This window comes from Parabacteroides caecihominis (assembly GCF_023656785.1).
Lineage (GTDB): Bacteria > Bacteroidota > Bacteroidia > Bacteroidales > Tannerellaceae > Parabacteroides > Parabacteroides segnis.
Genome location: NZ_JAMOKS010000003.1, coordinates 1 through 230686 on the forward strand (window position 1 = coordinate 1; position 230686 = coordinate 230686).

Annotated in this window: 199 protein-coding genes and 3 tRNA genes (1 of these 202 cut by a window edge); 104 read left to right on the top strand and 98 right to left on the bottom strand. The window is 43.4% G+C overall.

Annotated elements, in window-relative coordinates:
* Positions 1–360: 360 nt before the first annotated feature.
* Positions 361–2031 carry a putative transporter gene (locus NBH14_RS02515; RefSeq protein WP_128133680.1) on the top strand — a complete coding sequence of 557 codons (1671 nt, stop codon included), beginning with the start codon at positions 361–363 and terminating at the stop codon, positions 2029–2031.
* Positions 2032–2079: 48 nt separating this feature from the next.
* On the opposite strand, the gene NBH14_RS02520 is transcribed toward NBH14_RS02515, so the two are convergent.
* The 3 genes from NBH14_RS02520 to NBH14_RS02530 all read right to left on the bottom strand — a co-directional run bounded on the left by NBH14_RS02520 (position 2080) and on the right by NBH14_RS02530 (position 5502).
* Entirely contained in the window at positions 2080–3729 is a 1650-nt protein-coding gene (locus NBH14_RS02520; RefSeq protein ID WP_186958862.1) for a Gfo/Idh/MocA family oxidoreductase, read from the bottom strand.
* 4 nt (positions 3730–3733) lie between these two features.
* Positions 3734–4240 (bottom strand): DoxX family membrane protein, encoded by a 507-nt coding sequence (locus tag NBH14_RS02525; protein ID WP_186958861.1) that lies wholly within the window; start codon positions 4238–4240, stop codon positions 3734–3736.
* Between the two features lie 74 nt (positions 4241–4314).
* Positions 4315–5502 carry a THUMP-like domain-containing protein gene (locus NBH14_RS02530; protein WP_186958860.1) on the bottom strand — a complete coding sequence of 396 codons (1188 nt, stop codon included), beginning with the start codon at positions 5500–5502 and terminating at the stop codon, positions 4315–4317.
* A gap of 302 nt (positions 5503–5804) precedes the next feature.
* On the opposite strand from NBH14_RS02530, the gene trpB reads away from it, so the two are divergent.
* The 8 genes from trpB (at position 5805) to NBH14_RS02570 (ending at position 13977) form a co-directional block, all read left to right on the top strand.
* Positions 5805–6998, top strand: a complete 1194-nt coding sequence (gene trpB, locus NBH14_RS02535) for a tryptophan synthase subunit beta (RefSeq protein ID WP_186958859.1) — start codon at positions 5805–5807, stop codon at positions 6996–6998.
* A gap of 60 nt (positions 6999–7058) precedes the next feature.
* A complete protein-coding gene (locus NBH14_RS02540) occupies positions 7059–8462 on the top strand; it encodes an anthranilate synthase component I family protein (RefSeq protein WP_186958858.1) in 1404 nt (467 codons plus the stop codon).
* 12 nt (positions 8463–8474) lie between these two features.
* Entirely contained in the window at positions 8475–9044 is a 570-nt protein-coding gene (locus NBH14_RS02545) for an anthranilate synthase component II (protein ID WP_046146631.1), read from the top strand.
* Positions 9045–9195: 151 nt separating this feature from the next.
* Complete coding sequence (trpD, locus tag NBH14_RS02550; RefSeq protein WP_186958857.1) at positions 9196–10191, top strand: anthranilate phosphoribosyltransferase; 996 nt, start codon at positions 9196–9198, stop codon at positions 10189–10191.
* Between the two features lie 3 nt (positions 10192–10194).
* Positions 10195–11007, top strand: coding sequence for an indole-3-glycerol phosphate synthase TrpC (trpC, locus tag NBH14_RS02555; protein WP_186958856.1), 813 nt, complete (start codon positions 10195–10197; stop codon positions 11005–11007).
* Positions 11001–11675 carry a phosphoribosylanthranilate isomerase gene (locus NBH14_RS02560; RefSeq protein ID WP_186958855.1) on the top strand — a complete coding sequence of 225 codons (675 nt, stop codon included), beginning with the start codon at positions 11001–11003 and terminating at the stop codon, positions 11673–11675. The genes trpC and NBH14_RS02560 overlap by 7 nt, the downstream gene beginning before the upstream one ends.
* Complete coding sequence (trpA, locus tag NBH14_RS02565) at positions 11672–12445, top strand: tryptophan synthase subunit alpha (RefSeq protein WP_186958854.1); 774 nt, start codon at positions 11672–11674, stop codon at positions 12443–12445. Before NBH14_RS02560 ends, trpA begins: the two co-directional genes overlap by 4 nt.
* Before the next feature lie 215 nt (positions 12446–12660).
* A complete protein-coding gene (locus tag NBH14_RS02570) occupies positions 12661–13977 on the top strand; it encodes an ATP-binding protein (RefSeq protein WP_186958853.1) in 1317 nt (438 codons plus the stop codon).
* Positions 13978–14042: 65 nt separating this feature from the next.
* Here the strand turns inward: NBH14_RS02570 and NBH14_RS02575 are convergent.
* Both NBH14_RS02575 and NBH14_RS02580 read right to left on the bottom strand, forming a co-directional pair.
* Positions 14043–14129 (bottom strand) — tRNA-Ser (locus tag NBH14_RS02575).
* A 218-nt stretch (positions 14130–14347) separates the two neighbouring features.
* Positions 14348–14899 carry an NADH peroxidase gene (locus tag NBH14_RS02580; RefSeq protein WP_007652517.1) on the bottom strand — a complete coding sequence of 184 codons (552 nt, stop codon included), beginning with the start codon at positions 14897–14899 and terminating at the stop codon, positions 14348–14350.
* Positions 14900–15086: 187 nt separating this feature from the next.
* Between NBH14_RS02580 and NBH14_RS02585 the strand changes: the two genes are divergently transcribed.
* A complete protein-coding gene (locus NBH14_RS02585; protein ID WP_186958852.1) occupies positions 15087–16145 on the top strand; it encodes a class I fructose-bisphosphate aldolase in 1059 nt (352 codons plus the stop codon).
* 80 nt (positions 16146–16225) lie between these two features.
* On the opposite strand, the gene NBH14_RS02590 is transcribed toward NBH14_RS02585, so the two are convergent.
* The 6 genes from NBH14_RS02590 to NBH14_RS02615 form a co-directional block, all read right to left on the bottom strand.
* Positions 16226–17698, bottom strand: coding sequence for a RagB/SusD family nutrient uptake outer membrane protein (locus tag NBH14_RS02590; RefSeq protein ID WP_186958851.1), 1473 nt, complete (start codon positions 17696–17698; stop codon positions 16226–16228).
* Positions 17699–17710: 12 nt separating this feature from the next.
* Complete coding sequence (locus NBH14_RS02595) at positions 17711–20776, bottom strand: SusC/RagA family TonB-linked outer membrane protein (RefSeq protein ID WP_186958850.1); 3066 nt, start codon at positions 20774–20776, stop codon at positions 17711–17713.
* Between the two features lie 285 nt (positions 20777–21061).
* Positions 21062–22096 carry an exo-alpha-sialidase gene (locus NBH14_RS02600; protein WP_186958849.1) on the bottom strand — a complete coding sequence of 345 codons (1035 nt, stop codon included), beginning with the start codon at positions 22094–22096 and terminating at the stop codon, positions 21062–21064.
* Between the two features lie 2 nt (positions 22097–22098).
* A complete protein-coding gene (locus NBH14_RS02605; RefSeq protein WP_186958848.1) occupies positions 22099–24534 on the bottom strand; it encodes a sodium:solute symporter family transporter in 2436 nt (811 codons plus the stop codon).
* Positions 24535–24564: 30 nt separating this feature from the next.
* Complete coding sequence (locus NBH14_RS02610; RefSeq protein WP_186958847.1) at positions 24565–25464, bottom strand: dihydrodipicolinate synthase family protein; 900 nt, start codon at positions 25462–25464, stop codon at positions 24565–24567.
* A 29-nt stretch (positions 25465–25493) separates the two neighbouring features.
* A complete protein-coding gene (locus NBH14_RS02615) occupies positions 25494–26216 on the bottom strand; it encodes a FadR/GntR family transcriptional regulator (RefSeq protein WP_186958846.1) in 723 nt (240 codons plus the stop codon).
* A gap of 245 nt (positions 26217–26461) precedes the next feature.
* Here NBH14_RS02615 and NBH14_RS02620 point away from each other — a divergent pair, with 245 nt between their 5' ends.
* On the top strand, positions 26462–27379 hold the full coding sequence (locus tag NBH14_RS02620; RefSeq protein ID WP_186958845.1) for a DMT family transporter: 918 nt from the start codon (positions 26462–26464) through the stop codon (positions 27377–27379).
* Here the strand turns inward: NBH14_RS02620 and NBH14_RS02625 are convergent.
* From NBH14_RS02625 to NBH14_RS02640, 4 genes are read right to left on the bottom strand one after another with little or no spacing between them, the layout of a single operon-like run.
* Entirely contained in the window at positions 27365–28039 is a 675-nt protein-coding gene (locus NBH14_RS02625) for an RluA family pseudouridine synthase (RefSeq protein WP_186958844.1), read from the bottom strand. The two genes, NBH14_RS02620 and NBH14_RS02625, sit on opposite strands and share 15 nt — an antisense overlap.
* A 1-nt stretch (position 28040) precedes the next feature.
* Positions 28041–28787, bottom strand: a complete 747-nt coding sequence (fabG, locus tag NBH14_RS02630; RefSeq protein ID WP_007652512.1) for a 3-oxoacyl-[acyl-carrier-protein] reductase — start codon at positions 28785–28787, stop codon at positions 28041–28043.
* Positions 28788–28809: 22 nt separating this feature from the next.
* Entirely contained in the window at positions 28810–29754 is a 945-nt protein-coding gene (locus NBH14_RS02635) for a 3-oxoacyl-ACP synthase III family protein (RefSeq protein WP_007652511.1), read from the bottom strand.
* Between the two features lie 7 nt (positions 29755–29761).
* Positions 29762–30355 (bottom strand): TetR/AcrR family transcriptional regulator, encoded by a 594-nt coding sequence (locus tag NBH14_RS02640; protein WP_007652508.1) that lies wholly within the window; start codon positions 30353–30355, stop codon positions 29762–29764.
* A gap of 151 nt (positions 30356–30506) precedes the next feature.
* Between NBH14_RS02640 and NBH14_RS02645 the strand changes: the two genes are divergently transcribed.
* The 5 genes from NBH14_RS02645 to makC all read left to right on the top strand — a co-directional run bounded on the left by NBH14_RS02645 (position 30507) and on the right by makC (position 32958).
* A tRNA-Met gene (locus tag NBH14_RS02645) sits at positions 30507–30578 on the top strand.
* 159 nt (positions 30579–30737) lie between these two features.
* Positions 30738–31661: a DnaJ C-terminal domain-containing protein gene (locus NBH14_RS02650; protein ID WP_122328628.1), complete on the top strand. Its 924-nt coding sequence runs from the start codon at positions 30738–30740 to the stop codon at positions 31659–31661.
* Positions 31662–31673: 12 nt separating this feature from the next.
* Entirely contained in the window at positions 31674–31988 is a 315-nt protein-coding gene (locus tag NBH14_RS02655) for a chaperone modulator CbpM (RefSeq protein WP_122328629.1), read from the top strand.
* Positions 31989–32166: 178 nt separating this feature from the next.
* Positions 32167–32238: transfer RNA gene (locus NBH14_RS02660), tRNA-Met, on the top strand.
* A gap of 306 nt (positions 32239–32544) precedes the next feature.
* Positions 32545–32958, top strand: a complete 414-nt coding sequence (gene makC, locus NBH14_RS02665) for an alpha-pore-forming tripartite toxin MakABE regulator (protein WP_186958843.1) — start codon at positions 32545–32547, stop codon at positions 32956–32958.
* A gap of 136 nt (positions 32959–33094) precedes the next feature.
* On the opposite strand, the gene NBH14_RS02670 is transcribed toward makC, so the two are convergent.
* The 9 genes from NBH14_RS02670 to NBH14_RS02710 all read right to left on the bottom strand — a co-directional run bounded on the left by NBH14_RS02670 (position 33095) and on the right by NBH14_RS02710 (position 44627).
* A complete protein-coding gene (locus NBH14_RS02670; RefSeq protein ID WP_186958842.1) occupies positions 33095–34849 on the bottom strand; it encodes a hypothetical protein in 1755 nt (584 codons plus the stop codon).
* 218 nt (positions 34850–35067) lie between these two features.
* Complete coding sequence (locus NBH14_RS02675) at positions 35068–36183, bottom strand: GNVR domain-containing protein (RefSeq protein ID WP_186958841.1); 1116 nt, start codon at positions 36181–36183, stop codon at positions 35068–35070.
* Between the two features lie 42 nt (positions 36184–36225).
* A complete protein-coding gene (locus tag NBH14_RS02680) occupies positions 36226–38622 on the bottom strand; it encodes an SLBB domain-containing protein (RefSeq protein WP_186958840.1) in 2397 nt (798 codons plus the stop codon).
* 293 nt (positions 38623–38915) lie between these two features.
* Positions 38916–39305, bottom strand: a complete 390-nt coding sequence (locus NBH14_RS02685) for a lipocalin-like domain-containing protein (RefSeq protein WP_186958839.1) — start codon at positions 39303–39305, stop codon at positions 38916–38918.
* Positions 39293–40756, bottom strand: coding sequence for a capsule assembly Wzi family protein (locus tag NBH14_RS02690; protein WP_186958838.1), 1464 nt, complete (start codon positions 40754–40756; stop codon positions 39293–39295). The genes NBH14_RS02685 and NBH14_RS02690 overlap by 13 nt, the downstream gene beginning before the upstream one ends.
* Before the next feature lie 28 nt (positions 40757–40784).
* The gene (locus NBH14_RS02695; RefSeq protein ID WP_186958837.1) at positions 40785–42260 is read right to left on the bottom strand and encodes a CHC2 zinc finger domain-containing protein; all 1476 of its coding nucleotides are present in this window, start codon (positions 42258–42260) and stop codon (positions 40785–40787) included.
* Positions 42260–43606, bottom strand: a complete 1347-nt coding sequence (locus tag NBH14_RS02700; protein WP_186958836.1) for a replicative DNA helicase — start codon at positions 43604–43606, stop codon at positions 42260–42262. The genes NBH14_RS02695 and NBH14_RS02700 overlap by 1 nt, the downstream gene beginning before the upstream one ends.
* Complete coding sequence (locus NBH14_RS02705) at positions 43587–44150, bottom strand: hypothetical protein (RefSeq protein ID WP_250817121.1); 564 nt, start codon at positions 44148–44150, stop codon at positions 43587–43589. The genes NBH14_RS02700 and NBH14_RS02705 overlap by 20 nt, the downstream gene beginning before the upstream one ends.
* A 255-nt stretch (positions 44151–44405) precedes the next feature.
* Entirely contained in the window at positions 44406–44627 is a 222-nt protein-coding gene (locus tag NBH14_RS02710; RefSeq protein ID WP_122328635.1) for a DUF4248 domain-containing protein, read from the bottom strand.
* A gap of 245 nt (positions 44628–44872) precedes the next feature.
* Here NBH14_RS02710 and NBH14_RS02715 point away from each other — a divergent pair, with 245 nt between their 5' ends.
* Genes NBH14_RS02715 through NBH14_RS02725 form a run of 3 tightly spaced genes read left to right on the top strand, consistent with a single transcriptional unit; the run spans position 44873 to position 46136 of the window.
* Positions 44873–45322, top strand: a complete 450-nt coding sequence (locus NBH14_RS02715; RefSeq protein ID WP_186958835.1) for an HU family DNA-binding protein — start codon at positions 44873–44875, stop codon at positions 45320–45322.
* 16 nt (positions 45323–45338) lie between these two features.
* Positions 45339–45794, top strand: a complete 456-nt coding sequence (locus NBH14_RS02720; RefSeq protein WP_186958870.1) for a glucosaminidase domain-containing protein — start codon at positions 45339–45341, stop codon at positions 45792–45794.
* Positions 45795–45827: 33 nt separating this feature from the next.
* Positions 45828–46136, top strand: a complete 309-nt coding sequence (locus NBH14_RS02725) for a hypothetical protein (RefSeq protein WP_186958834.1) — start codon at positions 45828–45830, stop codon at positions 46134–46136.
* A 78-nt stretch (positions 46137–46214) separates the two neighbouring features.
* Here the strand turns inward: NBH14_RS02725 and NBH14_RS02730 are convergent, their stop codons facing one another.
* The 14 genes from NBH14_RS02730 to NBH14_RS02795 all read right to left on the bottom strand — a co-directional run bounded on the left by NBH14_RS02730 (position 46215) and on the right by NBH14_RS02795 (position 62830).
* Positions 46215–47186, bottom strand: coding sequence for an MraY family glycosyltransferase (locus tag NBH14_RS02730; protein WP_222622084.1), 972 nt, complete (start codon positions 47184–47186; stop codon positions 46215–46217).
* Positions 47187–47189: 3 nt separating this feature from the next.
* Positions 47190–48125, bottom strand: a complete 936-nt coding sequence (locus NBH14_RS02735; protein WP_186958833.1) for an NAD-dependent epimerase/dehydratase family protein — start codon at positions 48123–48125, stop codon at positions 47190–47192.
* Positions 48122–49282: a glycosyltransferase family 4 protein gene (locus NBH14_RS02740; RefSeq protein WP_186958832.1), complete on the bottom strand. Its 1161-nt coding sequence runs from the start codon at positions 49280–49282 to the stop codon at positions 48122–48124. Before NBH14_RS02740 ends, NBH14_RS02735 begins: the two co-directional genes overlap by 4 nt.
* Positions 49283–49313: 31 nt before the next feature.
* Positions 49314–50075 (bottom strand): glycosyltransferase family 32 protein, encoded by a 762-nt coding sequence (locus tag NBH14_RS02745; protein WP_186958831.1) that lies wholly within the window; start codon positions 50073–50075, stop codon positions 49314–49316.
* A complete protein-coding gene (locus NBH14_RS02750; RefSeq protein WP_186958830.1) occupies positions 50072–51190 on the bottom strand; it encodes a glycosyltransferase family 4 protein in 1119 nt (372 codons plus the stop codon). Before NBH14_RS02750 ends, NBH14_RS02745 begins: the two co-directional genes overlap by 4 nt.
* Positions 51191–51222: 32 nt before the next feature.
* A complete protein-coding gene (locus tag NBH14_RS02755; RefSeq protein ID WP_186958829.1) occupies positions 51223–52320 on the bottom strand; it encodes a glycosyltransferase in 1098 nt (365 codons plus the stop codon).
* Between the two features lie 33 nt (positions 52321–52353).
* On the bottom strand, positions 52354–53547 hold the full coding sequence (locus tag NBH14_RS02760) for an EpsG family protein (RefSeq protein ID WP_186958828.1): 1194 nt from the start codon (positions 53545–53547) through the stop codon (positions 52354–52356).
* A complete protein-coding gene (locus tag NBH14_RS02765; RefSeq protein ID WP_186958827.1) occupies positions 53535–54941 on the bottom strand; it encodes a lipopolysaccharide biosynthesis protein in 1407 nt (468 codons plus the stop codon). Before NBH14_RS02765 ends, NBH14_RS02760 begins: the two co-directional genes overlap by 13 nt.
* Before the next feature lie 5 nt (positions 54942–54946).
* A complete protein-coding gene (locus tag NBH14_RS02770) occupies positions 54947–55837 on the bottom strand; it encodes a WaaS/CpsH family glycosyltransferase (protein WP_480342930.1) in 891 nt (296 codons plus the stop codon).
* A 22-nt stretch (positions 55838–55859) separates the two neighbouring features.
* On the bottom strand, positions 55860–57182 hold the full coding sequence (locus NBH14_RS02775; protein ID WP_186958825.1) for a DUF362 domain-containing protein: 1323 nt from the start codon (positions 57180–57182) through the stop codon (positions 55860–55862).
* Between the two features lie 3 nt (positions 57183–57185).
* Entirely contained in the window at positions 57186–58208 is a 1023-nt protein-coding gene (locus tag NBH14_RS02780) for an ATP-grasp domain-containing protein (protein ID WP_222622083.1), read from the bottom strand.
* Positions 58195–59460, bottom strand: coding sequence for a nucleotide sugar dehydrogenase (locus tag NBH14_RS02785; RefSeq protein WP_186958824.1), 1266 nt, complete (start codon positions 59458–59460; stop codon positions 58195–58197). The genes NBH14_RS02780 and NBH14_RS02785 overlap by 14 nt, the downstream gene beginning before the upstream one ends.
* A 56-nt stretch (positions 59461–59516) precedes the next feature.
* On the bottom strand, positions 59517–60488 hold the full coding sequence (locus NBH14_RS02790) for an SDR family oxidoreductase (RefSeq protein WP_186958867.1): 972 nt from the start codon (positions 60486–60488) through the stop codon (positions 59517–59519).
* 401 nt (positions 60489–60889) lie between these two features.
* Positions 60890–62830, bottom strand: a complete 1941-nt coding sequence (locus tag NBH14_RS02795) for a polysaccharide biosynthesis protein (protein ID WP_186958823.1) — start codon at positions 62828–62830, stop codon at positions 60890–60892.
* A gap of 933 nt (positions 62831–63763) precedes the next feature.
* Here NBH14_RS02795 and NBH14_RS02800 point away from each other — a divergent pair.
* The 12 genes from NBH14_RS02800 to NBH14_RS02855 are packed head-to-tail and all read left to right on the top strand — an operon-like array spanning position 63764 to position 79010.
* Positions 63764–64861: an MraY family glycosyltransferase gene (locus NBH14_RS02800; protein ID WP_186958822.1), complete on the top strand. Its 1098-nt coding sequence runs from the start codon at positions 63764–63766 to the stop codon at positions 64859–64861.
* Between the two features lie 45 nt (positions 64862–64906).
* Positions 64907–66112, top strand: a complete 1206-nt coding sequence (wecC, locus tag NBH14_RS02805; RefSeq protein WP_186958821.1) for a UDP-N-acetyl-D-mannosamine dehydrogenase — start codon at positions 64907–64909, stop codon at positions 66110–66112.
* Complete coding sequence (locus NBH14_RS02810; protein ID WP_186958820.1) at positions 66112–67665, top strand: lipopolysaccharide biosynthesis protein; 1554 nt, start codon at positions 66112–66114, stop codon at positions 67663–67665. The genes wecC and NBH14_RS02810 overlap by 1 nt, the downstream gene beginning before the upstream one ends.
* Before the next feature lie 2 nt (positions 67666–67667).
* Positions 67668–68774, top strand: a complete 1107-nt coding sequence (locus NBH14_RS02815; RefSeq protein ID WP_010800081.1) for an EpsG family protein — start codon at positions 67668–67670, stop codon at positions 68772–68774.
* 11 nt (positions 68775–68785) lie between these two features.
* Positions 68786–69949 carry a glycosyltransferase gene (locus tag NBH14_RS02820; RefSeq protein ID WP_186958819.1) on the top strand — a complete coding sequence of 388 codons (1164 nt, stop codon included), beginning with the start codon at positions 68786–68788 and terminating at the stop codon, positions 69947–69949.
* A complete protein-coding gene (locus tag NBH14_RS02825) occupies positions 69924–71084 on the top strand; it encodes a glycosyltransferase family 4 protein (protein ID WP_186958818.1) in 1161 nt (386 codons plus the stop codon). Before NBH14_RS02820 ends, NBH14_RS02825 begins: the two co-directional genes overlap by 26 nt.
* Positions 71062–71550, top strand: a complete 489-nt coding sequence (locus NBH14_RS02830; RefSeq protein WP_186958817.1) for a serine O-acetyltransferase — start codon at positions 71062–71064, stop codon at positions 71548–71550. The genes NBH14_RS02825 and NBH14_RS02830 overlap by 23 nt, the downstream gene beginning before the upstream one ends.
* The gene (locus NBH14_RS02835) at positions 71551–73149 is read left to right on the top strand and encodes a heparinase II/III domain-containing protein (protein WP_186958816.1); all 1599 of its coding nucleotides are present in this window, start codon (positions 71551–71553) and stop codon (positions 73147–73149) included. It abuts the gene before it with no gap.
* A gap of 13 nt (positions 73150–73162) precedes the next feature.
* Positions 73163–74374 carry a glycosyltransferase family 4 protein gene (locus NBH14_RS02840; RefSeq protein WP_186958815.1) on the top strand — a complete coding sequence of 404 codons (1212 nt, stop codon included), beginning with the start codon at positions 73163–73165 and terminating at the stop codon, positions 74372–74374.
* Positions 74371–75531: a non-hydrolyzing UDP-N-acetylglucosamine 2-epimerase gene (gene wecB, locus NBH14_RS02845; RefSeq protein ID WP_186958814.1), complete on the top strand. Its 1161-nt coding sequence runs from the start codon at positions 74371–74373 to the stop codon at positions 75529–75531. The genes NBH14_RS02840 and wecB overlap by 4 nt, the downstream gene beginning before the upstream one ends.
* Positions 75528–77918 (top strand): SLBB domain-containing protein, encoded by a 2391-nt coding sequence (locus NBH14_RS02850; RefSeq protein WP_186958813.1) that lies wholly within the window; start codon positions 75528–75530, stop codon positions 77916–77918. Before wecB ends, NBH14_RS02850 begins: the two co-directional genes overlap by 4 nt.
* 15 nt (positions 77919–77933) lie before the next feature.
* Positions 77934–79010 carry a GNVR domain-containing protein gene (locus NBH14_RS02855; RefSeq protein ID WP_186958812.1) on the top strand — a complete coding sequence of 359 codons (1077 nt, stop codon included), beginning with the start codon at positions 77934–77936 and terminating at the stop codon, positions 79008–79010.
* Between the two features lie 25 nt (positions 79011–79035).
* Here the strand turns inward: NBH14_RS02855 and NBH14_RS02860 are convergent, their stop codons facing one another.
* Positions 79036–81873 (bottom strand): bifunctional fucokinase/fucose-1-phosphate guanylyltransferase, encoded by a 2838-nt coding sequence (locus NBH14_RS02860; protein ID WP_186958811.1) that lies wholly within the window; start codon positions 81871–81873, stop codon positions 79036–79038.
* A gap of 279 nt (positions 81874–82152) precedes the next feature.
* On the opposite strand from NBH14_RS02860, the gene NBH14_RS02865 reads away from it, so the two are divergent.
* From NBH14_RS02865 to NBH14_RS02885, 5 genes are all read left to right on the top strand, one after another.
* Positions 82153–82755 (top strand): master DNA invertase Mpi family serine-type recombinase, encoded by a 603-nt coding sequence (locus tag NBH14_RS02865; protein WP_250817125.1) that lies wholly within the window; start codon positions 82153–82155, stop codon positions 82753–82755.
* Between the two features lie 618 nt (positions 82756–83373).
* Positions 83374–83835, top strand: coding sequence for a nucleoside-diphosphate kinase (gene ndk / locus NBH14_RS02870; protein ID WP_186958809.1), 462 nt, complete (start codon positions 83374–83376; stop codon positions 83833–83835).
* A gap of 284 nt (positions 83836–84119) precedes the next feature.
* Complete coding sequence (locus tag NBH14_RS02875; RefSeq protein WP_044215177.1) at positions 84120–84629, top strand: DUF4494 domain-containing protein; 510 nt, start codon at positions 84120–84122, stop codon at positions 84627–84629.
* Positions 84626–85294 carry a YggS family pyridoxal phosphate-dependent enzyme gene (locus tag NBH14_RS02880; RefSeq protein WP_007657822.1) on the top strand — a complete coding sequence of 223 codons (669 nt, stop codon included), beginning with the start codon at positions 84626–84628 and terminating at the stop codon, positions 85292–85294. The genes NBH14_RS02875 and NBH14_RS02880 overlap by 4 nt, the downstream gene beginning before the upstream one ends.
* A 20-nt stretch (positions 85295–85314) precedes the next feature.
* Entirely contained in the window at positions 85315–86292 is a 978-nt protein-coding gene (locus NBH14_RS02885) for a dihydroorotate dehydrogenase-like protein (protein WP_186958808.1), read from the top strand.
* A 57-nt stretch (positions 86293–86349) separates the two neighbouring features.
* Here the strand turns inward: NBH14_RS02885 and NBH14_RS02890 are convergent, their stop codons facing one another.
* Complete coding sequence (locus tag NBH14_RS02890; RefSeq protein ID WP_128134632.1) at positions 86350–86676, bottom strand: cupin domain-containing protein; 327 nt, start codon at positions 86674–86676, stop codon at positions 86350–86352.
* Between the two features lie 170 nt (positions 86677–86846).
* On the opposite strand from NBH14_RS02890, the gene NBH14_RS02895 reads away from it, so the two are divergent.
* Both NBH14_RS02895 and NBH14_RS02900 read left to right on the top strand, forming a co-directional pair.
* A complete protein-coding gene (locus tag NBH14_RS02895) occupies positions 86847–87212 on the top strand; it encodes a MarR family winged helix-turn-helix transcriptional regulator (protein ID WP_010800092.1) in 366 nt (121 codons plus the stop codon).
* Between the two features lie 66 nt (positions 87213–87278).
* Positions 87279–89735, top strand: coding sequence for a CoA-disulfide reductase (locus tag NBH14_RS02900; RefSeq protein ID WP_186958807.1), 2457 nt, complete (start codon positions 87279–87281; stop codon positions 89733–89735).
* Positions 89736–89877: 142 nt separating this feature from the next.
* Here the strand turns inward: NBH14_RS02900 and NBH14_RS02905 are convergent, their stop codons facing one another.
* The 6 genes from NBH14_RS02905 to NBH14_RS02930 all read right to left on the bottom strand — a co-directional run bounded on the left by NBH14_RS02905 (position 89878) and on the right by NBH14_RS02930 (position 96166).
* Positions 89878–91170 (bottom strand): DUF3472 domain-containing protein, encoded by a 1293-nt coding sequence (locus tag NBH14_RS02905; protein WP_186958806.1) that lies wholly within the window; start codon positions 91168–91170, stop codon positions 89878–89880.
* 96 nt (positions 91171–91266) lie between these two features.
* The gene (gene serS, locus NBH14_RS02910; RefSeq protein WP_007657816.1) at positions 91267–92541 is read right to left on the bottom strand and encodes a serine--tRNA ligase; all 1275 of its coding nucleotides are present in this window, start codon (positions 92539–92541) and stop codon (positions 91267–91269) included.
* Between the two features lie 79 nt (positions 92542–92620).
* The gene (locus NBH14_RS02915) at positions 92621–93154 is read right to left on the bottom strand and encodes a C40 family peptidase (protein WP_128134629.1); all 534 of its coding nucleotides are present in this window, start codon (positions 93152–93154) and stop codon (positions 92621–92623) included.
* Positions 93155–93177: 23 nt separating this feature from the next.
* On the bottom strand, positions 93178–94395 hold the full coding sequence (locus NBH14_RS02920) for an ATP-binding protein (protein ID WP_186958805.1): 1218 nt from the start codon (positions 94393–94395) through the stop codon (positions 93178–93180).
* A 119-nt stretch (positions 94396–94514) separates the two neighbouring features.
* A complete protein-coding gene (locus tag NBH14_RS02925; protein WP_186958866.1) occupies positions 94515–95531 on the bottom strand; it encodes a DUF1848 domain-containing protein in 1017 nt (338 codons plus the stop codon).
* A gap of 227 nt (positions 95532–95758) precedes the next feature.
* The gene (locus NBH14_RS02930) at positions 95759–96166 is read right to left on the bottom strand and encodes a DoxX family membrane protein (protein WP_186958804.1); all 408 of its coding nucleotides are present in this window, start codon (positions 96164–96166) and stop codon (positions 95759–95761) included.
* Positions 96167–96345: 179 nt separating this feature from the next.
* Here NBH14_RS02930 and NBH14_RS02935 point away from each other — a divergent pair, with 179 nt between their 5' ends.
* Positions 96346–96810 carry a YdeI/OmpD-associated family protein gene (locus NBH14_RS02935; RefSeq protein WP_186958803.1) on the top strand — a complete coding sequence of 155 codons (465 nt, stop codon included), beginning with the start codon at positions 96346–96348 and terminating at the stop codon, positions 96808–96810.
* A gap of 6 nt (positions 96811–96816) precedes the next feature.
* Here NBH14_RS02935 and NBH14_RS02940 read toward each other — a convergent pair whose 3' ends face one another.
* The 3 genes from NBH14_RS02940 to NBH14_RS02950 all read right to left on the bottom strand — a co-directional run bounded on the left by NBH14_RS02940 (position 96817) and on the right by NBH14_RS02950 (position 100403).
* Positions 96817–97212, bottom strand: coding sequence for a DUF4143 domain-containing protein (locus NBH14_RS02940; protein ID WP_222622082.1), 396 nt, complete (start codon positions 97210–97212; stop codon positions 96817–96819).
* A gap of 98 nt (positions 97213–97310) precedes the next feature.
* The gene (locus tag NBH14_RS02945; protein ID WP_186958802.1) at positions 97311–99692 is read right to left on the bottom strand and encodes an ABC transporter permease; all 2382 of its coding nucleotides are present in this window, start codon (positions 99690–99692) and stop codon (positions 97311–97313) included.
* Positions 99693–99704: 12 nt separating this feature from the next.
* Positions 99705–100403 carry an ABC transporter ATP-binding protein gene (locus tag NBH14_RS02950; protein ID WP_186958801.1) on the bottom strand — a complete coding sequence of 233 codons (699 nt, stop codon included), beginning with the start codon at positions 100401–100403 and terminating at the stop codon, positions 99705–99707.
* A 214-nt stretch (positions 100404–100617) separates the two neighbouring features.
* Between NBH14_RS02950 and NBH14_RS02955 the strand changes: the two genes are divergently transcribed.
* Complete coding sequence (locus tag NBH14_RS02955; RefSeq protein WP_186958800.1) at positions 100618–101970, top strand: sigma-54-dependent transcriptional regulator; 1353 nt, start codon at positions 100618–100620, stop codon at positions 101968–101970.
* Positions 101967–103178, top strand: a complete 1212-nt coding sequence (locus tag NBH14_RS02960; protein ID WP_250817127.1) for a sensor histidine kinase — start codon at positions 101967–101969, stop codon at positions 103176–103178. Before NBH14_RS02955 ends, NBH14_RS02960 begins: the two co-directional genes overlap by 4 nt.
* Before the next feature lie 150 nt (positions 103179–103328).
* Here NBH14_RS02960 and rpmA read toward each other — a convergent pair whose 3' ends face one another.
* The 6 genes from rpmA to NBH14_RS02990 all read right to left on the bottom strand — a co-directional run bounded on the left by rpmA (position 103329) and on the right by NBH14_RS02990 (position 106514).
* Positions 103329–103595, bottom strand: coding sequence for a 50S ribosomal protein L27 (gene rpmA, locus NBH14_RS02965; RefSeq protein WP_186958798.1), 267 nt, complete (start codon positions 103593–103595; stop codon positions 103329–103331).
* A gap of 22 nt (positions 103596–103617) precedes the next feature.
* The gene (rplU, locus tag NBH14_RS02970) at positions 103618–103935 is read right to left on the bottom strand and encodes a 50S ribosomal protein L21 (protein ID WP_128133771.1); all 318 of its coding nucleotides are present in this window, start codon (positions 103933–103935) and stop codon (positions 103618–103620) included.
* A 139-nt stretch (positions 103936–104074) separates the two neighbouring features.
* Positions 104075–104665: a Maf-like protein gene (locus NBH14_RS02975; RefSeq protein WP_186958797.1), complete on the bottom strand. Its 591-nt coding sequence runs from the start codon at positions 104663–104665 to the stop codon at positions 104075–104077.
* A gap of 16 nt (positions 104666–104681) precedes the next feature.
* On the bottom strand, positions 104682–105203 hold the full coding sequence (locus NBH14_RS02980; protein WP_007657803.1) for a KdsC family phosphatase: 522 nt from the start codon (positions 105201–105203) through the stop codon (positions 104682–104684).
* Positions 105196–105963 carry a Rossmann-like and DUF2520 domain-containing protein gene (locus tag NBH14_RS02985; protein ID WP_128133773.1) on the bottom strand — a complete coding sequence of 256 codons (768 nt, stop codon included), beginning with the start codon at positions 105961–105963 and terminating at the stop codon, positions 105196–105198. The genes NBH14_RS02980 and NBH14_RS02985 overlap by 8 nt, the downstream gene beginning before the upstream one ends.
* Entirely contained in the window at positions 105960–106514 is a 555-nt protein-coding gene (locus NBH14_RS02990; RefSeq protein ID WP_186958796.1) for a nitroreductase family protein, read from the bottom strand. The genes NBH14_RS02985 and NBH14_RS02990 overlap by 4 nt, the downstream gene beginning before the upstream one ends.
* Before the next feature lie 145 nt (positions 106515–106659).
* Between NBH14_RS02990 and NBH14_RS02995 the strand changes: the two genes are divergently transcribed.
* The 6 genes from NBH14_RS02995 to NBH14_RS03020 all read left to right on the top strand — a co-directional run bounded on the left by NBH14_RS02995 (position 106660) and on the right by NBH14_RS03020 (position 113803).
* A complete protein-coding gene (locus NBH14_RS02995; RefSeq protein WP_186958795.1) occupies positions 106660–109074 on the top strand; it encodes a TonB-dependent receptor in 2415 nt (804 codons plus the stop codon).
* Between the two features lie 201 nt (positions 109075–109275).
* Positions 109276–109686 carry a methylmalonyl-CoA epimerase gene (gene mce, locus NBH14_RS03000; RefSeq protein ID WP_007657779.1) on the top strand — a complete coding sequence of 137 codons (411 nt, stop codon included), beginning with the start codon at positions 109276–109278 and terminating at the stop codon, positions 109684–109686.
* 37 nt (positions 109687–109723) lie between these two features.
* On the top strand, positions 109724–111277 hold the full coding sequence (locus NBH14_RS03005) for an acyl-CoA carboxylase subunit beta (protein WP_186958794.1): 1554 nt from the start codon (positions 109724–109726) through the stop codon (positions 111275–111277).
* A gap of 22 nt (positions 111278–111299) precedes the next feature.
* On the top strand, positions 111300–112184 hold the full coding sequence (locus tag NBH14_RS03010) for an OadG family transporter subunit (protein ID WP_186958793.1): 885 nt from the start codon (positions 111300–111302) through the stop codon (positions 112182–112184).
* A 22-nt stretch (positions 112185–112206) separates the two neighbouring features.
* On the top strand, positions 112207–112638 hold the full coding sequence (locus NBH14_RS03015; RefSeq protein WP_046146586.1) for a biotin/lipoyl-containing protein: 432 nt from the start codon (positions 112207–112209) through the stop codon (positions 112636–112638).
* Positions 112639–112642: 4 nt separating this feature from the next.
* A complete protein-coding gene (locus NBH14_RS03020; RefSeq protein ID WP_046146585.1) occupies positions 112643–113803 on the top strand; it encodes a sodium ion-translocating decarboxylase subunit beta in 1161 nt (386 codons plus the stop codon).
* A 90-nt stretch (positions 113804–113893) separates the two neighbouring features.
* On the opposite strand, the gene NBH14_RS03025 is transcribed toward NBH14_RS03020, so the two are convergent.
* The 5 genes from NBH14_RS03025 to NBH14_RS03045 form a co-directional block, all read right to left on the bottom strand.
* Positions 113894–114034, bottom strand: a complete 141-nt coding sequence (locus tag NBH14_RS03025; protein WP_167754494.1) for a hypothetical protein — start codon at positions 114032–114034, stop codon at positions 113894–113896.
* A 71-nt stretch (positions 114035–114105) separates the two neighbouring features.
* Positions 114106–114675, bottom strand: a complete 570-nt coding sequence (locus NBH14_RS03030; RefSeq protein ID WP_186958792.1) for a Crp/Fnr family transcriptional regulator — start codon at positions 114673–114675, stop codon at positions 114106–114108.
* Between the two features lie 401 nt (positions 114676–115076).
* Positions 115077–115691, bottom strand: a complete 615-nt coding sequence (locus tag NBH14_RS03035) for a Crp/Fnr family transcriptional regulator (RefSeq protein WP_186958791.1) — start codon at positions 115689–115691, stop codon at positions 115077–115079.
* A 190-nt stretch (positions 115692–115881) separates the two neighbouring features.
* The gene (locus NBH14_RS03040) at positions 115882–116283 is read right to left on the bottom strand and encodes an anti-sigma factor family protein (RefSeq protein WP_186958790.1); all 402 of its coding nucleotides are present in this window, start codon (positions 116281–116283) and stop codon (positions 115882–115884) included.
* A gap of 10 nt (positions 116284–116293) precedes the next feature.
* Positions 116294–117463, bottom strand: coding sequence for an RNA polymerase sigma factor (locus NBH14_RS03045; protein WP_186958789.1), 1170 nt, complete (start codon positions 117461–117463; stop codon positions 116294–116296).
* 197 nt (positions 117464–117660) lie between these two features.
* Here NBH14_RS03045 and NBH14_RS03050 point away from each other — a divergent pair, with 197 nt between their 5' ends.
* The 11 genes from NBH14_RS03050 to NBH14_RS03100 are packed head-to-tail and all read left to right on the top strand — an operon-like array spanning position 117661 to position 127687.
* Positions 117661–118233 (top strand): hypothetical protein, encoded by a 573-nt coding sequence (locus NBH14_RS03050; RefSeq protein WP_186958788.1) that lies wholly within the window; start codon positions 117661–117663, stop codon positions 118231–118233.
* Positions 118234–118251: 18 nt separating this feature from the next.
* On the top strand, positions 118252–119874 hold the full coding sequence (locus NBH14_RS03055) for a hypothetical protein (RefSeq protein ID WP_186958787.1): 1623 nt from the start codon (positions 118252–118254) through the stop codon (positions 119872–119874).
* Between the two features lie 28 nt (positions 119875–119902).
* Positions 119903–120409: a hypothetical protein gene (locus NBH14_RS03060; protein WP_186958786.1), complete on the top strand. Its 507-nt coding sequence runs from the start codon at positions 119903–119905 to the stop codon at positions 120407–120409.
* Positions 120410–120419: 10 nt separating this feature from the next.
* Positions 120420–121391, top strand: a complete 972-nt coding sequence (locus NBH14_RS03065; protein WP_186958785.1) for a DUF6175 family protein — start codon at positions 120420–120422, stop codon at positions 121389–121391.
* 12 nt (positions 121392–121403) lie between these two features.
* Complete coding sequence (locus NBH14_RS03070) at positions 121404–121973, top strand: hypothetical protein (RefSeq protein ID WP_186958784.1); 570 nt, start codon at positions 121404–121406, stop codon at positions 121971–121973.
* Positions 121974–121984: 11 nt separating this feature from the next.
* Positions 121985–122911 carry a hypothetical protein gene (locus tag NBH14_RS03075; RefSeq protein ID WP_186958783.1) on the top strand — a complete coding sequence of 309 codons (927 nt, stop codon included), beginning with the start codon at positions 121985–121987 and terminating at the stop codon, positions 122909–122911.
* Positions 122908–124311, top strand: coding sequence for a hypothetical protein (locus NBH14_RS03080; protein WP_186958782.1), 1404 nt, complete (start codon positions 122908–122910; stop codon positions 124309–124311). Before NBH14_RS03075 ends, NBH14_RS03080 begins: the two co-directional genes overlap by 4 nt.
* 20 nt (positions 124312–124331) lie before the next feature.
* A complete protein-coding gene (locus NBH14_RS03085; RefSeq protein ID WP_186958781.1) occupies positions 124332–125759 on the top strand; it encodes a WG repeat-containing protein in 1428 nt (475 codons plus the stop codon).
* Positions 125760–125789: 30 nt separating this feature from the next.
* Positions 125790–126671, top strand: a complete 882-nt coding sequence (locus NBH14_RS03090) for a hypothetical protein (RefSeq protein ID WP_186958780.1) — start codon at positions 125790–125792, stop codon at positions 126669–126671.
* Positions 126664–127239 carry a hypothetical protein gene (locus NBH14_RS03095; RefSeq protein WP_186958779.1) on the top strand — a complete coding sequence of 192 codons (576 nt, stop codon included), beginning with the start codon at positions 126664–126666 and terminating at the stop codon, positions 127237–127239. The genes NBH14_RS03090 and NBH14_RS03095 overlap by 8 nt, the downstream gene beginning before the upstream one ends.
* 37 nt (positions 127240–127276) lie before the next feature.
* Complete coding sequence (locus NBH14_RS03100; RefSeq protein WP_186958778.1) at positions 127277–127687, top strand: nuclear transport factor 2 family protein; 411 nt, start codon at positions 127277–127279, stop codon at positions 127685–127687.
* A gap of 145 nt (positions 127688–127832) precedes the next feature.
* On the opposite strand, the gene NBH14_RS03105 is transcribed toward NBH14_RS03100, so the two are convergent.
* A complete protein-coding gene (locus NBH14_RS03105; RefSeq protein WP_186958777.1) occupies positions 127833–129914 on the bottom strand; it encodes a BT4734/BF3469 family protein in 2082 nt (693 codons plus the stop codon).
* Positions 129911–130300: an HU family DNA-binding protein gene (locus NBH14_RS03110; protein WP_186958776.1), complete on the bottom strand. Its 390-nt coding sequence runs from the start codon at positions 130298–130300 to the stop codon at positions 129911–129913. Before NBH14_RS03110 ends, NBH14_RS03105 begins: the two co-directional genes overlap by 4 nt.
* A gap of 485 nt (positions 130301–130785) precedes the next feature.
* Here NBH14_RS03110 and NBH14_RS03115 point away from each other — a divergent pair, with 485 nt between their 5' ends.
* Complete coding sequence (locus NBH14_RS03115; protein WP_186958775.1) at positions 130786–132528, top strand: PD-(D/E)XK nuclease domain-containing ATP-binding protein; 1743 nt, start codon at positions 130786–130788, stop codon at positions 132526–132528.
* 34 nt (positions 132529–132562) lie between these two features.
* Here NBH14_RS03115 and tsaB read toward each other — a convergent pair whose 3' ends face one another.
* The gene (gene tsaB, locus NBH14_RS03120) at positions 132563–133258 is read right to left on the bottom strand and encodes a tRNA (adenosine(37)-N6)-threonylcarbamoyltransferase complex dimerization subunit type 1 TsaB (RefSeq protein ID WP_186958774.1); all 696 of its coding nucleotides are present in this window, start codon (positions 133256–133258) and stop codon (positions 132563–132565) included.
* Positions 133259–133469: 211 nt separating this feature from the next.
* Here tsaB and NBH14_RS03125 point away from each other — a divergent pair, with 211 nt between their 5' ends.
* From NBH14_RS03125 to NBH14_RS03160, 8 genes are all read left to right on the top strand, one after another.
* Positions 133470–134342 carry a YicC/YloC family endoribonuclease gene (locus NBH14_RS03125; RefSeq protein ID WP_186958773.1) on the top strand — a complete coding sequence of 291 codons (873 nt, stop codon included), beginning with the start codon at positions 133470–133472 and terminating at the stop codon, positions 134340–134342.
* 1 nt (position 134343) lies between these two features.
* The gene (gene gmk, locus NBH14_RS03130) at positions 134344–134913 is read left to right on the top strand and encodes a guanylate kinase (protein ID WP_007657745.1); all 570 of its coding nucleotides are present in this window, start codon (positions 134344–134346) and stop codon (positions 134911–134913) included.
* Complete coding sequence (locus NBH14_RS03135; RefSeq protein ID WP_007657744.1) at positions 134910–135089, top strand: hypothetical protein; 180 nt, start codon at positions 134910–134912, stop codon at positions 135087–135089. The genes gmk and NBH14_RS03135 overlap by 4 nt, the downstream gene beginning before the upstream one ends.
* A complete protein-coding gene (nadD, locus tag NBH14_RS03140) occupies positions 135071–135655 on the top strand; it encodes a nicotinate (nicotinamide) nucleotide adenylyltransferase (protein ID WP_186958772.1) in 585 nt (194 codons plus the stop codon). The genes NBH14_RS03135 and nadD overlap by 19 nt, the downstream gene beginning before the upstream one ends.
* Before the next feature lie 143 nt (positions 135656–135798).
* Entirely contained in the window at positions 135799–138801 is a 3003-nt protein-coding gene (locus NBH14_RS03145; RefSeq protein ID WP_186958771.1) for a leucine-rich repeat protein, read from the top strand.
* Positions 138802–138958: 157 nt separating this feature from the next.
* Positions 138959–140689, top strand: a complete 1731-nt coding sequence (gene lysS, locus NBH14_RS03150; protein WP_128133781.1) for a lysine--tRNA ligase — start codon at positions 138959–138961, stop codon at positions 140687–140689.
* An 11-nt stretch (positions 140690–140700) separates the two neighbouring features.
* Positions 140701–141696: an NAD(P)H-dependent glycerol-3-phosphate dehydrogenase gene (locus NBH14_RS03155; RefSeq protein WP_007657739.1), complete on the top strand. Its 996-nt coding sequence runs from the start codon at positions 140701–140703 to the stop codon at positions 141694–141696.
* A 2-nt stretch (positions 141697–141698) separates the two neighbouring features.
* On the top strand, positions 141699–143042 hold the full coding sequence (locus NBH14_RS03160) for a glucose-6-phosphate isomerase (protein ID WP_007657737.1): 1344 nt from the start codon (positions 141699–141701) through the stop codon (positions 143040–143042).
* Between the two features lie 83 nt (positions 143043–143125).
* Here NBH14_RS03160 and NBH14_RS03165 read toward each other — a convergent pair whose 3' ends face one another.
* Positions 143126–143731: a hypothetical protein gene (locus tag NBH14_RS03165; protein WP_128133782.1), complete on the bottom strand. Its 606-nt coding sequence runs from the start codon at positions 143729–143731 to the stop codon at positions 143126–143128.
* 118 nt (positions 143732–143849) lie between these two features.
* On the opposite strand from NBH14_RS03165, the gene NBH14_RS03170 reads away from it, so the two are divergent.
* Positions 143850–144578 carry an inorganic diphosphatase gene (locus NBH14_RS03170; RefSeq protein WP_128133783.1) on the top strand — a complete coding sequence of 243 codons (729 nt, stop codon included), beginning with the start codon at positions 143850–143852 and terminating at the stop codon, positions 144576–144578.
* An 85-nt stretch (positions 144579–144663) separates the two neighbouring features.
* On the opposite strand, the gene NBH14_RS03175 is transcribed toward NBH14_RS03170, so the two are convergent.
* From NBH14_RS03175 to NBH14_RS03205, 7 genes are all read right to left on the bottom strand, one after another.
* Complete coding sequence (locus NBH14_RS03175; RefSeq protein ID WP_128133784.1) at positions 144664–145530, bottom strand: sugar phosphate isomerase/epimerase family protein; 867 nt, start codon at positions 145528–145530, stop codon at positions 144664–144666.
* Positions 145531–145627: 97 nt separating this feature from the next.
* Complete coding sequence (locus NBH14_RS03180) at positions 145628–146881, bottom strand: ABC transporter permease (protein WP_128133785.1); 1254 nt, start codon at positions 146879–146881, stop codon at positions 145628–145630.
* 11 nt (positions 146882–146892) lie between these two features.
* A complete protein-coding gene (locus tag NBH14_RS03185; protein WP_128133786.1) occupies positions 146893–148071 on the bottom strand; it encodes an ABC transporter permease in 1179 nt (392 codons plus the stop codon).
* The gene (locus NBH14_RS03190; RefSeq protein ID WP_186958770.1) at positions 148068–149081 is read right to left on the bottom strand and encodes an HlyD family secretion protein; all 1014 of its coding nucleotides are present in this window, start codon (positions 149079–149081) and stop codon (positions 148068–148070) included. The genes NBH14_RS03185 and NBH14_RS03190 overlap by 4 nt, the downstream gene beginning before the upstream one ends.
* Before the next feature lie 21 nt (positions 149082–149102).
* Complete coding sequence (locus NBH14_RS03195; RefSeq protein WP_128133787.1) at positions 149103–150494, bottom strand: TolC family protein; 1392 nt, start codon at positions 150492–150494, stop codon at positions 149103–149105.
* 192 nt (positions 150495–150686) lie between these two features.
* Complete coding sequence (locus NBH14_RS03200; RefSeq protein ID WP_128133788.1) at positions 150687–151280, bottom strand: Crp/Fnr family transcriptional regulator; 594 nt, start codon at positions 151278–151280, stop codon at positions 150687–150689.
* A 3-nt stretch (positions 151281–151283) separates the two neighbouring features.
* A complete protein-coding gene (locus NBH14_RS03205; RefSeq protein ID WP_250817129.1) occupies positions 151284–152189 on the bottom strand; it encodes a DUF8429 coiled-coil domain-containing protein in 906 nt (301 codons plus the stop codon).
* A 290-nt stretch (positions 152190–152479) separates the two neighbouring features.
* Between NBH14_RS03205 and guaA (NBH14_RS03210) the strand changes: the two genes are divergently transcribed.
* Positions 152480–154000, top strand: a complete 1521-nt coding sequence (guaA, locus tag NBH14_RS03210) for a glutamine-hydrolyzing GMP synthase (protein ID WP_186958769.1) — start codon at positions 152480–152482, stop codon at positions 153998–154000.
* Between the two features lie 52 nt (positions 154001–154052).
* Positions 154053–155360, top strand: a complete 1308-nt coding sequence (guaA, locus tag NBH14_RS03215) for a glutamine-hydrolyzing GMP synthase (protein ID WP_186958768.1) — start codon at positions 154053–154055, stop codon at positions 155358–155360.
* Positions 155361–155876: 516 nt separating this feature from the next.
* On the opposite strand, the gene NBH14_RS03220 is transcribed toward guaA (NBH14_RS03215), so the two are convergent.
* The 4 genes from NBH14_RS03220 to NBH14_RS03235 form a co-directional block, all read right to left on the bottom strand.
* A complete protein-coding gene (locus NBH14_RS03220) occupies positions 155877–156209 on the bottom strand; it encodes a hypothetical protein (RefSeq protein ID WP_010800136.1) in 333 nt (110 codons plus the stop codon).
* Between the two features lie 86 nt (positions 156210–156295).
* On the bottom strand, positions 156296–158095 hold the full coding sequence (locus tag NBH14_RS03225) for a DEAD/DEAH box helicase family protein (protein ID WP_046147542.1): 1800 nt from the start codon (positions 158093–158095) through the stop codon (positions 156296–156298).
* Between the two features lie 4 nt (positions 158096–158099).
* On the bottom strand, positions 158100–158480 hold the full coding sequence (locus NBH14_RS03230; RefSeq protein ID WP_128133790.1) for an HU family DNA-binding protein: 381 nt from the start codon (positions 158478–158480) through the stop codon (positions 158100–158102).
* Positions 158481–158756: 276 nt separating this feature from the next.
* On the bottom strand, positions 158757–159668 hold the full coding sequence (locus NBH14_RS03235) for a helix-turn-helix domain-containing protein (RefSeq protein ID WP_128133791.1): 912 nt from the start codon (positions 159666–159668) through the stop codon (positions 158757–158759).
* Between the two features lie 165 nt (positions 159669–159833).
* Here NBH14_RS03235 and NBH14_RS03240 point away from each other — a divergent pair, with 165 nt between their 5' ends.
* From NBH14_RS03240 to NBH14_RS03255, 4 genes are all read left to right on the top strand, one after another.
* Positions 159834–160343 carry a transcriptional regulator gene (locus NBH14_RS03240; RefSeq protein ID WP_250817131.1) on the top strand — a complete coding sequence of 170 codons (510 nt, stop codon included), beginning with the start codon at positions 159834–159836 and terminating at the stop codon, positions 160341–160343.
* 133 nt (positions 160344–160476) lie between these two features.
* Complete coding sequence (locus NBH14_RS03245; RefSeq protein WP_128133792.1) at positions 160477–160974, top strand: cupin domain-containing protein; 498 nt, start codon at positions 160477–160479, stop codon at positions 160972–160974.
* A gap of 99 nt (positions 160975–161073) precedes the next feature.
* Complete coding sequence (locus NBH14_RS03250) at positions 161074–161736, top strand: flavodoxin (RefSeq protein ID WP_128133793.1); 663 nt, start codon at positions 161074–161076, stop codon at positions 161734–161736.
* 22 nt (positions 161737–161758) lie between these two features.
* Entirely contained in the window at positions 161759–162964 is a 1206-nt protein-coding gene (locus NBH14_RS03255; RefSeq protein ID WP_128133794.1) for a DUF418 domain-containing protein, read from the top strand.
* A gap of 81 nt (positions 162965–163045) precedes the next feature.
* Here NBH14_RS03255 and NBH14_RS03260 read toward each other — a convergent pair whose 3' ends face one another.
* From NBH14_RS03260 to NBH14_RS03340, 17 genes are all read right to left on the bottom strand, one after another.
* The gene (locus tag NBH14_RS03260; RefSeq protein WP_010800140.1) at positions 163046–163603 is read right to left on the bottom strand and encodes a sugar O-acetyltransferase; all 558 of its coding nucleotides are present in this window, start codon (positions 163601–163603) and stop codon (positions 163046–163048) included.
* Positions 163604–163638: 35 nt separating this feature from the next.
* Positions 163639–165069, bottom strand: a complete 1431-nt coding sequence (locus tag NBH14_RS03265; protein WP_128133795.1) for a sugar porter family MFS transporter — start codon at positions 165067–165069, stop codon at positions 163639–163641.
* 26 nt (positions 165070–165095) lie between these two features.
* Positions 165096–165911, bottom strand: coding sequence for a glucose-6-phosphate isomerase family protein (locus tag NBH14_RS03270; protein WP_128133796.1), 816 nt, complete (start codon positions 165909–165911; stop codon positions 165096–165098).
* A complete protein-coding gene (locus NBH14_RS03275) occupies positions 165892–166860 on the bottom strand; it encodes an ROK family protein (protein ID WP_128133797.1) in 969 nt (322 codons plus the stop codon). Before NBH14_RS03275 ends, NBH14_RS03270 begins: the two co-directional genes overlap by 20 nt.
* A 6-nt stretch (positions 166861–166866) precedes the next feature.
* The gene (locus NBH14_RS03280; RefSeq protein ID WP_128133798.1) at positions 166867–167424 is read right to left on the bottom strand and encodes a glucose-6-phosphate isomerase family protein; all 558 of its coding nucleotides are present in this window, start codon (positions 167422–167424) and stop codon (positions 166867–166869) included.
* Between the two features lie 31 nt (positions 167425–167455).
* On the bottom strand, positions 167456–170308 hold the full coding sequence (locus NBH14_RS03285) for a glycoside hydrolase family 2 protein (RefSeq protein WP_128133799.1): 2853 nt from the start codon (positions 170306–170308) through the stop codon (positions 167456–167458).
* Positions 170309–170316: 8 nt separating this feature from the next.
* Positions 170317–170982, bottom strand: a complete 666-nt coding sequence (locus NBH14_RS03290; RefSeq protein WP_128133800.1) for a GDSL-type esterase/lipase family protein — start codon at positions 170980–170982, stop codon at positions 170317–170319.
* A gap of 21 nt (positions 170983–171003) precedes the next feature.
* Complete coding sequence (locus tag NBH14_RS03295) at positions 171004–171837, bottom strand: hypothetical protein (protein ID WP_128133801.1); 834 nt, start codon at positions 171835–171837, stop codon at positions 171004–171006.
* 22 nt (positions 171838–171859) lie between these two features.
* Positions 171860–173554: a RagB/SusD family nutrient uptake outer membrane protein gene (locus NBH14_RS03300; RefSeq protein ID WP_250817133.1), complete on the bottom strand. Its 1695-nt coding sequence runs from the start codon at positions 173552–173554 to the stop codon at positions 171860–171862.
* Positions 173555–173566: 12 nt separating this feature from the next.
* Positions 173567–176713 carry a SusC/RagA family TonB-linked outer membrane protein gene (locus tag NBH14_RS03305; protein WP_186958766.1) on the bottom strand — a complete coding sequence of 1049 codons (3147 nt, stop codon included), beginning with the start codon at positions 176711–176713 and terminating at the stop codon, positions 173567–173569.
* 113 nt (positions 176714–176826) lie between these two features.
* On the bottom strand, positions 176827–178056 hold the full coding sequence (locus NBH14_RS03310) for a cellulase-like family protein (RefSeq protein ID WP_233567021.1): 1230 nt from the start codon (positions 178054–178056) through the stop codon (positions 176827–176829).
* Between the two features lie 235 nt (positions 178057–178291).
* The gene (locus NBH14_RS03315; RefSeq protein ID WP_010800151.1) at positions 178292–179176 is read right to left on the bottom strand and encodes an AraC family transcriptional regulator; all 885 of its coding nucleotides are present in this window, start codon (positions 179174–179176) and stop codon (positions 178292–178294) included.
* 278 nt (positions 179177–179454) lie between these two features.
* Positions 179455–180153 carry a 16S rRNA (uracil(1498)-N(3))-methyltransferase gene (locus tag NBH14_RS03320; protein WP_250817135.1) on the bottom strand — a complete coding sequence of 233 codons (699 nt, stop codon included), beginning with the start codon at positions 180151–180153 and terminating at the stop codon, positions 179455–179457.
* A 31-nt stretch (positions 180154–180184) separates the two neighbouring features.
* On the bottom strand, positions 180185–181501 hold the full coding sequence (locus NBH14_RS03325; RefSeq protein WP_128134948.1) for a NupC/NupG family nucleoside CNT transporter: 1317 nt from the start codon (positions 181499–181501) through the stop codon (positions 180185–180187).
* Positions 181498–182136 carry a bifunctional nuclease family protein gene (locus NBH14_RS03330; RefSeq protein WP_186958764.1) on the bottom strand — a complete coding sequence of 213 codons (639 nt, stop codon included), beginning with the start codon at positions 182134–182136 and terminating at the stop codon, positions 181498–181500. Before NBH14_RS03330 ends, NBH14_RS03325 begins: the two co-directional genes overlap by 4 nt.
* A 272-nt stretch (positions 182137–182408) precedes the next feature.
* Positions 182409–183203 (bottom strand): M48 family metallopeptidase, encoded by a 795-nt coding sequence (locus NBH14_RS03335; RefSeq protein WP_128134949.1) that lies wholly within the window; start codon positions 183201–183203, stop codon positions 182409–182411.
* Positions 183204–183224: 21 nt separating this feature from the next.
* Complete coding sequence (locus tag NBH14_RS03340) at positions 183225–184154, bottom strand: DUF5106 domain-containing protein (protein ID WP_128134950.1); 930 nt, start codon at positions 184152–184154, stop codon at positions 183225–183227.
* Positions 184155–184501: 347 nt separating this feature from the next.
* On the opposite strand from NBH14_RS03340, the gene NBH14_RS03345 reads away from it, so the two are divergent.
* Both NBH14_RS03345 and NBH14_RS03350 read left to right on the top strand, forming a co-directional pair.
* Positions 184502–185737: a site-specific integrase gene (locus NBH14_RS03345; protein ID WP_004291422.1), complete on the top strand. Its 1236-nt coding sequence runs from the start codon at positions 184502–184504 to the stop codon at positions 185735–185737.
* A gap of 11 nt (positions 185738–185748) precedes the next feature.
* Positions 185749–186111 (top strand): hypothetical protein, encoded by a 363-nt coding sequence (locus tag NBH14_RS03350; RefSeq protein WP_004291423.1) that lies wholly within the window; start codon positions 185749–185751, stop codon positions 186109–186111.
* A gap of 77 nt (positions 186112–186188) precedes the next feature.
* Here the strand turns inward: NBH14_RS03350 and NBH14_RS03355 are convergent, their stop codons facing one another.
* Both NBH14_RS03355 and NBH14_RS03360 read right to left on the bottom strand, forming a co-directional pair.
* A complete protein-coding gene (locus NBH14_RS03355) occupies positions 186189–186494 on the bottom strand; it encodes a helix-turn-helix domain-containing protein (protein ID WP_004291424.1) in 306 nt (101 codons plus the stop codon).
* Positions 186495–186525: 31 nt separating this feature from the next.
* Positions 186526–186825 (bottom strand): helix-turn-helix domain-containing protein, encoded by a 300-nt coding sequence (locus tag NBH14_RS03360; RefSeq protein ID WP_004291426.1) that lies wholly within the window; start codon positions 186823–186825, stop codon positions 186526–186528.
* 138 nt (positions 186826–186963) lie between these two features.
* Here NBH14_RS03360 and NBH14_RS03365 point away from each other — a divergent pair, with 138 nt between their 5' ends.
* The 18 genes from NBH14_RS03365 to NBH14_RS03450 all read left to right on the top strand — a co-directional run bounded on the left by NBH14_RS03365 (position 186964) and on the right by NBH14_RS03450 (position 218507).
* Positions 186964–187389, top strand: coding sequence for a helix-turn-helix domain-containing protein (locus NBH14_RS03365; RefSeq protein WP_004291432.1), 426 nt, complete (start codon positions 186964–186966; stop codon positions 187387–187389).
* A gap of 3 nt (positions 187390–187392) precedes the next feature.
* On the top strand, positions 187393–187743 hold the full coding sequence (locus NBH14_RS03370; RefSeq protein WP_004291454.1) for a helix-turn-helix domain-containing protein: 351 nt from the start codon (positions 187393–187395) through the stop codon (positions 187741–187743).
* Positions 187744–187763: 20 nt separating this feature from the next.
* On the top strand, positions 187764–189335 hold the full coding sequence (locus NBH14_RS03375; protein ID WP_004291455.1) for a DUF3945 domain-containing protein: 1572 nt from the start codon (positions 187764–187766) through the stop codon (positions 189333–189335).
* 60 nt (positions 189336–189395) lie between these two features.
* Positions 189396–191483 carry a type IA DNA topoisomerase gene (locus NBH14_RS03380; RefSeq protein ID WP_004291456.1) on the top strand — a complete coding sequence of 696 codons (2088 nt, stop codon included), beginning with the start codon at positions 189396–189398 and terminating at the stop codon, positions 191481–191483.
* A 27-nt stretch (positions 191484–191510) separates the two neighbouring features.
* The gene (locus NBH14_RS03385; protein ID WP_004291461.1) at positions 191511–192098 is read left to right on the top strand and encodes a DUF1896 domain-containing protein; all 588 of its coding nucleotides are present in this window, start codon (positions 191511–191513) and stop codon (positions 192096–192098) included.
* The gene (locus NBH14_RS03390; RefSeq protein ID WP_004291462.1) at positions 192088–197904 is read left to right on the top strand and encodes a helicase-like domain-containing protein; all 5817 of its coding nucleotides are present in this window, start codon (positions 192088–192090) and stop codon (positions 197902–197904) included. The genes NBH14_RS03385 and NBH14_RS03390 overlap by 11 nt, the downstream gene beginning before the upstream one ends.
* Positions 197905–198561: 657 nt before the next feature.
* Entirely contained in the window at positions 198562–200487 is a 1926-nt protein-coding gene (tet(Q), locus tag NBH14_RS03395; protein WP_004291466.1) for a tetracycline resistance ribosomal protection protein Tet(Q), read from the top strand.
* Positions 200487–202202 carry a sensor histidine kinase gene (locus NBH14_RS03400; protein WP_370527591.1) on the top strand — a complete coding sequence of 572 codons (1716 nt, stop codon included), beginning with the start codon at positions 200487–200489 and terminating at the stop codon, positions 202200–202202. The genes tet(Q) and NBH14_RS03400 overlap by 1 nt, the downstream gene beginning before the upstream one ends.
* Positions 202199–203296 (top strand): efflux RND transporter periplasmic adaptor subunit, encoded by a 1098-nt coding sequence (locus NBH14_RS03405; protein ID WP_117588714.1) that lies wholly within the window; start codon positions 202199–202201, stop codon positions 203294–203296. Before NBH14_RS03400 ends, NBH14_RS03405 begins: the two co-directional genes overlap by 4 nt.
* A gap of 18 nt (positions 203297–203314) precedes the next feature.
* Positions 203315–206506: an efflux RND transporter permease subunit gene (locus tag NBH14_RS03410; RefSeq protein ID WP_117588715.1), complete on the top strand. Its 3192-nt coding sequence runs from the start codon at positions 203315–203317 to the stop codon at positions 206504–206506.
* A complete protein-coding gene (locus NBH14_RS03415) occupies positions 206503–207870 on the top strand; it encodes an efflux transporter outer membrane subunit (protein WP_117588716.1) in 1368 nt (455 codons plus the stop codon). The genes NBH14_RS03410 and NBH14_RS03415 overlap by 4 nt, the downstream gene beginning before the upstream one ends.
* Before the next feature lie 171 nt (positions 207871–208041).
* Positions 208042–208518: an HU family DNA-binding protein gene (locus NBH14_RS03420; RefSeq protein WP_117588717.1), complete on the top strand. Its 477-nt coding sequence runs from the start codon at positions 208042–208044 to the stop codon at positions 208516–208518.
* Between the two features lie 87 nt (positions 208519–208605).
* Positions 208606–210945, top strand: coding sequence for a hybrid sensor histidine kinase/response regulator (locus tag NBH14_RS03425; protein WP_117588718.1), 2340 nt, complete (start codon positions 208606–208608; stop codon positions 210943–210945).
* On the top strand, positions 210942–212258 hold the full coding sequence (locus NBH14_RS03430) for a sigma-54-dependent transcriptional regulator (protein WP_117588719.1): 1317 nt from the start codon (positions 210942–210944) through the stop codon (positions 212256–212258). The genes NBH14_RS03425 and NBH14_RS03430 overlap by 4 nt, the downstream gene beginning before the upstream one ends.
* Before the next feature lie 279 nt (positions 212259–212537).
* Entirely contained in the window at positions 212538–212960 is a 423-nt protein-coding gene (locus tag NBH14_RS03435) for a dihydrofolate reductase family protein (protein WP_004291474.1), read from the top strand.
* Between the two features lie 238 nt (positions 212961–213198).
* A complete protein-coding gene (locus NBH14_RS03440) occupies positions 213199–213804 on the top strand; it encodes an RteC domain-containing protein (protein ID WP_004304269.1) in 606 nt (201 codons plus the stop codon).
* Between the two features lie 301 nt (positions 213805–214105).
* Positions 214106–215236: an ATP-binding protein gene (locus NBH14_RS03445; protein ID WP_004291480.1), complete on the top strand. Its 1131-nt coding sequence runs from the start codon at positions 214106–214108 to the stop codon at positions 215234–215236.
* Positions 215237–215252: 16 nt separating this feature from the next.
* A complete protein-coding gene (locus tag NBH14_RS03450) occupies positions 215253–218507 on the top strand; it encodes a P-loop NTPase fold protein (RefSeq protein ID WP_004291481.1) in 3255 nt (1084 codons plus the stop codon).
* Between the two features lie 131 nt (positions 218508–218638).
* On the opposite strand, the gene mobC is transcribed toward NBH14_RS03450, so the two are convergent.
* From mobC to NBH14_RS28765, 4 genes are all read right to left on the bottom strand, one after another.
* The gene (mobC, locus tag NBH14_RS03455) at positions 218639–220657 is read right to left on the bottom strand and encodes a conjugal transfer protein MobC (RefSeq protein WP_004291482.1); all 2019 of its coding nucleotides are present in this window, start codon (positions 220655–220657) and stop codon (positions 218639–218641) included.
* A 30-nt stretch (positions 220658–220687) separates the two neighbouring features.
* On the bottom strand, positions 220688–221935 hold the full coding sequence (mobB, locus tag NBH14_RS03460; protein ID WP_004291483.1) for a conjugal transfer protein MobB: 1248 nt from the start codon (positions 221933–221935) through the stop codon (positions 220688–220690).
* Positions 221914–222342 (bottom strand): conjugal transfer protein MobA, encoded by a 429-nt coding sequence (gene mobA, locus NBH14_RS03465; RefSeq protein ID WP_004291488.1) that lies wholly within the window; start codon positions 222340–222342, stop codon positions 221914–221916. The genes mobB and mobA overlap by 22 nt, the downstream gene beginning before the upstream one ends.
* 313 nt (positions 222343–222655) lie before the next feature.
* Entirely contained in the window at positions 222656–222853 is a 198-nt protein-coding gene (locus tag NBH14_RS28765) for a hypothetical protein (RefSeq protein ID WP_431849728.1), read from the bottom strand.
* A 170-nt stretch (positions 222854–223023) separates the two neighbouring features.
* Here NBH14_RS28765 and NBH14_RS03470 point away from each other — a divergent pair, with 170 nt between their 5' ends.
* The 10 genes from NBH14_RS03470 to traJ form a co-directional block, all read left to right on the top strand.
* Complete coding sequence (locus tag NBH14_RS03470; RefSeq protein ID WP_005643916.1) at positions 223024–223779, top strand: ParA family protein; 756 nt, start codon at positions 223024–223026, stop codon at positions 223777–223779.
* Positions 223780–223784: 5 nt separating this feature from the next.
* Positions 223785–224234, top strand: a complete 450-nt coding sequence (locus tag NBH14_RS03475) for a DUF3408 domain-containing protein (RefSeq protein ID WP_004311202.1) — start codon at positions 223785–223787, stop codon at positions 224232–224234.
* Complete coding sequence (locus NBH14_RS03480) at positions 224231–224620, top strand: DUF3408 domain-containing protein (RefSeq protein ID WP_299338276.1); 390 nt, start codon at positions 224231–224233, stop codon at positions 224618–224620. The genes NBH14_RS03475 and NBH14_RS03480 overlap by 4 nt, the downstream gene beginning before the upstream one ends.
* Positions 224617–225357, top strand: a complete 741-nt coding sequence (locus NBH14_RS03485; protein ID WP_032595736.1) for a hypothetical protein — start codon at positions 224617–224619, stop codon at positions 225355–225357. Before NBH14_RS03480 ends, NBH14_RS03485 begins: the two co-directional genes overlap by 4 nt.
* Before the next feature lie 201 nt (positions 225358–225558).
* The gene (locus NBH14_RS03490; protein WP_004311205.1) at positions 225559–225870 is read left to right on the top strand and encodes a DUF4134 domain-containing protein; all 312 of its coding nucleotides are present in this window, start codon (positions 225559–225561) and stop codon (positions 225868–225870) included.
* Positions 225871–225880: 10 nt separating this feature from the next.
* Positions 225881–226213, top strand: a complete 333-nt coding sequence (locus NBH14_RS03495; protein ID WP_004311206.1) for a DUF4133 domain-containing protein — start codon at positions 225881–225883, stop codon at positions 226211–226213.
* On the top strand, positions 226210–228714 hold the full coding sequence (locus NBH14_RS03500; protein ID WP_005827325.1) for a TraG family conjugative transposon ATPase: 2505 nt from the start codon (positions 226210–226212) through the stop codon (positions 228712–228714). The genes NBH14_RS03495 and NBH14_RS03500 overlap by 4 nt, the downstream gene beginning before the upstream one ends.
* 37 nt (positions 228715–228751) lie before the next feature.
* Positions 228752–229135, top strand: a complete 384-nt coding sequence (locus tag NBH14_RS03505; protein ID WP_004308928.1) for a DUF3876 domain-containing protein — start codon at positions 228752–228754, stop codon at positions 229133–229135.
* 30 nt (positions 229136–229165) lie between these two features.
* Positions 229166–229795 carry a DUF4141 domain-containing protein gene (locus tag NBH14_RS03510; RefSeq protein ID WP_004308927.1) on the top strand — a complete coding sequence of 210 codons (630 nt, stop codon included), beginning with the start codon at positions 229166–229168 and terminating at the stop codon, positions 229793–229795.
* Between the two features lie 3 nt (positions 229796–229798).
* Positions 229799–230686 carry the 5' portion of a conjugative transposon protein TraJ gene (traJ, locus tag NBH14_RS03515; protein WP_004308926.1) on the top strand. 117 nt of this gene lie beyond the right edge of the window, so the window shows 888 of its 1005 coding nt (coding positions 1–888); it begins with the start codon at positions 229799–229801; its stop codon lies beyond the right edge, outside the window.

Consider the following 230686-nt stretch of genomic DNA (forward strand, 5'->3'; position numbering starts at 1 on the left):
CTTCTTGGTGATAACTCGCGATAGTTCATAACTCATGCTTTTGAATAGCCGAAGTTAATTTCTTTCTACTACTTAACAAAATTTCAAAGAACTTTTTCAAAGACTAGTTTTTACACAGTCTCTTGAGAGGGGGAAGGGGGTGTGTCATAGTTTCGCCCTATAACTAGCTTTAACACACCCCTTATCCCCTCTCAAGAGGGGAATTGGTTACTCCCGTCACTATAAACTGATAGTTCAAATCTTTCTATATTCGAGCGCGAAGCCTAATTTTCAATTCTCAATTTTCCAATTGCCCTTTATTTCTTATGATATTATCAAAATTAAACCCCTATCTTTGCAATCTCAACAAAAAACTCTCTTATGAATTGGTTGCAGGAAGCTTTTTTAGAGCCGACGATGTTGCAGGCTGTTATAGTTATCTCACTGGTTTCGGCCGTGGGATTATTCTTGGGAAGACAGAAGATATTCGGTATATCGCTGGGGATCACCTTCGTATTCTTTGCCGGGATTCTGGCCGGGCATTTCGGGATTGTTGTCAATAAAGACATGCTGAACTTCGCACAGAGCTTCGGCCTGATTCTGTTTGTCTACTCTTTAGGGTTACAGGTCGGTCCGGGTTTCTTCTCCTCTTTAAAAAAAGGTGGGGTAGCTATGAACATGATGGGGTTGGGCGTCATCCTGCTGGGATTGCTCATGACTCTTGTTTTCCATTGGACGACCGATGTTTCGTTGCCAAATATGGTCGGCCTGCTTTGCGGAGCCGTCACCAACACACCGGCTCTGGGTGCCGCACAACAGGCTTTATTACAGGTAGAACCGGCCGATTATAAGGAAGTAACCGATATGGCACTGGCTTGTGCCGTAGCCTATCCTTTGGGAGTCGTAGGGGTTATCCTGGCTATTATCCTGCTGAAAAAAGTGTTCGGAGACAAGAACCTGGCGGATGACAAAGAAAAACATAACACGAAACCCAATATTACCGAATTCCATATCAGCAACCCTGCCATCTACGATAAAAGCATCAAGGATATCATGAAGCTGACGGAGAAACATTTTGTGATTTCCCGCGTGTGGCGTAACGGAAAAGTAAGTATCCCCACCTCCGACACCGTACTGCATGAAGACGACCATCTGCTGATTATTTCCCATAAATCAGATGTCGAAACCATCAAAGTGCTTTTCGGAGAACAGGAAAACGTTGACTGGAACAAAGAAGACATCGACTGGAATGCAATCGACTCGCAACTGATCTCCCGCCGCATCGTCGTTACCCGCAACCGGGTGAACGGTGTAAAGCTCGGTTCGCTCCGGCTACGTAACCTGTACGGCATCAATATCACCCGTGTAAACCGTGCCGGTATCGACCTGGTTGCCGACTCGGCCCTACACCTGCAAATCGGCGACCGGTTGACAATCGTAGGCGAGAAAAATGCAGTCAATAATGTAGGCCGGATTCTGGGAGACGAAATCAAACGCCTGGATAATCCGAACCTGCTGGCGGTATTCATCGGTATCTCACTGGGGGTTCTGCTGGGGTCCCTGCCGATCATGTTGCCGGGGATGACCACCCCTATCAAACTGGGTATTGCCGGCGGTCCCATTATTGTCGGTATCCTGATGGGTGCTTTCGGTCCGCGTTTCCATCTGACTACTTATACGACCATGAGTGCCAACCTGATGTTGCGCCAATTAGGTATCGTCATCTATCTGGCCGGGCTTGGGATTGATTCGGGAGCCCATTTCTTTGAGACCGTATTCCGGGCGGAAGGGGCTTTATGGGTCGGACTAGGTTTTCTGCTGACAATTGTCCCCGTCCTGATTGTCGGTTTCATCGCTTCCCAGTTCTTCAAGCTCGACTATGCACACAATGTTGGGATGCTCTGCGGCAGTATGGCAAACCCTATGGCCCTGACCTATGCCAATACAACGGTCGAAGGTGACGAACCATCGGTAGCCTATGCTACGGTCTATCCTCTATCCATGTTTATCAGGGTGATATCTGCGCAGTTAATCATTATGCTATTTACATAAAAAAGGGGGAACTTTCATTCCCCCTCCCCATAATATAATCCGTATCGATTATCCTTTTACGATTTCTTCTTTCTCTTTATCCCAGTACATCGTACGTCCTTCCAGATAAGCATGTGTTCCCATATGGGCAGTCATAGCTTCCTGGAATGCGGCATCTATGTTACAGCTCGGCTGTTTATTCTGACGGATACATTCCAGCCATTCACGAATATGCAGGTGAGTCGTGTCGTAACGTTTACCGCTTACATAGGTGTAAAGCAAACCGCGCTGGGCAAAATATAATTCAGTTGGCGACGTAATAGCATCCACCGAATTTTGTCCCGGCACATAGGTGTAGAACGGTTCGTTCGGTTTGATGATTCCTTTGTCGATCTTCTCTTTGTAGATTTCGGAAGCCGGGTCCGCCTTCAGCGTAATTGTATTGGACAGTTCCATCTGGGCGTCATGTCCCATAATGACCTTTCCACGCGGACGGTTGCTGGCCAATGTAGCACTGTACAACATCGTCATATCCCGATCGGGGAACTCGAAAGTAGTCTGCAAGACGTCAGGTACCGTACGTCCGTCCTTGAAGTAATAGACACCACCCGACGAAGTTGCCGAATGAGGAATACCCACTCCGAATATCTGATTGATCGCATCATACTCGTGTGTCAGCAAGTCACCGCTCAAACCGGTACTGTAATCCCACCAGCAACGCCAGCGGAAGAAACGTTCCAGACTGAATTTATCACGGGGATCAGGACCGATATACCGTTGCAGGTTGTTCGATGTCATATAGTCGGTATATTCTTTGATGCGTTCTTCCGGTCCTTCGAACTGTTTCCAGTCGATTGTGTCGGGAGAAGCGCCGTCTATCAGCGGATATACCCACGCTCCGTTCGGATCGTTACGGTTGGTACATACTTCGATCAGCGATACTTTGCCGATCAGGCCTTTGTCGATGATCTCCTTGGCACGGATATAACTGTCAGTCTGACGTCCCTGATGGCCCAACTGGAATACGATGCCGGTTTCCTTAACCACCTGGCGCACCTGATAAGTCTCAGGTACTGTCCACGATAACGGTTTTTCCACATAGACATGCTTTCCTGCTTTTGCTGCTTCCATCGCCATCGTACTGTGCCAATGGTCGGGGGTAGCGATAATAACTGCGTCGATGTCATCGGCCGCCAGCAATTCTTTATATGTTCTGTAACGTTTCGGCCGTTTCCCGAACTTTCCGTTCGAACCTTCGCGATGAATATTGGATGCCGCCAAAACAGCCGCTTCACCATACACATCGAAGATATCGCACACGCCGGTTACTTCGATATTCAGGTCATCCTGCTCCAGGAACTGCTCATAACGCTTGTCCTTGCTATCGTTCTTCGCCCCTTCAATCAGGCCGTCGATCCAGGAAGGTTCGGCAAAACCGGCTGCACGCATCAGCTGCTTGCCGCGGATACCGAAACCGATCATTCCGATACGAATCTTTTTCCCGTCCGGCTGGGCAGGAATCATATAATGTTCTTTATCAAACTTAAAGGCACTACCCAGACTTTTCGACTTTTTGTCGTACGTCTGTTTCTTGTAGACACCATAACCCAGTGCCCCCAATACCGGAATGGTAGCCAACGCCTTCAGGGCATTACGACGTCCTTCAGACTGAGGCCCCTGATTTTCTTTCGGAGTATTATTATTGTTTTCTGTTGCCATGATATTACATTAATTTGAGTTTAGACAATAAGGGAATCGCTTTTTTCAGATAGCGGTCCAGCCCGATAATATGAGAGGTGGGAAAAACCAGCAGTACAGCCAGAGCCGCCATCTCTACCAGATTCTTGTCTATCCACAGATAAGACCCTTCGAACGGCATCATATATTGTGCCCCGATAAACGAAGGATGGGAAAGGTAATAAAATGCAAGCAATATCATCGCCCCGATAGAAGAAAGTTTGCTGAAAGCACCGGTAATCAGTCCGAGACCGATTAACAACAGCGCCCATTCGTTCAGCGCATTAACCATGTTCATCATGGCCGGATCACTAGCCAATCCGGCGAAAAAGTCAGACATAAAACCTTTGGAATCGAGCAGGTAAGGAAGCGATGTCCATTTGGGATTCAGGATCTTCACCAGTCCTTCGTAGGCAAAATGCCAGCCAATGAATAATCGCAGTACAACCATCGCGGCCAACTGCGCAGAAGTGTAAGAATCTTTTTGTATCATTTCATGTATTTGATTTATCGCCGCAAATATAGGGATAAAATCCGGAGAACAAAGGATTTGAAATACTGATGATACTAAAACTTTCTACATTTTACCAAAATTTTACTATTGTCGGCCTGAGTAGTAGCAAAAAGATATACATCTCCACCATCCATGATCTTTGTGCGTTTACGCAATTCTTCTACGGATAGAGGGAAATTACGGACAGTGATATTTGCACGGGGTATTTGTCCGGATATTCCTTTGCAGAGTTTCCCGGTAAAAGGAAATACCTCTTCTACGACAAAACTCCTGCCCGGAAAAACAGCTACTCCTGTATCAGAGGTATAAAGATGGCTACTCGTATGCAACTTTTCAAGTCCGAAACGGGTAGCGGTACTTTTAAAAGCACCGGCTTTCAACAGTGAGGAATTGGGTTCATAGAGATAGTTTTTTATCTGACCGGACAGATGTAATTCTTCCCGACTCTCATCCTGCAAAGTAAAAATAAAAGATTCTTCCTCCCCATTAGCAGTATAATTAATACAATGGATAGCCGGAGATGTTATGGATGCATCCCTTTCCACAATAAAAAGCAGTTCCTTACATTCGTTCTTTACCGATAACACATGGACCTCCGTAGTTCCGGGCAAGAGTTCCAGTGTCAACCGTATATCGGCCATAGGAGATAACTTTGCAATCACTTTCGGCGCATGGCGGAAGAGTTCCGGCAACAAGGCCGGCAGGTCGGGCTCACAATCCTGCAAAGCAAAAACCCGTTTATTCCCTTCGCCGCGGCGGGCCGGGTCAATATAAAAAACATCGGTTCGGGGCAGTTGGGATATTAACATTGTGCTATCCCCCTCCATAACCGTTATATTGTCGACACCCAATGCTGAAAAATTATTACGGGCAGCCTCACAATAGGCAGGGAAACGTTCTATATAAGTTACTTGGCGGACTTTCCGGGAGAAGTAATAACTGTCAATTCCCAGCCCCCCGGTCAGGTCGCACAGGGTTTCATCTTCCTTCACCAAACGCTGTTTGTAGGAAGCCGTCTGTTCAGATGAACATTGCTCTGCCGAAATCTTTGAAGGAAATAATAAGTCGTCGTTTGCATACCACAGAGGCAGCTTTTCCCTAATCTGACGCCGGGATGCAATCTGTTCTGCAGCAAAAGGAACATCGATTGAAGGATAACGGGATGCACTCAGCAGAAGACGTGTCAAATCATCGCCTGCATGTTCTTTTACAAATCTCCGGAATTCATCTGTCTGTTTCATGCGGCAAAGATAAGGTTTTTATGATTAGTGATACAACGAATATTTTTCAAAAAAAACTAGCAAATCATTTGCAGTTTGTCAGAGAATATCTATATTTGCTGCCGTAATAACAAAAACAGTCATGAGAACATTTATAGTAAATACATTTTGGTGGTGGCGCTCTTTACTCCTACAACGGTCGTAAGGAACGCAGTCCTGTGTATATACTAGTCAAGATATCATAGAAAGGTCTGTCGCACTTGCGACGGGCCTTTTTTCTTTTTCAAACAAACGGAATACAACTAAAATAATATAGCAAAAAGATGAAAACGTATCAAGTTGACAAAAACGGTTATTATGGTGAGTTCGGCGGCGCTTATATCCCCGAAATCCTTCACCAGTGTGTGGAAGACTTACAGAACATCTATCTGGAAGTACTGGAAAGTGAAAGTTTCAAGCAGGAATTCAACCAGTTGCTGCGCGACTATGTAGGCCGTCCCTCTCCCCTTTACCAGGCAAAACGATTAAGCGAAAAGTATGGTTGCAAGATTTATCTCAAACGGGAAGACCTCAACCATACGGGAGCCCACAAAATCAACAACACAATCGGACAGATTCTGCTGGCACGCCGCATGGGTAAAACCCGCATCATTGCCGAAACAGGTGCCGGACAGCACGGTGTTGCTACAGCTACCGTTTGCGCCTTGATGAACATGGAATGCATCGTTTACATGGGCAAGACGGACGTGGAACGCCAGCATGCCAACGTGCAGAAGATGGAGATGCTCGGCGCGACCGTCGTCCCTGTTACTTCCGGCAACATGACCCTGAAAGATGCGACAAACGAAGCAATCCGTGACTGGTGTTGTCACCCTTCCGATACGTATTACATCATCGGTTCCACAGTCGGTCCTCACCCTTATCCCGACATGGTAGCACGCCTGCAATCCGTTATCAGTGAAGAGATAAAGAAACAGTTACAGGAAAAAGAAGGGCGCGATCATCCGGATTACCTGATTGCCTGCGTGGGAGGCGGAAGCAATGCCGCCGGTACAATCTATCACTTTATCGACGACCAGCGGGTGAAACTCGTACTGGCAGAAGCCGGAGGAAAAGGAATCTGTTCAGGTATGAGCGCCGCCACCATCCAGCTGGGAAAGAAAGGAATCATACACGGAGCCCGTACCCTGGTCATGCAGAGCGAAGACGGACAAATCGAAGAGCCCTACTCTATCTCTGCCGGACTGGACTATCCGGGAATCGGCCCGATTCACGCCAATCTTTCCGTCAGCCACCGCGCCTCTATCCTGGCTGTCGATGACGACGAAGCACTGGAAGCCGCTTTCGAACTGACCCGCCTGGAAGGAATCATCCCGGCACTGGAAAGCGCTCATGCGCTGGGAGCACTCAGCAAAGTGGATTTCAAGCCGGAAGACGTAGTCGTACTGACCGTTTCGGGACGCGGAGATAAAGATATGGATACCTATATTAATTATAAATTACAAATTGAAAATTGAAAATTGGCTACGCGATCCAATCTTTAATTTTCAATTTTCAATCTTTAATTTTCAATTATCATGCACTATCATTTCAAAACGATAAGCAAACAGGTCCTGGGCGACCTTCACACTCCCGTCAGCATCTACCTGAAAGTACGGGATATCTATCCGGAATCAGCCCTGCTGGAAAGTTCGGACTTCCACGGAAACGAAAACAGCCTTTCCTTCATCGCCCTCTGCCCGCTGGCAAGTATCGGCATCAACAACGGCGAATGTACGGCAACCTTTCCCGACGGCAACCGCGAAGTGACTCCCCTCAGCGAAAGCTATAACGTAGCAGATGCCATGAACGCGTTTCTGAGCCGTTACAGCATCGAAGGGGCAGACAAGAAAATCTGCGGCTTGTTCGGATACACAGCCTTCGATGCTGTCCGTTACTTCGAAAACATTCCGGTCATGGAAGCCCACCACGAAGAGAACGATGCTCCCGACATGCTATACATATTATATAAGTATATCCTCGTCTTCAACCATTTCAAAAATGAACTGACATTGGTCGAATTATTGCAGGACGGTGAAAAAAGCAACTTGCAAGAGATCGAAACACTGATTGAAAACCGCAACTATGCTTCCTATAACTTCCAGACTACCGGGCCGGAGACCTCTCCCATCACCGGCGAAGAATACAAGGCTATGGTTCGCGAAGGTATCAAACACTGCCTGCGCGGTGATGTTTTCCAAATCGTTTTAAGCCGCCGTTTCGAACAACCGTTCAAAGGCGACGACTTTAAAGTCTACCGTGCCCTGAGAAGTATCAATCCTTCCCCCTACCTTTTCTATTTTGACTTCGGCGGCTTCCGCATCTTCGGTTCTTCTCCCGAAACGCACTGCAAAGTGACAGAAGGCCATGCAAGCATTGACCCGATTGCCGGAACCGCTTTCCGCACAGGTAACGTGGCTCTCGACAAACAGCGTACAGAAGCCCTCCTCGCCGACCCGAAAGAGAATGCCGAACATGTCATGCTGGTAGACCTTGCCCGCAACGACCTAAGCCGTAACGCACACAACGTACAGGTCGATTTCTACAAGGAGGTACAATATTACAGTCACGTCATCCACCTGGTTTCCCGTGTAAGCGGCGAAGTGAACAACGACAGCAACCCGGTAAAAACATACATCGACACCTTCCCGGCAGGAACCCTCAGCGGCGCCCCGAAAGTACGTGCCATGCAGCTTATCACCGACCTCGAAAAACATAACCGCGGAGCCTATGGCGGCTGCATCGGATTTATCGGCCTGGACGGTGACCTGAACCAGGCAATCACCATCCGTACCTTCGTCAGCCGAGGCAACGTACTGTATTACCAGGCCGGTGCCGGTATAGTAGCGAAAAGCAACGACGAACGCGAACTTCAGGAAGTAAACAACAAGCTGGGAGCCTTGAAAAAGGCAATCGACCTGGCAGAGAAGTTGAAGAATTAAAAATTGAAAATTATGAGCAAGATATTATTATTCGACAATTATGATTCCTTCACCTATAATTTATTACATATTTTGAAGGAACTGGGTGCGGAGGTGGAAGTTCACCGCAATGACAAAATATCCTTGGAAGAAGTAGACCGCTTTGATAAAATCCTTCTTTCGCCGGGTCCCGGTATTCCGGAAGAAGCAGGCATCCTGCTTCCTTTAATCCGCCAATATGCCCCGACAAAAAGTATTTTGGGAGTATGCCTCGGAGAACAAGCGATTGGAGAAGCCTTCGGAGCAACCCTGATTAACCTGACGGACGTTCATCACGGCGTTTGTTCCGATATCCGGGTGACAGCTAAAGAACCGTTATTTGCCGGACTCGAAGCCGGATTCCGTGCCGGACGTTACCACTCCTGGGCAGTCTCCCGCGAAAACTTCCCCGATTGCCTGGAAATAACAGCGGAAGATATGGAAGAAAAACAAATCATGGCATTACGTCACCGTACGTACGATGTCCGGGGTATCCAATTCCATCCGGAATCGGTGCTGACCCCGAAAGGCAAGATTATTATTGAAAACTGGCTGAAAGGATAACGAGGACTAATAAGTTTCACCCGTTTCCCTTAAGTGAAACAGATATTTCCTATTGACGAAACAACTATTTCTCTTATAGGAAACAAAAGTTTCTTCCGGATGAAACTGTTACCACCTATAGACAGACAAATAAACATAAGAAAGAAGAATTATGAAAGATACATTATACAGATTATTCGAACACCAGTACCTCGGACGGGAGGAAGCCCGCCAGATACTTCAGAATATGGCTGCCGGCCAATACAATGATTCCCAGATAGCCAGCCTCATCACCGTCTACCTGATGCGCAACATTTCCGTAGAAGAGCTATCCGGTTTCCGCGAAGCCCTGCTCGAAATGCGCGTACCGGTCGACCTGTCGGATTACAAGCCAATCGACATCGTCGGCACAGGGGGCGACGGAAAAAACACATTCAATATCAGTACCGCTTCCTGTTTTGTCGTTGCCGGAGCCGGTTACAATGTGGTGAAACACGGTAACTACGGCGCAACCTCCGTCAGCGGTGCCAGCAATGTGATGGAACAACATGGCGTCAAGTTTACCAACGATATCGACAAACTACGCCAAAGCATGGACACCTGTCATATCGCATACCTGCATGCCCCATTGTTCAATCCGGCCCTAAAAGCGGTAGCCCCGGTACGTAAAAGTCTGGGAGTACGCAGTTTCTTCAATATGCTCGGCCCGCTGGTGAATCCCGTTATGCCGGCTTACCAGTTATTGGGCGTATATAATTTACCTTTGCTGCGGTTATACAGCTACACATACCAGGAAAGCGGGACGCGTTTTGCCGTTGTCCACAGCCTGGACGGGTACGATGAAATATCACTGACCTCCGACTTCAAGGTAGCAATGCCGGAAAAAGAGAAACTATATACCCCGGAAATGCTTGGTTTTGCCCGTTGCACAGAGGATGACCTCGACGGCGGCCAGACTGTCGAAGATGCCGCCCGCATCTTCAATAACGTAATGACCAATACGGCAACCCCGGCACAAAAGAACTGCGTAATTGCCAACTCTGCCTTTGCTATCCAGGTCATCTGCCCGGAAAAGAAGATAGAAACCTGTATCGCCGAAGCCCGCGAATCACTGGAAAGCGGCAATGCACTGGCTACGCTGAAAAAGTTTATTTCGCTGAATAATTGATTTATGAAAGATATATTGCAAGACATTATAGCCAACAAACGCATCGAAGTAGACCGGCAGAAACAAGCCGTACAACTCCGTACGCTACTGGCATTGGGTGGCGAACGGCTGGAACGTACCACCTATTCGATGCGTGCCTCGCTGGCTGCATCTTCTTCGGGTATCATCGCCGAGTTTAAACGCAAAAGCCCATCGAAAGGCTGGTTGCATCCGGATGCCGCCATCCCGAACATCATCCCGGCCTATCAGCAAGCCGGAGCTTCTGCCTGCTCGGTCCTGACCGACCCGCAGTTTTTCGGCGGTTCGTTGGGTGACCTCTGCCAGGCACGCAAGCTGGCTGAGATTCCCCTGTTACGGAAAGATTTTATCATCGACGAATACCAGGTATACCAGGCCCGGGTCATGGGAGCCGACGCTATTCTACTAATCGCCGCCTGCCTCACCCCCGACCAATGCCTGTCACTGGCAGAGCTGGCACATACCCTCCAACTGGAAACATTGCTGGAAATCCACAGCGAATCAGAATTGGGGCATCTCAACCCGCATATCGACATGCTCGGTGTTAACAACCGCAACCTCGGGACATTCCATACCGACGTGGAAAATTCGTTCCGTCTGGCAGAGATCATGCAGGAAGTCAGCAAAGAAAAAGACCTCGCTCCCCTCCTGGTTTCGGAAAGCGGAATATCAGATACAGCCACAGTAAGCCGCCTTCGTCAGGCTGGCTTCCGCGGTTTTCTGATTGGTGAGACATTCATGAAAACAGAAGAACCGGGCGATACTTTGTCCGCTTTCATAGGAGATTTGCCATGCTAATCAAGGTTTGCGGCATGCGGGAACCGGAAAATATCCGGCAGGTAGCAGAGACGGGAATCGACTGGATGGGATTCATCTTTTACGCTCGCTCCGCTCGCTCAATTGACAATGGAAAATTGAAAATTGAAAATGAAAGAAAGAGCTCCTCTCTTAATAATTCTCAATTTTCAATTTTCAATTTTCAATTAAAGAGAGTCGGCGTCTTCGTCAACGCCACGCCGGAAGAAATGATGGAAACAGCCGCCCATTACCGGCTCGATTACCTGCAATTGCATGGAAACGAATCGCCGGACATCTGCTATACCCTCCATAAACGAGGATATGCAATCATAAAGGCATTCTCCATCGCCACCGAAGAAGATTTAAAACCGGTCACCGATTACGAAGGCCGTGCCGATTATTTTCTTTTCGACACCAAATGCAACAGCTATGGCGGTTCAGGCAAACAGTTCGACTGGTCGGTACTCTCCGCCTACAAAGGGCAAACGCCTTTCCTGCTCAGCGGTGGTATCAACCCCGACAGCGCAGAAGCCCTCCGGAACTTCAGCCACCCGAAACTGGCCGGTATCGATCTCAACAGTGGCTTCGAAACCAGTCCGGGCATAAAAGACGCAGAGAAACTGAAAACATTTATTGACAAGATTAAAAATAAAAAGACTGACATATGAATCGTATTACAAACTTATTCGAAACAAAAAAGAACGGCATCCTGTCCGTTTACTTTACAGCGGGTTATCCACAGCTAAATGATACGGTAACCGTTCTGAAAGAACTGGAAGCAAAAGGTATTAACATGGTCGAAATAGGCATCCCTTTCTCCGACCCGATGGCAGACGGTCCCGTCATCCAGGAAGCCGCTACACAGGCATTGCGAAACGGCATGTCGCTCCACCTCCTGTTCGAACAGTTGAAAGACATACGGAAAGAGGTACAAATGCCTTTAATCCTGATGGGCTACCTCAATCCGATTATGCAGTTCGGCTTCGAAGACTTCTGTAAAAAATGTGTGGAAGTAGGTATCGACGGCATGATTATCCCCGACCTCCCTTTCGCCGACTACATGTCCGACTACAAAGAGATAGCCGACCGCTACGACCTGAAAATGATTATGCTCATCACCCCTGAAACTTCCGAAGACCGTATCCGCCTGATTGACGAACACACTTCCGGCTTCATCTATATGGTATCGAGTGCCGCAACAACAGGTGCACAGCAGAGTTTCGACGATCAGAAACAGGCCTATTTCCGCCGTATCAACGGAATGAACCTGCAAAATCCTCGTCTGGTAGGTTTCGGAATCTCCAACAAAGCCACCTTCGATGCCGCCTCCTCCAATTCCTCGGGCGCCATCATCGGCAGCAAATTTATCCAATTGCTGAAAAGCGAAACAACAATCCCCGGAGCTGTAGATGCATTACTGGAAAGTTTGAAAAAATAGGACAACAACCTGCCTGAAATGAGTAGGCATCGAAACAAAAACGGACAAGCATCGCTTTATCTATGGATGCCTGTCCGTTTTTATATTAACAAAATATCCTCGAAAAAACAGCAACTTACAACAATATTATTCCCTATTATTTAGTACATTTGCCAAAAACAGGAACGTCTTTTGTGCATTTTTGCCATTTTCAGGAACATAAAATTGATTTTATCATGGAATTATATCGTAGCATCATTGAAGATTTAAAAGATTGGAAAAGTAGACCAGATAGAAAGCCTCTAATTTTAAAGGGGGCCAGACAAACTGGAAAAACATGGATATTAGAGCATTTTGGTCATACAGAATTCGAATATGTAGCCAGCTTCAATTTCGATAAGGATGAATCTTTAAATGAAATCTTCGAAAACACAAAAGTCCCCGAACGAATAATTTCACAGTTAAAATTGCATACTGATAGTCCTATTTTGCCTCATAAAACACTAATAATCTTTGATGAAATTCAAGAATGCAACAAAGCATTGAATTCCTTAAAATACTTCTGTGAGGATGCTCCTGAATATGCTGTAGTGGCTGCCGGTTCATTATTGGGAGTAACCTTATCGAAAGGAGATTCATTCCCTGTCGGGAAAGTAGAATTCATGAACCTATACCCTTTAACATTTAAAGAATTTTTAAAAGTAAGCGATGAAAAAATATATCAATATATTGAAGAGTTATCTGTTGTGGAGCCTCTTCCCCAAATTGTTTCAGATAAACTAACTGAATTCTACCGCCAATATCTTGTCATAGGTGGAATGCCTGCAGCCGTAAAAGCCTTTATGGAAAATAAAGGCATGGACGAAGTAAAACGTGTGCAGAGATTTATTTTAGATGCCTACACATTTGATTTCTCTAAACATGCTGAGAATAAAGATATTCCTCGTATCATAAGTATATGGAATTCCATACCCAGTCAACTAGCAAAAGAAAATCGTAAATTTATTTACAAAATGGTAAAACCGGGAGCCAGGGCACGAGACTATGAAGATGCCCTACTTTGGTTAGAAAATGCAGGACTAATCTACAGAATCTTTTGCAGCTCCAAACCCTATCTGCCATTAAAAAGCTACGATGACCTTTCAGCCTTCAAAATCTATCTTTCCGATATCGGCTTACTACGCGAATTGGCAGGACTTCCTCCTGAAGCTATCTTAGCTGGCAATACGGCATACACTGAATTTAAAGGAGCATTGGCAGAAAACTATGTCCTACAATCATTGGTATGCCAACTTGAAATCCTTCCCCGGTATTGGACATCATTAGGAAAAGCAGAGGTTGATTTTGTTATCCAATCAGGTATAGAGATTATTCCCATTGAAGTGAAATCAGACACTCGTTTAGGAGGAAAAAGCCTATCTGTATATGATATGAATTATCATCCGACATATAAAATCCGATATTCACTGAACAATCTGAAAGTAGATGATAATCTGATTAATATACCATTATATTTAGCTGATTGGACCATGAAGCTAATATCAATCCGATAATCTTTACATATTTGAAAAAAAGAAACAGTTGCCAGTTTATAACCGACAACTGTTTCTCTTTTCAGCGGAAAGCGAGGGATTCGAACCCCCGGAACAGTTACCCGTTCACCGCATTTCGAGTGCGGCCCATTCGACCACTCTGGCAGCTTTCCTGGTCGTTGACGCGACAAATGTATAAAAAATTTGATACCGTTATCCTCCAAAGGTCCTTTTTTTCTGCACACAGCACTACTATGTCAGTCCAAGCAACACTATAATGCTAATATCCATAGCACTATAGTATCATATAACACAGCACTATAGTGCTAAAAAAAAAAGGGAGTAACCTCTCGGCACTCCCAATCCTATCGTGTTAACGAATTGAACGTTATTATTTGAAATAACGGTTATATAACCCTTCGAAACCTTTACCATGGCGGGCTTCGTCTTTACACATTTCGTGTACTGTATCGTGGATAGCATCCAGATTCTGCTGTTTTGCCAATGTTGCGATACGTTTTTTATCTTCGCAGGCACCGGCTTCTGCTTCCATACGTTTTTTCAGGTTAGTCTTTGTGTCCCAAACAACATCACCCAACAGCTCTGCAAACTTAGCTGCATGTTCTGCTTCTTCCCATGCATAACGTTTGAATGCTTCTGCTACTTCAGGATAACCTTCGCGGTCTGCCTGGCGACTCATTGCCAGATACATACCTACCTCAGTACATTCACCCATAAAGTGAGCGTTCAACCCCTCAAGAATAACAGGGTCAACACCTTTTGCAACACCTAATACGTGTTCGTCTACAAACTGCAGAGCGCCTGTTGTTTCTACCAGTTCTTTGAACTTGCTTTTCGGTTGTTTACATTGCGGACAGAATTCAGGAGCTTCGTCACCTTCATGAACATAACCACATACTGTGCAGATCCATTTCTTTTTCATCTTCGTAAAATTTTATTGGTTGTAAAACTATTAGTATATAATCTTTTGTTATTCGCTGTGACAAAATTAACCAAACAAATCTAAAGAGCAAGAGATAAGCTGATAGAAATATTCTATCTGTTAATTGATAAAAACTATGGAACTTATTCAAAGCGGCAAGTGTTAGATTATAAAACTTACATATATTATGGATACATTAAAGATTACAAGTCTCTTAGGCGACAAAGCAGAATATTTACTGGGTCACACCTGTAAAACGATTGACAAATCACTGATTCACATACCATCTCCTTCAACAGTCGATGATATCTGGATTAATACGGACAGAAATATTCAGACATTAAATAATTTACAACGAATGTTGGGAAGCGGACGGCTGGCTAACACCGGTTATCTGTCTATTCTCCCGGTCGACCAGGACATAGAACATACGGCCGGAGCATCATTCGCCCCGAATCCCATTTATTTCGATCCGGAAAACATCGTGAAACTGGCAATCGAAGGCGGTTGCAACGCTGTCGCTTCCACATTCGGAAACCTGGGAGTTGTAGCACGCAAATATGCACATAAAATACCGTTCCTTGTAAAGCTCAATCATAATGAATTACTTACTTATCCGAACAGCTACAATCAGGTGATGTTTGGTACAGTCAAGGAAGCCTGGAACATGGGAGCCGCAGCAGTCGGTGCCACCATCTATTTCGGTTCTGCGGAAAGCCGTGAGCAACTGGTCGAGATTGCGGATGCATTCGAGTATGCACACGAACTAGGTATGGCGACCGTCCTCTGGTGTTATCTGAGGAACAATGATTTCAAGAAAGATGGCGTAGACTATCATGCAGCAGCCGACCTAACCGGTCAGGCCAACCATCTGGGTGTAACAATCAAAGCAGATATCGTTAAACAAAAACTGCCATCCAACAATGGTGGCTTCACAGCCATCAACTTCGGCAAAGTAGATAAAAAGATGTACACCGAACTGACGACCGAGCACCCGATCGACCTTTGCCGTTACCAGGTAGCCAACGGTTATATGGGCCGTGTCGGCCTAATAAACTCCGGAGGAGAATCACACGGTGCCTCTGACCTGAAAGAAGCCGTCATCACTGCCGTCATCAACAAACGTGCCGGCGGTATGGGCCTGATTAGCGGACGTAAAGCATTCCAGCGTTCCATGAAAGATGGCGTCGAACTGCTTCACACCATTCAGGACGTTTACCTGGACCCGGAAATTACGATTGCATAAGTAATAACAATTAAATAGAACACCCGGAAAACTCACCATTGATAATGGAATGTTTTTCGGGTGTTTTTTATTTCAGGCTATTACTTGATACCGGAAACATTGGTTTCCCTTTCCGGTATAGGATAGAAATACTGTTCCTTACTTTTTAGATTATCAGCTATACCATAACGGGACAAAAACTTTTTCATCACATCAAAAGCCCTGTCTGTCCTGACCAGATCTCCCCACCGCTGATTTTCAAAACAGAACTCACGCCGTCGTTCTTTCAGCAACACATCCGTAAAACTATCTACCGAAGATATAGCAACAGAGGTCAATGTCGTCAAACCAGCCCGAATACGAACTTTATTTATTATATCCAACGCTTCGGCCTGATTATTCGTATGGTAAAGGGCCTCTGCATACAACATGTAAACATCCGTATAACGCAGCATGATCCAGTCGATATCCCAATCACTCGCCGCACTGATCGGTCCGTTTTGATACTTTCTTACAAACGGCTTATTAGTAATGATGCTACCCGACTTTTCCTCCCATTCCGTCTGTATAGAATAAACTCTCCGCTCATCCCCTTCCTCAGAAAATATATCGTCCAAAATCTCATCATCAAAGAAAAGTTGCCATGGGCTTCCTCCAAACGGCACGGTCAGTTCCGTATCTCCCGGCTTGATACCATTAGGCGCATTACGACTCGGATAAGGATTCCCTTCTCCCTGAGCATTCGTCTGGCAACCTAAAGAGAACACTGCTTGATCTTTGTTTTCATTCTCATACAAAAAAATATCCTCATATTTAGAAAAGAATCCGGCCTGACCTATACCATTGACAACAGCCTCCAGCTCGCTCTTTGCCGACTCCCAATTGTTTTTATTCAGCGGATAACCAGACTGGAACACATAGACTTTACCTAAAAAACCTTTGGCTGCCAAAATGGTCGCCCTGTTAGGCAGTTCTTTTGGCTTCACATCCGGTAACAAAACGATAGCCGCTTTCAGATCACTGATAATAAAATCATACACTTCCTCTTCCGTTGCCCGTGTCACAGAATAGGCCTCACTAATTGTCAATGGTTTATCAACAATAGGAACGCCTCTGAAATAACGCACCAAATCAAAGTAGATCAAAGCCCTGACAAAACGGGCTTCTCCTTCTATCTGTTTCCTTACACCTTCGTCTTCAAAAGTAGCATCTTCGATACGGGTAAGAATATAATTACAACGCATAACCGTATTATACAAATCAGCCCAAGCTGTATTGAGTACTGGAGTCGCAGCATTCTCCGTGAATCGGGAAATCATACCGTCATCATAATCCACCTGCTGCCAGGCATTATCACTGCGGCATTCAGTCAACTGATAAGAAAAATTACTTTTCAGATTAGCATTCCGTAAACCATGATAACACCCGATGATCGCCTGTTCGAACTGACTTTGTGTCTTATAAAATCCTTCGATATTCTTATTTGAGATTGGAGACAAATTCAAGTCATCCGAACATCCTCCGGTTACCACCAATAACAATGAACTTAGTATATATAGCAAACTCTTTTTCATAATCTCCTGCATTTAAAATTTGACATTTATTCCAAACTGATACGTACGGGCAAGCGGATATCCTGAATCATAATCCACACCCGGAGTTAAATTACTGTTACTGAACGGAGCATTTTGTGCCATGTGGTTATAATGATCATGCATATAGACATTATCCATACTGAAATAAATCCGGCAGTTGCTGATAAATGAGATTTTACTTATTAAACTTTGCGGAAAATTATAAGCAATATTGATATTTCGTATTCTCCAAAAAGAAGCATCTTCCAGCCACCAGTCGGACGGAGTTGTCAAATTATCCGTTGTACAGGCACGCGGCACTCTCCCGTTACCCGGCTGTTCGGGCGAACGCCAACGATCTCTCCAGTATCCTCTTACATTACCGCGGGACTGTGTCGTCTCTTTCTTCCCCAGGTTGATCAGATTACATTTAGAAACGCCATCCATGAAAATAGATAGTTCGATACCTTTATAGGAAAAATTATTGGTCAATCCCCACGTAACCTTAGGAACGTTATTGCCGCAATTGGTTTTATCCTGCTCATCGATCACACCGTCACCATTCATATCTTTATACTTGATATCTCCCGGCTGAGGGTTCTTATTTGCATAAGACATATTCTTGTTTACCCTACAATCTTCCTCATCTTTGAAAACACCGTCCGTCTTAAACAGATAATAGTATCCGATCGACTCGCCTATCTCTGTTTTTGTGATCGGGAAACCTTCCTGATAACCGATAATAGGACTACCGTCAGGTCCCAGTTGCTTTACTTCATTATGGTTATAAGAAAGATTGAAATTAGTACTCCAGTTAAAGGCACCTACTATATTTTTAGTCATCAGCTCTACTTCAAAACCCCGGTTTTGTATCTTTCCGATATTCTGCAAGGCTGTTCCAAATCCTGTAATCTGAGGGATCGGTACATTCAAAAGCAGATCCTTCGTATTAGCAATATAATAATCCAAACTTAAATTGATACGGTTTTTCACAAATCCCAGGTCTATGCCGATATCGGTCGTTTGTGTCTTTTCCCAACCAAGATCAGGATTACTGAAACTACTGGGGCTATAGCCACCAACCTTATTGCCGTTAAAGATATAGTTCGTATTGCTCATCAGTCCAATGGATGAATAATCACCGATATTATTGTTACCCACAACCCCATAGCTCGCACGCAATTTCATATTGCTGACAGCAGGCAGGGCGTCTTTGATAAACTCCTCTTCAGAGATCAGCCAACCGGCAGAAACGGAAGGAAATGTCCCCCAATGGTTATTCTTACCAAACCGCGAACTACCGTCCTGGCGGATACTAGCTGTTAAAATATAGCGGTTCATATAGGCTAAATTCGCTCTCGCCAGATAAGAGATCAGGCTCCATTCGGTTGCACTTCCTGTTGCACTGTCAATCTTTGTCGCGGCATTCGGTGTTTTAATATCATCATCCGGAAAATCACTCTTCTGGAAACTCGAGTTTTCAAAATATTCATTCTGATAAGTAAAACCTGCCAGTAAATTCAACGACCAATCCTTCTTCTCCAGATCATAGTTCAATGTATTTTCCGTCAACAGATTTCTTCGCAAGCTATTGGAAACAGAACCGTAACTCGGATTTCCCCTATTTACGTTCATGGTCTTGTAATACTTATCATTATAAGTCGTTATGTTGGCACCGAAAGAAGATTTAAAGACCAGGTTATCCAGGATATTTACATTGGCATATAAGTTCGCCAGATAATTATTTCCTCTGGACTGGTTTTCAACTTCTTTTGCCAGGGCTATAGGATTCAGGAAAAAATGAGCATGATAATAATAGTTCCCTCCCTTTACAGTCTGCTGATCCAATCCAACGATCGGCGCAACCAGGATGGAACGGGAAATAGGTCCTTGTGAACTATCCGTATCCGGATCATTTCTTTCCGAATAACTTGTCTGCAAATTCAAACCGAGTGTCAGGTATTTATTGGCATCCACTTCCACGTTTGAGCGGAACGACAACCTTTTATAATCCGAATTGATTATTATACCGTCCTGGTCCAAATAATTAGCAGATATGAAATACTTGCTTTTCTCTCCCGCACCGGAAACAGAAACAGAGTAATTCTGAACCGGAGCCGTCCTGCTGATCAACTCCTGCCAGTTATGATCCGGAAAAGAGGTGGGATTCGTACGCCATAACGGGTCGATGGCATATTTATAATTATCTCTGTCACTTTCAGGCACAGAAAGATCTCCTCCGTTATAAATATAGCTGTTTGTCCTTTCTTCAATGGCATATTCTATATATTCATCCCGGTTCATGACATCTACTTTACTAAATCGTTTCTGAATCCCGTAGGACACATTCAAATCGATTACCGGTTTTCCTTTACGTCCGCTTTTTGTCGTGATCAAAACAACTCCGTTAGCACCACGTGAACCATAAATAGCTGCCGATGCCGCATCTTTCAGTACTTCTATGGATTCTATATCCGAAGGACTGATACTGTTCAGATCGCCTGATATCGGAAAACCATCCACCACATATAAAGGTGAAGCTCCGTAATTGATGGACCCCGTACCACGGACTTTCACATTAAGCGACTTACCCGGAGCACCGGATGTCTCCTGAACATATACACCTGCGATCTTTCCTTGTATTGCCTGATCGACACGAGTCACCGGGCGATCTTCCAGATCCTCCGAGCTGACTTTTGTAATGGAACTCGTCACCTGGCTGCTCTTCAGTTTACCGTAACCTATGGCTACCACTTCTTGCAATGCCAAAGCACTTTCATCGAGACTCACATGGATAGTAGACAGATTTCCTACTACAATTTCCTTTGAATCATAACCTATAAATGAAAATACCAGCGTTTCACCCTTCTTAGCCTCAAGAAAATACTCACCGTTCAAATCAGTGACAGTACCTCTGGTCGTTCCCTTCACAACAACGTTCACACCGACCAATGGTTCTCCTCTTACTTCTGAGACTATACCTTTTATCTGATTTTCCTGAGCCACAAGCCGGAACGGACTTACACATAATAAAAGAAACGTCAGGAACAAATACAGTTTTAACAAATTCTTTCTCATGGTCTTTCTTTAATTCATGATTGATGCTTTTGATAATGGACAGACTTATAAAAAACGTCCGATCTGAGATAAAAAGAGGGCTACGCTCAGTCTGTGACCAAACGCACATATAGACATAACCCTCTGTTTAAAGCAAGATTATTCTTTTATAAGTATCACACAAAAACTAGGTTAAACAAAAAATACAGTTAAATTTTAAGTAGAATACAAATAACCTCCCCCTGGTAATCAGCGCGCGAATATATACCGTCGGGAGCAGTCATTCGTTAGAACACAACTCGATTTCTATTTTTTCAGAAACAATGACAAAGGTAACTTTGCAAAATAAACAGCTGAATTTGCTGTTTCATGTGAAGAATAATAGCTAACCCACAACTGATCTCCATCTACCAAGAATCCGGGATAACTCGTATCTCCACCGGAAGGCAATACATAAGATTCCTGAAGATTCCCCTCCTCGTTACCCGTAAATAAAACGGTTTTATGATGCGACGGGACATAATAGGAACGTGAACCTGCTACTAAAACTCCTTTCCCTAGAGAGATAAAATCCGGTCCGCCCAAAGGCATCTCCATTTTTTTCCAGCTCCATTCTTTATAAGGAGGCAGGCTAACACCCCAATATCCGTAACGATCACCTTTTTCCCTCCTCACCATCATCAACATTTTCTTATCCGGCAGAATACGGACAGTCGTTTCATTCGGAAAGTCAGGAACATCCAGATCTGCCACCCATTGATAATCGATGCCATCGGCTGTTTTCAGCAAAGTGATCCGGGCTTCATTTTCACCTTCCAACGAATAGTTCACACCATAACCGACAGCACCATCCCAGGTCACCCGCCAGAGCCAGTCATTTCCATTTTTAGCTCTCTCTTCGATACGGATCGGAGTCGGTTCCGTAAAAGAAACCCCGTCAGCACTGAAAGATACCTGCGGAATACGGGCTATCAATTTTTTATCTTTATAGATCGATCCTCCTATGATAACCATCAAACGCCCGTCCGGTGTGACAGACAATTTGGGATCACGCAGATCATACTCCGGCTTATACATCAGCGCAACCGACTTCCATTCTTCTCCATCCTCAGAGACCAAGATTCTGACTTTCCCCTCTGCATTCCCATTTCTATCAAAAATATGTGTTTCACCTTCCCTGAAAGAACAATAAAACTTTCCTTTATATTTGATCAGCGAAGTAAATGCACAGTGAGAACCATTATCCCATATTTTTTTTACCGACACCTCATACTTTTGTGCGGTAATCGATGCCATACTGACTATCAGCAGGCAAAAAACAATCAGAGATACACGTTTCATAATTACTTTTTTAGAGTTAACAACTTAGATTCAATATAACTACATATAACACCAACAACAATACCGACTATCAAAGCCGCTGGCATAATCCACAGGACTTTAATATTGAATATCTCAAAGAATGCAATCAAAACGGCTGTAAGCAGGGAGATCAATCCAGCAATCACAGTCCCTCTGTTTGTTGCAAACGGGATAAACAAGGCCATAAAAAACAAGACAAACAAAGGAGCCACTACCAAATTGACGACTTTGATCACAACATCGAGTAAGTTTCCCGTCACATAAGAAATCAGGAAACAGGAACAGGAGATCACAATACCCAAAATAGCGGATATTGTCTTTATCATTCTCAAATCAGAAACAGGATCACTCTTTTTCTTCCGTACCCGGTTGATTATATCCTCCTGAATCACAGTGGAAGAAGAATTTAAACCGGAAGACAAACTCGACATAGCTGCGGCCATAATAGCAGCAGCGATCAGGCCGGTAATACCGGCCGGCAGCCCGATCAGAATAAACCGGGGAAACAGCGTATCTGCATCCTGGTATATGGTAGTACCTTCTACCATCTGTCCCGGGAAATAAGTAAAATAGGCCACGACCATCAATCCCACCACAGCCAGTAATAACTGGATACCACACGAGGCTGCCAATGATATTTTATATGAGCGACTTGCCGTACGGGCGTCCTTAGTCGCCAGATACCGTTGAATCGCCATCTGATCCGACCCTGCCGTACAAACCTGCCAAACCAATGTCATAATAAAGATATTCCCGACAGTCATTCTTTTCGTTGCATCGATAGAAAAATCGACGGACTCCCAGTGAGCATACAGGGCCGGATTCAAAAAAGCGTCGACAGAACCGACCTTCCACCCGATAACCACAATAGCCAGTATAACACCGACGAACATCACTGTTGTTTGTAATACATCCGTCATAACTACAGCTTTCAAACCTCCCATCGTAGTATAGACAACTGTGATCAACACCAGTATGATACTGATAGCCGGAACCATTTCCTGAGATAGCCCCAATATAGGAATAAGGGCAGAATCGACTGTCGCATATACTATCGTCGACATCCAAAGGAACCGTAAAGAAAGAAAAAAGACCGTAGCCAGATTACGTGTGCCTTTTCCTAACTTTATCTCTAGAATCTCGTAGGCACTCGTTACCCTCATCGACATAAAACGAGGTATCAGATATTTACCTACAATCCAGTTAGCTACAGGAAAAGCGGCAAGTCCCGTAAAAACGACCGGGCCATATTTGATCATCTCCCCCGGATAAGCCAGGTAACTCAATGTACTCAACAAAGTCGCAAACAAGGATATCCCGATCATCATGGAATTCATGGACCTTCCTCCCAGCACATAATCACTGGCCGTCTTATTCTGTTTGGAGGAGGAATATCCAACCATTAACATTAACAAAAGAAAAATTACGACAACCGACCAATCCAACCAGGTAAATCCCAGAGTTTTCTGTACGCCATTCATTTTTAAAATCGCGTATGCCCGGGCAGATTGTATATCCCTCCACCCTTCCGCACTGATCAGACCGTCATCCCCGTCTTCTTCTTCAAACGAATCCGTAATGAATGACCAATCCTCCCGGTCACCTATTTGTCCCAAAGCCACATAAGCCTCATATCGTTCTGTTTTTCTGCCCGTAACAGCCAGATCACGCAATTTGATTCTGATCCGTCCTATTTCTTCTCTGAAAGTGTTCTTATCGGGACAAGTCGTAACAGCACCATGTAATAAAAAGGCCCCACAAGGAGAACTCAATGGTTCTGCCAAAGCCAATGATACAATTTCTTTCCAGTGAATTGTATCAAAAACCCCCATATAACTTAAACCGTAAGCCATGACCTTACGGTCCGTCTCATTACCGGAATCAAGAACTGAAAACAACAACGTATAATCTAACGGTATAGAAGATGTTGAATTGTAAACACATCCCCACTTAAGATAAGCCTGCAACAACCCGTTACCGATCGGATCATCTTCTATTACAACAGTCGGATATTCTTTCAAAGAAACTCGTAATTTTGCCAGACTTTCCGCTGCATGTATCTTATCCGGACTATCCGGATTGAGGTATATCTCCAATATTTTATCGACATAAGATGCCTTTTCCTTCTCATCCGACGCAGCATTGGCCCAACATCTGAAATATCCGATTCTTTTTTCCGGAATAGAAGAGACATACTCGAAATCTTTCTTTAAAATAGTTTGTACCTGCGGCTTATAGCCAACCTGACAAAGGAATTCCAAAGCATGAATCTTATTCCAGAAAGAACTGTCCCCTGTTTGTTTCAAAAGATATTCAGAGGCTTTATCAACGACATCTGCCTGAATCTTCTGTGCGTTCACTCCGAAAAGAATGATTGACAAAAGAACAAACACAATTATTTTAGCAGATTTTTTCATCTTATGAATTTCTTTGTTAGTATTACTCCATTAAAGCCAATTGATTGTTTTCAAATCATTTTCCAAAGATTTAATTTCCGAAGCAGAGAGATTTTGTAAAGGTAAACGGCAAGGTCCGCAATCGATCCCCATCACAGAAAGGATTGCTTTAATACCTACAACAGCATTGACATACTTAACCATAATACGGATCAACTTATTTGCATCCGCCTGTATATCCACTGCTTTTTGAAGCTCTCCTTTATTGAATGCCTGAAGTAACTGATTGAATAACGGAGCAGATACATTATAAGAAGTTCCGATCCCGCCAGTTGCTCCCAGAACCAACCCGGTCAACAGGGTTTCATCATGACCATGCAAAATATCGAACATCTTATCATTATAATTTATACATTCCTGCATTTCCATTGAATTATAGGAGGTATATTTTATACCATTCAATGTCGGAATCTCGGAAGCCGCTTTTTCTAAAAAGGCTGGCATATGAATATTCACCCCCGAGGTTGTCGGAATATGATAATAATAATAAGGTATTTCCGGAGCTTTCTCCGCAATCAGTTTATTGAACTGTACTAGTTCCTCTACCCGGTTAGGTTGTAAAAAACAGGGTCCCATAGCAGAGATAGCATCCGCCCCGATGAGACCGGCGTGAACAGCCAACTCCGATGATATCCTGTAACTGGTACTGCCGACATGAACCAATATTTTAAGCCGGTCGGAAAACTTCATCCAGGCTTCAGCGACTTTCTTACGCTCTTCTGTGTCCAGGAACAAACTTTCCCCCGTAGTTCCGCAAACAAAAACACCTGCCACTCCCAGTTTAATTAGATGCTCCGCATAAGCATCAATCACTGTGAGGTTGATATCTCCATTCTTTTCCATCGGTGTAACCGTGGCGGCAATAAGCCCTTTAATTTTTGTCTTCTCCATAACTTGTCATTTAAGGTAGATAATCTATTTCAACTACTCATTTTCCTGTATTCTTCAATATACAACTGATAAGCCATCAAATGCCGCCTGATCACCTCTTCATACTCATTCTTATTCCTGTTCCTCAAAGCCTGAAGAATATCTTTATGAGAAGCCTGAAGTTTCTCCTTCTTTATTTTTTTATTGAACACATCAAACTCATCATAATTGTCATGAATATAGCGATACATAGGGATCAGCATTTGCTGTAGGTCCATAATAATCTGATTTCCTGTAATAGCATACATCCGGGAATGAAACTCCAGTTCATCTTCCATAGAAACTCTCACTTCTCCCAAAACGACTTCTTTAGCCAAAATACTTTCCAGATCTTTAATATCCTTATCTGTTATCCGATTCAACAAAGTGGGGATAATTCCCAGTTCAAGCGTATACCGTAGTTCAAGCAGATCGATAATCGTATCCCTACCTAACATCTGAGGATTGATCAACTTCTCCAGATTTTTCCTTATGTCCGGTTCCTGCAGGACGATCCCTCTTCTTTTACGGCTATCCAGGATACCTAATGAACGTAAACGACTTAAAGCTTCTCTAACAACGTTACGCCCTACTCCCAGTTGTTCCGACAGTTCTTCTTCATGAAGTAACCGGTCACCGGGCTTTAAATTCTTCTCCTTAATATATTTAAGAAGAGACTCTTCTACCAGATCAACCAGGGTGGTAGTTTCCGTATTAATCTTTAATGATTCCATAGCATTATAATTATGTGTTATATGTATGACATATTGAATATGTCCCACAAATATAAATGATGATTATAATATTAGCAAGCATTATAAGTGATTTATTTTGTTAAAAATCAAAACAAAACAAGTGAATGATTGAATATCAATGAATACAGATCAATAAAAATCATCCTCTACATTTTTATATTCTTTCAAAAGAATACAGTAAACCAAAAACCCATTACCTTTGCCTTTGTTTTAATAAAGGCAAAATGAAATCAAATGCTTATAAAGGCCATCTGGCTATGCTGGGGGCAAATATATTATGGGGGCTGATGTCTCCCGTTTCAAAAGCCGTATTAATGGCTGGTCCGGTCAGTGCGTTGTCGCTCACGACTTTCCGCATGGTGGGAGCGGCTGTCGTTTTCTGGCTGGCGTCATTCTTCACCAAAAAAGAACATGTCAACCATCAGGACCTTGCGAAGCTATTCTTCGCCGCGTTACTGGGAATCGTACTGAACCAGGGATCATTCATCTTCGGCGTTTCCCTGACCTCGCCTATCAATGCCTCCATAGTCACGACAACAACACCTATCATTACTATGATTATTGCAGCATTCTACCTGAAAGAACCTGTCACCGGAAAAAAGGTAATCGGTATCTTTGTCGGGGCAGCCGGAGCCTTGTTGCTGATTCTGAGCAGTCAAAGCGCAGCGGCCGGTAGCGGTAAAAGCAGCAATATATGGGGTGACCTGCTCTGCCTGCTGGCACAGTTCAGTTTCTCTTTTTATTTTGTGTTGTTCAAGGGATTGATAGGCAAATATTCCCCTATCACATTGATGAAATGGATGTTCACGTACGCTTCCATCTGCACGATACCGTTCTCCTACAACCATATTGCAGGTATCGATTTCCTGAATCTTCCTTCAGAATTGTATATGGGTATCGCTTATGTCGTACTGGGAGGAACTTTCCTGCCTTACCTGTTCATTCCCATCGGACAAAACCTGTTGCGCCCGACAGTAGCTTGTATGTATAATTATGTACAACCAATCGTTGCGTCACTGATTGCTGTACTTTGGGGGATGGATACTTTTGGAGTGATGAAAGGGATTGCCGTAGCATTGGTATTTACCGGCGTTTATATCGTAACACAAAGTAAATCGAGGGCCCAGTTAGAGGCCCTCTGAAATACCTTTCCATAAATTATCGTCAGGGACAGGGGCTACAATCTTTATCAATTCTTTGGATACCGGATGGATAAACTCGGCACTCCGGGAATGGAGACTGATACCGCCATCCTTATTCGAACGCTCGGCGCCATATTTCAAGTCTCCTTTAATCGGACACCCCATCTTTGCCAACTGACAGCGTATCTGGTGATGCCGGCCGGTTTTCAGGTCTATTTCCAATAAGAAATAATTATCCGAATGCGCAATCACCTTATAATGAAGAATCGCTTTCTTTGAATCCGGACGTTCGGTATCATAAGCGTAACTCTTGTTTTGTTTCTCGTTACGGACCAGCCAGTTCACCAGTTCGCCTTCTTCAGCCGGCGGACAGTTCTTGACAATGGCCCAATAGGTTTTCTTCACCTCTCCTACCCGGAACATCTCGTTCAGGCGGGGCAAAGCTTTACTGGTCTTGGCAAACAGGACTACACCGCTCACCGGACGGTCCAGCCGGTGGGTAACACCGACATACACATTTCCCGGCTTGTAATACTTCTCTTTCAGCCACGCCTTGAGCATTTCCGAAAGAGGAGTATCACCGGTTTTATCTCCTTGTACAATCTCACGGCATGTTTTGTTTACCGCGATGATATGATTGTCTTCGTAGATAACTTCCATATTACATATTCATACCACCGTCTACCTGAATCACCTGTCCGGATACATAAGCAGACAAATCAGATGCCAGGAATGTAGCGACATTTGCCACATCTTCAGTAGTACCGCCGCGGCGCAAAGGAATCTTCTTGTTCCATTCTTCTCTTACTTCTTCCGGCAATTTCGCAGTCATATCGGTAATGATAAAACCAGGAGCGATTGCATTGGCACGGATACCACGTGAACCCAGTTCCTGAGCCACCGATTTAGCCAAACCAATCATACCGGCTTTTGAAGCCGAATAGTTGCTCTGACCGGCATTCCCGTGAACACCTACGACAGAAGACATATTGATAATGTTACCTGCACGCTGTTTCATCATGACCGGAGTACAAGCATGGATGAAATTGAAAGCCGATTTCAGGTTCACATTCAGGACAGCATCCCACTGGCCTTCGCTCATACGCATCATCAGGCCGTCTTTCGTGATACCGGCATTGTTAACCAGAATATCGATACGACCGAAGTCTTTCACGATTTCTGCCACTACATTATGAGTCTCTTCAAAGTTGGCTGCATTAGAAGCATATCCTTTTGCTTTAACGCCTAAAGCTTCGATTTCTTTCTGTGTAGCTTCACCGTTCTCGTCGATAACCAGGTCTGTAAATGCGATATTTGCACCTTCAGCGGCAAACTTTAAAGCGATAGCCTTACCGATACCGCGTGCAGCACCGGTTACAATGGCAACTTTTCCTTCTAATAATTTCATAATATTTCTATTTACGTTTATATTAACACTGTATCAGACAAGCACCCGCCGAATATCCGCCGCCGAAGACGGTCAGACAAACCAGGTCGCCTTTCTTGAATGTATGGTCATTCTGCGCATACACCAAAGCCGAACTAACCGAACCGGTATTACCCAGTTCTTCGATATTATGCAGGAACTTTTCTTCCGGCAAATTCAGCTGCTTGGCAATATTCGACATGATACGCATATTCGCCTGGTGACCGATAAAATAAGTCAGGTCATCCAACGCAAATCCGTTCTTCTCCAACAAATAGACTGCATTTTTAGGCATGTAGGTACAAGCCTGGATAAACACGTCGCGACCTTCCGGCATCTGGATACCACCGTCACGGGGACGCAACTGCACACCTTCAGGACCTTTCCCCAAATGGCCCAACCCCTGTGTAAACACTTCAATAATATGCGGATCTTTCTCTGTCACGCGTTCCTTTGAAATAAAGAACGCAGCAGCGGCATCACCCCAGAGGTGACCGGCTTTCGGATCTGTTTCATTATAATAAGCGGAATTTTTATCTGCCGAAAGGATTAAAGCCTTTGTAGCCTTTCCCATAGCAAAATAACCTTCCACAACTTCCAGCGCATTTAAAAAAGAGGAACAGGCAGATGATAAATACAACGCTTTCGCATTTGTAATATTAAACTCACGCTGCGTATAATGGGCTGCGGTAGCAACTGTATCGTACGGAGAATAGGATGCTGAGATAATCAAATCAACTTCCGTAATGTCATACGGTAATTTTGGCAGTGCGTTACGTACGGCGTCCATTCCCATGGTACAAATTGTCTCTTCCGGTTTGGCTTTGGACCGGGTCTTAATACCCGTACGCTGTTCAATCCACTCACTTGTCAACCCGTTTAATTCCAAAAAATGTTGGTTGTGCACCCGTTCTTCAGGCACATAAAACCCTGTTGCATTAATAAACATCTCTGGTTTACTTTATCTTTATTCCGTTGAATATTAAATTCATTACATTATCTCTCCGCTTAATCCGCTGGCTGATATTATCTCCCATAATACCCCTTATATAAGGAACTTCCAATCCCTTCAAGGCATGATGTAGCACCACTGCTGTTATTTCTGTATCAGGCATTGCGAAGATCCCTTCCTTCACTCCGGCATCCAATATTCCCTTCAATAATTCTGTCTCACGTATGTCAAAGTTCTTACGAACCTTCTCTACGCGCCATATATCACGGAAAAAGTTAGCTTTCAGCGTACCATTACGAAATACGAGCGCTTTGATAGCATCCAATCTAGCATAGATGAATGTCATCAACTTCTCATCAGCTGGCAAATCCTTTCCGGCAACATCAAGCAGCATCTTGTATAACTGGTCCAGCTCCGATTCCACCACAGCCAGATAAATCTCATTTTTGCTCTTGAAATACGTATATAACGTACGTCTGCCTTTCCGGGAAGCCTGTGCAATATCGTTCATTGTCGTATTATCAACCCCCATGCGGGCAAACAATTGCCTGGCCACATCCACCAACATTTCGCGTGTTTTAGAAACTGTCATCGGCATTGTATTGCACATTTTGATTAAAACTGTGCGCAAAGTACCTAAAAAAGATTGGTTCTACCAAGTATATTAAAAAAAACTTGCAATAAATTTGTTTTATAAGAGAAAATCCCTACCTTTGCACTCGCAATCACGAAATGATTGTAAACTATATCGCGGAGTGGAGCAGTGGTAGCTCGTTGGGCTCATAACCCAAAGGTCGTAAGTTCGAGTCTTGCCTCCGCAACTATCTAAAGGCTTTCAGTATTCACTGGAGGCCTTTTTCGTTTTCATCTTTCCTAAGCTTTATTAGCCAAATTTAAGCCGTCAATTTCCGCCCCGGCATGTTTATTGTAATGTAGATGTATGGATATCAACCGACAAAAAGACTTAACAATATAATAATATGGCTTATATAGACTATTACAACATTCTAGGGGTGAACAAAGGCGCTTCACAGGACGACATCAAAAAAGCGTACAAGAAGCTGGCCCGTAAATATCATCCGGACCTGAATCCGAACGATCCGGATGCTCACCGGAAATTTCAGGAAATCAACGAAGCCAATGAAGTACTGAGCGACCCGGAAAAACGGAAGAAATACGACCAATACGGTGAAAACTGGAAACATGCCGACCAGTTCGAAGCTCAGCAGAACCAATACGGACAGTATCAGGGTGGCTTCGGTGGTTTTAGCGGCTTTGGAGGCAGTAACGGCGGGGGTGCCCAATGGAGTGCCTCAGACGACGGCAGCGGCTTCTCCGACTTCTTCGAATCCATGTTCGGAGGCGGCGGTCGTGGCAGAGGCAACCATGCTTTCCGCGGCCAGGACTATAATGCAGAACTGCATGTCTCTTTGGCAGATGCAGCCCAAACACACAAACAGGTTATTACCGTCAACGGTAAGAATCTGCGCATAACCGTACCAGCCGGTATCGCAGACGGACAGACCATCAAGCTGAAAGGCCAGGGCGGTCCGGGCGTAAACGGCGGACCTGCCGGTGATCTGTACATCACATTCAGCATAGCAGAAGACAGCCGCTTCAAACGGGTTGGCGACGATTTATATATAACCGCCCCGTTAAACCTCTACACCGCCATACTGGGTGGCGAACAGATAATAGAAACAATGGACGGCAAGGTAAAACTGAAAGTGGCTGCCGGAACGCAGAACAACAGCAAAGTCCGCCTGAAAGGCAAAGGTTTCCCTGTCTATAAAAAAGACGGGCAGTTTGGTGACCTGATCGTCACCTACTCCATCGAGATACCGACTAATCTGACGGATAAACAGAAAGAGTTGTTCCGCGAAATACAGAGTCTTAATCAATAAAACACGAGTACTATGCAAACAGATTTAATTATAGTCAACGAATATTGCCGGATATGTCATATAGAACCTTCTTTCATCTTCAGGCTGGAAGAAGGCGGACTCATTGAAATCCGTATCATCGAAGGCGAAAAGTATTTACAGGCGGAGCAATTACACGATATCGAAAGATATACACGTATGTATTACGACCTCTCAATCAATTTCGAAGGAATCGATGCCATCCACCATCTGCTGAATCGTGTCAAATCCATGCAACAGCAAATCGGACATCTGAAAAAGATGTTGCGGGTATATGAAGCAAAAGATTTTGAAGAAAATGAATTATAAAATCCAATTGACACATCTGCCTTACATTCAACCCGGTAGATGTGTCATTTTGTTACTAAAAGAAGCCTTACTCCCCGGCTTTCAACAGAAAAGCAAAAACTTTTTGTAAAATAATTTGGATTGTAAGAAATAATTCATACCTTTGCACTCGCAATCACGAAATGATTGTAAACTATATCGCGGAGTGGAGCAGTGGTAGCTCGTTGGGCTCATAACCCAAAGGTCATAGGTTCGAGTCCTGTCTCCGCAACAATTTGAAGAAGCGACACAAAAGACAATATATGTAATGTATATTGTCTTTTATTTTTTCAAGACAGAATACTGACTTTCCCTATTCACAGATTTCCTTGTGTCCTATTTATTGTCAGGAAACATTGAGTTTAAATAACTATTGACATGCCATTATATGTCGTTCGGAAACTTATCCGGTTGTCTACCAGATTTAGGATGACAGTTTATTATTAATCTTTAAATTTGGACCATACAGCTGTACTTTACGATTCTTGAATATTAATTTTGCTTGCCGGCTTTCCGGTTAGCCTAACACTTAAAGAGTATGGATAATTCAGTGAATGCACTCAATAGTATTGATGTGCTTATTGTTGTAGATGTTGTCGGTGCGCTGGCATCGGGTAACCTGAGTAATAATGTCTATCTTGTTGATACAAACAAGTATATGGGCTCTTGGAATCAGGGACACTGCGAACTGGGTACAGCCTGCCATGATACGCAAAGAATCAATTGGAGAGTAGTTCCAATCAGTCCGAACACAAATGTTTCGATAGTAAAATTTACTGGTGAGATTATCTCCAAACAAGTTTGTGTTCCTACAAAGCAGGGGGATATCGATGACGAGTACTGGACAGCCAGAATGCAATCCAGAGGAGTTAGAACGACTTATCAGTATGCATGCGTATTGTCTATGAGTGGCAAAGAAATGACATTTGATCCGTATATCAAAGTGATTTGATTTATATATCAAAATAAAATTGTAAACAGGGATCATACCTTTGGCTTTGCCAGTTGGGATGATCCCCGTTGTTTATTTGTAACTTCTCTGCAAGCTGGCATAATTAATACCATAAGAATGAACGTAAAAAACAAAGTCATTCTGTTTTATGGTCTTGCGTAAATTTATCAATTGTCCAATCTGAACGTATTTCAGCCAAATGCAATTTTCGTTTTTCTCCGGAAGGTATATTGACAAAAGTATCTTTACGAACACCCAGTCCTGCATGTATTCCATCAAATGTCTCTTTCCCATAATGAACAGATTCGTTTCTTATCCAACGATCAACCGGAATCAGGGCATGGATTCTAAGCAGTGTAGCCTTTACTTCGTTTCTAATAGCTAATTTTTCTTTCTCAGACACATCACCTTCAAAAATTTGATTTCTGGATTTACGAAGTGCATCAATTATCATCTCTGAAATATCAGCGGTATGCCTGGTCGCTCTCCTAGGCTTCTTTCTCTTTTTGACATCATTTGTAAATCCGGATAATTGCTCGCATGCACTTCGGTCATCCAGAGCCGCACTGACAACTAAATTGGGAGTATTATCTTTTATCCAAATGCCAAAAATCTCTTTAACAGACGAAGCAACTCCATCTGAAGCATGAGCACTGATATCTGGTAAAGCTCCAATACCGGCAAGCCCTTTTGACAACAGATTTTTAGCTGACGAAAGGTGCTTATTATCCATTTTACTATCCAGATAAATATTTATCTGATTAGCAAGATTGCTCAGCCAGTCATAACTTCTGGGGGAAAGTACCTTCTCATGTATCTTTTGCCTTTCTATATTTTCTGCAATTTCTGCGGCCGTCATAGACAAATTGATTTGCTCATACATATATTTGTTCTTTTCAGTTCCACTATGTAGACCCAAAGCCGGATTAACCTCTTCACGGCCAGAATAAGTATAAGTCGTACGTCCTTTAAATGCCAATGAACTGAGTGCCATCGCTTTTTTAGACCAGTTTTTACCTAATCCCTGATTAGGCATTTCCGCAACAAAATCACTAATAGTACCTCCATCTTTATATTTATCCCGGCTAGTTTCTAAAGCTGTTTTAACAATTCCACGTATAGAAGATATAACATCGATATTAATCCCTCCGGTTTCCGTGTCAATAACATACATGGGAGGAACACCTATCTCTAATTTCTGGTTATCATCGGTTTCCAGTACCCATTCTCCTGGAACATTTTGCAAAATACTGTCATTACTTACAGCCAGTTCTGTATGAGCTCCTAAGTCCGGACCGGCATACTGCGCAAACTCAAGTTCAATCCCCATTGTCCTATGGCTATCTAATATAAAGGTCCTGTCATTTTTACTTAATGCAGAAATGATTGTCTCATATTTTCTCTGATTTGTTATAAGAGAAATTAAATTTTGATTCGGGCTAACAGGGTTGGCTTTTTTTGACCAGTAAGAATTGTATGCTCTGAGGTCTTCCATAGTAGGCTTTTTACCTTGCGGACTCTGCTCCGGATCCAATTGCTTATCTGGCATATATATTTTATTCCCTAATATACTACTATCTTTGTAAGCCTCCTGAATACTATTCCACTCACCATATGACATTTTACCCAGAACACTTGTTATTTGCTTATACTTTGCCGCCCACTCTATCAATCTGTTCAGGCGTTCAACATTCCACCCCTTTGATTCTTTATGTTGATTGATAAAGATCTGCTGCCAAGGAAACAGATCAGCCTGTTTCATAAGTTGTACAAGATTATTATTATTTACCTTCAATCCCTGTCTCTGATCCACAAAACTTAATCTACCGTTTCCCGGTTCAGGTTGAAGCGTTCGGGAAAAGGATTTCTTATATTGTCTTTCAACTTTCATAGGAGAATGTTTTAGTAATTAAACCATCGTATACTTTGTTTGAAATATATCAAAAAAAGCAGAACAGATTAAAATTTTATCTGCAGACGACCAAAATCACACCGTGAACGACAAAACAGAAGACGTGAACGTAAAAAAATAAATACATAAAAAGCCAGCAAGGATTACCCTTACCGGCTTATATTTTATACAATTTGAATTATAAGAAATATTCTATTTCATTCCACTGAGAAGCAATCTTCCTCTGCCTGTTTGTTATTCACAAACATATCCTTCACAAATAAATATCCGATACCACCGAACAGAGCTAGAAAAACAAAGCCGATAAGTATCAGTGGCTTTTTAGGTGAAGCAGGCTTTAATGGCACCGTTGCCGGGCTGATCACCGTATAGACCGGGGTTTGTTCCTGGACACGGAGTTTGTCCTGCTCCAGTTTCTGGGCCAACGTATTGTAAACATTGAAAGTCAGTGTCATTTCATTTTTCAGACGCTCCTGCTCGGTGCGGTAACTGGCAGAGATGATGTTCTTGTTCGCATCCTCAAAGGCGGCATACGCACGCTGAGCCTTATAATAAGACTCACGAGCTTCTCCAAATACCTTCTCTGTAAACTCAAGATCCTGCTTGGCCTTCTGTGTACGATAATTGGTGATGTATCCCTGAAGCTTTTCCACGACTATCTGAGTAAGGCTTGCAGAGATCAAAGGGTCCTGCATCTGGACAGAGACTGTTATTACTAATGTCTTTTTATCCACAGAGGCAGAGATACGTTTCTGCAATCCTTGTATCACGACATCCTGTTCTCTGGTTAACCGGAAAGATGTTAATTCTCCCTCACCGGAAAGTTCTTCTTCTGAGAATAATCCTCTCACCCAACCAAGTAATTTGAAAGGAGCCTTTATCACATAACTCCACCATGCACTTTTCTGGTGATCATCCATATATTCGTACAATGTCGATGAATAATCACCCTTTTCATTCTCTACCTGTACAGGAAACAACTCCAACAGAAACGGAATACTTTGTACCACATCCGGATACAAATCCGGGGAGATGGCGTCCGAACCAGCCGAAGAACCCAGGTTTATCCCTGCCATAGCAGCCAAACCACCCAGATTTCCCATCTTCTTGGACGGATCAGACGTTTCAGGTGCCAGCTTTACTGTCGTACTGTATTCTTTCGGTATGCTGAAAGCAACCACCAATCCTACAACTATCGCGACTCCACAGCATTTGAACAAGAACTTGCGTTCCCCCCATAGCCGTTTAGCCAACTCTATTAAATCTATCTCCTGTTCGTTAGTATCCATATCAGGAGCGTTCATTTGAATCATATCCACCTTGTTAATTGAAAATTAAAGATTGAAAATTGAAAATTATTTCAGCGTGTTGATGATAGAGGTAACCATGGCTGCCATTGAAGTCGTCGAACTAGCTATGCTCAGGACTTCTGCCAGACTGGTTTTACGATCGCGCTGTGTCTTGGTCGGAACGACAATTTCACATCCGGGCTCTACCTTCGGATAACGTTTGAAGAAGATAAAGCTTTTCTTTGTCGTTGCTACCTTTCCATTCATATAGATTACGATCGGATATTTGCGGGCAATATCATTATAGCCACCGGCTTGCGACAGGCAATCTCCCACAGACATCCCTTTTGTATATGTCACGCTGTTCGGATAGGTTACGGCACCATTTATCTTAACCGTACTCTGCAACTGAGGAATATAGAGCGCATCTCCGTCACGCAGCACCACATCGTGCGCACTCCCCGGATTCGCCAGGGCCTTTTCCAGGTCAATACCCACTGAATAATCTTTAATGTTCTCCAAAGATAAAGCAACCGAATCACGGCTCTGTTTATTGGAACTCAGTTGTAGCAGAGTTTCCAGGCGGCGCATCTCATCTTCTGTCAACTGGCGTTTCAGGCTTGCTCCTTTTACATAGGCATCAGGCGTTATCCCTCCGGCTTTGGCGATAATATCACTCAGACGGGAGTTCTTTTCTGCCAGGACATAATCACCGGAAAAGGTAATCTCACCATTTACCTTCACTACCTGTTGTTCCTGATAACCCGGTGAGAAACGTACATACACTTCATCAAACGGTTCCAACGTAAAAAGAGTATCCCCTTTTTTTCCATTCACCGGTATCAATCCCAAATTGTCATTCAATTCAAAATTGAATACTTCGGCCGTACGGTTAGTATTTTCGTACGTTTTTGTATCCTTAATACGACGGGCTACTTCCACATTCACCGTTGCAGCCGATTCCTTCAAACCGCCAGCCATCATAATAGCATCTTCCACTGTCAGATTGTTCCGGTAAGGAAGAACTGTGTCTATAAAATTCACAGCCCCGCTTACTTTAATCGTATAAGGTTCTCTCAAATCAAAGAAAGAAGGGATATAGAGTTGATCTTCCGGCTTTAGTTCCATATCGGGAGCAGTACCGTTCAGGATACCACGGATATCTACGGCTATGACAGTCGTTGTAAAATCCGGATTCAAACGGGTGATCTGAGCACGACCGGCAAACTCATCTCCTTTCAAACCGGCTGCCTGATCAACCAGTTGACGGACCGTATGAACCGTACCATTCAATTCATATTCTCCCGGACGCCAAACGGCTCCTGTCACTGTCAGACGATTTTCATAGAAGGGGATCACAGAATCCACCAACAAAGAATCGCCATCCATCATTGCAAAAGTAGGATATTTATCTTCCGTAACAGTAGCTATCTGATAACGGCTACCGGCTTTTCGCTTGATACGGACATCTTTCTTATACGCATCCCCGGTAAAGCCTCCGGCCATATTCAATAACTGTGAGAGCGTTTCCCCCTTTTTCAACTCAAAAATACGGTTACGTTTTACTTTTCCTTGTACCACAGCCAGTTGGTCATAAGGAGAAACGATCACCATATCATTCTCTTCCAGACGGATATTCGTATTGTATTTACCGTTCAACAAATAATCGTACACATCCAGGCTGGCTACCTCCTTGCTATTCCGGTAAACTTTGATTCCACGAAGCGAACCGATCTCATTCACTCCACCTGCTGCATACAACGCATTAAACAAAGTAGCAAACGATGGAAGCGTATAGGTCCCCGGAGCAACGACCTCTCCTACTATATTCACTTTGATACTACGTATCTGACTCAGGCTAACGGAAACAAACGTATTAGCCCCGTCCGTATCTCCCGATAAGGTAGACATGATCCGCCCCAATTCCTGTCGGATACGGTTCTCGGCTGCACCAATTGTCAATCCGCTGACAGAGACAGGTCCCAGATTAGGGATCAGAATCGTTCCTTCGGGAGAAACCTTCAGTTTCAGATTCAGTTCAGAATCTCCCCAGACATTGATCAGCAATTCATCTCCAGCTGATAAAACATATCCTTTGGGAGTCGGTACATTCAAATCCGGCTCAAAGGACAGATTCTTATTTGAAAATATTTCGCGACCGAACACGGTTCCGCTTAGGTCTCTCACCGGACGATTGGCTTCCCGCTGGGCATCCAAAGGAGGTATCACCTTTCCATCCGGAATGGCAACCGTACGATCTGTAACCACCGCATCCGATGCTGTACGCGTAGCCTGTTCCGTCCCGGACTGTCCCATCCGTTTATTTATCTCCTGGCGAATCTGGTCATCCGTCATACCCGCGGCTTTCGCCTTATCAATCAAATCCTGGGGCACCTGTGCAGCTAGCGGAACCGCCAACCACAGTAATCCCCCCAATAATACATTTCTGATTACGATATTCATATTGTTATTTGTTTTTGTTGTTATTTCGATTTTAGAAAGAAATGAGCTATTTAGCGACATTGTGGACCCGAAGGGTTCAATTGTGAATAGCCCCCGGTGAAGCCGGGGGATCCCGATATATGCGGGATGGTGCGTCCCTGAAGGGGGCGAATAATACGTTGTGATTGAACCCTTTCAGGGCTCATCGGCTGGATGCCATTCCCAATCCCCCGGCTTCACCGGGGGCTATTCACAGTTAGTCCTTTCAGGACAAGCAACAACACTTAACTAGTTCAATTCTGATAATTTCTGAATCAAAACTTCCTGAACTCCAACCGGGCATAATCCGATTGCAGAACCAGATGATTCGATGTTAATTCTTTGACGCCGAAGCGTTGCTCCGTTCCGTTCATGCCAAATGGCAATAAGTCTTCAACTTTACTGATTGGCATGACTACAAACAAGGAATCTCCGGTATATTCCATATTGCCCGTTTGATTACTGACACCAACCTTCATCAAATTGATCGTATGCAAAGCCACGCTGTAATAAGCACGTTCCGGAACTTCTTCCTCTCCCGATGCATATTCTATCTTCATAATCTGCCAGCGACCATCCAGGTCGCCATTAATCGGCATTTTTCCACAAGCGCTAGCCATCAACAGTAGCAACGCACCTATTATATATCTTTTCATCGTATCCATCCTGTTTTTCTGATTGTTAACATGCCACCAGCACTTTTACCCAACATCGCTCCCCGGTCTATACCCAACGATGCTGTAAAATCCCAGCCTTTCAATTGGTGGGGAGTATATTTCAATTCAGCTAAAGCATTTCCGTTCTTTTTGATCTCATAAAAAGGCAAACTATAAGTTCCCCAATTACGTGTAACGGATAAAAGGATACGATATTGCAAATCGGCACAAGGATTTCCCATAATCCCGAAATGATGTCCCTGCAAACGATTACTTTTAAAAATTATTTCTCCATCATCATTATAAATAGGAGACATAACCAGCGGATTGCCGATCCCCATCCCCCAATGTTGCCAGCCGGTATAAATACCATGATTATAATAATTATCCGCACCACTCACCTGTTCAGGAATCTCCGGTGTATGATCCCAATAAACAGGACCCGTTTGATCTTTTGTTGAAATATATTCGTAAACAAAACTACTAACGACAGGATTTTTGGGAAGTGTTATTTCTATCCCTGCCAGACAATCTTTCCAGCCATATTCCCCGAACATCTGCGAATGGTCTTCGAAATAATGCTCATAATAAGGACGAACCATCCAATCATTCGGAGCATACCAGGTCAATGAGAAATTCCAGCTGCCTAAATGATTCCCATAAATATTTGTTTGTTCACCCATCGGCGTATCACTACTCCCTCCGCTTGGAATAAACACTTTAAAGAAATCCTTGATTCTGTTCGGCATATCAATTTTTCCATCCCCGATAAACGCATTCCCTCCGAACTGGGCAGCCATCTCAAGACCTCCTTCAAAGATCAAAGGAAACTTCTCTTTGTTACCGATCTTCACATATAAATCTTTGGAATGATAAAGTACATGCTCTGTATGTTTACCGCCCGGAACCACAAAGTCCTTCTGCCAGCCGTCATCCGTAAACATACCATAGGCAATATGCCCTTTAAAAGCCAACCAACCTTTTGTTCCCGGAACGAGCGTATATTCGGGAATACCGATACGAACCTGCGGAATCGGACGCGCATTTCCCGAAAATGTCAGTCCACCGCTACTCAGTAACGGATTATTGAACTCGCTATACCGCTCCTTACTTCCGATGCTCAACCCCAGGCAACGATATTTCAGATCCGCATACAATTGTTGCACCACGAAAGTCGAAGTAAAATTATAAGCAACAGCCAGATCCGCCCCGAAAGCATACGAGAAAGGTTTATCATTTTCCAACTCCCGGAAAACACCGGCACGCAGATACCCGTTATTCTTTTCAATGGACGAAAGCCCCTGCTTGTTTGCCGTCAGCCAGAAAGGGGTATATTCGCCTCCACTGAAGCTGACACCAGTCTCCGCCCGATAACTCAGCCCTTTCGTAAACTGAGCATAAGAGGTTAAAGGAAGCATACACATGCTTCCCAAAAGGATTAAGTTAGATACAATTTTCATTAATTTCAGATATAAAATGAGAAGCTAATCATCTCCTGCCCAATTCACGGGAGACGCTGCTTAAATAATTTCGTTGATACTGTAAATCAGATAACAAAAGGACACGCGACTCTTCATCAGCAAAAGTCCGGGATAAACGGTGGAGATTTTGCCGGACACGGTCGACCAGACGTACCTCCAGATAACTAAGAAAAAGATAGCGGACCAACTCACTTCGACGCACCCGGTCACTATGCGATGAATCGGTATGCAAAGCATAAAGGTTATCCAGTTCTTTCGTTTCCGATCGGTCCTTTTGCAGTCCTGCATCGAGCGCGGGAACAAGGTTGTCAGTCGGTAACAAATCGTCAGAAGATAGTATTTTCCGGATATTATCCACATAAAGGGCCTCTTCCCCTTCTTCCGTCAGGCATAAAGTATCCGGCCAACGTCGGCAGACAGCAACCAACAACGACTCCGCTTTCCGTCTCGCCGGAGGGATCATCGCCTTTCCTACCCAACGGATAAAGGCTTCGCGCCCCAACGAACGGAACATCTCATCCGCATCCTTACCGCCTTCCGGTAATATATCCACCACCCGAAGACCGGCACTGCGCAGTTTGGGCATTACCCCCGTAACTGTTTCCCGCCCTACCTCGTCGGCATCCAGAAAAAGACAAACCGTAACAGCCTCTTTCCGGATCATAGCGATATGATGCTCCGACAAATTCGTGCCACAAAGGGCAACCGTATTGCTAAAACCAGCCGCATGCATCGCCAACGTATCTTTGTATCCTTCGGTTAAAAAAACGATTCCCGTCTCACGAACCTTCGTCACAGCCCGATGCCAACCGTAAAGCAATTCATCTTTCTTATAGATCGCACTGGTCGAACTGTTTATGTATTTGGGGATTTTCTTAACAGATAGATCCCCCCGGTAACGGGCGGCAAAAGCAACCAACTCGCCCGCCGCATTACGAATCGGAAAAACAATCCGGCCACGGGTAAACTTCCAGGCTTCAGGCACGATAGCCGGAGCAATCCCAACCTCAAAAGCAGCATAGGTCTCCCGCAATTCTTCCATCCCCGGATCATACGGAAGCAACGTCTGCCCGTAACGTTCATTCATTTCAACCGTCGGAGCTGGTACCTGTTCCCGCACTTGATGCGGGACTGCAAGGGAACTATCCTTTTCAACCGGTTGCTTATCAGGCCTGTGTTTTTGCGATCCCGCATCGAATGCGGGAACAGGCAAGTGGCAGATATCCGCACAAAGACGGACCGCCTCACCAAAGCTACATCCCTCCTTCTCCTGTACGAAGCGGAAGACATCCCCTCCGGCTCCGCAACTAAAACAGTGGTATACCCTTTTTGCCGGATCTACCCGCAGCGAAGGATGATGATCGTCATGGAAAGGACACAAACCCAGATAAGCCGCCCCTTTCCTTTCGAGAGTCGAGTAATGGCCGACCACCTTTACCAGATCGACCCGTTCCTTGAATGATGTGATCTCCAGCCTGTTCATCAGTCCTCAAAATGTAAATTACCACCCGGATTCACAAAAGACGTATAAGTATCATTCCTATATACCTCGGCAATACCTGTCGATCCGTTACGATTTTTCAGGACATACAACTTGAGCAGGTGGGAACCATTCGCTCCGTATTTGCTCAGGTCCTTTTCGAAACGCTCCGGCCGATTGATGATCACCACACAATCCGCTACAAATTCAATGGCACCCGAATCACGCAAATCGCTCATCATCGGGACAAAACCATTCTCGGCACGTTTCAACACCTCACGGTTCAACTGCGAAACCACCAGCATGGCACAATTAGCCTCCACGGCAATACGTTTCAATGCCGTAATCGTATGACGGATCACAGACTCTATAGTCTCATTTTTCTTCGATACAGGAGCAAGCATATGCAAATAATCAATCACAACAACATCGCATTCACCTTTACGGCTACGGAGCATTATCTCCGCCCGCAATGCCTCCAGGCTCATAGAAGATACATTCGTAAAATAATAAGGCATCTTTTCCACACCGGAAGCATACCGTTTCATCCGGTCGATATCCCCCTCACGAAGTCCCCCTATACGCAGGCGGGCGGCCTCCACACCGGCATAACCGGCAAAAAAACGGGCGGCAGTCTGTTCGCCCGTCATTTCAAAACTGAAATGAAGCACATGTTTACCCTGGCGAGCCATATTCATTGCCATAAACATCGCCAGCGCCGTCTTACCGTCACTCGGAAGACCGCCCAGCACCAGCACTTCCTTCCGGTAAAGTCCTCCCGTCAGTCCGTCCAACCCATTGATTCCACTCAGCATACGCACCGAATCATCCTTACGGCTCATCCGGTCGAGATGATCGTCTATAGACAACTTCATCACTTCACTAAGCGGCAGAAGCGAATCCGATTCCGAATTATCCATACGCAAGCGTAGCAAATCACGCTCGCAGTCTTCTATCACCTTCAGGTAGTCCATACCGTATTGCAGGCATTCCGATGCTTTTTGTACAAACAGCTTATGCATACACCCCAGCAGATAATGATGAAGGATTTCGCGGGCATACTCTACAGCGTTATGTTCCAGGCGAACCGTCTCCATTCCATCCGACAAGTACGCCATGCCTCCCATCTTCAGGTAACGCTCCGGATCATTCTTTTTCATTTCCTCTTCCACCAGGATCAGGTCAGGTCGTTTATTACGGTTAAACAGATCGGTAAACGCTTCGTAAATAAACCCATGATCCGGATCGGAAAACATTTCCGGACGCAACAATCCGACCACCTCAAGAATCGCCACCTGGTCCAGAAACAGCGAACAGAGCAAAGCTCTTTCAATTACATTCTTTTCCATACTCATAGCAACTTTTTAACAGGTCGGTACGGGGTACGTTCCCATGACTTATCTTCAACTCGGCTTCCGCTCTTCGCAAGCCAATCACATCCGGTTCAACCTGTTTTTTAGTCACTCCGGTTCTTTTACCCTCTTTCGGTGTTTCCGCAGGGGTCTCCGGAGCCGTAAAACGATCATACCCGCAAACACGAAAGCAGATATGGCCTGCCACCCGTTTCACTTCCACCAAAGATTCACTTTCCAGTGAACTGACATATCTTCTGACCGAACGGCTATCTACCATCATAAACCAGGCCAACTTTTCATAAGTTATAAAGCATTCACCTCTACGGCATAAGACTTGCTTTCCTTTGATCGACACATAGCCGTCGGCATAATTGCACAAACAAAATAACAACCAATGCACTATTCCGATCATACGTTCACTATTAACGGATGCGAACATCCGCTCTATTATTACACGAGGTACTTTCAAATAGGATTTTCCAAAATATATCAAGGCCTTAACATCCGTGTAAATATTCTCATTTTCAGCCATTTCCATAATGCCGTTTGTTTGTCACGCATAAAACACAGTAAATCAACCCTATACATCACCTCCTGCCGGATGGCTGTCAAATCCCTACATTATATATAAGAATAAAAGAAAAGGGATTCTTTCTTTTTATGCGTTTTGATTATTAAAATTGATTGGTTAAACAAAATACAATTGTATTCAGTTACAAAAACAATTGTATTTGTATGTAAAGACAGTTGTTTTTGAAATCAGAAACAATTGTTTTTTTACATATGCAAAACATCATGGTTCGCCCAGAAAATCCACAATAATTGCAACCTGTAAAGGAGACAAGATACGGGCTCCTTTAATCCATCCTGAACGAATCAGACGATCGTATAATTCTTTGTTTATTATTACCCAACGTGTAAGTCTTCTCGAGGCTGAATGGGGTGTTAATCCTGGAGCATAAAGGATAGCCAATTCCTGCCATCCAAAAGTTTTTTGTTGAAATAGTTCTTCCATAATAAGATGATTTTAAGTTGTTTTATTACCCTATAAATATACACATAAATTCGGATATAACAACTATATAATCAAATAAATTCAACAAAAAATGCATCTAAATGCCCGTTCGGTTCCATTCGGATCATTCAGCCTATATCCCCACCGTATCTTTGTAATGAATTCAAGGGAAAACACCGGTTAATCCCCTCCTGAATCCACCAATAATTTTCAATTATCAATTATCAATTTTCAATTAAAAAGCTATGTCATTAAAGTATCGTGTCGTCCTCAAAAAGGACATGAGCAAGGGAGCTGCCAAAGGCGCTCAATTGTATTACGGTCAGGTCCGTTCGATGGAGAAGACCTCTTTCAAAAAATTGTGTAAACTGGTCTCCGGTTACTGCACCGCCAAACCCGGTGAAGTAGAGTTGGTGATCGATGGTCTGATTTATGTTCTCTGCATGCTGCTCGAAAGCGGCAATGTCATCCAAATGGGTGAATTCGGCAACTTCCGCATGTTTGCCGGCAGTAAAGGTTCATCCACCCTGAAGGATTACGATCCGATGTTGTTTAAGAAGGCCCGTATTATCTTCACCCCCGGCGCCATGCTGCGTCAACTGGTCTCCGAAGCCAGTTACGACCGTCTGGACCCATTCTCCGACCCGGAAGAAAAGAACGGAGAAGGTGGCGAAGACAGACCGGAAATCGAATGAAATAATTATTCTTATTATGACCAAAAAGGATTTTATCACCAAGTATCTTCCCCTGGCTCAAAAGGCCGGGGAAGCTTTCCGGATCAATCCGGTTGTTATCCTGGCACAAGCGGCTATCGAAACCGGTTGGGCACAAAGTGATCTTTGCCTGCAACATCATAACTTTTTCGGTATCACCGCTTACGGAAAAAAGAACGTCTGGTGGACCGGGACCTCCGTGCAACTGAGCACCAACTCCCTTTCCTTCCGTACATATCCCGACCCGTTACACTCTTTCATGGACTATGCCCGCCTGATCCGCCACGCCTACACCGATGCCGCCGATGTCAGCTACCAACCAACTGCCTTTGCCCTCAAAATCGGTTACAGCAAATACATCAGCGAAGTAAACGGCGACAACCGCGAAGCCTACCGGAGAATGCTGGTCACAATTTGCCGATCAATCAGCAAATTAATCGAATCTTCCCTTTAATTTTCAATTTTCAATTTATAATTTTCAATTAACATGAAGTACCTTGAAACGATCCTCGCCTTCCTCACCCAGCTTGCCCGGATCATCTTTCCCCGCAAGCAAAAACCGGCAGCCGGTGACTGCCCCTGTCCTGATCCCTACCCTCGTCCTCTTCCTGATGGCGATCACCCTCTTGTCTCTCCTGAGGGAGCAGACGGAAGTGACGCTGACAGCGATCGGAGCGATACTCTCACTCTCCACCAAGGTGACTGGGGAAAATATGTCGAACCGATAGATATTGCCGGATATTGTTTGATGGCCGGAGGATTGATCGGGGGAGTATACAAACTTTTTGTCGGTTAACAATCAACAGAAAAAGTCTGGAAAGTTTATTAATCATGAATCTTGTTGTTATTTAAAAGATAGCAACAAGATTTTTTATTATATATTATTTTTACTAACACCTAACTGATGCAAATAAAAATACTTATTCATAAAACCTATATAGCATAGACTCAATGCTATAATCGTACCAGCTAAATAGTAATAACTGTATTCATAAAAATAAATAAAACCAATTATTATCAATCCTTGTACAACCATATAAATAGTAGCCACAACTAAATGTGGTATCTTTAATTCATTAGCCATAATCTGATACAAATGCTTACGATGTGGCAATCCAATATTTTCATGAAGCATTAGACGATGAACAATAGTCAATACGCTATCTACACCATAAACTACGAGAAACACAATATAAGTAAAGTCACCCGTTTGTATAATTAGCCTACCTATGATAAATAAAAGAATAAAAGCGATCCCTACCGAACCAATGTCTCCCGCAAAACATTTCGCTTTTTTCCGGAAGTTAAACAAGCAAAACACCAATACGCTCAAAATGATAATGATCAAAAAACTATTATCAATAAAATGAAGGGAGCGATTCACATAAAATAAAGAAAGAAGTACTGCTAGCGAATATCCTCCCGTAATACCGTTTATACCGTCCATGAAATTATATGCATTCACAATCCCAACACATAAAATTAGTCCAATTAACACCATCCACCAACTATCCATATTTAAAATTCCATATTCTTGAAACATCAAGAACATAGCTGTAAAATGGACTAATAATCGAATTTTATTAGGGACAGGATGTATATCATCCACAAAACTAATCCCAGCTATAGCTGTCAATCCTACCAAAAAACAAGGATATTGAAAACCAAAAAACAAAGCATGTATCCATAGTCCCAACAAAAAGATTATACCACCTCCCCGTAAAGTTATATTTGTATGAGAACTACGTTGGTTAGGTTTGTCAATGATATTAAATTTATCAGCCACATAAAAATATAACAACTCTAGCCCCAAGAGTAATATTGCTATAATAATATAAGTAATCATCTGTTATTCTTTCTGGAAACTTTTAAATGTTTTCTTTAATCCATCTATCGCTCTCACAGGCATTCGTTCTATACCAAGCGCTTTTTTTATTTTAGTATTAGAGACTACATAATTTTCTGTTAACTTTCTCAATCGTTCTGTGTTTAAAGGCAAATGTAACAATGTTCCCAATCCAGCACACCCTTCCATCATCCCTTTATTCACTTTCCAGATACGAGATTTCTTTCCCATCACTTCACACATAATCTCTATCAGTTCATTGGTTGAAATAGATTCATCATCACCCATATGGTAAATGCCTGAAGGAATATCCTTCGTCAACAAACCTTCTACCACATAGCACAAATTATCAATGGAAGTAAACGAACGACAATTCTCAAAATCCCCCAAAGGCCAAGGGATCCCTTTTTTCACTACGCTATAAAGCAAGTTCAAATTCCCTTTATTTCCTGGACCATGTATCATGCAAGGACGCAAAATATACACTTGTTTATCTTTAGGTAAATGTTGTTGTATATATTCCTCTGCTTTCATTTTACTTTCTCCATAAGGTCCAACAGGCGTTGGAATCACCTCCTCCGTCAACATCTCCCCTATTACGCTATCCGCAGCAGCCTTTACCGAACTGAAGAAAATAAACTTCTTTGCAGAAGATTGCAAAAAGAAATCAAATATCTTTTGAGTCAACCTCGTGTTAATATTAAAATATAATTGAGATGAAGATTGATTTTTAGTATCGTGGGCCTTACCCGCTAAGTGGATAATGGCATCTATTTGAGAAAAAGAAGTACTATTAAGTTCCTCCCAAGAATAAATTTTTACCACTCCTTCTTTTTGATGCGTAACAATATCTAAACCATATATTATATGATTAGATTTAAGTGCTTGAACTAAATTAGAACCTACGAAACCGTGAATACCAGTAATTAAGATTTTCATTGTATATCAACTTCGGATTTAATCCTATATAGTTTTTCTATTTCATTCCATATCAATTCTTGCCTAAAATTTTGCTCAACTAAGGACCGCCCATTCTTGCCATAAACTACGCCTAATTGACGATTAATATAAAAGCGTTCTATAATAGAAGAAATCTCTTGCACATTATGAGAGACAAAAACTCCCGTTCTATTTTCTATAATAGAATCAATACAACCTGTAACTCTTGTTGTGATAACTGGAAGTTCCATAGCTGATGCCTCTAGCACAGAAGTAGGAAAACCTTCTCTATAAGAAAGTAAAATGAAAATATTCATTAATGCATAATAATATTCAATGAAAGAATTAGAAATATAACCTGTCGTAATAATATTCGGATTTTTTATTATTGACTCTATAATATTCTTTGGTAAAGCATCTCTTTCTTCCAACATTCCTACCAACAAAAGTCGTATATTAGAATATTTTTCTTGCAAAATAGAAAAAGCCTCTACTAATTCAATTATACCTTTATCTTTAACTAGCCTTCCCGTAAATCCAATCACAAAATCATCATCATCAAATCCTAATTGTTCTCTTAAATCGAGCAATACTTCATGTTGAATACCATATCTATTAAAGCGTTTTATATCAATTCCATTACAAGTACCCTTTAATAACAAGGTTTGTTTCTCTGCTTTATTTAAGCCGTTTTCAATGCTACGTTGACATACAGAAGGGCTTACGCAAACAATCTTTGTTGACAATTTACCAGCCAATCTATCCATCGAAATCAATAATATTCTTTTTAACCCTCGGGATGTTTCATAAACCAAGCCATGTCGAAAATAGATACGAATAGGAATTCTAATTATATAAGCTGCTAACATTGCAAGTAATGCTCCCTTTGGTGTATGCCCTGTTACGATATTAATTTCATTTTTATGAATATAAGAACATATTCCTATCAATGCTTTCAAATCACTTATTAATGATATTTTACGAGAGATAGGTATCATCCTATAATCAAATTGAAATTTCTTAGAAAGAACTAACAATTCATCAGAAGGGCTACATACTATATATTCCTTATAACCTTTATTCCTAAAATAAGTCAATTGACCTCCTAAAAAATAAGGTATTACGAAGGAAATATTAACAACATGAAGAATATTCATTTCACAGATTATTCATTTTTATATTAAGAAATTACATTAATTTTTCTTTCAATGACTTTAAGTTAAAAACACGAATCAGTATATTAGTAAAATCACTTCCAAATAGCTTAACAAATATTCTTTTATAACAAGTTAATATTTTACTAATGGGAGATTGCCAAGACATAGCAAAATGATGAATAGAATAAGTATTTTCAGTTATACATATTTTCCCTGTATCATGTCGTTTTGAACAAAAAAAATCAAATGGAAAGACAGAAATAACATTATCACATATAATTTCACTCGAATAATTATCATATTTCTTTATAACAATCCCATTTTTCACCATCATTTCTTCCATAATTAACGGAAGTGTTTTCATATCCAATATATTCTTATCACCATAGAATTTTCTATTATCATAATACTTTAGACAAGCTAATATCCAATCAGACTTAGCTTCAGAACCAATTATTGCAGCTTCTAATTTTGACTGGCTATCTAAACCTATAAAATAATTTCTGTTCAATAAATTATCAAAAGATTTAAGAACTTCAACATCTGTATCTAAGTAAATTCCTCCATAATAATACAGAGCATATAATCGAATATAATCGGCAGCAAAAGCGAACTTTCTACTTTCATAGGCCTGCTTTACCCAAATATGAGAGTTTATATCAAATTTATTTTTGTCCCACAAGACAAACTGATAATCAGGCAGTTTATCTTTCCAGCTATCAATACACCTCTGTATTATTTCAGGATAAGGATCACCACTTAACCAACAATAATGAATAACTTTAGGAATCATAATCTCATTATTTTATTAATAAAATTAACTCTTTTATCGTCTAAAATAGACATTCGATACTGTTGACTAACCAAATAATTAGCCCTACCTTGTGTTTCAAAATCTTGCACACTCAAATGTTCGACTATATTCGATAGTTTACGGTAATCTCCTTTTTCAAAAATGTATTCACTCGGTAACAACTCTGGAATTCCTCCTGTTTTTGCTCCAATAGCCAATCTTCCTCTACTCATAGCCTCTATAAGAGCACGAGGTAATCCCTCTGCTTTACTTGGATGTACATATGCATCAATAGTATCTAAAAAAGATATAACTTTATCATGCGTTAATTCTCCTAAAAAAAAGACTTGGTCTTGTATGGATAAAGCAGATGCTATTTTTTGTAATCTATCACTCCTTCCTCCCCCAACCAAAAAATACTTAACTATAATCCCACGACCTTTCAACAGATTCATTGCTTTTAAAACGGTAATCTGGCCCCTAAATGTCCTATCAACAGGACTGATTGTCCCTATTTTTAATACATCACCTTGCTGATAGGAATTACGATTCAAAATATTATCTACAACATCTATCCTCACATTGGAACAAGATAGACACAAACCTTTTGTTGGATAACGTTTTTGCAAAAAACGATTAGTTACATATATAACGGACTTGGATTTCTTAATATAGTACCAAGCTACTAAGTAATTTGGCAAAGCCAATATTTTCCCTTTTAATCCATAATACCAAAATACATCAAAAGCACAACCAACAACCTCTGTCACATATTTAATTTGTTCTTTTTGCAATAAATGTAAAGCATATCTACCCAAAGATAACGAAGGCATTTTGACAAAAACTAAATCGACATTAAATATAATATTTTGTATAATATTCTTATTTATTTTAGATACAAATAGTCGTTCTTTCTTCAATTCTATTATTGTTACTCTACTTAAATCTATCAATTTCATCTCTAAGGCCAAACTAGATCCTATACTTTTGATAGAACAACAATAAAACAAGTGATCACAAAGTTTTAGATATTTATCAAACTCTGTCAAACTTTTCCTATAATATTTATTATCATATTTAAAAACAGCCTGATCTTGTATTACAGCAATATTCATAAATTATAGAGTTTATATAATGCACAAAATATTTACAACAATTCTTTCTCAAATTTATCAAACCATTTGTTTGAGCAAAAATTATCTATAACCCAATTTTGACAAACTAATTCATTTAATAAATCACGATTAAAATAGTATTTACAGATACATTCAATAGTTTTATTCACATCATTTGGAGACAATAATTTATCATATAAATATAAAGGAACCGATTCTTTTATAGGATCAATATTTGAGGCTATAACCGGAATACCGTTAGCCATTGCTTCAATCAATGCATTAGGTTGACCTTCTGTAATAGATGGGAAATAAAATAAATCAAATGATTTTAATAACGATGAGACATCACTTCTATATCCCAAAATTTGTATTTGCTTTGACAGCCCCATCTGCAACACCTTATTTTTTAAGTAAATATCCGTATCTTTACCTACCAAAACAAAATACACATCGGCATATTTTTTACAGAGTATTTCGGCAACTTTAAGGATAGTTTCATGATTTTTTGCTATATTATAACGTCCAACATGACCTATCACAAAAGCATTTAAAGGAAGACTCAACATTGTTCTAATTGATACCACGTCTATATTCATTTGAGAACAATATTCCCTTCCTAAATCATTATATACAACTTGAAACCTATTAGTATCCTTTCTATTTGGGTAGAAAAAATCTAATGCAGTTTTGGAATTTGCTAATATTTTAGTAGCAAACAACATAACTAGTATTTTCATCAAATAATTATACAAAAGCCGTAGTTTTGTTTCTTTAAAATGATTTGTAGATCCTCTATAAAACGTGATACGCTTTTTAACTCGTGCAAAATAGCCAAAAACAAGAGATAACCCTGCAAAATGGCCATTAAAATCACAAATAGTATCTATATTATTTTTCTTCAAATATAAATAAAATCGTATATAAGCAAATATTGAAAAATAACCTAACGGTTTGAGAATTATTTCATCTGAAACATCTTTATAATCATTATACAAAGCTCCAGCTTTACCTGATTTACACCAAATGATATTGTAACTTCGTTTATTATTATATTTTAGAAACCTCAACAAATAAGTTTCAATACCTCCTTGCTCCAACCCTGTTACTAAAAACACACATTTTTTCATGTTATCAAATAGACAAATATTTACATTAAAACACTATTGAGTCTGAAAAAGCATTAACTCATCAGCAAAATAAATACGTTCTTCTATAATATTTTTTTGCTTAGAGTCATCTATATGAAAAACATCTGTATATGGAAACCACAAGAAATATCCTTTTTTCCCTTGTAATATAAAAGAATAATTTCCAAAATACGACTTCAAAGTCCATATAAAAGGAATAATAACCAATAAAACAAGAACACATTTTTGAACATTTTTAACAAATAATGATTTCCTAATTCCATAAATAAAATGAACATAATACCCTATAATAATTATTGCAATATAATTAATAAATCGTCCTCCAAATGCAGTATTTCCAGCAGATATTGAAGCTACAAAAACAAACACCATATACAGAACAATGTATTCCTTCTTACGTCGATACATCCTATAATCATTTACATATATAATAAAAAGTGGAATAATAAAATAAATAATAGTACGTAATAAACGACCATTAAAATTCATACTGGCATCTTTATATAAGTCAAATCTTTGTTGTATAATAGGATTAACAAACAAAACACTTAATGAACTTTCCAACAATATGAATATAGTAATCACAAATATAAAGGTCAGTATAACATATCTTTTTTTAAAAGCGATATATCTAAAAACAGGAAATATAAATACTATTATAGCTGAAGAGTGAAACAAAAAACTTATCACAGCAAACAGATAGTATTTTAACCATTTTTTTTGCTGAAAAGCAGGGATACTCAGAAGAAAAATAGCTACTGCTAAAGATTCTCTAAGCACTTCCATGTTAAAGTAAATAAAATAATAAATAATATAAAAGAAAACAACAGAAAAGTAGTGTTCCTTAAAAATATTCTGTCGTTTGAATACGCCATAAAACAAAATCCAATTTAATAATAATGCATGTACAAACTGAAAAAATATAAAATCAGAACATAGAAATTTACAACATACATTTAATAACATCCAAAAAGGATCATACATGGCATAAGAAAATATACCTATATCATCTCCAAAAGTCGGATAATATTCCCAATATCGCATATAGCGTACTGTATCTCCTCCAACTACATAACGGCAACCAGCCGTTAGTACAACTAATATAAACAAAAAAAAGTAAGCACTTTTCTTATATTTTTCTTTTTTTTTAATATCATATCTATATAAAAAGCAAAGAGAGAAAAGAAATATTATCAAATAAGGCATAAGTTCCTTTTATAATGTAGTATAGCTCTAAAAATTAAAATAAAATAATATATCACAGCACAAGGTAATAATAAACATCTATAATAAAAGGAGATATCTACATAAATCATGAATATAGTTAACAAAAGTGCTGGCAACATTGATATAATCAATATTGTACGAGAAAAATAAATCGGATACAATCTATAAGAAAATATCCAACTTAATGTCAACAACACCAAATTAGCCAAAATCATTGAATAAACGATACCATCCAATCCTAAATACTTGACAAGACAAAACGAACTAATCAAGTTAACTCCCAATGCAGAAAGAAAAGATATAGATAAATAGTATGTCTTGGACTTATACTTTGGTCCAACATCAACTACTTCTTTTACAATTAACAAACTAATAGCCATTGTTATACATCCAACATATTTAGCAGATTCCACAAATTTTGGTGACGCAAAATTCATAATTAACTCCGCAGAAAACAAAGATAAACACATTGAGAATAAAAATGTAATTGGAACTATTATTTGAAAAATAAAAGAAAATTGAAACTTACTATTTTCCTTTTTCAATATCTCAAACATATACTGATTCCATGCCATCATAAAAGTTTGATGTACTAATTGCATAATGGAGCCTATTTTTAAAGCCATCGAAAACAAACCTACATGATACGTATCCAAATAACCTAAAATAAAAAAACGATTGGCATAAGCATTTGTTGCACTTCCAATACGAGCAGGAAACTGAGGCAGCGCATAGTGTAATGAAGTTTTCATTATAGATTTTGATAGATGAAAAACAAACAATCTACGCATCAAATAAAGAGATACAAAAAAAGATAATGAAATTGCTAATAATTGAGACAAGAAGAAACCACTGACACCATAATGTGCAACAGAAACAAACCAATAAATAGTTCCGAATAGCAAAAGCGACTTTCCTATTATCACTATTGTAAATAGGATATTTTTTTTCTCAAACCTCAATAAAATTAATATTAAAGAAGATAACACAGAAAAAAACATCTGGATAGCAGCTATTCTAAAAGCAGTTACATATTGTACTGAATCGCATAACCATTGACTCAGGTAAGGAGAAAATAATATAATTATTGTTCCCAAAATGAATCCAACACACATTATCATAAAGAAAATTGCAAATATAAATTTTCCCTTTTCTTCTCCTTCATACTCGTAATAAAAACGTTGCAAAGATGTTTCCAATTGTAGAAAACAAAAAATGGAAACAATCCCCATAAAAGTCTGAATTAAATCAATGACACCAAATTCTTCCACAGAAAAAACATTCGCATACAACGGTATCAACAAAAATGAAATCAATCGTTCTAGACAAACAGCCAATCCAAAAGATATAAAGTTAAAAATTAACGCTTTCATTTTTATTAATATATTAAACGTTTTATCCAACTATCAAAGTCATACTTAATCAATATTTCATTTGGAATAGAATAAATAGGTCGATTCATAAACTCCTTAATTTGGCTCCAATTATCCATACCTATTATAAAGATATTATCAGGATGATAAAAATCCGCTTTCAATAGATTCTTTTGAGTTGTTATCAGTTTCTTTTTTAAAAATAATGCCTCCATTACCCTCAATGTCATACCCTCCTGTCCATCTTGTAACACATCTAATACAGCATCTGATACAGATAAATACTCCAAATATTCTTGATATGACAAAAGAGGCAACCGTTGAGCAACAGATTTTTTTTCATCAACAACATGAAAATAAGAAGTTAATCCCATTATATTTAACTTTTGTTGTATCTCATCCAATTTTTCTTTTCTACCCTTATCCAACCCACAAAAAAAAACAGATCTATGTCTCATTGAATTTGAGGGCAATTCCAACTCTTTAAAATAATAAGTTGTATTAAAATGCAAATTATAGCGTTGACAGTCTAAGGGATCAAAAGACCACAACTCACATCCAAGATGCCTTATTTTATCAGGATGAATACAACGGATAACCGGATTCCAATACCAAATAATTACTTTTTGATAATCATGTTTTCGTGAAGATACATATTTAATCAAATCAAAATTATTTCGATACGCATAAATTATAATAACAGAATACTGTTCTAACCTATTTTGCCAATCCTCATAAAAAAAAGAACAACTTTTTTTTAAATAATTCGCCATTATTTTTCGAACAATCCGTTTCCATAAACAAATCGATTTATACTGCTTATTTACAACAATATTACTGTGCAAAGACATCAACTTTTGAAACAGAGGGAAAGTATTATCTAATATTAGGTACATCAATTCTAATACAAAATAGGAATTATTTTTTATAATTTATCCAACCCGGTGCCATTTTAGCAGCGACAGCCCATTGATTGAGAGTATCCATATAAACTTGATTTCCATCCAACAGTAAAACATACTCCTCATCACCCAACTTTTGCTTTGCTGCGCTTAGCAAAGGAATGCAATCAACATCAAGCGAAAACAATTTTCCCGCAACGATATCCATCAGATAGGAATTATTTGAGAATGCAATCACCCCCAATGGCAAAGGCTCCGGATTAAGTGGTCCATCCCCTTGTCCACAGATTATTCCATCGCACAAATTATAAATTTCGCGTTGTTTTTCATTAGACAGAGTTCCATCTATTTTGCCATACTCCACTATAAGATTTAAATCCATAACCATTCTCCATACTGTATCATTTCCATACCAACCAGCTCCCAAATTTTGTTCATTAGTCGGAAAAGATAATTTCCAAAAGGCCGTTGACATACGAGTAAAGCATCTATAAAAAGGTTTGCCAATACGTCGATTAGCTGTATCTAAACACCATTCTGAACATGAACGAAGTAGATTATACTTCGGATAACAATCACCTCCATATCCCTTTGCTCCTAATCTGTGATGAGGTAGATAATCTTTATCTCCGTTCATACCTACTAAAATTTTCATTGCATTTGTAAGACCAGCTTTTTGGTGCGTTTTGATTTTTGGCAAAGTAATTACGACATCGGCATCAAAAACGTCTCTTGCAATACAATATTTATGTACACCTTTTCGATGAGAAGTAGCTAATCTATCTGGATTGTAATTTGTTACTCTAAATCTATTCTCATTTGTAGTAATTGGTTCTAAATAACTTTGAGCTCCTACATCAAAAACTACATAATGGTCTAGTGTTATCCTTTCCTTTTGAAGCTTATTACAGGCAATATCTATAACTGTTCGACGAAAATCTTTAATTTGAATATCAATGCCATATTTTAATGACAAACTTTTGACTTTATCAAGAAAGTAAGATGAAAGCAAGTGTTCCCATTGGCATCCTTGTATTGGAGCATCAGCAATAAGAATTGATTTCGGTGATAATTTTAAAAATACAACTAAAACTGCTAAAATAAAATCTTCATTCGTACATAAACAAAACTCATCAGTTACTCTGATATTATGTCTCACCCAATTAGGCTTTAGTAATATTTTTTTCCCTCGAATATTTGACGGAAGAATGAAAGGTTCTATTAATCTTTCAATTTTTGCTATCAACAACTCTTCATCACTATATATAGAACACATATTTGCTAAGGTTAAATCCTCACGTAAACTATACACAGTAGAAATATTGACTAAATTTCCCATATTCTATAATATTTGTTCTATCATCCAGTCTTGAGGAGTAAAAGGCTCCTCATGCCATTGCATATCATCAGTCCAATATCCTGGACACTTGTCATAACCGTACATAGAAAAACCGTAACTAATCTCCACAATTAAAGGTTCAGAGTTCCTATATACAAAATCGTAAGCAATACATTGTGAATGTATTCTCTTATTCACCTCAAATGCAATTTGAACACAACATTCATCCTGCTCATTCTTTTCATAAACAATATAACCACTACCTGAGGCGCGGAAATCATCTTTTCTACAAAGTCGTTTAATGGAAAAAGCTTTATTGGCAATAATAATAACACGAATATCGTATAAATTATTTGGTACAAAATCTTGAAAATAAACATATCCTTTTTCACGGCCATGCATACGTGAATAAACAGTGGGAACAAACAAACGAATAAATCCTTTCAATACATTCATAAAAGAACCTTTCCGTAAACAATAATTTCGATAAGCTTCTTTTATGTAGACACTCCCACTGTTTTGTAAAAAACCACGTCTAAATGCTTTATTTACTAAATGTCTTGCTTCAGATTTGCTATAAACAAGTCGCACATTAAAAGAACCTGCACCGCCACGTAACTTAAAAACTTTTGGAAAAACTGTTGTCTCAATCCAATCAAGTGCATCATTTTTTGAATAAAACACATAAGATGGAACAACTGGTGCCTCAATAGCTTCCAACAAATATTTTTGCCCTACCTTATCATCAAAATGCCACGTCGTATTAAAATCCGGAAATACTTTCTTCCCTGTTTCTTGCAAAGAATAAAGAAGTTGTTTCGCAAATAATACATCCTTGTAATTCGCATGGTGATGATGCCACATAAATGCCGTACAACCAGATACTTGTTCAACTATATCTGTATCATAAGCATTCACTATTTTGTAAGGAATATTATGCTCCTTGCAATAAGCAATCCATCGTACCGAAAAGCTATTTGGAGTATGGTGAATCGCTATCATTACATTGTCGTTACAGTCGTCCATCTACTGATTCCTTTTTATAGATTCCCTTCACATCAAATACGACAGCATTTTCTTTTGTCAAAGAAGAGAAATCCAATGACTGAAAGTTCTCATGAGCTACTGCTAACACCACAGCATCATACTTCTCCTTAGGAAACTTATTAGTTATTTCAATCTCATATTCATGTTTCACTATAACCGGATTAGCCCATGGATCATATACCGTAATATTCACATTATATTCTTTCAATGCATTATAAATATCTATTACCTTCGTATTACGAACATCCGGACAATTTTCTTTAAATGTAAAACCAAGTATTAAAAGATTAGAGTCCAATACTTGAATTCCTTTCTTCAACATTAGTTTCACGACTTGATTAGCCACGTATTCGCCCATCCCGTCATTCATCCGACGACCTGCAAGAATTATTTCCGGATTATAACCATAAGCCTGCGCACATTGAGCTAAATAATAAGGGTCCACACCTATGCAATGCCCTCCTACCAAACCCGGTTTAAACGGCAGGAAGTTCCACTTTGTGCTTGCTGCTTCCAGCACATCTTGAGTATCAATACCCATACGGGTGAAGATCTTGGATAATTCATTCACAAAAGCAATATTGATATCACGTTGTGAATTTTCAATTACTTTTGCAGCCTCAGCAACTTTTATAGTTGGTGCCAAATGAGTACCGGCACTTATTACAGAAGCATAAACTTCATTTACTTTTTTTCCGATTTCAATAGTAGAACCAGATGTTACTTTTTTGATTTTCTCTACTGTATGTAATTTATCACCCGGATTAATACGTTCTGGACTATAACCAGCAAAGAAATCAACATTAAATTTTAAACCGGAAACTTTCTCCACTACCGGAATACATTCATCCTCAGTCACACCCGGATATACAGTTGACTCATATACTACAATATCACCTTTAGAAATCACTTTCCCCACAGTATTACTTGCATTATACAACGGAGTCAGATCAGGATTATGATTCTGATCCACAGGTGTAGGAACTGCTACTACATAGAAATTACATTCACGAATATCCTCAATATCAGCCGTACATTTAAAACCATTAGCTATTGCTGATTGTAACAATTCATCTGAAACTTCCAATGTTGCATCATGTCCTGCCATCAAAGCATCTACACGAGCCTGATTCATATCAAAACCTACTGTTTTATATTTTGTCGAGAATAAACGAGCCAAAGGAAGTCCTACATAACCAAGACCGATTACGGCTATTTTCACTATATCCATAAGATTTTTAGTATTTATATGATAAAAAATGATTCAAAAAAAGAAGATGAAAAATATCAGATATTCTCCCAATACCATTTGACAGCCTCTTTCAGGCCATCACGCATACTAAATTTAGGATTATAACCAAGTAGGGTTTTGGCCTTGTCAATGCAAGCTAATGAATGAGGGATATCCCCCAATCGATTCGGACCATGAAAGATTTCAACCTTTGCAATCTCAGAATCATATTTACTCAAGCATTCTCTCAAATATTCCACTAATTGATTCAACGTTGTACGCTCACCATAGGCTGTATTATATACTTGATTCACTGCTTCTGGATTGGATGTAGTCATGGCAAGCATATTCATTTGAATGACATTGTCAATATAAGTAAAATCACGACTGTACTCACCATCCCCATTAATAACAGGACTTTCGTGTGCCATCAATTTTTTTACAAACAGAGGTATAACCGCAGCATAAGCCCCAAACGGATCTTGTCGGCGACCGAACACATTGAAATAACGCAAACCGATACATTCCATGCCATACGTACGAGCAAATACATCTGCATATAATTCATTGACATATTTAGTAATAGCATAAGGAGAAAGAGGTTTTCCTATTATTTCTTCTACTTTAGGTAAAGATTTACTATCACCATAAGTAGAAGAACTAGCTGCATATATAAAACGTTTTACTTTGCCATCACGGGCAGCAATGAGCATATTTAAAAAACCGCTGATATTTACGGCATTAGTTGTAGCCGGATCCTTAATAGAACGAGGAACAGACCCCAAAGCAGCTTCATGTAATACATAATCTACATCTTCCACAGCCTTACGACAATCCTCTATATTACGAATATCACCAACTATTAATTTTAACGTTGCTGGATATTTATCTAACAGAGGAAGAAGATTTTCAATTTTCCCTGTTGCAAAATTATCCAAACAAACAACACGATAATTATGGGCTAACAAATGTTCACACAAGTTCGAACCGATAAATCCGGCTGCACCTGTCACTAATACAGATTGCATCATAAAGCTACTCAATTTTTAGAAAAATAGTTAGTACTCTATTTAAAACATATCTCTATTTTAGGAGACTCTAGCAGTGCACTAGCAGAGATACGTAAAATAATAAATGACTTATTAATACTGAGATAGGATTAATCCTATATTCAAGGACCTAAAAGCACAATAATCCCTACACCCGTTAAATATATTTGTGAAAACTTCCAGCTAGTTTTCAGATATCCCTTTTCGCAAGATTATTGTCTATCTGGTAATTCCCCATTCTTAGTAAAGGCAAACGCTTCTTTCCAAAACTTGTAGAGGTAATTAAGTTCTTTCATCAGATAAGCGCTTTGTTCTACCGAATTCTTGACCAGTTCTGTTGTGAGATTCACATCCGAACTTAAATTTTTCAGATTTGACACCTACAAGTCCAACTTTTCAAATTCCGAATTCTGACTCTTAAACTCAGGAACAAAGCTTTTCATTTTTCTTACCATGTCTACAATTTCTACATTCAAGGACAGTTTTGACAAAATTTCAATACAACCTTCAACATCTTGATAGTTATATTCTCTAACATCAGCAATTCGAATTTTTTCATGGAGAGTCTCCTTCGTATTTTCCTTATGACTCAAAAGCTCCTCATACAATTTCTCACCTGGACGTAATCCTGTATACTCTATCTCAATATCCTTTCCAACCTTCATACCTGAAAGTTCTATCATTCGCTGAGCTAAATCAGCAATCTTCACAGGTTGTCCCATATCAAATACAAAGATCTCTCCTCCATTCCCCATCGTACCTGCTTCCAAAACCAATCGACATGCCTCGGGAATAGTCATAAAATAACGAATTATTTCCGGATGGGTTACTGTTACTGGCCCTCCGTTATTAATCTGTTCACGGAAACGAGGTATGACAGAACCATTACTTCCCAAAACATTGCCGAAACGGGTCGTTATAAATTTTGTGCTACCTTGTACTTCACCTTTTATAATAGCCAAACTCAAACTCTGTACATAAATTTCAGCCAAACGTTTACTGCACCCCATAATATTAGTCGGATTCACAGCTTTATCCGTACTAATCATTACAAACTTTTCAACACCGTACTTTACAGCAGCGTCTGCAACCAACCGAGTCCCATAAACATTCACCCGTACAGCTTCACAAGGATTCTCCTCCATCAATGGTACATGCTTATAAGCTGCTGCATGAAACACAATATGAGGATGCCAAGTACGAAAAACATAATCCAACCGGTCTCCATTTCGAACATCTCCTATCACAGGTACAAAATTCAAGTTAGGAAATTTATCTTCCAACTCTAAACGCAAATTATGCATCGGAGTTTCAGCCGAATCAAAACAAATCAACTTACAAATAGGAAAATGTGCTAACTGACGACAAATCTCACTGCCAATACTTCCTGCAGCACCGGTAACCAGTATCACCTTATTTTCAAGCAAGCAAGCGATCTCCTGCATGTTGATCTGGATTTCTTCACGTCCTAACAAGTCTTCAATCTTTATATCACGGATAGATCGTTTTATCGCACCGTTATGGACCTCTTCCATCTCAGGAACGACCAAAGTATGCAAAGAGATCTGTTCACAAAAACGGATCAACCGATCTTTTTCTTGTTGTATAGTTTTGAGATTTGGAAAAAGTATACCGTCTAAAGAATTTCTGTTTACTAGCCGCAAAAGATCTTCGCGGGAAGCTATCTGATACACAGGCAATTCTGCTATACGGAAATTCCTTTTCTGTTTATTGAAAGTGAGAAAACCGGTAATACTGTAATCTTGCATAAAGATATGCCTTGTTGCTGTAGAAGCAATCATAACACTCTCATCTCCCGTTCCATAAACCAATACTTGTTTCCGCTTTTTCCCAAGCTGCAACAAAGCCATATTATATATGTTTATAATAAAAATACGGAATGTTACCAGCATTAGCATTGTAAGGACACAATCGATAAATAATCCGACCAGATAGACTTTCGGAGTAAACGAGGCTTTCAGAACCATGAGTAATATACATAAAACCACCGATTTCAATATAGCCACTCCCCAAATTCTCCATAAACCACGTAAAGTAGAATGACGGATCACACCGTGATAGACCTTAAAAGTAAAGAAAGCAATCAAACTTCCTACCAAAGAGGCAAAGCCTCCTTTTAAAATATCTTCCTGAGTATAGGAAACCCCTAGAAAGGACAATAGCCCTAATACACCTATTAATGAAACACTTAAAGATATGATCAGGTCAAAGCTGAAAATGATCCATCCATTGATATATCTCATTTTGGTAAAACGAGAGAAAAGGCGCTGCAAGCCTACGTAATGATTATTCATTTCCATTGGAAGAGTATAAATTAAAGTTAGTTTTGGAATTTTCCGAAAGACATAGGTATAGCTAATAACAGCTTTCGACCAGCCATTACCAGAACCTGCGGATTAACAAGATCAGAGAACAAGGAATAAATCACCAGAAAGGTGATTATCAAAAGATAGGACATTAATACTAGTTTATTTTTTACACAAAAAAGTTCGTCAGTCACATAGCTGCAACGACGATCGTGATTAAAAAATGATCCTTTTTAATCGCTGCAAAAGTATGTATTAATTTTCGAACAAACAAAATACAAAAAATTCATCAACCCTTGCCTAACAAGGTATAATGAAAAACATAACACTTAAAATTAACACAAAAAAACTACTTTGTAAAGGTGATAAAGAGAATCATTATTAGCAACTTTTTCCAATATTCACACAAAAATTCCAGAACCCGCATATATCATAGTATACAGACTTACAGAGACATACGGTATATAAATCAAATATTAAATCAGCCCCAATAAAAAACATGTCATGTCATAAAACAATTCATTTAACCATTCAAGAAGGTAGACCTGATTAGCCAAAACAAATTATTCTCTATTCATTACTTATTTAATATTTTTTACCAATCGGCTGTTATCTTGTGATTTACAGAAAAACACATTTCGGAGAAGAACTGAAAATTATGGCATCAATCACTTAGCTATTTCTTTTTTACGCATTCCAAAGTACTGATATTCAAGATTAAAATAAGGTAAACAGCTTCTAAATCGTGAACGATTCAGGGAGTCTTTTGTTTATTTAGCGAGCTAAACAAAGAACACATACCTCCGCTGAGGTGCAAGAGTAATTACCACCAGCAATAATCCGGTATGTTTTTATGTAAATACATTTTTCGACGGTTACAGTATGTGACTGACGAACATTGTCGTATAACTTAACTTAAAAGAACGCATGATATACCTCTTGATTTTAATAGCCTTTGTAATATCTATTATCTTTTCGATGCTGATTATTCCACGTATTCTTATCGTGGCTTTGACGAAAAGGTTATTCGATATTCCGGATGAAAGAAAAATACATACAGGAGCTGTCCCTCGGTTAGGAGGAATCTCTTTCGCCCCTATTATTCTGTTTACGCTGGCTTTTATCTCAGCTATCTCTTACCTGGGATACCTGCAAGGTCTGCCAATCCCTCCCAATATCATTTCACATGTCACACCTGATTTTTACCTGCTCACATGCGGGTTGATCCTGCTGTATCTGGCTGGCATTAAAGATGACCTGATCGGATTACATTATTCCACCAAATTTATCATACAGATACTGGCGGCTTCGCTATTGCCTCTATCCGGACTATGGCTCAATAACCTGTACGGATTATTCGGTATTCATGAACTACCGGCATGGCTGGGTATGCCGCTGACTATCTTCGTCATTGTTTTTATTTGCAATGCGATCAACCTGATCGACGGAATCGACGGGCTGGCTTCCGGTTTAAGTGGTGTCTCCCTGATGGTATTAGGGGTATTGTTCCTGCATAACCAGATGTGGACATATGCCACGCTGGCTTTCTCGACATTGGGAGTGTTGATCCCTTTCTTTTATTATAATGTATTCGGGCAGGTCGAACATGGAAGAAAGATATTTATGGGTGATACCGGCAGCCTGACTTTAGGGTATATCCTGGCTTTCCTCTGCATTCGTTATGCAGTGTATAACCCGGAGGTGACACCCTACTCCACCAGTGCGATCCTGGTTGCTTTCTCTACCCTGATCGTACCGATGTTCGATGTGATACGGGTGATGTTGATACGGTTCAGGAGCAATAAGGGGTTGTTCTCGCCGGATAAAAATCATATTCATCACAAATTTCTGAAAATGGGATGCAAACCGCATGGAGCTTTATTATATATACTTGGTATCTCTATATTTTTCAGTGGCTTAAATATCATACTCGCCCCTTTTGCCAATATAAATATTTTATTCTTAGCGGATATTATCCTATGGACAGTCCTTAATCTCTGTCTGGACAAACTTAAATGCATATAGAATTTATTTAACGAAAAGAAATTACTTAAAAGGTTTAATTGAATTATGAAAGCATGTTTTATGGGACTTGGCTATATTGGCCTCCCCACAGCAATTATAGCAGCCGAACACGGCATAAAAGTTATTGGTGTAGACATTAACCCGCAGGTTGTCGATATGACCAATCAAGGTTTAATCCATATTGTGGAACCCGGTTTACAGGAATTATGCGGGAAAGTAGTAACGTCCGGCCATCTGAAGGCTTCGGTAAAGCCGGAAACCAGTGATGTATACCTGGTCGTTGTCCCTACCCCGTTCAAAGGAAATCACGAACCGGATATTTCTTATGTGGAAACAGCAACCCGTTCGGTTATCCCCCTGCTGAAGGAAAATGACTTGTTCATCATCGAGTCTACTTCACCGGTAGGGACAACGGACAAGATGACTGATTTAATTTTCTCCCTCCGTCCGGAGCTGAAAGGGAAAATCTACATTGCCTATTGTCCGGAACGTGTATTACCGGGAAATGTCATTTATGAACTGGTCCATAACGATCGGGTCATCGGCGGGATCAACCCTGAATCGACGGAGAAAGCGATCGGGTTTTACAGCCGGTTCGTCAAAGGAACCCTGCACAAGACAAATGCTAAAACAGCGGAGATGTGCAAACTGACCGAAAACTCCTCCCGTGACGTACAGATCGCTTTCGCCAACGAACTGTCACTCATTTGCGACAAGGCCGGCATCAATGTTTGGGAACTGATCGAACTGGCCAACAAGCACCCGAGGGTTCATATCCTGCAACCGGGTTCCGGCGTAGGAGGCCATTGTATTGCCGTCGATCCTTATTTCATTACGGCTGAGTTTCCCTATGAATCGCAATTGATAGCGAAAGCCCGTGAGATCAATAACTACAAGGCTTTCTGGTGTGCCGAAAAAGTAGAGAATGCCATGCTTAAGTTCGAACTGGAACATAACCGGAAGCCAGTCGTTGCCATGATGGGACTGGCTTTCAAACCCGATATCGACGATCTGCGGGAATCGCCAGCCAAGTATATCACGACAAAAGTCATGCAAAGCCGTAACAATGCAGATATTCTCGTGGTGGAACCGAATGTTCGTGAGCACAAAATATTCAAACTCACCAACTACAAAGAGGCATACGAAAAAGCCGACATAATCGTCTTCCTGGTAGCTCATAAGGAGTTCAAGGAGTTACCCAGGAAAGAGAATAAGGTGATATTGGATTTTTGCGGGATATATAAAAAATGATGGTTAAATCAAGAACACAAAGGAGCATACAAAACGTTCGGATAGCATTGATTTATTATTTTATCAATCTAATAATCAGCTTTATATCCCGTAAGATCTTCATTGAATATCTGGGAACAGAAATTTTAGGGCTGAACACGACTGTCGTCAATCTCCTTCAATTCTTAAATCTTGCGGAACTTGGTATCGGGGCAGCAATATCCTATACCCTCTATCAACCACTAGCAGATAATAATAGAGACAAGATCTGTGAGATAGTTTCAGTACAAGGATACATGTACCGCAAAATTGCAGGATTTGTAATTTTGGGTTCATTTATCCTTATGTGTTTCTTTCCATTCATTTTTGCCAAAACCCAGCTACCTTTATGGTATGCTTACGGCACATTTTTCGTATTACTAACCAGTTCACTGGCCAGCTACTATTTTAACTATCGTCAGATAGTATTGACTGCCGATCAGAAAGACTACAAAATTACGATCCATGTAAAAAGTATTACCATCATCAAGTCCGTTCTACAAATCCTGGCAATAGTTTATTTGTCTGACGGATATGTATGGTGGTTACTTTTGGAATTCATAGCCGTAATTTTTACAACAATCTCCGTAAATCTTCTGCTAAGACGGGAATACCCCTGGTTATCTGCCCGGGTAAAAACAGGCAAAGAGTTAAAAGGAAAATATTCAGAAATCATAAAAAAGACAAAACAACTATTTTTCCATAAAGTGGGAGGATATGTACTTACCCAAACAAGTCCTTTGGTCATATATGCTTACACTTCCCTGACACTGGTAGCCGTTTATGGGAACTATATGTTGATCATCATGGGGATTATGGCATTACTTGCCGCCATATTCAACAGCATAGGAGCCGGAGTAGGGAACCTGGTCGCATCAAGTGATAAAGATCATATTCTGAATGTATTCGAAGAATTATTCTGTTCTCGTTTTTTATTTGTCGGAACAGCCTGTTATTGTGTTTATCGATTGGCACCCACTTTTATTACTTTATGGGTCGGGCCGGAATATCAACTTGATAATTTATCGCTGATACTAATGGTTGCAATCATGTATATAAACCTGATCCGTACAGTTGTCGATTCATTTATCAATGCTTATGGCCTATTCCAAGATATCTGGGCACCAATTGCTGAAGCGATATTAAATATAGGACTATCCGTTCTGTTTGGATATTGGTGGGGAATACCAGGTATACTTTGCGGTGTCTTGATCAGTTTACTTCTGATCGTTTTTACCTGGAAACCTATATTCCTGTTCCGAAAGGGATTCAAGACTTCCATTAGCAATTATATTTACTTATATATCAAATCGATTATATCGTTACTATTTACAACGGTTATAGTACTCTATATTTCCAACTATATCAACCTTAACCCCGCTTCTTCTTATATTAACTTTATATTGTATGCATCATTGACCGGAAGCTTGTATCTCATTCTTTTACTGATACCGCTATATCTTTTTAATAAAGGAACCAGAGATTTTGTAAAAAGAATCACACGCATAAAACTGTATCCCTTCGATCGATTTTAACCATGTACCTATATCTGATTTTCATACTATTGCTCGCCGGTAGTTTTCTCGAAATCTTCGACAGCAAAAGACAAGGGACCGCTCAAATTATTTATTATCTTACACTCTCTATCCTATTCCTGTTATCTTTTCTCAGATGGGAAAGAGGCACCGATTGGAGCGGATATTATGACTATTTCAGTAATATATATGACCTTGATTTTTCCAACAATTTCGAAAACGGATTCATATTTCTGAATTATTGTATCCATTACCTGTTCAACAGCTACACTGTTCTATTATTTATTTTAGCTGCTATACAATATTTTTTTATATCGAAAGCTATACGGTATTTATCCATATATCCTGTATTAAGTCTGCTTTGCTATTTTTCTGTCACAAAAGGAGGGATATTCTTTGTACGACAATATATAGCCCTGGCAATTCTGATGTATTCCATCAGGTACGTAATAGAAAAAAAAATATATATGTTCCTTTTTGCTGTTATTATAGCTTGCATGATCCATCGTACAGCGTTACTATTTCTACCGGTGTATTTCATCTTCGATAAAGACATTAAAATAAAATATTATATAATTATATTGCTGGTACTAATTCCGATGGCTTTTTATATATCAACAGTTTTTGATTCTATCAGTACAGGTTTGGTCAACTCGATCATTGAAAATAAAATCAATAACTATATTGATAAAAGCGCTTCCGGAGAAACTTATGGAGTAGAATTATCCAAATCAACTATATTAATCAGGGGAGTAATAAAACGGGGATTTATCATTTTGCTATATTTTCTGTTTATGAGAGAAGAACTATCAAATAATAATATCACACGGGGACTATTCAATATATATATTTTCGGAACCTGCTTATACATATTGCTTACTCCCCTATCAGAACAACTAAGCCGGGTTTGTCTGTATTTTGATATATTCGATATTTTCCTGTTCCCACTATTACTGGAGAAGCAAGAAAGATGGAATAAATTATTATTCTTCAGCCTGATAATAACCTTTTCATTCATCAGATTACATAGTTCTATCGAACTTCGAAAAGAATTATTTATTCCTTATAAGTCTATATTCAATAAAGAACAAATCGTAGAAATCGGTTAAAATAATATCTAATGAAAGTATTATATATTTCAAGAGTCAATCCTTTTATCAATGGAGGAGGTCCTTTCGCTTCAAGAGCCTACATTGATGCCTTTATGGAACTATCGGAACATTTCACATTAATGATCGCCGATAACTGTATCGTACCTGATAATTATAAACAATCGACCGATATTGTATATGTCCCCAAACGTCCTTTCAAGGAGAAGTTATTGTTCCCATTTACTGGCAGGCTACATCGTTTTATTCCTTTTATCTATGATTATTGGCAAAACATTAATGAAGGTAGGTTCGATACAGTTGTCTTAAATGGAGGTGTACTGGCAGGAGACATGGTAGATTTTTTCAAAAGTAAAAAGTTAAAAGTGATAACTATTCACCATAATGTAGAACGCCGGTACCACAAAGATAACAAGACTATTGAATCTTTTGGCGGATTGTATGCCGGCTATATAAACAAAAATGAAAAAAAGGCTTTATTAAACAGCGATTTGAACCTATCTATCAGTAATGATGACATTCAGGAGTTCAAAGATATATATGATTTGCCTGAAAATATCCGGTTGAAATACCTCGGGTGTTTCGAAAATAAAGAAAGAAGGACAGAAAAGATCCTTTTGCAACCGGACAATTGCACATTAGCCATAACCGGGAGTCTGCACGACTATCAGACAGAAGATGGTATAACCCACTTTCTGAAAGAACTTTATACACCAATTATCTGTAAATATCCGGATATCAATATTATAATAGCCGGCAGAAACCCCGGAAAAAAACTAATAGAAAAATGTAAACGCTCTAATATAGAACTGATAGCTAATCCAGAAAATATGGATGCAGTTATAAAAAAATCATCTGTCTATATAGCTCCGGCACGGTTGGGTAGCGGACTTAAACTACGCGTCATGGATGGATTAAGAAACGGCAAAGCCATACTGACTCATCCTACTTCAGCAAAGGGTTACGATCTTTTTCATAACAAAGACTATTTTAAACAATATCATTCCGTAGAAGACTTTATGGAAAAATTAGATTATTTATTAAACAATCAGTTTAATCCTCTCTGTATCAAAACAGACTATGAGAAATATTTTTCATTCCTAAGTGGATTGGAAAGGCTTAAAGTAATATTAAATGAAGAATTGAATAATGAAAGTACTATATATAAATCCTAATATAAATCATCACAAATTACCATTTTATGATGCATTGAGAAATATCTATGGTCAGGATAATGTTATTTATGCGACTCCTTTGATTCATGAAGAAAATCGAATAAAAATGGGATTTGACAGTTACCAGCAAGAAAATTGGCTTTATCACATACAGCCTTCTAATTTTACTGAATTTTCAAACCTTTTTTACGAAGCGGATATAGTCCTATGCAGTATAAGAGATTATTATCGGTTAATGGAGAAACGTTTACAAAGCGGTAAACTGACATTCTATTTTTCAGAACGATGGTTTAAGGAAGGGATTGGGAAATTTCGTTTACTGCATCCTAAAATTCTCAATCTTGTATACCAATTTAGAAAATTATCTACTTATCCGAATTTCTTCTATTTGGCACAAGGAGAGTATGCCGCATATGATTTTAATTATCTGGGTATTTGTAAGAATCGCATTTTCAGTTTCGGATATTTTACATCTATCAATCAAACAGTTAGAGGCAACCATTTGCTTCCAAAAGAGAAAATTAACCTATTATGGTGCGGAAGGATGCTAAAATTGAAAAGGGTCGATTTATTAATCAAGGCATTCTGTGATCTGCAAGAGAAAAATAACAACATTCATTTAACCCTCGTTGGCAATGGTCCTGCTTCTAACTATTTAATAAAATATTTACATAAACATGCCCTCCCTTCAAATTATACGCTATATGATTTCCTTCCGGTTGCCGAAGTTCGATATTTGATGCAGCAGGCTGATATATATGTACTACCGAGTAACGGACATGAAGGATGGGGGGCCGTCATCAATGAAGCAATGGCAGAATCATGTGCAATAGTAGGGAGCAACAAGATTGGCGCCGTCAAAAGCATGTTGTCTCATGGCATAAATGCGATGATTTTTCCGTCAGGGAATCTACAGGCACTAAAAGAATGTATATCATCCCTAACAGGAGATCCTATACTATTGGCTAAGTTAAAAAAAGAATCCAACGCATTAGTTAACAATCTTTGGTCTGCTTCTACCGCTGCTTTCAGATTCTCTATGGTCGTTGATGCCATATTGAATAAGGAGGATTATAATATATATCAGGAAGGTGTAATGAAATTATTAAAGTATGATAGTAATAAGATTATATAGGATCGGAAATTTACTGCATAGAAAATCATGGTTCAGATTAGCTAAGCTGGTGTCTTACCTAAATCGGTTTTTGTTTGCTGTATGGCTACCTTCTTCCGCAAAGATTGGCCGCAATTTTAAGCTTGGATATGGCGGGCTAGGTGTTGTCATTCATAAAGATGCTATAATCGGAGATAATGTTTTAATTGCCCAGAATGTAACAATAGGGAGAAATTTTGGTGATAAAAAAGTACCCGTCATAGGTAATGATGTTTATATAGGTACAGGTTCCGTTATTTTTGGAGAGATAACTATTGGAAATAATGTCATTATTGGTTCCAATACATTAGTCAATAAAAGCATACCTGATAATACGACAGTTGTAGGCAACCCGATGAAGATTATTCAAAGTAACCGTATCAAAAAATATTATGAATTAGACACCAAAACAGATCCATGTAAAAAAACAGTTTTGAAGAATCATTAAATGAGATATCTTATATTATACTATAATACAATACGTTTTCTAAAGTTCAAACAACTATTCTTTCAGTTTTGGTACAGAGGTAAACGATTAGTATGGAAAATATTCCGATTTCGATATTCTTTTGATCATACTAAAGAAGGATTTCCTCTACATATTATAGATTTCATACATAAATATATTAGTGCAGAAGGGATAAATTCTTTTCACTTTTTAAACAAAACCTCAGAATTTACAATTTGGGATGACGAACGACATGGAAAATTATGGTCATACAATTTGAATTATATGGATTTTCTTCTTCAAGATAATTTATCTTTACAGAAGAAATTTTATTGGATCAATAAATTTATAATTGATTTAAAATCTAACAAGAATGGATTAGAACCGTATCCTATAGCCCTGCGTGGTGTAAACTGGATAAAGTTTTTTTCCAAATATTCTCTATTAATTCCTCCCGAAAACACAAAAAATTGGAATACATCATTATATAACCAATATAGAATTTTATCTGATAACCTTGAATATCACTTATTAGGCAACCATTTATTAGAAGATGCATTTTCTTTGTTGTGGGCCGCACTTTATTTTAAAGACAACTTTTTTTATGAACAGGCCACACAATTATTATATAGTGAATTGGAAGAACAAATACTTCCAGATGGTGCACATTATGAACTAACTCCGATGTACCATGAAATATTGCTGGACCGTTTACTTGATTGCATCAATGCCGCTAAATATAATATGCGGTTCGATCAACAGAAATACATTGTAAAATATATGGAATCAAAAGCTATAAAAATGCTCGGATGGCTAGAAGCTATCATCTATACTGATGGTTCCATGCCTTTATTCAATGACAGCACTTATGGTGTAGCTCCAATAGCCAGGGATTTGTTTCTGTATGCTAAACGACTGGGATTAACTTGGTCAAAAGAAAATTTGAAGGAATCCGGTTATCGAAAATTTGAATCTTCCGGATTTGAAATGATTCTGGATGTCGGTAACATCGGTCCGGACTACATTCCCGGACATGCTCATGCCGACACTTTCAACTATGAATTACGGATCGATGGGAAACCTTTCATCATCGACTCTGGTATCTCGACCTACGAGAAAAACGTACGGCGACAATATGAACGTGAGACACAGGCGCATAATACGGTTCGGGTTGCAGGTCAAAGCTCCAGTAATGTCTGGGGAGGTTTCCGAGTTGCCCAACGGGCTAAAATCACTTACCTGAAAGAGGAGCACAACAGTATTACTGCCCGCCATAACGGATTCAGGCAACTGGGTGTCGAACACCAACGGCAATTTAATATGAAAAACCGGGAGATTATGATTGAAGACCAGCTTATACCCGCCAAAGGAGCAAAAGGGATCAACTATATACATCTACATCCCGATGTCACGATTCTATCGGTCAATACCGATTCAGTAAAGACAGACCGTGGAACCATATCCTTTTCCGGGGCGGACAAAGTATGGATTGAATCCTGCGAGATCGCTTTTGAATATAATAAACTGATTCCGACAAAAAAAATATGCCTGGCTTTTACCAACCAAATGCAATATACAATCAGGCATAACATCCAATAAACATTTATCACTAATGAAAATCTTATTTTTAACTGATAATTTTCCGCCGGAAGTGAATGCTCCGGCCACCCGGACTTACGAACATTGTAAAGAATGGGTAAAACAAGGGGAAGAAGTCACGGTCATCACCTGTACTCCTAATTTTCCTCAGGGAAAAGTATATACAGGATACCGTAACCGCCTCTATCAAAAAGAAATAATGGATGATATCCGTGTAATACGAGTATGGAGTTACATCACCGCAAACGAAGGCTTTCTGAAACGGACACTCGACTATATCAGTTTCTCCGTTACTTCTTTCTTTGCCGGGTTATTTCAACAGGCAGATATAATCATTGCCACCTCCCCCCAATTTTTCACTGCCTTGTCGGGACGTACCCTTTCTTTCTGGAAAAGAAAACCCTGGATCATGGAAGTCCGCGATCTATGGCCCGAATCCATCAAAACAGTCGGTGCTATGAAAGAAAATCCTATAATCCGCTTTCTGGAATGGGAGGAAAAAAGATGTTACCGCTCTGCCAAAAAAATCGTCGTTGTAACGGACTCATTCAAAAAGAAGTTAAGCGAAAAAGGTATTCCTCCCCAAAAGATAGAAATTATAAAAAACGGGGTAAACAGGGAACTGTTCACTCCCATGCCTAAAGATCAAGAATTACTTGAACAGCTGGATTTAAAAGATAAAACAATCATCGGTTATATCGGCACTCACGGAATGGCTCACAAACTGGATTTTATCCTTGAATGTGCGGCCGGGATGGAAGGGAAAAACAACTATCACTTCCTGTTTCTGGGAACCGGAGCCGAGAAGAGTAAACTGCTGAAACTAAAAGAGAATTTAGGAATCAAAAATGTTACGATGCTCGATCCGGTATCCAAGCAGGATGTAAAAAGATACATTTCCATCCTTGATGTTGCATTGATCAATTTGCGTAAATCAAATTTATTCACGACAGTCATTCCTTCAAAAATCTTTGAAAATGCAGGCATGGAAATACCGATCCTGATGGGAGTGGACGGAGAGGCACGTCAGATAGTCGAGTCGTACGAAGCCGGATTATGTTTCGAACCCGAATCAAAAGAAGACTTCGAGCGTCAACTCGACAGGCTCCTCTCCGATCCTTTCTTATATAAACAATGTAAAGCCGGATGCAGAAAACTTGCACACGATTTTGACAGAAAAGTACTCTCCGGACAAATGCTGAATATAATAAAAGAAACAAAATGAAAAAGATTATGCTAGTCTTCGGCACACGCCCCGAAGCAATAAAAATGGCTCCGTTAATCAACGAATTTCAGAAACATCCTCATCTGTTCCAAACAGTCGTTTGTGTTACCGGACAACACCGGGAGATGTTGGACCAGGTCCTTCGCATCTTTGACATACATCCTGATTATGACCTGAATATTATGAAGCAGGGACAGGACCTGTATGACGTTACAGCCCGCGTACTTACCGGAATGAGAGATGTGCTGAAAGAATCCCGTCCCGATCTGGTACTGGTACACGGCGACACAACCACGTCGACAGCGGCAGCACTGGCTGCTTTTTACCAGCAGATACCGGTCGGACATATAGAAGCCGGATTACGGACACATAATATATACAGTCCCTGGCCGGAAGAAATGAACCGGCAACTGACCGGTAGAATAGCATCTTATCACTTCGCTCCGACAGCTTTAAGCAAAAAAAATCTATTGAAGGAAGGAATAGATGAGAAGCTGATTACAGTAACAGGCAACACTGTCATAGATGCCTTGTATCACGTAGTCTCAGAAATAAAAAACAAGGATGAACTGAAGCAACTACTTGCCAGTGAACTGGAAAAGTCCGGTTATAAAACCTCCCGCCTGTCAAAACAAAGTAACCGGAAATTGGTTTTAATAACAGGTCATCGCCGGGAAAACTTCGGTAACGGTTTTATTTCTATGTGCAAAGCGCTCAAAACATTAGCAATCAAATACCCGGACATAGACTTTGTCTATCCGATGCACCTTAATCCGAACGTCAGGAAGCCGATAAAGAGTGTGTTTGGAGATATCCGTCTGCCAAATCTATTCTTCATCGAACCATTGGAATATCTGCCATTCGTCTACCTGATGGAACAGTCTGCTATTGTATTGACAGATAGCGGCGGTATTCAGGAAGAAGCACCCGGACTGGGAAAACCGGTCCTGGTAATGCGCGATACCACTGAACGTCCGGAAGCGTTAGACGCCGGAACTGTAAAACTGGTAGGAACAGATTTTATCAGGATACTCGACGAAACATCCCGGTTAATTGAGGATAAAAAATATTACGACCAAATGAGTAAAGCCGTGAATCCTTATGGAGACGGTTTGGCTTGCCAACGAATTGTTACTAAAATAAAAGAGATTCTATGAAGACTTTAAACAAATGCATTCTTTGTTTCTTTTGCTCATTGTACTCTATCTTGGCAATAGCCCAGGTTCCGCAGGAGTTACTTGATAAGGCCAAGGCTGCCGGCATGACAGAAGAACAGATACAACAGGAAATTACCAAACGTTTAAACAGTAGCGGGACGAAACAGTCAGTAATCCCGGCCAGCGAACAACCGGTAACCGACCGGATCATGATAACAAATGAGATCCCTCCTATCGACATACAACGGAAAGATAACACCTCTGAAGACAGTCTAAAAAACCAGGTCTTCGGACGTGAGATATTTTCCAATAAGAACCTGTCTTTTGAACCGAATATGAATATGCCTACTCCCAGAAATTATCCATTGTCAGCCGGTGATGAAGTACTTATTGATGTATGGGGAGATTCGGAGTTAAACCTGAAGCTGACTTTATCACCCGAAGGAACGATCATCATCCCCAATGTAGGGCCAGTCGCTTTAAGCGGGCTGACAATCGAAGAAGCTGAAAACCGGATCAAGCAGGAGTTGGGAAAAATCATGTGGAACCTGGTAGACGGAAAAGAGCCTAATACATTTGTCTCGGTCGGGTTAGGAAAAATCCGGAGTATTAAAGTAAATATTGTAGGAGAAGCGATTGCACCGGGTACCTACACCTTATCTTCGCTTGCCTCCTTGTTCAATGCTTTATACGCAGCAGGTGGGGTGAACGACATCGGTTCCCTCCGTAATATCCGGGTATATCGTAATAATAAGGAAATAGCCAATCTGGATGTATACGATTATCTGCTTAACGGAAAATATGATACCAATATCCGGTTGGAAGACAATGATATGATTATTATCGAACCCTACGAGCAACTGGTTAACACACACGGGAAAATAAAACGTAACCGTACATTCGAACTCCGTAAAGGAGAGACATTGGAAGACCTGCTGAAAATGGCAGGGGGATTCACCGGAGACGCTTTTACAGAAGACGTGACAATCAAACGGAAATCAGGTTCCCGTTATCAGATTGCTACCGTAACCGCTGAAGAATTTCCTACATTTGTCCTTCAGGACGGCGACTCCCTGTTGGTAGACTCCGTAATCCCTTTTTATGACAACCGGATCACGATTACCGGTTCCGTATGGCGTCCCGGAGAATATGAATTAAGCCCGAAAGTTCATACTGTCAAACAATTGATCAAACAGGCGGCCGGGCTAAAAGGGGATGAGTTCATAGGCAGGGCGCATCTTACCCGTCTGAATCCCGACTTCACCAGTACGGTTATTGCCATAGATATACAAGGTATAATGAACGGGGAAATCCCGGACATGGAATTACAGAAAGAAGACAAATTATATATACCTTCTTTATTTGAACTCCGGGAACCTTATACCGTCAAAGTCGGCGGAGCAGTCAATAACCCGGACACAGTCATTCCTTTCAGTAAAAATATGACGGTGGAAGATGCCATCATTCTAGCCGGAGGACTACAAGAATCCGCCTCGACAATCAATGTTGAAGTAGCCCGCCGGATCAAGGATCCTACAGCTGATAAAAGTACGAACCAGGTTTCCAAAGTATATACTGTTGCATTGAGCGATGAACTACAACTGCCATCCAAATCATCCGGAGCCCATGCTGATACACTTTTTACTCTTGAACCGTTCGACGAAGTTTTCGTCCGTTTCTCTCCGGGATATGAAAAACAGGAAGTCGTAAAAGTAAATGGGGAAGTCACTTTTGCCGGCGACTATGCTTTACCTTATAAAAACACACGCCTGAGTGATATTATCGCTCAATCGGGAGGAGTAACTCCGGATGCTTATGTGAGAGGAGCCAGTTTAAAACGCCAGTTGACGGAAGATGAAATCCGCCAGGTGGAAACATTGTTGCAACTAAGTAATAACAACAAGCAGAGTAAGGATTCTATCGCCCTGTCGCTTACCAATATAAAGAACTATTCTGTCGGAATAGACTTACAACAGGCACTTGCCCACCCGAAAAGTACCTACGACCTGGTTCTCCGTGACGGGGATATCATTTATATACCTCAGTTGCAGAGTACAGTGAAAATCAGCGGGGCCGTTACCTATCCGAACAGTATCACATATACCAAAGGAATGTCCGTCCGCGATTGCCTGTCACAGGCCGGAGGATATAACGATACTTCCCGCAAATATCCGATTGTAATTTATATGAACGGAAAAGTAGCGACCACCCGTAAAGTTGGTATTTTCTTTAAACGTTATCCAAAGATCGAGCCTGGTTGTGAAATAGTCGTTCCAAGTAAAAGCCAACGCGACAGAAGGGCGAACCTGGCTGAAATACTCAGCATCACAAGTTCTACGACTTCTATCGCTGCCATGTTGACTTCATTGATAAATTCTCTCAAATAAACTTTGTAGTAAAGGATGATAAACAAGAGTGAAAAAAAGACTGATAAGACAGAACTGGATATAGATATTATAGCCGTTATACAGTTCTTATGGTCAAAAAGAAAACTATTTCTGAAGAGTAGCGGAATAGCAGCGATTATAGGACTTGTCATTGCATTCAGTATCCCGAAAGAGTACACCACAACCGTCAAACTGATGCCCGAAACAAACAATACGGCAAGTAAGATGGGGAATCTCGGAGGACTGGCAGCCATGGCTGGAATAGATATAAACAGCGGAAACAGCCAGGATGCTATTTCACCCGAAGTTTATCCGGATATTGTTCACAGTACTCCGTTTCTTCTGGAACTTTTCCCTCAGGAAGTAACGAATAAGAAGAAAACGTTGAAAATGTCTCTGTTCAATTATCTGAAAGGACATCAGAAAGAGGCATGGTGGAATCTGATCATACAAGCCCCGCTGAAAGGTATCTCCTATCTCGTCGAAATGCTGGGAGATGAAGATAACCAGCCAGACAAGATAGATCCTTTTTTTCTTACCAAAGAGCAAAAAGATATCATAAAGAAATTACAGGAACGGATATCGATCTTTGTAGATAAGAAAACACAGGTAGTAACCGTTTCCGTCCGGATGCAGGATCCGGTTATCTCAGCACGAGTAACAGATAATGTAGTGGAAAAATTAAAAAAATATATCACCAACTACCGGACACAAAAAGCGAAAAAGGATCTGGAATTTACAGAGAAAGTACTAAAAGAGGCTCAGGATGCTTACTATAAAGCCCAACAAACGTATGCCGCATTTGAAGACGGTAATAAAAATATCGTTTCAGCCAGTTACCGGACAGAGTTAGAACGGTTGAAAAATGAGATGACACTGACATTCAATGTCTATAACACATTAGCACAAAAACAGGAACAGGATAAATTGCGGGTACAGGAACAAACACCTGTCTATACCATTATAGAACCGGCTTCCGTCCCCCTGAAAGCTTCAGCACCTAAAAAAGTACTGATCCTTATCGGTTGTATTTTTCTTGACCTGATAGCAATAAGCGGATATGTACTGATCAGAGACAGGCAAATATTCTGATCAGTACATATTCTTGTAGTCGGAGTTACGACCGGCTGATCTGCAACCCCTTATCGGAAAGGCTCATCTCAACGAAACGGGCATTCGGATTATGCGGCGAAGCAGTCAGCTGCCTGCGTATTTGCAAGGCCGCATCCGGATCTTTGGCAACGATATACAGATAACCGCCTCCACCCGCTCCGGGTAATTTATATCCCAAGGCATACTCTTTAATCTGGGTGATAAGTGCCTCTACTGCCGGAGGATTTGTTCCGGAATCGAGAGCTTTCTTTTGTTCCCATGTCTTTGCGATAAGTTTACCGTAGGTTTCAAAATTACCGCACTGGATGGCTTCAAACATATCCAGGGCATGTGTTTTCATTTCTGAGAGCAGGCGGAGATGAGTAGCACTGTTCAGAAACATTCCCTGCACGATCTCAGCCAGGATATTTTTTGCCGTACGGGTTATACCGGTATAATAAAGCAAATGACAGCCCTGATATTGCAGGTCTGTAAACAAATATTCCGGCAACCAGCGCACGGAAGGATTCTGGTTGAATCCCTCTCCCGTTTGTAAAAGTTTCAGCCCGTGCAATACTCCGCCATACTGATCCTGCCAGCCTCCGCCGGTTGTCAACAATTGTTCCAGTATCAACGTGCGGTATCCAATCTTACTTTTATCCCAGGCCAGACCGCAAAAATCAGAGATTGCACCCAGAACCGTTGCAGCCAGGATAGAACTGGTACCAAGTCCGGAACCGGCAGGAATAGCCGCCAGTAAAGTTACCTCCAACCCGCAACCGAAATTCTTCAACTGATCTTCCAGCGAAGGATAATGCTCTGCTGAAAATTCCGGGACAAAGCCGGCAAGTGCTAACGCTGCTTTCGGTATAGAGAAAGGAGAACCGATCTTTTTATAATCATGCAATTCATCCCAGGTTGAAACAACCTCCATAGCCCCCAGGTCTATGGAACGCAAAATAATTTTATATTCTTTCGATGGCTTGACATATACTTGCAACGGCGGCTGGCCATTCAGTTCAATGGCTACATTAACCACATTTCCCCCGGCATACATACAGTAAGGAGGTGTGTCAGTCCATCCGCCAGCCAGGTCGATACGTACCGGACTACGTCCCCAAACAATCTGATCGCGATAGACATTCAGGAAAGGAGATTGTTTTTCACGGGAAACAGACCCGATCAGTCCTTCTCTCAACAATGAAAAAGCATCCTGTTGTTCCTCTTCATAAGGTTTCCCTTCCAGTTGCAATACACGAGCCCGGAACATCCGGTTATGTATTCGTTTCATTAAAGGAGCTTCAGAGGAAAGCACCTCAGGTAAAGCCAGATTTCCACCTGCAAATTCACGTGCAGCATCAGCAAGGTCCAACTGATAAAAGACACTTTTCTCGTGATTGGCAGCCAGCATCGGCCAATTGGCATAACGGAACTTTTCACGCTGGGCAAACAACCGATCCAGATTCGCACAATCAGATAACTCATTCGCTGACATTTTCCGGGAAGTTTCCCATATCTTACGGCCATTTTCCAGTCCGGGTTCGGAAACCATCCAGCGTATTACCAGTCCTAATTCGTCCGTATTCTTACAAACCGGGAACAACGGGGCATTCTGTAAATCATCAAAAGGTTCGAATGTTACTCCCCTATCCTTTCCCCATTGAATGACAGAACATCCCATGAAAAGCGTTTTCTCATCGTCAGATGCTCCTTTAAACGGATCATTAAAACCATAAGGACGTGCTGCCCAGTCTTGCTCACCGACCGGAACGACATCGATACAAACACCGGAGGGCAGATCCAATTCCCAGTTATTTACCGGGACACCGGTTATTATATGGCGGTTATCCAGTTTCCAATTCTTTCCTATATAACTGTTTTCAATCCATAGCTCAGAGTTCTCGGCTGTCAGCGTCAGATCGATAGCTGCATTCTGCACGAACATGGCCGGATGAGGTTTAACCTTCCGGTGCATAATTGCCCGCTGGTCACGTACCAGATTCTGAACGGCAAGCGTAGAAGAGATCAGTTCACGACTCGTGCCATAATGGTAAAACTCTCCTCCTTCCAATGGTAAAATAGCCACACTTAACTGATTCAGTTCAGTATCGGCAATACGGGGATGTTCTCCTAATGCCAGCCCAAATTCAGAATACAGATCGTAAGATTTCATAGTCTTCCCGTCGGCTGTATAAGAATGTTTCATCAGCAACTCCATTGCCCGGTCGCTAAGTAACCAAACCCCTATATCCATCAGGAAAAGATGTGTCTGTGCCAACTTCCCCAAATCATCCAAAGAAGGCTTCTGAAGCATAAAGTCCAGTTTATCGGGCGTCTGCCGGTCCGACACAAACACACCATGATTAGTAGCCAGGGCAGGATCGACCCACAATCCGTAACAAACAACATCCACATCCGGAATATCCTGTAACGGCTCACTGTTCCTTATATACACATCACCACTGGCAATCAGGGTATGGAGTGAATCCGGCGCTTTATGCATGATCTCCTCATATAAGGGAAGTTGCAGGGATAGCAGATTTTGTGATAACTTTTGCCCTCTTGCCCATCTGAAAACAGGTATCGGAGTCAAAATCTTTCCCGACGGGGCATATCCGGGTAACCGCCGGCTTTGACCGCCGGCATGCAACAAAATTCTTTTTTCTTTTGCCAGCCATTCCTTTACGGATATTTGCGGTGCTTCATTTTGCCGGCATGCTTCGATCAACCAGGTTGTACCACCGCCGGAACCAAGCCGTGCCCCTACCGGGTCGGAAGTACAAAACCATTCATCCACATTTACTTTCGCTATCTTGTGGAAACTATTCACCAAATTGGGCGGTAACGATAATAATTTCTTCATATTTATATATGTATCAGGAAACGATGAAATCATTCCTGCCTAGTTATTCTAATCTTTATCACAAAAGTAGTTTTTCCTTCCATTACGATCACACGTAAGTTAAATTTTAATTTAATTTTACCATTCAATATGCTATTGGTTTAAATTATTATATTCATATTTGTAGTGAAAAGCAACTTACATATCCAGTTGACGATAAAAAACGTTGGTTTTTACTAATCACCCCCTATCATTTAGTTTTCTAACGTATCTTTAGTTATTCATTTAATATTCAATTGTATGATATACGGTTATGTAAGAGTCAGTACAGACAAGCAGAGTACTGAAAATCAGCGATTTGAAATTGAAAAGTTCACAAAAGCCAAAAGCATGCGTATTGATCGCTGGGTAGAAGAAACAATCAGTGGAACAACAGATGTTGCAGAACGGCAACTAGGTCGGTTAATCAAGCAGATCCGTAAGGGAGACATCTTGGTTACAACCGAGTTATCCCGTTTAGGACGTAACCTGATGCAGGTTATGAGTTTCCTCCATCAATGCATGGAGAGAGACATTTTCGTGATAACGGTAAAAGAACGCTATGAGTTGGGAAACAACATCAACAGCAAAATCCTGGCCTTTGCTTTCAGCCTGAGTGCCGAGATAGAACGTAACCTGATTTCCCAACGTACGAAAGAAGCGTTGGCACGAAAGAAAAAAGAAGGGACAAAACTAGGCCGTCCCAAGGGGGGAAAGTCAGAACAGTACAAACTGTCCGGTAAAGAAAATCAAATCCGCAAACTTCTGGAGGAAAAGAAAACCAGATTGTATATCAGTAAGAAGTTAGGAGTAAACAGACAAACTTTAAGGGATTTCATGAGGATGAACCCCGAATTGGACTGATTATAGAAATATTAAGTTTTTTGTCGCCCGAAGAACATATGTCCAAATTGTTAAACAATGCAATCCAGGTGAATAAAATCTAAGCTAAATTGTTTATTTATAGTTGTTTGTTCTAAATACAGAGGAAAACTTCGTATTGAAGTTCCTACTATTAATACTGTTTGTGTTCTGATGGAATATTTTATCCGCAATTACACACTCATTATTAGACTATTAGACACAATTATCAATCAACAAAAAATTAATTTTTAATGATTCACGTATCAGAAGCAAATAACAGGTCATCTTCGGACAAGACTGATATTTTTTTGAGTATAAAAAAGAGATTGTAAAAATTACACCAAGAGAAAAAATTCAAGGAATAAAATGACATGGATATGAGCATTTAAGTTAAAAGCAAAGGAGTTATTCTATAGCGCAGCAAGGGATAGAAAGAACAAAGACTCCAACATTCTACTTTAGTAAAAAATTATTTGTGTATTGAGAAAACTCCATTTTTTCATTTCACTTTTACACATTATTATACTATAAATTAACTAATAGTGAATAAATATACTATCTTTGGGATAAATTGCGCTAGTAGAAATATTCGTTGAACCTTATAAAAAAGAAAAGAGTATGGAAAGAACACTTGTAATATTAAAACCATGCACCATCCAGCGAGGTCTGACTGGTGAAATAATTGCCCGTTTTGAAAAAAAAGGATTGATACTGGAAGGCATGAAAATGACCTGGTTGACGGATGAAATTTTAAGCGAACATTACGCTCACCTGAAAGAAAGGTCTTTTTTTCAAAGGGTTAAAGACGCAATGGCTGTATGCCCTGTGATTGTTTGTTGCTGGAAAGGAGTCGATGCGGTAAATGTAGTGCGTACGCTGGCCGGAGCAACCAATGGAAGAAATGCCGCCCCGGGAACCATCCGCGGAGACTACAGCATGAGTGTACAGGAAAATATCGTACATGCCTCCGATTCACCGGAAACAGCCGCAATCGAATTGAAAAGATTTTTCAATGAGGATGAATTATTTAGTTATGAGACAAAAAACCTGCTCAGTCTTTATGCGAACGATGAATTCTGAGAGATAAAGTAAACAAAAAGCCGGAAAAGAGAAATCATAGACTCTTTTACGGCTTTTTTATTTCTACTATATCATCCTATCCTCACGAACCGGATGAACAACCTCATTACTAATCTAAAAATCTAATACCATGAAAAACACACTACATTATATAAACAAGCCCATTCTATGAAATGTTCCGAAAAAATAAAGAAATTACTTGCAGTTGTATTATTCCCGAATTGGACCTATATTTGTACTGTATTTTAAACATGAGTACAGACAAAAAATTAAAAGAAAACAATATGCACAGTTGGTTTGAATGTAAAGTCTCCTTTGAAAAAGTACTGGAGAACGGAATGCAAAAGAAAGTAACAGAACCTTATCTGGTCGACGCCCTCTCTTTCACAGAAGCGGAAGCCCGTATCATCGAAGAAATACGCCCGTTCATATCCGGCGAATTTACTGTTACTGACATCAAACGTGCCCGTCTTTCAGAATTGTTCTTCAACGAAAACGGCGACCGTTTCTACAAGATTAAAGTATATTTCATCACACTCGATGAAAAAAGCGGCGCTGAAAAGAAAACGGCTGCACAGATGCTTGCACAGGCTTGCACACTGAAAGAAGCCATCGCCGTACTGGAAGAAGGCATGAAAGGCACCATGGCCGATTACACAATCGCTTCGGTTACAGAAACCATGCTGATGGACGTATTCCCTTTCTCCGTCAATGATGACAAAACGCCCAAATCAGGAGAAGAGCTGATTGCCGAACAAAAAAAACAGGCTGAGGACAAAGCACAGGAAGCATGAGTATCTCCCAGAACATAGTACAGTTAAAGGCATCGCTACCGGCAAACGTCACATTGGTAGCCGTGTCCAAGTTTCATCCGGCAGAAGCATTGATGGAGGCCTACAATGCAGGCCAGCGTGTCTTTGGCGAAAGCAGGGCACAGGAGCTGACGGCTAAACAAAAAGTACTACCGGGTGATATCGAATGGCATTTTATCGGTCCGTTGCAAAGCAATAAAGTAAAAGATATTGCGCCATTTATCCATACAATCCATAGCATCGACTCGCTGAAATTATTACAGGAAGTAAATAAACAAGCCGCAAAAAACAACCGTATAATCCGTGTATTGCTGGAGATACATGTTGCTCAGGAAGAGACCAAACACGGACTAAGTCCTGACGAATGCCGTGAGCTTCTGCAAAACGAACAACTTGCCGAACTAGGCAATATTCAGATATGCGGATTGATGGGAATGGCGACCTATACCGATGACATTGCTCTCATCGAACAGGAATTTCACATCTTACATGAACTTTTCAGCGAATTAAAAGCTATATATTTCATAGGAAATGATAATTTTGCAGTACTATCTATGGGAATGAGCCACGATTATCCGGTTGCCATTCGCCAAGGTAGCACCATGATACGGGTTGGAACCAGTATTTTCGGCGAACGCGAGTACTAACACATTAAATTGAATCTGACATGATTGACATTAAAACCCAATATGCGGGACTAACACTTCGTAATCCGTTAATTGTAGGAAGTTCAGGTCTGACAAACAACCCTGAGCGAAACAAGGAATTCGAAAAGGCAGGTGCCGGAGCGATTGTTCTCAAATCTCTTTTTGAAGAACAAATTGAAATGCAGAGCGATTCGCTTATGCAGGATTCAGACTATCCGGAAGCTGCCGATTATATCCGCGGTTATGTAAAAGCAAACCAGGTAAACAACTATCTGGAACTGATAAAAAAGACAAAAGAACAGTGTACCATTCCTATCATTGCCAGCATCAACTGTTACAAGTCTGATGTCTGGATTGATTTTGCCCGCCAGATAGAACTGGCAGGAGCCGACGCACTGGAACTGAATGTCTATTTTCTTGAAACAAGTCTGGAATACAATCCCGACGAGATTCGTGACCTTTACGTCAACATCATCCGAAAAGTAAAGGAAACGGTTTCAATACCCGTTATCATGAAAATCGGGAAGAACGTCGGAAACATTCCGGCACTGGTTAATACACTAAAGGTTAACGGAGCAGATGGTGTAGTGATGTTCAACCGCTTTTACCAGCCGGACATCGACATCAACAATATGCAGATAGTATCGGGCAACGTATTCAGCAACCACTCCGACCTGAGCGACACAATCCGCTGGACGGCAATCGTTTCAGGCAAGGTTCCAGGAATAAGCATCGCTTCGTCGACCGGTATCCACGATTGGGAAGACGTTATCAAATGCCTGTTGGCTGGAGCTTCTGCCGTACAGATGTGCAGCGCATTATATACTCATGGCGGCGAAATCATATCACAGGTACTTACCTGTATTGAAGAATGGATGCACCAGACACATTATCAGAATCTGGCACAATTCCAGGGTAAACTGAATTATGCCAATATCCCGGATCCGGCCATGTATGAACGTTCACAGTTCATGAAATACTTCTCAAACAGAGACTAAGAAACAAATCTGATAAAACAAAAAAGAGACAGGGTTCCGGCCTTGTCTCTTTTTTATTTATTCCTTAATCATTGTCAGAAGCATTTTAAACCGTTGCACCGCTGTTAAAGCATGCGGTACATTGGCAGGAAGCACCAACGACTCCCCTGCTTTCATCCGGGAATGATTTCCATCGACAACGATTTCCATTTCACCTTCCAGTATTTGTACCAGAGCATCAAAAGGTGCGGTATGTTCACTCAGTCCTTCCCCCTTATCAAAAGAAAACAGGGTAATGTTACCAGCTGCACTTTTCACGATTTGTTTGCTGACAACCCCACCCGCTGAATAATCAACCAAACTGCTTAAATCGACTACAACTCCTTTTTGAAATAATTTTTCCATATCTTTTCTATTTACTGGTTTATAATAATCCATTCTGTTTTTCTTAAAACAACGGATGAAAAACATTTGTTCTTAATTTTCCTTCAACAAGCCGGATAAAATATTTTCCACTAAACAATATCAATATTAAAAATATTATCTATCTTTGTTGCATCAATAAAGAATACGACATGGAAGCAATCTGCGTAATCAAAGACATATACAAAACATTATATCAGTTTGAAAAGGCTTTTTCAGACGTTCATGAAATTACAATCAACGAAGCAATGCTGCTTTGCTGCCTGAAAGACAACCAGCCCAAATCAGCAGGCACCATCTGTGAATATATCGGATTATCGAACTCACGTGTATCCAAAGTAATCACTTCCGTTGAGAACAAAGGCTTTATCGACCGTACGATGAGTAAGGAAGATAAACGGCAGATGTTCTTTTCTCTTACCCCGAAAGGGAAAGAAAAAGTACAGAAAATGATGAATGCCGAATTACGTTTCGACGGCCTGTTCGGAAAACTGCAACAATGCATGGAAAAGGGATAATCCCTTTTTTTGCTTATTTATTTTCCATTAGAAAATATGTATAATAACAATAACAAAGAAAGTAAGATGAAATATTTAGTAATCGGAGGAGTAGCCGGTGGAGCAACAGCCGCCGCACGTCTGAGAAGAATGGACGAAAATGCAGACATTATCCTGTTTGAACGGGGCAAATATGTATCATACGCCAATTGCGGACTACCTTATTATATCGGTGGCGTCATTGCAGAGCGTGATAAACTGTTCGTACAAACTGCCGAAGGTTTTACCGCCCGTTTCAATATTGATATACGGACCGAACAGGAAGTAACCGTTATCCATCCCAAAGAAAAAAACGTTGAAGTGAAGAATCTCCGCACCGGACAGTCTTATACCGAAAGCTATGACAAACTGGTACTCTCTCCGGGAGCCGAACCTTTGCGTCCCGGCATCGAAGGTATCGACAGCAAAAAGATATTCACCCTACGCAACGTACCCGATACCGATACGATCAAAAAGTATATAGACCGGGAGCATCCCCGCCATGCAGTAGTTGTAGGCGGCGGATTCATCGGACTCGAAATGGCCGAAAACCTGCACGACCAGGGTATTGATATCGCCGTTGTCGAGATGGCTAACCAGGTAATGGCTCCGCTCGATTATTCAATGGCTGCTATCGTACATCAGCAACTGATTGAAAAAAAGGTAGACCTGCGTCTGGAAGACGGCGTATTACGTTTTGAAGAGACGGACGGAGGTATCATCGTCCACCTGAAGAGCGGCAAACAGATTCCGACAGACCTGGTTATCCTCAGTATCGGTGTACGTCCTGAAACAAAGCTGGCCAAAGAAGCCGGACTGGCCATCGGAACCCTGGGAGGGATTGCCGTAAACGATTATATACAGACCTCTGACCCGGACATTTATGCCCTGGGAGATGCTGTCGAAGTGCTCAATCCGGTAACAGGTAAACCGGCTTTAATCCCGCTGGCTGGTCCGGCGAACAAACAGGGACGTATCGTAGCCGATAATATCGTATTCGGCAATCGCGAAACTTATAAAGGTACGATAGGCACTTCTATTGCCAAAGTATTTGATATTACGGTCGCTGCCGCCGGTGCCAATGCCAAGTTACTGAAACGGGAAGGCATCCCCTATCAGTCATCATACACCCACTCGGCTTCTCATGCCGGTTATTATCCGGGAGCCGTTCCGATGTCTATAAAAATAGTATTCTCACCGGACAACGGACAGTTATACGGTGCCCAGATTGTCGGATTCGACGGAGTAGACAAACGAATCGAAATGCTTGCCCAGGTAATACAACGCAAAGGAACAGTCTACGACCTGACCGAACTGGAACAGGCCTACGCCCCTCCTTATTCGTCAGCCAAAGACCCCGTCAATATGGCTGGTTATGTAGCAGAGAATATCCTTACCAAAAAAGTCGAAACCATTAACTGGCGCGACATAGCACAGCTAGGCAGCAATACCCTGTTGGTCGATGTACGCACTGCCGACGAATATAACCTGGGATCCATACCGGGAGCTATCAATATCCCGGTCGACGAACTGCGTAGCCGCCTGCCGGAACTGCCAACCGACAGACCAATCGTAGTGACTTGTGCCATCGGATTGCGCGGATATCTGGCTTACCGCATTTTGGTTCAGCATGGTTATAAAAATGTAAAGAACCTGTCGGGAGGTTTCAAAACATGGAGTGTAGCAACAGCTGGAATAGCTTCCAAACAAACAGAAGGTAATTCCCAAACAGCGAAGACACCAAAAGCGTCTACTGCCGCCGCGTCTTCTTCTCCCTCACAACAGACCATCCGGATTGATGCCTGCGGTCTTCAATGCCCCGGTCCTGTCATGCAGCTGAAAAAGCATTATGCTGAAATAAATACAGGCGACCGTCTTCTGATAACCGCCACCGACCAGGGATTCGGGAAAGATGTAGCCGCCTGGTGCAATATGACCGGAGCACAGCTGGTCGGAGTTGAGAATAAATCGGGAGTCATCCATGCCACAATCGAAAAAGGTGAACCTAAAAGTTCCTGTAAAATGGTGAACGGTGCGGACAACAAGACGTTGATTGTATTCAGTGACGACCTGGATAAGGCCCTTGCCTCCTTCGTTATTGCCAACGGAGCCGCCTCGACCGGCAAGAAAGTAACCATGTTCTTCACTTTCTGGGGACTGAATGTCATCAAGAAACGGCAGAAACCGTCTGTTTCAAAAGATATATTCGGCAAAATGTTCGGCTGGATGCTTCCCGCCCACAGCGGTAAACTGAAACTGTCGAAAATGAATATGGGTGGTACCGGAAGTTGGATGATGCGCCTCATCATGAAGAAAAAGCATATCGACAGCCTGGAAAGCCTCATCACTCAAGCCGCAGAGAACGGTGTCGAAATGATAGCCTGCACCATGAGTATGGATGTGATGGGTGTCAAAAAAGAGGAACTGATGGACAATGTCACGCTTGGCGGAGTAGCCACTTATCTTGAACGGGCGGAAGATGCAAATGTAAACCTGTTCATCTAAACATTCCGGTTCTTTCCCAAAGGATATATACCCCATAAAAAAAGCATATATGTTTTGCGTTTAAAACATATATGCTTTGCTTACAAAAGTCCCTTATTTTGATTTCAAAGGTCCTATGCTTTTTTTCTTGACAAATAAGCCTCTATTTCAGGGGTAATGTCGTTACGTCGACATCCGGAGCTGTTCCGTTCGGCTGACGTGTAAAAACAGATTTGAACTCTGTATTATCATTGAAAAAGCCGCCGTTACGGAGAAAGAACATATTATCTTCCACCCCACCGGCATAATCCTGGCGAACGCCGGCACGGGCAGTGGCATCATAAGTGAACATGCCTTCGGTAAGTTCTTTCCACTCTCCTTTAGCCGTACGGACCCATTGGTTTCCAAAATGCACGCTACGTTCCAGATAACCTTGGCCGGGCATAAAGTTTTCAAGGAAAGAATGTGCTCCGGTGTACCAAGCGTTTGTCTGCGGCCGCAAAAAACCAGCTATCAACCGCCACTCGCCCTCTTCAGGAGCAAAGAACCAGGCATAATAGGCCGTATTCCCTTTACCGTCCGGATGAACACGGGTAATGACACGATAAGTTTGTCCGGCTTTCCAAGGGTATTTCAGATAACTCTGTCCCCCCGATCCTTCGTTACCGAACTCTCCGATATGTACATCTTTTCCCTGCGCCAGCAGCTTGATGCGGTGGTCTTCCGGTATCGCTTTCGGGTCGTCCGTTTCAAACGGGCTCCATACGGAAAACAAGACACGGCGTTCCGTATCGCTATTCGCCTGGATACCGCAATAACCTTCACCGAAACCATTCGTCATAAAGTAACTGCCAATCTTATCTTCTCCCTCCGGAACCGTTATTTCATTGTAGAAATATTCGACCGATTCTTCCGGCAATGTATATTTCATATGTACGGAAGGTCCGCGCATTCCCCAGTAAGGTTCAAAGTTACGCACAAAATAAAGAGGTTCCTGTGCAGCCGGCCCGTCTATCAGCAGTTCGGAGATATTGGCAAACTGAGCGCCTTCTTTCTTTTCTCCCTGCAAATCCACACGGATATAACCCGGTTCCGTAACGGATACCTTCCCTACCGGAATAACCGTTTCCTCTGCTTCAGTCACTTTTACAGTAAAGCTTTTTCCTCCGAAAGTAACCTTTACAGTCGACGATCCGTCTGCCGCTTTCCCTTTCAGGAAAAGATTCAAATCACCGGGCTGGCTGGTTTTAAACCACGCCGACAGGACGGCATCCGTCCCCGTCCACGATTTGATACCATCGGTCGAAACCTTCGCACTCTCTTTTCCGGCAGTCACATAAGTGTTTCCGCCTAACGGAACCGATACCGCCTCAGCCGACAGTTCCATCGGTTTACTCTGGCAGCTGCACATCAAGACAGCTATGCCGAACAGGATAATTTGTTTAATCTTATTCATTCTTATTTTAGATTTAAAGCAAAAACGGGACAGAAGTAAACCTCGCTACTTTCTGTCCCGTTTTTCTATTTATTGTCCGTAGATAAACTAAGGTAATTATTTAATCATATCGAAACCTGTATAAGGAATCAACGCTTTCGGAATGCGGATACCTTCAGGTGTCTGATTATTTTCAAGCAATGCAGCAACGATACGCGGCAAAGCCAATGCACTTCCATTCAGCGTATGGCACAGTTGTGTCTTTTTGTTCTCATCACGATAACGGCATTTCAGACGGTTAGCCTGATAATTATCGAAATTGGAAACAGAACTTACTTCCAACCAACGTTTCTGAGCTTCCGAATATACTTCGAAGTCGAAGCAAAGAGCGGCAGTGAAACTCATGTCGCCACCACACAGACGCAGGATACGGTACGGAAGTTCCAGCTTCTGGAGCAGACCTTCCACGTGGTCCAGCATTTCCTGATGAGACTGCTTAGAATGCTCCGGTTTGTCGATACGAACCAGTTCTACTTTAGAGAACTCGTGCAGACGGTTCAAACCGCGTACATCTTTACCATAAGAACCGGCTTCGCGACGGAAACATTGTGTATAGGCACAGTTCTTGATAGGCAACTGTTTCTCATCGATAATTACATCACGGTAGATATTGGTGACCGGCACTTCGGCAGTCGGTATCAGATAAAGGTCGTCCACTTCGCAATGGTACATCTGTCCTTCCTTATCCGGAAGCTGACCGGTACCGAAGCCGGAAGCGGCATTTACCACGGTTGGCGGCATGATTTCCATATAACCGGATTTGCGTGCCTCATCCAGGAAGAAGTTTATCAAAGCACGCTGCAACTGAGCGCCCTGTCCTTTATAAACCGGAAAACCGGCACCTGTAATCTTCACACCCAGGTCGAAGTCAATCAAATCATATTTTTTAGCCAATTCCCAATGAGGCAGTGCATCCTTCGGCAGTTCTGTTTCCATACCGCCCATTTTTTCTACCACATTATCTTCAGCAGCAACGCCTTCGGGCACTTCATCGTAAGGCACATTCGGAATTGTATAAAGCAGGTTCTGCATCTCTTCCGCAGCCTGGTCCATTTCAGCCTGAATGCCCTTGCTCAGTTCCTTGATTTCGGCAACACGCTTTTTAGCTGCTTCGGCTTCTTCTTTTTTGCCTTCTTTCATTAGGCCACCGATTGCTTTCGACAGCGAATTAACCTCTGCCAGGTTTGTATCTAATTGATTCTGTGTACTACGTCTTTTATCGTTCAGTTCAATCACCTTAGCGATGCTTTCTTTTGCACCCTTAAAGTGTTTCTTCTCCAGACCACGAATCACGCGGTCTGTTTCTTCCGTAATCATTTTAAGCGTCAACATACTTGCTCTATGTTTATTTATTTTGAAATGCAAAGATACATAAAAAAGCAACTTCCGCTCAGATGTTTACAAAAATATCTCACTTCACCCGTCCTCCCGTTATCCAGCTCCGGGTATAATAGGGTTCGCTCAAGCTGCTGACCATTACTCCCCTGGAAGTACTGGTATGGATAAACTTCCCGTTCTTCAGATAAATTCCTACATGGTTAGGCGTCTTTTTCTTGCCTCCTCCTGTTTTAAAAAACACCAAATCGCCTTCCTGCAATTTGCCACGGCTGACTTTCTTACAATTATATTTCAGCATATCCGCCGACGAACGTGCCAACTGTTTTCCATAAACCTCGCGAAACACAATCGCCACAAACCCGGAACAATCCACACCCCGCTTGGTACTTCCTCCCATCCGGTGAGGTGTCCCCAGCCATTTCGCCCCTTCATTATAAAGAAAGATATTATCATCCGGCGTAATACGCACACCATATAAACGTGACAATTCTTTCGGCCCTTTAAAATCAGCCGGAAGCGCCACACGTTTCTTACTGCCGCAGGATGTCAGGACCAATACAAACAGATACAGCCAAAGATATGATATAATGAAATTCTTGCGCGTCATAGATTATGCATTAAAAATGTATATTAAAGTTTTTCACTCAACAGGAAGTCAGCTATATAACAATGTTTCACCCCCTCTATATTTTCCCGGAAAAAGTCATCCATACTTACCACATATTTGGGATAATGGTCACTGATAGACAGTAACGGAGCAAACTCCCGTTCAATGGTAGCAGAAGATGATAGCTGATAAGTAACCTGTACATATATTTTCTCATCACGAAGAATGGCCACAAAATCAACTTCTTTATCATCTTGCTTACCCACATAAACATCGTATCCCCTACGCCTTAATTCCAGATAAACCAGATTTTCCAACAGACCAGCAATCATCCGGTCTTTATATCCCATCACTGCATAAATCAACGACAAATCACTGACAAAATATTTTTCATTCGTTTGTAAAACATCTTTCCCTTTTACATCATAACGAGGTACACGCTGAATAATAAATGCACTTTCCAATGCATTCAAATAATTATAGACCGTATTTAAATCCACCTTACGATGCTGACTTTTGAAATAATCTGCTATATTCTTCGCATTCAGTTTATTACCAATATTATCAAATGCAAATTTCACAATGCGTTCCAGCAGCTCGATATTTCGGATATTATTCCTTTGAACTGTATCACGCAGAATCACAGAAGAATAGATATCGTATACTATTCTATAAATAGCGTCATATGTATAATCAGCCGTATGAATAGCCGGAAAACCACCGGAACGAAGATATTTAATAAATTCCTCTTTCATATTCACATCATGCCCTCCTAAAACAATATCATGAAAACGAAGATATTCTTTAAAAGAAAGTGTCATGATATGAAAACTCACATAACGGCCGGTAAGATAAGTTGCAAGCTCCGAAGACAACATATTTGAATTGGAACCCGTAACATAGACATCAGAGTTAAAATCAACCAAAAAGGAATTAACGGCTTTCTCCCACTCCGCAACAACCTGTATCTCATCCAATAAGATATAATAGGTATCCTTATCCTCAATACGGAAACGGATATAACTATACAATATCTTTGAATCTTGTATATCTATCCATTCAAAACTTTCAAAATTCATATAAATAATATGGTCTTCAAGTACTCCGCGTCGCAGCAGTTCATCCTTCAACAAACGCAGAATAACAGATTTGCCGCTTCGCCGGATACCGGTCATAACCTTAACAAAAGGTTTATTTATGAATGGCTCTATTTGTTCTATATATGAATCTCTACTTATCATGTGAATAGTTTTTAGGGATATAACCACAAAGATAATAGATTTTCCAAAAGTTTTTAGGGTTATAACCCTAAAAACCATACAATACTATAACTTTATTAAGGGTATAACCACAAACACCATCACATTCCTACTATCGATTCAAAGTAAGGATTCTGTTTGTGTCGGTTATAATTAGCTTCCGCTATCATTTTCGAAGAGTTTGCATAACAATACTCACATTTATGCGGACAGGTATTGTAGATGCCAATATCTTTACTGGCTATGCATCCGCAAAACAATCTTTGTCCCTTATCCTTGTTCGAAGGATTACTCTTTCCTCCAAAAAGTTCCAATTGAACATTCTCGGGATGATAGCCGATAAAATCCATCAGTTGTTTATCTTCGGAGAAACATTTTATCATCAATTCATCATCTATACATTTATTATGGACAATCCCATATTGTTCCAACCCTATTTTCTCTCCACAGGTTGCTACCGTAAAATCCCAGGATTTGTTCAAACCCATCAACCCTCTCGCCAGATACTCCATATCATCCTTCTCAAAAGGCCGGTAATTAATATGATTCTTTTCCAGATTCGCTTTCACCTTTTTGTATTCCAGAATATCAGCAAAACTGAATACCAGCTTCTTCGTATACCCTTTTAACTGATTTCCGATACGCTCAACCTTTTCCAGTAAATCATCTTTAGAAATCCGGTCGGTCAGCACCATCGGGTCAAAGCGCCAGATAACCCGGTCGCTATCCAGACGGTCAACCAATCGTTTAAACGTATCTATCCGTTCTTGCAAGAGCGGCACATTCTTCTCCAACCCTTCTTTTTCATAATCATTCAATGTAAACTGGATATATGAATGAATACCCGTTTCATCCAACCGCCTCAAATACTTCAAAAGCGGACGAGGATTCTTAGACCAGAAAACAATCAACCGAGTCTTTGAATAAGAAATATAGCTTCGTACATTATTAAAAGGATTAATCCACACAGAATACCCTTTATCCAACCGATGGAAAAACCAGTCCGCATAAAAAGCCGGTATATCGGTAGAACGGCTGGCAGAGATAATAACAGGAGACTTCGCCTGAACAAGTTCGCCACCATCATTTATTATATCTATAGACTCATCTCTTCCCATCCAACAAAAATACACGAAATAGTTCGTATCTACACAATATGCCATTATTCCTCTTGACATTCGTGCTTTTCCATTGTATATTCATTAGTAATAGAAACAAGCAACACCAATTCTGATTTTATACCCTCTCAAAAATACAATTGTTTTTAGTTACAAATACAACTGTTTTTGTTTCTAAATACAATTGTATTTGTATTCAAATACTTAAGTTTTATGATAATAGCAACCTATTTACTATTCTTATAGAGCAAGAACGAACATGCGGATGCCGTAAATACACTATAATCCAATGGTGCTTTTAAACTCGAGAAGAACATCATTGAAAACGCAAACGTCAATAATAGAACACCACTGAGAAGAGCTACTATACGTTTCTGGTAACCGATAATCAGCAACACTCCGAAAACAACTTCTGCAATAGTGACCAACCAAGCCAATACCGGTAAAACTTGTTTCGATACCCATGGAACTAAAACTCCGGTATACGCAATAAAGTTACTCATATTACCCCAAACTATATTTTCACTTCCCAATACAGGAGCCCACCATCCGAAACGATCAGCCACCGCAGACAAAAAACTCATAGCAATAGCTATGCGTGCAAACAAAGCAAAATAATCTGTTTTTATATTCATACCGATTATGCATTAGTTCTGTAAAATGAAAGATAGTTTGTTTAATAATTTAACCAAACAGATATATAAAATGTTTCGAATATTTGCTTTCTGTAGTTGAAAGAAGATTATTTCACCTACTGACATACTGTTGTCGCCACAATGGTCTATATTTGTAACCTTACTATCAATATTGCAAAATGAAAACAGAAAAGCCATTAGTAGACAAAGATTATGTATTAGGTAAAATTGAAAGTTGGACATTTGTCGAAATACCGGAAATTCCAATGCCTAAGACTCCTTTTGGAATGCTAAAAGTAAAAGGGAAAATAGATAACTATGAGTTTTCCAATGTACATTTGATGCCTATCGGAAACGGACATATAGGTCTGGCTGTAAAATCGGAAATAAGAAAGAAAATAAAAAAGCAAGCTCCTGATATCGTACATATTACACTGTATGAAGATAAAACGCCATTAATAATACCCGAAGAATTATTGTTATGCATGGAAAATGAGGATGGTCTCTTAGAGAAATTCGAAAAATATAAACATGGTCAAAAAAAAGCATTTATAGATTGGATTAATTCTGCAAAAACAGAACAAACCAAAGCCAACCGCATTGCCAAAACGATAACAATGATACAGAAGAATGAGAAGATTTAACGGACACTATTGATTAATAACCTTTTCCAGGATTAAAGGTAAGCTACCCACATAATAAAAAGGGATATTTATCAACCGGAACTTCTTCCCTTTCGGAGTAGATACCTGATCGATAGAATACGGTCCACTCCAGATTCTTACGGCAATATCACCTGATGATAAATCCATAAAAGACTGGAGCGAACGTAAATGGGCGTTATGCCCGGACTTTACTTCAATCGGAATTAAAATTAATCCTGATTGCCAAATGAAATCGACTTCAGCACTGGTTCCTTGTTTATCACGTACCCAAAAGTTAAGATGCTGAATATATTTATCATTAAGAACAACACGCAATTCCTGAGCAACAATATGTTCAGCTATGGCTCCCTGCCAGGTATCCAGTATATCTTTACGTCCCAAAACATAGGCAAAATTTCCATTATACCACCCAAAAACATAGGCAAGTGAACAATAAAAACTATATCCAAAGTCTGTACTTACTTTCTTTTGGATACGAATTACTCCGTCTTTATAGACTTCACCGGATTGTTGAGAGCTGCTCTTAACGATTGGAAACTAACCGTCAGCAAAGCAATCAGGGTTATCAGCAAGGCCACTCCTGCAAAAATATCCCAACCGAGTGTAATCCGGTAGGCATAATCCTTCAGGTAGTGGTTAGCGGCATATAAAGATACAGGAATACCTATTACAAAAGAAATAAGTAAAAGTATCATATACGCTTTTCCCAACAAAAATAGTATATCTATTATTTTAGCCCCCAATACTTTGCGGACACCGATTTCCTTTGTTCGCTGTTCAGCAGAAAAGGCACTTAATCCCAGTAACCCCAAACAGGAGATAAAAATTGCCAGCATGGCAAATAAGGCAGACAACTTTTCTACCAGATGTTCATCCTCAAACATATCATCGAAACGGTCGGTCATAAAGGTCGGCTCAAACGCATGATACGGTGTAAAAGAACGCAATACCGTCTGTACCCGCCCTATCGCTTCATACGTATCGATATCCGGTTTCAGACGAACAAACAATATATACGTTCTTTGAGGATCATAGAAAAACAAAGCAGACGCCGGCTCTAGTGTATAAAAATCATCGAACACGAAATCTTTCATAATACCAACTATCTCCCATTTGTGATCAGGCGACTGACCGATTTGTCCTCCTACACGGCCTTCCCTTCCCATTCTTTTTGCCAGAGTCTCATTGATAAGGATTCCTGCCCCTCCCTTATTATTTTTCTTAGCCGGATCGATATCCGTTCCGTCAAGCAGTTTTATCCCGGCAGCATCTATCAAACCTTCCGACACAAAATTAAAAGAAATATAGGCATCATCTTCCGGATCTTTTCCATTCCAATACCAGGGATTAGTACGCATACTCGATTTCAGAATCGGACTGGCTGAAAACCCGCAATTTTCTACTACACCGGTATTGATCAGCTCATTCCGCACAGCCGAAGACGCATTGCACAATTCTTCAGTGGCCGGAAAACTTACCAGATTTTCTTTTTTTATACCGATATCCCGTTTTTGTACCAGCTGTATCTGAAGATAAATAACGAAAGTACTACAAATCAGGATAAATGCCATCGTAAATTGAAAGATAACCAACCCCTGACGTATCCATGCGGCACTTCCCCCTTTACTCACTTTCTGCATTTTCAACGTAGTCAACGGATTGAAAGAGGACAGATACAACGCTGGATAGCTACCGGCCAGAAAAGTACAAAACAATCCGATCGCCACCAGTCCGGTCACAATCGTCGGATCGAGCAGACTAAAGGATAATTGAACGCCTATAAATTCATTAAACCAGGGAAGACTCAACCAGATCAATCCGACCGACAGCAAAAGAGCTATTGATGTTATCAACCCCGATTCTACCAGAAATTGCCGGATCAGGTGTTTTCGTTTGGTTCCAAAGGTTTTCCGCACTCCGACTTCCAACGCCCGTTTTTGGGAACGTGCAGTCGATAGATTCATAAAATTGATACAGGCAATCAAGAGTATCAACACTCCAATCAGAAAGAAAAGGGAGACAGTCTTTATGTAGCCGCCACCAGTTTCCACCCCATCTTTAAACTGACCGTATAAAAGCATTTTATTAAGAGGATAAAGGAATATCTGAATACTCTCACAAGCCGGCCCGGCTTTACGAAAGGCGAGTCCTTTCAGTTTCTCATTCAACTGCCCCAGATCCACTCCCGGTTCCAACTCGACATAAGTTTGCAGCCAGGAAGCCCCCCATTCGTTTACATCAAAAACATTTTTCATTTCCTCTACGAAGACACGAAAAGGTATCAGCCATTCAAATTGGAACGAAGTATTACCGGGCATATCCTCAAATACTCCCGTTACTTGATATATAACTCCTTCATGAATCAGTCCCTTTCCTATCGGATCTTCTTCGTTATATATCTTTCGAGCCATCGACCGGCTGAGGACAATGGAATATTGCGGTTCGAAAGCGGAAGAGACATCACCACTTATGAACTTCATTCCGATCAGATTAAAGAGAGTAGAATCGGCATAAGCTCCCTTTTCTTCAAAAGAGTCTGTTGTATTTTCAGGGACAAAAACGACTGTCTGAGCATTATATCTGCTACAACTCTTCACTTCCGGAAATTCGTCCTCCAAAACTTTTGACAGCATAGAATTTGATTCGAAGCTTGTTATACATTCATTCGAGACAGGAAAATAATGAGATGCACTGACATATATATTCCGGGAATTAGGGATTGCCTTGTTGAAATTCACTTTACTTTCCACCCAGAGAAAGATAAGTGCAGCCGAAGTAATTCCGATTGCCAGTCCCAGGATATTCAAGAAACTATATATTTTGTTCCGGAAAATAATCCGGAGAGATCTTCTTATATTCATTGTGTAAGTTTTTTAGTTCGCGGTATAAGCTAATTCTTTCAGGAAATTTTCCGAAACAGGTTTCCCATCCAGCATATGAATAATCCGGTGGCTGTAACGGGCATCGTGTTCACTGTGTGTTACCATAACGATTGTGGTTCCGGCATCATTGAGCATAGTCAGCAGATCCATTATTTCCAGGCCGTTACGACTATCCAGATTTCCGGTTGGTTCATCTGCAAGGATCAGTTTCGGATCATTGACAACCGCCCGGGCAATCGCCACACGCTGTTGTTGTCCGCCCGAAAGCTGCGACGGGAAATAGTTACGGCGGTGATTGAGAAGGACGCTTTTCAAGGCTTTCTCTACTTTCATTTTGCGGAGGGAGGCTTTCATTCCGCAATTTTCCAACGGCAATTCGATATTCTCAAATACAGTTAACTCTTCTATCAGATTGAAATTCTGGAAAACAAAACCGATATTCTCCCTTCGCAAATCGCAACGTTTGTCTTCATTTAATCCGGTAATCTCAACCCCATTAAAAAGATAGGAACCCGAATCAGGATCATCAAGCAATCCCAGTATATTCAGTAAAGTAGACTTTCCACATCCCGACGGTCCCATAATAGCAACAAACTCATGTTCCTTTACATGAAGCGACATATTATCCAAAGCAATTGTCTCCACTTCTTCCGTCCTGTAGACTTTCCTCAAATCATTTATTCTAATCATAGTCTTATGAATAATTTAGCATGTTACATATAAATCCGGAACAATTGATATGCCAAAACAGCAATCCCCAATATATTAACCCATTAACAAAACGACCGCCCTTGAATAGTGTCCATAAACGGACACCTTATGTATGCCAATGGACAAAAAACAGGAACGACTTGGGCATTCACTTCATTCTTGATATATTTGCAACCTACTAAAAAGAGTAATTATGAACTTACACCAGGCAAATATACTGATTGTTGATGATGATAAAGACGTTCTGACCGCCGTACGTTTTTTGCTGAAGATGGAAGTGAAAACAATACTGACAGAAACGAACCCGGACAACATTCATAAGCTGGTCACAGAGAATGATATAGACATTATTTTGTTGGATATGAACTTCAGAAGCTCCATCAACACCGGCAACGAAGGTCTGTTCTGGCTGAAGGAAATAAAAAAACGGAAACCTTCCCTATCAGTCATTATGATTACAGCCTATGCAGATATAGACCTGGCCATCAAAAGCCTGAAAGAAGGGGCCGCCGACTTTATCGTCAAACCCTGGCATAACGAGCATCTGCTGAATATCCTGTCGGAGACACTTCGGAAACAGGCAACTCCGGACAGTAAAGAAAAAACAAATAAAAGAAATACTGATATAGAGATTATCGGAAACTCGGAAAGCATGCAGCTTTTGTTCCATAAATTACAAAAGATAGCACCTACCGATGCTAACATATTGATCCTGGGAGAAAACGGAACAGGAAAAGATCTTGTTGCCCGCTACATCCATCAGTCATCCCTTCGCCGGAATCAGCCATTTGTAAAAGTAGACGTAGGTTCCCTGACGGAAACCCTTTTCGAGAGCGAACTTTTCGGACATAAAAAGGGAGCATTTACAGATGCGCGTGAAGATCGTACCGGTCTAATCGAGGCGGCAGACAAAGGAACACTTTTCCTGGATGAAATCGGAAATATAACTTTGCAACAGCAGGCCAAACTGCTGACCGTGCTGCAAAATCGTGAAGTAACCCGTCTCGGAGCCAATACACCGATGCCGATAGATATCCGTCTGCTGTCAGCAACCAACCTGCCATTACGGGAATTAGCCAACGAAGCAAAGTTTCGTAAAGACTTGATTTACCGAATCAATACAGTAGAGATAACCGTACCGCCTTTACGTGAACGAGGCGAAGATATTATCCTGCTGGCAGAACATTTTCTGAAAGTATATGAGAAAAAGTATTTCAAACAAAAGTTCCGTTTAGCCGACTCAGCCAAAAAGAAACTGATGCTGTATCATTACCCCGGCAACGTACGCGAGCTGCAATACACCATAGAAAGAGGCGTTATCATGGCCGACAGCGATGTGCTGAAAGCGGAAGACATCACCTTCTCTCCCTTAGAGCAACAGGAAGAAAATGCCCAACCGATACCAACACATAATCTGGATGATCTGGAAAAGACAGCCATCGAACAGGTCATTCAAAAACATAACGGAAACATATCGCAAGCGGCAAAAGAACTGGGATTAACCCGGGGAGCTTTATACCGCCGGCTAGAAAAACACGGACTATGACGATCGCCCTATCCATCCTAATAGTTATACTTCTGCTATATATAATATATGTACGCAGGAAAACAAAACAGGATATCGACGAATTTGCCGAGTCCATCATTAACAGAGATTTTTCAAAGAAATATCCCCGGTTCCAGTCTATCGCGGATGCCTTCCTGAATCTGGCGGCCGAGAAAGAAGCACAGCAGCATTACCTGAAAGAGATGCTGGAACTGGTCGATACAGGTATCCTCGCCTATGATGTGGAAACCCATGAATCACTATGGATGAATGACTCTTTTACGACCCTGCTCAACATTCCCCATATCAAGAATATCAACTGGCTGAAAAAGCAAAACGAAAACCTTTTCAATGAACTGCTCGATATCCCGGTAAACAAAAGTACCCTGATAACGATCCATGCCCGGAAGCAAACCATCAAAACAATGACAAACGCTTCCGTCTTTCAAACCGGAGGGAAAACCTACAAACTAATCGCATTCCATAATGTAAGCGCAACGATGGAAGAAGTCGAATCGGGTGCCTGGAAAGGATTACTCAATGTAATGACTCATGAGATTATGAATTCTATCGTCCCCGTCTCATCCCTCTCGGATACGCTCAGAAGAAAAATACATACATTGAAAGAAAATGTATCCCAACCGTCTACCACAGATCTGAAAGATATGGAACTGGCGATGGATACAATTCACCGGCGAAGTGAAGGCCTACTGCGTTTTGCTGAAACCTATCGCAATCTAAGCCAAAAGATAGTACCTGATATGAAATCATATAATCTCTATGACTTGCTGAGTTCTGTTCATTCCCTGATGAATCCTTCCCTTCAACAAAAAGGGATCGCTTTCACGCTAAAGACAAACGCTCCTGAAGTCACCGCCTTTATGGACAGGGATTTGATTGAACAGGTTATCATCAACTTCATAACCAATGCCACCTATGCCACAAGTGAAAAAGAAAATCCGCAAATACATCTTTTCTCTGGGTTTGACTCAGAAGGACATCCTTACATCACCGTTGCCGATAATGGCAGGGGTATCCCCGACTCAATCCGTGACAAGATTTTCATTCCATTTTTCAGTACCAAGAAAAACGGTAACGGTATCGGTCTGAGCATTTCCCGGGAAATCGTCAAACTGCATAACGGAAAGCTGCACGTGCAAAGCCAGGAGAAAGAAGGAAGTGCCTTCACTATTTTATTCAGTCCCTAAGCCAGCATTTATTTCATCAAGAAGAAACAAGTGTTTCTACCGCATGAAACAGTTGTTTCCCCTGCATGAAACAGGAAGCGAAACCACACAAAAAAAGCGAAACCTCCTTTCGGAATTCCGCTTTCCTTATTTTCTTCGAGTAAAGCTATCTTATGCTTCTGCTACAACTTCCTGGATAGAAACGAATGATCTGTTTTCTTTACCTCTACGGAAAGTAACAACACCATCTTTCAAAGCGTACAACGTATGATCTTTACCGATACCAACGTTTTCACCCGGATGATGAACTGTACCTCTCTGGCGAACCAAAATGTTACCAGCTTTAGCAACTTCACCACCAAAAAGCTTAACACCTAATCTTTTACTTTGTGATTCACGGCCGTTCTTAGAACTACCCACACCTTTCTTATGTGCCATTTCTTCTTTTCTCCTTTAAACGTTAAGCAACAATTTCTTTAATACTCACTTCAGTGAACTGCTGACGGTGACCGTTCAGTTTACGATAACCTTTTCTTCTCTTCTTGTGGAAGATCAGCACTTTATCACCTTTTACCAGCGGAGACAGTACTTCACATACTACCTTTGCGCCTTCTACTGTAGGAACACCTACTTTTACATCACCATTGTTGTCAACCAACAACACTTTGTCAAACTCAACAACAGCACCGCTTTCTGCGTTCTGAATGTGATGAACGAACAATTTCTTACCTTCTTCAGCTTTGAACTGTTGTCCGTTAATTTCTACGATTACGTACATCTGTCTTTTTATATTTAAACAGGTTATGTCCCGGGGGTGGATACATATTCCATATCACTTGTTTACCCTCTGCGGAATTTCAGACTGCAAAAGTACTGTTTCCGAATATATTATGCAAGAATTGTCGTAATTTTTTTATTTAAAACTTTTTCAATTCCTGATACAGCCGTTGCACCGGCAACCCCATTACATTATAGAATGAGCCGTTGATAGCTTCTACCCCGACGTAACCGATCCATTCCTGTATCCCGTAACTGCCGGCTTTATCGTAAGGACGGTATTTATCTACATAATATATAATGTCATCCTTTTCCAATTTGGAAAAGGCGACTGCCGAAGAAACAGAAAAAGAAACCGTTTTCTGTTTAGTTGTCAGGCAAACGCCGGTGATGACTTCATGTACATGGTCCGACAGGTGGCAAAGCATCTCGATTGCTTCCTCACGGTCGGCCGGTTTGCCCAGGATACGATCCGGTTGCCCATAAGTGACAACGATTGTGTCAGCCGTAATGAGCAATTCGTTATCCGTCATTTTTTCCAGATACGCTTCTGCCTTTTTACGGGCGATATAAGCAGGTATCTCGTCTGCCGTCAAGTCATCAGGATATGATTCGTCGATGCCGGGAATTACTTCAACCTCGAATTTGAGGTCAAGTCCGGCCAATAATTCTTTTCGCCGGGGTGAGTTAGATCCCAGCACGATTCGGTAATGTTGTAGGTTAGCTAGCATAATTCTTCATTGTTTATTACCATCCGAACGCTTCTGCGCTCATCCAATGGCCTTGTGCTTTCATTGTTTGTTCTATCACATCACGGGCAACACCCTCGCCCCCTTTGCATAAGGATATATATTTCGCTATTTGCTTGATTTCCGGGGCTGCATCCGCCGGAGCAACCGGCAAGCCTACCCGCTTCATCACATCATAGTCGGGGATATCGTCTCCGGCATACATCACTTCTTCAGGTGTCAATCCCGTCTTTTGCAGGAAATCATTGAAATCGTGTATCTTTACGGCACTCCGCATATATATATGTTCGATACCCAAGCGGGAAAAACGGATTTGCACAGCCTCCGTATAGCCACCGGTAATAATCCCGACCTGGTAACCTTTCTTTACAGCCAGTTGCAGGGCATAACCGTCTTTGATGTTGACTGTACGCATCGGATCGCCGTTGGGATGAAGTGATACCACATCACACGACAGCACGCCGTCTACGTCAAACACAAATGCTTTTATCTTTGTCAGGTCATAATTGATACTACTCATTTTGGGCCTCCTTATGTATACTTTGGCTGAGAAGCCGGTAGATCGCTTGCATATCCGGATCGTCCAGCATAGCCAGGTGTTTATTGATCACATTTTCATCATACCGGATTGCCGGCCCGGTCTGAGCCACAGCCGGCGGCATGGAATGTATTTTCGATACTGTCTCATCGATAAGCGGCAAAAGAACATCTGCCGGAATGGATTCGTTTTCCAGTAACTTATAAGATAATGTATAAATATGATTGGTAAAATTACAGGCAAAGACAGCCGCCAGATGCAAACTCCGGCGTTTTTCCGAAGACATGAAACGAACATTCTCAGAAAGTGCGCTGGCTATATTCTTCAGATAATCCGCATTCTTATCCGTGTTTGCTTCCAGAAAAATGGGAATCACATCAAAATTCACATTCCTCCCCTTACTGAATGTCTGCAAAGGATAAAGAACTCCGAAACGTTGGGCATATCCTTCAAATACGCTCATCGGCATACTTCCCGCCGTATGGACCCACATACCGTTATTCGGTTTGACCTTCGATATTACATCAGATAGGACAGTATCTTTCAGTGAAAAGACATACAGATCGCCATCTTCCTGCAAAGCGGATAAATCATTCGTCCACGGACACCCCAGTCGTGTTGCCAACTGACGGGCACTCGCCTCTGTATGGCTGTACACCTGACCAATCTGCATACCAACCCGTTGCATGGCAAGCGACAAACGTGTCGCCAGATTTCCGGCTCCGATAAAAACTATTTTCATGCTTCCTTGTTTTCTTCCGGCATTTTATAAGTGCCCAGGTGAATCTTTTCCCATTGCAAATGAGCTTCATCAAACGGTTTGCGTTCCTGGTCCTTATAACCGAAACCGATAATCGAGAGCACCTCCAGCTGATAAGGAATATCCAGCAGGTTACGGACATACACATTGGCATCCGCATCATCTTCCGTCTGCCGGTTACGTATCTGACACCAACAGCTGCCCAGCCCCAGATCTTCCGCCTGAAGTTGCATATAGATAGAAGCGATCGAGGCGTCTTCTACCCAGACATCACTATCCATTACATTCGCCATTACCACAACAGCCAGTGCACAACTTTCAAGAAACGAAGCTCCGGCCGGCTTACAACCAGCCAGTTTTTTCAACATTTCCTTATCTTCCACCACAACGAACTGCCAAGGATTTTTACGCTTGGAAGCGGGTGCCATCAATGCAGCCTTTAAAACCATTTCGACTTGTTCAGGTGAAAGCAACTGGTCGGTAAACTTACGCGTGCTTCTTCTATTCTTTATCAGTGTTGCAAAACTCTCCATTTTTATCTTATTTTGTAGCTGTTAATTAATCATCTTCATTCTGTGAGGAAGATATTTCTGAACAGGACAAAGATAAAGATTTTTTACACGCTGAATATACGCTTCCTTCATTTTTCGCGTTAGTAAAGCTATAACATTATTAATTATGAAGATTCGTGCGATAGCTGCACTGCTATTTATATTAGTTTCAATCAGCGCTTTTGGACAAAAGCATGTTAAAATCACGGGATATGTTCGGGATGCCGACGGTAGTCCGCTCGAACTTGTGCTTGTTCAGATAAAGAATACGCTGAACGGGGCAATGACCAATGAAAAAGGTTACTATTCGATCACCACGTCGCCGGGCGATTCCGTAGCGGTTATTTTTTCTTGCCTGGGATATAACAAGGCAGAACGTATTCTACCTAGCCTGCAACAGGACATGCGGCTGAATGTACAGATGAACTACACCAGTATTGAACTTGGGGAAGTAATGGCAACAGCCATCCGCAAACAAACCGGAACATTACAAACACTGGATGCCGACCGTGTCAAGCTCCTCCCCGACCCTGCCGGCGGAAGCATTGAAAGCCTCGTGGTCACTTTTGCCGGAGTTTCATCCAGCAACGAATTAAGTTCCCAGTATTCGGTTCGCGGCGGTAGTTACGATGAGAACATAGTATATGTAAACGGCCTGGAAGTATTCCGTCCGTTGCTGATCCGTTCCGGCCAGCAGGAAGGTCTGAGCTTTATCAATCCCGACCTGACCGAAGCGGTCAACTTCGCAGCCGGAGGATTTGAAGCACGGTATGGAGATAAAATGAGTTCTGTTCTTGACATCACCTATAAAAAACCCAAGTTATTTGAAGGATCGGCCTCCGCCAGCTTACTGGGAGCAAACGCCTATGTGGGCAGTTCCATCGGCAAGTTCACACAAATAACCGGTGTTCGTTATAAGACAGGACGTTCGCTACTAAAAACAATGGATACGGACGCCGAATACCAGCCGGATTTCGTCGATCTGCAATCATACATGACTTATCAGTTAGCTCCGAAATGGGAAGTAAACTTTCTGGGGAACCTGGCGTCCAACACATTCAAATTCACTCCGCATAAACGGGAGACAAACTTCGGTACGGTAGAAAATGCCCAACGGTTTGAAGTTTATTTCCCCAACAGTCGCGAGCGGGATAAGTTCCAGACAATCTTCGGCGCACTGACCTTGAAACACAATCCGAACGAAAAAACAGAACTGGGCCTTCAGGCATCCGCTTTCTCCAGCAAGGAAATAGAAACCTACGACATCACCGGTGAATACTGGCTGGGCGATGCTACAACAGAAAACGACAATAACCAGAATGCCCTTGAAATAGCCCGCTACCATGAGCATGCCCGCAACCGTTTAAGTTCAACCATCATGAATGTGGGACATTACGGCAGCAGCAAGATCAAAAACAACACGCTGAAATGGGGAACTACCGTACAGATGGAAAAGATAAACGACCGCATCAGCGAATGGGAAAAACGTGACTCGGCAGGCTATTCACTTCCTCAAACGGGGAACGGGGTAAACGTGATCTCCAATCTTTATTCGGACAATGATTTGTCGACTACTCGGGTATCGGGATATTTGCAGGACGTTTTCAAGTTCCGTACCAAGCAAGGTATGTTCACACTCATCGGCGGTATCCGCGGAAGCTACTGGAGCTATAACAAAGAATTCATTTTCAGTCCGCGCGTTTCTTTAGGTTTTATCCCTAATTTCGATCAGAATCTGACCTTCCGTGCAGCGACAGGTATCTATTACCAGTCACCGTTCTATAAAGAATTACGAACTACCGTGCAGGATGCCGCAGGCAATGATATTATCGAACTGAACAAAGATATCAAATCACAACGTTCCATCCATTTCATACTCGGTGGCGATTATACGTTCCGGGCAGCCGACCGTAACTTTAAAGTCAGTGCCGACTTCTATTACAAGAAACTGGACGACCTGATTCCTTACACCGTCGACAACGTAAAGATCCGGTACTACGGAGAGAACTGCGCCAAAGGCCATGCAATGGGTATCGATGTTAAATTCTTCGGTGAATTTGTACCCGGAACCGACTCATGGATCAGTTTCTCGCTTATGAAAGCAGAGCAAACAATCCGTGACATGGTAACCGTTCCCATGCCCAACAGCCAGGGATATAACGTATCGTTATTCTTTCAGGATTATTTCCCCGGATACAAACGTGTAAAACTGAATCTGAAAGGCGTCCTCTCCGGTGGACTTCCTTTTATTGCACCACGCACGAAATACGAAGATGTGAAGAGTACTTTCCGCACACCGGCCTACAAACGTGTCGACCTCGGTTTCTCTTACCAGCTGGCCGGAGGAACCGATGCGATCATGGACCGCGGAGTCTTTCGTCACCTGAAAAATATCTGGATCGGAGTGGACGTATTTAACCTGTTCGATATAAAAAATGTCAGTTCCTATTACTGGATCACCAACATCGACAACCAGCAATATGCTGTACCGAATTACCTGACAGGCCGACAACTCAATGCACGACTGATAGTCGATTTCTAAGAATATGCCAATGAGATAATTTGCCAATATGCCAATAGAAAACAGGATTTGCCAATGAGAAGTTAAGGCTTTCATTGGCAAATTTATATATTGGCAAATTGGCAAATTATTATTAATGAAATATTTCTTGATTCTTCAAAAAGAATGTACCTTTGCCATCAAAAACAAAAAGCATTTATCAATTATTAAATTCTTATTGACATGGAAATTACACATATTGAACATCTGGGAATTGCAGTAAAAAGCATCGAAGCTTGTCTGCCGTATTATGAAGAAATTTTAGGCATGAAATGCTATAACATCGAAGAAGTTGCTGACCAGAAAGTAAAGACTGCGTTCTTTAAAGTAGGCCAAACAAAAATCGAATTACTTGAACCGACCAGCGAAGACAGCACTATCGCCAAATTCATCGAAAAGAAAGGCGAAGGCATTCACCATATCGCATTTGCTGTACCTGATGTACAGGCTGCATTGGACGAAGCTGAATCAAAAGGTGTTAAACTGATCGACAAAGCTCCCCGCGGTGGTGCAGAAGGTCTGAACATTGCATTCCTTCACCCGAAATCAACTTGCAGCGTATTGACAGAACTTTGCATGCCGGGTAAAAAATAATTAATCAGTTCATTTCTAACAACAAATCAGAAATACAATGAGTAACCAACTTGAAAAAGTAAAAGAGCTTATCGCTCTTCGCGAACAAGCCCGTTTAGGTGGTGGAGAAAAAAGAATCGAATCTCAGCACAAGAAAGGCAAGTACACAGCACGCGAACGTATCGCCATGTTGCTTGACGAAGGTAGTTTCGAGGAGTTTGATATGTTCGTTCAGCACCGTTGTACTAACTTCGGTATTGAAAAAACAAAATTCCTGGGTGATGGTATCGTAACCGGATATGGTACGATCGACGGCCGTCTGGTCTACATCTTCGCACAGGACTTCACCGTATTCGGAGGAGCTTTGTCAGAATCACTGGCCATGAAGATTTGTAAGGTAATGGATCAGGCCATGAAGATGGGTGCCCCTGTCATCGGCTTGAACGACTCAGGTGGAGCACGTATCCAGGAAGGTGTTAACGCCCTGGCAGGATATGCTGAAATCTTCCAGCGTAATATCCTTGCATCCGGTGTAGTACCTCAGATCTCAGGTATCTTCGGTCCGTGTGCAGGCGGTGCAGTTTATTCTCCGGCCCTGACAGACTTTAACATCATGACACGTGGTACCAGCTACATGTTCCTAACTGGTCCGAAAGTAGTAAAAACCGTTACCGGTGAAGACGTAACCCAGGAAGAATTGGGTGGTGCAAGCGTACACACAACAAAATCGGGTGTTGCCCACTTCGCTGTCGATACAGAAGAAGACGGTCTGCAACTGATCCGTAAATTGCTCAGCTTCCTTCCGCAGAACAACCTGGAAGAAACTCCGCTGATCGAATGCAAAGACCCGATCGACCGTTTGGACGATGTATTGAACGACATCATTCCTGACAACGCTAACCAGTCATATGACATGTACGAAGTAATCGGCACAATCGTTGACAACAACGAATTCCTGGAAGTACATGCTGATTATGCTAAAAATATTATTGTTGGTTTCGCACGTTTCAACGGCCAATCTGTTGGTATCGTAGCTAACCAGCCGAAAGTAATGGCAGGCTGTCTGGACAGCAACGCTTCCCGTAAGGCAGGCCGCTTCGTCCGTTTCTGCGACGCTTTCAACATTCCTTTGGTAACATTGGTAGACGTACCGGGATTCCTTCCGGGAACAGGCCAGGAATACAATGGTGTAATCCTTCACGGAGCCAAATTGCTTTACGCTTACGGCGAAGCAACTGTGCCTAAAATCACTGTTACATTGCGTAAATCTTACGGTGGTGCTTACTGCGTGATGAGTTCTAAACACCTGCGTGGCGATATGAACTACGCATGGCCGACAGCTGAAATCGCAGTTATGGGCCCGAGCGGTGCTGTAGAAGTTATCTTCGCAAAAGAAGTTGCCGCATCCGAAGATCCTGCAAAAGCAACAGCCGAAAAAGAAGCAGAATACAAGAAGGCATTCGCAAACCCGTACAACGCAGCTCAATACGGTTATATCGACGATGTGATCGAACCGCGTAATACCCGTTTCCGTATCATTCGTGCTTTACAACAATTGCAGACGAAAAAGTTAAGCAATCCTGCTAAGAAACATGACAATCTGCCTCTATAATTCTTAAAACAGGAAAATGAATATGACTAACAAAAGATTTGGAGTATTGCTGCTGTTCATCCTGCTCGTATCATTCGGGGCACAGGCACAGCGTGCAACCTCCATGCGAATAAATGAAGTGCTGGTCATCAACGAAGATAATTTCGTTGACGACTATGGCAAACGTCACGGCTGGATAGAATTATTCAATACTTCTGCCGGAACGGTTAATATTGCAGGTTGTTTCTTGACAGACGACAAGAACAATCCTAAAAAATATCCGATCCCCAAGGGTGACGTACTAACTCAGATCCCCCCCCATCAACACACTCTGTTCTGGGCGGATGGTGAACCTAACCGTGGTACTTTTCATGTCAATTTCACGTTAGATCCGTCGAAAGAAAACTATATCGCTTTATACGATGCAGATGGTAAAACACTAATTGACGAAATCACCATTCCGGCAGCACAAAGACCGGATGTCAGCTATGGTAGAGTCATTGACGGACAGGAAGAATGGGCACAGCTCACAAAAGTGACTCCAAGCACAAACAACCTGACATTGGATTCTAACGAAAAGATCGAAAACTTTAAGACAAACGACTCTTTGGGTATCGGTATGACTATAACAGCCATGACCGTTGTATTCTTAGGTTTGCTCCTTCTTTATCTGATCTTCAAACAGGTTGGTAAGGCCGCTATCGCAGCCAGCAAACGTAATGCACAGAAAGCCGGTGCTCCGGTTAGTGCAAGCGCACCTGACGAGGTTTCGGGAGAAGTATTTGCAGCAATCGCTACAGCTTTGTATGAAATGAGTGATGACAATCACGACATCGAACATACAGTGCTTACAATCCGCAAGGTTCGCCGTGCATATTCTCCATGGAGTTCTAAGATCTACAGTTTACGTGAAACTCCCAGAAAGTGATTATCTCTAAAAACAAACAAGAATGAAAAGTTTTAAATATACCATCAACGGTAACGTATATAAAGTACACATTAATTCAGTGGTTGACGATATCGCTGAAGTAGAAGTAAACGGTACTCCTTATAATGTAAAAATGGAGAAACCGGCGAAAAAACAAATGGTTACACTCAAACGCCCGGCACAGGCTCCTACTACAGCCAGCGGCGAACCGGTTGTTACTCGTCCGGCTGCATCTACAACCCAGGGCGCCGTTAAGACCCCGCTTCCAGGTGTTATCCTGCAAATCAAATGCAATGTAGGCGACACAGTGAAGAGAGGACAAACTTTACTTATCCTTGAGGCCATGAAGATGGAAAACAACATCAACGCTGACCGCGACGGTAAGATTATTGAAATTAAAGTACACAAAGGAGACTCTGTACTGGAAGGTGCTGATCTCGTCGTAATCGGATAAGAGTATGCAAGAGAGTTTTTTATCATTCCTGGGTGACAACCTACAGTTGTTCCTCACCTATACAGGAGTATATAATGCAACTCCGGGCCATATCATTATGATATTGGTTGGTTTGCTCTTTATATTCCTTGCGATTAAATATGAATTTGAACCCATGTTGCTGATCCCTATCGGATTCGGTATCCTGATCGGTAACATTCCTTTTAAAGATGCAGGGCTTCAGGTAGGTATCTACGAACAAGGGTCTGTACTTAACATCCTCTATCAGGGGGTAACCTCCGGATGGTATCCGCCGTTGATCTTCCTCGGTATCGGGGCGATGACCGACTTCTCCGCTTTGATATCCAATCCAAAGCTGATGTTGATCGGTGCTGCCGCCCAGTTCGGTATCTTCGGTGCTTATATTATCGCTCTTCAGATGGGATTCGAACCGAACCAGGCCGGTGCTATCGGTATTATCGGTGGTGCTGACGGTCCTACGGCTATCTTCCTGTCTTCCAAACTGGCCCCGAACCTGATGGGTGCTATTGCGGTGTCGGCCTACTCATATATGGCGTTGGTACCTATTATCCAGCCGCCGTTCATGAGACTACTTACGACAAAGAAAGAACGTCTGATCCGTATGAAACCGCCGAGAGCCGTTTCTTCTACTGAAAAGATCATCTTCCCGATCGTAGGTCTGTTGCTGACTTGCTTCCTTGTACCTTCAGGTTTGCCTTTGCTGGGTATGTTGTTCTTCGGAAACCTGTTGAAAGAAAGTGGTGTAACCCGTCGTCTGGCTGAAACAGCCCGCGGTCCGCTGATCGATACAATCACTATCCTGTTAGGTATCACAGTAGGTGCTTCTACACAGGCAACTCAGTTCCTGACACTGAACTCTATCAAGATCTTCGGTTTGGGTGCGTTGTCATTCGTGATCGCAACCTGTGCCGGTGTATTGTTCGTTAAGTTCTTCAACTTGTTCCTGAAACAAGGCAACAAGATCAACCCGCTTATCGGTAATGCCGGTGTATCTGCCGTTCCCGACTCAGCACGTATCTCTCAGGTTGTAGGTCTGGAATATGATCCGACCAACTATCTGTTGATGCACGCCATGGGTCCGAACGTAGCAGGTGTAATCGGTTCTGCTGTAGCAGCCGGTATCCTGTTAGGATTCTTAGGATAATAAAACAAGTGACAGTTGATAGATGGCAAGTGACAGATAAATAGAATCTTTTCTAAATCTGTCAACCGCCACTTGTCAACTGTCAACTTTTTATACATTCTGCTCAATCTCCATCGGAGCTGTTTCCGGATTAGTTACTTCTTCCAATGTCGTCCCCACAAACAACCATACCATCAAAAGGACAATCGCAATAATAACCCCGATGATCAACCATAGATTTTTCTTTTTCATACCTTCGTAATTCTGATTCTGTTTTATATGAGCATAAAACAACAGAAACAAGTCTTTGGTTTAAAAAGATGTTACCCTTTATTAAGTTGCTTTTGCAATTTGGCATAATGTTCTGCCGTCATCTGCAAGTAAGATGCGATCATATACTGGGGGACTCTTTGAAGAAGCGACTGCACTTCCCGTATTTCAAGACTATGCCGAAGACGTTCAACAGACGACAAACTCCGCATCCAAAAATCTCTTTCCTCATATTCTATCGTTTGTTTCTCAAGGGCAGCATAAATCAGAGTGGAAAAGCCATCAAACTTCTGCCATAGACAATCAAAAGCTTTCCGGCTGATACAAAGAACAGTAGTTCTTTCATATGCCACCACACTCAGGAAAGACTTCTTTTCGCCTAAAAAAGAATGAAAAGGAGTACAAAAATCTCCTTCTTTACAGAACCGGGCTACACAAACCCGCCCATCTTTTTCAAAATAACTGATACAAAGACCCTCCAATATAAAATACAAGTAATTACACTCAGTATCGGCCGATACTAACAAATCTCTTTTTGAGAACTCCTTTTGTTCACAAGAATCAGACAAGGCTTCACAAAGTTCATCTGAAACCGGAGCATATTGTTTCAGGTATTCATACATAAGCTATACACTTCAATATCCATCAGTTCCCGAAATGGACAGACCTAAAAATAAAGAAGGCGCAGGAACTGTAATCTACACTCAATCTGGAGGCTCTCGACTGCCCACAATAATAAGTATAAACAACAGCCCACGCCCTTTATCTTGTCATACAAACAATGTATGATATAAACAAGAAAAGAAACGTGAGCGTTTGCTGCCTACTATCCTCATTATCGCTAAGAAATTGTCGAGATTTCCAGATTAAGGATAATATCTTTTAAACGCTTCTCTTTTATCCGTATGTCTAACCGAGACGCAACTCCTTGCAGAACATCGGTTACATTACAAAGATACAAGAAAAATATTAGTTTTCATCAGAGAAGCCATTTTAGATACTAAAAAACAGAAATTCTAAAGGCTTAAGTTTTTTTATTCAACTGTCCCCAGATTTTCGCAAAGGTTTCCGGTGTCATATTCAGATACGAAGCGACACTATACTGCGGGACGCGTTGCAACAGATATTGTATATCATGAGTTTCTTTGTAATGAACAACGCGTCCTTCCGCATTATTGGAACGAATGTGAAAATATCTCTCCTCACTTTCCACCACAAAATCCATCATCACATGATAAAAAAGCATGACAAAGTCAGTATAGGTTTTGCTTAGATATTCAAAATTCTCCCGATTAAGACAAAGAACCGTAGTATCCCGCATCGCCTTAATATTCAGCAATGCTCTGCGCTTACCTAAAAAACCGTGAAAAAGCAGGCAAAAATCCCCTTCCTTCATAAAACGTAATACATACTCCTTCCCATCCTTCACATAACAGCATGAACAGAATCCCCGGACAATGAAATACAAATTATTACATTCCATATCTTCAGAAACCAACAAATTACCTTTTGTAAAATGCTGCAATGTACAACGTTCAAACAGAGCATCACTCAATTCGTCCGATACTGAATAATAATTTTTCAAGTATGCACACATATCATTATATATGGTGTCGTATAAAACCTTCACTTCGCTCATTTAAGTTCTTTATCCTAATTATTTGTTACAAACTATTCTTTACTTCTAATTGTCAGGAAAACGATGTTTGTGACAAAAAAGGCACACTGTTATTCGCAAAACTAAGGAATACCTTACATATATTTCTTAACCTAAAATAAGAAACGACAGGAATACCCGATTAAACAAGGTTTACAACAGATACTCAAACTCACTTGTACTTGTACAGAACCGTATCCTTTCCATTAACAACGTCTAAACTATCCGTTGCTGTTTTGGCAGAATCAAGAGAATCATGTATAGGCGGAGGTGTTACAATTATCGTTGATCCGTCAGAAGAAAGCTGCATAAAATAATAGCCACCAGCAGAAAACATCAGGATTAAAGCAATAACCGCCGTATAACGTAACACCGGCTGCATACGGAATATTCCTTTTTCCTCCTTACCTTCATTTTGTATATCCCGAACCATAGAACGCATCCGCATCAACCTTTCCCGGCAAAAAGCACACTGATGCAAATGAAACTGAGCCTTCTCCAACTCCTCCCGACTCAGTTTATTAAGCAGATAGTCCTGCCACATCTCATCATTATATATTTCACATTTGCCCATACCATCCATATTATAAATCTACTAATATTTTCATGAAACGCTCTTTCAGTACTTTACGAACCCGTACGACATCCTGACGTAGCCGAGCCTGCATACGATGCAGTTCCAACGTTGAAATATCGGGAGTGCGCAAAAGAGCTATTTTTTCATATGACAGACCATCTACGTAATGTAGCCGGAGAGCATCCACCTTATCTTCTATCCCTTTAACCAGCCAGGTGTAATAAGGGTCTATTTTATTCCATAAGACAGAAGTAAGCGCCGTACTAACTTCATAATTACAATTAATATCAATATCGGACAACCGGGATATATCCATATCCAGACAGACAGATTCAGTGTCATCCACCAGTTTCTCCATTAAAAATTCAAAATCCATCTCAGGAGTACTCATCGGAACTTCTTGAGACTTGTTACGACGCATTACTTCATAGCATTTGTTCCGGCAAATCCTGACGATATAATTACGTAAATGAATAGCAGAATCAAAAGACGGAATCACATCTGTTAATATTTTTTCTCGAAACAAAAGAGAAGATTCACTCCATGTATCTTGTTCAATTTCATCCCTATATTGATTTGATAATAACAGACAAGATGTGACACGAACCGCCTGATATTTTATAAACAAATAGATATCATTCCAGAATTCTTTATCATCTTTACGAAGAATGGCAAGTAGCTTTTCCATATCAACAGGGTAATAACTTTTACAAAAGCTATCGCAATTGTCTTCCAACTCATCAGGAGAAACAAACGAGTCAATAAAAGGATACAATAACAGATCTGCTTCTTCCGAAAGCATAACAGATAATTTAAATGCCAGCGTATGTGAAGGAATAGCCAGGCTCGAATCAATCGTATCTTGTTTCCAATGCGTTTGTAATTGCCTCAGCAGACGTTTACGCAAAGACAGCAAAAACCGGGAAAAAGTAATCGTATGCTTATTCCGTTTCAAAAAAGTAGTATAGTCTAACCGTGAATAGAATAAGTCGGTCACCTTTTTTCTCCACCTACTGAAACATTCCATATCCGTAAAAGAATCAGCCACCCTATCCGGCAAAAGACGTAAAAGCCGGTCAGCCTCCTCTTCCACCGAAGTAAGCAATCCAAATTCTTTCAATCGGTACAGTTCACATTCTTTTTGTATAATCTCTACGACAGTTTCTTTTTCATTCATATCAATATCGTTCCGGAAACGGTGCACAAAGAAAAACACTTTTAATGATAAATAATCCTTTATCAGCACTTGTTCGCCTCAAGAGACCGAAAGTCTTAATTTAGATTAAGATTTTTCTGAAATAAGACAGATACATTTGTCACAAATCAAGAAAACCAATCAATAAAGGGTAAACACTATTATTAATATATAGCATTATGAAAAGAAACAATCTTAAATGGATAGCCCTATCGGCTATATTATTCTTAACTCTTTCTTGCGGAAGCAGTAAAAAAGCAGATAACTCGCGCACAGAATTACCCGAAAACAAATGCGAACAAATGGCTCTCGACCCAAGTGCCGGCAAACTCCGCGCTTATGGAGTTGCAATCAGTAAAAACAAGTCGTTTGCCAGAGATAATGCCATACTCAGTGCTCGCAGAGAACTGGGAGGTACAATTGAAGCTGCTATCGCCAGCCTTTTTACCCGGTACAGACAAGAGCATACGATCAGTGATGAACAGGACTTCACCGAAAAATCATCCCAGGCAGTGAAAGAAGTGATCGACCAGACTATAAAATATGCACCCGTCATCTGCTCCAACAGCTTTCAGTTACAGAACGGCTCCATAGAAACACATGTATGTATCGAATTACAATCGGACTGGGAACAGGAAATAGCCGAAACAATCAAAAAGCAAGCCAAAGACAAGATAGATGCAGACAGTCAGACAATGCGGGAAGACCTGGAAAACGAGATACAGAAACATCGTGCACAAAAAGGCATGTAACCCATATAAACAGGACAAATGAGAAAAATATTATTTACAATTATCAACTTACTGGCTATTGTGACCGCTTTTGCCCAAACCGGCAAAAGCGATCGCAATTCGCTAAGCATAATCCTGCTTGATTACAACGATTCCTATAGCACAGTCATCAACCAGGTCTTTACTCAGGTATCCCCTGACTCCCAATACGACATAAACAAAATACCGACCCATTCTATCCGGATCAATGAAAAACGGACAATAGCCGGTGAAAATGGATATTATCATGCCCCCGACCGTACGCAAAACATACTGACTTTTCTAAACAAAAATAATATAGGTAAAGAAATTGTCTGTACTTTGTTCAATCGAAACAGTCAGACCGGAGAAATGTCCGCCGAACAAATTTACAACCGCGGATTATACAATGTCTCCGACCAGAATATCCTGGAAAGCCAGGCAACTAAACGGGGAGTCGAAGGATTGAAAGATAGCGGCTTTTCCCTGATCAGCAATTGTCATATACTGGTACTTGACTATGCCAATATTCGCTATGAATATAAAAAAGGCAACAACGATAACAGCGATTTTTACTGGTATGCAACCCCCGCCGCCTATCTGTTTAAAATAGAGTGGGACAACTCAAAGCAAGATCAATTGTTTAACTGCTGGATAGACAAGAATACCTCTCCGGCAGAACGCAACAGCAAAATGCAGGCTTTCGAGAAGCTATACATCCCGATGAAATTCGTTCTACGGATTGCAGACGACGACCGATCAGAATCAACAGGGATTGAAAAACAACAAAGAAAAATCGACAACGGAGAAAAAAGGAAATATTCGAACGATGAGCTCAAAGAGAATGCGTTCGTTAAAATGATTTCCGAGGCTGCCGACGATCTGGGCGGACGCATTGAAAATAAGTATGAATCATTCCAAATACAAAACAGTATTTATAGCATCCGCCCCGTAAAAGCCAAAATAGGAAAAAAAGAAGGGGTTAAGGTAAACGACCGCTACTTTGTGTACGAACTAGTTGCCCAAAACGACAACTCTACCAAACTGATAAGAAAAGGGGTCGTAAAAGCCACAACGCACATTGCCGAGAACCGACAGGTTGCAACAGGAAATTCACCGACGACTGAATTTTATCAGATTGCCGGAGGTAAACTGGAAGCAGGAATGACCCTGAAAGAAAAGAGAAGCTGTTATCTCAATCTCGACCTGGGATACCGTTACGGGGAACTGGAAGGTATTTATGCCGGTCTCAACACCAGCCTCTATGCAACACGGGCCACCAGTCACCACATCATGTTGCAGGTGACAGGCTGGGACAAAGCCGTAACAGCTTCCATCGATTATGGCTTCGGACTTCGCTGCAATAATTTCGAAATTTACCCTTATATCGGTGCCGGACTGGACAGCTTCCTGAAAGACGACGACGAATCGGATACTGATGACAAAGCCGGAAAAAACAATGCCTGGTTAGCCCAGGGAGGATTACGCTTTCACTTGAATATCTATTATCCGGTCCAATTGTTCGGCGGTGTCGAGTATAACTATCCTTTCAGCGAAGGTGAAAATTACAAAGAAAAAAAGATAACAAAAGACAGGGATATCGAAGGATTCAACTTATACGGAGGATTACGGATTTGTTTCTGACAACCATATACGACAAACAACAGATACTATGTTTAAATACATCATACTAGCAATCTTTTGCATCCATACATTTTGCGGGACAGCCCAGTCCCGTAAAGAACGCAAACAGCTGTTCAATAGCAATACCAATTATGAAATACAAATGCAGGGAGTAGGACAAGACGGGACCAAAGTATTTAAAATATGGACCTTCGGCAAAAAGCCGGACGAAGCCATTATGCAAGCCAAACTGCTGGCAATAAGGGCTTGCCTGTTCAGAGGACTACCCGGTAGTGCCGAAACGAATGCGACACCGGCTATCTGTGAAACCGGAGCCGAAACAACGCATGCCGACTTTTTCGAATCCTTCTTTACCGTTGGAGGCAATTACCTGAACTATGTAAACATAACGACTGACGGTATCCCTTCCGGGCAAGACAGACTGAAAGTAAAAGGCGGATACAAAATCGGACTGAAAATCCAGGTTTTGTATGATAATCTACGTAAAGCAATGGAGAAAGAAGGAATAGCAAAACGACTGGATAGTATTTTTTAATCAGAAAAAAATGAACAGATTTATTTATATATGTATAGGGCTGATCGTCTCGGCTTCACTCTTCGGCCAGGCACGCAAACCGATATTGATGGTAGTGCCCAGTGATGCCTGGTGCCAGCGCAACAACTGCATGACGACTTTTACCGATGAAACCGGAGCACGCCAGGCAATACCTGACTACCGGAAAGCCGTCGGCCAAAGCGAAGAACTAAGATTAGTGATTTCTGAAATGGCTACCATTATGGCAGACCGTGGTTTCCCACTAAAAGACCTGGAACAATCGCTCAAATCATTGCAACAGGAAGACGCCGAATTATCCCTGATACAAAGTAAGACATCCGGCAGCACAATACTCGAATCACCGTCCGACAAACTTAAAAGAGTAGCAAAAGCCGATATTGTGCTCGACCTGGATTTCAATGTCAAAACACAAGGCCCCAAACGATATATCTCTTTCAACCTGCGGGCCAATAACGCCTATTCCAATAAAACCATCTCAAGCGTATCAGGCGATGGCAAACCGTCAGCAGCCATCACGACCGGCGTATTACTGGAAGAAGCAGTGCTCAATTATATGGATGCTTTCAACGCAACCCTGATGACTCATTTTAACGATATGGCACAAAACGGACGAGAAGTAAAAATCAATATTCTTCTCTGGCAAAATGCCCCCTTCGATCTGGAGGAAGAATTTGATTATGGCGGAGAGACACTGCCCCTCGGCGACATCATCGACTTCTGGATGGACGACCATTGTCTGCATGGACGTTACTCCCGAATTAACGGCAGTGAATCGGAAATCCGGTACGAACAGGTACGTATCCCGCTTTTCATGCAGATAGCCGGTAAAGAACGGGCGGTAGACAGCCGCCGGTTTATCAGCAACCTGAGTTCGATGCTGAAAAAAGAACCGTTTAATATTACTTCCAAAATATATGAAAGAGGATTGGGCGAAACCTGGCTGATCATCGGCGAACAATAAAAACAAAAGTATATGAAACAGTTATTATACATCTTATATTGCATAAACCTGCTGTTATATTCCACTACCGGTTCCGGGCAAGAGATGAACCGGGAAAAGACAAACACCGTCAAACTACAGGTTCTCACTCCATTGGGATTGGACAAACAAGACGGAGCCGCCTCTTTACTGGAGGAACGGCTCACCCAGGCAGTGATACTTAACGGCATTGCTTCAACAATCAGCCGTTTCGTACTGGTCACCAGCATTCGTGAATTATCCTCCCAAGTTACCCCTTCCACCCCGCCTCAATATCTGACGGAACTGGAAGTGACCTGCTACATAGCCGACCAGACTGAAAAGATAATACTGCAACAAACAACATTCAACGTAAAAGGCGTTGCCCGTTCCACTGCAAAAGCATATCGGAACGCTATCGGAATGATACAGGCCCGGAACCCGAAATTGAAAACCCTTATCAACAAAGGGAAAGAGAAGATTATCACATACTACCAGACTCTCAATGAAGAATCTCAGGAAAGAGTCAATGCCGGAGCAAAAGAGCCGGATACAGAATGGATATTCAAAGTCCAACCCCAATAAAAAGACGGATTATGAAAAGAGTTGTTTACTTATTAATAGTATGTCTGTTCCCATTGCTGGCCTCCGCCCAATGGAAAACAATTGAAAAGAGTAGCAAAAAGCGCCCGGCATGGGTAGGCGGTGCTGAAAGGAATTATCTGATCGTATCAACAGAAGCCGCGACCATCGAAGAGGCCAAAGAAAAAATACTGGTCAGTATCAAACAACAGATCGTCGGTACGGTTGCCACCAAAATCGAATCGACAACAACGATAGAACGGAAAGAAACGACCATCGGCAACGAATCGGACTATACGGAAAACGTATCTTCCTTCATCCGCTCCAAGCTCGCCAATATTCCTTTTATCAGCGAAGTATCTTTATCTAAAGCTAAAGATTTTTACTGGGAAAAATTATATAATAAGCATAGTAAAACATACAAGTACGAATATCATATCCGGTACCTCTTCACCGACTTTGAAGTAAGCAATCTTGTCTACCAGTTCAATGAACGGGAAAGCGGACTGAACACACGACTGAAACAATACGGAGATAATTTGGAACAGATAAGCAGTGTAGAAGAAATAGACCGGACACTGAACGAACTGAAAGCCTTCCAGGCAGAGTTCGATACCGACGACCCACGCCGTTCACAAACAGAACAACTCAGTAATAATTACAGGAAACTATACAAATATATTACGATCCGCCAAGAGAACGAAGCAGACAAAAACAACATAGTCATTAGTCTTTATCTGAAAGACAAGCTAATTTCCTGTATGCAGAAACCACAGTTACTCTCCAACTGTGCAACCCGGTTATCTGTCTCCGTTGAAAATGAGTTGTATCGTATTTCATACAACAGTAGCTCTTGTTACGAAAACGATGAAAACTATATCGATATCCGTTTCCGGCTGGGTAATCAGATTATTTCCAAACGTATTTATCTATCATTATGACATTTAGAAGATACATACAAATAACAGCACTGGTAATCGCAGGAAACTTATCTCTGCCCGTTAACGGACAGAAAGATTTACTCCGAGAGTTCGACGCATTTGTCAACAAGGAAAATAAAACCTTCGACAACCGGACCAGGCAGATGAACAAAGAATTTGCCGATTATCTTGAAAGAGAGTGGATCAGCTTTCCTACTTATACTAACCAACCTCCTTCAATCGATCCGGATACCTTTTTCATTAAAAAGGAAGAGACGAAAAACCGGAAAGAGGAGATACATTTACCTCCGGAAGAGAAAAAGGATATTCGACCTGAAGCAGGACAACTTACCATTTCTTTTTTCGGAAAATCTTTGTCGTTTCCTTTTACCCCGTCCCTGGTTATACCGGTAAACAATGCAGGCGAAAAGGCTGTATCGAATGCGTGGAGAAAAGCCAGTGAAACGGATTATGCTCCTCTCCTGTCGATGCTATTACAATATAAAAAGGATTTACGTCTCAATGACTGGGGATATTTACAGCTTGTTCAACAAACGGCTGAAGCCATTTACGCCCGACACAACAACCCTAACGGAGCCGTATTCCTGACAACTTATCTGTTAAACCAATCTTCGTTTGCCGCCAGAATGGGACGCATCGAGAACCGGTTGGCTCTGCTGGTAGAAATAAATGAGACCATATACAATGTGCCCCAATTAAAGAATGACCGGCAAACATTATCCATTCTCTCCGACCGGCCTTTACCCGGAAATGCCCAAGTATTCACCTATAAGGAATCGTTACGTTTTGCAACCGAACGGATTTCCATGTGTATTCCCGAATTGCCTTTACTCGAAGGAAAATGCCAGCCTGCCGTCTTACCTCATACATGGCAAGACGAATCGGTCACTGTGAAAGTAGACAAAGCATTGATCGGTTTTTTTTCGACAATCCCACAAACGGAATTTACTGTCTACGCTCGTTCGGGAACTTCCGAACAGATAAAGGACCTTTGCCGGTACCTAAAAAAGCATATCGAGAACAAAAGCGAAACCGAAGCAGTATCACTCCTTCTTGATTTTGTTCAACATACATTTGATTATCAGTCTGATCTCGGCCAGTTCGGATACGAAAAAGTATTTTTCCCCGATGAAATGCTCTACTACCCTTATAACGACTGCGAAGACCGTGCCATCTTCTTTTGCCGGCTGGTCCGGCTTTTGTTGAACCTGCCGGTTGCACTGGTAGATTACCCGAATCACATAGCTGCTGCCGTATGTTTCAGCGAACCGACCGGAGGAACGCTTTTTCGGCAAAACGGCAAAGAATATACGCTATGCGACCCGACTTATATCAATGCAAAAATCGGAGAATGCATGCAGCAATTTATTGGCATAAAAGCAGAGTTAATTATCTTATAAACAATATAAATAACAAACACATGAACACATTCAAATTAATTGTTTTAATCCTGTTAGGAGGACTGACCTCCACACCAATCAATGCACAATCATTCCTGAAAAAGGCATTGAAAACGATCGATAAAGTAAATAATGCATTAGAAGCAACGACCTCGTCTACCCAACAGTCTCAAAAAGAATCGCAGAAAGAGGAAGAAAAAGAAACTGTAGTATCCTCTAATGACCGACCGAAAAAAGACAACGGGAAGACAACTGCCGAAGGTTTACATATTGGAAGCATAGCGACAGATTGGGCAACCCCTATCATTCCGAGAAAAACAGCACAAACAAAAGTTATCAATATAGATAGCCGTTCCATCACATGTTCCCAATATTTCAAAGACAACGCTTGTTTTGTCTGCGACCCAACCACCAAATTGTGGGGAGCTTTCGATACGACAGGTACTCAGATCATCAAATATGAACATGATTTTGGATTGATACATGGAAAATCTCAAAATCCTGAATTTGAAAACGGAGTTTGTCCGGTACGTAACCCTAAAGGTTCTTATATAATTGATAAAACTGGCAAGAAAATAAAACAATTCACCGACATACGTGAATTATCCAACTTCAGAAATGGCATAGCGACTGCACTTCAGAGCTATCCGGACCCGAAAAACAAATACAGAACAATTTCCAGAGTCGTATATATCAATAATAAAGGAGAGATTATTTTCCCGCATCTGTTCTTTGAGCTCAAATGGAACGATGTTGAACCCATGCGCCAGTTTTCAGACAACCTAGCGGCTTATTTCGACTACAATTTAAACAAATGGGGATTTATTAATCAGAAAGGAGAAATCATTGTAAAAGCCCAATACACAAAAGTACAAGATTTCCATGACGGTTATGCTGCTGTACAGAATGAAAACAAAAAATGGGGATATATCGATACGACAGGTGTTGTAAAAATAGATTACAAATTTGCCAATGAACCTTTCCCGTTCTCTGAAGGGGTGGCTTTCGTCAGCAGAAGAGAAGGTACTAATTGCCTGATAGATAAAAACGGAACAATTATTTTAGACCAGGTCGAGCACATTTCACCGTTCTATCAGGGAAGAGCTTTCGTTGATTTCAATTATCAAAGCCCTTATAAAAAATATGATCAACAGAACAGATATAAAATAATTATTGATAAAGACTTGAAAGTAGTCGGGCTGGCAACCTATTTACCGACATTTGAAGATGTCGATCATAACTTTCATTGGCCCCAAGATGGTTTATGGTATTACGGTGATGCATTGGTCGATACAAAAGGGGATGAAATATACTGTGCAAAAAGCTTACATGAATTTTCCGATAACCGCGCATTCTGCTACATTGACGACGGAAGTAGTTATTTGATCAGCTGCTTCATAAACAGGGAAGGAGAAATTGTCTTTATGTTCAAAGAATATGAATTCTGATGTTACAAACCATTCTAATCATTTATAATCATGAAAACGGAAATAACTAAAAATTTTTTATTACTTCAATGTTGTACCTTATTACTGGTATTGACCTTGTTACCTGAATTTGATTTGATATCTATGTTTACAGGTATTGATTTGGATATCCCTGTCATCATCTGTAAACTGATCGGTGTAGTCGGCATAGGTATTACTCTGTTAAAAGTAAACAAACAAAAACAAGAGATAAATGAAGCAATCCCTATTCCACTTTTTGTTCTATCGGGTGGAGGAGCTCTACTTACTTTCTTTTCATTAATCCCTTCTTTCCCTGCATGGATGAGTTATATAGGGTTACTTTTATTATTCATTTCCCTTTTTATCTGTAAAAATATGCTGCATATCGAATGGAGCAAAGTTTCAGCCAACGGTGCATACCTAATCTTACTCGCTGTCATCTTACATACTTTTTCTTTCATCAATAATACAACTGCCACAATCACAGCTGCATTAATAGGATTAATCTTATACATCATCGGTTTAAGTAAATTAAATGATAATATGGATATTAATGGTCAAAACGCTGTCAGCAAATTAAAAATAGCTGTTATCATCAGTATTTTGGCTGCCATATTCGATTATATTCCGTTAATGGGTTGGGTTAGCACTATCTTTGCAATAGTAGCCTTTATATTTGAATTCCTGGGATATAGCGCATTAATGACATCTGAAACAATAGGATATGAAGGTAAAAAAGGTGCTACTTTATTAAGGAACAGTATGATTGTATTGATAGTTGCTGCTATATGCGGTCTCCTAAGTGATACACTTGCCGGTATTCTGGCTATTGTAACTTTATTTTTGACATTCAGCGGATGGACTCAAATCGTTTTTGGATTACAAATAATAAATAAAAATCAAGATGAATAATACATTTATCAAATCACTCATAGGAATAACCTTATTCCTTATATTACCAGGAACAGTTTCTGCTCAATCTTTCCTCGACAAAGTATTGAAAGGTGTAGAAAAAACAAATAAAATACTCGATGAAACGGATAAAATACTGGGAAATGATAATTCATCTTCCAGAAGTAGACATTCCAACATCAAAATAACATCCCCACATCCAGATATTGAAATAAAATACAAAAATTGTGTTATGGCAGGTTCGATAGCCATTCTTGACCTAGTCATAACTAATAACGGAAAAGATGCACAAATACAATTAGGAGGCAGCAGTTATACTCGCGTCTATGACGATTCAGGAAATCAATATACAGAAACATATGTAAGCATAGCTGATGGTGAAATGAAAAATTGGGATAGTATACTTTTCCCAACGGAGGTACCTCTCAAGTTCAGAATGCAGATAGCCGGAGTATCCTCCAAAGCAACCCTATTTAAGAGGATCAACCTGAATATTTATAGTAAAACATTAAATAATACTGAACCTATTATACTTCAAAACATCCCTATTACTCACAAAGACGAATAAATAAAACCTTTTTAATCATTCTAAAAAAACAAATAAGATGAAACAGACAAAATTCACTTTCGTTTTCAGTTTGCTAATACTATTATTGGCAAGCTGTTCTGGTAACAACAATACTCCCGAAGCAGTAGCATTGAGTTTTACCAAAGACATATACACTGCCAACTTTGACAAAACCAAAAAGGTGTGTACGGAGGAAGCTAAAAAAGTTATGGATATGTTTCCGGCAATGATGGAAACTTATATTCCCATTATGAAGAAAAGCAATCCTAAGATAGAAATAAAAAAATGCGACATAGATGAATCCGGAACGGAGGCTACCGTAACCCTGAATGTAATTAATGGTTTGAATATGATGAAAGGGAAAATCGACACTGATCCCGATCCGCAAACTGCTACCGTATATTTACAGAAAGAAGAGGACAAATGGTTAGTATCCCGTTTCAAATAAACTAAATGAGAAACCTACTGTCATACTATCATAGTTGATAAATATTCATCTGATTACAAACAATTTAGCGCCATGATAGTTGTAAAAAACAACTATCATGGCATCTATCATACTATCACGCAGCATTCACATAACAACATAACAATCAACCATCTACCTCTTCCACATAATAACAAGTCCCCCGCATCGTCCGCTTATTCGGTACGTTATTTCGCTTCAAAAGTTTACCGAAGTTGAGTATCATCTTCTTTGTGATAACAAAACCGGGCTGTTTCTCTGCTATTTTATCCAGTATCTCCGAAGCCAGTACAGGCGTAACACTTTCCGGATCGGCAGGAATGCTGAAATAACGCAAAAACAACTGCTCTTCTGCCGGGATTTGTTGGAAACTCCGGTTACTCTCAACCACTGCCGCCTCCTCTTCATGCGTAAACCAGAAACGCTCGCCACGACGCAACATCTCTTTCGCTTCGGCATAAAGCTGTTCATAATCGACCGGCTGGATATAATCGATCAGGCCTTCCACCTCCACACAGATAAAACGGCGGCTCCCGGTCGGATCGGTCAACAAATCAAAATTATTGCTGGTAGCAATAAAAGTGGCATAACGTCGCAAGCTACGAGTCGTGCTTTGGTAAGGCAGACGGGCATTGACTGTCGCTTTCTGTAACACATGTTTCAGAAAACTCTGATGAGAAGCCTTCACCGAGTCAAATTCATCGATATTGATCAAGGCATAGCGGTGCAAAGCCAGTTCTGCCTCTTTCTTATTCCCGAAATCTATACTGTCCGTATAAAAAGGACGAAGCGAGGGAGGTAACAGATTCAGGCAAAAAGTGGACTTGCCGCATCCCTGATCACCCACCAACAAGGGAGTCGTACTGTTCCCGTGCTCCTTATCCAGTTGCATCCAATGGGCAACCATACTCAAGAACCAACGGTAAAAACAATCGTTCCATAACGGGTTATTGTTAGGAACCCTGCCGGCCATCTCACGAATATGCGGTTTTCCATCCCAAGCCGGTAGATTTGCCAGATACGAATCGATTGGATGGTATAACGGAATCTGATCGGAATACACATAACGGTCTATATCCTTATCCCAAACATTCAACCCTTCTTTTTGAGCCTCCAGGCAAATACTATTACGAACCTTCTGGGTATAAGGCTTATATACAAACTGTATAACCGAACGGTCGAGATATTCCACTCCACCGCTCATCTCATTCATCCGGAAAAAGTAGCGCCGCGACATAAATTCATCCAGTTGCATCACCAACGAAAGGCATTCCGGCAAAGGCAACTTAGTTCCGACCGTTTTCTTCAGCAGATAAACGGAACGGAACACCTGCCGCACCAACAACTCATGCGATTTCAGAGCCTCATACCGCATAGTCCAACCGATAGCTTCCTCCTCCGGGATTCCCAGGCGGCAGCAATTTTGAGCCATCTCGGTGAACAAGGCATGCAGATCATTACTGCTACTCCCGGCAAACTTACGGACCGCTTCCACTAAAACGACGCTAAACAGAGTGGCAATCTGCGTATTACGTTCAACACCCGGCAACAAGCGTTCGACCGGGTCAAGCGGCACATCCTGAATGATACGGAGATCACTTTCTCCCGGCATCTGCAACGGTTGTCCCAACCGGATAGCCACCACCGCGGGATTATAATACAACCCGGCGTCATAACTGATGCGTGTACCTCGCATCAGCAAAGGTTCTTTCAAAGTAATCATGCTGCTTAACTGCGGTTGAAAATGTCTGACCGCTAACTGGTAAGCCGCCGTATGAAACAGAACGGCTTTTTCTTCATTACGCGGCAGCTTGCCATCAGGCAGGGTAAACGGCACGATAATCTTCACCGACTTACCGCTTAATCCAATAAAAGCCAACAAAGTCTGAGGCATAGCGGCAGCCTCCTCACGTATTGAAGCCGCTTCCTCCGGACCGGATAAACCGTTTAGTTCCAGCAAGACACATCCGCTATAATTTTTCATACGCACTTTCCCATCTCTTCGTAGAAAAGTTGCTCCCCAAACGATAACAGGTAACTTCCGTACCCACTCATTCGCATGCCCCGGCAGAGAAAAGTGCAAGCTATTGCGTACATTGGCAACTTGTACCCCCATATTCTCAGAGCGTAACATCTCCACCACAGGCTCCAGACTACGTATCTGTAACATAAGCTGGTCTTTCTTATAACGATATTGGCTTACTTTCATTCGAACGGGTATCTTTCAAATTTAAAAAACTTCATTTCTTTACGTAACCGCGATCCCATCCTGAAACAGACCCGCTTCGCCTTTACCCGATGCGGGGTACAGTCTTTTGCTTGTTCATACCCTTCGCTTCCGGCAGCCAGATAAAGGTCACCCATATCTTTCAACTCGACCGAGTAACCCTCTTTTAAACGTTCAAGGATAATGTCACTCATCTCGCAGACGGCGCCCAACACATCTCCCCGCGTCAATGAGCAACGGTCGGCAATCTCTTCTGCCAACTGGTCGGTCGTGATCCTCCCCTTCGTAACGGGAACTCCATAAAACAGCTTCTTTTCGATCGGACCTGTCTTATCCGATTTCGTGCGAACAACATAGAAATGTGCCATAAACAGGTATTTTAATTTAATAATAATACTAGAAAAACTCACTAAGACGGGGATTTCACCCCTATTTACACCCGGATCTGAACGATGCCTACACCCGGGTCTCCGTAGCATTCACACCCGGATGTCAACAACTTCCTCTCCTTACAAATATAAGAAATATATATTATATAAGCAATGTTTTTCAATAGTTTATTTGAAATAAATCAATATATTTTCTTTGCTTATATCCTACATTTCCAGTAATATCGTATGAGCTTCATGCATGATGGTTCATGATAGTTAAATGATAGTTTATTTATAGAACTATCATAATATATATTACTGATATATTGCATATTATATAATAAAATGATAGTATGATAGTTATTTTTCAAATTTATATAAGAAAATAGATAGTAAAACACAAAGTAGGAATACTTCTGCAAACATTGTTTTATTTGCCGGAATAAACTAACTTTGTCTCTATATCTTAAAAAGCATCCAACATGAGCCAAGTAAAAGGAATACCATACGGAATATCTGATTTCAAACGGTTGAGAAACGAAAACTTTTATTACGTAGACAAGACGATGTATCTGCCGCTGATCGAAAAGATGCCCAGCTACTTGTTTCTTATCCGTCCCAGACGATTCGGAAAAAGTCTGTTCCTTAGCTTGATGCGTACCTATTATGATATATTGCAAAAGGATAACTTCGAAAAGTATTTCGGCGATTTATGGATTGGCAGCCACCCGACTGACCAGCGTAACCGCTTTCAAGTGCTTTACTTCGATTTCTCAAAAGCCGGTTGTTCGCAACCGGGAACCGATATGATGACCAGCTTCAACGACTATTGCAGTCTTATTATCAATCAGTTCGCACACGAATATGCGTCCTATTACGATGCCGATTATAAAGCTACAATCGAAAATATAGCAAGTGCCAAAGCAAAACTGTCGTACATCGAGATAAAAGCAAAAGAAAAAGGGTATCCGCTTTATCTTATCGTAGATGAATATGACAACTTCACAAATGTCATACTGAGTGAACACGGGCAGAAAATGTTTCACGACCTGACACATGCCAGCGGTTTCTACCGGGAATACTTTAAACAGTTCAAAGGAATGTTCGACCGGATTTTCCTGATGGGGGTCAGTCCTATCACTTTGGATGATTTATCGAGCGGTTATAACATCGACTGGAATATCTCGACCGACGAAACTTTTAACGCAATGATGGGATTCGATGAAACAGATGTTCGTGAAATGTTTCATTATTACCGGCAAAACGATATGCTGACAGGAGACATAGATACAATGATCGCAGAAATGAAGCCGTGGTATAATAATTATTGTTTCGCTCGAATGGCATTGGATAGCGACCGGGTGTTCAATTGTGACATGACACTTTATTATCTGAATTATCAGGTACAGAAACATCGCGCCCCCGAAGATATGGTCGATAAAAACATTCGTACTGATTACAGCAAACTCAAAATGCTTGCCCGTATCGACCATGACTGTTCACAGGAAGGAAGCCGCATGAGCACTATTGAAGAGATTGCAGCTAAAGGGGAAATACTGGTCGACCTACACACCTCCTTTCCGGCAGAAAAAGTAACGGATATCGATAATTTCAGAAGCTTACTTTATTATTACGGGTTACTCACGATCTGCGGCACACGTGGTGATTTACTAAAAATGTGTATCCCGAATAACTGTGTACGCGAGCAATATTTCGGATTTCTACGCGACTATTATCAAAAACAAAGTAGCATCGACCTGCATTACCTGAATGTAATGTTGACGGACCTTGCTTACGACGGCCAATGGAAACCGTTTTTCGAATCTATCGCCCTTGCCTATCGTGAAAACTCATCCGTACGCGATGCTATGGAAGGAGAAAGAAATCTGCAAGGTTTCCTGAAGGCATATCTGGCACTCGCTTCTTATTATCTGGTAGAACCGGAACTGGAAATGAATTACGGTTACTGCGATTTCTTTTTATTACCCGACAAAAAGCGGTATCCTGATATCGGACACAGCTACATATTGGAGTTAAAGTACGCTGGACGTACCACCACTGACACGGAACTCGAAACGCAAGCAGAAGAAGGACGCCGCCAACTATTACAATACAGTAAAGACAAAATCGCTTTACAGTTGGCCCAAGATACAACACTCCACTTGATACTGCTTCAATTCCGGGGTTGGGATTTGGTTAAGTGCGAAGAAATAGCTTCCTGCTAACAATCTTCACCGGATGATAGCTTTCAAAACACTATCATCCCAACACCTTATTCTTAGCGATTGTTGCCTGAAATTCTTTCAGGTAGAACGGCTCGAAATAAGCGACATCCTCAAACTTGCTTCCGGCAAATGCTTTTTCAGACAAGGTTACCATATTAACAGCCAACGGGTGGATGTTATCAATAAAGAGCGCATTCGGAGAAGTAATCACCTCCCGGCATTTGGCGGCACCGTTCCCAAAGAAACAAACTTTCCCTTTTTCCAGCCAGGAAGCATAAGTATCTGCATCTACAATATCAGCAGACGTTTCGCGAACCGTCTTCAAATTAACATCATAGATAGCTGCATACACCTCCATCCGACGGGCATCGAGCATGGCGCAATACAAACAGTCGGACGCATTATTTTGCTGTTCCAATGCGGCAACAGCCAACACTTCCAGCGTAGGAATACTGATCAGAGGTATGCCGTAACCGAAACACAAACCTTTGGCTACCGATACGCCGATACGCAATCCGGTATAAGATCCCGGACCACTGCTGACTGCTACTGCATCCAGCTTCAATCCTTTTTCTTTGGTTACCGCAATAGCCTCTTCCACATAAACACCCAACAAAGCGGCATGCGACGGACCTTCAAATGAACTCTTTTCAAAAAGCACCTCACCATCAGCCGATAAAGCGACGGAACACACCGAGGTCGATGTTTCAATATTTAAAATACAAGACATAATAGTTGACAGTTGACGGTTGACAAGTGACAGATATTTTTCAATAGAACTCCGCTGTTCATCAACCGGATTAATTGGTCGCAAAAGTACAAAAACGTCTTTATACGAATGAGAAAATAACGAACTTTTTATACATAGAGCCAAATAATTGTCAACCGTCAACTGTCAACTGTCAACTGAATAAGCTATCTTTGCACAAATTTTTAGAACAATGATACAATCAATGACTGGATTCGGTAAGGTTACAGCCGAACTTCCTTCAAAAAAGGTAACCGTAGAAATAAAAGCACTCAACAGCAAACAACTGGATTTATCAACCCGCATCCCTTCTATCTACAAAGACAAGGAAATGCAAATCCGTAGCCAGCTGCTTCAGTCGCTTGAACGGGGTAAGGTCGATTTCAGCATTTATATCGAATATATAGGAAAAGATACTCCTACCCAGATCAACCTTACCGCTTTTGAAAGTTATTACAGCCAGGTTAAGGATATAGCAGAAAAACTGAATATTGCACTTCCGGCTGACTGGTTCCAGACATTACTAAAAATGCCGGACGTTATCAAATCTGAAATTGTAGAAGTAGACGAAAGCGAATGGGAAGTTGTCTTCAAGGCGGTAAAAGAGGCCATCAAACATCTTTGTGACTTCCGTATCCAGGAAGGCGCCATGCTGCAAAAGTTATTTGAAGACAAAATCGGCAATATCGCCCGCCTGCTGACCGAAGTGGAAGAATATGAAGGCGAACGCATCGAAAAGATCAAAGCCCGTATCATGGACAACCTCGAAAAGGTAGCCAACCAGGATTACGACAAGAACCGCTTCGAGCAGGAAATGATCTATTACATCGAAAAACTGGATGTGAACGAAGAAAAGAACCGTCTCGACAACCATCTGAAATATTTCATCAGTACGATGAAAGACGGACACGGACAAGGAAAGAAGCTCGGTTTCATCGCTCAGGAAATGGGACGTGAAATCAATACGCTCGGTTCGAAAAGCAACCATGCGGAAATGCAGAAAATTGTCGTTCAGATGAAAGACGAACTGGAACAGATCAAGGAACAGGTACTAAACGTATTATAATATGGCTGGTAAATTAATTATATTCTCTGCCCCGTCAGGCTCAGGTAAATCAACCATCATCAACCATCTGTTAAAACAGAACCTGAACCTGCATTTCTCTATCTCGGCAACAAGCCGTGCACCACGCGGAACAGAGCAGAACGGTGTGGAATATTATTTCCTGACTCCCGACGAATTCCGGGCCCGTATCGCTGCCGGTGATTTTCTGGAATATGAGGAAGTATATACCGATAAATACTACGGCACATTGAAAAGTGAAGTGGAACGCCAACTGAATGAAGGCAACAACGTCATATTCGATGTGGACGTTGTCGGCGGATGCAACATCAAAAAGTTTTATGGTGACCGTGCTCTTTCAGTATTCATCCAGCCGCCCAGCATCGCCCATCTGCGTGAACGTCTGGAAGGACGTGGAACGGATGCTCCCGAAGTGATCGACAGCCGTATCGCAAAAGCGGAATTCGAACTGGGATTTATTCCTCATTTCGATGTCTGCATCGTAAACGACGACCTTGCGACAGCACAGGCCGAAGCAGTGGAAGTTATAAAAGATTTTCTGTCTAAAGAATGAATAACAACAGACAATTATCACGTAAATGGGGATATATTTTCGCACTGACCGGAATCGCGGCATTGGGAACCTGCATTGCAGGCCTCATTTATAAAGAATATCTCATTGCATTTGCAACCGGACTCGTATTCGGCGTACAGGCATTCAACTTTATAATGTGGAAGAAACAACGGTAAAGGAAAACAACAAGCTGAAAACCGGAATCTTTTCCGGTTCTTTCAACCCGGTTCACATCGGTCATTTGGCCCTGGCCAACTGGCTGTGTGAGTTTGCGGGGTTGGACGAACTCTGGTTTGTTATCACGCCTCATAACCCGCTGAAGAAACGCGACGACCTGATGGATGACCGGCTCCGGCTAGAACTGGTCGAAGCTGCCATTGCCGGATATCCTAAATTCAAGGCAAGTGATTTCGAGTTTTCCCTCCCCCAGCCTACTTACACCATCGACACGCTACGTGCACTTGAAAAAACATATCCCGACCGTCAGTTCCATTTCATCATGGGCGCCGACAACTGGGCTTCCATAAAACGGTGGAAAGAGTCTGACCAGTTGATCTCCGATTATCCTATCCTTATCTATCCGCGCAAAGGGTACGAGATACAGATCCCGAAAGATTATTTACATATCCGTACTGTAGATGCTCCTTTGATAGAAATATCCTCAACCTTTATCCGTAAAGCCCTTAAGGAAGGGAAAGATATTCGTTTCTTTTTGCCGGAAGCAGTACGAAGCCTGTTGTAAGCCTGAGTCCTAGCCAGAACTTTCCTAAAAACACAATTTTCTGCTAAAACAGAACATATCTTATTCTATATTAATTTTTATAAGATTCATACTTTATAAATTTGTTGAGTTTTACATACTTCACTAAAATAAACAAACAACAAATGAAAAAAGCAGCGAATAGTATTTCCCATTCAAAGATCAGAAAAATTATATTCATATTCTGTATCTTGTACTTTTCTATCGGAAACAGGGTAGCAATTTTTGCTCAAAATGAAAATAATAATACATTTACAGATAAGTACTTCACCTATGAACTCAGGGATTCACCTAATGAAGCAATCATAGTAAAATTGACAGATCCTCAGAGAGAAGAATATGAAGTTCCGGCACAAATATCTGCAAACGGGAAAGATTACACAATCATTTCTTTTGGTTATTCACCTTTAAAAGGAGACGATAGTCCTTTCTATAATAATCAAAGTCTCACTTCCATAAAGTTACCTAACAATAAAATAACCATACAATATGCTTTTACCGGATGTTCTAACCTCAAATCGATCATAATACCGGAAAAAGTATACAGATATGACGCCGCATTCCTTAATTGTACCAGCCTAACAAATGTAACAATCAACAGTACCAGCGAATATGTATGGGAAAATGTATTTGAAGGATGTACTTCTTTACAGTCAATTACAATACCGGAGGGAGTCGTACACATTCAGGGAGGAGCCTTTCACGGATGTAGCTCATTGACATCTGTGGTACTTCCCAATACGCTGGAAAGTATGTCAGGAGGCGAACATACCGGTTCTGGTTCCGGTATGGCCGGAGATGTAGATATTTACGGTGCTTTCGAAGGATGTACTTCTCTCACTACTATCAAACTACCCAATAAGATAAAGTACATCCCAAATTTCACATTTAACAACTGTGGATTAAAGGAAATCACACTACCTAATGAACTCGAAGGAATCGCATCTTATGCGTTTAGCAAATGTCCTGATCTAGAACAAATATCGATACCTGGTTCTCTCGAAGAGATCGGCTCGTACGCTTTCTCCGAGTCCGGAATAAAAAACATTTCCATTCCTCCTACTGTAAAAAACATTGATAGATATGCTTTCTATAAATGCAATAAACTGGAAGAGGTTATTCTCCCGAACACCAATTTAAATTATAACTTTACATTCCAGTCTTGCGAAAACCTGCAAAAAATAACAATACCACTCACACCTGACAACTATTATAACCAAACATTTAACCAGTGTTCTTCTTTAAAAACAATCACCTTCTATGAATCCAATCTATCCGACATATTTATGGGAGATATATTTAAAGGATGTACAAGCCTTCAATCCGTAAAAATTCCAGAAGGAGTGACACAACTAAGTGCAACTTTCGAAGGATGCACAAACCTTTCTGATGTTATCTTGCCTAAAAGCCTACAGCATATATCTTTTACTTTCAGAAATTGTACAAGTCTTAAAACATTCACTATCCCCGATCAAGTAAATGATATATCTGCTGCATTCCAAGGTTGTACAGGACTTACCCAAATGACAATACCCGCCAATGCACAAACCAATTATAATGCTTTCAAGGATTGCAAAAATTTAAGATCCATTACGATCAAATGCGATAATTTAGAAACGCAAGCATTAGGAGGTTGTGATAATTTGGAAGAAATCCACTTGGAAAGTACTATCGGAACCCGTTTCGCATCCGATACTTTTACTGGTATAGACAAATCAGCCTGTATCGTCTACGTTCCTAAAGGAACGCTAAATTTATATGAAAATTGGGCAGGTTTCAAAACTATTCTGGAAGAAGGTTCAAGTGCCGCAAATTGCATAATCACATACAATCTGCAAAACCTGAGCTGCAACCCACAACCGGAATCAATTGGTATCAATCAGAAGTTGGAAACAACACTAACAGCAGACAAAAACTATTTGTTACCGCAATATATCAACGTAACAATGGGAAAACAGAAACTGGATAACGGAAACGGATATAACTACGATTGGACAAGTGGCTACTTTTCCATCCCGGTTGTTACCGATGATATACAGATTAGTGCTTCAGGCACAGAAAATATTTATTATAAAGTTTCCTACCAATTGCAACATCTGCAAGCGACCCCTTATCATCCCGATTCCATCAAAAAAGATAAGCTATTGGATATTATTCTGCAACCGGATAGCGGATACACCATACCGTCTGAAATACAAGTCACCATGGGAAAAATTACATTAACCGCCAACCAAGACTATACATGGAATACCGACAAATGGTTACTTACAATTCCGAAGGTAACCGGGGATATTTTAATAACAGCTTCTGCAATACAAAATGAAGATGCAGACGACAATGAAGACCCGAAACCTGAAATTATTCCGGTAACCGGCATTTCCCTAAATTATACCAACCTAACATTAACAGTTGGTGAAACAGCCGATTTAAAAGCGATCATACAGCCAACCAATGCCAGCAACCAGTCCGTTAACTGGAGTATTACCAATCCATCTGTCGCAACAATCGGACAGACCGGTATTATTGCAATCGCTCCAGGCGAAACAGATATCACCGCGCAAACTGTAGATGGAAATTTTCAAGCTATCTGTAAGGTTAATGTTTTAAGAAAAACGATTATACCCGACATAGAAGAGAAAACCGATAGTACTGTAACCATATCCTGGGCAATCATACCCGAAGCCAGTTATTATATACTAAAGGTATTCGATGATGCCGGAAAACAAAAGCTGGTTGCAGAATATAAATTTGATGAAAACGGGAAACTCCGTTCTACTCTATTTTTTTTCAAAATCGAAAAGTTACTATCAGGACATAATTATTATATCGAAACAACAGCCCTGAAACAAATAGAAAATGAAACGATCATTCTAGCACAAAACACAGTCTATACCCAGACATCCGGTACTCCGGTTTCCAATACGGATTTGTTAGTAAATAAGCCATCGATCCGGATAACAAACGGACAAATCGTTATTCAATCACCCTTACAATGTACAATTCAGATTTTTAATTTATCCGGTCAATGTATTTTCGTAAAAAAAATATCAGGGACCGAATATATCAGCTTACCCTCAGGTAGCTATATCGTTGTTATGGGGAAAGAACGGCATAAAATACGATTGTAAGAATCACTCCGGTTTGATTCTTACAGAAAGAGCAATGCCACAAAAGCAAAAAGAGGCCTTCTACAATGATTTATTATGTATTATAACTAAGCACTTTTACCACAGAAGTAAGAATTTTTTTGTACTTTTGCACCGTATTATACAAAATAATAGCGTAATGAATCTATTAGAACTGAGTGAACAGGAAATCATAAGACGCAATAGCATGGAGCAATTGCGCCAAATGGGGATAGAACCGTATCCCGCTGCTGAGTACGTAACAAACGCATATTCCAATGAAATAAAGGCATCTTTTAAAGACGATGCAGAACCTCGTCCTGTAACTATTGCAGGCCGTATCATGAGCCGCCGTATTATGGGTAAGGCTTCATTCATGGAGTTGCAGGATTCGGAAGGCAGAATACAGGTATATATTTCCCGTGATGATATCTGCCCGGGTGAAGACAAAGATTTATATAACGTCGTTTTCAAGAAGCTGCTCGATATCGGAGACATTGTAGGAATCAAAGGTTTTGTATTCCGTACGCAAATGGGTGAAATCTCCGTCCATGCACAGGAATTAACGGTATTATCCAAATCACTCAGACCGCTGCCTATCGTTAAATACAAAGACGGCGTAGCTTATGACGGATTTAACGATCCCGAACTGCGTTACCGTCAGCGTTACATCGACCTGATCGTAAACGATGGCGTAAAGGATATTTTCATGAAACGTGCAAAAGTGATCAAAACAATGCGCGCCGTACTCGACGAAGCCGGATATACGGAAGTAGAAACTCCGATCCTTCAGTCTATCGCCGGTGGTGCAAGTGCACGTCCGTTTATCACGCATCATAACTCATTAGATATTGACCTTTATCTGCGTATCGCTACCGAACTGTATCTGAAAAGACTGATCGTCGGCGGTTTCGAAGGGGTTTACGAAATCGGGAAAAACTTCCGTAACGAAGGTATGGACCGGACGCACAACCCGGAATTTACCTGCATGGAATTGTATGTCCAATATAAGGATTACAACTGGATGATGAGTTTCACGGAGCAACTGCTGGAAAAAATATGTATGGCTGTCAACGGTACATGCGAAACCGTTGTCGACGGCAAGACCATCAGCTTCAAGGCTCCTTTCCGTCGCTTACCTATCCTGGAAGCCATTAAGGAAAAGACCGGCTACGACCTGGAAGGCAAGAACGAAGATGAAATCCGTTCAATTTGTAAAGAATTGAAGATGGAGATCGACGAAACAATGGGTAAAGGCAAGTTGATCGATGAAATCTTCGGAGAATTCTGTGAAGGTACATTTATCCAACCGACATTCATTATCGACTATCCGGTTGAAATGAGCCCGCTGACCAAAATGCACCGCAGCAAACCGGGATTGACTGAACGTTTCGAATTGATGGTGAACGGAAAAGAGCTGGCAAACGCTTACAGCGAGCTGAACGACCCGATCGACCAGGAAGAACGTTTCAAGGATCAGTTGAAGTTGAGCGAAAAAGGGGACGACGAAGCGATGTTCATCGACCAGGACTTCTTGCGCGCACTGCAATTCGGTATGCCTCCTACATCCGGTATCGGTATCGGTATCGACCGTTTGGTCATGTTGATGACCGGCCAGACTACTATTCAGGAAGTATTGTTCTTCCCGCAGATGCGTCCGGAAAAAACAGTAAAGAAAGATGCTGTCGATAAATACGTAGCATTAGGTATCGATGAAGCCTGGATTCCGGCATTACAGAAAGCCGGTTATCTGACTGTCGACACGCTGAAAGAGGTGAACCCTAACAAGCTGCGCCAGGAACTTTGTGAGATGAACAAGAAGTATAAGCTGGAACTGCAAAATCCTGCGGCCGAAGAAGTGGAAGCATGGATTGCCAACGCAGCCAAATAAAAGGGAATGCTATGAAATTACCCGGTAAAATTGCAATAATGGGAGGTGGTAGCTGGGCTACCGCCTTAGCCAAGATTGTACTTTCTACACAGGATAGTATTAACTGGTATATGCGCCGGCAGGACCAGGTTGACGACTTTTTAAAGACAGGACATAACCCCAGTTATCTGTCTGCCGTAAAGTTCGATACGGACAAAATAAAATTCTACACGGATATAAACGATGCGATTAGCGATTCCGATACGCTAATCTTTGCGACTCCATCTCCGTTCCTGAAACAACATTTAATGAAGGTGACGACCCCGCTGAATGACAAATTCATCATCTCGGCCATCAAGGGGATTGTACCGGACGAGAACATGCTGATTGCCGACTATTTCACGGAATATTATAATGTTCCTATGGAAAACATCGCAGTAATCGGCGGTCCGTGTCATGCGGAAGAGATTGCGCTCGAACGTCTTTCCTATATTACATTAGCCTGTTCCAATATCGATAATGCACGTGCCGTCGCCCATGTATTCCAGAATCAATATCTGAACAACTATTGTTGTAAAGATGTTAGAGGAATAGAATATGCTTCTGTTTTAAAGAATGTATATGCGATTGTTGCCGGTATCTGTCACGGGATGAAATATGGAGACAACTTCCTGGCAGTATTTATCTGTAATGCAATCGAAGAAATGCGTAATTTCCTCAATTCCGTACACAGCCTGGAACGCGACGTAACCGACTCTGTTTATCTGGGAGACCTGCTGGTGACAGCTTATTCCCGTTTCAGCCGTAACCGTACGTTCGGGACGATGATTGGAAAAGGATATTCCGTCAAGATTGCCCAACTGGAAATGGAAATGATTGCCGAAGGATATTACGGAACCAAATGTATCCACGAGATAAATGAAAAGTATAAGGTAAACATGCCGATTCTGGACGCCTTATACGATATATTATATGAAAGAAAATCGCCGACTACCGTTATACGGCAGTTGACAGAAACATTTAAGTAGGTATGAAAAACATCAGTATTAACATTGACAAAGCACTGGGCGCTGTTACAAAAGAACAGGTTTACGCACAGGAAGCCAAGGCAAACGAATGTATTGCCACTTTACATAACGGAAACGGAGCTGGTAACGATTTTCTGGGTTGGTTACATCTCCCCTCTTCTATCACGGATGCCGAATTAACAGACATCGAGAACACGGCCAACGTGCTTCGTTCTAAATGTGAAGTTGTCGTTGCCATCGGTATCGGCGGAAGCTATCTCGGCACAAAAGCCGTTGTCGAAGCATTGAACAACAGCTTCGACTGGTTGCAGTCTGACCGTAAGAACCCGGTTGTTCTCTATGCCGGACAGAATATCGGTGAAGATTATCTGTATGAACTGTGTGAAATACTGAAAGGTAAACAATTCGGTCTGATTAACATATCCAAATCGGGAACAACAACAGAGCCTGCCCTGGCATTCCGTATGCTGAAGAAGCAACTGGAAGATGCAGTCGGCAAGGAAGAAGCAAAACATCGTATTGTTGCCATTACTGATGCCAAAAGAGGTGCCCTTCGCACATTGGCAGACCAGGAAGGTTACAAGACATTTATCATTCCTGATAATGTAGGCGGACGTTTCTCCGTACTGACTCCGGTCGGTTTGCTGCCTATTGCAGTGGCAGGTATCAGTATCCGCGACCTGGTTGCCGGTGCCGTATCTATGGAGAAGGCTACAGGTATTGAAATTCCTTTCAATGAAAACCTGTCGGCTATCTATGCAGCAACCCGCAACGAATTATATAAGAGCGGCAAGAAGATTGAAATCCTTGCCAACTTCCATCCGAAACTTCATTACATCGGCGAATGGTGGAAACAGCTGTACGGCGAAAGCGAAGGTAAAGACGGAAAAGGTATTTTCCCGGCTTCTGTCGACCTGACAACCGACCTTCACTCAATGGGCCAATGGATTCAGGAAGGCGAACGCATCATCTTCGAAACAGTCATCTCTGTTGAAACTCCTTCACACAAAGTTGAAGTCCCGACAGACGAAGCCAACCTGGACGGTCTGAACTTCCTTGCCGGAAAACGTGTAGACGAAGTAAATAAGATGGCAGAACTGGGTACTCAGCTGGCACACGTAGACGGTGGTGTTCCAAACATCAAAATCACGATGCCGGAAGTAAATGCTTATTACATCGGCCAGTTGTTCTACTTCTTCGAGAAAGCCTGTGGAATCAGTGGTTATATGCTGGGCGTTAATCCGTTCGACCAACCGGGTGTCGAAGCATACAAAAAGAACATGTTCGCGCTGCTGAACAAGCCGGGATATGAAAAGGAAAGCGAAGCAATCCGCAAAAAACTATAATAGTTGACAGATAACAGTTGACAGTTATTTCGGCTTTCAGCCGAGTGGTTTCGCGAAGCCTAACTGTCAACTGTCAACTGATTTTACATTCTATACCGTATCCCCGCCATTGCCGTTCCCATGTGGCCGAAGCCGACTTCTACAAAACCTGCAATCTGGCGTCCTAATTCGATACCGATAGGAGAAACCTGATACATAAAAAATGCCTTAACCTTTGTTTCTTCATCCGGTTTGTTCTCGTCGTTTATAAAAGAGGCTTTAGCTGTTGCAATGGCTACACCTGCATTCAAACGGGAATATAATGTAATAAAGTTATAATTATACCAGTTATACTTAAATGAGGGACAGATGGAATGAAAAGAACTTACGAAATCGCCGACAATCTTCTCATTGGCAATAATACGCTTATCGCTGTTTGTATAAGAATAAACCAACCCGATTCCCCATTCTTCATCCGGATAAAAGATATAACTGATATTCAATGCACCAAACTTACCTTTATCATCATATAAATTGACCGATTCGGCAGAAGGGTCAAAGTAATTCTCATAATGATGCAACAGGTCAGCTGCCGGAAGACCACCATAACTCAAAGAAACTTCATGCTGCAAGTCGGTCCAGTCCTGGGCCTTGCTCTGAAAGCAGACAACGAACAGCATCATCGCTAATACTAGTAAAATCTTCTTCATACTCATCAGTTTTTATTGTTATTACCATACCCAGTTTTACGGGTTGTTCACATCAAAGATAGGAAATAAGTATAAGAAATTTCGTAACTTTGCAAAGATTATTAAGGATATAAATAAAATGATACAAGAAGCTATCAACCGCTATCTGCTTAGGACTAAGCAAAACTCTCTTTCTCCCAAAGCTGTACTTTTCGATATGGATGGTGTCTTATACGACTCCATGCGTTTTCATGCCCGTGCCTGGAACGAAACAGCGATACATCATCAGCTCCAGGCTAAAGAGGAAGACTTTTACATGTTTGAAGGCCGTACCGGTGACAGTACGATCAACGAATTGTACCAACGTACCTTTCAGCGTGATGCGACCGATGAGGAAAAACGGGAACTATATGAAGAGAAAGCAACACTTTTCAATAAATATAATGATGGTAAAGCAATGACAGGCGCCGCAGAAGTACTGGCTGCCGTTAAAGCGACCGGACTACAAACATTAGTCGTGACCGGCTCCGGCCAGCACAGCCTGATTAACAAGTTAGAACATACCTATCCCGGCTGTTTTACCCGCGAAAAGATGGTTACGGCTTTTGACGTAAAATACGGCAAACCTCATCCCGAACCTTATCTGATGGGCTTGCAAAAAGCCGGAGTCCGTGCCAACGAAGCATTTGTCGTAGAAAACGCCCCGATGGGTGTCGAAGCCGGTGTTGCAGCAGGCATCTTCACGATTGCAGTCAATACCGGTCCCCTCCCCGACAAGGTGTTATTGGATGCAGGCGCCGATTTACTATATCCGGATATGGCAAGCCTGGCAAAAGACTGGGATAATATTATGAGGTGTATAGGATAGATTCTATTTCCATATAAAAAATAAAGCGATACCTACAGAAAACCGTAAGTATCGCTTTTGCTATGAATAATTATCTTATAATCGTTTACTTTACATACTCCGCCTTGTTCAGGAAGTCGAAACTTTCTTTACAGCTGGCTACAGGATCATTGTTTGTATATTGTTCCACTTCAACGTACCAGTCTCTTACATTGTTTGCATACATCTGGTCGAAGATCGGTTTGAAGTCAATCTTACCGCTGGCACCGATTTCCATGTCATCCTTAATATGGATTGTCTTGAACTGGCTCGGACGGGATTTTAGATAGGCAACAGGATCTGCACCACCTTCTTTTACCCAATAAACGTCCATCTGGAAGAATACGTGATTCGGACTTACGTTATCCAACAGGAAGTCGTAAATCAACTTATCGTCGATTTTACGGAATTCGAAAGCATGGTTATGATAACCGAATGCGATACTGGCAGCGGCAGTCTTATAACCAACCGTATTGAAATAATCGCAATACATCTTCAAGTCATCCAAAGTAGTCTGATCGTTTACCGGCATCCAGGGCTGAACCATATATTTAACCCCTAATTCGTTGTGAGCGGCAATCGCCTTATCCCACCAACTCATTACTTCCGCTTCCTTTTCTTTAGTAAACTCCTGTCCCAGATGGGCGCTGGTACATTTCATACCCAGGTCGTTACACATTTTCTTAAATTCAGCAGGAGCTAAACCATAAATTTTACCATTGTCATAACCGGCTGTTTCCAGATTGGTATATCCTATTTTAGACGCTGTTTCCAACACCTTTTGAATGCCTTCATCTTTTACAAGGTCTCTCAAAGAATATAACTGTAAACCGATATGTTTCTTTTCGGCACAAGAAGATAACAACTGAGGTGCAACTAAACCTCCTGCAAGCAACATTGAGGCTTGCTTTAAAAAGTCACGTCTGTTCTGCATAGTACTAAAAATTAAGTTTGATTGAGAATTTGTACAAAAGTAAGACTATATTCGATGGATTCTAACATTATTTCGTTAAAATCAATGAAAAGATAAATTACTTTTGCCTTAACATTCGCTGCATCTTCATGTATCGATATTGTTTTATTATCAATTTTCGGCTACGCATAATCTGATACCTGTAAATAGCACAGGCTGTAATAAAATAGATACCGGCCTGTATCCAAAGCGTATGGTATTCGTGAGCCACTTCATTCAAGGAGGCTCCTGCCGTATTGATACGGATAAATCCCTGTATTCCCGATGTGGAGGGGAACAGATAACCGACCGCTTTCCAGAACGGAGGTATTGCCTCTTTAGGCCAGGACACGCCGGAGATAAACAACAGAATGACCGAAGTAAAGACAAAGACCAGCATCGGCGACTCACGGCTTGTCATAAAACCGGACAAAGTCATCGACAAAAAGATGGACGCGAACAGATAAGGCAGAACAAACAACATAACAGTCCACGGCTCTCCCACCTGCGGCAATGAAAATAATTTCGGAACCACCCCTAATGCCCAGATACAAACGACTATATATAACAATATATAAGTAAGCGACTTGCCGAACACGATACGCAACGTTCCATTAAAATGACGGCTTACCGGAACCAAACTGTGGAAACGGTTCTTTTCGCGTGCCGTTCCTCCCAACATACCGATACCCAGAATAAGCGTCTGCTGGATAACCAGAATAAGGATAGCCGGCACAAGGAAGCTGGCAAACCCGTTCTGCGAATTGAACAAGGCTACCGATTCATACGGAATAGGATTGATCGTTATCTTTTCCTGTTCTATCGTCGACGACGGATTATTCTGCGCCCGCAGTTCTTTTCCTATCTCGAGCGAAACTTCAGTCGTTGCCAACAAGAAGGCTTTATAAAACAACAAAGCACTCATATCACAATAAAGCGAAACTGTCGCCTGCTTTCCTTTATGTATATTTTTGCTGAACTCACTGGGGAAATACAGGATTCCGTATGCTTCTTTCGCATCCATCATCCGTTTTGCCTCTTCCATATCCGAACAGACGGCAACAACCTTTACATCTGCCGTTGCATCTACTTTACGGATATATTCGCGACTCAGATAAGAATCCGACTGGTCCACCACCACCATCTTGGCATTGTGAACCACCTCATTGTTATAGATAAACGCATACAAAAGCGGATAGATGAATGGGACCAGAAAGAAAAAGATCATGACTCCCGAATCCTTGAAGACGTTCTTCAATTCATCCTTCCAGATAAAAAAGGTATCCAGTATACCTTCTTTGATTATATATCGTAAACGATGTTCTCTTTTCATTACTTTCAGTTTTACGGAATATACTTAAAGTACAGCAACGCATTCTTCAGATTCTTTCCTATCAAGAACGGTAAGATAAGGAAGCCAGCCAACCAGACATATTCACTCCATGAATAGAACAAATCCCTGCCGTTCAACGCCTGATCCACATAAATCAGAAAATAGTGACGAAGCGGGAACAGGTCGCTCAATGCCTGCAAAGTCGGATCCATCCCTAACACGGGAAAAGAAAATCCAACAATAGAGAAAGCAATCATACCGAACAAACTGGCAAAACTCAATCCCAAACGCAAAGTTGGCAACACGCCGATCATAAACACACCGACAGCCTGCGAAGCCAGCACCAACAGGATCATTGCCGATATCATCGGCATCCAACCACTATTCAGCGGAAAAGCATTGAAACCGTACAAAGCGGCACAACACATCAACGCCACAATGGTGAAAATAACAGTTTGCGGGAGTAATTTTCCCAGCAGACTGGTCGTCAATGAGTTCCCTCCCGTCTGCAACCACTGGCGGGCGGTCGAATATTTTATCTCTGTACCGATGCTGAACACCGTCACCAGGAAGATCATCAACTGAAGCACGCCCGGCAAAATCGTATTATTCAGATAGACGGAATAGTTCAGCCAGGGATTACCGATCGCATGAGTATCCACTACTACCGGCTGAAGCTGTCCCATAATCTGGTCGGTCGTATATCCTTTCGCCAGTCCGGTCTGCAAGCCGACCGAAGCGCCAGCCAGGACAGACATGGTCTTCATATCCCTAAAAAGCAGGGAGGCTGCAATCAGATAAGTACCGTTCGTATAGAAAGACAATGTAGGTTGTTTTCCCGTTGTTGCCTCCACTGCAAAGTTCTTCGGTATATAAAAAATACCGTATATGTTTCCTTTTTGCATCTCCCGGCGTGCATCATCGAACGTAGCGGTCTTATAAACAACCTCCGTCTGTTCAAAAGCATCCAACTGCCGGATCAGGTTACGGGAAGTGGCTGAACCATCCATATCGACCACGGCAATCGGCAGATTGGTTGGCAAGCCATCTTGCATCAGTGACAGGAAGAAGACGACACAGAGAGCCGGAGCGATCAGCATACAGAAGAAATAGATCGGCTTCGATGTCAGCCGGTGTATCTCCCGCTTCGCCACATTCCAGATACTATGTAAACTCTGCTTCAATGTCATAATATTTCGTTTCCTTTTTTCTTCATTACGACAGACATCCCGGGACGTAAGTCTGCTATTTTTTCCTGCGGACGGGCACGGACTTCAAAGGTCTTCGAATCGAATTGTCCGGTTGTCTTTGTAGCTTTCCAGGCGGCATACGAACCCATGTCCTTCATATAATATACTTTCAGCTTTACCGGCTTATTGTCGAGTGCCGGAATAAAAGCATTCAGTTCCGAACCGATCTTGATATCCTTCAACAGGTCTTCACGAACACTGAATGACACCCACATATCGTTCAGGTCAGTGATATTCATAATCGGTGCACCTGTACCGACCAATTCTCCCACTTGTGGGAAACGTTCGGATACCTCTCCGTCGATAGGTGAAACCAAAGCCGACTCTTTCAAATAAGATTCCACTTCGGCAACAGCACCGCCGGCCTGTTGAACCAGGGCAGCCGCAGCAGCCTTATCTTCCGAACGGGCACCATCCCGAGCCATATCATACTGCGACTTAGCCGCTTTTTCGGTAGCGACCATCGCTTTATAGTTTGCCTCGGCCTCATCTCTTTTCTGAGCAGACATGACTCCCTTGTCATATAAGTTCTGAACACGGGTATATGATTTTTTGGCAATCTCCAAACCTGCTTGCGCCTTCTGCCACATCTCGTAAGCACCGGCTATTTCCTGTGCACGGGCTCCTTTGATCGCTTTGGCATTCTGTGCTTCGGCAGCCTTTTGAACGGCCTCCGCCTGTTGCAGTTTTGCCAGAACTTCCGGTGTATTCAGATACACCAATGTATCACCGGCTTTTACCTTATCTCCTTCATCAAAACGATACATTTCGATTCGTCCGGGTACTTTTCCGGAAATACGAACCTGATTGGCTTCAGCCTGCCCCATAATAATATCGTCGGGAGGAGTAAGCAAAAAGAAACCGGTCAATGCGACTAATCCAATCACGACCAATACCGTGATAAATGCCAACATCATGTTGCTGATCGAAAACTTTTTATTCTCGTTCATCTTTGTATATTTTTATTGTTATTACTTCTGTTTATCTATCGACAGTTTACCCATTGCCTTCGACAGGTAAACTTCCGTTAATTTCACTTCTATCTGAGCGTCAATCAGACTGGAACGCGCCGATACCCAAGCCGTTTGAGCTTCCATCAGGTTTAAGGCCGGAATAACACCTTCTTCAAAACCCAGATTGGCATGGCGAAGGTTCTCCTCCGCATTCTCCATATTCCGTGAAGAAGCGGTCAGTTTCTTATTGGCTTCATTCACTTTATAAACGGATTGATTGACCTGCAACTCGACCTTTTCACGGGCTTCCATCAGTTGCAACATCTGGATACGTGTTTCAGCACGGGCGGAGTTCCTTTTATAAGTACCCTCCCACCAACCGGACAAAGGTACTTTCATCATCACACCGACATTAAACATTCCGGCAAATTCATTCTTAAACCCATTGAAAGCATTCGGGTTCGTTACCAGATAGTTTGCCGACAAAGCCACATTGGGTAACATGTCCGCCAAGACTATCCGTTCTTTCTTCTGATAAATCTTAGCTGCCAGTTCTAGGCTTTTCAGCTCATCGCGGTTAGCAAACGCTTCATTCACATTTGCGGTAGCGTCACTGGAATGGACGGGGAAGTTCTCTATATTTTCATCTGCCAGCGCCAAAGGTTCATCCAATGGTAAACCGCAAATCTGGGAGAGCAGCATACGCGACAAAGCCAGACCGTTATCCACTTTCGTCTGCGCCATTTCCGCCTCATTCAGCTTTACCTTTACCGACAGTCCGTCTGCCTGGGTGGCAACTCCTTCGGCAATCATGGCTGTCACGTCACTGTCCATCTTCCGGAGTAACCCGACATACGCGTCGGCCAGCTTTTTCTTATTGACCAGCGAAATCACCTGCCAGTAAGTTTCATCGGTTTTATAAATGACTTCCTGCAACTGGAGGTCGTTCATCGATTCGGCCAATTCACGGGCATATTTGGTAATCTGATTATAGGAGACAATTTTTCCTCCCATAAAGACCGGTTGAACCAGCGAAACGCCTCCCACCCAGATATTCTGCACATCCAGATGTTGCACATCGTCAATTCCTCCCATTAGTTGTCCGAAAACAGGAAGTTGGGCAAGCGGTCCCAGGGCGGAACCGAGTTTGGCACTCAAAGCGTCCATATCCAGCAGATTGATATCTTTCTGATTCCACATATATCCTCCCATGGCGGAAAGCTGCGGAAAATATTTAGTAAAAGCCGCTTTGCGTTCTTCATTGGCCGCCTTTACCTTTTCGCCGGACATCTGTAATTCCTTATTATTCTGAATAGCTAAGTTTCGACATTCTTCCAATGTCAAAGTCTGTTGGGAACTTGCATAACCAGAACAGACCAACAATCCTACTAATACAATAATCCGTTTCATCTTTTTATTGTTTTTTCATCCGGAGACTTTATTTTAACCACTAAAACAACTTATCACCTTTATCTAAATAAAAAACAACCGGTTATCTCCTATTGTTTATATTCGACAAACCTATATTCTTCGTACACAAACAAAAGTACGATTTATCGGTGCAAAAGTACTGGTTTAGTTTAAATATAAAATTGAATTAATTCAATTAAAGATGCGCTTTTTCAGCTTGCAGTACCAAGCATTGCTGATTCCCATATATTGGGCAATATATTTGTCGGGTACACGCTGCATAATCCACATGTAGTGATTGTAAAGGTATTTGATAAATTCTTCAGCCGTGCACGACTGGCGGATGGCAAACATAGAATAAAGTTTTGATATGATAGTCAGCATCGCATTCTGGTAATACGATGCAAATAACGGATAACGCAGAGAAAGGTCTTCGATATGGGTGCGCGATAGTTTTAGCAGTTCACCGGCTTCGAGCGCCTTAATCTCGAACTCGGAAGGTGCCTGGGTAAAATAACCGATAGCGGACAGAAAAGGATATTGATAGTCGGATGAAAAGCCGGTTACGCATTCATCGCCTTTTTCGCTTACATATAAATTAATGAATAGTCCTTTATTGATGAAGTAGGCATCCTGGCAAATCTCACCGGTACGAAGCAGGTAATCCCCTTTATCGACAGCAACCACTGTAGTGATATTCTTCAGTTCACTCACAAAAACTTCGTCGCGGGCCAGAGATTCCGGGAGATCCGCTAAAAGCTTCGCTAAGTGGTCGTCTGTTTCCATTCGTTAATCTTCCAACGTGAAGTTTCTCTTTCCGATCAGGTTTCCGTCAATAAAAATATCTACACGGTAAGTTCCCGGAGAAAGGAATTCTTCGATATCCCAATACATGGTAACGGGATATTCTTCCCCGTCATATTCGATCTGTTTCTTCATCGAGTAGTTGATATCCTTTCCTTCAAAGGGGAAAACATCGGCACGGCTCTTTACCAGCACATCATCGTCCGGTTTCATAATACGTACATATACAGTCTTCTCACCAACGGGAGCGGTAATATTCTTTGCGATGCGGAAATCGACTACGAAACGTTCCATACGTTTGATCTTCTTTGCCAGCTTTCCACGCGAATTGACCGGAGTAACCGTGATACCGGTAGCATCCAGGCGGCTTGCCATAGTAACACGTTCGGATAATTTTTCTTTTTCTTTCTTCAGGGTAGCAGCTTGTGATGTGGCACGCTGGTATTTCTGAACGGCTTCTTTCTTTTCTACCTGCAACTGTTCGTTCGCTCTGTTCAAAGAGTCGATCTGAACAACATAATTACGCATGATCTTACGAAGCGTTTCCAGTTCTTTCTTCAAACGGGCAATTTCTTTGGTATTTGTCGCCTTCACCGTACGGAGTTCTTCCATCAGGCGCTGAACCTTTGCCTGTTCTGTGGATAACAGGTTCATCAGGGAGTCATTGCCTACCTTGAATTCATATCCTTCATATTGCATAGACAACTCATTAAACTCATCTTCAAGCGTTTGCTTATCCAGGTCATAAGCCTCAACCAAATCATTCATCTGCTGTTTCTGCTGATAAATATAGTAACCTGCACCAGCGATAATCAGTATCAACACGACTACCGCCATGATTAATAATGAGAGTTTATTTATTTCCTTCGTTTCTTTCTTTTCTGTATCCATACGGTTCCTTCTAAAAATGAACGTACAAAGGTAATGTTTAATCAGATGTATTAAAACATATCCTGTCTGTTTATACATTTTTTAAGAACTAAATCATTCTTTTCAACCAATATGATGCCATTATAGTTTCATATCAGAGAAACAAAGATTCTATCTAATTGAAACTTTTGTGAAATCATAAGAAATATATTGAAATCGTCCGGCAGATTCACCTATATATAGGAAGTGCCTTACCAATTTTCTAAATAAAATTACTACCTTTGCGCCACTCAATTAAATAATAACACTGCATGCACGAGAAACTTATTATTCTTGATTTCGGCTCGCAAACAACTCAATTGATTGGCCGCAGGGTCAGAGAGTTAAACATGTATTGCGAGATCCTTCCCTACAACAAATTTCCGCATGATGCAACCGATGTGAAAGGGGTAATCCTTTCAGGAAGTCCTTACTCCGTTTACGACGAAAATGCTTTCAAGGCAGACCTGAGCGAGATTCGTGGAAAGTATCCGGTTTTAGGTATTTGTTACGGGGCTCAGTTTCTGGCTTATACATCCGGAGGCAATGTAGAACCGGCCAACTCACGTGAATACGGACGAGCCAATCTATCCTACATTAATAATGAAGATCCTCTATTGAAAGGCATCGACACCGGCTCTCAGATCTGGATGTCTCATGGAGATACAATCACTGTATTGCCGGATAACTTCAAAGTGATCGCCAGCACCGACGATGTAAAAGCGGCAGCTTATCATGTAGAAGGCGAACAGACCTGGGGCGTACAGTTCCATCCGGAAGTATTCCACTCTACAGACGGTACAAAGTTATTAGACAATTTCCTGAATATCTGCGGATGCGCCAAAGACTGGACACCGGCTTCTTTCATCGAATCGACGGTTGCAGAACTGAAAGAGCAATTGGGTAACGATAAAGTGATTCTGGCCTTATCGGGCGGCGTAGACTCTTCCGTTACAGCTGTATTGCTGAACAAGGCGATCGGCAAAAACCTGACCTGTATCTTCGTAGACCATGGTTTGCTGCGTAAGAATGAGTTCGAAAACGTAATGAAAGATTACGAACACCTGGGGTTGAACGTGATCGGAGTAAACGCAAAAGATAAATTCTATAAAGCATTAGCGGGAGTTACCGAGCCGGAACAAAAACGTAAGATCATCGGCAAAGGTTTCATCGACGTGTTCGATGAAGAAGCTCATAAGCTGAAAGATATCAAATGGCTGGGACAAGGTACGATCTATCCAGACGTTATCGAGTCTTTATCCATCACCGGAACAGTCATCAAGAGTCATCATAATGTAGGCGGACTGCCTGATACGATGAAGCTGAAACTGGTTGAGCCGCTTCGCCTTCTTTTCAAGGATGAGGTTCGCCGTGTCGGTATCGAACTGGGTATGCAGCCGCATCTGATCAAACGCCATCCGTTCCCCGGTCCTGGTCTGGGTATCCGTATCTTAGGCGATATCACGCCGGAAAAAGTACGTATCCTTCAGGATGCCGATGATATTTATATGTCGCTGATGCGCGAATGGGGTTTATACGACAAGATCTGGCAAGCCGGAGTCATCCTGCTTCCTATCCAGTCGGTCGGTGTTATGGGTGACGAACGTACCTATGAAAATACCGTTGCCCTGCGTGCCGTAACTTCTACCGATGCCATGACAGCCGACTGGGCACAACTGCCTTACGAGTTTCTGGCAAAAGTATCCAACGAGATCATCAATAAGGTAAAAGGTGTGAACCGCGTTGTGTACGACATCAGTTCCAAGCCACCAGCAACTATAGAGTGGGAATAAAAAATCACAAGAAGGATAATCTAATTAACTTAATAATTTTAGGAGGAATACGATGAAACAAGATATGATCGTTATTTTAGACCTGGGAAGTCATGAAAATACGGTATTGGCAAGAGCAATCCGTGCATTGGGTGTTTACAGTGAAATTTATCCTCACGACATCACAGTAGAGGAACTGAAAGCACTGCCGAACGTAAAAGGTATTATCATCAACGGTGGTCCGAACAATGTGATCGACGGTATTGCCATCGATGTAAATCCGGGTATTTACTCGCTGGGTATCCCCGTAATGGCTGCCGGCCACAACAAAGCATTATGTGAAGTAAAACTGGGTGAATTCACCGACGATATAGAAGCTATCAAAGCGGCTGTGAAATCTTTCGTTTTCGACACCTGCAAAGCGGAAGCAAACTGGAATATGACAAACTTTGTCAACGACCAGATCGAACTTGTCAGACGTCAGGTAGGCGATAAGAAAGTCCTGCTGGCCCTGTCAGGCGGAGTTGACAGTTCCGTTGTGGCTGCCTTGCTTCTGAAAGCGATCGGCGATAAACTGGTTTGCGTACATGTAAACCATGGTCTGATGCGCAAAGGTGAATCGGAAGATGTAGTGGAAGTATTCAAAAATCAGTTGAATGCGAACCTGATATATAAAGATGTTACCGACCGTTTTCTGGATAAACTGGCAGGAGTTGCCGATCCGGAAGAAAAACGTAAGATTATCGGTGGCGAATTTATTCGTGTTTTCGAAGAGGAAGCTCGTCAACTGGATGGTATCGATTTCTTAGCACAAGGTACGATCTATCCGGATATCGTGGAAAGCGGTACAAAGACTGCCAAGATGGTAAAATCTCATCACAATGTAGGCGGTCTGCCCGAAGACCTGAAGTTCGAACTGGTTGAACCGCTGCGTCAGTTATTCAAAGACGAGGTTCGTGCCTGCGGTCTGGAACTGGGCTTGCCTTATGAAATGGTTTACCGTCAGCCGTTCCCTGGTCCCGGACTAGGTGTACGTTGTCTGGGAGCTATCACCCGTGACAGACTGGAAGCCGTTCGTGAAGCTGATGCCATCTTACGCGAAGAGTTCCAGCTTGCCGGATTGGACAAGAAGGTATGGCAATATTTCACTGTTGTTCCTGATTTCAAATCGGTTGGCGTACGGGATAATGCCCGTTCTTTCGACTGGCCTGTTATCATCCGCGCTGTCAACACCGTAGACGCCATGACAGCCACCATCGAACCGGTAGACTGGCCTATCCTGATGAAAATCACCGACCGTATCCTGAAAGAAGTAAAGAACGTAAACCGCGTTTGCTACGACATGTCTCCGAAACCCAATGCGACTATTGAGTGGGAATAAGATATAGGATTTAATAATATGAAAAGGAGTTGTGTCAAGGAATGCAACTCCTTTTTATATTATTTATAGCAACCTTCCTCCTCTACAAAAAACAATCGAACGAATATTATCCGATATAGACAATCATTCATAGCCTTGTAATGACAAATATATTTTCTTTGTTTTATAGGGGGCAGCAAAAAGTTTGTCATAGCTCATTTCCAGGAGATTACAAAGAAAACAGCTTACAACCAGGGGTAAAAAGTACCTACTTTCGCTCTCGAGTTTGTCATAATTAACATTTGTAATTTTTATATCACTCCAATAAAGATCAAAGCAGGTTACATTTCACTAATAATGAGTTTATCTCCTTTATGGATATAGACTCCCGATCACTTTTATCATAAATAGTAACCAAATTGATTACACCTTCATCTAAAGATGTTTTTATTAAATAAGTAATAACCCTGGCACCTCCACTTTTTCCCTTATTCTTAGAACAAATGCGCATACGTATCTTCCGGATATTGTATGATTTTAAAGTTCATCGATTAAATCCTGAAGAGTTTTCTGTTTGCCCTGGATATGCCCGGCTTTTCGTTCTCCTAATTCTCTCAAACCGTCAATAACAGATTCATGTACCATATAAGTCTCCTCTTCTTCCAATTCAACACACACTGAAACCGAATTACTAAGAGCACGCAAATAACGCAAGGCTTTGTCCAATAGTTCCTCACCCTGAAGGCCCATAATTGCTTCCACTGCTTCCATTTTTAGTATAGCCTCACGAGCATTTACATAAACGGCAACAGGCTCTGATACATTTTCCACTGTTGGATCTGGCTGTGAATATGGTTTAGCTTTCTTCATGCTATAATCTATTTATTTCTTTACAAAGATAGAGATATTCCTTTATTATTCACACGTCTGACAATTTTTAATCCAGCTTCTCCCCTCTACTTTTTCCCAACAATCTTCAGGAAACGTCCGGAAGTAATATTCACTTCTTTTATTTCGAAATAATCTTTTAACTGCGTAGCACTCACCCGTTTATTAACAGGCAGACCGACTTTGCGATAAGCAGCCGTCAGGATTACAGACAAATCTGAACGCGAATAGGTCTCTCCTACCCGGAACTGCTTCTCCACGATCTCCTTCAGTTGCTGCTTTTTACGGAAGACAGTGGTACCGGCTTCCTCTACTGCCCGTTTGATTTCGCTGTCTTTGAAGTCGACGCTCCGGATATAATCAGCACCTTTGCGGAGATAACATTCATGGAACATGCAATCGTATTCGGAAGAAAGGATACGCGCCAGGTAACGGCTGTAACGGTCCTGGTCTTTCTCGTCGGGAGAGAAACGCAGGTAAGCGATCCGTTCGAACTGCTCGAGGAGAAATATACGACGCTGTTTACGACTGGTCTGCCGATGACGGGCCAGACGGTCGTTGTCGGTCAACGGATATTGTTTGTCTTCATGCGTCACCTCAAAAAACGGGACATCCCGGTAGGCATTGAACAAACTGTCCGCCGAGCGGTACAAGCTCTTTACCCGTTCCTGCTCACGGAAATTATCCTGCCGGAAATAATTATCCTTTCCATTCTGATAGACATACTGCTGATAGGTAAGATTGACGGCTGCCTCCATATACGTCTCCCGGTATCCGCGCCGCTTATCCTTTTTACTCTTTTCCCTGATCTCCGTCATGGCCAGCCGGGCACTCTCCAGCCACTCGTCCACCTCCGACGCATTCATTGCCTCCAGCGAAGGCTTGATACTGGTTATATGCGTCAGGCTGCGAAAACCGTTACGGAAACGGCCGGCAATCTGTATCGCTTCCGTCCGCGGATCGATCACCGACTGCTCCGCTCCGTAAAGGTCGGAAAGCAGGATGATATCCGGTTTACATCGCACATCAATATCGACCGCCGAAAAGAAACGGCTGGTGAAGAAGTTATACCGTTTCAACTCTTCGATCCGGTCATGCATGCTCCGGTCTTTTACATGCCTCAGCTTCGCAATGCCCTGGGTACTGCAAAAAGTAGCAGAATTTTGCAACTCCGCCATATCCTTATAAAGCGATTCGATCGTATCGATGGAATTGACGAAGATACAAACTTTACTCTTACATTCGGGCAGCACTTCCGCCAACGCTTCCACCACATTATTGGTCGTAATCAGACGGAGCGGCTTGCGATACGGATAAGCCGGCTCGATACGTAGTTCGGTGAAACCATGTTCCTCAAATCTCGGATCGCGGGGCAGGATTGGCGTGGCACTGACAAATGCCATCTGCCGGAAAAGAAAAAAGTCGTCGAGTGGCGCCTCTATCGTCTCGCGGAAATCGTTATCCTGGATAATCTTCTCGCATTCGTCGAACAACATGAAAAAGTCCTTATACATATCGACACCTTCATCCTCCATCGCCTGCTTTACCTTCCAGAAACTTTCGGGTGTCACCATGATCTTGCAGCAGCCGGGATATTTGCGGATATGGCGCGCCACCTCATCGGTCTTGACACCGCGGTAAATACCCAGCAGGTTCTTATGTTTCTCCATCTTCCCGACGATCACCGGCACGTTCGGTTCGATGATAATAGAGGAACGGGGAGACATGATCTCGCAATAGGTAGCTCCCAATCCGGGCAATACCTTGTTCAGTATCACCCGTGTCGGTATATTTTCTTTTCCGTGGCGGCGAAGGGCATCCGACAGATACTCCCCTTTCCGGATATCCAGTTTAACGGTACGTATCATCACATTATTCCCTTTCAAATTGTACAGACTTCAGGCGTTGCATGAGTTCGGGTGAAACTTTAAACACGACATCTTTCACGGAGATAGATCCGGCACGTATCTCTTTGGGATCTTTCACCAGCCTCGACTGTGCCGTCAAAGTAAATGTTCCCAATCCGCTGATCGACACGCTGTTGCCGTCCTCCAGCAGGCTGATGATTCCTTCTTTGATTTGTTCGATTGCTCCGAGCATGGCGGCACTGCGGAATCCATGATCACCGGTCACATAAGAAGCCAATCCTTTTGAATCGACATTGTCCGAACGGATCACCTGCGGATAGAAACCATCTTCGATATCTTTGGAGAGATTGGTCGGGCGTTTGCGTAGTCTATATTTTACAGCCATTGTTTTGTATTGCTTAAAGTTACTTTTCCAAAGATAGGATATATAATCGAGAAAAAGACGGTTCCCGGCAATTAGTTATGAAAAAAGGCGGCTATCCGAATTGTCATCCCGGTGACAATGAAATATCATCGGGATGATGCTGGAACGTCACCGAGGTGATAGTTTGCAAAAGTAATAGGCTTTGCCGTTAAAGTATTAAGCTTTTGGGGTTAGATACTATAGCTTTTGAGGTTAAGGGTTATAGGGTACTCTCCGTACCTCTTCTATCCATAAAACTCAAGACAATACCTTAGCCGATGTCCTATACTCATTCGGTGAACATCCGATAACCCGTTTGAAGGCTTTGCTGAAATATTGGGGATATTGATAACCCAACGCATAAGCAACGTCACTGATCGACTTTGACGGATCGGCTAATAGTTCTTTTGCAACAGCCATTGTTTTTACCAAAATATATTCCTGGGCGGACGTTCCGGTTTCTTTCTTGATTAAGTCACCGAAATAATTAGCAGACAAATGCAACTGATCCGCACAATAAGCAACGGTAGGAGTTCCTATGGATAAAGGTTTTCCGGACGTAAAATAGTCATTCAGTAACTTTTCGAAATCGGTCAACGTATCTTTATTTGCCTTCTTACGAGTGATGAATTGCCGGTCATAGAACCTGACACAATAGTTAAGCAACAACTCGATGGCCGAAGAAATAATTAAATTACTGTGTTTGTCCTTCGCCTCCCTGATCTCCTCGTCGATCTTCATCATGCAATCTATTATGGTCTGGCGTTCCTGCTTTGAGAGATGCAACGCTTCATTTACGGCGTAGGAAAAGAAAGTGTAGTCCTGCATATGATGTCCGAGATGTGTGCCGTGCAATAATTCGGGCTGAAAGGTCAGCCACCATCCCATTGGCTGAAATTCTTCTCCTGTATCGTCATTGCCGATCACTTGTCCGGGAGCAGCAAACACCAGGGTATTTTCCTGAAAATCATAATAATTCCTTCCGTATTTGATCTGATCGGCACATTGAATATCTTTCAGGTAAACGACGTAAAAACCAATATTCTTACGTACATGACGTAACGGACTGATCTTTGACGCATCGATCACACTGACCAACGGATGCGGTGTTTCGATACCCAGAAAGTCATTATAGTCTTTAACCGTATTCAGTTTTATGATTTTATCCATGCCGGTTCGTGATTTATGTTTTCGACAAATGTAATAAATATCTGTGAGTTATAAGATCCGATCAGTAATAATTATACGTATATCCGTAATTCGTATCATATAGAATCTTTTCGGACACGGTAATTTTGTAGTATGCTAAATAATAATTAAATGACAACAGAATAAATGAATAATAGGGAATTTATGACGATCGATCAGTTTAACAAATTGACGGGGCGGGAAACCTTGCATCCGTTGATTAGTATAATTGACCTGTCGAACGCAAATCTGAACCGCGATATTCGTATGACGTGTGATTTTTACGGACTTTTGTATTATGTAACGTTAGACGGAAATCAATATTCCGGAAAAGACAAACTCCGCCTCATTCATCCCGGAGAAATGGTAGAAATCCCATCGCTCGAACATCGTTCGACCAATGGCTATACGGGTATTATATTCCATCCCGATCTGTTATATGAGACATCATTAGAGGGACGTATCGATAGTTATCCGACACGTTGCCGCTGCCGGGGACCGCTATCAGAACATGAGCAACAGATCATATCGGACAGTCTCCAAAAGATCAGGGCTGAATTGCATCATGCCATCGACCGCCACAGCGCATCGATCATCGCTTCGCATATCGAGTTGCTACTCAATTACTGCGTGCGCTTTTGTAATCAGGCAAACTAGACACATTTACTCATATCAGTAATAATTATACATGAATCAGTAATTTATGCCTGTTCCGGATGGTTTATATCAGGTAATTTTGTACCAGATAAATAAAAGTAGAAATAAATAACCCCTCAAATAAATATCCAATATGAAGAAAATAAGTATATTAGTGCTGTGGGTTGCCATATTAAGCGCCTGCACTTCCAAACAAGCCGATAAAACGGCAACTGCAACTGCCGATACATCTTTGGTGACGGCGATATTTCCGAAGGGAAATGCCATAGAAGGAGTAAATTTCAATGGAACGGCTTATCTGCAACGTCTGATGACCGACAGCAAAACATTTGACGTGGTAGTGTCCGATGTCATATTTGAACCGTCAGCCCGTAACAGCTGGCATTCACATCCGGGAGGCCAGATTCTGATTGCGACTGCCGGTAAAGGATATTATCAGGAAAAATGGAAACCGATTCAGGTTCTTAAACCCGGAGATGTTATAGCTATTGCTCCTGATGTGAAACATTGGCACGGTGCGGCCCCCGACAGCGGGTTTACACATATTGCCATCAACACAAAGGTTTCACTGGGTGCGACCGAATGGTATGATCCGGTGACAGATGAAGAATATAATGATTATAAAGAATAATAGTATGATGTCCGATCTTAATAATGTCAAGATAGCCGATTTATTGGCTGAATGGTTGCATGAAAATAAATTAGACAAATAACATCTTAATAGAACAGTATGAAAAACTTATTATTAATCTCGCTTTTACTTTTCTCCGCAACAACAATAAGTGCCTGCTCAGAGAATAATGATACCTCTTTTCCGGATACGGAACAGCCAGAGTCTTCCGACCTGCCTTCCGGGAACAGTAAAACATTAGTGGCCTATTTCTCGGCAACCGGCACGACACAGGCGATAGCCGAACGTATTACCGAACTGACCGGAGCTGACATATACCGTATTAATGCAGCCGATCCGTATGCGACGAATCCTTATGATGATACCGAACGGATACAAAACGAAGCATATAACGACCTGCGCCCCGGTGTAGCAAACCTTCCCGACAAAGAGGCGATTGCACAATACGACACGATATTCGTCGGATCACCTTGCTGGTGGCATCAACCGGCGATGGTGGTCTGTACATTCCTCGAAAATTATGATTTAGGCAATAAGGTAATCATTCCGTTTATTACTTACGGTGCTACGACTTACCTGAACGAATCGATGCAAAAGATTTATAAGGTAACGCCTGAGTCTATTCATATTCCGGCAACATTACCCGAAGATCTCGATCCCGAGAATATCCGTGAACCACAAAATGATGATGCCGGGATAGATATGCCGAATGGTCCAGATGATGTAGAAGCATGGTTGTTGAGAATCAAACAGAGTCAATGAAAATTAATTACAAACGAATAAAATGGAAATAAATAAGACATCAACCTCACCCGGCGCACGTATTACAGTAATTGATGCCCTGCGTGGTTTTTCACTGATCGGTATCTGCCTGATTCATGCCATGCAACATTTTGGAGCGATAGGGACAATGGCCCCCCAAGCAATGTTCCCATGGGAAGGAACGCTGAATGAGATTTTCAGATGGTTTATAAATTATCTGGTTTTCGGCAAATTCTTCATTATCTTCTCTTGCCTGTTCGGTTTAAGTTTCTTTATCCAGATGGACCGGGCGGCAAAGAAAGGGCTCGATTTCCGGAAACGTTTCTTGTGGAGATTGTTATTACTGGCAGTGATTGGCTATTTGCATGGTTTGATTGTTCGTGTGGATATCTTGCTGATATATGCGATATTAGGTTTCGTGCTGGTATTAATGTATAAATGGCCGACGAAATTACTGGCAGGTATCACCTTGTTTCTTTTCCTGGGAGGCGCCTCACTTGTACCGGTAGTCTATAAAAGTCTGACGGCACCGGCTATAGAGCAGGTGGAACAGGTTACTGCCAGACCTGCATCCCGTCCAACAGGTCCCCGGCAAGTTCCTACTTTATCTGAAACGATAAAGAATAACGCCTGGAGCGGACTGGTCGGTAAAATGAGATTCCAGGTATCGAGCGGACGTATTTACCAGACTTTAGGACTTTTTATCTTAGGGCTTATTGTAGGGCGTATCCGTTTATTCGAACGTATGGATGAATTCCGGAAACGGTTAAATCGCTGGGCATTGGCAGCCCTCGTATTATTAGGTCTGCTTTACGTAGCGAGACCTTATATTCCGGCGGTTGCCTGGGGAGAAGTTTCTTTCTATTCATGGATGGGATCGACTACCACCAATCTGATCAATCTGCTGACCGCTTATCTGTGGGTAATCATTGTAATGGAAGTTTATCGTTCACAAAAAGTACAACGGGCTGTAGAACCGTTGGTCAGTTACGGCCGTATGGGGTTGACAAACTATATCGTACAGTCTGTGGCCGGTGTCTTCATCTTTTCCGGTTTCGGATTGGATTGGAGTCATTTGGGAGTTTTCCTGAGCGTATTGGTTTGCCTTGCTTATACAGGCATACAAATTGCAATCAGTCATTATTGGCTGAAAGGTTTCCGTTATGGCCCGATGGAATGGCTGTGGCGAACGGGAACCTATATGAAATGGCAACCGCTGGTACGCTAACTGTAAGTTTTTATATCTCCATCTGAAAAAACATCGTTCCGCAGATCATCAAGTATCACCGGAACGATGTTTTTTTTGAAATCACTTTATCTCTTTGACCACCCGGCAAGGATTCCCTACCGCCAATACATTCGATGGAATATCTTTTGTTACCACACTGCCGGCACCGATCACAGTATTATCACCGATGGTTACTCCCGGCAGGATATTTACACCGGCACCGATCCAGACATTATGTCCGATAGTTACGGGACGAGCATATTCAAGACCACGGTTTCGCTGCTCTGCATCCAACGGATGACCGGCAGTATAAATTCCAACGTTCGGGGCAATAAAAGCATTGTCACCGATACAGACCTTAGCCCCATCCAGGATAACCAGGTTTACATTCGCATAGAAGTTCTCTCCTACTTCAATATTATATCCGTAATCGCAGGCAAAAGGCGGTTCGATGATCAGGTTGTTTCCTGTTTTACCCAAAAAAGATTTCAGTAATTGCGTCTTTTCCTCCTGCTGAGAAGGACGCAGACGGTTATAATCGTAAAGCTGTTCTTTCGCTTTCTCACGATCCGACAACAATTCAGCATCGTAGTTGGCATCATACAACAAACCCTGACGGCATTTTTCTTTCTCTGTCATTGGCTACATTTTTATGTTCCCTACAAATATAAGAATTATTTCAGCTTACGGGGACTTTCCCTCTTCCGCCAGAAACTTTCTATTTGTTCCAGAGAGACGCCCTTTGTTTCAGGAACATAAAAATACCCCCAGATCAGCGCAAGAAAAGCAATCCCTCCGTAAAACCAGAAAGCACCGGCAGGATTCCCCAGGTCCTCTCCTTCCATAAGGATTTCTTTTCCCGGTATTGTCAGCGCTTTTACGATCTTAAAGAAGGTAAATGAGACAATGCTGTTAAAAAGCCAGACGGAAAGTGAACCAAGGGAAGCTCCCAGCCCACGTAACTTCAACGGGAAGATTTCCGAAATAATCAGCCATCCTAGAGGTCCTATACTGATGGCAAAGAATGCTACATAACAGAATATAAGTAAAATAGCCACCCATTTTACAGAATCGCCCAACTGATTTACATAAACAAAACACAAGCCTAACAGTAAAAGCGAAACGACAATTCCGGATAATCCTATAAAATAAAGTTTTCTTCTTCCCAGGCGGTCGACAAAATAGACAGACACAACCGTAAAAATAACATTGACCAATCCAACCCCGACAGAGGCCCATATAGCAGCAACAGCCCCGTCAAAACCTGCCATCAGAAAGATTTTAGGGCTATAATAGATCACTGTATTGATCCCGACAAATTGCTGGAAGAACATAATCCCTATGCAAATAATAAGAGGTGTCCTCAACCAGGGCTGTAAAAGCTCTCTCCACCCGGACTTCTCCGCTCCACTTCTTTTTATCTCCTCCTGCATCTGCCGAAAAGAAATCTTTGCCTGCTCTTCCCCTTCTATCCTGTTCAGAATGCGGATACTCTCGTCATGCCTTCCCTGACTCATCAGCCAACGCGGAGTTTCCGGCATAAAAAACATACCAATCAAAAGGATACAAGCCGGAATAACTCCCACATAAAACATCGGCCGCCAGCAAGTCATATCGCTTTCATCCGCAAAATACAAATCTGATAAATAAGAGACCAACACCCCGATCGTAACCATTAGCTGGAACATGGAGACAAGCGTACCTCTCACTTTTGTCGGTGAAATTTCAGCTATATATAAAGGAACGGCAAAAGAGGAAACGCCTATGGCTACTCCCAGAAAAAGACGGGCTAATACTAAATTCCAGGCATCGGCAGCAATCCCTGACCAGACTGCCCCAACCGCAAAAATAACGGCAGATGCCAAAATCACTTTTCTGCGTCCTAACCGGTCCGTCAGTTTACCACAGAACAAAGCCCCCAGGATGGCTCCCAACAACCCTGCCGACGTAATCAGTTCAACCATTCCGTTGTCTATTCCAAAATCCTTCTGGAAAAAAGGAATAGCTCCCGATATCACTCCCGTATCAAAGCCAAAAAGCAGACCTCCGGTTGCCGCAATAATGGCTATGACATAAATCAACATCCTGTTATGCGCTGTTTTCATGGTATTAAATTTATATATAAATGTTTCTACGGAACAAATTCCTTCCAACAATCTTCTTTTATCTGCGGAGACGGGACAAACAGAAAAGTATCCGGTTCCTCCTCAAAAGTACGATAAATAGATTTATCTTTTTTTATCCCCAACATCGAATAATCCGACGGAGATTTGCATATCAATTCCGATTTCAGATAGTAAGGATTAACCTGCCACTGAATCTCATCCGATCCGTCGAACACCGGATACCAGGCTATACCTTTATGTTTTCTAACATCATCATACACAAACCCATATTCACGGTCACACCAGGCACCAAAGGTCAACGGCCTGTCCGGATTTGCACTGATAGTAGCATGTACCCAGTAAGGAGGAACTACTACTACATCTCCCGGTCCGGCATAAACGGCGAAACAGCGTCCGGGACTGTCTCCGGCATATTCCTGCATATAAATAATCGCCTCACCGGACCATATCTCATACACTTCCGGAGTAGACCAGTTACTGAAAGGGGATACTTTATGAATATGTCCCTGGCTACGGATAGGTTCCGTCCCCAGCTTACCGGCTGCATACGTTACAACTCCGTATAGCAGATGCATGGATTTCAGTAATTCCCGATGCACGACTTTACCGACATCCATGGCTATCGAATAGACTATATCAGGACCATCACAATCAGGGTTCATCAAACTCCCGGAAATATCCTTCAACCTGCGTGTTTCTACCTCTGGTCCGAAAATTCCGGGACCATAAGAAAAGCCTATCGGATCTCCGGTTAATTTTATATCGAGTCCGGGATCAAATACAAAATCGTGACCGGAACGATCAGGCAGATAAAATTTCATTCTTTCTTCTTTTATTGGTAAAACTATATTCTGCCGCCAACACTGCTGCATTATCTCCTAATTCCGATGCTACAATCTTTACTTTTTCCGTGGGACACCAGGCCAGCCGTTCCACCCGTTCACGAATATAAGGCAATATGACATCTTTACTTTTCATAATTCCTCCTCCCAGCACAATGACCTGTGGATCATAAGCATGTATATAGGTCACAATTGCAGCGCTCCATACATCCATACATTCGTTTCTCACAAGCAAAGCATCGATATCTCCCCGGGATGCCAGACTAAATATTTCTTCAAAGTCATAACAGTCAGCCTTGTCCCTGAACGAAGCTGTCAATTTTGTATTATCCTTTATAATAGAAGAAAGAAAAAAGGATGAAGAAAGCGCTTCTACGCATCCGACATTTCCACAACTGCATTTTCGTCCTTTATAATCGACAACAAAATGACCGCCTAACGAACCTGCCTGATAATGTTCACCATACAGGACACGGCCATCCAGAATGACTCCGGTGCCTATCCCGGTTCCGATCGTCATCATGACAACATTATCCAGTCCCCGAGCCGCTCCGCACTCCCATTCTCCAACTGTCGCCATCCGGGTGTCATTGTCCATATAAAAAGGGACTCCCCAATTCAACTCACACCAAAGTTGTAGATTCAACTCACACGCATCATCATATTTTTCGTTCGTAGCAAGCACCTGGCAGTGTTTTACATCCACGATACCGGGAAATGCCAGACTGATTCCCGCCAACTCAGAAGTATGCACTTCGTTGTTATGCAGCAAATTATTGATTGCATCCTTTATTTTAGGTAGATTGATCCGAAGTCCTTTTTCCGAGTCTGCCGGTAAAACAGTAAAATGCAGAATTTTACCGGAGCGGATCAAGCCGATCTTTATAAAGGTACCTCCCAAATCGATTCCAATAGTATATTTAATCATATCCTTTTAAACTAAAGTAGGAACTCCGTTTACATCCACCAGACGCCGGGCAAACCCTGCATCGGCAATTGTCGCATAATCATGTCCGGCATCAGAAGGCCAGCAGGCGGAAAATACCAATTTCTGATACCCGGTATTGGCTACCCGGTGTGCGACTTTCCCCGGGATGTAATGAAGACTTCCCGGAAACATCCGTTCAGCCCATACATTCCTTCGTTCATCCATCAGGATCAGGAAGCCTTCACCTTCCACCCCCCAATAAAACTCTGCCCGATCGCTGTTGGAATGGAAATGTCCTTTCGTCATAAAATACTCCTGCCCGACCTTACCGGGATAAAGTGTCGTAATACCCATGAACAGGCCACCGGGGGTATTCTCCAAAACCGGGAGATAACTGCTGACATGATAAACGGCCTGTTCTTTATTCATCTTCCCATATGCCTCTTTATCCTGGAATACCCCGTCCAGATCACCCAATACACGAGTTGATTTCACAACATCTTCTCCTGTAAGACAATCATTGGTAAAAAAGACTTCGGGTATAAAAACCTTGTTTGTTCTCATAATCATTATTTTGTCACATTGATTTTCTTCATTATCTGATCCATTCATCAGCCGATACGTAAAACTCCTTGCCGGCCAGATTTTCGGGAATTTCTATACTGACCTGTTTATGTTCATCCGGTAGCAGGTTAAAATAACCATCAGAAACATATACCGGCAATAGCGACTTTCCCGATTCCTTGTCCCGCACATTCACTTTGATACCGGTAGCGATCTTTTGCGAGTTGTTTTTTATCTCTGCCCGGATCAATATCTTATTATCCTTTATCTTCGGTGTATTCCATTTTATGCGGAGTTCTGATTTTCCTCCTTCCTGTAAAACAGAGAAATCGGTTGGTTCGGAAGGGTTGATCCAATAATCATTCTCCGAAACGATCTTTCCCCGCCGGTCAGATAATTGGGTCCGGACGAGCGAAACGTCTCTGATTTCCGGAGGCAAAGTAATTTCCATACAGTCCGTCAGCTTGTTTGCTTCTAACTCCACAGAGATCTTTTTCTCATACAATTGCTTTCCTTTCAGATCGTACACCTTAAATAAGGCTTTCGCACCCGGCATGTTTTCAAGTGTCGTATTAACGACCTGTAGTTTTTTGTTTACTGAATTCCATTGGACATGTATCGGTTCGCAGGCTTTCTTCGCTCCATAGAATGAACCGTGCGTCTCATAATCATATGAATAAGTCTGCCAGATCATACTTGGCCATGCCGGATGGCTCATCCATAACAACAGACCACTGGCATAGTTCCACATTTTCTGATTCCAAGCTTCAAACATATTACGATACAGATTATAATTAATGAACTGGGCACGTGAACAGAATTCATCCGCATTACGTGACGGAGCCTGTCCTAACTTTTCCACATCACGGATATAGTTCTTCCAATCGAAACTTTCATAGTGTAAATCATGGTAATACCAAACATCACCGATAGGCCATAGATCTTCTTCCGGTATAAATTTGCGAAGAGTTTCGACGGTCGGTACGGACGGTGCTCCCAACTCCGTACTGAAACCATCCGCTTTTCCGGTCAGATACTCCAGCTGATTATCAATGTAGTGCCACGGACCGCTTGAACAAAGATTCAAATCCCTGGAGTTCCCGTGATAATGCCGGGTACCATCCACGGTATTGATTATCTTCTGAAAACCGTCTTCCAATATTTCCGGAGCATATCCTTCATTACGCGGACACCAGATGGCAATAGAGGGGTGATTACGGAAACGAAGGACAATATCCCGGGCATTGGCAAGGAATAATTCATCATCCAACGGTTCCAGGTTGTATCCCTGAGTCGAAATGGAAAAGTCATTCCAAACGAGCAAACCGTATTCATCACAAAGAGTATAAAACAATTCTTCCGTAGATTCTCCGGTCCAGTTTCTCACCATGGTAAAATTGGCTTCCTTATGCAAACGGAAATAAGGTTCCAACCGTTCACGGGTTACCCGTTTCATACCATCATCCATTCCCCAGTTTCCCCCGCGGCAGAAGATACGCTTTCCGTTTACACAAATAGTCAGGAAAGGATTTTCCGGCTGAGTGGTCTCCTTCTGGAGATATTGTATTGCTCCGTCAGTTAACGAAGGAATGACTATCGAAGAAAAAGCCGGGTTCTCCACCGGTACACGTTTCTTATAATCAAACAAAGATCTTCCTTCCTCTACATCCGTAGGGCTATACTGAAAACGTATATTTTCCTTTTCGGCTGTCTGTGCCATCAGTTCATAAGAAAGTTCCCGGATACCAAAACGGATCTCTTTCTTTTGCTTTACCTGATCCTCTTGAGCCACAGTCAGGGATAATTTATACAAAGCCTGTGCCCCATAACTGTTCGGCCACCATAAAGCAGGGTTATGGATACGGAGTTGTCCGAATTGCTCCGGTGTGAAACTTATATTTTTTTGTTCGGAAGGTTTCAGTATTACTTCCTGTGAAAAAGAGATATCTCCTATCTTTCCATTCACGGAAACCGTTTGTGTCTCAGGGGTTGTATTCACCAACCGCGTTTTAATTTTAATATCGGCATAAGTCGTATCCGGCAATGGCAGATCTGTGATGACCTGAGGATCTTCCATCAGGACATCACCTACCGGAACCAGTCTGACATCCTGCCAGATACCTATATTCCTGTCCCGGATACCGGGTATCCAGTCCCATCCTTCCGAAGAGATAAAAGTCGGTCCGTCCAGACAAAGGGCACCACCATTACCGCCAAACCATTCCTTATTCTCTTCAAACGGAATACCCGGATTATTGGGTGGAAAAATATGAACGGCTAATGTATTCATTCCCTGTTTATCCAACAAACCGGCCACGGGAAACAAGCCTCTTTTAAAGGCTCCGTTCATTGTACCCAGGCGGATGCCGTTCAACCAGATATCCGCCTTGTAGTTGATACCGTTCAGTAATATCTGATAGTCCGTATCCTTCATCGTCTGAGGTATCTCGAATGAGATGCGGTACCACCAGTCCATACGGCAAAGCGTATCCGGTATCAGTAAGTTATTCAGGCCATAATAAGGATCCGGATATACCGACTGTTCGACCAGTGTGGTAAGGACCGTTCCCGGCACAACCGCATTATACCATTCATCGGCATTTGTCCGGGTATCCCACAAAGACATACCTTTTCCTGCCAGCTTATATCCTTCGATCATCTCCCAACCGCCGGAAAGCAGGAAATTACCTTCTTCATCCTTTTGTAACTGTCCGGATACAGCTTGGTAGGTTTTCCTTTCCGTTATAATCTTTCCGGCTTTTGAACGGGGAAGTTCATCAGCCTGTTGCCTGACGGTCCGTCCGAAATTCAAGTTACTCTGCCCCTGTACTGACGCTCCGATCAACAGGAATGCCAGCAAACATAACCAATATATCTTTATCATAGTTTTACCTACTTTTTCAACAATTTATCTTCCATCACTTCTTTAAAAAGAAGATATGCTTCAGGAGTGATATGAATATGGTCTTCTTTGAAGTATTCCATAATAGGGCAATCATTCTCATCGACAAATTTATCCCAGACACTTACATAATCCATATAATCATACAATGCAGCATATTCTTCCATCAGTCGATTGGCTTTCTTGTATTTCTCAAAAGAGTTCACCCGGGCCGGACAAGGCTTGATGGAAACAAGCAGAATACGGCATTCCGGATAATGATAATGAATGAGACGGCTCATACAAATGACATCTTCCATAAACTGTTCAGGAGTAGTCTCCGTCTCATTCAAATCATTATCGCCTTCATAGATAACGACCTGGCGAGGATTAAAAGGCTTGACAACTTCATCGAAAAAATAGATCTGATCGCACATCATGGAACCACCGAATGCCCTGTTCACAACCACCGAGTTTGGGAAATACTTCTGTGTATCTCCCCATCGTGTAAACGTAGAGCTACCTATAAATAAAACACAACCTTGTTGGATTCCTTCCTTACTGTTTTTATCCCTTAACTCCTGAATCTTTTCTTCCCATCGCTCAGCCCGTTCATATTGGGCCGAAGCTAAAACGCAATGACAGAATAAAATACAAAGCAGAACTATCTTTTTCATGATCTATCACACCTTTCCTTCTTATTTTTTCACTTTAAAACACCAGAACCACGCTTCCCAACCATTAGACAAGACATGCGCCAGGACCAATTTATCTTCGGTCAACTTCAGAATGTCAAATTCATGAACCGTTTTCCCTCCTTCGTTCGGAGAAACTCCTTTCAGGATCGTTCCGTCCACAATTGTCAATGTACCGATAGACCAGGGAGTTCCGTCAGCCATCACCTTTTGTTTAGTCATATCAAACTTAAAACTACCCTTCTCCACAACTTTTCCGGTCTGACTTATCTTCGTAAAATTGGCAGCACCGTTCAGGTCGAAATGCATAACGCCGTCTTTCCCGACTTCCGGATCTTGATCATCCATATCTCCCGCCTTGATCGTTGCCCAGGCCGGAGCGGTATTTCCGGGATAGCCGCCATTTCCCCAAACGACATCGTCCGGACTTGTATAATCCCACATCCAGTCCTTACCATTTTTATCCGTTCCTGCAAAAATGGCCCATTCATCTTCTATCGGATAAAGAATATTGTCAATGGTCACCTTACGGGTCGTAGAAATGGTTCCTCCGGCACATATTCCGGTGAAAACGATCTCTTTCTCACCCAAAAACGGGACCAGTACCGTATCTTGCTGACGCACAGAGATGCCTGAACCATAATTCCAATGAGATCCGACCATCGGAGTATTATTGATCATAACAATCTTATTTCCTCCCTCTGTCAGCGGATATACATCCAACTTCAACTCGCTTTCCGCGATCACACTACCTTGTTTATGCTCCTCTTCTATCGGATTACAAGACAACTGAAACATTGCCAGCAGCGAAAAAAGAGCGAATATTATCTTTTTCATATAATTTCATTTAACTGTTTGATTAATACAATGCATCATTACCCCATCCCGGAGTTTGTTCAAGTACGCCGGCCGATAAATCAATCTGTGTTTTGGGTATAGGCATGAATCCTCCCGTTTCCTGGATACGTTGTGTCAGATTACCCATATTCATCACATCATCCACTCCATTATTCTTAACTTTTACGCCGTTCTGTTTTTCAAGGGATTCGCCTGCAATGCCCCAACGAAGCAAATCATAATAACGGGAACCTTCAAAGGCTAGTTCCCAACGGCGTTCATTCTGCAATGCCCTATCCGTATAAGCAGCCAGAGGGGTTAAACCGGCACGTTCACGTACCCGGTTCAAATAACTGACATCCTGTTTCAACTCTGCCATCATCAGCAATACATCTGCAAAGCGGATGATCACCTGATCCTGTGTGTTATCGATCTGGAAGTCAGGAGTTCGTCCATACAATATGCAACTGTAATTTACACAAGCTGTCGTTCCGTCCGACTTTGCCTGATGTGCGTTTATTGCGATATACTTCTTCTGCCAATAACCTGTTTCCTGTATCTGCATACTGGCTCCCCAGGTATAACTTTTTATATTCTCATCCGGATCGTTTACGTCCAAGATAGAAGCGGCACGCCTGAAGTCATTTGGTTCGCTTATCTCCCAGTCGCTTATCAGATTTGTACTGACCGGTCCTGTTCCCCAACCTTGTCCGAACGGAAATATATTCTCATAATTCGGTTGTTCACGAATGGAGAAATAAAGTACCGGTTGGTTTCCATAATAAATACTGGTAGAATGATTTCCCATTGCAGAATATTTAATGGAAAAGATCGTTTCGTTATTCAGGTCATCTCCCACCCAACTCAGGTTATTATCTGTAGCGAACTTATAATCAGGAGCCGTAGCGGAATTTGCGTAAGGCCATAAATTACCAAAATTGGAAACCAGCCCATGACCGCTATTATTAATACAGTCATCCAACCAGTTGATCACTTCTTGTTTTGTCACAGAACCGCCTTCAGTCAATGGCAGGGCGTCCTGCTTATAATATCCGGTATAAAATAAATAGACACGTGCCATCAATGATTCGGCAGCCCATTTCGTTGCATGTCCCAACTGGCTGTCTTTTACTTCATATTTTTTATCCGGCAACGTCTGAATGGCATATTTCAAATCATCCGCCATCTGAGCATATAACTCCCTGGCTTCGGCCCGCGGATTATTCACAGCTTCTGTCGTCAGAACCAAAGGTACCGTTCCAAACATACGGCATAATTCAAAATAGAAGTAAGCACGCAGAAATCGGGCTTCAGCGGCTATCTGATCCTTCAACTCCGGTTTTTCCCATGTCTTTACCACATCGAGAGTTTCCAGCAGCATATTGGAACGGAAAATCCCCTGATACATTTTTTTCCAGAAATCCGGGAACATATCGTCATTTATCTTTTTAAGCTGATCCATTGCTGCCCAGCTTCTATCTACGGCAGCTCCACCTCCCAGACGGTCATCCGAAAGCAATTCGGATACCAGAAAAGTGCATTGGTTTACATTTACTGATGGTAATATGGAATACACTCCGGTTAACGCATCCAATGCATCCTGCGATGTTTCCGGAAAACTCGACGTATCCTTTTTCACCAGATTTTCTGAATCCAGAAAACCGTCGCAACCTGTAAACAGGAATACAAGTAATGAAAGAAATGCTATCTTTTTCATATTTTAAATCGATTAGAATTTTAAATTAACACCTATCATATATGTTCTCGGACTTGGATAAAAGCCGACATCGATACCGGACACCCAACTCTTATCAGCACCATATCCGATTTCCGGATCCATTCCTGAATATTTGGTAAAGGTTGCCAGATTCTGAGCTGTCACATACAACCGGGCCTGACCTAACGGCATACGGGGGAATAGTTTCTTAAAGTCATATCCTAAAGTCACATTCTGGATACGGAAATAATCCCCGTCTTCAATGAATATATCCGATATGTACAGCCAGTTTACATTCGTCCCGGATGCAACACGAGGCAAGCGGTTGGAAGTGCCTTCACCATGCCAGCGGCCCAAAATGTCTGTTGTATAGTTTTCTTTCGGCTGGTCTGTAAACGACCGGTACGACTTGGCGATCTGGTTACCGAATACAGCATTTGTCGTTATCCCCAGGTCAAATCCTTTATATCCGAAGTTCAGTGTCAATCCCATTGTAACATCCGGATGCGGGTTACCGATCATACATTTATCTTTATCATCAATCACACCGTCCTTGTTCGTATCTGCAAAAATCAAGTCACCGGGAGCTGTATCTGACAATTTTGCTCCTGTATATTCTGCAATCTGCTTTTCACTCTGGAAAACACCCAACGTTTTATATCCATAGAAATAACCGATCGGGTATCCTTCCTGTGCCCGGTACATTTCCGTTGTACCTTCACTCAGAATATTCGGACTTCCGTGAATAATTCCTTCGGAGTTGGCAATACGGGTTACTTCATTCTTATTATGCGACAAATTCAGGTTTACCCCGTAAGTAAAATCTCCAACATGGTCATTCCAGTTCAAAGCCAGTTCAATACCTTTATTCCGAACATCACCGCCATTGATATAAGGAGCGTTCGTACCGTAGGAATCCAGAATAGGAGCCTGTACCAACCAATCTTTGGTTGTCTTTATATAATAGTCGAATGAAAGTCCCAGACGGCTACCCAGGAAACGGGCATCCAGACCTAAATCCAGCTGTTCGGAAGTTTCCCACGTTACATCCTTATTAGGTAAAATATCGGGATAAGCCCCGGAAGAAATAGTTTGCTTGTCCGGTCCGAAGAAATAATTGGACTTCAGGGACGAGATCGTTGCCAGATACTGGAACGGATCGATATCCTGATTACCGTTTTGTCCCCAGCTGGCACGGATTTTAAGGAAATCGAGATAATTTCTCGTCGGCTCCATAAATGCTTCGTTACTCATCACCCAACCGGCAGAAACTGAAGGGAAATAACCCCAGCGATTTCCTTTGGCAAAATTCGATGAACCATCGGCACGCATGACCAGGGTCAACAAATAAGTTTCCTTATAATCATAATTGATACGGCCGAAGAAAGAAGCGATCCCTCTTTTCTGTAAGATCCCATTTTTCATATAAGGAGAACCACCGACTGTCGTTTTATCGGCATAGATAACGGTTGTATTATCCAGATAGGCATGATCGAAGTCATCAAAAATCGAGTTGACATTGCTAGCCGATAAATTGTCACCTAAACCACTCCGTTCCATAGACTGACCAATCAAGGCGCTGAAATTATGATTATTATTGATTTTGAAATCATAACTTACCGTATTTTCCCAAAGCCATCCGGAATTGATAAACATACGTTGAGTCACCTCATTTTCTTTATTATACACATTCGAAGCCAACTCATAAACCGGTTTAAAACTGCGATAGGAATTAGCTTCCATTGTCAAACCGAAGCTGCTCCTGATCTTCAGGTTTTTGATCGGCTGTAAAGTCACATAGGCATTCGCTTTAATGTTATGTTTCTTTGTCAGGTTCTGACCATGTGCATAATCCATCAGGGCAACCGGGTTTTCACCGGTAGGATCCCAATCCAGTGCATAATGATAATTCCCGTCTTCGTCATACATAGGAAGGAACGGATTGGCCTTCAACGCACCATTGATATCATTCTGATACTGGTTGCCGATAGAGATTCCCGATTTTTCAGTATAAGAATATGTAAGATTTTCTCCAAACTTAATGATATCAAAGTCCTTATTTTTTAATAAGGTATGCTCGGTATTCAGACGAAATGTATAACGATCATACTTGGGCTGTACAGGTTTACCCAGAATACCTTCCTGTGAAGTATAGGAAATACCGATAGAATAAACGGACTGTTCGCTTCCTCCGGTAATATTCAGAGCATGATTCTGGACCGGGGCATTCTCATTCCTCATTTCATCCAACCAGTTCGTCCCTTTGTTCGTTCCATTGGCATAACTTTCCCAGTTGGGTACCATCGAACTAAAATCATAAGCAGGCAGGCCATCCATTAAACGACCTTCATTCTGTATCATCGCATATTCCTGTGCATTCAGTGTCGGAACCATTTTATATACATTCTGCACACCAAAATATCCGTCATAAGATATGGTCGCTTTTCCGGCACGCCCCTGTTTTGTCGTCACCAATACAACACCATTCGCAGCACGTGATCCGTAGATAGCAGCTGATGCCGCATCTTTCAGCACATCAATAGATTCGATATCGGCAGGATTCAGATTATTGATATCCGCACCGGTAACCCCGTCTATAATGTATAAAGGTCCCGAAGAACCGGTTGTACCCAAACCACGTATCGTCACATTGAAACCTTCGCCCGGCATACCGGATGATTGGGTAATGTTCACCCCAGGAGTCTGACTTTGCAAAGCTCCCAAAGCGCTCACCGTGTTCAGCTTCTGAATATCGTCTCCCTTCACCTGTACAGTCGCACCTGTTACCAGTTTTTTCTTCTGAATGCCATAGCCCACCACAACAACTTCATCCAAAGCCTGCGAATCTTCTTTTAAAGTAACCTGATAGATTGCAATGTTTGGCCTGACGGTCAATAACTGTTCCTGATAACCGATATACGTAATTTGTAAAATACTTCCGTCCGGAACAGTCAAGGTAAATCGTCCGTCCAGGTCCGTAACTGCACCGTTTGTAGTCCCTTTCTGAACAACGTTTACACCTATCAGAGGTTCATTACCGACCTCCGATACAACAATTCCGGAAATAGTCCTTCCCGTTTGAGCTTCTGCCTGCAGGTTTCCTAAAAGCAGGAAAACGGAAATGAAAACCAGATAAAAACTTCTATTTTTCTTTTCCATAAAAGAATTGATTTAATTGATTAATCACTATTTTTTTAATGTAATTCCCCTGGCGGGAACAATATGTTCTCGCTTATATAAATTTTAACATGAGACTTTTTGATAACTGAAACTTAAAGCCGTCTCAATAATTTAGCAGCTATTTCATTATTCATGACAATAGATTCATCCAACACAGCCGACCTGATTATTGCGGTCAATTCCTGATGCCATTTTACATCTCTCCACATACCGGCAAACTGCGGTCCGCAAAAATTACTCGTAGCTATTCCTGCCCACATCCCCGTTTGAGCAGCCGCTACTGTTCCTAAAGCACAAAGTTCTTTCACCCAATCCCAGTTCAGCAGAGGCCAGTCTTTATAATCTACAATCCCCCAGCATTCTGTAGTAATAAGAGGCCGTCCTGTTTTTCTTGCGATTTTCCCTGTCAGTTCTATTTTATCGGTCAGCAACTTCTGCCAGTACAATGGTTTCTCCCGGTAAAGCTTTTCAGCAGATCTCACCACTTTCTTATAGGCTTCGGGAGAAAACTGTCCATCCTTATAATCCACGATCTTATAAAACTCGCTGTTATTCTGATGAACCATCCATATATGATGCTCATACAAATCCAGGAAAGAAGTGTCTACTTCCTCATATTTCTGAACATCCCCATAATCAAAGGAAAAGAGGAAAGGCATATCCGGATATTCTTTCCTCATCCGATTCAAAGCATGTTTCATCCACTGAAGCGACTCTTCCTTATACCATTGTCCCCATACAACATGCGGATATTGGGATGAAAAGAAAGGAGCCCACAAATTTCCCGGCCATTCATTACACAGATCCACAAATAATACAGTATCCAACAGCCCGTCCGCTTCTATCGATTTAAGAGTTGATATCCAGCAATCAGCCATCTTGTCCGGGGTTGTTATCTTCATCCTGGTATCATCTACGTCCTGACGATACCAGGAAGAAAGTCCTACCTTGATATCGCGTTCCCGACATTTTGTAAGAAACTCATTCAAAGCAGGCTGGACCTGTACTTCATTTAAATCCGGACTTCCCCAAACCTGCTGGTTCCAGACTTCATTCAACATCCATTTCCCGGTCGGATTCTCTGCAACCAGATGCGGATAAGCATCAATACGTATCGCATTATAACCACGTTCGAGCAATTCATCCAACACCTTATCCCAGTCTTCGTAACCGGCTCCCGGCCAACGACGTTCCAACCAGGAAAAGTCCCACATGGTAATTGCACGGGGCAATATCTTTCTCTTATTCATTTCCGGAACTACCTCATTAAAAGAAGAAGTTCCAAACAGATCAAAAGAGGCAAGGCTACCCAAAGTTGCCATAGTAGTTTGTTTTATAAAATTCCTTCTGTCCATATTCATTACTTAAACGGGATAATTTGCATTTACACTATAAAACTCTTTATTCAAATGCTTGTGTATCCATAGGCTTTCTATTATTAGAATTATAACTGTTAACTATATCTCGGATTTCTATATGGCAAAGATATAGTCAGTTAATCCTACTTCTTTTCTTTATTTTTGCGCATAATGCTGGTATTTTACCATAATTTTGAAATCAGATAACTTTCCGGTTTTTTACTCCGAACTTTTTCTGATATTCTGACGGTGACATCTGTGTGGAGCGTTTAAACTGCTCAATAAAGTTTGACAAATTATTAAAACCAGCCTCCATACTTAACGTCGAAATCTTCATACGTCCTTCTATCAATAGCTTTTTAGCATGCCCGATACGTATATCATTCAAGTACTGTACAAATGTCTTTTTGGTACGTCCCCTGAAATAACGGCAGAAAGCATTAGGCGTCAAACCAACCAGTGAAGCGACTTCTTCCAGTTTTATCGGTTTTGTAAAATTCTTCATCATATACTGGTATACTTTATCGAATCTTTCAAAATCCGAAGAATTGACAGATTCCGTGAATCCGACACTTGCCAGCAACTCATATTCGTCTGTCGTCGCCATCATTTCCAGTAACGAGATAAAGTTGGTAATACGGGCAGCCCCGGTATCATTCACCGAACGTTGGATGAAAGAACCGATCGTATCTCTGGATTTTCCCATAAACTTAATGCCGCGCCTGGAACGTTCTATCAACTGACGAATATTGTTCATTTCCGGTAGGCGGATCAGATTTTCTTCAAAAATATCTTTTAGAAAGAACAAACAAAGGCAAGACGCCTTCAGTCCGGCACCTTGTTTAAAGAATTCATCATCATTCCGCCATTCATGGGGTAACTTCGGTCCTACCATACAAACATCACCTTCCTGGTATCTGTCAATATGGTCCCCGACAAAACGTGTTCCGGTACCTTCCAATATATACATAATTTCTATTTCGGGATGATAATGCCACGGAACAATAAAATGTGGCAAATCTTCTTTATAGAAGTTTATATAGCTATTGCTCGTAAATGGTAATTCCTGATAAAGTGGTATCATAATGTTTTATTTAATAAAGAAGATGGTTAGCTAATACATACTTATGCCTCTTGCACAAATATACAATCGAGCTTATATTAATATTTATTTGATATTCGCAGGAAATTATGGTATTTTACCATTAACATAAAATGGGATGTTAATATAACATAACCTTCAATATCTCTCCTCCTTTTCCATTGAAGTATTAAAGTATGGTTCAAAGAAAAATAAAAAAAGGATACGAACCAAAGGTATTTCTTCGGTTAACATATCCTTTTTTCTATGATATTTAATCTTTACTGATTCAGTACATGAATCGTATGGCAAGCCACCAACGCTGCTGTTTCTGTGCGAAGTCGGCTATCTCCCAACGAGATAGGTTCAAATCCCTTTTTTAGAGCCAGTTCTATCTCTTCAGGGCTAAAGTCTCCTTCAGGGCCGATCAGCACTAAAACGTTTTCACCTGGGCGATACGTTTGTTTTAATAATGTTTTATCTCCATCCTCACAATGAGCGATAAACTTACGACCGTCAAAAGGTTGGCTGACAAATGATTTGAAATCAGTCATTCCTTCCAGCTGGGGTAGTGTCGCCTTTTGCGACTGCTTCATGGCACTGATCAGGATCTTTTCCAGACGGGCTGGTTTTATCTCCCGCCGTTCTGAGAAACGACAATTCAGGCAGGTAATGGCATCAATACCGATCTCGGTCGCTTTCTCTGCAAACCATTCCATCCGATCCATATTTTTTGTCGGAGCAACTGCGATATGAAGGCGGAAGTTCCATAAAGCCGGTTGCTGCCAACTCTCCAGAATGGACACTTCGCAATGTTTATGATGGGCACGACTGATAGCCGCCTTATAAAAAGTACCTTTACCATCAGTCAGTAAAATTTCATCGCCTTCGGTCAGACGAAGTACACGAATACAGTGACCTGCCTCCTCTTCCGGCAGTTCCGGATTCACTGCAATATCCGGCGTATAAAATATCTGCACGTCTCTTTAATTTTCAATTTATAATTTTCAATTACCCGAGTATCATCCCTATAATCGTAGCCGACAGCACAGAAACCAAAGCACCGGCAATCATGGCCGGAAAACCGAAACGGGTTATCATTTCCTTCTTCTCCGGAGCCAGTACTCCCATTCCGCCTAACAGAATCCCGATAGACGAGATATTGGCAAAACCACATAATATATAGGTAGACATTAAAATCGACTTTTGATACATGAACATCCCGGCATCTTTCCACTCCTGCAACTGGAAATAAGCCACAAATTCATTCAGGATCGTCTTCTGTCCCAGCAAAGAACCGACAAGCATAATATCCGGTGACGGAATACCGATCAGCCACATAAAAGGAGCCAGGATAACTCCAAGAATAAACTGGAACGTCAATCCCTGCGCTTTACCGTCAGTCACCGAAACAATCCATTCATTCAAACCGGTATAACGGCCCAGCAGTCCTTCCAGAAGATAATTCGCCAAAGCTACCAGCGCAATGAATACCAAAAGCATTGCAGCTATATTGACCATCAGGCGGATACCGGTAGATGTTCCGGCAGCCAACGCATCCAAAGCCGTCGGATGAGAACTTCCTTTTTCCAGAGTGGCAGCCTGATCAACAGCAACTTCCGTCTGCGGACAAAGCATCTTTGCCAAAACGATCGAGCCGGGTGCAGCCATCAACGACGCCGAAATCAGATGCTTGGCAAACAACACCCTGGCTACAGGGTCACCCCCCGATAACATACCGATATAAGTTGCCATAACCGTTCCGGCGATAGTCCCCATTCCGGACACCATAACCAGGAAGATTTCCGACTTATTCATCGCCGGCAAATAATTCTTAATAAGTACGGGAGATTCAGTCATTCCCATAAATATATTTCCGGAGGTAACTAATCCTTCCGCACCCGATATATTCATAAACTTTCGTAGCAACCAGGAAAAAGCTCCCACAACACGCTGGATAATTCCCCAATAGTAAAAGAGGGAAACCAATGCTGAAAAGAAAATGACAACCGGTAATGAATGGATCAGGAATATAAACCCATTACTTTTGGTTGCATACGGTCCTAATAAAAAGCCAACTCCCGCCTGGGTAAAGTCCATCAGTTTAATAAACGCCTTCCCCATCCATTCCAAAGCTGTTCCCACGAACGGTACATAAAGAACTGCCAGGGCAAATATGAGCTGCATGATCAATCCGCCTCCTATCAACTTCCAGTCGATACGTTTCCGGTCATAACTCAAGGCATATGCAACAGCCAGAACTGTCACGATCCCCAGTATTCCACGTAAAAGGGACTCCAGACTAATCCCGCTCTGTTGGTCTATCATTTGGCACTGCCCTCCTCTTCTTCACGACGACGGATCTCATCTTTGTACATCTTTGCATATTCATAGTTCTCATCAGCTACGGCTTCTTCCATCCGTTCGCTCAGTTCTTCTTCATCCAGAAGAGAAAGCCATTTCTTCAATTCCGCCTCATCTTCTATATCTTCAGGCTCTTTGTCCAGCAAAGCATAATCGTTGTCATCCATTTCATCCGGCATCGAGGATTCTTCCAGCACGACTCCGCATTCTGAAACGATATGTTCTGTTGTATAGATGTCGCATTTCACCCGAAGAGCAATTGCAATGGCATCCGATGTCCGTGAATCGAGGCGTACCTGAGTTATGCCATCATCGAACAACAGCTCGGAATAGAAAACCCCGTCTTCGAACTTATAAATGAAAACCTCCCGTAGCTGAATGCCGAAAGCCTGGGCAAAAGTCATAAATAAATCATGAGTAAGAGGCCTGGGAGGCGTAATATGTTCTAATGCAATAGCAATGGATTGTGCTTCCGATGTCCCTACTATAATAGGTATACGACGGGCTCCGTTTTCTTCCGCCAGTATCAGGGCATACGCTCCCGACTGAATCTGGCTATTAGTCAGCCCTTGAACCCGTAATTTTATTTTTGTATCCACACCACATAAATTTTATAGTACTGATACAAAAGTAATATTATTTCGGAATTAAAAGAGGGAAAGTGGACAAATGATGATCGGTAAAGTCTATAAAAAAGAAAAGGTTGTCATCCCGACAACCAATCTTCATTGCTAACCTTAAATCTAATACCATGAAAAACACAGTGCAAATATAAGTGCTTTATGTTATTCAGCATAGTTTTATAGCACAAATCATACTTGTTTTAGCAATATTTTAGTAGAATACCTTATTTGGCAAGGTATATTAACAATCAATTCTTATCTTTCATATATTCATCCGCTTTCTCCTTCATCCGTTCAACACGTTTAGCTGTTTCGGGATGGCTTGAAAACATCTGGCGAAATTTGGATGATTTCGGTGCCTCTTCACTCAAACTCATCAGTTTATTCAATGAATTATGCATGCTGTACGGATCAAGACCATTAGCTACACTAAACTCAAAGCCGTAATCGTCTGCTTCATTTTCCTGTTTTTGAGAATATTGGGCACCGGCCAATGCTGTTGCCAGATCACCTAACTGGGAATCCGATAATTTAGCTACGACATCACTGGTTGCTCCTGCGGCATTTTTTGCAGCCGAAGTCAGATAAGCGTTCTTCATGGCATCTTTCGAATCGGAATGGAGCACATGACCGATTTCATGTCCGATAACAGCCATTACTTCATTGTCGTCCATCACTTTCATCAATCCGCCGCAAACACGGACACTACCGTCACCACAGGCAAAAGCATTTACGTCGATAACATTGTATACCTTAAAATTCAGATCCAGTCCGTCTACTTTGATATCCTTTGTCAGACGTTCCAGACGCTGCCCCATTTCCGTATCGGGACCAGCCACTTCATTATGGGTATCCATCCATTCGATATATTCACGGCTCATAGCCACTATATCGGCATCACTAAGTGTGACAGCTTTGGCAACATCGGTAGCGGCACTAACCACTTTCTTGGTGTTAATTGTTTTCCCTCCGATTTTAAACTGCGCAGAAGCAGTCAGGCTGACACCAGCCAGAAAAATCACTGATAATAACGTTGTTCTCATACTCAAATTTTATTTACATACTTAGTTCGTTTGCATTTGTATAAATTCCATCAACTGGTTAAATGTGACATCTTTTAGTATAACTTTTTTCGTTTTATCCAACAGGTAAAGGGTTGGAATTGCTTTCAGATCGTATATCTCATCATTTTTAAGGCTTACCGTATTATCATGGGAGTTTATCCAGGTTGCCGGCACATCAGGGATATGTTTCCGCCAGGCTTCCAGGTCCTCATCGGGATAGACAGCCAGAATCTTTAGTTTCTTATCAGACATCATCCGGCCGATCAACGGATCACCCGACAATTGTTCCGTAATTTCTTTACAGGCATGGCAATCCGGATTGTAGAAGAATAACAAAAGATAATCAGCCTTTACATTATATAATGTACCGGTTTTTCCATCGGCCAAGGTATAAGTAAAGTCGGTTGCCGGCTCACCTACCCTGTTCTTCAATGCCAGTTCCAATAAATGGGCAGGACGGATTTTGTTTACTTCATCGAGGACCGGTGCGGCCAGAACGGATTCGAGTACAGGGATATACAAAGATTCATCGCGCATCGGAGAGTTAGGATCATAAAGATACTTTTCATACAGACCGGCCATATGAGCAAAGAAGCTGCTATCAGCCGTAGCCTTGTGCATCATACCTTTGATGGAAGAGGTCGCAACTTCCGGAGTCACATATTTCATCAGGTCGATATAGTTGGTAAATGCCTGTTCCGTGATATCCGGCAGATGGATATACGCCGTATCGGTAAAATCAAATTTATCCCAATAATGCTGGACCAGATATTTGGCACGTTCGCCCGGATCGGTAATCATACTGGGGACGGCAACCATTTCAAAGGTTCTCGGCGTTGTATCCTCTTTCTCTGTTTTTGCAGTCTGCTGACCGTGACATGAATTAAAAATCAACGCAAATGCCAGCAAGCAAAGTATTCTGACTATCATATTTTTATGTTTTATAGTGCAAAGTTACTACAAAAAAGTGAAATGCGGAAAGATATAGTGATAGAATTGAGTTACAAGGGTTTTGGTTGAAGTGGCGATAATCCGTGAAGCCATTACAATCCCTGCCGAAGCCAAATCCTGACGCCGCTACGTTACTTGTTCGTAACCATGCCCGAAAATGCGACAAACGGGTACGAATAGCGAAACAAGGCTCTAAGGAATAGTGAGTTATCCATAACTCATGCGAAAAATCAGGTTACGGAAAAAGATTGCGCCGTTCCTCCCCGTTTTGCGTACCAACACCGGACTCTTCACCAACTAATTTTGAAACCCAAAAATTAAGGACAATGAAGAGTACATTTTCAGTAATCTACTACCTCAAGCGTCAGGTAGTGAAAAAGGACGGGACAGTTCCCGTCATGGGACGCATCACGGTGGACGGCAGCCAGACACAGTTCAGCTGCAAACTGACTGTCGATCCGAAACTGTGGGACACCAAAGGTGGACGTGTCACGGGCAGAAGCACGGCGGCACTCGAAACGAACCGTATGCTTGACAAGATGCGGGTACGCATCAACAGGCATTATCAGGAAATCATGGAGCGTGACAACTTCGTCACGGCGGAGAAGGTGAAGAACGCCTTTCTCGGACTGGAACACCGCTACCACACGCTGATGCAGGTGTTCCGCCAGCACAACGAGGACTACGAGAAGCAGGTGGAGGCAGGCATGAAAGCCAAAGGCACGCTGCTGAAGTACCGCACCGTTTACAAGCACATGCAAGAGTTCCTCGACATCCGCTACCATGTGAAGGACATCGCCCTAAAAGAGCTTACCCCGGCTTTCATCTCCGACTTCGAGATGTTCCTGCGCACGGACAAGCACTGCTGCACCAATACCGTGTGGCTGTACGTCTGCCCGTTACGGACGATGGTATTCATCGCCATCAACAACGAGTGGCTGACGCGCGACCCGTTCCGCGAGTATGAAATCAAGAAGGAGGAAACAACACGCAGTTTCCTGACCAAAGATGAGATCCGCCTGCTGATGGAGGGGAAACTGAAAAACGCCAAACAGGAATTGTACCGCGACCTCTACCTGTTCTGCGCCTTCACGGGGCTGTCGTTCGCGGATATGCGCAACCTTACGGAAGAGAATATCCGCACCTACTTCGACGAACACGAGTGGATAAACATCAACCGCCAGAAAACGGGCGTGGTGTCCAACATCCGCCTGCTCGACATCGCCAACCGCATAATCGGCAAATACCGGGGACTGTGCGGGGACGGCAGGATATTTCCCGTTCCGCATTATAACACGTGCCTTGCCGGTATCCGTGCCGTCGCCAAGCGTTGCGGCATCACCAAGCATATCACGTGGCATCAGAGCCGCCACACGGCAGCCACGACGATATTCCTCTCCAACGGTGTTCCCATCGAAACGGTCAGCTCCATGCTCGGACACAAGAGCATAAAGACGACGCAGATTTACGCAAAGATAACCAAAGAGAAGCTCAATCAGGACATGGAGAACCTTGCCGCAAGATTGAACGGCGTCGAGGAATTTGCAGGTTGCACCATCTAAAAAGAAAAGCCATGAAACGTGACACAATCATCATCGAGGACAAGGCAGTCAGCGTAACCGGTAACGACGTGTGGATGACCGCCACCGAAATAGCCGGATTGTTCCATACGACCGTCCCGGCAGTGAACGCCGCCATCAGAGCCGTCCGCAAGTCGGACGTGCTGAACGACTACGAGGTGTGCCGCTACATGCAGCTTGAAAACGGGCTGCACGCGGACGTGTACGCCCTTGAAATCATCATCCCGGTCGCTTTCAGGGTGAATACCTACAACACCCACCTGTTCCGCACATGGCTGGTGGGAAAGGCACTCTCACAAGAGAAACGGCAGACATACGTGATGTTCATACAGAACGGAAAAGCCGGGTATTGCTGATTGCACATACCCCATAAGACAAGTAAACGGGTAGCACCACAAAAGGTGTCACCCGTTTACTTTTTCATGAAACCGCCTCACTCCAGCGGCTTGCGGTAGTTCGCTTCCAGTACCCCGCGCAGCCCCGTTTCCGGGTAAAGCACCTTCCCTCCCAAAAGTATGAAGGGCAACACGCGGTTGTTGCGGTATTCCTGCAAGGTGCGCCGGCTCACACGGAGCAGTTCCGACACCTCGCCGTCCGTCAGGTAACGTTCCCCGTCCAGCGGAGGACGGTAGCTTTCCAGAAATGCGGACAGCCATTTCGAGCCTTTGCGCATATCCTGCACCACAGAGGCTATCGGCTCGTCTTCCATCGTAAAAACATCGTTGTTCTCGTTCATCATAACTTCGGATTCAGTGGGTGAATAAATCAAATCATCTGCCGTGCGGATAGAGCGTGCCGACAAGCGGTATCAGCCGCTTCACCTCCTCTGGCTTGTAATAGAACCTGCGGTTTATCTGCGAGTAGCCGATAAGCCGCCTGTCACGCAGCGTCTGCAACGTGCGCGGGCTTATTCTCAACTGCCCGCAGACCTCCTCGCCCGTGAGCCATCTTTCCATGCGCCCCGTGTCGCTTTTGCGCCTCAGGGCGGCGACCTTCTCCGAGAGTGCGCCGAATGCCGCCACCATCATCTCGAAAGTCTTTTTCTCGATAGATACTATTTCCATATTCATGTCATTTAGAGTTTGCCGCAAAGGTAACGAAACGGCATACAAGACGTATCGTTTTCCGCTGAAAGGCTGCCTGTTGCGCCGTTTGACCGGGTTACGGAGCCATCTTCCGCAAAAATCTTACGTGAGTCACGTAGTGAGTTGTTAAAGCCCCTTTTGTTTATTGCCGAATTTTGTCGCAGAAACAAAAAGAAAGGACTGAACATGAAAGTGATAACAATGGAAAGTTCCGCCTACAAGGAGATGATGGCGCAGATTGCGAACATCGCAGGGTACATCCGCGAGGCAAGGGACGAGAAGAAACGGAAGCGGGAAACCGAAGACAAGCTGCTTGACACGGCACAGGCGGCGAAGATGCTCAACGTGAGCAAGCGCACCATGCAGCGTATGCGCACCGACCACCGTATCGAGTATGTGGTGGTACGCGGAAGCTGCCGCTACCGCCTTTCCGAGATACTGCGGCTATTGGAGGACAACACAGTAAGGAACGAGGAAGGGACAATAGACACCCTGTTCCACAACCACACGCTGCGCACGGGCGGCAAACCAAAAGGAAGGAGGACATAGGTCATGGAACTGCTCACACGAAACAACTTCGAGGGCTGGATGCAGAAGCTGATGGAACGGCTCGACCGTCAGGACGAACTGCTGCTGGCGATGAAGGCTGAGGGGAAACAGCCCACTATCACGGAAAGCATCCGCCTTTTCGACAATCAGGATTTGTGCATGTTGCTCCAGATAAGCAAACGCACCCTCCAACGCTACCGCAGCGTAGGCGCATTGCCCTACAAGACGCTGGGCAAGAAGACCTATTACAGCGAGGAGGACGTGCTGACATTCCTTTCCAACCATATCAAGGACTTCAAAAAGGAAGATATAGCCTTCTACAAGGCTCGTATCCATAATTTCTTTCATAAATAACCCATTAAAACATTTTTCAGATGGCAAAGAAAAAAGACGAAAAGGACGTGCTGGTAGTCCGTGACGAGAAGACAGGCGAGATCAGCGTGGTAGCCGGGCTGAACGCGGACGGCACACCCAAGCGCACCCCCGCAAAAGCGGAGAACGCGCAGAGTTTCCTGCAATTCGACCGACATGGCGACGTGCTGGACAACTTCTTCAAGAACTTCTTCCGGCAGTGCAAGGAACCCAGCCGCTTCGGTTTCTACCGCATTGCGGCAGACCAAGCTGAAAATCTCTTAGAGGTGATGAAGCAACTGCTGAAAGACCCCGAAGCGAACAAGGAGCTGCTCGCCCCTCACAAGGTGGACACCTCCGACTATGAGAAGAAGGTGCAGGAAGAGATGGCAGCACAACAGACAGAGAAACAAGAACCTCAAAAACAGGAGAACATGGAACAACGGAAAGAACAGCAACAGGACAAATCCGAACAGATGCAGGGCAAACGTGGCTACCAGCCCATCGACGAGAGTAAAATCAACTGGCAGGAGCTGGAGGACAGATGGGGCGTAAAGCGGGACAACCTTGAAAAGTCCGGCGACCTTACGAAGATGCTCAACTATGGCAAGTCCGACTTGGTAAAGGTCAAACCGACCTTCGGCGGCGAATCATTCGAGCTGGACGCCCGCCTCTCCTTCAAGAAGGACGGTGAGGGAAACATCAGCCTCGTGCCGCACTTCATCCGCAAGGAGCAGAAGCTGGATGAGTACAAGGAACACAAATTCTCCGACAATGACCGGAAGAACCTCCGCGAAACGGGCAATCTCGGTAGGGTCGTGGACATTGTGGACAGGGAAACGGGCGAGATCATCCCCTCCTACATCAGCATCGACCGCAAGACGAATGAAATCACGGACATTCCGGCAAGCAGGGTGCGCATCCCGGAGCGCATCGGCAAGACGGAAATCACCACGCAGGAGCGGGACATGCTCCGCGCCGGACTGCCCGTACGCGACAAGCTCATCGAGCGCAACGACGGCAGAAAGTTCGTCACCACCCTGCAAGTGAACGTGGAGCAGCGCGGCGTGGAGTTCGTGCCGGGAACCGGCAAGTCGCCCCGTACCGCACAGACACAGGAAACCAAAGGCGACACATCGAAAAGTCAGGCGCAGGGCGGGGAAAATGCCGCACAGACCAAGAAGGAGCAACGCCGCAACACGTGGACGAACGAGGACGGCAGCATCCGCCCCATCAGCAAATGGAGCGGCGTGAGCTTCACCGACCAGCAGAAAGCCGACTATGTGGCGGGTAAAGCCGTGAAGCTGGAGAACGTGACCGACAAGCAGGGCTTCCATGCCACGATGTATATCAAGTTCAACCCGGAGAAGGGACGCCCGTACCGCTACGACACGAACCCTGACAATGCACAGCAGGTTGCTCCGTCCAACGAGAGCCGCACGCAGGTGGCGGTGAACAACGATGGCAAGACCAACGAGGCTACAAAGAATCTGAGAGAGCCGTTGCAGAAAGGTCAGACCAACCCGAAGGACGCCCGCCAGCAACAGCAGCAGGAGAAGCCGCAGAAGAAAACGGGCAAGGGCATGAAAATGTAATCCCGTGTCCGCCACTGAATCCAAAATAAAATCCAAAGTATCAACAAAAAAGAAGAAGACATGAAGACAATCATTGCAGAAAAGCCCTCCGTGGCACGTGAAATCGCCCGCATCGTGGGCGCGACAAAGAGAGAGGAAGGATATTTCGAGGGAGGCGGTTATGCCGTGACATGGGCATTCGGACACCTCGTTCAGCTTGCCATGCCCGACGGCTACGGCGTGCGCGGATTTGTCCGTGACAACCTCCCGATTATTCCCGACACATTCACGCTCGTCCCCCGTCAGGTCAGGACGGAGAAAGGTTACAAGCCCGACAGCGGCGTGGTGTCGCAGATAAAAGTCATCAAAAGACTGTTCGACACAAGCGAACATATCATCGTGGCGACCGATGCCGGACGCGAGGGAGAGCTTATCTTCCGCTACCTCTACCACTATACGGGTTGCACCACTCCTTTCGTGCGCCTGTGGATCAGCTCTCTCACCGACAAAGCTATCCGCGAGGGACTGCGGAAACTCGAAGACGGCAGCAAATACGACAACCTCTACCTCGCCGCCAAAGCGCGGAGCGAATCCGACTGGCTCGTGGGCATCAACGGCACACAGGCGTTATCCATCGCCGCCGGACACGGCACGTATTCCGTGGGGCGGGTGCAGACACCAACGTTGGCTATGGTATGTGAACGCTACTGGGAGAACCGCCGCTTTACGTCCGAAGCATTCTGGCAGCTCCATATCGCAACGGACGGTTGCGACGGCGAAGTCGTGAAATTCTCATCCTCCGAGAAATGGAAAGAGAAAGAACCGGCGATGGAACTATATAATAAGGTAAAGGCGGCAGGTTGCGCCACTGTCACGAAAGCCGAGCGCAAGGAGAAGACGGAGGAAACTCCCTTGCTCTACGACCTGACCACGCTCCAGAAAGAAGCCAACGCCAAGCACGGCTTCACGGCGGAACAGACGCTTGAAATCGCGCAGAAACTCTACGAAAAGAAGTTGATAACCTATCCGAGAACGGGAAGCCGCTACATCCCCGAAGACGTGTTTGCCGAAATTCCCAAACTGCTCGCTTTCATCGGCACACAGCCCGAATGGAAAGACAAGGTGCGGGCAAAAGCCGCCCCGACACGCCGCAGCGTGGACGACGGCAAGGTGACAGACCACCATGCCCTGCTCGTCACGGGTGAGAAACCGCTCTTCCTCTCCAAAGAGGACAATACCATCTATCAGATGATTGCCGGGCGCATGGTCGAGGCATTCTCTGAGAAATGCGTCAAGGATGTGACCACTGTCACGGCGGAATGTGCCGGAGTGGAGTTTACCGTAAAAGGCAGCGTCGTGAAGCAAACCGGATGGCGTGCCGTCTATGGCGAGGAAAAAGAGGAAATTACCATCCCCGGCTGGCAGGAAGGCGACACGCTGACACCGAAAGGCTCGTCCATTACCGAAGGAAAGACCAAACCCAAGCCGCTGCATACCGAAGCCACCCTGCTCTCGGCAATGGAAACGGCGGGCAAGGAAATTGAGGACGACGCACTGCGGCAGGCGATGAAGGACTGTGGCATCGGTACTCCCGCCACACGCGCCTCCATCATCGAAACGCTTTTCAAGCGCGGTTACATGGAACGCTGCAAGAAGTCGCTTGTTCCCACCGAAAAAGGACTTGCCCTCAATTCCGTCGTCAAGACGATGCGCATCGCCGATGTTGCCATGACGGGCGAATGGGAAAAGGAGCTGGCGCGTATCGAGCGCGGGGAACTGTCCGACGACACCTTCCGCAAGGAGATAGAGGCGTACACACGTGAGATAACCTCCGAACTGATCTCGTGCGACAAGCTCTTCGGCAGCCGTGACTCCGGCTGCGCGTGTCCCAAGTGTGGCACGGGCAGGATGCGGTTCTACGGCAAGGTGGTACGCTGCGACAACACGGAGTGCGGACTGCCCGTGTTCCGGCTGAAAGCGGGACGCACCCTGTCCGACGATGAAATCAAAGACCTGCTCACCGAAGGGCATACCAAGCTGCTCAAAGGGTTCAAGAGCAAACAGGGCAAGAGTTTCGATGCTGTTGTCGCCTTTGACGGGGAATATAACACGACTTTTGTGTTCCCGGAGGCTAAAAAGGACAAGAAATTTTCAGGACGGAAGAAATAGTATTAACTTTGCCACTTGTTCAGAGTAATGAATTGTTCTTCGATACCGGATTACACTCATACTTTGGATTTAGTGGTGGCACTCGGAGGGATACCGAGTGCCTTTTTCTTCCTTTTTCCAACCGATTATCCCGTTAATTATCAATCCGCTAAATCCAAAGTAATGAACAACAAGAAGAAAAACGAGGGTCAGACCGACTTTTCCTATTACGGTCTGTACCTGCTGGACTATCTCCGCACGAACAAGTTTGAACAGGCTGACGACACCGCTTTCATACGGGAACGGGCCGACCGTGCCGCCGAAACGTATGAGAGGGCACGGCTTGAAGGCTATCCCGCCGATGGTGCGCAGGAACTGGCGATGGACACGCTGCTGCGCGGGCTGCATTATTCCCGTTACGCCATCCTCCGCGAAGTCGTGGAAAACGAGTTTGCCGATGAAGTGCCGGAAGAGAAGCGTGAAGCCTTTGTCCTGAAACTGCTGCCGCTTGTCGGCAACGTGTTCTCCGTCTATGACCTCTCGGATGACAATTTCGCCCTGTCTTCCGATTACGACCTGCTCTACACGGAGCTGACGGGAGCAACCGTCCTTTACTTAGACGAATATGGCGTTTAACCGCAAACAGAAACTGCGGGACAACATCGAGGCGATACGGACGGCATTCATCCTTGACAGGGAAAATAGGACAGCGACAACCGAAGAGCGTGCCATACTTCAAAGGTACTGCGGTTTCGGCGGTCTGAAATGTATCCTCAACCCTGCAAAGGAACTGACGGATGCCGTCCGGTGGGCGAAATCCGACCTCGAACTGTTCGCCCCGACGGTGGAGCTGCACAGGCTTATCCGTGAGAACAGCAAGGACGAAACAGAGTACAAGCGGTTTGTGGATTCGCTGAAAGCGTCCGTGCTGACCGCTTTCTACACCCCCAAAGAGATAACCGACACCATCGCGGACGTGCTGGCAGATTACAGCGTCCGCCCCGCCCGTATGCTCGAACCGTCGGCAGGTGTCGGCGTGTTCGTGGATTCCATGCTGCGGCACAGCCCCAATGCGGATGTGATGGCTTTCGAGAAGGATCTGCTCACGGGTACAATCTTGAGGCATCTCTATCCCGACCAGAAAATGCGCACCTGCGGTTTTGAGAAAATCGAAAGACCGTTCAACAATTATTTCGACTTGGCGGTGTCCAACATTCCGTTCGGTGACATTGCCGTGTTCGACGCGGAGTTTCAGCGGAGCGACTCTTTCGGCAGACGCTCCGCCCAGAAAACCATCCACAACTATTTCTTTCTCAAAGGACTGGATGCCGTGCGTGACGGCGGTATCGTGGCGTTCATCACCTCGCAAGGGGTATTGAATAGCACCAAGACCTCCGTGCGTAACGAGCTGTTCAGTCAGGCCAATCTGGTATCCGCGATACGCCTGCCCAACAACCTGTTCACGGACAACGCGGGCACGGAGGTGGGCAGTGACCTGATTGTCCTGCAAAAGAACCTCAGCAAGAAGGAAATGTCGCAGGACGAGCGGCTGATGACCGTGATACAGACGGACACGAAAACCGCCCTGACCGACAACGCCTATTTCATCCACCACCCGGAACGCATCGTGCATACGATGGCGAAACTTGACACAGACCCCTACGGGAAGCCCGCTATGGTTTATCTGCACGAGGGCAAGGCAGCAGGCATCGCCGGGGATTTGCGCCGTATGCTCGACGAGGATTTCCATTACAGGCTTGCCATGCGCTTGTATTCGGGTTCAATCCGGCAGGCAGGAACGGAAGAAAAAGTTGCCGTTCAAAATAAAGTAGAGCGTCCTGCCATAAAATTGGAAACAGTATCCTCGGCGCAGACGGTGGAAACTCCGACAGAAAAGCCGCAACCCGCAGATGAAAAGCCGGAGATAGAACCGCGCCCGCAATATTCCGCAGGCGTGCAGCTCACCCTGCTTGACCTCTGGGGGATGACGGAAGAGGTCAGCCAACCGAAAACCTCCAAAAAGAAAAAGACGGTGAAAAAGGCAGTTACGGCAAAGTCCACTCCGCCCAAACCGAAAGTCACGGTTACACCGACAGCTCCAACTGCAAAACCCGCAATGGAGAATAAGGAGGTGAAAGCGGAGAACACCGCCAAGCCTGCCGACCCGGACGACATCTATGCCACACTGGACTGGGATACCAATCCTCCCATCAACGGTTTCTATGAAATGATGATGGGTTTGACGCCGGAGCGTAGGAAAGAACTTCGGGAACTGGCAAGGCAGCATAACGAGAAACAAGTGGCGGAAAAGACGGAAGTGAAAGCCGTGCCGGAAACTTCCCGTGAGCAGCCACGACAGGAGGAAACACAGCCGGAGGCAGTCGCCGCACCTGCCGTTACAGATACCCCATCGGAAGCGGTGGGGACTTTCCTTTTCCCCGACATCGAAGCGGAAAAGCCGAAGGAGGAAGTCGTGGACCTTTCTCCGCGTGCCTACCACCGCACGCCGGAGATGCACCTGCGCGAAGGGTCGCTGGTGGCTGACCGGGGGCGTCATAACATCGGCTACCTGAAAGACATCACGCCATACGGGGCGACATTCCAGCCGCTCGACCTGAAAGGATACCAGAAGGAAAAGGCGTTGTTGTATGTGTCGCTGCGTGACGCCTACGAGCGTCTGTACCGTTATGAATCGCTCCGGCGCGAGGCAAATGTTCCGTGGCGAGAGCATCTGAATACCTGTTACGATGAGTTTGTCATGCGCTACGGCAACCTCAACGCCAAGCAGAACGTGAAGTTAGTGATGATGGATGCGGGCGGGCGCGACATCCTTTCGCTGGAACGGATGGAAAACGGAAAGTTCGTCAAGGCGGACATCTTCGAGCATCCTGTTTCCTTCGCGGTGGAGAGCCATGCCAACGTAGGCTCTCCCGAAGAAGCCCTGTCTGCGTCGCTCAACAAATATGGTACGGTCAATCTCGACTATATGCGGGAGATAACCGACAGCACGGCGGAGGATTTGCTCACTGCCCTGCAAGGGCGCATCTACTACAATCCGCTCGTGACCGGTTACGAAATCAAAGACCGTTTCATCGCCGGAAATGTCATAGAGAAAGCGGAACGCATAGAGGCATGGATGGGTGACAATCCCGAAAATGAGCGTATGCCGGAGGTGAAGCAGGCGTTGGAGGCTCTGAAAGATGCCGAGCCGCAGCGCATCGCCTTCGAGGATCTGGACTTCAATTTCGGGGAACGCTGGATTCCGACGGGTGTCTATGCCGCCTACATGAGCCGGCTGTTCGACACGGAGGTGAAAATCGCCTATTCCGCAAGCATGGACGAGTTTTCGGTGGTGTGCGGCTACCGCACCATGAAAATCACGGACGAGTTTCTGGTGAAGGGGTATTACCGGAACTATGACGGTATGCACCTCCTAAAACACGCCCTGCACAACACCTGCCCTGACATGATGAAGTCCATCGGCAAGGACGAGCATGGCAACGACATCAAGATGCGCGACAGCGAGGGAATACAACTCGCCAACGCCAAGATTGACGAGATACGAAACGGCTTCTCCGAATGGCTCGAAGAGCAGTCGCCGCAGTTCAAGGAGCGGCTTGTGACGATGTATAACCGCAAGTTCAACTGTTTCGTGCGCCCGCGCTACGACGGCTCCCATCAGACCTTTCCCGACCTCAACCTGAAAGGGCTGGCAAGCCGGGGTATCAAGAGCGTCTATCCCTCACAGATGGATTGCGTCTGGATGTTGAAACAGAACGGCGGCGGAATTTGCGACCACGAGGTGGGAACCGGTAAGACGCTGATAATGTGCATCGCCGCGCATGAGATGAAGCGTCTGAATTTGGCACACAAGCCGATGATTATCGGGCTGAAAGCCAACGTTGCGGAGATTGCAGCCACCTATCAGGCGGCATATCCCAACGCACGTATTCTGTACGCTTCGGAGAAGGACTTTTCGACCGCCAACCGTGTGCGCTTCTTCAATAATATAAAGAACAACGACTACGATTGCGTCATCATGTCGCACGACCAGTTCGGCAAGATACCGCAGTCGCCGGAATTGCAGCAGCGCATCCTGCAAGCAGAGCTTGACACGGTGGAGGAAAACCTCGAAGTGCTACGGCAGCAGGGAAAGAACGTGTCGCGGGCGATGCTGAAAGGATTGGAGAAGCGCAAGCACAACCTTGAAGCGAAGCTGGAGAAGGTGGAACACGCCATAAAGTCACGCACGGACGACGTGGTGGATTTCAAGCAGATGGGCATCGACCACATCTTCATAGATGAGAGCCACCAGTTCAAGAATCTGACTTTCAACACGCGCCACGACCGTGTGGCGGGATTGGGAAACAGCGAGGGAAGCCAGAAGGCACTTAACATGCTCTTTGCCATACGCACCATACAGGAGCGCACAGGAAAAGACTTGGGTGCGACCTTCCTCTCCGGCACGACTATCAGCAACTCACTGACTGAATTGTACCTGCTGTTCAAGTACCTGCGCCCGAAGGAGCTGGAACGGCAGGACATAAGGTGTTTCGACGCTTGGGCGGCGATATTTGCCAAGAAGACGACGGATTTTGAATTTAACGTGACGAACAATGTGGTCCAGAAGGAGCGTTTCCGCTACTTCATCAAAGTGCCGGAGCTTGCCGCCTTCTATAATGAAATCACGGACTACCGCACGGCGGAGGATGTGGGCGTTGACCGTCCTGCCAAGAACGAGATACTGCACCATATACCGCCCACGCCGGAACAGGAGGACTTCATACAGAAACTGATGCAGTTCGCCAAGACGGGCGATGCCACCTTGTTGGGCAGGCTGCCGCTTTCGGAAACGGAAGAAAAGGCGAAGATGCTCATCGCCACGGACTATGCCCGGAAAATGGCACTCGACATGCGCATGATAGACCCGAATTACGAAGATCATCCCGACAACAAAGCGAGTCACTGTGCCAAGATGATCGCGGAGTATTATCAAAAATACGACGCCCAGAAAGGCACGCAGTTCGTTTTCTCTGATTTGGGGACATACCAGCCGGGCGACGGGTGGAACGTCTATTCGGAAATCAAGCGCAAACTGACGGAGGACTACGGTATACCGCCAAGCGAGGTGCGCTTCATTCAGGAGTGCAAGACCGACAAGGCGCGGAAGGCGGTGATAGACGCCATGAACGCCGGGACGGTGCGTGTGCTGTTCGGCTCTACCTCTATGCTCGGAACGGGTGTGAACGCCCAGAAACGGTGTGTGGCTATCCATCATCTCGATACGCCGTGGCGACCGTCCGACTTGCAACAGCGTGACGGACGCGGAGTTAGGGCAGGTAATGAGATTGCCAAACATTTCGCCGGGAACAACGTGGATGTAATCATCTACGCGGTGGAGAAGTCACTGGACAGCTACAAGTTCAACCTCCTGCACTGCAAGCAGACTTTCATAAGCCAGCTCAAAAGCGGTGCGATGGGTGCGCGTACCATCGACGAGGGGGCAATGGACGAAAAATCGGGCATGAATTTCTCGGAATACATGGCGTTGCTCTCCGGCAATACCGACCTGTTGGACAAGGCGAAACTGGAAAAGCGGATCGCATCGCTCGAAGGGGAACGCAAGTCGTTCAACAAGGGCAAGCGTGATTCGGAGTTCAAGCTGGAGTCAAAGACCGGCGAGTTGCGCAACAACACGGCTTTCATAGATGCCATGACGGAGGACTGGAACCGCTTCCTGTCGGTGGTGCAGACCGACAAGGAGGGCAACCGCCTTAATATAATAAAGGTGGACGGAGTGGATTCCGCCGATGAGAAGGTCATCGGAAAGCGTTTGCAGGAGATAGCCAAGAATGCCACGACCGGAGGGTTGTACACGCAGGTCGGTGAACTTTACGGTTTTCCGATAAAGGTGGTGAGCGAAAGGATACTCAAAGAGGGATTGGAGTTCACCGACAACCGCTTCGTGGTCGAGGGGAACTACAAGTACACCTACAACAACGGGCATCTGGCGATGGCTGACCCGTTGGCCGCCGCCCGCAACTTCCTCAACGCGATGGAGAGGATACCCTCCATCATCGACCAGTACAAGGCGAAGAACGAGGTGCTGGAGATGGAGATACCGCAGTTACAGGAGATAGCGGGTAAGGTGTGGAAGAAGGAGGACGAGCTGAAGCAGTTGAAGTCCGAACTTGCCGCCCTTGACCGAAAAATTCAGCTGGAGCTTGCGCCACCCACGCCCGAAGTCGCAGAAAAGGAGAATGAAGGGCAACAGCTCAAGCCGGAAGCGGAAGATGTGAGGAACAGGCAGGCGCAATATCCCGAAAATGCACCGCCGCAGATACGCAGTCCGGCGGATAGTATCGTTGCCAACCATGTCATAATCGGGCGTCCGGGACTGTATGCCAAGGAGGAAACCCGGTCCAAAGGATTGAAAATATAACCTAAGGAATTTTATCTGAAGTATTAATAAGGGCTATCCCAAAAGGTCTAAAAGTAAATTTTATCCTTTCTGCAAGTATCTATAGGATGGCAACTGCATTTTTTTCTTTTTGGGCAGCCCTTATTAAAATTTATTCTTATTTTAGGTTATATACATTCATGTCCATTTATGTAAAAAATTCCTGCTGACCTTGTTTATGTCTTGTCAGTCACCATTTGCAAAACCATATTTGACCCTCAAAGAGGCTGAATTTGATAAGTAACTTGCTACATACTCATAATAAGGAGCTAAATAGAACACGAATGGGAAATACACAAATGCTAAACTAAAGAAGATATTGGCCAAAATAAACGCTATACCGAGAGAGAAACTTGATTTTTCAACTTCCTAAAACGGTGTTGTTCAAACATTTCTACTTATTTGTACTTGCCAGTTGAACCTACGCTTCCCTAATAAAATGTCTATGGTAAAAAGTTAAAAAATCCTCCCACTTTTGTTAGATATATTTTTTTGTGTAATTTTGTAATCGTTATGCGGCAGTAATAATATACATATTAATACGAGTTAGTAATCCTGTAGTTCTCATATGCTACGAGGAGGTATTAAAAGGTGCGTTTCGACAATGCATCTACTGTAGTATATTATTGCTTAATCCAAATGAATATTATAAATTTAGGAATTCTTGCTCACATTGATGCAGGAAAAACTTCCGTAACCGAGAATCTGCTGTTTGCCAGTGGAGCAACGGAAAAGTGCGGCCGTGTGGATAATGGTGACACCATAACGGACTCTATGGATATAGAGAAACGTAGAGGAATTACTGTCCGGGCTTCTACGACATCTATTATCTGGAATGGAGTGAAATGCAATATCATTGACACTCCGGGACACATGGATTTTATTGCGGAAGTGGAGCGGACATTCAAAATGCTTGATGGAGCAGTCCTCATCTTATCCGCAAAGGAAGGCATACAAGCGCAGACAAAGTTGCTGTTCAGTACTTTACAAAAGCTGCAAATCCCGACAATTATATTTATCAATAAGATTGACCGTGCCGGTGTGAATTTGGAGCGTTTGTATATGGATATAAAAACAAATCTGTCGCAAGATGTCCTGTTTATGCAAACTGTTGTCGATGGATCGGTTTATCCGGTTTGCTCCCAAACATATATAAAGGAAGAATACAAAGAATTTGTATGCAACCATGACGACGATATATTAGAACGATATTTGGCGGATAGCGAAATTTCACCGGCTGATTATTGGAATACGATAATCGCTCTTGTGGCAAAAGCCAAAGTCTATCCGGTGCTACATGGATCAGCAATGTTCAATATCGGTATCAATGAGTTGTTGGACGCCATTTCTTCTTTTATACTTCCTCCGGCATCAGTCTCAAACAGACTTTCAGCTTATCTCTATAAGATAGAGCATGACCCCAAAGGGCATAAAAGAAGTTTTCTTAAAATAATTGACGGAAGTCTGAGACTTCGAGACGTTGTAAGAATCAACGATTCGGAAAAATTCATCAAGATTAAAAATCTAAAGACTATTTATCAGGGCAGAGAGATAAATGTTGATGAAGTGGGTGCCAATGATATCGCGATTGTAGAAGATATAGAAGATTTTCGAATCGGAGATTATTTAGGTGCTAAACCTTGTTTGATTCAAGGATTATCTCATCAGCATCCCGCTCTCAAATCCTCCGTCCGGCCAAATAAGCCCGAAGAGAGAAGCAAGGTGATATCCGCTCTGAATACATTGTGGATTGAAGACCCGTCTTTGTCCTTTTCCATAAACTCATATAGTGATGAATTGGAAATCTCGTTATATGGTTTGACCCAAAAGGAAATCATACAGACATTGCTGGAAGAACGATTTTCCGTAAAGGTCCATTTTGATGAGATCAAGACTATCTACAAAGAACGACCTATAAAAAAGGTCAATAAGATTATTCAGATCGAAGTACCACCCAACCCTTACTGGGCCACAATAGGGCTGACTCTTGAACCCTTACCGTTAGGGGCAGGGTTGCAAATCGAAAGTGACATCTCCTATGGTTATCTGAACCATTCTTTTCAAAATGCCGTTTTTGAAGGGATTCGTATGTCTTGCCAATCTGGTTTACATGGATGGGAAGTGACAGATCTGAAAGTAACTTTTACTCAAGCCGAGTATTATAGCCCGGTAAGTACACCTGCTGATTTCAGACAGCTGACCCCTTATGTCTTCAGGCTGGCTTTGCAACAGTCAGGTGTGGACATTCTCGAACCGATGCTCTGTTTTGAGTTGCAGATACCCCAAGTAGCGAGTTCCAAAGCTATTACAGATTTGCAAAAACTGATGTCTGAGATTGAAGACATCAGTTGTAATAATGAGTGGTGTCATATTAAAGGGAAAGTTCCATTAAATACAAGTAAAGACTATGCCTCAGAAGTAAGTTCGTACACTAAGGGCTTAGGCATTTTTATGGTTAAGCCATGTGGGTATCAAATAACAAAAGACGGTTATTCTGATAATATCCGCATGAACGAAAAAGATAAACTTTTATTCATGTTCCAAAAATCAATGTCATTAAAATAATGGAGCGGTCAGGAAATTTCTATAAGGCAATACGGTTGGGATATATACTTATCTCCATTCTTATCGGATGTATGGCATATAATAGCCTCTATGAATGGCAGGAGATAGAAGCATTAGAACTTGGCAATAAAAAAATAGACGAGCTCCGAAAAGAAATAAACAATATCAATATTCAAATGATAAAATTTTCTCTATTGGGTGAAACAATACTGGAATGGAACGATAAAGATATCGAGCATTACCATGCACGGCGTATGGCAATGGACAGTATGCTCTGCCGTTTCAAGGCCACCTATCCAGCAGAGCGCATCGATAGTGTGCGCAGTCTTTTAGAGGATAAGGAACGACAGATGTTCCAGATAGTCCGGTTAATGGATGAACAACAATCTATTAACAAGAAGATAGCCAATCAAATTCCGGTTATTGTACAGAAAAGTGTGCAGGAACAGTCCAAAAAGCCAAAACGAAAAGGTTTCTTAGGCATATTCGGCAAAAAAAAGGAAGTAACTCCAGCAGTATCAACCACTATCCTTCATTCGGTCAATAGAAACGTAATCAGCGAACAGAAAGTGCAGGATCGCCAATTGTCGGAACAAGCCGACAGCCTTGCAGCTCGTAATGCAGAACTTAACAGACAACTGCAAGAATTGATTTGCCAAATAGAAGAAAAGGTACAAACCGAACTGCAAAGCCGGGAAAACGAAATAGTTGCCATGCGTGAAAAGTCATTTATGCAAGTAGGCGGTTTAATGGGATTCGTTCTTCTATTGTTGTTAATTTCCTACATCATCATACATCGTGATGCAAAAAGCATTAAACAATACAAGCACAAGACAACTGATTTGATAAGGCAACTGGAACAATCCGTACAACGGAACGAGGCACTGATAACGTCAAGGAAGAAGGCGGTACATACTATCACCCATGAACTGCGCACACCGCTGACAGCAATAACAGGCTATGCCGGACTGATACGGAAAGAACAGTGTGAGGATAAGTCCGGGCAGTATATCCAAAACATACTGCAATCCTCCGACCGTATGCGGGATATGCTTAACACTTTGCTTGACTTCTTCCGCCTGGACAACGGCAAGGAACAGCCCCGTCTGTCACCCTGCCGGATTTCAGCAATCACGCACACACTTGAAACGGAGTTCATGCCTGTTGCCGTGAACAAAGGGCTGTCCTTGTCCGTGAAGACTGGACACGATGCCATTGTATTGACCGACAAAGAGCGAATAATACAAATCGGGAATAACCTGCTGTCAAACGCTGTCAAGTTCACAGAAGAAGGCGGTGTTTCTTTGATTACTGAATATGATAATGGAGTTCTGACACTGGTCGTTGAAGATACAGGTACAGGCATGACAGAAGAGGAACAGAAACAAGCGTTCGGTGCGTTTGAACGTCTATCAAATGCCGCCGCTAATATCGCACAAGAGGGACTTCCCTATTTCTCTGTCGCATTTCTGTTCTTCGCTCTCAATTTGGTATGTGTGGGGTACTATCAAAGCCTTGGATGTTTCAAGACCGCCATCTTGCTCATGCTATTGCGAGGTCTTGTTTTCGTAGTTCCGGCTTTTCTTGTGTTACCGCGTGTCATCGGCGTTCCGGGACTTTGGCTGTCAGTTCCCCTATCGGAAATAATGACACAAATCCTTATTTTAGTTTATTATCTGCTAAACAGAAACAACAAAAACATATCGAACTTATGAAAAAGTATTTCTTGAGTACGTTGATACTCTGTTCAACATCATTTACTGCCTGTCACCAAACGGAACCGGAGCAGGAAGAAGTCAATTATTCGGTCATGACCGTAGGAAAAGGAGAAGTGACGCTGACCGAATCTTATTCCGCATCCGTACAGGGAAGGCAGGACATTGAAATCTATCCGCAGGTGTCCGGGACGATACAACAGGTATGCGTGAAAGAAGGGCAAGAGGTACGTCGGGGTGAACGGTTGTTTATTATAGACCAAGTTCCTTACCAAGCAGCCCTGCGGACAGCTATTGCCAATGTCCATTCTGCCGAAGCACAGGTACAGACCGCCCGGCTGACCTACGAAAGCAAGCAGGCACTTCATCGTGAAAAGGTCATTTCGGAATATGACCTCTCCACAGCCCGCAATGCGCTTCTCGTGGCCGAAGCCGCGTTGGAACAAGCCAAAGCGCAGGAGGTGAATGCCCACAACGACCTTTCTTATACAGAAGTAAAGAGTCCCGCAAACGGAGTAATAGGCACCATCCCTTACCGCGTGGGCACATTGGTCAGTTCCGGTTCGGCACAACCGCTTACTTCCGTATCGGATAATTCGGAGATGTATGTCTATTTCTCCATGTCGGGGCAGCGATTGCAGTCATTGATACGCTGTTACGGCTCCATCAACCGAACCTTGGAAGAGATGCCTGCCGTCCGTCTGCAACTGGGTGATGGAACTATCTATGAAAAGGAAGGGCGTATTGAGAGCATCAGCGGCGTACTTGACCGACAGACCGGAAGTGGCTCCTTGCGTGCCGTATTCCCCAACGCCGAACGGGTGCTGCTGAGCGGAAGCACGGGAAATATACTTATCCCGCAGACCTTGCAGGATGCTATTCCCATTCCGCAAGAAGCCACCTACGAATTGCAGGACAAGCTGTTTGTCTATCGGGTAGTGAATGGCAAGGCGGTGGCTACCCGTATTGAAGTCAATCCGGTGCATGACGGCATCCGCTATACCGTCACTTCCGGATTGGATGTTGGCGATGTGATTGTGACTACAGGCGTAGGCTTGCTCAATAACGGCGATGCCGTAACCTTAAAACCGTAATAAGAGGAGGAAGAAGTTATGAATTTACGATTCTTTATAGACCGCCCGGTCTTTTCCATCGTTATTTCCGTAATTATTGTTTTGTTGGGCATCATATCCCTGACGGGGCTGCCTGTGGAGCAATATCCAGACATTGCGCCGCCCACGGTGCAAGTAACGACTTCTTATCCCGGTGCCAATGCCGAAACGGTGCAGAAGTCGGTCATTGTCCCGTTGGAGGAAGCCATCAACGGTGTGGAGAACATGAGCTACATCCATTCGGAAGCCTCCAATACGGGAGATGTTACAGTGAATGTCTATTTCCGTCAGGGAACTGATGCCGACATGGCGGCAGTCAATGTGCAAAACCGCGTATCGAAGGCACAGGGATTGCTTCCTGCCGAAGTAACCAAAATCGGGGTGCAGACGCAGAAACAACAGAAGTCGCTATTGAAGGTGGTCGCCCTCTACAGCCCGGACGATTCATACGATATGCAGTTTATCAACAACTACATGAAGATAAATGTGGAGCCGCGCGTCAAGCGTATTGCCGGTGTGGGTGAGTTCAATGTATTGGCATCCAACTATTCCATGCGCATTTGGCTGAAACCGGACGTGATGGCGCAGTACAAACTGATACCGTCAGACGTGACCAATGCCCTCGAAAAGCAGAATTTGGAATCGGCTACGGGTGCTTTCGGCGAGAACCACGAGAATGCCTACGAATATACCATCAAATATAGGGGACGCTTCTCCACGCCCGAAGAGTTTGGTGATATTGTTATCCGTTCGCTTTCCAACGGAGAAATCTTGCGTCTGAAAGATATTGCCCGCATCGAGTTGGGTGATGAAGCCTATACCTATCGTGCCATGACGGACGGTCATGCGGGATGTATCACCGAGGCTTACCAGAGTGCCGGTTCCAATGCTACGGAGGTGGTACAGGAGATTGATGCGCTGATAGATGAAATATCCGAAGACTTGCCTGAAGGATTGAAGTTTGCCAGCTTGTTGAGCGTGAACGACTTTCTCTTTGCCTCCATCGAGAATGTGCTTTGGACGCTGATAGAGGCTATCATTCTCGTTGTACTGGTGGTTTATGTGTTTTTGCAGGACATCCGTTCGACACTGATTCCCACCATATCCATTATCGTCTCTTTGGTCGGCACGTTCGCTTTCATGGCGGTGGCGGGCTTTTCCATCAACTTGCTGACGCTGTTCGCACTGGTGCTTGCCATCGGTACGGTGGTGGACAATGCCATTGTGGTAGTCGAGGCAGTACAGGCGAAGTTCGATGCCGGTTACTACTCATCGTATATGGCGACGAACGAAGCCATGTCGGGCATTACGGCTGCCATCGTTACCTCTACGCTGGTGTTCATGGCGGTATTCATCCCGGTTTCCATGATGGGCGGCACGTCCGGCGTATTCTATACGCAGTTCGGCATCACGATGGCGGTGGCGGTCGGACTGTCGGCAGTCAATGCCTTGACACTTTCACCGACTCTGTGTGCCTTACTGCTTGAACCTTATATAGATGCGGACGGCAAAGAGAAAAGCGGTTTTTCGGCACGCTTCCGCAAGGCGTTCAATGCGGCTTTCGAGGTCTTGGTGAAGCGGTACGTTCGGGGTGTCATCTACTTCTGCCGCCATCGGGTGGTGACATGGGGACTGCTGGTGGCTACGGTGGCGCTGGTGGTGGTGCTGATGCGCACTACCAAGACCGGACTTGTGCCCGATGAAGATACGGGTACGGTCATGGTGAGCGTCAATACCAAGCCGGGCACTTCGCTCTTCCGCACCACCCAAGTATTGGCGCAGTTGGAAAAGGAAATCCAACAAATGCCGCAGGTGAAGCATTATGCCACCGTCAGCGGATATTCGCTCAGCGGTTCGGGAGCCAGTGCGGGACTGATTATCATCTCCCTGCGCGACTGGTCGGAACGTGACGGCAAGGAAGATGATGTAAACTCTATCATCGGACGCATCAACACCCTTTCACAGAAAATACCGGATGCGCAGTTATTTGCCGCCGCCCCGCCCATGATTAACGGCTACGGCATGGTGAACGGTTTTGAACTGCACGTGCAGGACAAGACGGGCAAACCTGTCAGTGAGTTGGACGATGCCACCAAGGGATTCATTGCCTCCCTGAGCCAATGCCCGGAAATCGGGACTGCCTATACCGCTTTTTCAGCAGACTATCCGCAATATACGCTGGACATTGATGCCGCCCGTTGCGAACGTTCGGGGCTTTCTCCGGCAGAGGTGCTTTCCACGGTGTCCGGTTACTATGGCGGGCAGTATGTCTCCAATTTTAACCGTTTCTCCAAGCTCTACCGTGTCATGATACAGGCGGAGCCGGACACACGGGTCACACCGGAATCGCTGAACCACCTCTATGTGCGTACCGGCAACGGTGAAATGGCTCCCATCAGCCAGTTTGCCCGGCTTACCAAGACCTACGGGCCACAGTCGCTCAACCGCTTCAACCTCTATGGCTCCATTGCGGTCAACGGTTCGGCTGCCGACGGCTATTCTTCCGGCGACGCCATCCGTGCCATCGGCGAAGCGGCGTCCACGGCATTGCCCAAAGGCTATACCTACGAGTTTGGCGGCATCACCCGCGAGGAAAGTCAGTCGAGCAGCAACACGGTGATTATCTTCGCCATTTGCTTTGTGCTGGTCTATCTCATCCTGAGCGCACTTTATGAAAGTTTCCTCATCCCGTTTGCCGTGGTGCTCGCCCTTCCTTTCGGCTTGCTGGGCAGTTTCCTGTTTGCCAAGCTGATGGGATTGGAGAATAACATCTATATGCAGACCGGTTTGATTATGCTCATCGGATTGCTGGCAAAGACCGCCATCCTGATAACGGAATATGCCGTCAAACGCCGACAGGCGGGCATGTCGCTGATACAAGCTGCCGTTGGAGCCGCCAAGGTGCGATTGCGCCCCATCCTAATGACAGCCCTTACAATGGTGTTCGGACTGCTACCGCTGATGGTATCAACGGGAGTAGGAGCCAACGGTAACCGCACGTTGGGTTCCGGTGCGGTGGGTGGTATGCTGGTCGGTACACTTGCCTTGCTATTTGTGGTTCCGGCACTGTTCATTGCTTTCCAGTGGTTGCAAGAGAAGGTACGTCCCATGCAGGCTGTTTCCTCCGGCGAATGGTCGATACAAGGTGAAATGGAAGATTTGAAGAAACATAAAAAGGAAAAGGAATCATGAGAAATATATTACTGACAACAGTTACCGCACTGCTGCTTGCCTCGTGCGGAGTCTATAAACCTTACTCCCGTCCGGAGGAAGTGAAAACCGATGGGCTGTATGGCACCGACATACAAGCGGAAGACACAGCCTCCATCGCCTCCTTGCATTGGAGCGAACTGTTCACCGACACACGCTTGCAATCCCTCATCCGGCGAGGACTGGAGAATAACAACGACCTTAACGTCGCACGTCTGAAAGTGGTGGAGGCAGAAGCCACGCTGATGTCTTCGCGCCTTGCCTACCTGCCCTCAGTGTCGCTTGCCCCGCAAGGTACGTTGAGTAGCTTCGATGGTAGCAAGACGACCAAGACCTACACCCTTGCTGCTTCCGCCGAGTGGGAGCTGGACTTGTTCGGCAAGCTGACCAATGCCAAACGTGGTGCCCGTGCCGCCTTAGAGCAGAGCCGCGCTTACCGGCAGGCAGTGCAGACACAACTCATCGCCACAATTGCCAACAGTTATTACAACTTGCTGATGTTGGATGTACAACTCGACATCAACCGCTGCACCGCCGAGAGTTGGAGCGAGTCGTTGCGCACGTTGGAACTGCAAAAGCAGTTCGGCAACACCACCGAAGCTGCCGTGCAGCAGGCACGTGCCAACCTGCTTACCGTGGAAACGAATGTGCTTACTCTGGAACAGCAAGTCAAGAAACAGGAAAATGCCATCTCCTTGCTCTTAGGCGATGTGCCTTCCCATATCGAACGCGGTACGTTGACAGAACAGCAATTTCCCGATACACTCTCCGTAGGTGTACCCCTGCAGTTGCTTGCCCGCCGTCCCGACATCCGTCAGGCAGAAGCATCGCTGGCACAGGCGTTCTATGCCACCGGTGCCGCCCGCTCCGCCTTTTATCCCAGCATTACGCTGGGCGGGTCTGCAGGTTGGACAAACAGTACCGGTGCCGCCATTATCAATCCCGGACGCTGGCTACTGAGTGCAGTCGGCTCATTGACACACCCCCTCTTCAACCGTGGGCGTAACATCGCCAACCTGCGCATCGCCAAGGCACAGCAACAGGAAGCGTTACTCTCTTTCCAGCAAAGTCTGCTGAAAGCGGGTAGCGAGGTGAACGATGCTCTTGCACAATGGCAGACAGCCGACCGCCGTTTGCAACTTGATGGCAAGCAGATAGCCGCTCTGCGCCGCACCGTGGAAAGTACCCGCCAGCTGATGGAACACAGCAGTAGCACCACCTATTTGGAAGTGCTTACCGCTCAGCAATCCCTGCTCTCCGCTGAACTGACGGAAGCAAACGATCATTTCGACAAAATACAGGGGATGATAAATCTGTATCATGCGTTGGGAGGTGGAAGCTGGTGAAAGACAAAGTGGCACTTCGAGGCGCACAAGGTGCCACTTTGTGGTGGTCGAAGTGGCACTTCGGAAAATCAAGAGTGGAGGTTAGTTCAGGCAACAGCAAAACGGATGCTTGCAAAGGCATCCGAGTGAGACAATAAACATTATTCATCAACCAATTAAAAACGTAAGACTATGCCTTTTGGGGAAAAAGCGTTTCAGAAGCAACAGGGCGTTTACTATCCCCAAGCCGTAGTGCAGGGCAAGCCCGTGGAAACGGAGACCATAGCAAAGGATTTGACGAAAATCTTCACAGTAAGTAACAGTGACGTGCAAGCCGTGTTGGGCGACATCGCAGGCGTGATGCACACGCGCATGGCGCAGGGCAAGAGCGTCCACATCAAGGGGCTGGGCTATTTCCGCTACACGCTCGACACGAAGGGCGTGAAGGATTTGGCGGACTTCGACAAGCAGGTGCAGGCGGTGCGCGTGCAGTTCACACCCGAACGGGAGCGGCTGTCGAACAAGACCTACACCCGTGCCCTTGTGGACAGCGATGATTTGGAATGGATTGAACTTTCTGCCGATGCGAAGGACGATGACCCGGCGCAGGGTGGCGGAAGCACAGACGGTTCCGGTAATGGCGAAGATGGTGACAATCCTTTGGGATAATGTCATTGCTGACAAAGATTGCTATAATGTATGCAGCCTGTGGTTTTAGATGGACTACGGGCTGCATGATTAAAAAGGAATAATCAAATGAGAAGTACCATAGGAACAAAATTTCTCCGCACGCTGATTGCCGCAGGTTATTTATTGATGTGCCTGCTGGCAGTCGGCATCATGTACCTGTGGTTTTATGAATGGAAAGAGATTGAAGCATTGGAAACGGAGAACCGACGTATAAATGCTTTTCGTCAGGAAGTGCATCTTGTTTATGGGGAAATGACGGGGCTTTCCCTTTTGGGCGAAAGTGTGTTGGAGTGGGAAGACGAGGATTTGGAGCATTACCATATCCGGCGCATGGCGGTGGATAGTCTGCTGTGCCGTTTCAAAACCGTTTATCCGGCAGAGCGGATAGACAGTGTGCGTCATTTGTTAGAAAGCAAGGAAAATTTGCTTTGTAGCATTGTGGAAGTATTGAATAAACAGGAAAATTTGAATCGGGAAATTGCTAAGCGTGTACCCTTCATTGCGGCAAAAAGCACACAGGAACAGCCTAAGAAAACGAAGCGCAAAGGTTTCTTAGGCTTGTTCGGCAAGAAAGAAAAGTCGAAACCGACCGCCACAACCTCCATGCTCCATGCACTGAACCGCAAGGAGATTACACAACAACAGGCGCAAAGCCGCCGCTTGTCGGAACATGCCGACAGCCTCGCCATGCGCAACAGCGAATTGAATCGACAACTGCAATCGCTTATCGGGCAGATGGACAGGAAAGTAGAACGTGACCTGCAAAAGCGTGAGGCAGAGATAACCGCCATGCGTGAACGCTCGTTCTTTCAAATCGGAGGGCTGACAGGATTTCTTTTTCTTCTTTTGGTTGTGTCATACATCATCATCCACAGGGACATACGCCGCATAAAGCGGTATAAGGCAAAGACCGTTAATCTGATAAGGCAACTCCATGAATCGGATATGAGAAACAGGGAACTGATTTCCTCACGCAAGAGAGCCATGCACACCATTACTCATGAACTGCGTACACCGCTGACCGCCATACACGGCTATGCGGAACTGATAGCCAACGGAGAAAATGCAACGCAGACGGAACGCTATTCGGGCAATATCCGGCAGGCATCGCAACGAATGATTGCCATGTTGAACACGCTGCTTGACTTCTTTCGGTTGGATAGTGGAAAGGAGAGTGCGAATACTTCCCCGTTCCGTTTGCAGGGCATGGCAGACGCTTTATCGGCGGAATTTGCTCCATTGGCAGAGACAAAGGACTTGTGTTTGACGGTGGAATGCAATACCGATGTTATCCTCATGGGCGACAAGGAGCGCATTATGCAGGTTTCCGCAAACCTGTTATCCAATGCCATCAAGTTCACGCAAGCCGGAAGCGTATCGCTCCGCATGGACTACAACGGCAATAACCTTTCCATTGTGGTGGAAGATACAGGCAGCGGTATGAGCGAAGAAGAACAGCAACGGGTGTTCGGAGCATTTGAACGGCTCTCCAACGCCGCCACGCAGGACGGTTTCGGATTAGGATTATCCATCGTGAAACGCATCGTGGATATGTTAGGCGGTACTGTCCGATTGGAAAGCAAGAAAGGTCGGGGCAGTCGTTTCACGATAGAAATACCCATGCAAACCGCTGATATTGCTGTCATCGAAAAGAAAGAAGTGCAAGAACAATATCCTTATTCTGAACGTGCCTATTCGGTCATTATGTTGGATGACAACGACATTCTTCTTTCGATGGCAATGGATATGTATGCCCATTACGGTATCCGTTGTGATGTGTGCACTAATACAAGCGACCTCATGGAAGCCATGCGGACAAAGGACTACGACCTGCTGATTACAGACTTGAAGATGCCGGAAATAAATGGCTTTGAGGTATTGGAACTGCTGCGCTCGTCCCACGTCGGCAACTCGAAGACCATCCCTGTGATTGTCGCCACTGCTTCGGGAAGCTGCACCGAAGAAGAACTGCTGGCTCATGGCTTTTCCGCCTGCCTGTTCAAGCCGTTCGGCCTGTCGGAACTGCTGGCGGTGTCGGGCAAATGCCTTTCAGTATCTTCTGTCAAAAATAACAAAGAGAAACAACCTGACCTTTCTTCTTTATTGGCGTATGGTGACAAGGTGACTATGCTTGACAAACTGAAAACCGAAACGGAAAAGGACATGCAAGCCATTAGCGATGCCGGAGAGCGGTGTGACCGCAAAGAATTGGATATGCAGGTACACCGTTTACGCAGTTCGTGGGCAGTAATCCGTGCGGACAAACCACTATGGGAACTGCACAGACTTCTGCATTCAGACACGGAATGTTCCGATAACGAGATTCAACACACCGTGAATGCAGTATTGGCAATGGGTGACAAGATTGTGGAACAGGCTAAAAAACGAAAGGAAGACGGATTATGAAGGTAATTGTAGTAGAGGACAATCCCGTTTATAACGATTATGTCTGCAACTTCTTGAAGAAAGGCGGCTTCGACACCATGCAGGCGTATCGGCTTTCTACCGCCAAGAAATTGCTGGCAAAGGCAGAGGAAGATAATACTGTGCTTGCCGACTTGCGTCTACCTGATGGTGAGGGTGTCGACCTGTTGCGTTGGATGCGCAAGGAAGGGAAGCCGCAGCCGTTCATCATCATGACCGATTACGCCGAGGTGCATACGGCAGTGGAAAGTATGAAACTCGGCTCCGCCGACTATATTCCCAAGCAATTGGTAGAGGACAGGCTTGTTCCTCTCATCCGCTCCATACACAAAGCACAGGAACAGAAAAGGAACAAACAAGTCCCGATATTTGTCCGGCAAGGTACGGCATATCAAGGAATCAAGCGGCGTGTCCGGTTGGTTGCACCCACCCGTATGAGTGTATTGATATTAGGTGAGAACGGTACGGGCAAAGAACATATTGCCCAACACATCCACGCACAGAGCAAACGTGCGGATAAGCCTTTCGTGGCGGTGGACTGTGGTTCGTTGTCCCCGACATTGGCACTGTCCGCATTCTTCGGACACATCAAAGGTGCATTCACAGGAGCAGATTCTACCCATGTTGGGTATTTTCAAGAAGCCAATGGCGGTACATTGTTTCTTGATGAAGTGGCCAACCTGCCGATGGAAATGCAGCGGATGTTGCTCCGTGCCATACAGGAGAGGCGGTATCGCCCGGTCGGAGACAAGGCAGACCGGAATTTCAATGTCCGCATCATCGCTGCTACCAATGAAGATTTGGAGGTATCGGTGAATGAAAAGCGTTTTCGGCAGGATCTTCTGTACCGCCTGCACGACTTCGGGATAACCGTTCCTCCGTTGCGTGACTGTCAAGAAGACATTATGCCGCTGGCAGAGTTCTTCCGTGATATGGCAAACAGAGAGCTGGAGTGTAGCGTGAGCGGGTTCAGTTCCGAAGCACGTAAAGCGTTGCTGACACACGCATGGCCGGGCAACGTGCGGGAACTTCGGCAGAAAGTTATGGGTGCTGTATTGCAGGCGCAGGAAGGTGTTGTCATGAAAGAGCATCTGGAACTTGCCGTGACGAAACCGACCTCTACTGTCAGCTTCGCCTTGCGCAATGACGCGGAGGATAAGGAGCGGATATTGCGTGCGTTGAAACAGGCAAACGGCAACCGGAGTGTCGCCGCAGAACTGCTCGGCATAGGCAGGACAACACTATACAGCAAACTTGAAGAGTATGGACTTAAATATAAATTCAAGCAATCATAGCCCGTAATTCACTGAATTTGGCTATCTTTGCATAACATTTGAGAAAAACGGCGATTGGCAGGAGCTTTTCGCCGCCAACATATAGGATAAGACCGCAAGGCGTTTCAAGCGAAAATCTGGTAAATTGGAACTACGGAGACGATTGCGTGATGCTTATGCTATGCTTACGCATAGCGTGCATTCACGTACTCTCCGTAAAGGCTTTACCAGAGCCATCGCTTGAAGGTAGTGTGAATTGCACGCTACTTTTTTACCCTTGCCTAACGAAAGGAAACGATTATGGGTAAAGTTCAGATTCTCGCCGTACTGACGATGGACGGATGTCTTTCTTCAGAGTTATATGATAAAGCACATCAGGATTTGTGCCTTGACCGTTGCGGTCTTGATGAAATCAGGAAGAAAGCCTTTTACCGTGTGACACCGGACTATTCCATTTCAATGCTGCACGAATGGAGAAAAGACTGCACAAACATCCGTTACCTCGCGGAAGCCACACCGGACACGGCAGACTATATAAACGGACTGCTGCGGATGCACGCTGTGGATGAAATCATACTATACACCGTTCCTTTCATATCCGGAAGCGGACGACATTTTTTTAAGTCGGCTCTGCCAGAGCAACACTGGACGCTTTCCTCTTTGAAAAGCTATCCCAACGGTGTATGTCGCATTATCTATATCCTTGATAAAAAAGCAAGATAGCCAAAATGTGCGGCAAGCATACATTTCTATTTTCAGGAATAGAATAAATGTTCCGATTACAAACAATTTAAGTCGGAGATAATTTGTCCTTGTGAAAAAATACTGAATTTTATACCTCTGAAATCCAGCACTTTGTAAAATTGAGTGTTGGATTTTTTATTTTCTGCCGCGTTTTTTGCCAATTATATTCATGTGCGCACGCAGAAAACAAAGTGTAATTTTCAAAATTGACAGAACCATGAATTATTTCTTGCTGGCGGAAACCGACTTTTTCCGCCTGATAAACGAAGCCGGCGACTGCAATATGGAAACGGCATACACGGCTTTCGCCACCCAAGTGATCGAACTGTGCAACGGCGGCATGGACATGAACCTTACCGTCATCGCGCTTGCCTACATCGAAATCGAGTTGCAGCACCATCCCGTACGTAATCTGTCAGAAGAAAAAAGAGAGATTGCCGCCTACGTCAGCAAGGCTCTGTCTTTCGTAAGAAAGATGCAGAAATTCCTTGCCACGCCCCAAGTGCCACCACTAATATCCGCCAACAACGCAACAGAAACCACCGCCAGCCTTCTTCAATGGACGGGCAATGCCATCGACCTCGTGGAACTTATCTACGGCATAGACGTGATGGGCTGCATCAACAACGGCAATATGCCGCTCAAACAGCTCGCCCCACTTCTCTATAAGATATTCGGGGTTGATTCTAAAGACTGCTACCGCTTCTACACTGATATCAAACGCCGGAAGAACGAAAGCCGCACCTATTTCATTGACAGGATGCAGGAAAAACTGAACGAGAGAATGTTGCGTGATGAGGAGTTGGAGCGGATGAGAAAATAAAAAAATATCCATTACATATGAGAAGACAGGAATACTCGTATCCTGTCTTTTTATTTTCATTTAATTATATATTAATTAGCACAATATATGTGAGTTTTTCATTCCTATAAGGACAAATTTCAGAAACGTATGTCTGGTAAATTATTGAGTCATCATAGTATGAACATATATCATTACTAAAAACAATGAAACAACTTCCATAAGATTGTGGTTGTAAAAATCGCCATTTAATAGCCCGTTTTTTTTGTAAAATTCGCCAATTAAAAAAATATGATTATCTTTGCATTATATTTTATAAGGTATGGAAACAGTAAATAGAATACTTCAAGAGAAGATTACAGCACGAATCGCGCCCAATAAAGCAGTACTGATTTTTGGTGCTCGCCGTGTTGGTAAAACGGTAATGATGCGTAAAATTGTGGACAACTATTCAGGTAGGACGATGATGCTCAACGGCGAAGACTACGACACATTAGCACTATTGGAGAATCGCTCAATAGCCAATTATCGGCATTTATTGGATGGTATTGATTTGCTGGCTATTGATGAGGCACAGAACATACCACAAATCGGTAGTATTCTGAAGTTGATAGTTGATGAAATACCGGGAATAAGTGTCTTGGCAAGTGGTTCTTCGTCATTCGATTTGCTGAATAAGACTGGTGAACCGTTGGTCGGCCGCAGTACGCAATTTCTCCTTACACCATTCTCGCAACGGGAAATCGCACAGACGGAAACGGCACTTGAAACCCGCCAGAACCTCGAAGCGCGCTTGATTTACGGTTCCTATCCCGAAGTAGTAATGATGGAGAACTATGAACGTAAAACAGACTACCTACGTGATATTGTCGGTGCATACCTGCTTAAAGATATCTTAGCAATTGACGGCTTAAAAAATTCGAGCAAGATGCGCGATCTACTGCGATTGATAGCTTTTCAGTTGGGCAGCGAAGTTTCTTACGAAGAGTTAGGTAAACAACTCGGCATGAGCAAGACGACCGTTGAAAAATACCTCGACCTATTGGAAAAGGTCTTCGTTATCTATCGTCTGGGGGCTTATTCGCGTAACCTACGCAAGGAGGTTACAAAAGCTGGCAAGTGGTACTTCTACGACAACGGCATTCGCAATGCCATTATCGGGGCTTTCTCACCGCTGGCCATTCGGCAGGATGTCGGTGCGCTGTGGGAGAACTACATCATCGGAGAGCGGCGCAAAGCGAACTTCAATGAGGGACTGCACAGGGAGTTCTATTTCTGGCGCACCTACGACAAACAGGAAATCGACCTGATTGAGGAGAGTGCCGACAGTCTTACCGCCTTGGAGTTCAAGTGGGGAAATAAAATGCCGGCCGCACCGAAAGCCTTCCAAGAAGCCTATCCCTATGCCGAGTTTCATGTGGTAAATCGGGAGAATTATTTGGAGTTCGTATAATCAATAAATTACGTATATGGAAACAAAACTACAATCCAAACAGCAATATCCGCGGTTTATCCAAAATAAACCGTGTGGTATTGACAAATTCGATGGAGGTTCGCAAGAAAGGTTGGCAAAAACTATTGCTCGCCATTTTTGTCAGAATGATTCATTGGATGAGGAATGTACTTTACCTCGAATTATCGGCATCGAAGGTATTTGGGGATCTGGAAAATCCAACGTGGTTAAAATGTTGGAACGTGAATTATCAGACGACTATTACTTTTTTGAGTATGACGCATGGGGACATCAAGAGGACTTGCAACGCCGCTCTATATTGGAATTGCTTACAAGCAAACTTATTGATGATGGTATCCTATCTGGAAATGCAACAATAAAAGTCAAAGGTGGAGGTACGAAAACCGTATCATGGTCTGAAAAGCTGAAATATTTATTAGCCCGTAAAACGGAGACCGTAACCGAAAAATATCCCCTTATCAGTAATGGTATGGTTGCGGCATTTTTGGTTGCAGTTTTAACTCCGATATTTACATTTATTGCGTATGCAGTAAAACCTACACCCACAACATGGTGGTTTTCTTTATTGTCTATTATCATAGCTGCACTGCCAGTTCTTATTGCATTGTGCGTTTGGAAATGGGCATATAGCAAAGATCATAAATATGGATGGAGTTATATGTTAGCTATTTATCAAGATAAAGTCGAAAAGGACGTTTGCTATGAGACTTTGAGCGAAGACGAACCAACGGTTTACGAGTTCAAAACATGGATGCAAGACATTTCTGATTTTATCAAGGAAAAAGGACAACGTAAATTAGTCCTTGTTTTTGACAACATGGATCGTCTCCCCGCTGAAAAAGTAAAAGAATTATGGTCTTCTATCCATACGTTCTTCGCCGATAGCGGTTTTGAAAATGTTTGGGCTGTTATTCCTTTCGATGAAACACATTTAGCTTGTGCATTCGGAGATGAGACCGACGAACAAACGAAACAACTGACCAAGTATTTTATCAATAAAACTTTCCCTATTGTTTATCGTGTTGCTCCTCCTGTTATTACCGACTATCGAAGTATATTCAACAAACTGTTTGTTGAAGCATTTGGAGAAACAGAAAATGAAGCGAAAGAAACTATAAATCGGATATTCAGATTGGTAAATCCTAATGCCAATGTTAGGGAAATTATATCATATATCAATGAGATGGTCGCTCTTAAACAAGAGTGGTGTAACGAAATTTTGATGATAAACATAGCATTGTTCTGTTTGAAGAAGACGGATATTCTGGCAAATCCAGTAGAACAAATATTGTCCGGCGACTATCTGAATGGCATTCAAACAATAATTAACAATGATCTGCAAACACAACGCGAAATTGCAGCTTTGGTATATGGTGTCGATGTTGAAGATGCTCGACAAATTCCATTGAAAAAATATATTGAAGGCTGCATCAACGGAGAAGAAGACCACGACATAAATCAATATGCAGAGACTAATAAACAATTTGACACTGTATTAGAAGAAGTTATACAATGTATGGACAATGCGCTTATCGATAAGATTATACATTGTTTGCATAAATTAACTCGAAAGAGCGATGTTATTCTGCGTGTATGGCAAAGAATAGCACAATTGAAATTAAAAGAATCCATAGAGAAGCAGGTGTTCCCTGTCGAATACCAAGAACTGCTGTTGCATTTAGACACGGAAAGCCAAAACCATGTGATTGCTCAATTATATAAGAAGATAGTTCGGTTCAATGACTTCAATGGCGGCGACTATTTCAAAACGTTAGATGCAATAGACAGGTTTATTGCGCAAAATAAGTTGGCGTGCGATTTTACGTCATTGATTGAAGCAAAAACAGTCAAGCCAAATACATTTATCGATTATATTCAAGCTGCAAATGCAACAGATGCTGCCTATCGGGATAACGCGACAACTAAAGCATATAAATATTATCAAGTAGCAACAAATTCGGAGGCGCTCGATAATTATTTGGCAAACTTACTACCCGATAATTTCGACCATGCAGATATTGTAAAAACGTTAAAAGATAATTCTACCTATACGTTTCCAACGCTTTTGCAAGCGATCACGAATTGCATTGATGAACAGAATGTAAATAAAGATAATATAGGGGCTATATTTACAACCTATCGTTTATTGGCATCTGACGAAGAAAGACCTTTACCTGTAACGTTAGATTCAACCTACATAAATCAGTTGCATTCTGAATTAGAAACTGATGGCCGAAACATTAAAGAGTCTGGATATTACGATTTAGTCGCCATGCAATTGGCACATGGTCATTCCGTTTCCTTAATAGAGGGTGGAGATATAAAATATGTTGCAGAACTCATGGACTATTATGTGGATCATGGAGACTTATTAGTAAATAGTGTGGGATGGAATATACCGCTATTAAATGAAACACTACAATACATGGTAAATCATAAACTTGGCTATAAATTATTGCTCTCAGACATATTGCCCCAATTTGAAGATATTAAGAACAGAATAGGTGTAACGGATGAGGTATTTATCGAGCATTTAGCAGAGTGGAATACCGATTTGGATAAGTATATCACTAAGAACAATATTAAAGATGTAATTCCTGACGCATCTTTTTACGATTTGACCACTAAAATAAGCAATGTCCTGACCGATCATATCAATAAAATAGCGTTCGAAGCGTTGTCTGAAATAAGTGTTGATACATTATACGCCCAAAGAACAGCACATACATCATATTATTGGTTTGTCGCAATAAAACATTTACTGGCTAAAATCAAATCCTTGCCAGATAACTTGACTGAATTTGGCAAAAAGATTCTGATGGATATTGCTTCTGGAACTCAAAGTTTGAATCCTTTCCCTAATTGTTTCAAGAATATAGTTGAAAGATTGGATAAACGAAAAATTAAATCGACAGTTACCGATATAAGAAATGATTTCTGCATCGGTAAAAAGACTATCAATGCAATAAAGTTTCAATTTTTCGAAACATGGCTTAGATCGCATGGTAATTTGAAAAGTCAAGCTGGAGACGTTATTGATAAAATAGTGAAACCTGTAATTTCCGATGGGGCATGCCGTTCATTGATTCTGCAAAACAAAGATTTTTATATGGATTTAATAAATACAGCAGGGGATGATGCTTATGAATTGAAAAAGAGTCTCCGAAACCTCATACAAAAAGATTCAGATCCGCAATTGGTTAAATTTGTCAATTCGATAGATTCAGTACCTGAGGTTGAAACCGCGTAAGTATTTGTCTAACAAGTCCGAATTTTACGATTTTACCCGTCAGAACTGAAGTGCCCCCCAAAAAAATTGTATCCAACTTTTGGGGGTCACTTCAAACTTCGATAGGGATAATTTTCAATTTTGGGGACTTGTTAGACAGTCTCATTATCTGGTAGCAGTTTACACAGCACCGGATCGTTTTTGATACGCTCCAGTTCCTCCTGCACAATCTGCTTCACCTCTTCCTTGATGCGCCGGTAGTTCGCCTGCACCGTTTCCTTCATGCGGTCGTTGCCGTCCTCGTCCGTGAAGTTTGTAATGACGGGAATTTTCTTGTAGGCACTTTCTTCCCGTTTCACCTTTTCGGCATCCACCACAATCTCGCAATGAAAAATCTTCTGCTCGATACGCTCGTTGAAGTTGTCGGATACAGAACCGACAAACATTCCCTGCGTAAGCCCGGAAATCTTACTCGGTGGAATGAGCGCGTCCATCTGCGTGTTGATGGAGGTGGAAACATCCTGCCGGTTGATGGAGATGGACTGCCGTTTCTGCAACACCTTACCGAACCGCTCGGAGAGCGTCTTGGCTGTTTCCCCCACCACCTGACCGGAGAAAATATTGCCGACAGTGTTCATCACCACTTTCGCCTCTTTGTCCCCGTAGTCACGCACTAACTGGCTGAAATCCTGAAAGCCCAGACACACGGCAACCTTGTTGCTTCGGGCGGTAGCTATAAGATTGTCCAACCCTTTGAAGTATATTGTGGGCAACTCGTCGATGATGACCGATGACTTCAGCATCCCCTTCTTGTTGATGAGCTTCACGATACGGGAATTATACAGACCGAGTGCCGCACCGTAGATATTCTGACGGTCGGGATTGTTACCCACGCAGAGGATTTTCGGCTCTTCGGGATTGTTGATGTCCAGCGTAAACTCGCTGTCTGACATCACCCAGTAGAGCTGCGGTGAAATCATCCTCGAAAGCGGGATTTTTGCCGACGCTATCTGACCCATGAGCTGCTCCGCAGCCCCTCCAAGCCACGCATCCATGAACGGCGAAAGGTAGTTCTCCAGCTCCGGATAAGAGGTCAGTATCGGAAATATATCCTCGTAACGGCGGTTCAGAAACTCGATAGCATGGGGAAACGTGCAAAACTTCCCGTTCTGATAGATTTTGAGATACCAGATAATACTGGCAAACAGAATGATAGGTGACTCCACGAAGAAGTCGCCCTGCTTTTGCACCCACGTTTTATTGAGGTTGAGCATTATTGTGTAGGCACTCTCATAGGCATCCGTAATATCTTCCATAAAATCCGGGTGAATGGGATTGCACCGATGAGAGCGTCGCGGGTCGTCGAAGTTGATCACATAGAACTTCGGCTTTACCTTGTAGCCGTCCGGGTGGTTCAGCAAATGGTTGTAGGCAATAGTAGATAGGTCGGGATACTTGAAATCGTAGATGTATTGACTAAAGCCCTTTTCAATCTGTTGCTTGATAAAATTGTTTACCACGGCATAGGACTTGCCGCTGCCCGGCGTACCCAACACGATGGACGCACGGAAGGGATTAACTACATTGATCCAACCGTTGTTCCAGCGTTTCCTGTAATAGAAACGTGTCGGCAGATTGACCGAATACTCGCTTTCGATAAGCCTCGTTTCCTGCATGAAACTCTCGTTCTCGTTGTTGAAAACATCCTCCATCAAATTGTGTTTCAACAGGCGGCTCATCCACAGACCACCCATCAACAGGCAGACATAGCCCGTTCCAATGGTAAGGACATACAGTCCCGTCACCGCTTCAAGCGGCAGCGGCAGGGGCAGCAACCACCAGTTCAGGAAAAACAGCACGAACCCGACGGCAAATGCTGTCCAGATTCTCCCCCAAGTGATTTTCTCACCCTTGACACCCTTCGTACCCAGACAGGACAAGGCAAGCAAAAGGACGGAAAACAGCTTCGTGTAGAGAATGGAATGGAACAGCCCCGCCGTGCGGTCGAAGTTCAGAAGGATTTTGTCCACCACGCCGATGTTCACGCCCCACAGCCGGATGGCTTCGTAGCAGAACCAGTACACGTTCATGACCACTAAAATGATACTCACGGCACGCAGAAAATCCATGATTTTCGCCAATGCCCTCAAATCGTCTTCTTGTTGTGACATACATTGATTTTTTAATTGTTGATACTCTGATTACATACCCAAGCCCTTGCGTTTTTTCTTCTTTTTGCGCTTCATCGCCCGGATGAAAGCCTCTTCCTCGGCATCTACCGCCGGACCTTCGGGAGTGAGCAAGCCCATACCGCCCGATATATCTTCACTGTCGTAGGCGGTCTGCCCGTGTGCCTTGTCCGCAGCATCCACAGGGATGGATAGCGGTATCGGCGGTTGTCCGGCGTATGGCAGGGTGAAGTGTTCCTGCAAGGCATTCGCCGAAAGCTCCTTACCCATGCGCGAACCGTTCAGCACGCATCCCGTGCGGTGGTCGATGAAGGTAGCCCCATAGATGCGCCCTTCCTCTGTGTAGCGCAGTACGGTGTCGATGCCCTTCTCTTTGAGTTGGGATACAAATTTGTCCTTGTCATAAGTGCCTTGCAGCACGGAAAGGACGGTGCGTTTCGTCATGTCTGCCAGTTTCCTATCCTTGATTTCCGATTTGGAACGGACAAACTTCTTCTGTACGGCTTCATAGCCTGCGGACTTCCCGAAAAGCGAGGATTTGAACGGGTTGCCCACCTTGTTACCCTTGTCGTCCGTGACGGAATAGACCAGCCCGTGATACTCCCGTCCGCGCACGTTGCCCCTCGCTTCCTCCACCGTCATATTATATAAGGAAAGGAGCGCACGGTATTCGCCCATCGTCTGGAAACGGTACTGCCCATTCAGAGCCTTCACGGTGTTGCCTACCTGCTTCTTCACATCACCTGCCGATGCGGCCACCTTGCGCAACGGATTATCCAATCTCTGATTTTTACGTTCTGCCGGATGCAATCCGTACTTCTGTTCCAGTTCCCTGCGGATACGGTCGCTGCGGCGGTAGAGAAAATCCCGGTTGAGCCTTTTCCCGTTCTCGTCCACGTTGACCGTCACGATGTGCAGGTGGTGGCGGTCGATGTCCTCGTGCTTGAATACAAGATAAGGCTGGTTTCCGAAACCGAGTTTTTCCAGATACTCGCGGGCGATATTCTGCAACTCAATATCGGTCAGCACATCCTCCGGGTGCGGGTTGAGAGAGATATGCACCACCGGCTTCTCGATCTTCATCTGCGGTGGCAGGAAGGTGAGAAAACCCTCCATCGCCTTGCCTATGTCCACCGTTCCCGAACCGTCATTGTAGATGCGGTTGGTGGTGAGAAGCCGCCCCTGCGCCTCGTTAATCTTCTCCCCGTTGTAGGCAATCGCGCCGTACAACGAACTTCCTACACTGATTTTTGCGACCATTTTGCCTCCATTTCCCTTGAAAGTTCCACAATCCGGCGGCTCAGTTTCACGAGTTCGACGGTGTGTTGCTCTAATTTGTAGAGCAACGCCATCGCCTTTTTCTCTGAAAAATGCAGCCTCAGTTCCTTCACGACTTGGTTGTAATTCGTACCCACGGCACGGAATTGTGCATGAAAATCCGACAGTTTGGTGTAATAGTCCACCAACGTCTTGTCCACCTTCAGCACCTTGAACGGTTGCCCGAAGAAGTGCGCTTTGAGGAAAACAGACCGTGCATAGACACCCGATTTTCCGAACATGGCGAGGAAACGGTTGTGTTCCTCCTCGTTGAAACGGACGGTGTACCGGTACACCGCCGGATCAAGTTTGGGATTTCTCCCTGATTTGCTTTTCCTTTTCTCTTTCATATTACTTTGGATTTAGCGGATTGACGGCATAAGCCGCCGCTTCGGATTACAGCACCGCAGTTCTGAAAGGCTTCCCGACTTCGGAGGGAAAGCCCGCCCCCTGCAAGGGCAAGTGCTTTTCGTGGCTGCTCAAAATATTTTGAGCGGCTGAAAAGACATCTTGCTATGTTCAGGTGAACATAAAAATCCGTCGGGGACGGATTGGGGATGATTCCTTTCAAACTCCGGGCTGCGCTACCTGCGGCGTACCCTGCCGTTCGGGTGCAAAGTTACGCCCTTAAGGCGATGTCCGACAGAGGCTTGACCCGGACAATCAGTGCCAACCGGCGCAACGTGCTGCCACTTGCCGGAGAAGTGATACAAGTTCCAAAATATCCTTGTTTATTTGCAGTGTGATTCGGATGTGGGACTGAAAATACACTCCTTCCGCCGGATGTTCGGACAGCAATCCGGGCATCAATCCAAACGGTTGAAAACAGGTGTATGTATTCAGATAGTTTTCCAAGCACACGTCCGTGCGGACGGATAAAAGCATGGACGGTTGGACAAACCGATGAATACCCGCAGGCACAGCCGGATTAAGGAGTGAATAAATAAATGAATGGGAGTGCGTGCGTACGTACTAATGACAATACGCTACCGCCACCGGACAGATGTATAACCAAATAAATTATCAAAAAAATGAAAGAAGCAACTTATGTGGCAATCTCCACGCAGAAAGGTGGAGCGGGTAAGACAACCCTGACAGTGCTTGTAGCAAGCTATCTGCACTATGTGAAAGGCTACAACGTAGCCGTGGTGGACTGCGATTTCCCGCAGTACAGTATCCATGACATGCGCAAGCGTGACATGAAAGCCGTCATGGAGGACGGGCATTACAAGGTGCTGGCGTATGAGCAGCTCAAACGACTGAAGAAGAACCCGTACACCATCAGATGCAGCCGTGCGGAAGATGCGGTAAAGACCGCCGAAAATCTGGTGGCAGCGCAGCCCGACCTCGATTTCGTGTTCTTCGACCTGCCGGGAACAATCAACAATGCCGATGTGGTGCAGACCATTTCCCAAATGGACTATATCTTCACGCCCATCATCGCCGACCGTGTGGTGATGGAGAGTTCCATCAAGTTCGCCACTGTCATCAACGAACAGATGATAAGCACGGGCAAGTCCGGCATCAAAGGGATTTACCTCGTGTGGAACATGGTGGACGGACGCGAAAAGACTGAACTTTACAAGGCATACGACAAGGTCTGTGCCGAGTTCGCCCTGCCCATTCTGGAAACACATCTACCGGACAGTAAGCGCTTCCGCAAGGAGACGGCGGCAGAACGCAAGGCGGTATTCCGCTCCACGGCGTTTCCGGCGGACAAAATACTGGTACGCGGCAGCAACCTCGACAAACTCGTCGATGAGATTCTCGGCATCATCAAAAACTGAACGGCATGGCAAAGAAAACAAGAATCGAGGACATCGACAGCGAAGCCGTAATCAACTCATTTCGACTGGACGATACAAGCATTCCGCCGGAAGCGAGAAGCACGGACGGGAACGCTCCTGTCCCACCTCCGAAAGAAGCGATACAAGAAGCCGTTTCTCCACCCGCCTCGCACTCCAAAGAGGAGCCGGAACGCAGGCGCAGGAACAGCAAGCCGGAAAAATTGGATTATGACACAGTATTCATATGCGGTTCCAATATCACGGCAAGGCTCGGCAAGCAGGTCTATATCCGCAAGGAGTACCACGACCGCATACAGAAGATGCTTCATGTAATCGGAGGCAACGAAGTGACTATCGCGGCATTTCTTGACAACGTGCTGACACACCATTTCACGCTGTTCCAAGACGAGATAGCCGAATCGTTCAAACGGCACATGGAATCCTATAATTTATAAACACTCAAAAACAACAAAGAAGTATGAAAAGAACAAATAAGAACCGTCAGGCTGAGTATCTGCAAACAGGAAAGAGTGAAAGAACCGCTGTCCGTGCAGCAAAGTGTGTAACCGACTACGGGCATGAAAATACCGACGTTGACTTCCGCAAGGATAAAGGCAGAGACAAACCGCTCTCGACTTTCCTGCAAGCATCGGAAATCAAAACGCGGCAATGTATATACATCAGCCGAGAAATTCATGAGAAAGTCGCTATCGTTACCAGTCGGATGGGAAACGGTTTGAGCATCGGCAAGTTTGTGGATAACATCCTCCGCGACCATTTCCGACAATACGGGCAGCAGTACATGGAACAGATTGAAAACGCCCAAAAAGTAAGATTATGACAAAGGCGTTTTTAATCGTATCGGTTGCTTGCAACGTGTGGTTTCTGTTTCTGCTGTTCTATGACCGCATCATGGACATGAAGCTCATCCGTTTCTTCAGACATATTGCCGGGCTGTGGCGGTCATTGGACAGTACGGTGGCAGAGCAAGGAAAGGATAAGGAAATACCTCACGCAGACACCTCGGACATCATTGGCAAGAGCCGTTTCAAGATGGCATCGACCCGGACAACCGCTGCCATACCGACGCAAGAAGCCGCCACTTCGGAAAAAGGCATTGAGCTGTCGGAGGAAGAGGCTACTTTTGACGACGGAAACACGGAAACCGTCTCACGCCCGACACAAGTACCGGAGGACAAACTCGATGAAACCTTCACGAGCATCCCGCCCTCGGAACTGGAGTACGGAGAAGATGAACCGGAGGATGAAGAACCAGACAAAAAGCAGGCTTCGGGAAGTAGCTTCGAGGATATTGACATGGCAGTACACACCATACGGAAGGAATCACCATCCGATGAGGAAATGCGACACGCCGGAAAGGTCATGACGGAACTGGACGGGACAGAGCTTTTCACAAGAATAACGGAACGCCTGACCGATGAAGCAATGAGCGAGAGGATTGCAAAGGCGATGGCAGTTTTCGTGGACACGGTGAACATGACCGTGACACAACAAAAGGAAAAGGTGTTCGTGATTCCCGACAACATCGAGGAGTTCGACTTCCGAAACTATGTATAACAACTAAAAAAGAATGGAAATGAAAACGTAAAATGACGACACCCACGCGCACGGCGGTACAAGGTACAGCCAACCCGCAACGGACAGCCCCAAGTCCGTAGAAACAAACGGGCAACCACTAAAACCAAAGTAAAGTAATCAAGTATCAACCGCCCGAAAAAGGACTATCCACCCTTTGGACGGCACAAAAAAGAACAGTTTATGAACAAGAACATCAGACAAAAGTTAATCATCGCTGCGGCACTTATGATTGCCGCAACCGCCTCCGCTTTCGCACAGGGAAACGGTCTGGCTGGCATCAACGAAGCCACCTCTATGGTGAGTTCGTATTTCGACCCCGGCACGAAATTAATCTACGCCATCGGCGCGGTAGTCGGGCTTATCGGTGGCGTGAAAGTGTACGGAAAATTCTCGTCCGGAGACCCGGACACCTCGAAGACCGCCGCCTCGTGGTTCGGGGCTTGTATCTTCTTGATTGTCGCCGCCACTATCCTGCGCTCATTCTTCCTTTAATAAACAATGTATGGCTGAATACCCGATAAACAAGGGTATCGGCCGTCCGGTCGAGTTCAAGGGTTTGAAGGCTCAGTACCTCTTCATCTTCTGCGGAGGTCTGCTGGCTCTCTTCGTCCTGTTCGTCATCCTCTATATGGTCGGCATCGACCAGTGGATATGTATCGGCTTCGGCGCGGCATCGTCTTCCGTCCTCGTATGGCAGACCTTCGCGCTGAACGCCCGGTACGGCGAACACGGGCTGATGAAATTGGGAGCGGCAAGGAGCCATCCCCGATACCTTATCAACCGACGGCGGATCACCCGATTACTCAAACGGCAACGAAAGGAAGAAACGACATGAGAAATACATCCAAAATGACAACACTGGAAAACAAGTTCCCCCTGCTGGCGGTGGAGCATGGCTGCATCATCTCCAAAGACGCCGACATCACGGTGGCTTTTGAGGTGGAACTGCCGGAGCTTTACACCGTGACGGGCGCAGAGTACGAGGCGATACACGGCTGCTGGTGCAAGGCTATCAAGGTGCTGCCGTACTTCTGCGTCGTGCATAAGCAGGATTGGTTCATCAAGGAGAAATATATGCCGGAGTTACAGAAGGACGACATGAGTTTCTTGAGCCGTTCCTTTGAACGCCACTTCAACGAGCGTCCGTACCTGAAACACTCCTGCTATCTCTACTTGACCAAGACGACGAAAGAACGTAACCGTATGCAGAGCAACTTCAGTACGCTGTGCCGGGGACATATCATCCCGAAGGAGCTGGACAAGGAAACCGCCGGGAAGTTCATGGAGGCCGCCGAACAGTTCGAGCGCATCATGAACGACAGCGGCTTTGTGAGGCTGCGCCGCCTCTCCACCGACGAGATTGTCGGGACGGAGAAGTCCGCCGGGCTGATAGAGCGTTACTTCTCGCTCATGCCCGAAGGCGACACGACCTTGCAGGACATCGACCTCTCGGCAAAAGAAATGCGTATCGGTGACAACCGCCTGTGCCTGCACACCCTCTCCGACGCGGAGGATATGCCAGGAAAGGTGGCTACCGACATCCGCTACGAGAAACTCTCCACCGACCGCTCGGACTGTCGCCTCTCCTTCGCCTCCCCCGTGGGGCTGCTGCTTTCCTGCAACCACATCTATAACCAGTATGTGATTATCGACAACAGCGAGGAAAATTTGCAGAAGTTCGAGAAGTCCGCAAGGAATATGCAGTCGCTATCCCGATACAGCCGGAGCAACAGCATCAACCGCGAGTGGATAGACCAGTACCTGAACGAAGCCCATTCCTACGGGCTGACCTCGGTACGGGCGCACTTCAACGTCATGGCGTGGAGCGATGACGCGGAGGAACTGAAGCATATCAAGAACGATGTGGGCAGCCAGCTGGCAAGCATGGAGTGCGTGCCGCACCACAATACCATCGACTGCCCGACGCTCTACTGGGCGGCGATGCCCGGCAACGCGGCGGACTTCCCGGCGGAAGAGAGTTTCCATACATTCATCGAGCAGGCGGTGTGCCTCTTCACGGAGGAAACCAACTACCGCAGTTCGCTCTCGCCCTTCGGCATCAAGATGGTGGACAGGCTTACGGGAAAACCGTTGCACCTCGACATCAGCGACCTGCCGATGAAGCGGGGTATCACGACCAACCGCAACAAGTTCGTGTTGGGTCCTTCGGGCAGCGGCAAATCCTTTTTTATGAACCACCTCGTGAGGCAATACTACGAGCAGGGTACGCACGTGGTGCTGGTGGACACGGGAAACTCCTATCAGGGCTTGTGCGAGATGATCCGGTGCAAGACAAACGGGGCGGACGGCGTGTACTTCACCTACACGGAGGAGAAACCGATTTCGTTCAACCCGTTCTACACCGATGATTACGTGTTCGACGTGGAGAAAAAGGACAGCATCAAGACATTGCTGCTGACGCTCTGGAAGTCGGAGGACGACAAAGTGACGAAGACGGAGAGCGGCGAACTGGGCAGTGCGGTGAACGCCTATATCGAGCGTATCAGGGCTGACCGGAGCATCGTCCCCTCGTTCAACACCTTCTACGAGTATATGCGCGACGACTACCGCCGCGAACTGGCGGAACGTGAGATAAAGGTGGAGAAGTCCGACTTCAACATCGACAATATGCTCACCACCATGCGGCAGTATTACCGGGACGGACGCTACGACTTCCTGCTCAACTCCACGGAGAACATCGACCTGCTCGGCAAGCGGTTCATCGTCTTCGAGATTGACAGTATAAAGGAAAATCGCGAGCTTTTCCCTGTGGTGACCATCATCATCATGGAAGCCTTCATCAACAAGATGCGCCGATTGAAAGGCGTAAGGAAACAGTTGATAGTGGAAGAGGCTTGGAAGGCTCTATCTTCGGCGAACATGGCTGAGTACCTGCGCTATATGTACAAGACCGTGCGCAAGTATTACGGGGAGGCAATCGTGGTGACGCAGGAGGTGGACGACATCATTTCCTCGCCCGTCGTCAAGGAGAGCATCATCAACAACTCCGACTGCAAGATACTCCTTGACCAGCGGAAGTACATGAACAAGTTTGATGCCATACAGTCCCTGTTGGGTCTGACGGAGAAAGAGAAGTCGCAGATACTCTCCATCAACATGGCGAACAACCCGTCAAGGCTCTACAAGGAAGTGTGGATAGGACTGGGCGGCACGCAGTCGGCAGTCTATGCCACCGAAGTTAGTGCTGAAGAGTATCTGGCGTACACCACCGAAGAAACGGAAAAAGTAGAGGTTTACCGTCTGGCGGAACAGTTGGGCGGCGACATTGAAGCCGTCATCCGGCAGCTTGCCGAAAGGCGGAGAAAAAAGGAATAAATAGAAACAGATTCATCAACTAAAAAAGAAAATGCGTATGAGTATATCAAGAACGAAAATGCTGCAAGTCAGCAAGTGTTTAATCGGGCTGGCGGTCATGGTGCTGCAATCCTGCGACATAACGGACAACCGACGCGACCTGCTTTGCGGAAACTGGGAGAGTGTGGAGGGCAAGCCCGACGTGCTTATCTACAAGGAGGGCGAAGCCTATAAGGTGACGGTATTCAAGCGGAGCGGCATCCGCCGCAAGCTGAAGCCGGAAACCTATCTCTTGCAGGAGGAGAACGGCAATCTGTTCATGAACACCGGATTCCGCATCGACGTGTCCTACAACGAGGCGACGGACATCCTGACCTTCTCGCCGAACGGGGACTACGTGCGTGTGAACCCGAAACCGGACCATCCGATAGGCGAGCAATAAATAATGAAATCCACTAAAATCCAAAGTAACATGAGAACAAGAATAACACTTATTATCTGCCTGTGCCTGTTTGCAGTCGGCAGGGCAAGCGCACAGTGGGCGGTGATAGACCCGTCCAACATCGCGCAGAGCATCGTGAACACCTCGAAGAACGTGGTACACACTTCCACGACCGCCCAGAATATGATAAAAAATTTTCAAGAGACCGTGAAGATTTACGAACAGGGCAAGAAGTATTACGACGCACTCAAATCCGTGAACAATCTGGTAAAGGACGCCCGGAAGGTGCAGCAGACCATTCTGATGGTGGGTGACATCACCGACACCTATGTGACCAGTTTCCAGAAGATGATGCGTGACGACAACTTCACGGTGGAGGAACTGGGAGCCATCGCCTTTGGCTACACCAAGTTATTGGAGGAATCCAACGATGTGCTGACGGAACTGAAGAATGTGGTGAATATCACCACGCTCTCCATGACGGACAAGGAGCGCATGGACGTGGTGGAACGCTGCTACTCCAAAATGAAGCGTTACCGCAACCTCGTGAGCTACTACACCAACAAGAACATTAGCGTGAGTTACCTGCGTGCGAAGAAGAAAAACGACCTTGACCGCATCATGGGGCTGTACGGGAACATGAACGAAAGATATTGGTAGCCTATGAATTTCGACAACCTTCACCAAATTCTGCGCTCGCTCTACGAACAGATGATGCCGCTATGCGGGGACATGGCGGGCGTGGCGAAAGGCATCGCCGGGCTGGGCGCACTCTTTTATGTGGCCTACCGGGTATGGCAGTCGCTGGCGAGAGCCGAACCGATAGACGTGTTCCCTATGCTCCGCCCGTTCGCTATCGGTCTGTGCATCATGTTCTTTCCGACGGTGGTACTGGGTACGATAAACAGCATCATGTCGCCCGTCGTGCAGGGTACGGCAAAGATGCTGGAGGCGGAAACGCTGGACATGAACCGATACCGTGAGCAGAAGGACAAACTGGAGTACGAAGCGATGATGCGCAATCCCGAAACCGCCTACCTCGTGTCAAATGAGGAGTTTGACAAACAACTGGAAGAACTGGGCTGGTCGCCCGGCGACATGGTGACGATGGCGGGGATGTACATCGAGCGCGGGATGTACAACATGAAGAAGGGCATCCGCGACTTCTTCCGCGAGATACTGGAACTGATGTTCCAAGCCGCCGCCCTCGTGATAGACACCATCCGCACGTTCTTCCTCGTGGTGCTGGCGATACTCGGTCCGATAGCCTTCGCCATATCGGTGTGGGACGGCTTCCAAAGCACGCTTACACAGTGGATATGCCGCTACATACAGGTCTATCTGTGGCTGCCCGTGTCGGATATGTTCAGCACCATACTGGCGAAGATACAAGTGCTGATGCTGCAAAGCGACATCGAACGGATGCAGGCTGACCCGAACTTCTCGCTGGATTCGAGCGACGGGGTGTACATCGTCTTCATGATAATCGGCATCATTGGTTACTTCACCATCCCCACGGTAGCAGGCTGGATTATCCAAGCCGGAGGCATG

Bases quoted from the DNA above. Each gene is read 5' to 3' on its own strand.
- NBH14_RS02515 (WP_128133680.1), top strand. From the start codon at position 361: ATGAATTGGTTGCAGGAAGCTTTTTTAGAGCCGACGATGTTGCAGGCT.
- NBH14_RS02520 (WP_186958862.1), bottom strand. From the start codon at position 3,729: ATGGCAACAGAAAACAATAATAATACTCCGAAAGAAAATCAGGGGCCT.
- NBH14_RS02525 (WP_186958861.1), bottom strand. From the start codon at position 4,240: ATGATACAAAAAGATTCTTACACTTCTGCGCAGTTGGCCGCGATGGTT.
- NBH14_RS02530 (WP_186958860.1), bottom strand. From the start codon at position 5,502: ATGAAACAGACAGATGAATTCCGGAGATTTGTAAAAGAACATGCAGGC.
- trpB (WP_186958859.1), top strand. From the start codon at position 5,805: ATGAAAACGTATCAAGTTGACAAAAACGGTTATTATGGTGAGTTCGGC.
- NBH14_RS02540 (WP_186958858.1), top strand. From the start codon at position 7,059: ATGCACTATCATTTCAAAACGATAAGCAAACAGGTCCTGGGCGACCTT.
- NBH14_RS02545 (WP_046146631.1), top strand. From the start codon at position 8,475: ATGAGCAAGATATTATTATTCGACAATTATGATTCCTTCACCTATAAT.
- trpD (WP_186958857.1), top strand. From the start codon at position 9,196: ATGAAAGATACATTATACAGATTATTCGAACACCAGTACCTCGGACGG.
- trpC (WP_186958856.1), top strand. From the start codon at position 10,195: ATGAAAGATATATTGCAAGACATTATAGCCAACAAACGCATCGAAGTA.
- NBH14_RS02560 (WP_186958855.1), top strand. From the start codon at position 11,001: ATGCTAATCAAGGTTTGCGGCATGCGGGAACCGGAAAATATCCGGCAG.
- trpA (WP_186958854.1), top strand. From the start codon at position 11,672: ATGAATCGTATTACAAACTTATTCGAAACAAAAAAGAACGGCATCCTG.
- NBH14_RS02570 (WP_186958853.1), top strand. From the start codon at position 12,661: ATGGAATTATATCGTAGCATCATTGAAGATTTAAAAGATTGGAAAAGT.
- NBH14_RS02580 (WP_007652517.1), bottom strand. From the start codon at position 14,899: ATGAAAAAGAAATGGATCTGCACAGTATGTGGTTATGTTCATGAAGGT.
- NBH14_RS02585 (WP_186958852.1), top strand. From the start codon at position 15,087: ATGGATACATTAAAGATTACAAGTCTCTTAGGCGACAAAGCAGAATAT.
- NBH14_RS02590 (WP_186958851.1), bottom strand. From the start codon at position 17,698: ATGAAAAAGAGTTTGCTATATATACTAAGTTCATTGTTATTGGTGGTA.
- NBH14_RS02595 (WP_186958850.1), bottom strand. From the start codon at position 20,776: ATGAGAAAGAATTTGTTAAAACTGTATTTGTTCCTGACGTTTCTTTTA.
- NBH14_RS02600 (WP_186958849.1), bottom strand. From the start codon at position 22,096: ATGAAACGTGTATCTCTGATTGTTTTTTGCCTGCTGATAGTCAGTATG.
- NBH14_RS02605 (WP_186958848.1), bottom strand. From the start codon at position 24,534: ATGAAAAAATCTGCTAAAATAATTGTGTTTGTTCTTTTGTCAATCATT.
- NBH14_RS02610 (WP_186958847.1), bottom strand. From the start codon at position 25,464: ATGGAGAAGACAAAAATTAAAGGGCTTATTGCCGCCACGGTTACACCG.
- NBH14_RS02615 (WP_186958846.1), bottom strand. From the start codon at position 26,216: ATGGAATCATTAAAGATTAATACGGAAACTACCACCCTGGTTGATCTG.
- NBH14_RS02620 (WP_186958845.1), top strand. From the start codon at position 26,462: ATGAAATCAAATGCTTATAAAGGCCATCTGGCTATGCTGGGGGCAAAT.
- NBH14_RS02625 (WP_186958844.1), bottom strand. From the start codon at position 28,039: ATGGAAGTTATCTACGAAGACAATCATATCATCGCGGTAAACAAAACA.
- fabG (WP_007652512.1), bottom strand. From the start codon at position 28,787: ATGAAATTATTAGAAGGAAAAGTTGCCATTGTAACCGGTGCTGCACGC.
- NBH14_RS02635 (WP_007652511.1), bottom strand. From the start codon at position 29,754: ATGTTTATTAATGCAACAGGGTTTTATGTGCCTGAAGAACGGGTGCAC.
- NBH14_RS02640 (WP_007652508.1), bottom strand. From the start codon at position 30,355: ATGCCGATGACAGTTTCTAAAACACGCGAAATGTTGGTGGATGTGGCC.
- NBH14_RS02650 (WP_122328628.1), top strand. From the start codon at position 30,738: ATGGCTTATATAGACTATTACAACATTCTAGGGGTGAACAAAGGCGCT.
- NBH14_RS02655 (WP_122328629.1), top strand. From the start codon at position 31,674: ATGCAAACAGATTTAATTATAGTCAACGAATATTGCCGGATATGTCAT.
- makC (WP_186958843.1), top strand. From the start codon at position 32,545: ATGGATAATTCAGTGAATGCACTCAATAGTATTGATGTGCTTATTGTT.
- NBH14_RS02670 (WP_186958842.1), bottom strand. From the start codon at position 34,849: ATGAAAGTTGAAAGACAATATAAGAAATCCTTTTCCCGAACGCTTCAA.
- NBH14_RS02675 (WP_186958841.1), bottom strand. From the start codon at position 36,183: ATGATTCAAATGAACGCTCCTGATATGGATACTAACGAACAGGAGATA.
- NBH14_RS02680 (WP_186958840.1), bottom strand. From the start codon at position 38,622: ATGAATATCGTAATCAGAAATGTATTATTGGGGGGATTACTGTGGTTG.
- NBH14_RS02685 (WP_186958839.1), bottom strand. From the start codon at position 39,305: ATGGATACGATGAAAAGATATATAATAGGTGCGTTGCTACTGTTGATG.
- NBH14_RS02690 (WP_186958838.1), bottom strand. From the start codon at position 40,756: ATGAAAATTGTATCTAACTTAATCCTTTTGGGAAGCATGTGTATGCTT.
- NBH14_RS02695 (WP_186958837.1), bottom strand. From the start codon at position 42,260: ATGAACAGGCTGGAGATCACATCATTCAAGGAACGGGTCGATCTGGTA.
- NBH14_RS02700 (WP_186958836.1), bottom strand. From the start codon at position 43,606: ATGGAAAAGAATGTAATTGAAAGAGCTTTGCTCTGTTCGCTGTTTCTG.
- NBH14_RS02705 (WP_250817121.1), bottom strand. From the start codon at position 44,150: ATGGAAATGGCTGAAAATGAGAATATTTACACGGATGTTAAGGCCTTG.
- NBH14_RS02710 (WP_122328635.1), bottom strand. From the start codon at position 44,627: ATGGAAGAACTATTTCAACAAAAAACTTTTGGATGGCAGGAATTGGCT.
- NBH14_RS02715 (WP_186958835.1), top strand. From the start codon at position 44,873: ATGTCATTAAAGTATCGTGTCGTCCTCAAAAAGGACATGAGCAAGGGA.
- NBH14_RS02720 (WP_186958870.1), top strand. From the start codon at position 45,339: ATGACCAAAAAGGATTTTATCACCAAGTATCTTCCCCTGGCTCAAAAG.
- NBH14_RS02725 (WP_186958834.1), top strand. From the start codon at position 45,828: ATGAAGTACCTTGAAACGATCCTCGCCTTCCTCACCCAGCTTGCCCGG.
- NBH14_RS02730 (WP_222622084.1), bottom strand. From the start codon at position 47,186: ATGATTACTTATATTATTATAGCAATATTACTCTTGGGGCTAGAGTTG.
- NBH14_RS02735 (WP_186958833.1), bottom strand. From the start codon at position 48,125: ATGAAAATCTTAATTACTGGTATTCACGGTTTCGTAGGTTCTAATTTA.
- NBH14_RS02740 (WP_186958832.1), bottom strand. From the start codon at position 49,282: ATGAATATTCTTCATGTTGTTAATATTTCCTTCGTAATACCTTATTTT.
- NBH14_RS02745 (WP_186958831.1), bottom strand. From the start codon at position 50,075: ATGATTCCTAAAGTTATTCATTATTGTTGGTTAAGTGGTGATCCTTAT.
- NBH14_RS02750 (WP_186958830.1), bottom strand. From the start codon at position 51,190: ATGAATATTGCTGTAATACAAGATCAGGCTGTTTTTAAATATGATAAT.
- NBH14_RS02755 (WP_186958829.1), bottom strand. From the start codon at position 52,320: ATGAAAAAATGTGTGTTTTTAGTAACAGGGTTGGAGCAAGGAGGTATT.
- NBH14_RS02760 (WP_186958828.1), bottom strand. From the start codon at position 53,547: ATGCCTTATTTGATAATATTTCTTTTCTCTCTTTGCTTTTTATATAGA.
- NBH14_RS02765 (WP_186958827.1), bottom strand. From the start codon at position 54,941: ATGAAAGCGTTAATTTTTAACTTTATATCTTTTGGATTGGCTGTTTGT.
- NBH14_RS02770 (WP_480342930.1), bottom strand. From the start codon at position 55,837: ATGTACCTAATATTAGATAATACTTTCCCTCTGTTTCAAAAGTTGATG.
- NBH14_RS02775 (WP_186958825.1), bottom strand. From the start codon at position 57,182: ATGGGAAATTTAGTCAATATTTCTACTGTGTATAGTTTACGTGAGGAT.
- NBH14_RS02780 (WP_222622083.1), bottom strand. From the start codon at position 58,208: ATGGACGACTGTAACGACAATGTAATGATAGCGATTCACCATACTCCA.
- NBH14_RS02785 (WP_186958824.1), bottom strand. From the start codon at position 59,460: ATGGATATAGTGAAAATAGCCGTAATCGGTCTTGGTTATGTAGGACTT.
- NBH14_RS02790 (WP_186958867.1), bottom strand. From the start codon at position 60,488: ATGCAATCTGTATTAGTGACAGGTGCAGCCGGATTTATCGGTTCGAAC.
- NBH14_RS02795 (WP_186958823.1), bottom strand. From the start codon at position 62,830: ATGGAAATGAATAATCATTACGTAGGCTTGCAGCGCCTTTTCTCTCGT.
- NBH14_RS02800 (WP_186958822.1), top strand. From the start codon at position 63,764: ATGATATACCTCTTGATTTTAATAGCCTTTGTAATATCTATTATCTTT.
- wecC (WP_186958821.1), top strand. From the start codon at position 64,907: ATGAAAGCATGTTTTATGGGACTTGGCTATATTGGCCTCCCCACAGCA.
- NBH14_RS02810 (WP_186958820.1), top strand. From the start codon at position 66,112: ATGGTTAAATCAAGAACACAAAGGAGCATACAAAACGTTCGGATAGCA.
- NBH14_RS02815 (WP_010800081.1), top strand. From the start codon at position 67,668: ATGTACCTATATCTGATTTTCATACTATTGCTCGCCGGTAGTTTTCTC.
- NBH14_RS02820 (WP_186958819.1), top strand. From the start codon at position 68,786: ATGAAAGTATTATATATTTCAAGAGTCAATCCTTTTATCAATGGAGGA.
- NBH14_RS02825 (WP_186958818.1), top strand. From the start codon at position 69,924: ATGAAAGTACTATATATAAATCCTAATATAAATCATCACAAATTACCA.
- NBH14_RS02830 (WP_186958817.1), top strand. From the start codon at position 71,062: ATGATAGTAATAAGATTATATAGGATCGGAAATTTACTGCATAGAAAA.
- NBH14_RS02835 (WP_186958816.1), top strand. From the start codon at position 71,551: ATGAGATATCTTATATTATACTATAATACAATACGTTTTCTAAAGTTC.
- NBH14_RS02840 (WP_186958815.1), top strand. From the start codon at position 73,163: ATGAAAATCTTATTTTTAACTGATAATTTTCCGCCGGAAGTGAATGCT.
- wecB (WP_186958814.1), top strand. From the start codon at position 74,371: ATGAAAAAGATTATGCTAGTCTTCGGCACACGCCCCGAAGCAATAAAA.
- NBH14_RS02850 (WP_186958813.1), top strand. From the start codon at position 75,528: ATGAAGACTTTAAACAAATGCATTCTTTGTTTCTTTTGCTCATTGTAC.
- NBH14_RS02855 (WP_186958812.1), top strand. From the start codon at position 77,934: ATGATAAACAAGAGTGAAAAAAAGACTGATAAGACAGAACTGGATATA.
- NBH14_RS02860 (WP_186958811.1), bottom strand. From the start codon at position 81,873: ATGAAGAAATTATTATCGTTACCGCCCAATTTGGTGAATAGTTTCCAC.
- NBH14_RS02865 (WP_250817125.1), top strand. From the start codon at position 82,153: ATGATATACGGTTATGTAAGAGTCAGTACAGACAAGCAGAGTACTGAA.
- ndk (WP_186958809.1), top strand. From the start codon at position 83,374: ATGGAAAGAACACTTGTAATATTAAAACCATGCACCATCCAGCGAGGT.
- NBH14_RS02875 (WP_044215177.1), top strand. From the start codon at position 84,120: ATGCACAGTTGGTTTGAATGTAAAGTCTCCTTTGAAAAAGTACTGGAG.
- NBH14_RS02880 (WP_007657822.1), top strand. From the start codon at position 84,626: ATGAGTATCTCCCAGAACATAGTACAGTTAAAGGCATCGCTACCGGCA.
- NBH14_RS02885 (WP_186958808.1), top strand. From the start codon at position 85,315: ATGATTGACATTAAAACCCAATATGCGGGACTAACACTTCGTAATCCG.
- NBH14_RS02890 (WP_128134632.1), bottom strand. From the start codon at position 86,676: ATGGAAAAATTATTTCAAAAAGGAGTTGTAGTCGATTTAAGCAGTTTG.
- NBH14_RS02895 (WP_010800092.1), top strand. From the start codon at position 86,847: ATGGAAGCAATCTGCGTAATCAAAGACATATACAAAACATTATATCAG.
- NBH14_RS02900 (WP_186958807.1), top strand. From the start codon at position 87,279: ATGAAATATTTAGTAATCGGAGGAGTAGCCGGTGGAGCAACAGCCGCC.
- NBH14_RS02905 (WP_186958806.1), bottom strand. From the start codon at position 91,170: ATGAATAAGATTAAACAAATTATCCTGTTCGGCATAGCTGTCTTGATG.
- serS (WP_007657816.1), bottom strand. From the start codon at position 92,541: ATGTTGACGCTTAAAATGATTACGGAAGAAACAGACCGCGTGATTCGT.
- NBH14_RS02915 (WP_128134629.1), bottom strand. From the start codon at position 93,154: ATGACGCGCAAGAATTTCATTATATCATATCTTTGGCTGTATCTGTTT.
- NBH14_RS02920 (WP_186958805.1), bottom strand. From the start codon at position 94,395: ATGATAAGTAGAGATTCATATATAGAACAAATAGAGCCATTCATAAAT.
- NBH14_RS02925 (WP_186958866.1), bottom strand. From the start codon at position 95,531: ATGGGAAGAGATGAGTCTATAGATATAATAAATGATGGTGGCGAACTT.
- NBH14_RS02930 (WP_186958804.1), bottom strand. From the start codon at position 96,166: ATGAATATAAAAACAGATTATTTTGCTTTGTTTGCACGCATAGCTATT.
- NBH14_RS02935 (WP_186958803.1), top strand. From the start codon at position 96,346: ATGAAAACAGAAAAGCCATTAGTAGACAAAGATTATGTATTAGGTAAA.
- NBH14_RS02945 (WP_186958802.1), bottom strand. From the start codon at position 99,692: ATGAATATAAGAAGATCTCTCCGGATTATTTTCCGGAACAAAATATAT.
- NBH14_RS02950 (WP_186958801.1), bottom strand. From the start codon at position 100,403: ATGATTAGAATAAATGATTTGAGGAAAGTCTACAGGACGGAAGAAGTG.
- NBH14_RS02955 (WP_186958800.1), top strand. From the start codon at position 100,618: ATGAACTTACACCAGGCAAATATACTGATTGTTGATGATGATAAAGAC.
- NBH14_RS02960 (WP_250817127.1), top strand. From the start codon at position 101,967: ATGACGATCGCCCTATCCATCCTAATAGTTATACTTCTGCTATATATA.
- rpmA (WP_186958798.1), bottom strand. From the start codon at position 103,595: ATGGCACATAAGAAAGGTGTGGGTAGTTCTAAGAACGGCCGTGAATCA.
- rplU (WP_128133771.1), bottom strand. From the start codon at position 103,935: ATGTACGTAATCGTAGAAATTAACGGACAACAGTTCAAAGCTGAAGAA.
- NBH14_RS02975 (WP_186958797.1), bottom strand. From the start codon at position 104,665: ATGCTAGCTAACCTACAACATTACCGAATCGTGCTGGGATCTAACTCA.
- NBH14_RS02980 (WP_007657803.1), bottom strand. From the start codon at position 105,203: ATGAGTAGTATCAATTATGACCTGACAAAGATAAAAGCATTTGTGTTT.
- NBH14_RS02985 (WP_128133773.1), bottom strand. From the start codon at position 105,963: ATGAAAATAGTTTTTATCGGAGCCGGAAATCTGGCGACACGTTTGTCG.
- NBH14_RS02990 (WP_186958796.1), bottom strand. From the start codon at position 106,514: ATGGAGAGTTTTGCAACACTGATAAAGAATAGAAGAAGCACGCGTAAG.
- NBH14_RS02995 (WP_186958795.1), top strand. From the start codon at position 106,660: ATGAAGATTCGTGCGATAGCTGCACTGCTATTTATATTAGTTTCAATC.
- mce (WP_007657779.1), top strand. From the start codon at position 109,276: ATGGAAATTACACATATTGAACATCTGGGAATTGCAGTAAAAAGCATC.
- NBH14_RS03005 (WP_186958794.1), top strand. From the start codon at position 109,724: ATGAGTAACCAACTTGAAAAAGTAAAAGAGCTTATCGCTCTTCGCGAA.
- NBH14_RS03010 (WP_186958793.1), top strand. From the start codon at position 111,300: ATGACTAACAAAAGATTTGGAGTATTGCTGCTGTTCATCCTGCTCGTA.
- NBH14_RS03015 (WP_046146586.1), top strand. From the start codon at position 112,207: ATGAAAAGTTTTAAATATACCATCAACGGTAACGTATATAAAGTACAC.
- NBH14_RS03020 (WP_046146585.1), top strand. From the start codon at position 112,643: ATGCAAGAGAGTTTTTTATCATTCCTGGGTGACAACCTACAGTTGTTC.
- NBH14_RS03025 (WP_167754494.1), bottom strand. From the start codon at position 114,034: ATGAAAAAGAAAAATCTATGGTTGATCATCGGGGTTATTATTGCGATT.
- NBH14_RS03030 (WP_186958792.1), bottom strand. From the start codon at position 114,675: ATGTATGAATACCTGAAACAATATGCTCCGGTTTCAGATGAACTTTGT.
- NBH14_RS03035 (WP_186958791.1), bottom strand. From the start codon at position 115,691: ATGAGCGAAGTGAAGGTTTTATACGACACCATATATAATGATATGTGT.
- NBH14_RS03040 (WP_186958790.1), bottom strand. From the start codon at position 116,283: ATGGGCAAATGTGAAATATATAATGATGAGATGTGGCAGGACTATCTG.
- NBH14_RS03045 (WP_186958789.1), bottom strand. From the start codon at position 117,463: ATGAATGAAAAAGAAACTGTCGTAGAGATTATACAAAAAGAATGTGAA.
- NBH14_RS03050 (WP_186958788.1), top strand. From the start codon at position 117,661: ATGAAAAGAAACAATCTTAAATGGATAGCCCTATCGGCTATATTATTC.
- NBH14_RS03055 (WP_186958787.1), top strand. From the start codon at position 118,252: ATGAGAAAAATATTATTTACAATTATCAACTTACTGGCTATTGTGACC.
- NBH14_RS03060 (WP_186958786.1), top strand. From the start codon at position 119,903: ATGTTTAAATACATCATACTAGCAATCTTTTGCATCCATACATTTTGC.
- NBH14_RS03065 (WP_186958785.1), top strand. From the start codon at position 120,420: ATGAACAGATTTATTTATATATGTATAGGGCTGATCGTCTCGGCTTCA.
- NBH14_RS03070 (WP_186958784.1), top strand. From the start codon at position 121,404: ATGAAACAGTTATTATACATCTTATATTGCATAAACCTGCTGTTATAT.
- NBH14_RS03075 (WP_186958783.1), top strand. From the start codon at position 121,985: ATGAAAAGAGTTGTTTACTTATTAATAGTATGTCTGTTCCCATTGCTG.
- NBH14_RS03080 (WP_186958782.1), top strand. From the start codon at position 122,908: ATGACATTTAGAAGATACATACAAATAACAGCACTGGTAATCGCAGGA.
- NBH14_RS03085 (WP_186958781.1), top strand. From the start codon at position 124,332: ATGAACACATTCAAATTAATTGTTTTAATCCTGTTAGGAGGACTGACC.
- NBH14_RS03090 (WP_186958780.1), top strand. From the start codon at position 125,790: ATGAAAACGGAAATAACTAAAAATTTTTTATTACTTCAATGTTGTACC.
- NBH14_RS03095 (WP_186958779.1), top strand. From the start codon at position 126,664: ATGAATAATACATTTATCAAATCACTCATAGGAATAACCTTATTCCTT.
- NBH14_RS03100 (WP_186958778.1), top strand. From the start codon at position 127,277: ATGAAACAGACAAAATTCACTTTCGTTTTCAGTTTGCTAATACTATTA.
- NBH14_RS03105 (WP_186958777.1), bottom strand. From the start codon at position 129,914: ATGAAAGTAAGCCAATATCGTTATAAGAAAGACCAGCTTATGTTACAG.
- NBH14_RS03110 (WP_186958776.1), bottom strand. From the start codon at position 130,300: ATGGCACATTTCTATGTTGTTCGCACGAAATCGGATAAGACAGGTCCG.
- NBH14_RS03115 (WP_186958775.1), top strand. From the start codon at position 130,786: ATGAGCCAAGTAAAAGGAATACCATACGGAATATCTGATTTCAAACGG.
- tsaB (WP_186958774.1), bottom strand. From the start codon at position 133,258: ATGTCTTGTATTTTAAATATTGAAACATCGACCTCGGTGTGTTCCGTC.
- NBH14_RS03125 (WP_186958773.1), top strand. From the start codon at position 133,470: ATGATACAATCAATGACTGGATTCGGTAAGGTTACAGCCGAACTTCCT.
- gmk (WP_007657745.1), top strand. From the start codon at position 134,344: ATGGCTGGTAAATTAATTATATTCTCTGCCCCGTCAGGCTCAGGTAAA.
- NBH14_RS03135 (WP_007657744.1), top strand. From the start codon at position 134,910: ATGAATAACAACAGACAATTATCACGTAAATGGGGATATATTTTCGCA.
- NBH14_RS03145 (WP_186958771.1), top strand. From the start codon at position 135,799: ATGAAAAAAGCAGCGAATAGTATTTCCCATTCAAAGATCAGAAAAATT.
- lysS (WP_128133781.1), top strand. From the start codon at position 138,959: ATGAATCTATTAGAACTGAGTGAACAGGAAATCATAAGACGCAATAGC.
- NBH14_RS03155 (WP_007657739.1), top strand. From the start codon at position 140,701: ATGAAATTACCCGGTAAAATTGCAATAATGGGAGGTGGTAGCTGGGCT.
- NBH14_RS03160 (WP_007657737.1), top strand. From the start codon at position 141,699: ATGAAAAACATCAGTATTAACATTGACAAAGCACTGGGCGCTGTTACA.
- NBH14_RS03165 (WP_128133782.1), bottom strand. From the start codon at position 143,731: ATGAAGAAGATTTTACTAGTATTAGCGATGATGCTGTTCGTTGTCTGC.
- NBH14_RS03170 (WP_128133783.1), top strand. From the start codon at position 143,850: ATGATACAAGAAGCTATCAACCGCTATCTGCTTAGGACTAAGCAAAAC.
- NBH14_RS03175 (WP_128133784.1), bottom strand. From the start codon at position 145,530: ATGCAGAACAGACGTGACTTTTTAAAGCAAGCCTCAATGTTGCTTGCA.
- NBH14_RS03180 (WP_128133785.1), bottom strand. From the start codon at position 146,881: ATGAAAAGAGAACATCGTTTACGATATATAATCAAAGAAGGTATACTG.
- NBH14_RS03185 (WP_128133786.1), bottom strand. From the start codon at position 148,071: ATGACATTGAAGCAGAGTTTACATAGTATCTGGAATGTGGCGAAGCGG.
- NBH14_RS03190 (WP_186958770.1), bottom strand. From the start codon at position 149,081: ATGAACGAGAATAAAAAGTTTTCGATCAGCAACATGATGTTGGCATTT.
- NBH14_RS03195 (WP_128133787.1), bottom strand. From the start codon at position 150,494: ATGAAACGGATTATTGTATTAGTAGGATTGTTGGTCTGTTCTGGTTAT.
- NBH14_RS03200 (WP_128133788.1), bottom strand. From the start codon at position 151,280: ATGGAAACAGACGACCACTTAGCGAAGCTTTTAGCGGATCTCCCGGAA.
- NBH14_RS03205 (WP_250817129.1), bottom strand. From the start codon at position 152,189: ATGGATACAGAAAAGAAAGAAACGAAGGAAATAAATAAACTCTCATTA.
- guaA (WP_186958769.1), top strand. From the start codon at position 152,480: ATGCACGAGAAACTTATTATTCTTGATTTCGGCTCGCAAACAACTCAA.
- guaA (WP_186958768.1), top strand. From the start codon at position 154,053: ATGAAACAAGATATGATCGTTATTTTAGACCTGGGAAGTCATGAAAAT.
- NBH14_RS03220 (WP_010800136.1), bottom strand. From the start codon at position 156,209: ATGAAGAAAGCTAAACCATATTCACAGCCAGATCCAACAGTGGAAAAT.
- NBH14_RS03225 (WP_046147542.1), bottom strand. From the start codon at position 158,095: ATGATACGTACCGTTAAACTGGATATCCGGAAAGGGGAGTATCTGTCG.
- NBH14_RS03230 (WP_128133790.1), bottom strand. From the start codon at position 158,480: ATGGCTGTAAAATATAGACTACGCAAACGCCCGACCAATCTCTCCAAA.
- NBH14_RS03235 (WP_128133791.1), bottom strand. From the start codon at position 159,668: ATGGATAAAATCATAAAACTGAATACGGTTAAAGACTATAATGACTTT.
- NBH14_RS03240 (WP_250817131.1), top strand. From the start codon at position 159,834: ATGAATAATAGGGAATTTATGACGATCGATCAGTTTAACAAATTGACG.
- NBH14_RS03245 (WP_128133792.1), top strand. From the start codon at position 160,477: ATGAAGAAAATAAGTATATTAGTGCTGTGGGTTGCCATATTAAGCGCC.
- NBH14_RS03250 (WP_128133793.1), top strand. From the start codon at position 161,074: ATGAAAAACTTATTATTAATCTCGCTTTTACTTTTCTCCGCAACAACA.
- NBH14_RS03255 (WP_128133794.1), top strand. From the start codon at position 161,759: ATGGAAATAAATAAGACATCAACCTCACCCGGCGCACGTATTACAGTA.
- NBH14_RS03260 (WP_010800140.1), bottom strand. From the start codon at position 163,603: ATGACAGAGAAAGAAAAATGCCGTCAGGGTTTGTTGTATGATGCCAAC.
- NBH14_RS03265 (WP_128133795.1), bottom strand. From the start codon at position 165,069: ATGAAAACAGCGCATAACAGGATGTTGATTTATGTCATAGCCATTATT.
- NBH14_RS03270 (WP_128133796.1), bottom strand. From the start codon at position 165,911: ATGAAATTTTATCTGCCTGATCGTTCCGGTCACGATTTTGTATTTGAT.
- NBH14_RS03275 (WP_128133797.1), bottom strand. From the start codon at position 166,860: ATGATTAAATATACTATTGGAATCGATTTGGGAGGTACCTTTATAAAG.
- NBH14_RS03280 (WP_128133798.1), bottom strand. From the start codon at position 167,424: ATGAGAACAAACAAGGTTTTTATACCCGAAGTCTTTTTTACCAATGAT.
- NBH14_RS03285 (WP_128133799.1), bottom strand. From the start codon at position 170,308: ATGATAAAGATATATTGGTTATGTTTGCTGGCATTCCTGTTGATCGGA.
- NBH14_RS03290 (WP_128133800.1), bottom strand. From the start codon at position 170,982: ATGAAAAAGATAGTTCTGCTTTGTATTTTATTCTGTCATTGCGTTTTA.
- NBH14_RS03295 (WP_128133801.1), bottom strand. From the start codon at position 171,837: ATGAAAAAGATAATATTCGCTCTTTTTTCGCTGCTGGCAATGTTTCAG.
- NBH14_RS03300 (WP_250817133.1), bottom strand. From the start codon at position 173,554: ATGAAAAAGATAGCATTTCTTTCATTACTTGTATTCCTGTTTACAGGT.
- NBH14_RS03305 (WP_186958766.1), bottom strand. From the start codon at position 176,713: ATGGAAAAGAAAAATAGAAGTTTTTATCTGGTTTTCATTTCCGTTTTC.
- NBH14_RS03310 (WP_233567021.1), bottom strand. From the start codon at position 178,056: ATGGCAACTTTGGGTAGCCTTGCCTCTTTTGATCTGTTTGGAACTTCT.
- NBH14_RS03315 (WP_010800151.1), bottom strand. From the start codon at position 179,176: ATGATACCACTTTATCAGGAATTACCATTTACGAGCAATAGCTATATA.
- NBH14_RS03325 (WP_128134948.1), bottom strand. From the start codon at position 181,501: ATGATAGACCAACAGAGCGGGATTAGTCTGGAGTCCCTTTTACGTGGA.
- NBH14_RS03335 (WP_128134949.1), bottom strand. From the start codon at position 183,203: ATGAGAACAACGTTATTATCAGTGATTTTTCTGGCTGGTGTCAGCCTG.
- NBH14_RS03340 (WP_128134950.1), bottom strand. From the start codon at position 184,154: ATGATAGTCAGAATACTTTGCTTGCTGGCATTTGCGTTGATTTTTAAT.
- NBH14_RS03345 (WP_004291422.1), top strand. From the start codon at position 184,502: ATGAAGAGTACATTTTCAGTAATCTACTACCTCAAGCGTCAGGTAGTG.
- NBH14_RS03350 (WP_004291423.1), top strand. From the start codon at position 185,749: ATGAAACGTGACACAATCATCATCGAGGACAAGGCAGTCAGCGTAACC.
- NBH14_RS03355 (WP_004291424.1), bottom strand. From the start codon at position 186,494: ATGATGAACGAGAACAACGATGTTTTTACGATGGAAGACGAGCCGATA.
- NBH14_RS03360 (WP_004291426.1), bottom strand. From the start codon at position 186,825: ATGAATATGGAAATAGTATCTATCGAGAAAAAGACTTTCGAGATGATG.
- NBH14_RS03370 (WP_004291454.1), top strand. From the start codon at position 187,393: ATGGAACTGCTCACACGAAACAACTTCGAGGGCTGGATGCAGAAGCTG.
- NBH14_RS03375 (WP_004291455.1), top strand. From the start codon at position 187,764: ATGGCAAAGAAAAAAGACGAAAAGGACGTGCTGGTAGTCCGTGACGAG.
- NBH14_RS03380 (WP_004291456.1), top strand. From the start codon at position 189,396: ATGAAGACAATCATTGCAGAAAAGCCCTCCGTGGCACGTGAAATCGCC.
- NBH14_RS03385 (WP_004291461.1), top strand. From the start codon at position 191,511: ATGAATTGTTCTTCGATACCGGATTACACTCATACTTTGGATTTAGTG.
- NBH14_RS03390 (WP_004291462.1), top strand. From the start codon at position 192,088: ATGGCGTTTAACCGCAAACAGAAACTGCGGGACAACATCGAGGCGATA.
- NBH14_RS03400 (WP_370527591.1), top strand. From the start codon at position 200,487: ATGGAGCGGTCAGGAAATTTCTATAAGGCAATACGGTTGGGATATATA.
- NBH14_RS03405 (WP_117588714.1), top strand. From the start codon at position 202,199: ATGAAAAAGTATTTCTTGAGTACGTTGATACTCTGTTCAACATCATTT.
- NBH14_RS03410 (WP_117588715.1), top strand. From the start codon at position 203,315: ATGAATTTACGATTCTTTATAGACCGCCCGGTCTTTTCCATCGTTATT.
- NBH14_RS03415 (WP_117588716.1), top strand. From the start codon at position 206,503: ATGAGAAATATATTACTGACAACAGTTACCGCACTGCTGCTTGCCTCG.
- NBH14_RS03420 (WP_117588717.1), top strand. From the start codon at position 208,042: ATGCCTTTTGGGGAAAAAGCGTTTCAGAAGCAACAGGGCGTTTACTAT.
- NBH14_RS03425 (WP_117588718.1), top strand. From the start codon at position 208,606: ATGAGAAGTACCATAGGAACAAAATTTCTCCGCACGCTGATTGCCGCA.
- NBH14_RS03430 (WP_117588719.1), top strand. From the start codon at position 210,942: ATGAAGGTAATTGTAGTAGAGGACAATCCCGTTTATAACGATTATGTC.
- NBH14_RS03435 (WP_004291474.1), top strand. From the start codon at position 212,538: ATGGGTAAAGTTCAGATTCTCGCCGTACTGACGATGGACGGATGTCTT.
- NBH14_RS03440 (WP_004304269.1), top strand. From the start codon at position 213,199: ATGAATTATTTCTTGCTGGCGGAAACCGACTTTTTCCGCCTGATAAAC.
- NBH14_RS03445 (WP_004291480.1), top strand. From the start codon at position 214,106: ATGGAAACAGTAAATAGAATACTTCAAGAGAAGATTACAGCACGAATC.
- NBH14_RS03450 (WP_004291481.1), top strand. From the start codon at position 215,253: ATGGAAACAAAACTACAATCCAAACAGCAATATCCGCGGTTTATCCAA.
- mobC (WP_004291482.1), bottom strand. From the start codon at position 220,657: ATGTCACAACAAGAAGACGATTTGAGGGCATTGGCGAAAATCATGGAT.
- mobB (WP_004291483.1), bottom strand. From the start codon at position 221,935: ATGGTCGCAAAAATCAGTGTAGGAAGTTCGTTGTACGGCGCGATTGCC.
- mobA (WP_004291488.1), bottom strand. From the start codon at position 222,342: ATGAAAGAGAAAAGGAAAAGCAAATCAGGGAGAAATCCCAAACTTGAT.
- NBH14_RS03470 (WP_005643916.1), top strand. From the start codon at position 223,024: ATGAAAGAAGCAACTTATGTGGCAATCTCCACGCAGAAAGGTGGAGCG.
- NBH14_RS03475 (WP_004311202.1), top strand. From the start codon at position 223,785: ATGGCAAAGAAAACAAGAATCGAGGACATCGACAGCGAAGCCGTAATC.
- NBH14_RS03485 (WP_032595736.1), top strand. From the start codon at position 224,617: ATGACAAAGGCGTTTTTAATCGTATCGGTTGCTTGCAACGTGTGGTTT.
- NBH14_RS03490 (WP_004311205.1), top strand. From the start codon at position 225,559: ATGAACAAGAACATCAGACAAAAGTTAATCATCGCTGCGGCACTTATG.
- NBH14_RS03495 (WP_004311206.1), top strand. From the start codon at position 225,881: ATGGCTGAATACCCGATAAACAAGGGTATCGGCCGTCCGGTCGAGTTC.
- NBH14_RS03500 (WP_005827325.1), top strand. From the start codon at position 226,210: ATGAGAAATACATCCAAAATGACAACACTGGAAAACAAGTTCCCCCTG.
- NBH14_RS03505 (WP_004308928.1), top strand. From the start codon at position 228,752: ATGAGTATATCAAGAACGAAAATGCTGCAAGTCAGCAAGTGTTTAATC.
- NBH14_RS03510 (WP_004308927.1), top strand. From the start codon at position 229,166: ATGAGAACAAGAATAACACTTATTATCTGCCTGTGCCTGTTTGCAGTC.